Below are 163,666 nucleotides of genomic sequence, written 5' to 3'. Positions count from 1 at the left end.
TACGAGTAAAACTGCCAATAGCAATACGGACTTAGCGCACACAATAAATTTCATTTAGTTTTATATTTAAGGGTTCAAGGGTGAAAAATAGGTTTCAGAACCCTAAATTTATGGTAAAATTACCTATATACACACTGCTCATCAGCATTTATATATATACCTAATTTATAGGATATACAAATATTAAATAAAACACTACTAAATATTGTGTTAAATTAACACCTCACTTGCTGTACTTAAATACAGTAGTTAACAAAACCTCCGCGTATAATTCTAACGAACCTGGCATTTGCTTCATAGTAAACAGCTTTCTAAAAAGAATTATTCTACAAAGAATATATCCCACAATAAGAATTTCTAGGTGCCGATCATAATCAAGACACCTATTACAAGTCAATTTATCGTTATTGCAGGTGAAAGTTAGAGCACTCTTGACACTCAAGTAAAAGAGTTGCTATACATATACCAGTCGCGAAAATCGATACGGCATATGCATTATTTGTTCCGTCAGTAAGATTTACTCATTTAAAGTGTACCATGTGCTCATCAAAATGGGTCACTCAATTTGCTATTTTGTTTAAACAAAAACAGTTCCTCCAAAGACGAATTATCCATCTATAATGTATACCTCGTTTAAACAAAGGATATGCAATAGACGACTATACATATATAGCGTAATGATGTTGCCTGTGAGATATATTCTTAGGACACAATAACATTTTTCTACTCCGAATACTTTTTTGCAAGGTAAATATTCGCCCTGCGCTATACTCGAATCGATTTATAGTCATAACGGATTGAGAGGTTCGAACACGCTTGATTAGTCAAATTGAGAAACCTTGAAATTATGAGAATTTTGAGGTCGTAATGAACCGAACAGGATCACTTCGAACCAAAAAAAGCCTGAAATCTTTAAGATTTCAGGCTTTTTGATGTTGTGTAGCGCGGGGGGGAGTTGAACCCCCGACCTTTGGGTTATGAATCCAACGCTCTAACCACCTGAGCTACCGCGCCATTTCTATTATCGCACCACTTAGAAACCATGCCATTCCTGGCAACGCTTTGTAAATGGGAGCGCAAACTTACAACGTTGTATTAAATTTTCAAGAACTCTCGAAAATAATAATTACAGCTTCCGGTTTTCATATTCAGAAAAATCCGGTTTCAAGCGCTCATAATCTCTTAAAAGAACGGGCGTGGAAAATAAAAGATCTGCGGTAGACCGGTTACAGGCAATGGGTATATTCCACACGGTCGCAATTCGAAGTAACGCTTTTATATCCTGATCGTGCGGCAGTGGCTCCATCGGATCCCAGAAAAAAACAAGAGCATCAATCTTTCCTTCCGAGATCAGCGAGCCAATCTGCTGGTCGCCTCCAAGCGGTCCGCTGTGCAACATTCTGATGGGCAACTTCAATTCCTGTTCGAGCAATCTGCCGGTTGTTCCTGTAGCATAGATATCAAAGTTCTCCATACTGTCACGATGTTGCTTCGACCATTCAATTAACTCTTTCTTCTTATTGTCGTGAGCCACAAGGGCTATGTTCTTCCGTATCATATTCAAACTAAATACAGATAAAAATACGTATTGCAGGTTACATTCCTTCTTCTATTTTTGCCGACCTGTTTAAAATTTATGGAACAAGAGAATCTCGTACGGTGGGTTGAACAGATAGCAAAAGAGTTCTCGCAACCCCTTAAGAATGTCAAAGCTGTTGGTGACCTTTTGGCTGAAGGTGCCACCATTCCTTTTATATCGCGCTACCGGAAGGAAATGACCGGCAGCATGGATGAGGTAATGATTGCCAATATCCGTGACCGCATTGAACAACTACGCGAACTGGATAAACGCAGGGAGGCCGTTATCAGCTCCATTGAAAAACAAGGCAAGCTTACTCCGGACCTGATGTCTTCGATCGTGACAGCAGAAACGCTGGCCGAACTGGAAGATATTTACCTTCCGTATAAACCGAAGCGTAAAACGAGAGCCAGTGCTGCTAAAGAGAAAGGACTTGAGCCACTCGCACAGCGATTGTTCGATCAGGAGAAATTTGATCTCGAAGAGTTCTCGAAATCATTTATCGATACAGAGAAAGGTGTCGCTACGTTGGAGGAAGCTTTGGATGGCGCACGCGATATCATTGCTGAATGGGTAAGTGAAAATCCGGACACTCGTAAAAATGTCCGTGAAATTTTCTGGACTGAAGGTCTCGTGGAATCGCGCGTACTAAAAGGTAAAGAAACAGAAGGACAAAAGTTCAAAGATTACTTTGAGTGGAGTGAGCCTATATCCAAGACTCCTTCACACCGCTTGCTTGCCATGCGCAGAGGCGAGAAAGAAGGTATACTTGCGCTGGATATATATCCTCCGGAAGAACTGGCTATCAGTTCAATGGAGCGTCAATATGTGAAGAGTGAAAATGCAGCGACTGAACAAGTGAAGCTCGCTATAAAAGATAGTTATAAACGCCTGCTTCGTCCTTCACTGGAAACGGAGGTACGTATGGAGTCGAAGATGAAGGCTGATGAAGAAGCCATCAAAGTATTCGCTTCCAATCTGAAAGAGCTGTTGCTGGCTGCACCCCTCGGACAAAAAAATGTACTTGCTTTGGATCCCGGATTCAGAACAGGATGTAAAGTAGTATGCCTCGATCGTCAGGGTAAATTATTACATCACGATGTTATATACCCACACGAACCTCAACGTGAAACTGCAAAGTCTGCGGCGCTCATTAAAATGCTTTGTGAGAAGTATGATATAGAGGCCATTGCTATCGGAAACGGAACAGCTGGTCGTGAGACCGAAGCTTTCGCCAAAGCTATAGGCCTCAACAATAAGATCATCATTGTCATGGTGAATGAAAGTGGTGCTTCGGTATATTCTGCTTCTGAAGTTGCCCGCGATGAATTCCCGGATAAAGATGTTACTGTACGTGGCGCTGTTTCTATTGGAAGACGACTCACTGATCCATTGGCCGAACTGGTAAAGATCGATCCTAAATCAATTGGTGTAGGTCAGTATCAACACGATGTTGAGCAGACAAAACTAAAGCAAGGTTTGGATGATGTAGTGATGAGTTGCGTGAACTCTGTAGGTGTTGAAGTAAACACCGCGAGTAAAGAACTCCTCTCCTATGTTTCCGGATTAAGTTCATCATTAGCCAAGAACATCGTTGAGTATAGAAATCAAAACGGACCATTCAAGAGCCGCGAATCATTGATGAAAGTATCACGTCTTGGTGAAAAAGTTTTTGAACAAGCGGCTGGTTTCTTACGCATCCGCGAAGCAGAGAATCCCCTTGACGCCAGTGCTGTTCACCCAGAGAGTTATCCTATCGTTCAGCAAATGGCCAGTGACCTGGGCTGCTCCGTAAAAGATCTGATGAGCAGTGGGGAGCTGCGCAAGCAACTTGATCTTAAAAAATATGTAACAGAAAAAGTTGGTCTGCCTACGTTGACAGATATACTTACCGAACTTGAAAAACCCGGACGTGACCCACGACAAGTATTCGAGATCTTCAGTTTCACGGATGGTGTAAATTCAATAGCAGATCTGAAAATCGGAATGTCACTTCCAGGTATTGTTACGAACGTAACCAACTTTGGTGCGTTTGTCGATATCGGTGTTCACCAGGATGGACTGGTACACATCAGTCACTTGTCTGATAAATTTATTAAAGACCCCAAGGAGGTTGTTACAGTTCAACAGAAAGTAAAAGTTACTGTTGTTGAGGTCGATGTACCTCGCAAGCGTATCGGACTTTCCATGAAGAGTAATCCATTTGCTGATCAACCTCAACCTTCGGCCGGAACGTCTCCATCACGAGGCAAAAAAGATAAGCCGAAAGAAAAGGAAAAAGAGAAAGAGGTAAGCATGGAAGAGAAGCTCGCCATGCTGGTGAGTAAGTTTAAGAAATAAAAGCTTAATGCTTCAAATCAGAAGTATAAAGTAAGCGTAAAAGCCTGAAGCAAAAGTTACTATGACTTTATGCTTCGGGCTTTTACGCTTTAGCCCTTTCGTTTTTTGATTTTAACTTCTATTGAAAGCGTTGATCGTTGCGCTATTTTTCGCTTTCTGACGATAAACTCTATCTTCGCACATCCTTAATTTTTTACTTATGTTACCAAACCAGAATCCAACAGAAACCGCAGCCTGGCAAAGACTTGAAATGCTTTTTCTAACGATGCAGGCAACCCCCATGCGCGAAATGTTTGACGAAGATCCCAGTCGCTTTGAAAAGTTTCACACACAGTTCAATGATATACTGGTCGATTATTCCAAGAACATAATCAACGAAGAAGTCATTAAGGAATTGATTTCATTAGCACGCGAAGTAGAATTGAAAGATGCTATCGATGCCTTGTTTCGTGGTGAGGCTATAAACCAAACGGAAGGCCGTTCGGTGCTACATATAGCCTTGCGTAATCGCGCCAACACTCCTATCCTGGTTGATGATGCTGATATCATGCAGGATGTTAACAAGGTGTTGGATCAGATGAAAAACTTTTCCACTAATCTTCACAATGGGACATGGAAAGGATTTTCTGGCAAGACGATCACGGATGTTGTCAACATCGGCATAGGAGGATCTGACCTCGGTCCCTATATGGTAACAGAAGCGCTTCGCCCCTATTGGAAAAACATCACACCTCATTTTGTATCCAACGTAGATGGAACACATATAGCAGAGACGCTAAAGCGTGTTAATCCTGAAACGACTTTGTTTATTATAGCATCCAAAACTTTCACCACACAAGAGACGATGACGAATGCTGAATCAGCACGCACATGGTTCCTTGAAAAAACCGGAGGTAAAGGTGAAGTTGCAAAACACTTTGTTGCTGTATCTACCAATCAAAAAGAAGTAACCAAGTTTGGTATAGCACCTGAGAATATGTTTGTATTCTGGGATTGGGTAGGTGGTCGTTATTCATTGTGGTCATCTATAGGGCTATCCATTGTTTGTACCATTGGCTTTGAAAATTTTGAAAAGCTATTGAGTGGCGCACACGCTGTCGATAATCATTTCAAGAATGAACCGTTCGAAACAAATATACCGGTCATACTTGCCCTCATCGGCATCTGGTATAATAACTTCTTCGGTGCTGCATCTGAAGCAATTTTACCGTACGATCAATACCTGCATCGCTTCGCTGCCTATTTTCAGCAAGGCAATATGGAGAGTAATGGTAAGTCTGTTGATCGCAATGGTGAGCCTGTAACGTATCAGACGGGCCCTGTTATCTGGGGTGAGCCGGGTACAAATGGTCAACATGCTTTTTATCAACTCATACATCAAGGCACTAAACTTATACCTTGCGATTTTATAGCTCCGGCTATCAGTCAGAATCCGATCAGCGATCATCACGATAAATTACTTTCCAATTACTTCGCACAAACCGAAGCACTGATGCGCGGCAGGACGCGTGAAGAAGTTGAACAAGAACTTGCTAAAGCAGGACTCGATAAAGATTCTATTGCATTTCATGCTCCTTTCCGTGTGTTCGAAGGGAACAGACCCAGCAACAGTATACTCTTCAAAAAACTGACTCCTGAAACGTTGGGAAGTTTGATCGCTTTATACGAGCATAAGATTTTTGCCCAGGGGATCATTTGGAACATCTTCAGCTTTGATCAGTGGGGTGTTGAACTCGGAAAAGTTTTGGCTAAGAAAATACTTCCGGAACTCACGACAACCGAAGAAATCACTTCTCACGATTCTTCTACAAACGGGTTAATCAATTATTTCAAACGATTGAAATCGGAATGATAAACTAATTGATTGTAAAATATTAACAGTACATTATTTTTGATGGATTTTTCAACCAGATGAGCAATAAAATTTCGAAGATTGGGGTGTTCACGTCGGGTGGCGATGCTCCGGGAATGAACGCAGCCATCCGTGCAGTAGTACGTGCGTGTACGTATTACAAGACAGAATGCGTAGGTATAATGCGTGGTTATGAAGGGATGATTGAAGGTGACTTCGAACAACTGGACGCACGGTGGGTAGGTAACATCCTGCAGCGTGGCGGAACAGTATTAAAGTCAGCACGCAGCAAAGAGTTTCGTACACCGGAAGGTAGATTGAAAGCATTGGGTAAACTTAGAAGTGAAGGTATAGATTCACTCATTGCTATCGGTGGTGATGGTACGTTTACAGGACTTCACAAATTCCACCAGGAATTCGGTATACCTTCTATATGTATACCTGGAACGATTGACAACGATTTGTCAGGTACAGATTATACCATCGGCTATGATACAGCTACCAACACCGCTGTTGAAGCTATAGATAAAATCCGCGATACGGCCCTTTCCCACAACCGCCTTTTCTTTATTGAAGTAATGGGCAGACACTCCGGATATATCGCTATCAACAGTGGTATAGCAGGAGGCGCAGCTGCAATCGTTATACCTGAAGAGACTATGTCCTTCGAGGAACTATATAAAATTTTAGGTGAAGGAGAAGAAACCAGCAAGAAGTCAAATCTTGTTGTAGTAGCCGAGGGATCGAAGATCGGTGATGCGCATACGCTGGCCAAGAAAGTAGCGGAGCGCTCTTCATATTTCGACATTAAAGTTACAGTTCTCGGACACCTTCAGCGTGGGGGTGCTCCTACATACTTCGATCGTGTATTGGCGAGTCGTATGGGTATAGCAGCTGTAGAAGGTTTATTGAATGGAAAAAGTGATGTGATGGTCGGTATAAAGGACAATAAGATTGTTTATAATAATTTCGATATCATCATGCAGAATCACCATGAAATTGACGAAGAATCAATGCGTATAGCAAAGATCTTGTCGATCTGATAGAGTCCAACCAAACCAATCAATAATTCAAATTTTACCATGAAAGAACTAACCATTGGAATCGACATCGGAGGAACGAATACCAAATATGGTATCGTTGATCGCGATGGCAATGTTGTTTTCCAGGGCAGCATTTCAACTACCGAGTACGAAGAGTTCAAAGATTACTTTGGCGGCCTGGCAGCAGCGCTTCGTAAGGCTACAGCAACAATTTCGTTTGCTCATAAACTTATCGGCGTAGGTGTAGGCGCAGCAAACGGAAACTATTACAAAGGAACGATTGAACGTGCTACCAATTTACCGTGGAAAGGCATCATTCCCCTGGCAGATATGTTCAGGGAAGAGTTTGATATTCCTGCCATTGTAACAAACGATGCGAATGCTGCAGCGGTTGGCGAAATGGTATATGGTTCTGCCAAAGGAATGAAAGACTTTGTTGTTATTACACTGGGCACCGGCTTAGGCAGCGGCTTTGTATGCAACGGACATCTTCTCAATGGTAAACATGGTATAGCAGGTGAAGTAGGACATACTTCCGTAAACCCTGCCGGACGTTTCTGTAACTGCGGTAAACGTGGATGCCTCGAAACCTATGTATCGGCAACGGGTATAAAACGTACGGTATATAAATTACTGGCAGATCACCTTGAACCAAGTGAACTTCGTGGTATAAGTTTCGATAATCTTACTACCAAGATGATAACAGAAGCCGCTGTGCGTGGTGATGTTGTTGCTTTGGCAGCCTTTGAATATACCGGAAGGATATTGGGAATGAAACTCGCTGAAACGGTTGTTCACACTGATCCGGAAGCAATCTTCTTATTCGGTGGACTTTCACTAGCGGGAGATCTTATCTTCAAGCCAACGATCAAACACATGGAGGCGAACCTGATGCCTCTGTTCCGTGGCAAAGTAAAAGTTCTGCCTTCAGGTTTACAGAATCAGGCAGCTCCTATATTAGGCGCCAGCAGCCTGGTATGGAACTATCTCGACAATAAACAACTAAAAGAAGAAGTATATTAATCGAAGTAAAAACTTTACAAATAAAAAAAGTCGGATGTGAGTCCGACTTTTTTATTTGCTGGCGATCTATATACTTCGTTTATACTTTTAACATCAACCCTGCATGAATATTAAACCCTGCCCTTCCCTGGTATGTGTTAATATTTCTTCGTGAAAACTCCGGATAATATACTTTCTGATTCAGCAGGTTTACACCATAACAAAATACAGTTACATTCGGAACGTCCGGGTTCTGCCAAAACTCACGCAGTTCCAGCTTCACATTTGCTGTCAGGTAACAGACCGGTTTCATTACAGGATTTGCATTGGTTGGTGTACCGGCAAAATTCGCGGGTATATTTTCAGACGAGAACTTTGCATGTATATTCCCACCTGTACTATAGAAGGTATTAAATACCGCTACGTCTAAACCACGGGCATTCTCATAGTTTACACCGAGCTTTGCCATATATAGTGGCGTGCCTCCGTAGTTCTTATACCCGGCATCATTTTTACTACGCTGAAATGCAAATGAAGCAATGCTGTTCCAATGTGAAGAGAAATAAAATTTACCCTCGGCTTCAATACCGTAGGATGTCTTGCTGCCTCTGTTAGTATACTGTGGTGTATTGGCAATTTCGTTGGCAGGGTCATTGGCTGCAGTTCGTACAATCTCGTTTGACTGTTCACTTCTAAAATAATTTATTGATGTCTCAAACTTGTGCTTAGCCATAAAGACCTGAACCTCGGATGTACTAACCTCTTCTGGTAAAAGATCCGGATTACCGCGAAGAACACCCGGTATATCGATTGCCTTTTCTCCACCGGGTGTTGCTGAGCGGAATGCACTTCCATATAACAGTTTACCACCAAATCCGGAATTATTTTTCAGAATCAAAGCTATCCGCGGACTGTAGTGCATATCAAGTGCCGTAACTTTATTGGCTTGTACTCCCCCTACTACTCTCAGATAATCAAAAGGAGTATAACTTAACTGTGCATAGCCACTATACCAGGTTTCATTCCAGTGCGGCACATAGTAAAACGGATCTTCATTATGCTGCTCTTTGTTCTGTGTAAATGCAGTACCATTAGCATTTTTCGTTTCATCATTGGCAGAGCCCTGCTGGTTATTAAGCATAAAACCAATCACTCCATTCAGATCACTCCTTATCGCTATCGTATTAGACCACTCGGCCAGCAGGTCATTGGCAAGTGTTACTACCGGCCTGTTTTTAAAATCGGCCTGGCTTAAATCAAACCTTGTTCTGTTCCAGGTAAGGTTAAGCGAGCTCGTCCAAAACGAAGTAATATCTTTTTTATAACCTATATCTCCCAACACTTTGTCGGAGTATACTTCGAAGCGGGTTGGTGTTTGATTCGGCCCTGCATTGGCAGGCACCACCCACTGCGATGCATTATTCATGGCTTGCCAGCTTGAACGTCCAAAAAATGTATTAACAGTAAGGCCTTTGTAATCTGCCCGCAACGAAGCTCCTACATCATTTCTATCCATATTGATTGTTCGGGCAGGGTTTACAATCGAATCAAATACCGGTACTGTTTTACTCCGAATAATCGCACGTTCATCGCGCGCTGTAAATTGCCACCCATTCGTAGTATATAAATTTACACTTGCGTCTAACGTCAGATCTTTATACTTGATGCCGGAATATACTTGTGCCTGCCTTGTATTGAAACTTCCATACCGCGTACTCATACGAAACTCGTTTTTACCGGCATGCTTCAAAATAATATTAATAACACCTGTAAAAGCGTTAGTACCATACAATACAGATCCGGGACCACGAATTATCTCCAGTCTTTCAATAGCCTCTAATGGGTAGGCATTCATAACCGCCATGAGTGTGCCGCCAAGATAACTATCTCTATACGGTCGTCCATCAATCAATATCAACACCTTGGTTGCCCAGTGTGCTGATGATTCACCGCGCATTACCGGAAGGTTGTTGGTTAATGTATAGGATCCGGTCATATATATACCTGCCACCCGATCAAGCACCTCTGCCAGATTGGTTGCTCCGTAAGATTCAATTTCCTTTGCGGTTACAATGGAAACAATACCAGGAGCATCGCGCACTGTTTCTTCCTGCTTGGATGCGGTCGTAATTTTCAAATTCAACAGATCTTCAAGAGACATGTCGTACAATTGTGTATCGGTATAGGTGGAATCCATTGAACTATCCTGTGCCATCAAAGAAAAGCTGAATAGTAAAAAGAAGATAACACATGATACCTGGATAAACATTCTGTGACTCAAATAGTAGAATAGCCTCATATTTATATATAGTGTTAATAAAACAGTGCGATTACGGTTCAGTTCACAGAGATATCAATTACTCACCCCTAGACATGTTGCCTGATACAAAAGCAATCCGCCAATTGATTTGACCATTACTTATCAAATCGCCCTCCCTGAGTATATATTATCCAAACATTATACCGGCAAAGGTAACGAAGCACATCTCAGAATCCGGCACCAGCTCAGTCTACCGCATAAATGCACTGTTTCATCACGACATATCCTATATCATTTGGTATAAAAAAATCGATCATTAAAAGAATTCGCTAAAAAATTACAGATACCAATCCATGGCAACCGAAATAATAACCCACCCTTAATTGGTTATCTCAGTATACGCCATATACATAACAAAAGATTAGTCAGCAGTCGGCAATGAAAACAAGACCGCATTTATATACCTCTAAAAATGACAGATGCGTTATTAACTAACATGTGTAGAACGGGCATGCAACTACATCATAACGGAATACATCCTGATAAAGAATTACAATGAACCCGACTTCGTTCAGAGTCAAAAATATGACAAGATATACATCAATCGATTTGATAATTACATTACAGGTAACTGCAAACACAGCTATCCTGCTCCCTGTATCGGGGCAGTGTCCTTTGCAACTTGATGTCTATTGATTTATGCGGGATACCCGCTTCGTGTACCAGACACCTTACTTATGCCAGCCAGTCTGATTAACTAAAAAAAATGTATACTTAAATATAGTATATTTACCGGGTGACTTCTAAAAACTCTTTCAACGAAGAGTCTTCCGGAACACCTATTCTTTTCTTGAGGCGATAACGCGATTGTTTTACACTTTCCGCCGAGATACCGAGCATAGAGGCAGCCTCTTTAATTGACAAATTCAGCTTCGTTATGGCAGCAAGCCTGAGTTCAGCTGCCGTGATACCGGGATACTTGTAGCGGAGGTTATTAAAAAAACTGGGATACACTTCGTCAAATGCTTTTTTAAAATTCTCCCACTCATCTTCAGTATGAATTTTCAGATGAAGTATTTTTCCGAACTTTTCCATGTTCTCATCAACGGCTGTCGCGTTACTTTTCAATGCTTCCAGTTCCTCCGTAATGCTGGATATAATTTTTGATTTCTCAAGCAGTCTTTGTGTGTAGTGTTTTAGCTGGTGTTGTCTGGAAGACAATATTAATTTTGTTCTATTATACAGTAAAAACGCCAACAGCAACAAACAGATCAGTAATCCTATAAATGCATTTCTCCGAAATATACCCGACTCATATTGCTGCACTTGTGCTGCGAGCTCTATATCCTTCTTTTCCAATTCGTAGCTATGCACCATCTTATCCATGGCAGCTTGATTGGATTCACTCTTAACACTATCGTTCAATGCAGCATACGATGACAAAAAATCATACGCCTTTTCAGAATTACCAAGGGAATGATGTATATCGGCAAGACGTTTATAGTTTTGTGAGATATATAGCTTTATATTGTATTGTTTCGCCAGAGTCAATCCTTTCTCGGCCATTTCCTTTGCCTTTTCCAGCCGGCCTTCCGCTGCATATATTTCACTATAAACACCATATATCTCAGAAAGTACATTTGTATTTTCTTTATTGGCCGCAAACTGTAAAGCTTTCTCTATATATTCATGAGCCTTCCCGTAGTCTTTTTGCTTCAAATAAAGACCACTCATATTGATCATGGACAACAGTACAGGATAGTGATTATTTATCTTACTGCCTTGCTTTACAGTTTCATGATAGTACGACAATGCAAGGGAATCTTTGCCTTGTTGCTGGTAGACATACCCTGTGTTGTACATGACTGTAACCGGTCCTCTCTTATTCCCGGTTTGCTTCCAAATGGCTATTGCTTTTTGATAGTATTGAATAGCTGCGTCATATTTACCTTCGGTTTGGTATGAAGAGCCTAGGTCATGATAATTAATGGCCATCAACTTTAAATCATTTCGCTTTTCTGCGATGCGTAGCGACTCCAAATAGAATTCAACGGCTTTACGTTCGTTTCCTGCGTCTGCATAAGCTGAACCCAGTAACCCGTAGGCATCCGACATACCTTTCTCGAAATTATTCCGTTTCGCGCATGCCAATGCCTCATGCGCTGTTTCAAGCATCTTGTTTATATCTGTCTCACCGTAGGCATAGCATAAATCAATAAGACAATTCACCCTATTAGTGTCATCGGGAACAGTTTGAAGAACTGCTGTAAGACTATCGATCGTCCTGTTCTGAGCCTGCACAACAAAGAATGAAGCATACAGCGACAACGTTAATAGGATATATATTCTACCGAGGGTCATAAATTGATATCAAAGGTATGCCTTACCATAGGTGCTATTTTTTTGTATTTATTAAGAAACAGTACAAGTGTATAGAGATACGGCATGTATACCTTCTTAATTCAATTGCGAATGTCTGTTACCATGTTGTCACTCCTCCAACTGCGGTATAAAAAACTCTCTCTCTCTTATGCCTTTTTATAGTAACCATTTTGTAGCGCTCATTCTATAAAAGACCAGCTACAAACTCTATTTCTTTGAACATAGTTGCGAGAGCATCACTTCACTTAGTTTATGCAGTATCGCTGTGTGATCATTGTGCTAAATCCGGTATTTGCTGCTCAGCATCCATTAATTGGTAGTAACAAAAAATTAATCAATGAACGTGTTCGTAAAAAAAACAACAGTCCTTTTCTTTCTGCTCTTACTTTTTATACCGAAAATATCGGAGGCACAGGACGAAAAGTTTCAGGCGATCTTTCTCTATAAGTTCATAGAGAACATAAACTGGCCTGACGTGAGGAAAAATTTAGTGGTAGGCATCGTGGGAAAATCCCCTGTGCAAGATGAGTTTGAGAAAATACTGCAAAGCCGTAACAACAGTACAATCTCGGTAAAGAAAATTACATCGGCAGAAGCGGCTACCTGCGACATCGTGTTCCTGCCCGAGAAGCAAAATTCAATGTTCAATACCATCATGGAGAACACCAGCAGGAAAAGTATACTGATTGTTACCGAGGCTCCTGGTCTTACCAAGAAAGGTGCCTGTATCAGTTTTCAAAGAGAGAAGAACAAGCTCGGATTTGCAGTAAATAAATCAACGCTTGATCTGCGTAGCCTCCGGGTGTCAAGCACGTTGCTCAATCTGAGCCAACAGATATAATATACACCTATGCCGTTCGACAGTACAAAAAAAGAAACAGTGCCGGCCATTTAACCAACCGACACTGTCTAGTGATACTACATCTTTACTGTAATTCCTGTGTGAATATTAAATCCAGCTCTTCCCGGATATGTATTTATATTTCTACGCGAAAACTCAGGATAGTAAACTTGTTGATCCAAGAGGTTAACACCATAGCAGAATAAAGTTATATCCGGCATGTCTGGTTTCTCCAGAAACTCGGGAAGAGACAACCTCACATTTGCTGTCAGGAAGTTTATTGTTTTCATTTTGGGGTTCGCATCCGTTGGAATACCTGCAAAATTGCTCGGCACATTTTCCGAAGAAAACTTAGCCCGTATATTTCCTCCTTTACTATAAAATGAATTAAAAACACCAACCTGCAAACCACGACTATTTTTATAATCTATACCGAGCTTCGCCATATATAAAGGCGTGCCGGAATAATCTTTATACCCTAAATCATTTTTACTTGTCTGGGATGCAAAAGATGCCAGGGTACTCCATCGTGAAGAAATGTAAAATTTAGTTTCCGCCTCTATACCGCGAGAAGTCTGGCTGCCTCTGTTTACAAACTGTGGTGTATTTGGAATTTCATTTACCGGATCGGCAGTGGACGTCCGTACAATCTTATTCGATTGATCGCTATAGAAATAATTGATAGATGCCTCAAATTTCTTCTTCACTAAAAAAAATTGAATCTCAGAAGTGTTCACTACTTCCGGCAACAGATTGGGATTACCACGAATCACCCCTGTTACGTCAATGGCTTTTTCGCCACCCGGAGTTGCCGAACGGAAAGCACTACCATACAGTAATTTACCACCAAAGCCCGATTTAGTTTGTAAAACAGCAGCCAGTCGCGGACTATATTTCATATCAACGCCAGTAACTTTGTTGGCCTGCCCACCAGCTACAATTTTCAGAAGTTTAAATGGAGAATAAGCAAGTTGCGCATATCCACTATACCAGGTTTCATTCCAATCCGGCACGAAGTAATATCCATCGGAATTCACAAATTCTCTGTTGTTTGAAAATGCTGTGCCATCCGCGTTTTTTGTTTTATCCGATGCATTCCCTCGTTGATTATTCATCACCAACCCAACGATAGCTTTTAAGTTTTTACGGAATTTCAAAATATTTGACCATTCTGTTAAAACATCATTACTCAATGTAATGACTGGCTTATTTTTAAAATCAGCACGTGAGATATCAAATGCCGTTCGGTTAAAAGTTACGTTAATGGCTGTAGAGTAATATGGCGTGATATCTTTGCTATACCCCAAGTCAGCAAACAGTTTGCTGGTATATACTTCAAATGCAATTGGTGTTGCATTAGGACCACCATTTACTGGAATAAGCCACTGCGCTGCATTAGACATAGGCTGAGCGCGGGTATAGCCGTAAAAGGTATTCAGCGTAAATCCTTTATACGAGCTGCTTATAACTGCACCCAGACCGGTACGGTCTAAATAAATTGTACGGGCAGGATTGATAATAGAATCATAAACCGGCTTGGTCTTGCTTCTGATGATTGCGTTCTCATCTCTGGCTGTAAATTTCCATCCATCGGTATTGTAAAAATTTATACTCGCATCTACTACAAGATCATTGTGCTTTACACCAGCAGAAATTTCGGTTTGCCTGGTATTGAAGCTTCCGTAACACGTAGTAGTTCGAAAATTATTTTTGGTTGATTTCTTAAGAATCACATTGATTACACCTGTAAAAGCATTCGTTCCGTATAGTACAGACCCGGGGCCACGTATCACTTCAACTCGCTCAACAGCATCGGGCGGGTAAGCATTAAAAACCTCAACCTGATTTCCTCCCAGGTAACTATCTCTATAAGGACGACCATTGATCAACACCAATACTTTGGTAGACCAAACTGCATTGGTCTCTCCTCGTATGGTAGGCATATTGTTTGTCAGCAAAAACGAACCAGTCATATATAGTCCTGCTACGCGATCAAGCACTTCGGCAAGGCTAGCAGCTCCATACGATTCAATTTCCTTGGCTGTTACGATAGAGACTACGGCAGGTGCATCGCGCACGGTCTCTTCTGACTTGGAGGCCGTCACTATTTTTACATGCAGAAGATCTTCCAGAGACATGTCATATAACTCCTGATCAAAAGCGTCTTCTTTCTCAACATTCTCTTGTGCTACTAAAGCCGGCCCGCTTAAAACAAAAAGGCATAGTATAGGAAGAATAAATACTTTTCGACAGAAAACAATGTAGAGTTGTTTCATAGACAATATATAAATGGAAATTCTATAATGGATAATGATGCAATCAGATTTCTTTGCCCAGGGTCAGCAGTAAAGTCGACACCTTTAAACCCTTCGCATCCAACGCATGTTTATTGACAATGAACCCCAGCTTATCTTCTTCTTGCAAGAAGCTAATGCCAGCACCCTTCTTCACAAAATCGGTTTCTTCGGTTACGATCAGTATACTTTTGGACTTAGTATACTCCATAACTTTGTTAAAAATAGAGCTGTGTGATTGCGGTATATAAATCACATCACAGGTCGCCACTTCTGATACTGAGATTTTTTGAGCGGTGAGATTCGCGGTGGACCGTACCTTCAGAATTTTTTGAAATTCCTCTAATACTTCTGTGTTTCCAATGATACCTATACGGAGATTTCTTTTTGAATCCGGCCAATTAACGTTGTCAATAAATTTGTAAAGGAAAATTGCCTGGAATTTCTCATTCTGAGCAGACGCGGCTAACGGCATGAGTAATAAAAGTGTGAGCATCACTCTGCATACTTTTTCTGTTTGTGACTTCATACGTATTTACTATTGATGATATAATCTCAAAAACAAACAATACACCTGACATGATGATTGGATATGTATAAAATATACAGATACCAATCATTCACATTTAGTAACGCAAATGAAGTTATTGTTAACCAATAAATTATTCAGGTTAATTCCACAGAGGAGCATCCGTATTTATACTTAGCAGAAATACGTAAAGGATGCTCGATATATACCTTAAGAGCACTGCGTATGGAAACAACTATATATTAAAGCATCACACTATTTTTGAGATGCCCCAAGACACTGCTCCTTGAAGGAAAAATAAAACTATCGATTAACGCGGTATTTTTACGCTGGCAAGACTCGGATGACATAAATATTGATTCTGCCTTTAAACATTACAGGAGAACCATCCTACATTACTTGTTATATTAAGAATAAAGCATTCTACATTCATTCCCACATTAAATGCCTATTCAAACTTTTCAACGCAGGATTTTGTACATGACGAACACACAACGATTATGGTGTTTCACAAAACAATCGCCGCGCCCACTTCTCTATCAATTAAGATTCTACCTGTTTTCCTATAAATACATTCTCTAAAAATATATAGGCTGAGTCTTTCAAAAACACCAGGTATGATACGCTCATCATGAGCGCGAACTCGGGAAGGTTCAGTACGATAGCGATCGTGAAATGAAAAAGTATACCTGCTATAAGCGTAAACATTCGCGTACTTCTGAACCATACGAATACAACGAAAGTAAGCTCAAACAATATCGTAATCCACGCAAGTACTATATTTAAAATAGGGTTAGTAAGAAGGTCTTTAAAAAATGGGTTGATGAGATGCTGCAGGTTGGAGATCATTAAAAACGCATCGCCCGTACGCCATGAATCCGTCATAAGTTTATCCCATCCCGAAATAAAATAAACAAAGACTATAATAAGCTGCGTTGCCAAAACAGATGCATTGAAAACAACGGTTTGCCATGCCATCATTTTGGCAGTTTTAAAATACGGAGTCGAAACCATGAAAATCATACAACCTGCAAGCGCAATCTGAACCTGGTCGGCACCATTCGTCAAGGGCATGGTAATACGGTATAGGTTGAGCGTGATCCAGAAAAAAATCGCCCCTGATAAATAATTCCAGGGTATAAAGATTCCGATGATGATCAGTGTAATGAAGAATATATATACCAGCGAAAGATGATCACCTGCCAGCACCGAAGGAGCAAACACAATCTTACCGGGCCACGAACGTGGCGTGGAAAGATAATGATACTTCACCATGACAAGCGAAGCATTCCACAAAAATAATATTCGGAGCAAGGTTAATATGAGCACTGCTTTACAAAAAACAGTGACTGCTCTCGGATTCTGAAAGCCGGACGACAACCATGCGATGAGCCTATCGTATGTCACAGATCTGCTTTGGATTAAATGTTATATTCCAAACCGTATCTACTTTGAAAGCAGATTGCTCTGATGAAAATGCAGAGAAGCTATAGATGAGATGTATCGAATCAACATTCTCCTTACCAATTAACCCATCAGTAACAAATGCACTTAGCGTACAGAACTGTTTAGTATTGCTTACTTCAGCAGGATCATGCGAATGCTTCCACTTCGTATTAAAAGCTTCACGCATAAAGTGACGCATTAAATCATCCTGCTTGAGCTTGTCGTATTGCCAGGGAGCGTTATAATATTGGCGATGCAAATCGGCTCCGTAGTCTACAAATGGGGACCACTCCCCTACGCTCTCTTTGTAACGTATATATAGGCTTGGAGAAATACTGATCCGATGTTCGGTATAAAAGGGACCAATCAAAAAAACACGCTTGTACAGTAGAGCTATAGCGGTGCGATGAAGCGGATAGTATTTAGGCGTTATCGTAAAGTAGATACATGCCAGAACATGGATCACGATTATCCATGCAAAGCATGCTGCTACTTTCCGAATGTATACGTCATGAGAGCCCGATGAATTCACGGTAAAAATTAGCGATACCTTTTCAGGAAAGCAACTACTCCACTTTCACGCCCAGGTTGTCGCCAAGCAAGCTGAATTGTTTAATCCACTCTGCGGAGTGACCGTTGTGTTCTCTATTTTGAACCGACATCTCGAAATATAGATTCTGTGTTTTATAAAGATTGGGATTGATCTTAAAATCGCGCAGCAATGGGAACAACCTGTTGAGTCGTTCGATGCGTCTGATCGTCTGACCTTCACCGTGAATCCGCTTGAGTTCTTTAAATATACTCTCCCCTCCGAGCCGCTCAACTTTACCGGCATCTTCGATGCTTAATTTCCATTTAGAAAGCTCATTCATGATGCGCTCTACCTGGCGAATGTTAATCTTCTCCGTTTGAAAACAACGAACCAGATCAGCATTCAAAATATACTCAAACGTAGTACGGTAAGCATTGGGAATAGGCGTATCGTTGTTTGCCAGTGCATTGACCAACGGATAATCTCGATTATAAATTCTGCGCAGCGATTCCTCCAGGTCGTTCATGCTTTGCTGTGTGATCAGGTTGAACACCTTTCGCTTCTCATCCTGAAACAACTGCCATATAGTATATTTCTCCGGCCCAAAATATGTTTGCATCAACCCGATGATATCGCCTAACCTTCCTTCCTCGAAAGCCTTTACGATCTGCGTTTGCATAACGGAAAATTTATCGGCCTCCATATCCAGCGATATATTACCGATAATGTTATGCTGCCCCATATATATAACAGCAAAGGCAAACTTCTTCTCGGAACGCGTAACATTCGAGCGAACTTTTGTAACGCCCAGAACAAGTCTCTGTTCCCCTGCTTCCTTGCGGATAAAGATCTCGTTCTGCGTGGTATAGTTAAATACCGGGAACGACTCAGGATCCTCTTCAAAGATAGACGCTACTGCATAGTGCATACCTACACGTTGCAGGTTGGTCTTGGAAGGCAATACATATTTACGATAAATCTGTGCGCCATTCTCCAGTGAAGGAACATTGCTCGGTGCTGTTTCCAGTCTATGCAAAAACTCTTCTTCGAGGTTTGTTTCGCTAATCTGACTTACCAGCTGAATAGCGCGACATGCGTATTGCATGATCTGTGTTGTCTCTATACCGGAGATCTCATCGAAGAACCAGCCGCAGCTGGTATACATCAGCATGGCATTGCGTTGTACTTCCATGAGCCGCAGTACGTGATTCTGCTCCACATCTTTGAGACAATGCTCCTTGAGGAATTTACGAATCGTATCATCATTGCGTTCAAGGATTATATTGATATAGTCTTCACGAGCCTTCCACGGATCTTTTAATACTTTGGAAGCTTCACGTTCGAAGATGGTTGCCAATTCATCGCGCAGCCAATCCAGTGATTCCCGTAAGGGCTTTCTCCATTTCTGATGCCAGGTTGGTTTGCCTCCGGAGTTACAGCCACAGTCATTGCGCCAGCGTTCTACACCATGCACACAACTCCACGAACTGTTCTCGTGAATTTCAGCTTCATATACCGGAGGTTCCTTGGCCAGAAACTCCGCATAGTTTGTCAGGGAGAATCGCGTATTACGTTCTATATAGTCGAGGCAAAATGCCAGCGCCATATCACCATGCTTATGATGGTGACCGTACGTTTCACCATCGGTAGCGATGTGTACCAATTGGGGGCCATCACTTTTTTCATTAAAGGAATTTACCAGGCGATCGGCAAACTTCATCCCGTCATATAGTAGACCATCGAAGGCAACACCTTGTGCGATTTGTCCATCATAAAAGAACAATGCTATACTTTTCCCGGAAGGTAACTTGCAAGTATAGGGTCTTCGTGTGTCTATACTTTCGGTAGTGACCCCTGTCCACATAAGCTCGCCAATCTTGCGAATTGATTTTGCCTGACGCGGAGCGAGAATCGTAAACTTGATACCATGCTTTGCCAGCAGTTCAAGTGACTCTATATCTACTGCTGTTTCAGCCAGCCACATTCCTTCCGGTAAACGTCCAAAACGATGAATGAAGTCACGAATCCCCCAGGTGATTTGAGTCTCCTTATCGCGCTTGTTCGCTAATGGCAGAATGATATGATTATATACCTGTGCTATAGCGGAGCCGTGCCCGCCGAAGTTCTTTATACTTTCACGATCGGCTTCAATGATCGCATCGTATGTTTCGCGATCATTTTCCTGCATCCACGAAAGCAACGTTGCTCCGTAGTTAAAACTAATCTTCGAATAGTTGTTGATTATATTCTTGATGACACCGTCCTCGTTGAGAATACGTGAGGCTCCATTCGGGCCGTAGCATTCTGCGGAGATACGCTCATTCCAGTCGTGGTAAGGATGCGCTGAATCCTGAACTTCAATTACTTCGAGCCAGGCATTTTCACGGGGAGGCTGATAGAAATGTCCGTGAATGCAAATGTACTTTTCCAAATCCGTAAATCGTTATCCGTTAGTTGTTATCGTGAGTGTGATGTGTGTGCGTAATACACTGTATAAGAAGATTACGCTTTCTCCTGCTCACGATAACAATTTACTGACAACGGAAGACAGCTATGTCCCAATATCCCTCAACTCGAATTCATTCAATTCTTTATCAAGCTTCAGGATAGAAATCGCGAGCGGTGGTAAAGTTAATGAAATGGAATAATCCTGACTATGATATTTAACCGGGGAAGTCGTTAATAAACCTGAATTTATTACATCACTTCCGTGATATTGTTTGGCATCGGAGTTGAATATTTCCTTCCACTGACCGCGGTAGGGTACACCGATTCTATAATGATAACGAACCTCGGGAGTAAAGTTGCAAACGATGACAAGTACATCTTCCTTATGATCTGACAATCGTTGATAGGCTATTACGCTGTTGTCTCGATCACCATAATCGATCCAGCGGAATCCTTTATTATCAAAAGCATGCTGATATAAAGCCGGTTCGCGTTTATAAAGCATGTTCAGATCACGTAATATATTTTGTGCGCCTTTATGAACATCGTATTCCAGTAAATGCCAATCAAGACTTTTTTCATGATTCCATTCTGAAGATTGTCCAAATTCTCCCCCCATAAACAAGAGCTTTGTTCCCGGGTGAGTATACATATAGCTGTATAGCAATCGCAGATTGGCAAATTTTTTCCACTCATCACCAGGCATCTTCCCAAGCAGTGATCCTTTACCATGCACGACTTCATCATGTGAAAGCGGCAGCATAAAGTTTTCAGTGAAAGCATAAATAATGCTGAATGTAATTTCGTTGTGATGATATTTTCGGTGGATGGGATCTGTTTGAAAATAATGCAGTGTATCATGCATCCATCCCATCATCCATTTTTGTCCAAAGCCAAGCCCGCCAACATATGTAGGTCTCGACACGCCTGTCCATGACGTTGACTCTTCCGCGATGGTGATCGCATCGGGGAAATTTTTATACACCACTTCGTTCATTTCCTTGAGGAATGAAATGGCTTCGAGGTTCTCGTTTCCTCCGTATTGATTCGGAATCCATTCACCATCTTTGCGCGAGTAATCGAGATATAGCATGGAGGCCACAGCGTCTACGCGAATACCATCAATGTGATAACGCTCCAGCCAGAATAAAGCATTGCTGATGAGAAATGACCTTACCTCATTTCGTCCATAGTTAAATATATAGCTCTTCCAATCCGGGTGAAATCCCTTGCGGGGATCTTCATGCTCGAACAAAAACGTTCCATCAAATTTATATAGTCCGTGGGCATCGCCAGGAAAATGCGAAGGAACCCAATCGAGAATAACACCAATGCCCGCGCGATGGAAGCAATCTACCATATACATAAAATCCTCCGGGCTACCGTATCGGCTTGTAGGTGCAAAATATCCGGTGAGCTGATATCCCCATGAACCATAGAATGGATGCTCCATGATCGGCAGGAATTCAACGTGCGTGAAGCCCATATCTTTTACATAGGCCACAAGTTCTTCTGCCATTTCCGGATAGGTCAATGAACGATCATTCTCTTCTGCTTTTCTGCGCCACGAGCCATAGTGTACTTCATACACAGAGTATGGTTTGGGCTTGCCCGCAAGCTGTTTGCGTTCTTCCAGCCACGCGCTATCCTGCCACTCATACTTTGGTTCCCATACTATAGATGCAGTACGCGGTGGTGTTTCTGCATAGGCAGCAAAGGGATCTGCCTTCTCAAGATAATCTCCTGTGATGGAAAGTATAGCATACTTATAGGCTTCACCATGTTTAACATCGGGGAAGAAACACTCCCATATACCCGACTGATCCCAACGTGGATTAAGTTTATGAACACCATCTTTCCAGTTATTAAAATATCCGATAACTGAAACTGCGCGCGCATTAGGAGCCCATACCGCAAAGTATGTACCTTCTGTGTCACCATTGCTTACGACATGTGCGCCAAGCTTTTCATACAACTTATAATGCTTGCCGGATTTAAAAAGATATATATCAAAGTCCGTTAATAAACTGAAAGCATTATCTTCAACCTGTTTCGTTTTCTTTGCCATGGTGTCTTCGTGGATTACTTGCTTTAAAAAAATCAAAACCAGTTTCACAATACGGTTAAACGCTCATCCCCCTATATCCTGCTACACATTGTTAAACCACACTATACTTCTACTTTTTATTCTTTATATACTTCTACCCTTTACTCTTAATTTACTTTACTTCTTACTCTTCGTTTCCTTCCGCTCTTCTTTCTCTTCCTGGTAGCGCTTCATGTGATAATAAATTCCGCGCAGCGGTATCACAGTCCAGTCAGGGCGGCCATTGAGTTCGTAACCGAGTTCATAAATCGCTTTCTCCAGCAAGAACGTCCTCAACAACACATCATGTTCCGGTGATAATACCGTGCCCATGCCCATTCGTTCCATATATGCCCCTAAATAATAGCGCCCGATATAATGTTGCCACTGTTCTGCCCACGATTCGAGGAATTCTAAATCGCGGTCGCGGTAATTCTCATTCAGCAGAATTTTGCCGAACGCTGCATAATGAATCGAACGCATCATACCGGCCACGTCTTTGAGTGGGCTACGCTTCAATCGTCTTTCGCTAAAGGCAAGTCCGGGCTCTCCTTCAAAATCAATGATCACAAAATCTTTGCCGGTGAACAGCACTTGTCCCAAATGAAAGTCTCCGTGAATCCGGGTCTTGAATGTATTTATCTTTACCTGATATACTTCACTGAAGCATTCGAGGATGTTGTCTTCCAATGCTAATATTTTCTTCGCGAGTTCTTGTACCTGAGGATCCAGCTTGGGCAATGTTGCCTCCAATAAACTAAAGCGATCACGCACCATTTTACGAAGTGATGAATACATAGACCGCTGATAATTCGCGTTGAATTTCTCCACCGTGAATGCAGGGTTAGATGCGTCCGATGCTAAGGCAAGGTGCATCTCTGCGGTGCGTTGCCCTAATCGTACGATGCGCTCATAAAAGCCACGTCCTATATATTCCTGTATGATCTCCGGTGAGTCTTCAAATTTTATAGCCGACTTGTTTATTAACTTGGGAGGCTTCACGGCTTTACCTTTCACCATGACGCGTTCATAGAAACGTCCAACAGAATCAACGGACATTGCCCATGCTTCGCCCTGGTTCTCTACTTTCTCCTGTAGTAATCCGAAAACTATAGTCTTGCCTTCGTGATCATGGTACTCTATACTTCCAGCATACTTGGGACAATTCTGAAATGTAGTATGCTCGGATAAGAAGCGAATGATTTCAAGGTCAGGATTGATTTCCTTCTCTAGCTTACGATAGAATTTAAAGAAGTACTCATCATTGTAAATGATGGCCGTATTACTTTGATCGGTCTTGAGAATTTTGGAATCAACTTTTTTGTTTTTACCGAGTCGCGCAAATACACTGGAATTAAATTCGAGCTCTCCTCCACTATCGTCTTTCAGGCGAATCTCCTTCTCCATTCCCATGAACAGAAAATCGCGGAACACCTTATCATAGCTGCTGTCCATGATGAAACCGGAGCGGCCCTGAATTTCAGCGCGGCACACTACACTTTGCGTGGTATACTCTACGCGTTCAAGAATGCTATCAGAAGGTACGAACGTAAGCGGGAGAAAATATAGCTCCGGCAAACGCTGCACATAATGTACTTCAATGATGGTGAGATAATGTGTATCGCCTTCTACTTTTACCGGTATGGTTTTGTGAATCGCAATCTTGTTGATCACTTTTGCTTTACCACCAAACCAACGGCACTTCCGCATAAACGGTGGAAGTATTTTGCGTTCGAGGTTTCGTACTTCGTTATAGTTATCGAGTAAACGCTCCCATGATAAATCAGTACGTATCAACGGAAGTTCTCCACTTGCATCAGCCTTTTCTTTCTTCTCCGGAGTATCCGCCTGGAACCAGAAATATCCATATGGTCCGATCGTTATCGGGTAATCATTTTCTTCTACATTCATGAACCGATTCTGACTGAACGCTTCGGTCATCTCACAATCCCTATATTCGGAAAGATTGAGTGTCGCTGCCTGTGAAAATTGCGAGAGGTTGGCCACAACAATCACGCGTTGCTTTTCATCGGTACGTGCAAAGGCCAGCACTTTAGCATTACTACTCTCGATGAATTTCATCGTTCCTCTTCCAAAAATGTTAAGCCTCTTGCGCATGGCTATAACATGTTTGAGCCACCATAACAATGATGAAGGATTTTCTTCCTGTGTGGCTACGTTCACCGATTCAAATCTATATACCGGGTCGGTAATAATAGGAAGAAACAAGCGCTGTGGGTTTGCCGTAGAGAAGCCCGCATTCAGGTTCATGTTCCATTGCATCGGAGTACGCACACCAAAACGATCGCCCAGGTATACATTGTCTCCCATACCAATCTCATCGCCATAGTATATAACTGGCGTGCCCGGCAGCGAAAGCAGAATGGTATATAGCAATTCTACTTTTCTCCGATCGTTATTTAACATGGGAGCCAATCGCCTGCGTATACCGGTATTTACTTTCGAATTGGCATCACTTGCGTAAGCTTTCAGTAAGTAATCTTTTTCTTCTTCGGTAACCATCTCCAGACCGAGCTCATCGTGGTTACGCAAGAATACAACCCATTGGCAATTGGGTGGTGTGACCGGTGTTTGCTCGATGATATCTACGATAGGATAACTATCTTCCGTACGCAACGCCAGAAACATACGCGGCATCAACGGGAAGTTGAAGTTCATGTGACACTCTTCACCTCCTCCGAAATACGTCGCTGCGTCTTCGGGCCAGAGGTTCGCTTCCGCGATCAATACTTTATCTTTATAGTTCTTATCAATGTGCGAACGAAGCTTCTTTAAAAAGACGTGTGTCTGCGGAAGATTTTCGCAACTGGTTCCCTCCTCTTCAAAAAGAAATGCTGCAGAGCCCAATCGAAATCCATCGACACCCATCTTCATCCAGAAGTCAACGACTTTGATCATCTCCATCTGGACTTCAGCATTCTCAAAATTCAATTCGGGTTGATGCCTGTAAAAGCGGTGCCAATAGTATGCGCGCGCTTCCGTATCCCATGTCCAATTAGAAGCTTCAGCATCTGAAAACATGACGCGTGCTTCTTTATACTTATCCGTTGTATCACTCCACACATATAGGTCGCGATAGCGTGAACCTGATTTGGCCTTGCGTGAACGCTTGAACCACGGATGCTGATCGGAAGTATGATTCAGGATCAGTTCTATAATAACACGAATTCCTCTGCGGTGTGCTTCCTTCAGGAAAAATTTGAAATCAGTAAGTGTACCATAATCCGGATGTATATCTGTATGGTCGGTTACATCAAAGCCATCGTCCTTTAATGGTGACGGATAAAAAGGCAGCAACCAAAGTGTATTGATACCGAGGTCTTCGAGGTAATCCAGCTTTTGGATCAATCCAGGAAAATCGCCAATACCATCGCCGTTGCTGTCAAAAAAAGCCCTGACTGATACTTCGTAAAAAACAGCATCTTTAAACCAAAGCGGATCTCCGGATTTAATCGGTATACTCATGCGTTACATATAAGATTCGTGTACTTCCAGTTTAAACAAGTGGAACGGCATTTTATAAGGATCGATTTCCACATAGTTCCATTCTTGTGTCCAGGTATAATGATCGTCTGTCATTGCATCATATAGCTTTACATTGATATGATCGCCAATCTTTAGCAATGATTTGGGTAACTGGACATACCCGTTTTGCTTGTTATGTTGATCGAGATTTACCACTACCAATACAATACTGGAAAGATCATCGGTAGCTTTTACAAATGCCAGCAGGTTTGGATTCTCGATGAAACAGAAATGTATATTCCAGGTAGACTGAAGTGCTGCATGATTTTTACGTGCTTTGTTGATAATCGTAATGATGTCCGTCATACGATTTGTGCGCTTCCAGTCATATTGTTTTACCTCGTATTTTTCAGAGTTATAGTACTCCTCTTTACCTTCCATCGGTATATTATCGTAGAACTCATAGGCCGGCCCATATATACCATAGTTGGAGGATAGTGTTGCTGCCAGCGCCAGGCGGATTATAAATATATTCTCACCCTGGTGTTGTAAATGCCATGGTAAAATATCCGGTGTGTTGGGCCAGAAGTTAGGACGAAAATAATTGCGCGATGGTCCGTTTACCAGTTCATTCATATACTCGATGATTTCCGCTTTGCTTGTGCGCCACGTGAAGTAAGTATAGGATTGTGTGAAGCCGATCTTTCCCAATGAGGCCATGACCCTGGGGCGTGTAAACGCTTCGGATAAAAAGATTATATCGGGATATAGTTTGTTTACCTCCGCGATTGCCCATTGCCAGAATGGTATAGGCTTGGTATGTGGATTATCTACTCGAAAGATCTGAACGCCGTTATCAACCCAGAAGGTAATCACCGATTTAAGCTCCTGCCACAAGGCCATCCAGTCGTCTGTCTCGAAGTTAAACGGGTATATATCCTGGTATTTTTTCGGAGGATTCTCAGCATACTGAATGGAGCCATCCGGGCGTTGCTTGAACCACTGCGGATTTTCTTTTACATACGGATGATCAGGCGCACACTGAAAGGCCAGATCAAGCGCTATATCTATATGATAATGTTTTGCTTCGCGTATTAAACGCTTGTAATCTTCCAGTGTCCCTAGTTCCTGGTGTATAGATTTATGTCCGCCTTCATCACTGCCGATAGCCCATGGCGAACCAGGCTCACCGGGCTCTGAGTGTACATTGTTATTTTTACCTTTGCGATTAACTTTTCCAATGGGATGTATGGGTGGAAGATATAGTATATCAAATCCCATGGCTGCCACTCTGGGCAGAAGTTTTATCACGTCCTGAAAAGTTCCATGCTTTCCTTCGAGTGAGGCCGAACGGGGAAACAGTTCATACCAGGAAGAAAAGTTTGCCTTCTTATGCTCAACGGTAATGGGAAGAACTTTATCATAGAGCGTCTCGAACTCCACAAGTGGATAGTGATGAACGATCTCTTTAAATTCCTCACTTAATACATACTCGATCGCAGTGTTATAGGGGGCTTCGAGTTTGGTTGCTGCGTTCAGTAGCTCGTTGTTTTTATCTTTGGCAAGTTTCTTTAAAATGATCGCTCCCTCCTGAAGCTCCACTTTCACATCTACATGTGCTGCAGCTTTCTTTTTGAAACCATCATACCAGGTTTCGAAGTGGTCGATCCAGGCGACTACGGTATATAAATATGAACACTTCTGCTGAACATGAAATGTACCTTTCCACGAGTCGTTCATCACGTGCAGCATTTCTACGGTTGTCCACTCTGCATCACCGTCCTTTTTATACCATACCTGTGCGCGGATATGATCGTGGCCATCACCAAATATATCTGCGGTTACATCTACCCGTTCACCAACGGTTCGTTTTGCCGGATACAGCCCGCCATCTACCTGTGGCTGTACATTTTCAATCATTACTCGCGATTGTCCTTTGCGTTCTTGCATCTGCCTGCTAATTTTTTATGCGCTATACATGCTATACGTTGCTGTTGTATTACGATGTTCCAATTATATTCATCAGACATATCTGATCGAATGGAACTCTATATTTCAACATTTTCATTTCTACACCACACTTCACGATCTATAAGTTGCTTTGCAGCATGCTATTTGATCTTGAAAATAAACGAGCTATACGGTTTCAATTTCAATTCAAAGGTCAGGTTCTGATCAAACCCTACTTCAGCTTCACGCCACAGCAGGTCACGGGCTATATAGCTGCCTGCCGGATCAAGGCCTGCCTGCTGAAATGCTTCACGTGGTATCTGTACTTTCACCACCTGCTCGGCTGCATTATAGCTTGTGAGGATCAATAACCGTTCCTCGCCAGAGAACCGCAGAAAGGCATGCACCTTATCTGTGAAATTCCCGGCTGCTATATTCGAAGCTGTCAGGTCAATATACTCTCCTGCCACTAGTGCCGGATTTTTAGAGGCCAGATTCAACAAGTCGCTATAAAACAAACGCAATTGCTTTTGTTCGAGTGATAATGAATCGCCATCGAACTTGCCTCCATTCATCCACTTTTGATGTTCAGGAACTCCCCAATAATCAAAGATGGTAGTGCGTCCATCATCACCTTGAAAACCTTTTGTACCGGCACCAGGCTCGCCCACCTCTTGTCCAAAGTATATCATGACGGGACCATTATCCAAGGTAGCACTGACAACCATGGCAGGAACAGCTTTCCACGGATCACCGGCAAAGTACGGAGAGGCAATGCGTTGTTCATCATGATTCTCCAGGAAATGCAGCATGTTCTGATGTATACCTTCCTGCGTCTGGCGGATCGAATGAATGTCGTGGGTATTTGCCTTACCCTGTACCAGCAATCGAAGCGTATCGTATAGTTGAACTTTATCATACAGAAAATCAAACTTCCCGGTATGTATATAATTATTATACTGTGCCGGGTTATAAATCTCTGCTATAAATATTATCCCCGGATGTTGTGCTTTTACGATTGGTATAGCCCAGCTCCAGAATTCTACCGGAACCATTTCGGCCATATCACACCGGAAGCCATCTACTTTCTTACTAGCCCAGAACAAGAGTATATCTTTCATCTTTACCCATGTATCAGGTATAGGATCCAAAAATGTTCTGCGTCCATTCTGGATATCAACACCATAATTCAGTTTCACGGTTTCAAACCATTCGTTTACTCCGGGGCTTGCTGTGAACTGATCGTTGCCGGTAACTTTTGCCGGTGTTTCTTCAAACTTGCCATCGAGCGTTGGAAACGTTCCGCCTCCCAATGGTTTATACCCTGCCGGCACCTGGAACGATTGTCCCGGCAGATAATAAAAATTATTGGATGCACTGAAGGCAACATTCTTATCATCAGTTTCACCCAGGTCTTTTACACCGGCAGGTTTTTTATCTGACTTATAGGAACGTGCTACATGGTTGGGAACAAAATCGACAATCACTTTCAAACCTTCTGCATGTGTACGTTCGATCAAATGTTCAAACTCCGTCATACGACTATTAACATCCGAAGCAAGGTCGGGGTTAACATCATAGTAATCTTTTATAGCATAGGGAGAACCCGCGCGCCCCTTTACGACATCGGCATCGTCCAGGGGAATTCCATACTTGGTATAATCCGTCAATACTGCATGCTCGAGTACACCGGTGTACCATACATGTGTGATACCGAGCGCATGCAAAGACTTGAGTGCCGCGGGGTTGATATCATTAAACTTCCCTACTCCATTTTCTTCAATAGTGCCATACGGTGTATTGGTCGTCTTCTTATTGCCAAAGAGGCGTGTCATCAACTGATAGATCACAATTTTCCCCGAGGATTTTTCCATAGGTATAACAGGTGGAATTTTTTCTTTTGATCTCGAACAACTCACCAACAGGCAAGCTGCAAAAAGGAACACAAAAACTCTTCTCATAAAGACATGAAGATAATAAATTACACAGGATTAGATAGAGTTTTGAGTATTGAGGGTAAAGAGTTTATTGTGTATAGACAGCTTCTCAAAACGTAGCCATAAAGAATCCGCATCACGTCTATACTATTTCAGCGTGACGCTACACGTGTCTTTCGCGCACGATACAGATAACCTGCAAGTACGGCAATGCAGATGAGCAACCCCAAAAATTCGCGAGACTCTTCAATATAGAGGTGCTCCATTTTTGCTACATCATCAAACAAAGCAGAACGATTATCATGCTGAAGCCATTCTATAACACCCGGTATATAAAAAAAACTATAGGCGGTATAGATCAGGAGGACTGCTATAAGAGCCTTACGGGAATAGAAATCAAACATGGCCATCACACAAAAAACAGCCATCACACCATAGATCAAAATCCAGATTACAGGATCAGGGTCGTTGAGCTGAAGAAAGGCAAAGCCCATAAACATAATGGCCAGAATGAAGTTGACAACACGCATAGTGAACCGTTAAAATGAAAATGGTGTCAATGTAAAATAGCGAGCGGTATAAAACAAAAAATGTCGGGCAATAACGCCCGACATCTTCCCAGTAAACAAAAAACAAAAAAACTATAATATCGTCTTCAGATATTTGGCACTCGCGCCAACGCTATCAATCGGAGCACCTGGATATGTTTCCTGCTCTACATAGTAATGCTTCATTCCAGAAACTTTGGCTTTCGCGAAAATCGCTTTCCAGTCAATCGTTCCTGTTCCAACATCAGCATTCCTGCCACGATCTTCCTTGCTCATATCCTTTACATGCCACTGCTCGAAACGTCCTGGATATTTCTCGAAGTATTTAATCGGATCATAGCCTGCGTTTACCACCCAGAAAATATCCATCTCCATACCTACTTTCTTCGGATCGAGTGTTGCCAGCATCACATCATATGGAATCTGATCATCTGTTTTTTCAAATTCAAATGCGTGATTGTGATAGCCTAAACGAATGCCATGCTTGTTGCAGATCTCACCGGCCTTGTTGAGTTCGCCGCAGAGTTTCTTAAAGGTTTCAATGGAGCCACGTTCTTCAGCAGCAATCCAAGGCACTACCATATTGGATTGTCCTATAGCTTTCGCATCGGTAACAGCTTTCTCCCAATCACCGCGGACAATGTCCCAACCATAGTGACCGCTTGTTACTTTCATTCCGAGGCTCTTCACATATTTACCGAACTCCAGAAAATCCATTCCGAATATTTTGCCATTGCTATAGCCATAGGTTTCAAGCTCTTTGTAACCGAAGCTTGCTACCTTTTGCAATACACCTTTCGGATCGGCAGGTATGGTATCGCGTAAAGTATAAAGTTGAAGCCCGAGCGTGGATGCTTTTACTTTACCTGCTGCCAGAAAGGTTGGCAGTGAAAGCAAACCCGCTGCCGCGAACGATGCTGTTTGTACAAATTCTCTTCTTTTCATGGTTGTAGGTTATTAATGGGCTCTATTTATTCAATAATTCTATACCACCAAAGTAAAACAAAGTTTTGTTTCCTGCACCTTCATTTTTAAAGACAATATATAAATCGTGATATCCGGTTGAAGGTTCCAGATTAGTGGTGATGGCTTGTAATCCTTTACCCGATGCGCGGCCTTTGCCTAGCAATTTTCCATCGGGTTTATCAAGGTGTATTTCAATTTCACCACCGGGCTGATCGTCTCCGAGGAACGGAAGCAGTTTGGCTTTCTTCACACCTGAGAGATCAATGTTTTTAAAGCTTGCGTGTGCTGTGTGCCTTACATTTTCAAGGGCAATATTTCCACCCCAGTTCAACACGCGAACTAAATGAAGATCGGTAGCCTGGTCTGCTTTGAGCATCGGACTGCGAAGTACCAAGGTAGCCGTTGATCCGATCGAAGGAACCGGAGCAGCACCCTTGTCGTAATACGAAACGGTAAGCAAGTAAGCACCCTCCGTTTCTTTTCCGGTAGTGACGCTGCCGCTCAATGGAAGTTTCTTCGCTGCTTTCTCATCGGCTAATGAAAGTATATAGTTTACCATCTCCTTGGCATCTTCAACACTTATTTGAGGATGCGCGGCCATCTCTGTATTACCCCATACACCTGAACCTCCTTTGATGATCTTCGCTGCGAGGTAATCAATAGCTCCGGTTTGTGATTTATACTTTGCTGCTACTTCTTTATAGCTTGGACCTGCAGAACGCTGATCAATGACGTGACATGATTTACAATCACTTTTAGCAATCAATGCTTTACCAGGCAACTCGGCTGTCGGCACCTGGTGTCCTTGTGCTACTTTGGTGATATCAAAACCTTTGAGGTAATCGAATGATATAGTAACAGCATCGGCTTTGATGGTGCCATCCGTTGTAGAACCGTCTTCTTTATCAGATACTTTTACTGCATAACTGATTTTTGTATTCGGGAAGAAGAACGTTTTATTTCCTTGTGTCACGGAAGCTTCAATTACCGAAGGCTCGTTACCGGCCGTTACCTGTGTCGCTGCGTTGCTGCTATTGCCTTTGTCATCGGTAACTTTCAGTTTGGCAGTATATACTCCCGGCTTATCAAACGTGACGGCAAAATTGCCATCGTTCGTAGTATAGGTCTTGCCTTCTGCTTCGAGTACATATACCAGTGAATCTTCAGTATCATAATCCATACTTCCCTTCGAAGAAAATGTAACGGTGAGCGGAACAGAGCCCGATGCTTTATCTACAGAAAGCTTTGCTACCGGTGTACGATTGCCTCCGTTATAGTCGATGCGTACCAGGCGAGCATCCAGATTTTGTGCAAACCACTTGGTACCATATTCAATCATATATAGTTTACCATCGGGACCGAACGACATATCGATGACGTTATTGAAAGTAGTATTCGCCATGAAAGGCTCCATGTCTGCAATCTTACCGGAAGCATCAAAGCTTACCAGGAAGATCCAGTTTCTCATCCAGTCGTATGCAATCAGTTTACCATCGAAGTAATCGGGGAAGGCCGTGTCTTTACCTGTATACTGATCGCTATAGTATATAGGTCCGGCCATAGCGTTGCGTCCGCCTTCTTTCACCATCGGAAACTCTTCTGACTTGGCGTATGGATAATAGATCAATGCGGGTTGTGCCGGAGGTAATTCTTTCTTACCTGTATTGTTTGCTGATTCATTGAGGGGCTTTGCTGGATCCCACGAGCCATTGCTTTTCTGTGTTGCAAAGTCGTGCTTCATATAGGCAAAGTTCTTCCCTACAAAGTATGGCCAGCCATAGTTACCCGGCTTCGTGGCCATATTGATTTCATCATGACCGCGCGGACCACGAAGAGAATCTGATTCCCCTGCATCAGGACCAACCTCACCCCAAAATAATATACCTGTCTTTTGATCTACTGAAATACGATATGGATTGCGGCAACCCATCACATATATTTCCGGACGTGTACCAGCTTCTCCTTTTGCAAACAGGTTTCCTTCCGGTATAGTATAGGTACCATCGGCTTCAGGATGAATGCGTAAGATCTTACCGCGAAGGTCATTGGTATTGGCCGATGACTTCTGTGCATCAAACGGGCTGCGTCCTACACGTTCATCGGAGGGACTAAATCCATCTGATTCGAAGGGAGAAGAGTTATCACCGGTGGATAAGAAAAGATTTCCATTGGCATCAAAGGTCAATGATCCTCCTGTGTGGCAGCAGGTCTCGCGTTGTGTGGGCACTTCCAATATCACTTTCTCCGAAGCCATGTCCACTTTATCTGTAAAGATAAAACGCGACAAAACGTTCGCAGACTTTTCAGGGTGGGAATAGTATACATATAGCCACTGATTCTGATCGAAGGCCGGATCGGCTGCTATACCCAGTACACCGTCTTCAAACTTGGTGCCTACATTCATGGTGTTGACAACCTTTACTTTTCCGTCTTTCGGATCATATAGTTTGACATCGCCTTTGCGTTCAACAAAAATAATCCGGCTATCTTTCAGCACGACCATTTCTGTTGGTTCATTGAGATTAAAGTCAAGAACAGTTTTTGTAAAGCGATTATCTTCAGGCGCTACTTTGGCTGTTACTTTAGAGTAATCCAGCGTTGCATTTTCTCCTATAGCATATTGAATGCCTTGCAATACATGCTGCATGTATAGTGAGTCGGAATAACTTTCATGCGTGTGGCCCATGCCGGTATAGAACGACCGGCCTCCGTCAAACTCGTGATACCAGGCAATCGGATGACTCGTTCCATTTTGTCCGCCTTCATAAGAAGACTCATCGAGGTTGTAGATCACATTGATCTCCTCGGATATATTCTTGTAATTATACCATTCGTCTTTACGTGTCCAGCTATCGGGCAAAGTATTGGGACCGAAAGGTTTTACTTTCTTCAGTGTTGCGTCCTGTATATGCGGATGGCTCTTGAAGTAAGCGCCTACCAATCGACCGTACCATGGCCATTCGTATTCCGTATCTGCGGCTGCGTGAATACCAACAAATCCTCCTCCGGCTTGTATATAGCGCTTGAAGTGACTTTGCTGCTGAAGGTCCAGAACATTATTGGTGGTGTTCAGAAAAATTACCGCGCTATATTTCTTCAGATTCTCTTCGTTAAATACACTGGCATCTTCTGTAGTATCTACATCGAAATTGTTCTTCGCGCCAAGCTCGATCAGCTTTACTTTACCAGTGCTGATGGACTCATGGCGGAAACCGTTGGTTTTTGAAAAAACCAGTACGCGTCCACGTGATCTATCCTGCTTGCATGAAAGCAAAAGGCAGAACAATACAATTATTGCTAAATAGGAATGCTTCATAATGAGTAGAAATTAAAATGCCTGAGAAGTATATATCTCAGGCATTCATGTGTTATTTCAATTCGCGGATCTTAATGTTTCTGAAGGAAACTTTGTCACCGTGATCCTGAAGTGCTATATGTCCTTTTTTCGCTTTACCAAAATCAGGCATGGACTTGAACTTGCTATTCTTCACCATTTCGTCCCAGGCAGCATCATGCATGGCAAAGGTCACCACTTTTGTTCCGTTGAGCCAGAATTCATATTTGCTGTTCTTGGCTATAATTTTTGCAACGTTCCACTCTCCTGCCGGCTTCACGGTTTCTTTGGAGCAAGGTATAAGATCATACAGATCGCCTGCGCGATGCTTGTGAATTTTCGCATCGGGGTGACATGAATTGTCAAGCACCTGCATCTCTGGTCCCGTAAGGTATACATGATCATACTTTGCATCCTCCACTACATTGAAAAGAACGCCACTGTTTGCACAGGCGCTTACTTTCCACTCCAGTGTTAATTCATAATTTTCATACTCACTGTCGGTAACAATATCACCTCTTCCTTCTTTCGAAGAACTGTCGAGGTATAATTCACCATCAGCGATTTTCCAGGCAGCACCATCTGACTTGTTGTTGAAAACATGCCAGCCTTTTGTGCTGCTTCCATCGAACAAAAGTTTCCATCCTGCTTTTTCTTCAGCGGGTGTTAATTTGTTCTGTGAAAAACTATCCAGAGAAGATAGAATCATAAGCGTAATTACGAGCGTCCGGAAACATTTCATCTGCATTTGGGTTTAGGTGGATGAAAAAGAAATGCCCACACAACGTTAAGATGATGGACATTTCTGGTTTGGGTTAATTGATTGGTTGTTGTTATCTAAAAAACAAAGGTGCCTGATATATATACCGAGGCACCTGTTGCTATATTAGTCCTTTGGTTTTTCGCCATCAAGCGAAAGCACGTACATCGCCATTTTTTCTGCATCAGCCTGAGAAACATCAGCGTGTGGAGACATCGGGATTTCACCCCAGTTACCACTTCCTCCGTTGATGATCTTACCTGCTAACATAGTTACATTTGCCTTTGTAAATTCATACTTTTTAGCAACTTCCATATGTGCAGGACCAACAATCTTGTTGGTTGGATGATGACATGTTTTGCAATCACTGCCATCTACCAATGCCTGACCTTGTGCGATCTGATCTTCGGCAGAAGCTGCTTTAGGTTCTGCTGTTTCATAATCGTTGTATGCATCTGCCTCTTCTTTCTTTTCTTCTTTTTTCGAACCGCATGATGTCAAAGACATGCCCGCCACTCCGACCAAGGCAATGAGTACAAATAGTTTTTTCATGTTCTGTTTTTGTTTGTATAGTATTTATATTCCTAAAATTCTCTTGTTGAGTTTTTGATCTTTACCCACCGATGCAAAATCATCAAAGGTCTTATCCGTTGCACGGATGATATGACTCTTGATAAACGGTGCACCTTCTGCGGCACCTTGTTCAGGATGCTTCATACAGCATTCCCATTCAAGCACTGCCCAGCCTTCGTAACCATACTGTGTAAGTTTACTGAAGATGGATTTAAAATCAACCTGACCATCGCCCAATGAACGGAATCTTCCGGGACGATCGATCCAATCCTGGTACCCTCCATATACTCCACTCTTCCCGGTAGGATTAAACTCTGCATCCTTTACATGGAACATCTTAATGAAGTCATGATAGAAGTCTATATATTGAAGATAATCAAGTTGCTGCAATACAAAGTGACTTGGATCATACAGGAGATTACAACGCTCATGTTTACCGGTAGCTTCCCAGAAGCGTTCAAAAGTTATACCATCATGAAGATCTTCTCCCGGGTGAATCTCATAACAAAGATCAACCCCAGCCTTGTCAAAGGCATTGAGGATCGGAAGCCAGCGTTTTGCCAATGCCGCGAAGCCATCTTCTACTAATCCGGCAGGACGTTGTGGCCACGGATATACAGTATGCCACATCAATGCACCGGAGAATGTAGCATGTGCATTCAATCCTAGATTACGACTTGCTTTTGCTGCATACTTCAATTGTTCTACAGCCCATGCCGTTCTTTCCTTTGGATTTCCACGCAGCGCTTTGGGTGCAAAGCCATCGAATAATTCATCATAGGCATTGTGTACGGCTACCAATTGACCTTGAAGATGTGTAGATAATTCTGTTACCTGTAATCCACATGATTCGATGATACCTTTCCACTCATCACAGTAATCTTTACTCTCGGCCGCTTGTTTCAGATCAATGCAGCGTGCATCCCATGTAGGAATCTGCACCCCGACATAACCCAGTGAAGCAACCCATTTACATATAGTCTTCAGATTATCAAAGGGCGGCTGATCGCCCATGAACTGCGCCAAAAATATCGCAGGTCCTTTTATAGTTTTCATTTCCTTTTGATGCTTGTTTGTTTTATATACACTCCGCTTTAAACGGCCTGCTGCCAGCTATGCGCTGCTAAATATCTTTTCAATTAGCAACGTTATACTAACACTTATACTATAGTTATCAGCTACTAACGTTAAGCAGCTGATAACTGAAAGCTGTTACTTAAGCGGTGTCCACTTCTTACTTGAGTTTGCAGACTTCACTACGGTTTGTACAAAGTTCATTCCGCGTACGCCATCTTCAACATCGGGGAAATCATATTTCGTATAGTTGATTTTTTTACCGGGTTTGTAATCGCGTACTGCCTTTGTAAAGGCGCGGTATATATTTGCAAAGGCTTCGAGGTATCCTTCCGGGTGACCAGCAGGTGTACGGGTGAAAGCTTTTGCATCATCAGACAAATAGGATTGTCCTGCACGAATAATTTCCATCGGTCTACCAAGCCATTTTACGACCAGTGTATTCGGCTCCATCTGTCTCCATTCCAAACCACCTTTCTCTCCGTAGATACGAATGTTCAGGTTGTTCTCTTCACCGGCAGCAACCTGCGTTGCCATCAAAATTCCGGAAGCACCATTTTCAAAACGGATCAACATAGAAGTATCATCATCGAGGTGACGACCTTTCACTACCGTATTCAACATAGCGCACACTTCTGTGATCTTCAAGCCAGTTATATACTCTGCCAGATTCGCAGCATGTGTACCTATATCTCCAATAGCACCACCCATACCGGATTGTTTTGGATCAGTTCTCCAGGAAGCTTGTGCATTACCAGACTTCTCTAACAAAGTTGATAACCATCCTTGTGGATACTCTACATATATCTTTCTGATCGCGCCAAGTTTACCGGCCGCTACCATGTTACGCGCTTCTTTCACCAGCGGATAGCCGGTATAAGTATGCGTAAGTCCTAATATTAATCCAGTCTTATCAACTACTTTTTTCAATGTCTTTGCTTCTTGCAGAGAGAAAGCGATTGGTTTTTCAACAAGCACATGAAATCCACTTTCCAATGCCATCTTCGATGGACCAAAGTGCACGTGATTCGGTGTAACTACCGACACGAAATCAATGCGTTCGCTGGCAGGAAGTTTAGCTTCCTTCTCAAACATCTCCTGATAAGTTTCATACACGCGATTGGGATTCAGATACAAAGCTTCACCAGTTGCTTTCGATTCACCCGGTACTACGCTGAAGGCACCAGATACTAATTCAATTTCTCCGTCAATGCCGGCAGCTTTACGGTGAACTGGTCCAATAAAAGAGGTGAGGCCACCTCCTACCATTCCCATGCGCAATTTTCTTTTCATCTGTATTATAATTGGTTAAAAGTTAAGATTTATGGAGAATCCATCATTGCTGCCAGTAAGAAGCATAAGATAAACCGATGGACATTTCATTCGTTTGAGATTTGCTGCAATAAAATATTATCGGGGCGAAAAGTAAACAAATAAAATTACCGGAATCGATTGCACTATAAGCTGACGGTTACAATTTTTTAATTTTTTGAGCATTTGGTATTTCCGTAAGCTTACGATTGAAATCGTTACTTTTGCTATTTAGCCAACTTCCGAAAATGACTGAATCGCTCTTCCTCAGAAACCTCTGGTACTTCGCCATGCATGGCTCCTTTCTGAAGCCTGGAAAACTTGTGTCGAAGGAAATACTGGGAGAGAGAATCGTGTTTGGTGTAGACGAAAATGATAAGCCTTTCGCACTGCGTGACAACTGTCCACACCGGGGTGTGCCGCTCTCTGAAGGATGGTATGATGGCAAAGAAATACAGTGTGCTTATCACGGTTGGAAGTTTAACCAGACCGGTACCTGTACAAGTATACCAGCCTTAGCTGATGATAAATTCGATTGCTCGAAAATCAAGGTGTTCAGGTATCCTTGCAAGAATATAAATGGAACGATCTGGATTTATATACCTGCCAACAAAACACAACTGCAGGGTGCTGAAGAACGTGTGCCTGATTTACTGATTCCTTCATCTGAAAAATTCAGATTTGTGGAAAAGGTAACGATGCCCGCAGATATAGATCAATCTGTGATCGGCCTTATAGACCCGGCTCACGTTACGTTCGTGCATCAATCCTGGTATTGGCGTTCTGCTAAAAAACTGAAACTAAAGGAAAAACATTTCGCGCCGGTAGATCTTGGTTTCAAGATGGTGCGTCATAAACCTTCTTCCAATTCGAAAGGATATTCAATATTGAAAGGAGAAACTTCAACAGAGATTAACTTCCAGCTTCCGGGGAATCGCTTTGAACATATACGGGTTGGCAAGCACGAGATTGTTTCCATTACATGCCTCACTCCTATCAACGAAAATGAAACCGAACTCAATCATATCTTCTATGCATCGTTTGGTTTTATAAAATACTTCTGGTGGCCGCTGCGCTATTTAGGAAAACAATTTATACACCAGGACTTGGGTATATTTCAAAAACTCAAGAAGGGTCTTGAGTCAAAACCAACGCTCATGCTATTGGGCGAACCCGATGCACAAGCCCGTTGGTACCATGAGCTAAAACGTCAATGGGATCTATCGCAACAGAACAATACACCGTTTGAAAATCCTGTGAAGGAGAAGACACTGCATTGGATAACGTAAGATAGCGGCAAGCTTGAGTTTTGAGTTAAGAGTTAAGAGGTGAATGATCCGGCTAAGATAACTGGCTAATATATACTTAATGTGATTTAGTTTTTTTCAGTTCCAGAATCAGGATGCTGACTGGTGTGGATGATATCGAGTATTAAGACATCCTTATCTAGAATTTTGTATACTATCTTATAGTGCCACTTTGTTACGGAGCGATAGTTATCACCTTTACCAAAAAGAAAGCTTTCCCTCGAAAACCCTTCCGGAAATGCATCTAAACTCTTGATCAGCTTTAGCAATTCTTTACGAACTCTGGCCGCAGCACTTGGTGAGTCTTTTTTAATAAAAAGTACGATTTCATGCAACGATTTTTCGGCAGTTTCAGAGACTACTACCCGGTATAACACCTTCATTACCAAGTCTCCGATTGCTTATCCAATTCGTCAATAGTCTTATAATTTCCTGCTTGATATTGTGTTTCGGCCTCTTCAACTTTATTAATAAAATCCTGATGCGTTATCGCGTTACCTTGCACATCGTAGCCAACAACAGGATTCTTACTCTGCTCCAATAATTTCCGCACTTGCTCCAAAATCTTCGCATCACCGATGCGAAGAAGTTTTTCTATTAACAAAAGTTTTTCAGCTTGAATATCCATTGTGCTTGCGGATAGCTCTTATACAAATATACCAACTTTTCAATTTGATTTTCCAATAGCCAGTAGCCCCCTCCTAATTCAAACTGGTTTACTCGAAGCTAATTTTCACCAGTCATCTTTTGCAATCTTTTTCTCTTGTGGTATATATTGAAGCTTATCGGTAAAGGCTTTGTCGAGGAGTCCTAGCGTGTTGGGTTTGCACCATTCAGGATTGAGAATTGTTCCATTATTCTTGGCTGCATAACTGGTAAGTTTATCTTTTTCAGTGATATTTTTATAACCAATGTTACCCGTTAGCTGAATCGCGTGAACCGTAATACGATATTTGCCATCCTTCACTCCGATCACAACTTTGCCGCTATATTTTCCGGTTTGAATAATGGGAGGCGTAGCAACTTGTGTGAACTGAAATTTCTTATAGTCGACAATCAAATCGTTCAGATCAAAAGTCACTTCATCGCCAGTGGATTGAAGATTAGACAAGTACGGTAACGTCTTGTAGTATTCAGCAACTTTGGTAGCAGTAACAGAATCCTGAACAAAGATCTTTTGATAAATGATTTCCTGGTCAACCAATTTAAAATTGCCGTATGCTGTATTGCCTTGTGCCTGGATAAAGAATGGAACAAGGATAAGAAGAAAAGTAAATAGATTTTTCATGCGATGACTTTGATCAAAGGTACAGAACATAGTGAAACGAAAAATACGATTCACAGGAAAGGCGGACTATTTAACTAACAAAACCCAATTACCAGGAACGCCCGAGAAGCATAAAGTGAATAGAGAAGAAATTAGTGAATCGTATAGGTAAATAATGTCGGCTGCCGCTGGAACGAAAACTGGACGCGCAGGTATGAAAGAGCGCCAGATTTTTTGAGACTCACGGAAGGCCGTGATTCACGAAGTTGTCCGTTTACATCAAATATATGTGTGGTGCGTATTCTGCCATTCTCTGAATACGTAGTATAGCTGGATGTTTGCCAGTATTGCCCTGGGGCGTACGAATCTGCAGAACTTAAAACAGGGGCATGCTTTATAGCGCGGAAGCTAAAAGTATCAGAAGTTTTCTTTGTTCTGAAGAAACTGAGAAGTGAGTTGCTGCTTTCCGAAGATTTTATTTGGGCTGAAGCGTGAAGCGAGCTGATGACAAGCAGTGACATTATAAATGTTCTCATAGAATACTTGTTATGTAAACAAGATACTAAAATCTTTTCGATGAGCAATCCAAAAAGATTTCGCAGTTTGACAGATCCATACAGTTTAAAGGATCTGCGAGTGCTGAGTACACAAAAAAATCTCCCGCAGATTTTAATAGACGATTGCCGATACAGGCCATCCATCTATAGTCTGCGGGAGGAAAATGTTAAATAAATTTATTCAACAGGTTCTCATAGTATTCTTGTTTACCGCTGATTTGTGCAGGCTCACCATTTTTGTGAGCAAGTGTAACCAGTTCTTCCAATCCTACTTTACCTTGATTAAATAATTTTCCTTTACCTGAATCAAATGATGCATAGCGTTCTTTACGAAGTTTGCTATAGGTGCCATCATCCAATATAGCTTGTGCTGCTAACAACCCACGCGCAAATGAATCCATACCACCGATGTGTGCATGGAATATATCCACCAGGTCCGTTGAGTTTCTTCTGGTCTTCGCATCGAAGTTTACACCACCGTTTTTAAAACCACCGGCTTGTAAAATAACCAGCATCGCTTCTGTTAACTCATATAGGTTGTTCGGAAACTGATCTGTATCCCAACCGTTTTGATTATCACCGCGGTTAGCATCTATACTTCCAAGTACACCTGAGTTTGCAGCAACCTGAAGCTCATGATCGAATGTATGTTGTGCTAGTGTAGCATGGTTTACTTCGATGTTCAATTTGAAATCGTCCATCAAATCAAATTCACGAAGGAAAGCTATACATGTAGCAGAGTCAAAATCATATTGATGCTTAGAAGGCTCCATCGGCTTAGGCTCGATCAGGAATGTACCTTTAAAACCTTGTGCACGCGCGTAGTCTTTAGAAGCGTGCAGGAAGCGCGCGAGATTTTCAATCTCACGTTTCATGTCCGTGTTCAGCAAAGACATATATCCTTCACGTCCACCCCAGAACACATAATTAGAACCACCCAATTCGATGGTAGCATCCAACGCATTTTTCACTTGTGTAGCAGCATAACATACTACATTGAAATCAGGATTAGTAGCAGCACCATTCATATAGCGAGGATTCGAAAACAGGTTCGCTGTTCCCCACAGTAATTTTACACCTGACGCTTTTTGTTTCTTCTTGGCATATTCAGTGATCTTCTCGATACGCTCAGACGACTCTTTCAACGTAGCACCTTCTTCTACCAGGTCGAAATCGTGAAAGCAATAAAAAGGAGCACCAATCTTCGTGATGAATTCGAAGGCTGCATCCATTTTATTATAGGCGCGTTGCATAGCATCGTCACCTTCATTCCATGCGAAATTTTTTGTTCCAGGTCCGAATGGATCTCCACCTGTTCCGCAGAATGTATGCCAGTACGCTATAGCAAAACGGAAGTGTTCCTCCATTGTCTTTTTGCCTACTTTTTGTTTAGCATCATAAAATTTGAATGCCAGAGGGTTGTCTGATTCTTTACCTTCATACTTCACCTGGCCAATGCCTTTGAAGTATTCCTTGTCTCCGAGTGTAAGTTTCATTTGTTTAATTTATTAAGATCCTACTTATTGAAATATATCCGTTATTGTCTCAATCTGTTCAATATATAGTCATGGATTTTATCCAGTCTTTCATGAAAAGATTCATCTTGAAAGCTACGTATTTTTCAAAGCTGCCCTTCCAATAATTTTAACCAGCCGCTATAGGCTTCCTTATAGGCAGAGGATTTTGCTGCATCAGGTTCTTCTGATTTAATAATCTTCAATCCTTTAAAAGCTTCTTCGAACGAACCATATATACCGGCACCAACACCGGCCCCCAGTGCCGCACCTTTCGAACCATCGGTATCATACAACTCTAATCGGGCACCGATCGTATTCACAAAAGCTTCACGGAACAGCGGACTCAGAAACATATTCGCGTTTCCTGCACGAATCACATTGGTCTTTAATCCCATCCCTTGTAAAACATCGAAACCATATTTCAGCGCAAATACAATTCCTTCCTGTGCAGCTCTGAACATATGAGCCTGTGAGTGACGATTAAAATTCAAGCCATAAACCGAGCTGTTGATATTCTTATCTTCCAACACACGTTCTGCACCATTACCAAAAGGAAGCACCGTTAATCCCTCTGATCCTATAGGAGCTTCTGAGGCTATTGTATTGATAGCATCATATCCATAAGGCTCACCGGTGCTTTTTAAATTCTTGCGCAGCCAGCTGTTGAGAATACCCGTACCGTTAATACACAATAATACTCCATTGCTTTTCGAAGGACGCTTGTCATTGACGTGAATAAATGTATTCACACGTGACTTTTGATCAAATGCGTTCTTATCGGTTACACTATATATAACGCCAGAAGTACCTGCTGTTGCAGCAGTCTCGCCTGGGTTCAACACATTTAAAGAGAATGCATTGTTAGGTTGATCGCCCGCGCGATAACTCACCGGTGTACCTTCTTTCAATCCCAACAGCGATGCTATATCTTTTTTCACTTTACCCTGCACAGAAAATGTAGGGGCTTGTGTTGCCAGTAAATCCGGAGATATACCATAAAGCTCTAACAATTTCTTCGAAGGCGACTCCGCTTCATAATCCCAAAACATACCTTCCGATAAACCGGAAGCAGTCGTAACAATATCTCCGGTCAAACGCATTGCCAGGTAATCTCCGGGGAGCATTACTTTATGAATACGTTCAAACACTTTTGGTTCATTGTCTTTTACCCACTTAAGCTTGGAGGCTGTAAAGTTGCCAGGTGAATTCAATAAATGTCGTAGTGAATAATCAGCACCCAGTTGTTGAAAAGCTTGCTTACCAATTTCAACGGCACGGCTATCGCACCAAATGATCGAAGGACGCAATGCTTTCTGATCTTTATCAACGCATACAAGACCGTGCATCTGGTACGAAATACCAATAGCGGCAATATCAGCACCATTGATACTTGATTTCTTTAAACAGCTCTGTAACGCTTTGACGGCATGCTCCCACCACATCTCAGGGTCTTGCTCTGCCCAGCCAGCCTGCACCGCCAGCATCGGCATTTCCTCTGACGGAGATTGAGCAGATGCAGCCGTTTGCCCGGTACTCACATCGATCAACGAGGCTTTTACTGAAGAACTTCCGAGGTCATATCCCAACAGGTATTTCATATTTCTTATATAGATAAATAGGTCAAAAAAGGAGTACAAGCACGTGCAGCCAGGCACTTTTAAAGAAAAAGAAAATCGGCCAATACTCCATGAAGTGAATGTTCAATCGGTTGAAAGTCGGGTAAAGATATAACTTATAGTACATTTGACTACAAGTGTGCTGAAATTATTTTCTATCTTCCCGGCTGATACGACTTATGGCAAAAGATTTTCCGGATGCAGTGATTGATGCGCTTTCGATTGACTGTCTGATCTTCGGTTTTAAAAAAAGCGAACTCGATGTTCTGCTCGTACAACACGGTGAAGGGATCAGCAAAGGCAAGTGGGCGTTACCGGGGGGATGGATTAAATATAATGAGAGTTCGGATGATGCTGCCGCGCGCATTCTCCACGACCTCACAGGGGTATCTAAAATTTACCTGGAGCAACTTCGTGCCTTCGGTAATGTAAATCGTTACCCTTCCAAACGTGTAATCACCATCGCTTACTACGCATTAGTGAAACCGGAAAACTATACCCTTGATCCCGGCTTCACAGCTTCTGATGTAAAGTGGTTTAAGATTGGTGACATTCCAGAATTACCATACGATCACAAGGATATACTTGAAGCAGGCTTATCCCACCTAAAACATAAAGTACGGCATGAGCCCATCGGGTTTAATCTGCTGCCAAAGAAATTTACGCTGCTACAATTACAAGAACTATACGAAGCTATACTGAACAAGAAACTCGACAAGCCTAACTTCAGGCGCAAGCTGATGAAAATGAATTTACTAGTACCCTGCGAAGAAAAACAAAAAGACGTATCGCACCGCGCCGCAAGTTTATATAGGTTTGATAAAAAGATCTATGATAAGCTTACGGAGAAAGGGTTTACGTTTGAGCTTTAATTATGAAATATCCAACGGATGTTAGCCATAGCACGTCAAAAAATTAACCGCTTTAAAAGGCCGAGCACTAATATAGCATCACTTATACTGTGGTATTATAATTAACATTCAGGCTGTGCCTATTGTTAGGTAAAGCATCTTATAGTTAACACGGTCTATAGCTCATTCTAAAATTATCATTCGATTATACCACTATTTTAAAAGTCACGAAGTAAAACTGGGGTATTTCACAACAGGTCACTTTAGGTTATCATTGAGATGAATTATTTAAATAGATGTTACCTAAAATGGTTTTCAGGTGTATACTAGTAGTCTCACTTGTACTATTCACACAACTCACTGCATCTTCGCAGATCACCATTCATCGGTCGTATGCGTTGTTTGTGCAGAGTTTTGCCAAGTATAGTTCGTGGCCAAATTTTACCGGTGATTTCAAAGTGATGGTACTCGGTGAAACACCTGCCTTCGATGAATTACAAAAAAGCATGGAAGGCAAATCTTTCGGAGGCGTTGTAGCACGCATTATCAAAGTAAGTGATGTGTCTAACGTGGCTGATGCTTGTATCATATACCTTGCCGATGAAAAAAGTGATCTGTTACCAGAGCTGGTAAAAGCAACCGATGGCAAACCAATATTAATCATTACCGAACGTCAGCTGCTTCACCAGGGAGGTGCGGGCATCAGCTTTACTATGGTCGATAACAGGCTCCGATACGACATGAATGGCAAAGATCTACAGAAGAGAAACCTGAAGACCGCGATGCAGATTGTTACGCTCGCACACGAGGTTTTGTAAAATTCTGGTTAACATACTTACCGGCTACTGCACCAATCTATACCTCATCCTGTTCGTAGCCGGCATACCCCTATACTGTATCAAAATGTAAACCGAACATACGGAACCGGAAAGAATGATTGCTGGTATTGCGTTACCACCGAGTTCGTACGTGCATTATACGATTGCATAAAAATGTTTTCGTTGTTGGTCAGGTTTTGCAAGTCGAGGGCAACTTCAAGTGTACTGCGTTTATATTCTTTGCGATATGAAAAACGAAGGTCAGCCCGGAAGTACGGATCTTGCCTTTCACTGAATGCTTCGCTTTCTTTATATATAGTCCTTCCATATAGCTGAGAATTCGCGATATCAATCGGTGTGAGCCGCTTCCCTCCTATGGTGGTAAGTTTCAGGTTAACAGAAAAGAAATTTCGGGCCTTACCAATACGCCACTCCTTGCCTGCCAGCGCATTCAATACATACTGTGTGTTGAATGCAGTATTTCTGCTGATACCATCACTGCCTTTATACTTTGAATCAAACAAAGATGTCGTGATTAAAAAATAATATCCTTTGCTGAAGAAGCGTTCAAGCGTCAACTCTATACCATAGTTACGGCCCGAGCCTTTGTTTACAAGACTATCTTCATCTTCTATAGCAAAACTTACACCAGTGTTAAGCGCAGAAAAAGATGAGCGCTCTCTTTCAACGGGTACATTCGATAATGTCTGGTAATATCCCTCTGCCTTCAATCGTAGATTCTCAGATATATTCCAATCATATGTGAGTACATAATGCTGACTGGTGGTGAAGTCGAGGTTTTTATTTGTCAGCAAAAGTTCGCCGGTTGATGTCTTCGTCTGTATAAAACTTGTTGTGATATTCTGGGCCTGGTTATGAATTCCATATCCTACACTTAGGGATTGATTCGTGTTGATTATATACTGGAGACTAACCCGCGGCTCCAGCGCCCATTGCTCATTCAAGCTATAATATTGTACATGTGCACCAGCATTCAGAACAAGCTGTTGGCTGAACCGGTGTTTCCAACTACTAAAAAATTGATATCGTGTAGCCTCATCCTTCACATCTAACCGAACGGTGTCACTGTTTAGGTTGGCATATACATCCCGATTGAAAAGGTCGAATTGTGTAGCATCAATATAAAAGCCGGAGGTAACACTATTGCGCGCGTTGAATTTAGTGCGCGTATAAAAATTAAAAGAATACTTCTGTGTATTCATATCGCCTTCTGCACGAAGGTGTCGGGCGATCACTTCGCTTTCATTGTTGCGCACGAGTGAATCTGAATCAAAGCTTTCACTGGTAGCACTTGCCCCTGCCGTAAAACGTAGATACGTATTGGCTATACTCTTTTCATAACTCACGCCCGCCACACCAGTTCTGTATTGCGTATAGGAATCACGATTTTCAGTACCATACAGATTGTCATTTTTATCAAGATCAGCTTCACTTCCAAGAAGATCAACCGAGCTCATCCCGCCAATACCAAATATAGTCCACTTCCCTCCGTTGGAAGTTGGCAAGCTTACTTTGAAATTCAAGTCCTGGTAGGAAGGTGTGTTGGACCCGGTTCCGAATTCTATACCGAGTGTCTGAAATAATCCCAGGGTAGAGTATCTATAGTTTGCTATATATGAAGCTCCCGATTTTTTTGAGAATGGACCTTCCGCACCGAATTCAAATCCATTGAACCCTACTTGTCCTAAGAGTTCCCGTTTTTCATTATTGCCATCGCGCAGCCGAAGGTCGAATACCCCGGCTGTTGCATTTCCATACTGTGACGGAAAGGCACTGGTCATGAAATCTGATTTATCGAGGTTGTTATTATTTAATATACTTACGGGACCTCCTGTGCTCACAAGGGCACCGAAGTGATTTGGATTCGGAATATTCAATCCTTCAAGCTGCCACAACATCCCGGTAGGTGAATTCCCCCGCACAACGATGTCATTACGTGAATCATTTCCTCCCACAACGCCTGCAAAATTAGCGGCCATCCGCGAAGGATCTCCTATAGCCCCCGCATATCGCTTCGTGTCGTCTACATTAAACGAACGAGCGCTTACAACTGCTATATCATTGTTGGTAGCGGTTTTATCATTCTTGACATTGTCCATGATAACGACCTCATTCAATTGATTTACACTTTCCGTAAGGCTAAAGGTCAGTACAACTTCCTTTCCTGCGGTAACGATAACATTTGCAATGGTCTGCTCTTCGTATCCTATATAGGTAACTCTGATCGTATGCCTGCCTACGGGAACGTTGTCAATACGAAATCTTCCTTCTGAATCGGTTGTACTTCCATATACTTTATCATCGGAGCTTACAATGAGAAGGCTTACGCCGATAAGCGCGGTGTTACTCACACCATCAACAACTTTCCCGCGTATAGTTTGTGTGGACTGCGCAGCGAGCTCGGACAGTGCGCATGTAAGAAGCATAACCATGCTTGTCAACAATCGAAGGGATGCGTGTATTCTCATAAGTACTATAAGGATATCGTGAACATGATGATGAAAAAATTCTCACTGCGCAAAGAAGTTTTTGGCAGGATTATACCTGCCAGGTGGATGAGCATTGCATTCATAAGTGTTTAGTTTGTTTGCTTCCCTAACGGGAATGAAGCTTGCACAGAGGTATAGATATACCGGAATGTAGTGAGTGGAATATGCTAAGGTACGAGAAACAAGCCCGTGTTATCAATAACTATAATTTGAGGTGAATGACTAGTTCAATTCAAATACATTTCGGAGCTGGCCAATTTTTTCAATGACTTCTTTTCCTTTTGCGCGCGATACCGGTACCGAGAAATTGGTATCCTTGATTCCCAGCTTATAGCCGTTGGCATTACCCGTAACGTGATCTATAGCATTGATGTTAACAATAAAAGACCGGTGACAACGAATGGCAAAATAATTATCGAGCTGACTTTCCATGTTTTTAAGGTTGATCCGTAGCATCTTTTTTTCTACACCCTCACCATTCTTCCAATATATTGTAGAGTAATTATCACTTGCTTCCACATACAAAAGTTCGGAGAGCGGCAGACTGAGGGTTTCCCGCGTATCGGAATAAATGGTGACTATATTTGATTTCGTATGTGTTGGATCTTCCTTTAACAACCGGATTCTTTCAAGTTCACGATTGGCCATGACAGCACTGCGAAGGTTTTCCTGCAGCATTTGATTCCGCAAAACCAGTGTTGCAAGGGCAATGGGAATAATTCCATTGGTGAAAACACCCGAATAAACCTTATACATCTTTTCTATTAGCGTGACCTCGGGATGAAAATTAAAGACGTGCAAGGCAATAGCTGTGGCTATACCATCAACGAAAAGTTGCCAAAGCGTAAACAGAATATATTTACCCACCGTCCAGTTGGATACCTCAAAGAGTGCCGGAAATAATCGAGGCAAAAGAACAATGTTTGCAAACAGGACAATGAAGGTAACGCTGCCTATCAGAATAACTTTCTGCGGGTTATACGGCTGAAACACCAACATAAAGACCACCAGGAAAATACTCATGCCTGCGGGGATTAGAGTATTCTTACGATCATCGTTGAGGTAATAAGGGAATGGTGATTTTAATGTTTCAACAAAGTGTGCCCAGACACGAAAAGTAAAACCTGGTGTGGTTTGTGAAATAAATGCTTTCATAGCGGATTGGGGTAAATCGTTGCCTTCACGTGGTAAAAGTAAAAAAGGTTTCGCAAGGGGTAAACTGAAAGGTCACTATAGCTATAGGGCTGGGGCAAATAACTGGTAAATGGGACGAATATCTGTGTATTAAATGCTGTCGCGGCATCTTGCATGTCACCACACTTGCTAGTACTTTCGCCCAACGCCATGGGCAGGAATACATTTATAGAGATCATTTGATAAACCGAGTATGCCAGAATTACCAGACCTCCAAGCATTCAGTATAAATCTTCAGAAGAAGCTGCACAATAAAAAAGTGAAGGATGTAAATCTTTTGTTTGCCAAAAAATCAAACGCTCCCGAGGCGAAACTCAAAAAAGCACTGGACAAGCAGGCACTGGCGGAAGTATACCGTGACGGTAAAGAGCTTTATTTCAAATTCAAGAATGATGATATTCTCCGGTTGCACCTGATGCTGCGAGGCAAGCTATATTTGGTTGAACATGAAGAAGAACCCAAACATAGCATCCTCGAAATTCTGTTCGATGAAGATATTAAGCTGGTATTAACTGACTTTCAGAAAGCAGCAACCATCACGCTTAATCCTGAACCGAGCGATGTCCCGGATGCCATGTCACCTGAAGTTGACGCTGATTTTTTAAAAGGAATTCTGAGTAAGAAAAAAGCGATCATTAAAAATGTATTGCTCGATCAGCACAATATAAAAGGTATAGGAAATGCATACGCTGACGAAATTTTGTGGGACGCAAAAATATCTCCCATGTCTGTCAGCAACAAAATTCCGGACAACGCGATCAAGCGATTAGCAAAGTCTATTAAGTCTGTTTTGAAAAATGCGGAGAAACAGATTCTCAAAAAAGATCCCGACATCATCAGTGGTGAAATCAGAGATTTCCTGGACATCCACAATTCAAAGAAAACGCATAGCCCTACCGGTGGAAAAATTATTTCACAAACGGTGAATTCCCGGATAACGTACTATACAGAGGAACAGGAATTATTTGAATAGCATCTTTTAATTATCGCCCGCATCCGGACATCTGCGTTCACTAATGATCTGGCCTTTGATAACCAAATCTTTCTAATTGTGCTTTAAAGCCATAATTGCTATATGGCATTGATATTGAAATCGTGGTTGCCGTTGCACAATGTGTAACGAACAAACGCATTTCAAATCAGATCACATCAACGCCTTATATGCTGAAGAATTATTTCAAAATCGCTTTACGAAACTTACTTCGAAATTCTGTTTACTCCGTCATCAATATCTCTGGTCTTTCCATTGGCATTGCATGTACCATTCTGATTTTACTATGGGTATACGATGAAGTAACCTACGATCGCTTTCAGCCGAAGTATGACAATCTATACCAGGCGTGGATTAAATCGCACTTCGATGGTACAATCAGTTCCTGGACATCTGGTCCGCAGCCGTTGGCAGAAGGAATCAAAAATGCAGATACGCACGTCAGGAATACTGTGCTTGTAGACTGGGGTGGAGAACATTTACTGCGCGTAGGTGATAACCGTATCGTGAAGCAAGGACACTTCGTTGGTAAGGCATTCCTGGAAATGTTTCAGTTTGAATTGATAAAAGGCGATGCCGCTACTGTACTCGATGACCCTACCTCTATAGTATTAACCGAATCTGCAGCCAAGGCGTTGTTTGGCGATCAGGATCCGATCAATCAACTCGTGAATGTTAGCAACTTTGCTGATCTCAAGGTTACTGGTATATTAAAAGATATACCCCGCAATTCGAGTTTCGAATTTGAATGTCTTATTCCATGGGATCACAATAAGAAATATGCAGAATGGATAAAAGAGACTGAGAACACCTGGGGTGAATATTCATTCCAGACATTTGTTGAGCTTGCGCCGGGTACACCTTCCGAAAATGTTGATAAAAGTATCAGCGATATACTTACCAAGAATGGTGAAGATGAAATGAAGCGCGAAGTGTTTCTATACCCGATGAGTCGCTGGCGACTTCACAGTAGTTTTAAGAATGGTATTGAGGAAGGTGGTTTGATTGATTATGTAACCGGCTTCACTGCAATTGCTGCGTTCATTATGATCATTGCTTGTATCAACTTCATGAATCTCTCTACGGCACGTTCGGAGCGCAGAGCACGCGAAGTAGGCATACGTAAAAGTGTTGGTTCAAGGAGAAAAGAAATTGTCGCGCAGTTTTTAGGTGAGTCTGTCCTGTTGTCTATGTTCGCGTTACTACTGGCAATTGTTTTGGTAGAGATAGCTTTACCATTCTATAATACATTGGTGCAGAAAAAGCTTACACTCGACTTTACTTCTCCCCTGTTCTGGATTTTATCTGTATCACTTGTATTATTTACCGGCTTGCTGTCGGGAAGTTATCCTGCTTTCTATCTTTCATCGTTTCAACCTGCAGCAGTATTAAAAGGAAAAATCACGGTTGGAAAAACGGGCGTTACCCCCAGAAAGATTTTAGTGACATTACAGTTTGGCTTCTCTATAATATTGATCTCTTCAACACTCATTATACAACAACAGATAAGCCATATCAAAGATCGTGAGCTTGGCTACCAGCAGAACAAATTAATGATGGTAGACTGCACGGCTGATCTTGAGAAAAATTATAAGGCAGTTAAGAATGAATTGCTGAACGGAAATATCGCTACATCTGTAACCAAATCACAAAGTCCGGTCACCGCTATATTTTCCAACAACTTTGTAGGCTGGCCCGGGAAACCTGAAGACTTAAAAGTACTGTTCACAACGCTACGGGTAGACTACGACTATAATAAAACGATGGGAACAAAAATTACAGAAGGACGTGATTTTTCAGAAGAGCATAAAAGTGATACCGCTGCTGTGATTTTAAACCAGGCTGCCATTGAAGTCATGGGATTAAAAGATCCAATTGGAACACAACTCGATATATGGGGTGACAAATTTGAAGTTATCGGTATAACTGAAAACGTATTGATGGGAAGTCTTTTTCAGGAAGTAAAACCATCGTTCACTGTACTCCGTACTGAATCAGCAAACTTTATTACGATTCGCTTACCGGATAGCAAAACTATACCGGAATCTGTAAAGGAAGTCGAGAAGGTTACTACTAAGTATAATCCTGCCTATCCATTCGACTATACATTTGCCGATACTGAATTTGCCAAAAAATTTACAGAGATCAATTTGATCAGTGACCTGTCCAATATATTTGCTTTCCTCGCAATCTTCATCACAGGTCTTGGTTTGTTTGGGTTAGCTGCCTTTACAGCAGAGCAACGTACCAAGGAGATTGGGATTCGTAAAGTACTCGGCGCAACGCTGAGTGGAATTGTTGTACTCATCTCGAAAGATTTTTCGCGCATGGTGATCATTGCCTTTTTGATTGCGGCTCCTCTTGCATGGTGGATGATGAACGAATTCCTGGAACGCTATAGCTATAGGATCGAAGTTCCGCTGTGGGTATTACTTGCTTCGGGAGCAATAGCGTTGCTATTCGCCCTGGTCATTGTGAGCACACAAGCGCTTCGTGCAGGAAGAAGAAACCCTGCACAGTCCCTGCGAAATGAATAGTTCAGAACTCATCTACGATTGCCATTCAAAGATGTGCTCGTGATTGATGATCATGAACTTCGACTACGGGCTCAATACTATACTATATAATCGCTTCTATCAGCAGCAACCCAACGTGTTGCTGCCGATATACTCTGCTATTCCTGAAACAGAGTAGCGGTATACAAACAATCGCTGTTGCTATATAAATGTTTCAACGGCTTAAATACCTTCTACTATTTTACAGACGGATATAGTAATCTGAAATAAAATTCGTTCATTAATAGTGACGTTGAACTACAGTCAACAGCACATCGATTAACGGACGCTGCATGCAACCCGATAATTGTCGCAACCAGCCCTATTGATTGTCGCATTTCGCGCAACGTTGTTTTCGTTATTGACTATATGTTTGTACTTTAAATCTTATTCCATGGCAACCAAGATCTTCGTAAACCTCCCGGTGAAAGACCTCGATAAAACCATTGAGTTCTTTTCTAAAATTGGCTTCACCTTCGATCCTCAATTCACAGATCAGAATGCAACGTGCATGGTGGTTGGCGAAGATATATTCATCATGTTGCTGGTGAGGGAATTCTTCAAAACATTTACCAGGAAAGATGTAGTCGATGCCACACGCAGTACCGAAACGATCTTAACCCTTTCAGCAGACACGCGTGAAAAAGTAGATGACCTCGTAAACAAAGCACTCCAGGCTGGCGCTACATCTCCCAATGATCCTCAAGACCAGGGATGGATGTACGGACGCAGCTTTTATGATCTGGATGGCCACCATTGGGAAATCATGTACATGGATCCAAATAGTCTTGCACAAAACTAGGTATATACGATAATCGATAACAGATATATCTTTATTCTCCAATGGGTAAAGATATATTATACACAAGCTTCTCTATCAAACCACATGGCAAAAAAAGCAGCAAGTAAAGCAGCAAAAACAGTCAAAAAATCAATACAGAAACCTGCGAAGAAAACAGCAAAAAAAGTAGCTGCAAAGACTACCAAAGTATCGAACAAAGACATCAATGATACTCCGAAAGTAAATGTCTTTCTGAAAGACCTCAAGCATCCGTTGAAACCGGAATTGGAAGCGTTGAGAAGTATCATCATGAATGCGAACAGTAAGCTTTCTGAACGGATAAAATGGAATGCACCGAGTTTCTTCTATAAGGAAGACATGGCCGCTTTTAATATGCGATCACAAACTTATATCCTGATCGTATTTATATTCTACAACGGTGCCATGATTGATGACAACACCGGTTTACTGGAAGGTGACTACAAAGACAGGCGCCTTGCTAAGTTCTTTAGCATGGAAGATGTACTGGCTAAAAAAGCTACATTGGAAAAAGTAGTCAATCAATGGGTAAGGTTGATCGAGCAATAGCGTAACCGCTGTGCAAAAAAACTGAAGTGCTCACCTTTTTTACGGAAGCCTTCACCAGAGTTTACCATCAGCGTTAAAGCAATTTTGTGTCATTGAAAACGAAAAATACAATGACAACAAACAAAAAAATTGCTCTCATCACGGGTGGTAACAAAGGCCTGGGATTTGAAATCGCCCGTCAGCTCGGTCAACAAAATATTACGGTCCTGATTACTTCACGGGATAGGAAGAAAGGTGAAGAAGCTATCAACGAATTGGAAAAAGAAAGTATAGATGCTCACCTGGTGACTATGGATGTAACCGATGAAACCTCTATTCACCAGGCAAGACTCAGCGTTGAAAAAGAATTTGGCGTCCTGGATATACTCATTAACAATGCCGGTATAGGGATTGATGTCGGTATACCGGCCAGTGAAGTTCCGCTGGAAATTATTAAGCAAACATATAATACAAATGTATTTGGTGCGATTGCTACCATTCAGCAATTTTTACCACTCCTCAAAAAATCAACAGCAGGAAGAATCGTGAATGTATCCAGTGGCCTGGGCTCTATCACGCAAAATACCGATCCGCACTATATATACTATGTGCATAAACCACTCGGGTATAATACCTCGAAGGCAGCGTTGAATGCCGTGACCGTTATGTTTGCTCATGAACTTCGCCTCACTCCGATCAAAATAAATTCTGCCGATCCGGGTTTCTGTGCAACAGACCTCAATGATAACACCGGACCAAGAACCAGAAGTCAAGGTGCATCTATTTCGGTAAAACTCGCTACGCTTCCTGATGATGGCCCAACGGGAGGATTTTTCGATGACAATGGCAGAGTAAACTGGTAATTGGTGATGGGTAATGGTCAGGTATATTTCATAGATATATACCTGATCATTCTATAAATATATCTTTAATCCCGAAAGACTACAGCATTCACACGTTAACATGCTATCGGTTAACCGTTAACAATACGTGCTTCAAATCCTGGTCGCGTGATGAATTCCCCACCATAATATCAAACTCACCGGGTTCGGTTGTCCACGCCATGTTTATATCATAGAAGGAAAATTTCTCAGGAGCAATGGTAAACTTCACTGTTTTTTGCTGACCTGGCAAAAGCATAATGCGTTTAAAATCCTTTAGTTCTTTTACCGGGCGTGTTACAGAGCTTACTTTATCGCGGATATAAAGTTGTACAACTTCATCGCCCGCTATAGTACCTGTATTTTGTACAGCAACAGATACCTGAACACTATCACCGATTTTTATAGCAGCATTCGATAAAACCGGTGCACTTACTTCAAATGTAGTATAGCTCAATCCATAGCCAAACGCATAGAGCGGACTCACATCATCAAACAAATATCCTCTGCGTGCCGCAGGTTTATAATTATAGTATGCGGGTACATGCCCTACCGAACGCGGGAATGTAATCGGGAGTTTGCCTCCTGGGTTGTAGTCTCCGAAAAGGACATCGGCTACCGCATTACCGGTTTCTTGTCCAATATACCAGCACTCAAATATAGCAGGCACCTTCTTCACGAGATTGTTAAACGACAACGGACTTCCGTTGAAAACAAATGCAATCACAGGTTTACCGGTTGCCACCATGGCGTCAATCAATTCATCCTGACGGCCAACCAGATCAAGCGTTGTGCGATCACCCATGTGCTCCTTGCTCCAGGCCTCCCGTGATACCTGCTCATTTTGTCCTATTGCTAAAACAATCACATCTGCGGTGCGTGCCAACGCTACAGCTTCTTTGATTTGCCTGCGGTCTTCTTCTACAGTAGGCACTGCTACTTTATCCTGACTCCAGCCACTGGTAGTGGTGATCTTGCAACCTTCACTATAGGATACTTTAATTTTATCTCCTGCCTTTTGTTTAATACCATCAAACACTGTTGTATAGAAAGTCGGCTCACCGCTATATCCTCCGAGCAAGATCCGGTTTGCATTCGGACCGATCACCGCTATATGTTTTACTTTATCCCGCGCCAGCGGAGCAACCTTATTGTCATTCTTTAATAAAGTGATCGTCTGCAGAGCAGCTTCATGTGCCAGCTTGCGATTCTCTTCGCTTCCTATAAATGCTTTTGCTTTATCCGGATCAACATACGGATTCTCAAATAATCCCATACGGAATTTATACTCCAGCATCTTTACCACCAGCTCATCGATCAATGACTCTGCTATAATTTTATGTTGTACCAATGAATCGAGGTTTCGGAAACAATCGATCTCCGGTAACTCTATATTTACTCCTGCCTCGATGGTAAGCTTTGCAGCTTCATCACCATTTGCAGCAACGGAATTTCCAAACAAGCCTTCACGATCTGCAAGCTCACGCACGGCATAGTAATCAGATACTACATATCCGTTAAAACCCATTTCACCACGCAGTATATCACGAAGCATCCATTTATTAGCATGCGATGGAACACCGTCCACTTCATTATAGGAGGCCATCAGACTTCCCGGCTGAGCACGCTGAACAACTTGCTTGAAAGGATAAAAGAAAACTTCACGCAGTACACGTTCTGAAATATTTGCCGGTGCTATATTATTACCCGCCTCAGGCCAGCCATGACCAGCCATGTGTTTCAACGTAGCCACTACACGCTCACCACTTTTAAAAGAGCCATCACCCTGAAAACCCTTTACGGCAGCAACTCCCATCTCGCCTGCCAGATAAGGATCTTCTCCATACGTTTCTTCTACCCGCCCCCAACGCGGATCACGCGCTACATCTACCACCGGAGACAGTGCCTGGTGTGTACCGCGAAGTCGCGCCTCTTTGGCCACTAACGTAAATATATTCTCGACCAACGCAGGATTAAATGTAGCCGCGAGTCCTATAGGTTGAGGAAAACTCGTAGCACCTTTTGCCGCATGGCCGTGTAAACATTCCTCATGATAAAAAACCGGAATTCCGAGGCGTGTTTCCTCGACAAAATATTTCTGAATAGCGTTTGTTAATACGGCCGTCTGGTATGCATCAAGTCCACCTTTTGTATCACTGGGGCGACCCACCTGACCGAGACCATTCTTAAAATTCTTCCGCGCCTTTTCAACATCGAAATGACCGGCTGTATCGAGCAGGAATTTTGCTTTATCGTTCCATACACAATGCATCTGCGCCACTTTTTCCTGTAGCGTCATGCGGCTCAAAAGATCTTTAGCGCGCTCTTCAGCAGAGAGTTCGGGGTTCTTGTAAGCAGGTTCTCCGGATTGCTCTTTGGAACAGGCAATGATTCCAATCACTAAAAAGACGAAGAGGGTCAGGCGCATATTATAGTCATTAAGACCATAAGTTTACAAGTTTTATCGTACATTGCAATCGATGTAAAATAATTATTACCAAACAAATAGTGTTGCAGGATAAAAATTTTCCATTCATATTCATGCCTTCGAACTTAAACCTATCTACATGGAACAAACTATAGATCGCTCTCGGCTCTTTTGGGCAAGCTGTCTCGCTCTTCTGGTAACATCCCTATCTTTCGGTATCCGCGCGGGTATCCTGTCAGAGCTTGGCACTACATTTCAATTGAATGGCGCCGAGTTAGGAATTATTACCGCTACAGCATTCTGGGGATTTCCACTCGCTGTAATCATTGGTGGTATGGTGGTGGATATCATCGGCATGAAACGATTGCTTCTCATTGCCTTTGTATTTCACTTGCTCGGTATAGTACTTACTGTTTTTGCTACCGGATACTGGTCATTATTTATTTCAACGTTATTGATTGGTATAGCCAACGGTACGGTAGAAGCTGCGTGTAACCCACTGGTTGCAACCATCTATTCAGAAAATAAAACAACCAAACTCAATCACTTCCATCTCTGGTTCCCGGGAGGTATCGTGATCGGTACATTGATAGCATTCTTCTTCACCAAGATAGGATGGGGATGGCAGATCCAGGTTGCTACCATGATCATCCCCACACTTCTTTACGGATACTTCTTCTCTAAACTGAAGTTCCCGGTAACAGAACGTGTGGCCTCTGGGGTTTCAACCGGTGAGATGTATAAATCTTTATTTAGTCCGCTGTTCATCTTTATGATCATCTGTATGTTTGGAACAGCCATCACAGAATTGTTTACAGGTCAGTGGATCGATGTTCTTCTGAAAAGTGTAACGGATAACGCGATTCTGATCTTGACGCTTACAACGGGCGTAATGGTGGTAGGCCGTGGATTGGCTGAACCGGTGGTACATCGCTTTTCTCCACAAGGTGTATTGCTGATCTCTTCCGTTCTGTCGGTACTGGGACTATATCTATTAGGCCATACATCGGGCAACATGATCTTCGTAGGTGCTCTGATATTCGGGATGGGTGTTTGCTACTTCTGGCCAACCATGATCGGCTTTGTTGCAGAGAACCTTCCAAAGACTGGTGCAGTAGGATTAAACTTAATGGGCGGTGCCGGTATGTTTGCCGTATCCCTATACCTCATCTTTATGGGCGGATACTATAACAATCTTGTAGAAAGCAAATTGCCTGCTGGCGTTTCTGAAGCTGAAAAAGCCACGCTGTTAATTGAAGCCAAAAAAGCTGCGGGTCCGGAGATTATTAATATCACATTAGTGATTCCAATCATCCTCGTAGTAGCTTTCACCGGACTGGTGATCTATATGAAAAACAGAAAGAAGGCCTAACATATATACTGATATGTACAAGAAGAGGATGGACTAAAACCATCCTCTTTCTTTTTTACGTATATCTCTCCAATAACAGTTTTCTTGAGTATGAAGAAGTTAATGTTGATATTCATGCTGATATCAATACACGGTATGGCACAGCAACCTGACCTCACAACGAAAGTAAAATTCCTGGCGCTTGGCGATTCCTATACCATTGGCGAAAGTGTATCTGTCCAGGAACGATGGCCCGTACAATTGACAGAAGCACTTCGAAAGAAAGGTATAGATTGCTCTGATCCAACCATCATTGCCACCACGGGCTGGCGTACCGATGACCTGAAGCATGCTATCACGAATGCAAATCTCAAACCGGAATATACCCTGGTGTCGCTGTTGATCGGTGTAAATAATTACTACCAGGGCAAATCCGCTGAGAGCTATGCCCCGGAGTTTGAAGAACTTCTTCGCACCGCGATTGCTTTAGCCGGTGGCAACAAAGCAAATGTATTGGTAGTGTCTATTCCGGATTATGGATATACACCTTTCGGTAAAGACAAGCAACCTGCTATCAGCAAAGGTATAGATGCATTTAATGCCATAAATAAATCCATCACCGAAAAATTGGGTATAAAGTATATATACATCACGGATATATCCAGAAGAGGACTGGCAGATCCCGGCCTCGTTGCTGGCGATGGATTGCATCCCTCGGGGAAAATGTATACCGAATGGGTAACACGCATCCTGCAAGATTAAATATTCATACACAGAGAGCACGAATATGAAGTTCACAAAGTATACTTTGAATAACGCTGTACCTCCTTTGTACTCTCTGTGAAATTCGGCAACTACTCAATTACTTCCTAGTCACCTTCAAATTTGTAAAATGCGCTTCTGTTCCAGGACCAATCCATAGCGCTATACCTCCCTCCTGCTCTGCCCCAAGCTTCAGATCATTTACAATTAATGTTGGCTGGGTTGCACCATGAACATATAGACGAGCTTTATCGCCCTCTACTTCAATCTTCATCTTCGTCCACTCACCAGGAACGAGATCGACATACGTTTCATACTTCTCGGGAGTTTCTGATCGCAACCTGTCCCATGGATAATCGGGAAATGACGAGTATTGCACCGAGTGATTTCTTCTCATCTGGTCGTCAGCCCTCCCGTTGGTTGGACGCAGGTATATCAATTCAAATTTTGAATCATCGTTTTGAACACGAAACGCAATGCCTACAAAGCCGCGCGACCCCTCCGGGGCATTGGGTGCAACTTTTCCGGATACTTCAAGTTCGATTACACCATTCTTGAACGTAACATCTTTTACCTTGGCATACACCGACTCTGCTTTGAAGCTTGCTCGCTCAGATTCCTTTATATTTTCAACCACTTTCACTGATGGCTTCCCGAGATAAGTCTCCGTTGACAACGATACATTTACCGGGAGCAACTGCGTTACATTTTTCAGAGGTATCTCAATTTTGTTTTGAGCCTGGCTGTAGCTAAAGCTTATCAATACTACGAGGAATGTGAATAGATTACGTTTCATATAAAAGGGGGTTGGTGTATATACTTTCCATACGCAACATCCGGCAAAATGGTTTACCTGAATTTACCAGCGGGCATTATCCCTTTTGAATGCGCAAAAGGAAATCGCTCTTATAGGTTTGTCCGATGGGAATTGACTTCGCGGCCACCACAACGGTGTTGCCATCTATATATTGAAAATGGTCAAGCGAGATCAAAAAGGATTTATGAACCCTCACAAACATGCTCTCGGGCAACTGCTTTTGTATACTTTGCATAGTCTCATGCACAACAATTGTCTTATCATCCAGCTGTACTTTTATATAGTCTCCCAGTGCCTCAACAAACAAGATATCCTCATGCTTCACTTTGTATAATTTTTTATCTGCTGTCAGCAGTATATAATTTCCGGAAGGCAGCGCGGGCAATGATTTTAGTTTCTCTTTCAGCTTATTGACGGCCTTTAAAAAGCGTTCAAAGGGAAATGGCTTTACAAGGTAGTCGATCGCGTTTACTTCAAAACCTTCAATAGCATATTCCGGATATGCCGTTGTAAAGATTACGTGTGGCGGATGCTGAAGACTCTTGTAAAAATTTATACCGGAAAGTCTCGGCATATTTATATCGAGGAACATTACTTGCACCGGCTGCGCAGCAATCAGCTCGTTTGCTTCGAGTGCATGATTGCATACCTTGATCAACTCCAGATCCGGCACATCTGCTATATAGTGCTTCAAAATCTCTTGCGAAGCAGGTTCGTCTTCTACAATGATACAGGTAATCTTCATCTTGAACTGACTGGCTTTAGGTTTGCAGCTTTTAACTGAATGGTTAACGTTACCCGAAAGATATGCTCTTCTTCCTCAACACGAAAGACTCCACGATCGCTATACATCAACCGCACACGCTCCCGTATATTATTTAGTCCAATGCCTTTTACAGGATTCTTTTCGATCTCCTCTCCCTGCCCTCTGTTATTCTCAATGAGAAAATTGATTTCATTTTCATTTGCATATAGCTTCATCCGGATAAACGTATTTTCAATATCACCTTTTATACCATGTTTGAAACTGTTTTCAACCAGTTGAAGTAATAACATCGGGGCAATCGGAACGTTATCGGTTATTGAGGTTTCAAGATCGATAGCTGCATGCTCGCCAACACGATACCGCTGCAGATGTATATAGTCTTCTATAATTTTTACTTCAGAACGAACCGGAACAAATTCTGCGTTCGATTCATATATCACGTAGCGTAATATATCCGAAAGTTTAATAATCGCTTCGGGTGTCTCCGCGGCTTTACGCAATGCAAGGGAATATAGCACCGTAAGACTGTTAAAAAGAAAATGTGGATTTACCTGGTTCATCAAGGCGCGCAACTCGGCTTGTAACTTCTCCTTCTCCAATGCAATAACACGCTCTTTAGTCTCGTTCAACGTAATCCATTCCTTTGACAATTTAAGCAGCGATGTTACGATGATGAACGCTACAAAGAACTTCAGCAAATCCCTGAATTCATAGTAGGAAATAAAATAATATCCAGGCAGAACAAAGTCGATCAGCTTATCGAATAACAACTGGTTAAACGCTGTTCCGGCTATACCTGTAATGGCTACCAGTATAGTATACATCCAGTATTTCCTTTTCTCGAGGAAATGCGGTATCAGTACCAACAAATTGAAATATACCGGCAGCATGATGGTGACCATAAAGATTGCCGTATACAAGTAATCAATCGGGAGTGTTTGACTTGTACTGGTAAAGACGTTCAACAGAATATAATAGGAGATTGTCCAAAACACGATTTGCTGTGCAAAGCTATTCCGAACAATCTTCCCGAGGTGCTGGCCTTTCATTACTGAACTCTTTTTAAATCCATCACCACTTCCGACTTCCCTGTAAATGCTTCCGGGTCATTTCCATATTTAAGGATAAATTTTTGCAGTTCTTCCGTGGAAGCTGTCAAGATATACATTTTATCATCTTCCTTCTGTTCGTTTTCATGTACAACTTCATGAGCAATCCTAATTTTGTTCTCTGCAAATAATTCAGATAACCACTCTTCATTAAGCCATTCGATCCGAACACGATCACCAGCGATATTTTTTACCCTGGCCAGCGAATGGGAAGGGATCAGATGAAGTGCAAACAGATCAACCTGCTTGCCATCCTGTTCCTCGGGGAGGAAATCCAGGTATACTATACTATTCAATTCAAAAAGATGTGCTATAAATGTAGCCGAGATTCCTTCGTTAGAAGTCACCTTCATCCGGTACGCATTTTTCTTTTCTTCAACCGGACTGATCCTCCAGGTACCCGTTTGCTGGTCTCTCCAGGTTCCCATTAGTTCCTGCTTGAATACAACGTTCTGTTCGGTATAAAAGGGATGAAGCGATTTCACAATGCATCCTTCCATAACAACGGCCAGCAGCAGCACAACCAAAATCCATTTTGCTCTCATAGTTTATAAATTTAATGTGCCGGCAATTTGGTTTGCCGAAAAGGCGTTCTAAAATTTTTTCGATGAACAAGGTTGACCTGTCGTTGAACACTTTTAAAGAGCACCAAGTGATAAAAAAAGTTACTGCTAAATATAGAAACCTATGCCCGAAAAATCCGTTTCTTAGAGTGTGAAACAACTAATTATCTGACACCTATCATTACATCATTCAGACATCCTCTGACGTTCCACAAGATCCCTCATTATTTAATTCTCAATCATTTCATTCTACAATATTGATAGCCAGGCAATCAAATCATTTTGCCCGCCATACAACTATACTATCGCGAAAATAACCACGAACTATGAAGGAAGAACATACCGTTCTCTGGAAAGAGATCAAAGCGTTTGAACTGGACGACCCCGATTCATCACTTTCTTTTAGCGGCAGACTTGCCCGTGAAAACGGATGGACCCTGGAATTTTCACTGCGTGCTATTGAAGAGTATAAAAAATTTATATTCCTGATCTGCATCGCTGATCATCCGCTTACACCTTCCGACCAGGTAGACCAGGTATGGCACCTGCATCTGCTCTATACACACTCCTACTGGGAAGAACTGTGTCACACTATACTAAAGCGTGAAATTCACCACGGCCCCACAAAAGGAGGTAAACAAGAAGGGTCGAAGTTTGACGACTGGTATTCAAAAACGAAAGATATATACAAGGTTGTCTTTCACCAGCGTCCGCCAAAAGACTTATGGCCTGATAATGACAAAAGATTTAGTGACATAAATTTCCAACGCATCAACCTCGCTACACATTGGATTATTAAAAAACCATTTATAATATGAATCAATTATCAAAACTCACACCCGCTGAAACGTTACTGGCAGTACACGGATCGGCAACACACCTGAATGACCTGTTAAAATATACCCTGATGGATTTAATTTTCCGGCAGGTATTGGAATTGGAAACAACAACCCGACAGTATAACAAGAATGATCCACCAAAGATATATCAATATGTTGTACCGGGACGAAACTTTGATACCTGGACGGATAAACTCCATGAGACTGTCTTTCTTTCAACGTTCAGAAGAAACAGCGACCAGAAGATATTATTCAAGAACATGGTGAGTATAGGGTATCAAAATGCAAAATCGAAAAGAACGTATCACAGCTACGTGCTAAGAAGTAATGGACTTCACAGTGCATTTGAGACAACCTTCCTTCAGAAAATTTTTGGTGGATTCGATTATACAAGATCTGGAATACAATTAAAGAAGACCATCGCCGATGAATTTATAGCGCTCGAAGAAGTAGTTGCATCGTATCGCAAGACAAAAGATAAAAATGTACTGGAATCGTTGCGCGCCATAGGCGGAAATATATTCCTGATAAGTGGCCTTGACATCGGGTTAGCACAAGAGATCGATAAGGAACTATCTGAAGAAATGAAGAGAACCTCAACAGATACGAGTGGATGTGGTGGTACCGGCTGCTGGACTACATTCGATACCAGTGGTAGTTCTTCCAGTGGCGGGCACAGTGGCTGCAGTTCGCATGGAGACAGCGGATGCTCCTCATCCGGATGTAGTGGTTGTGGCGGATGTGGTGGTGATTGATCTAAATTCTTCAAAACAAGAATTATTGAATAGCTATATCTTACAGGATAAAACTATTCAACAATCCAGAGAAAGATTATACAATATTTATACTACATCATTTATACGACACCTGTATACTATATCAAGGCTTCAATACTACCTTCACACAGTTGTCTTCCTTTTTATTAAAGATGTCATACATCCGTGATGCCTCTGAAAGCGGAACCCGGTGAGAGATCACATCATCGAGCTTTACTTTTCCACTCTCTACAATGGACAGCAACTCATCGATATAGCGCTGCACCCAGGCTTGTCCTCCCATCAATTTAATTCCTTTATCAAACCATTTATACAATGGAAAATTATCATACGGTGATCCGTATACTCCTACAACGGTAACGGCCCCGCCTCTGCGTACAGCGTCGAGACAAGCTTCCAACACTTTCATCGATCCCTTCTCGGCTTGCAATACATTTACTATTTTTTCCATCGTAGAACGATCGGCTTCCATGCCCACAGCATCCACGCACACATCTGCTCCATAGCCACGTGTCATATCACGGATTACCTGAACGGCATCGCATTCTGCGGCATTGATTGTCTCTACATTGGCGGTTAACCGTGCACGCTCCAAACGATAGGGATATATATCTACACCGATCACACGTCCTGCACCTTTAAGCCAGGCAGCCTTTTGCGCCATGATCCCCACCGGGCCACAACCAAATACAACAACGGTCTCCCCTCCTTTCAGTCCTGCCCAATCGATCGCTGACCAACCGGTTGGAAATATATCGGTAAGAAAAAGTACTTGTTCGTCGGTCAGATTGTCGGGCACTTTGCGGGGACTATAATCCGCATACATGATGCGTGCATACTCAGCTTGTCCTCCGTTATAGCCACCGTATAGATCGGTATACCCATACAGTGCACCACCAGCACCTTTCGCTATTATGATCTCACCTTCGGGACCGTACGTATTATGATTTGAGCTTTCACAATGTGTGGGCAAATCCATCGCGCAAAAATGACAATGACCACATGCTATAGGAAACGGCACTACTACCCGATCACCTTTTTTCAGATTGGATATTCCACTTCCCACTTCTTCTACAACTCCCATGAATTCATGCCCCAATACCATCGATCGTGGCTGAGGAACCATACCATTATAAATATGTAAGTCCGATCCACAGATCGCGGTGGACGTTACCCGGATTATTGCATCACGCGGATCTTCTATCCGGGGATCCTCTACTGTCTCAACCCGAACATCTTTTGGCTTGTGAAAAACAAGAGCTTTCATCTATTGATTATTTATGTGACCTATATTTTGACAGGGTCGAGCGTTAATTTTCAAACCACTTTCAAATAAGTATGCCAATAAAAGGGTTTAACTTTATGCAGATGGAAGCAAACACCTATGAAAAAAAATTACAGATAAACGGTGATACTTCCATACTTTGCTGCACATACTATTAAATACACACCATCATGGAATGTATACAACTAAAAGAAGGTATATCTGTGCAGCCTGAAGCAGCACGCGAAAAAGTGTTTGAAGCACTATATAAAAAGGCATTTCCTGGTGTTGCACGGTTTGTCAGTAAGATGAATGGAACTCTTGAGGATTCTTCGGATATCTTTCAGGATGCGCTGGTGATTTACTATGAGAAGAGTCAGGACGAAAGCTTTGTCCTTCAAACTTCCACGGAAGCCTATATATTGGGAATCGCCAAGCACTTGTGGATCCGGAAATTCACGCGCGACCGTATGAGGATTTCATTGGATAGTACGGAAATCAACATTACACTTCCCAATGATTATGTTCCAACCATCAACACGAATCAGTTGCTAAAATTTATCGAACAGTCGGGACGAAAGTGTATGGAGTTGCTGCATACATTTTACTATGAGAAAGTATCGATGAAAGAGATTGCCGGGAGATTCGGATTTATTACTGAACGCTCCGCCACGGTTCAGAAATTCAAATGCCTAGAAAAAGTCAGAGACAAGATCAAAGAAAAATCCATTGCATATGAGGACTTCATTGAATGATATAGCCCTGGCTGAAAAATACCTTTTGGGAAAACTTGAACCGGAAGAGACATTAGTTTTCGAAGCAAGGTTACTGACGAATCCCGTATTGCGATGGAATGTAGCTGCGCAGAAGAAAGTATATAGCGTATTGAAACTCTATCATCGCAAGAAATTAAAGAAAGAAGTACAGGTTGTGCATCAAACCATTTTCAACGATGCCAAACACCAGGACTTCAAACAAGAGATCCTTCAACTTTTTAAATAATATACATGATACAGGCGAATATGGTACCGATGGTAATCGACAATAGTTCCCGGGGTGAACGTGCTTATGACATTTATAGTCTGCTGCTGAAGGAACGAATAGTGTTTTTAGGCACGGGCATCAACGATGCCGTGGCCAATGTAATTGTAGCGCAGTTATTATACCTCAACAGTATAGATCAGAAAAGGCAGATCAGCCTATATATAAATAGTCCGGGAGGAAGTGTATATGCAGGACTCGCCATTTATGACGCCATGCAAATGATCCAAGCTCCCGTTTCCACTGTAGCCGTAGGTGTTTCTGCGAGCATGGGTACAGCCTTGCTGACGTCCGGTGCTAAAGGAAAACGATATGCGTTGCCACATGCCACTATACATATGCACCCCACGGGTGGCGGAGCGCAGGGTTATACAGAAGATGTGCGCATTGCCACACGTGAGCAGGAGCGCATTCAAGCACAGTTGTTTCATTTAATGGGTAAACATTCCGGCCATACCTGGAAGGAGATCGAAGAGTACTTCCTGCGTGATAAATTTATGAGTGCGCCCGAAGCAAAAGACTTTGGTTTGATAGATGAAGTACTTGGTGACACCAGTGATGTTATCGTATTGAATAATCCCGAGATTGATGTAAGGCTGTTTCAAAAAGCAGAGTAAGTGTTTAAACGTTAGCTCCATTAATGTCTTCCAGCCACACCTTCGTGGCGCTTAACTGGTGATAGTCGATACACAGTTTGTTTATTTTTCTCCACCTCTATATTTACCCTGGCGTTCTAATTATAGCAGAACCCAACCTGCTTCAATGGCATTATTATTTAGACTATTGGCTGCCGGCAATCGAACCGGCAGTTGGGCAATGCATTACAAATACTCTTAAAAGTGGTGGTGATTGTGAGTGAATTCAACGGTATCAGGTGCATTGTTTCGAACGTGTTATCAGAAGCAGCAACGTATTAAGTATATATAATAATAATTTCACACAGACCCGATCTATACGTCATGTATACTTCGGGTCTGCCACTATTTTACATCTGCGTATGATAACACTTTTAACCAATCACTTTCATGCAACACGTAAACTCTCCTTTCTCTTTAAAAGGAAGACTTAGTCTTTTCCTGATCGTAGCCACAATTTTAAGTGGACCTTTGTTTGCCCAAACCTTTCCGACAGGTTTTAGCCGTGTGCAAGTTGCTAGCGGCATCAGCAATCCAACCGTAATGGCCTTTGCCCCTGACGGAAGAATTTTTGTAGCGCAGCAAAATGGTGCGCTGCGCATTATCAAGAACGGAACACTGCTGGCAACTCCTTTTCTGCAACTGAGTGTAAACTCCAGTGGCGAGCGGGGTCTCATCGGCATCGCGCTCGACCCTAACTTTTCAACCAATCAATATGTATATCTATACTATACATTGCCGGATGGATCGCGAAACCGTATTAGTCGTTTTACAGGCAATGGTGATGTAGTTACACCTGGAAGCGAAGTTGTCATATTAAATCTTGATCCACTCAGCAGTGCCACCAATCACAACGGCGGGGCTATGCATTTCAAAAACGGGTTGCTATATGTCGCTATTGGCGAGAATGCAAATTCCGCGAATGCACAAAACCTTGATACCTATCATGGTAAAGTATTGCGTATTAATCCAGACGGTTCTGTCCCTGCGGGTAATCCCTTTACAACAGGCTCCGAACAACGCAGAAGAGTTTGGGCCTATGGTCTGAGGAATCCCTATACATTCGATGTTCAGCCGGGTACAGGAAGAATTTTCGTAAATGATGTCGGGCAGAATACCTGGGAAGAAATCAACGATGCTACTACCGGAGGGCTAAACTTTGGCTGGCCGAGTGTTGAAGGCAATGGCTCCAACCCTGCCTTTACAAACCCGGTATATGCATACCCGCATGGCTCTGGCGATGGAAATGGCTGTGCAATTACTGGTGGTGTATTCTTTAATCCTTCTTCAACAAACTATCCGGCAGAATATATAGGCCGCTATTTCTTTCAGGATCTTTGCAATCGCTGGATCAACATGCTGAATCTATCGGGATCTACTGCAACACGCTTGCCATTTGCCACAGGCCTTGGTGGTGATGCGCTGAGTATAGATGTAGGCAATGATGGAAATCTATACTATCTCGAACGAAGCACGGGGGCGCTGTTCAGAATTATATATACTGTCAATACCGCGCCAGCCATTGTAACACAACCCACTAGCGTTACCGTATCCGCAGGACAGTCTGCTTCTTTTTCTGTTACCGCCACCGGCACAGCACCGCTAAGCTATCAGTGGCAAAGAAATAATGTAAATATAGCAGGTGCTACTTCGTCCACCTACACGATTGCCAATACACAGGCCGCGAATGCCGGTGCATATCGTGTTATTGTATCGAACTCCGCTGGCAGTGTTACCAGTAATGCCGCACAGCTTACGGTGACAACATTCAACGCGGCTCCGGTGGCAACTATAAGTACTCCGGCTACCGGTACACTATACCGCGGGGGAGATGTGATCAGCTTCTCCGGAGACGCTACCGATGCAGAAGATGGTACGCTGCCTGCCAGTGCCTTTACCTGGCTGGTAGATTTTCACCATGGAACTCACCATCATGACGGACCACCGGTAGCCTCGGGCGTCAAGAGCGGATCATTCACGATTCCCACCAGTGGTGAAGTTGCCGATGATGTCTGGTATAGACTATATCTCATCGTGACCGATTCCCAAGGATTAAGAGATACGGTGCAACGCGATATACTCCCCCGCAAGTCAACCATCAACCTGGCAACTCAGCCTGCAGGATTGCAGGTTACGTTAGATGGACAACCGGTGACTACACCAACCTCTGACCTGAGCGTTGAAGGTATACAACGCACCATTGGTGTTGTGTCACCACAAACATCCGGAGGCGTTACCTATACATTTGATCGGTGGCTTCATGGTGGCAGCGCTACACAAACAATCTCCACTCCCATCGATGATATTACCTATACTGCCGTTTATACGGTGAGCACATTGCGCGAACCTGAAAATCCAGCAAATACAGTAGCAGGTATAGCCTATAATTACTATGAAGGCGCGTGGAGCGCGTTACCAAATTTTGCAACCCTTACCCCCATAGAAACCGGTAATATTGCCACCATCAACCTGACTCCACGCAATCGTGAAGATGACTATGCATTCCGGTATACCGGGTTCATTGATGTACCCACCGATGGAACGTATACATTTTACACCAGCTCGGATGATGGCAGCCAGCTATATATAGGTTCGACACTGGTTGTGAACAATGATGGTTTGCATGCCGCTCAGGAAGCATCCGGAAGTATAGGCTTGAAAAGAGGAAAGCATAGCCTTACCGTTACGTTCTTTGAGCGTCAGGGTTCTGCCGTGCTCACGGCGAGTTACGCAGGTCCGGGCATTACTAAGCAGGCCATTCCGGGTACTATATTATACCGGCCGGGTTCGTTTGGTCCGGTTACATTGGAAGCAGAGAATGCGACTTTGTCGGGTGCCATCGTCCTTAGCAACCAGGCAGGTTATACCGGAACAGGATTCGCAGATTATATCAATGCTTCGAACGACTATGTTCAGTGGTCAGCGGCAAATATACCTTCTGCCGGTACGTATACACTTACTTTCCGGTACTCCATGGGCAACACACCTCGCTCGCTGGCGATCAGCGTGAATGGGACCACGATCAATCCGTCATTGACATTTCCGCGAACTACCACGTGGACGACCTGGACAACGGTATCCCTAACAGCTTCGTTGAATGCAGGTACAAACCTGATCCGCGCCACGGCCATCGGCAGCAGCGGACCGAACCTGGATCACCTCGTGATCAGCAGTGGTGCTGCTTCCAGTACTATGAATATAGCATCGGATGAAACTGCAGAGAGAGGTAATCGCGGATTCTCGGTATATCCCAATCCTGCAGGACGTGAAGTCTATATTAACACCAACGCTGACCAGGGTGATGCATTGGAGATCAGTCTTATCGATATCAACGGACGCGTGCTGAAGGCTGTTCACTACGAAGCCAAAACCAGTGGAGAAAATGACGTCACAATCTCTGCTGAGAATATACCGGATGGTGTATACCAGGTGCGTGTAGCCAGAGGAAACCGATCGACTTCACGAACGGTCATTATTAAGAAAAACTAACTATATATTTACGTTGTGCCAGTTTATGCTGGCACAACGTTTATAAAATTGTTTTACAGAATCGTTGAGAATAGGTCTTTTTTGAAGAAAAGCGTATCTACTGGCATGCGCGGAAAACTGGCAGGAAGATCTGCAGCATCCACTACTACAAATCCTTCACGGTTATAGAATCGCTGGGCTGCTTTTAATACATCCACAGTGCCCAGGTAAAGTGTTTTTATACCATAGTTCAATGCCCAGGTTTCCAGGGTATATAATAATGATGAAGCAACGTTTTTGTCTTTTCCACGCCAATCCTCGCGCACAAACATCTTTCGTATAGCGCCCATGCCGTCCCCCATATCGATGAGTGCAATCGTCCCGATAACTTCTCCTTCCGTGGATATAGCGCACCAGAAATTACCGTTTCCCCTCCTGTAAAAATTACGAATGTCCAGCAGATCCGGTTGATCATTCAATGATATAGCAATGTGAAATTCCCTTTGTTGAATATCCAGAATGAGATTGGCAATTTCATCTTTATGATCTTCCTGGTAAGGCTGGATTTTGACGTGCATGTACGTTCTGTATTAAACATCTAGTATACATATTTTTCCGGTGTTCATTCAACTTATTTATACAACCTGTATATTTTGTTTATACGTCCAGAAAAATGGGGTTAAAATATGAAGCATTAATATACGTATTTGGTGTATAGAGTAATGCCGATTGAAAAAACGGGACATATCACTTTTATTGAAGTACAACTGGTGACGCTAGCAAATTTTCAAATGATCTTTTTAAACTTAATTGGCCGGATCTGTTTGTAAATCACAAAACAGGGTTGTTCCTTGTAGGTTATAAATGTCCTTATGAATAGTGATTCAATCCACATTACTTCTGAAATCGGAACGTTACGCAGGCTCCTGGTCCATAGCCCGGATAGCAGCCTTGGAAAAGTAGTCCCCTCCAAAGCACAAGACTGGCTATTTGAAGATATAGTGCATTTGGACACAATCCGTAAAAAGGAGTACGATTATTATACCCGGATCTTACTTTACTTTCTTGACCCTGATAAGATAGCCGGCAAATTAACAGAGATTGATTCTGAAACCAGTAACCGGAATTTCTATAAACCAGATAATGCAGGCTTTCACGCATCCGACAAGGTAATTGAATTGCAATGGTTACTGGCGGATATTCTGCGGGATGATACAATCAAGATCAAACTGGTGGCATCGGTATGTGCCGTTGAATTTTGCTCGTATGATACACAGAAATGCTTGTTTGATCTGGAGCCTATAGCATTATCAAAAGTATTGATCAGCGGGACATTGAAAGATGGCCGCATGCTCTTTGCTCCTATACCTAACTTTATCTTTACGCGTGATATTGGTGTAGTGATCAATGATCATATTTTATTGAATCGCCCTGCCAAGAAAGCAAGAACACGCGAGGCATTACTGACCAAATATATATTCTTCAATCACACTTTATTCGAAGCCTTTCGTAATACTATACTCGAGATTGAAGATACATCGCATCACTTCCTGATGCCGAAGGAAAGTGATGACAAAAAGGTTACCCTTGAAGGCGGTGATCTGATGATGATAAGCGCCAGGCATTTGCTGATAGGCGTAAGCGAGCGTACTACCGTTGAAGCCGCACATCAGGTCATTAACCTTCTCTTCGAAAAGAAAATCGTTGATAAGATAACGGTGATCCGCATTCCCAAGAAGCGAGACTATATGCATATTGATACAGTCTTCACGCAAGTGAAACGCAACGTATGGGTTATGCTCGGTAACTTTTCCAGGAAGAGTATACGGAAAGAAGATGCTGATCCGGTTGAGCGTATACTGGAAAGTAAAAAGAAAGATGACCCGATCAAAATCACTCAGTTCCTGAGAAATGATTTGGAACATCCGCTTCATTTTGATGGACTGGAAGAATTGCTCATAAACATCAGTGAAACAGATTTGAAATGCAAAGAGAAGGTAACGTTCATCTATTCGGGCAACAATGAATTTCCATATGATGTACGCGAGCAGTGGACCGACTCTTGTAATGTACTTGCTTTGCGCGAAGGCGTTGTGCTGGGCTACGACCGAAACGATAAAACCACGGACGCGTTCCGGGCGCAGGGCTTTCATGTAATTCACGTGCATTCCTTATTGGAAGATCTCGAAGCAAAAAGAGTTCGCACCGAGGATCTCAAGGACACATTAATTCTGATGCCTTCAGCCGAACTCTCCAGAGCCCGTGGCGGTTTTCATTGTATGAGTATGCCTTTGCTTCGAGACAACCTTGAATGAATGCTACGAGACTTTTAAACAGTCTTGCGTTATATGCTTCGAAATTAAATATAGCCAACAAGCTATAAACGTAATATAGCTGCGAGCGAAGAGTTTACCGGAAGTAAAACAGATATACATCTCTTCACTTTGTAGTAATCGAGTGAAAGCTCAAAACTTTAATGGACTAAAACAAAAAAAAATGTCACAAACCACATCGCATTTGCTGATGATCCGGCCGGTGCAATTTGAATACAACGCACAGACTGCTGTCAATAATGCTTTTCAATCTACGCAGGATATACATGCGCAGGATCTGGCATTAAAAGAGTTTGATGATTTTGTGACGCGACTACGCGAACACGGTATAGATGTTACCGTTGTGAACGATACTGCAGAGCCGCATACTCCCGACTCGATATTTCCCAACAACTGGGTTTCTTTTCATGATGATGGAAGTATAGTCCTTTATCCCATGTATGCAGTAAACCGGAGACAAGAACGGAAAGCCCATGTTATAGAAACGATTCGGAAACAGTTTACGATAGCCAAACAGATTGACCTTTCTACCTTTGAGAACCGAGATCTCTTCCTAGAGGGAACGGGAAGTATGGTACTGGATCGCGAGTATAAAATTGCCTATGCATGCCTCTCACAACGAACAGATGCAACGGTACTCCATGAGTTCTGCAAACAACTCGGATATACCCCTCAGACGTTTGTTGCAACCGATGCGAATGGATTTCCTATATATCACACCAATGTAATGATGTGTGTGGGCGATGAGTATGTGGTCATTTGCCTGGAGTCTATACCCTCGATAGCGGAACGCAACGAGACGATGAGTGTGATCGGAAAAACCAACAAGAAGATTATTGACATTACCCTCGATCAGATGAATCACTTTGCAGGTAACATGTTGCAAGTGAGAAACCGGGAAGGTAAAAAATTTCTGATCATGTCATCCCAGGCTTATTCATCTCTTACAGCTGAACAGGTTTCTGAAATTGAGCGGTATAATCCGATTATCCATTCGAGCCTCGATACCATTGAACGCAACGGCGGGGGTAGTGCACGGTGCATGATGGCTGAAGTATTTCTTCCGGCAACGGCCTGATCTTACCACTTCATGAGAGACTTCAGGTACGTTGTCACTTCGTTTGCCATTAACTGATGGTCTTTTAAGTCAGGATGACCGCCACAGCCGCTTTCATAGGTTCGCGAATATAGAAACTTACTCACTTTCCGATCGCCCTGTTTAACTGCATGGTTTACGATTCCCGTCAGGTAATTCTTCATTTGCTTTGTTAACGCAGCATTTGCCATCGGACTGCTCATACAAACAATCTGCGCTTTTGGATAATGGCTCCGCAGCGTATGAATGAAATCTATATAGGCGCTGCAGAATTTTACGGAGTCTTGTATACCATCATTTTCTCCCAGGCAAACAGCCACCACATCCGGAATATAGTTTTTGAAATTCCACGGAACGACATTCGAACCAACGTTGACTTTATCAAATACCTGCGGCATCAAGAAAGGCTTATCACAGCAATTATGAATAAGGCCGATTCCCGATTCCGATGTTAAATGATACTGCGCTTGTAAGGTTCTCGCCACGATAGCCCCATAGCTATAGTATGCATTGTGCTGATCATACCATTCGGCTTTGTTACAGGGTATCGCAGCAACATCACTGCCCATTCCACAGGTGATCGAATTGCCTATGAATTCAATTTTACGTTTTGGTTTTGGCGGCATCGGCAATAATTTCTCACACTGAATACCGACAAACTCCAGGTAACCGATCAGTGCTTCCGTGTTCTTGCAGATGGTAACGGTATGTATACCCGATTTTACATTGTCAAGCTTGATGGTATCGGTCTTGCCTGTCATCTGAACCCTGAAAGGTTTCTGGTCATCGAGAGCTATCTCAAGGTAGTTATGGTATTTGCCGTAGAGTACTTCGTCATTCAGAATTATAGCGCAGGACGAACCCTGGAACTTCATCTGTAGATATACTCCCGCAGCCCAAAATCTGGGCAACTTCGGATTTGAAAAATCAATGCGGCCCGTATACTGTATATCGGGATGATTGGCTGGTATAAATGTAACCGGGTTGGCCCACGTTAACGAGGTATAAAATAAAATCAGTACTCCAATAAAAATTCGCATATCAAGTCCTTTAACAGTTATCCGTTGATTAATGGTTATCTATTAGCAAATAACAGATAAGACATCGCGAAGATATAGGCTAAGGTGTATAAATCCCAAAAACGCCACAATAAAAACCGGATAACAGCGTACGAACTTAGATTCGCACTATGCTTTAATTGTTGCTACAAAGAATTACTGTACAATTGTCAAACAAAATGTAAATGTACTTCCAACTCCTTGCTGGCTTTCGATACTGAACTTGCCGCCATTTTTTTCAATAAACTCGCAACAGAGCATAAGCCCTAGTCCAGACCCCTTCTCTCCTGACGTTCCATATTTAGTAAAATATTCTTTTCCCAGGATTTTGTTAATATCTTCCTCAGAAAGACCGGTTCCATTGTCATGCACCGATATAAATATATAGCCAGGTTCTGGTTTCGCGATGACCGAAACAATTCCCCTTTCAGGAGTAAATTTAATAGCATTGCTAACAAGGTTGCGAACAATGAGACTTACCATATCTTTATCTGCATACACTTTCGGGAGCCCTTCTGTTATTTCCGTTTTAACAGTGATTGATTTTTTAATAGCTTGAGGATTGAGCAGGCTAATATTCTCATGAATGACATCTGTCAGATTAAATTCAGACTTGTTCACCAGAATACCTCCCATTTGTCCTTTTGCCCATTGCAACAAATTATCGGTTAGTGTAGCTACATAATTGGCGCTTTCCTTCAAGTTGGGCATAAGCTTGTGTTGAAATTCTTCAACTGATATATACCCCTGTTCAAGCAAATTAAATACTTCACCGAACTGACGTATTGGTCCGCGCAGGTCATGAGATATGATAGAAAATAATTTATCCTTTGTATTATTCGATGCCTTCAATATTTCGGCTTGCTGCTCAAGGGCTTCACTTTGCATCAGAATTTCCTTAGTCTTTTCATGTACTTCGTGCTCCAAAATTCGCTTTTGAATGTTTACTCTTTTTGTCCGCAGGACAGTAAGCCAATATACTAAAGCGATAAACAATAGTACATATACTATGTAGGCCCAAACAGTTCTATATATAGGGGGATCAACATGAAATGTATAGCTGGCTACGTTACTTTCATTGTTGTAAACATTTCTGGCACGCACTTCGAAAGTGTAATCGCCTTCCGGCAAATTTGTAAAGTGTGCTTCTCTTGCGTTGGTCCACGCTGACCACTCTTTATCAAGACCCGTAAGCTTATATTGAAATTCATTCTTTTCAACATCTTCATAGTACATCACATTGAAACTAAACAACATACTGTTCTTTGAATAGGGAATATTCATGGTCCGATGTATGAGACGATCTACATAAATTACAGAATCGGCAGCCGTCACCATTTTTATAATGGGCTCAAGCGATTCCTCAAAGAATGTCTGCTGGTTCGGATTATAGGCAATCACTTTATTATTATTACCGAACCATGCTCCGCTTTGTGTGGCAATTAAAGGCGCGTCCGAATCAACCCAGGTAATTTTATCAAAAGGAGTGCGTAGCACATTGTAAGTATTATCAGCCTGTTTCAGTAATACTCCTGAAACTTGTTTCATTTTTTCCCGCGACTCTCTCCCACGGAAATATATTTGCCCTTCTGGCGATTCTGCAAGTGAGTAGACAATACTTCCTTGTAAGGCTTTGACAAATCGATTGTCAGGCTCAAAAATATCGCTGGTTTCATTATAAGTATATATACCATTCGCAGTTCCAACAACAATCTCCTCATTACTTAATTTAAAAACCCGGTTGTTAAGATTGGAAGGAAGTCCGGATGATGTGGTGTAAATTGTTTTTTCAATGATAGAGTCCATCTCTTCATTCAACCGCAATTTCCAGATACCCTTTCCATCATGCGAAATCCATAAGTCACCTAAAGTATCTTGCTGTATAAATCGCGCTTCTTCATCAAAGCCTTTTATCTTACGCTTACTCCAGGAGCCTTTACTTTTTGTCAGCAGCCATATACCCGTATCAAAAGTTCCCATCACTATACATTCCGGATTATGCCTGAGAACACATATGGATAGGACACTCTCATGTGCGATCAATTTTGTCACTTGCTGCTGCACGACTTCAAAAACACCATCTGAATGTGCCAGGTAATTCCGATTTTTGTAATTATAAATATTCCAAATGATACCATCTGTACCCTGAATAAATTCAAACTGGTGGTTGCGTTGCTGATGATATAGTCCTACATCGGTACCAACATATCGTTCTTCACCTTGTGCTCCCAACGAAAATACAACGCCTTTAAAACCGTTGGTCTTATCATAATATGCTATAGGAGAGCTCGTAATAACCAACCCCAGAAATTCATCGGTTACAAACCATACATTATGTTGAGCATCTTCATAAAATATAGAAGACCATAAATTACTTTCGCTCAGCATTCCGCTCGTGACCTTGCTAAGAATTTTTCCATTCAAGTCAATAATGATTATCTCTTGATCCGTAAGAATTGCAAATCTTCCATCCGTCAATGGGCAAATTCGTCTTACAAAAAGATTTCTTATCGTTGCATTAATTTCTTCGGAAAGAATCTGTGTTTTCTTCGATTTGGGATCGACCACTAACACTCGATTCTGCCGGTCTACTATCAGGAGGTATTTCTCTTTGTAACCAACAACCAGCCGGGTACTGCGGATTTCAAGTTTCAAATATGTGTTTCGAAAAGCACCGTCCTGATAATGATATAGTATACTCGCATTCTCATCTATGCCATACAAAGAATCACCTAAAGGGACAAACCATATATTGGGCATATCCAAAACATCGACCTTTTCATTACGGTATATATAGCAATGCATCTCATCACTAAAAAAAACCGATCCATCGTATACCGCTACATTATCCGTTGACTGGACGGCAGCGCGAGTCTTTTCGTCCAACAACCCCATGAGTGAAACGTATTCAAATTTACCATCCAACTTTTTTTGGAGGTATCCAAATCCATTCTCTGCGCCTACATATACCTTTCCATTTTCATCTATAGCAAGCCCACGGCAATACGCATTGCCCGGTAGCGGTAATAGGTCCCAGTGAATACCATCAAATATTAATACGCCATCTGTGTTCGCGAAGAAGAAAGTACCTTGTTGATCCTGTGCAATATTCCAATTTTGAACAGATGCCTGGTGTGTCTCGGTCGGATAGCGCTGTACAAAAAGCTGTTGCCCGAAGCCAGATTTACAGCTGCCGATAAATATCAAAATAAATATTAAATAAAGGCGCATTTTGTATGTCAACGCTTGACAAGATTTAACGTACTCTATAGCTGATCAAACATAAATCGCTAAAACCCCGTGAATAAATTGATGTCTTTAATCACTAAATAAGATTTAAGAAAGCTATTGGAAGATCATTCAACGAGTTAAATATACCCATTACCATCGATATAATTGTATAATGTTTGTCATCACGCATATCGAGTATAAAATCGAATAAATATCTTATGCTTCCTTTAGTGAATATATAACCAAGTTACTTGCATCTGTATATCTTCAAAATATATTAACTACTAGTTCACTTGTTCACGTACTCTAATAGCTATCGATAAATCATTCTCTATGGTTGACATTTCGTATGTAGCATGAAGCGTGGTTTGTGGTATAGATCATCGTTCAGATCCCAACAAAAAAATCAAAGAAGCGAGATAATTCTTGTCTGTAACATATCCAGGCATAATCAAATGAACAGCGAAAATCGAATTAACACTGTTAGTAAAAAGAAATTAAAACGTGTACTAACCATCATGATTACCATACCTCTTGATAACCAAAAGAAGTCGTTGCCCTATCATATTACGATTTATGATTACGTATGTAGCGCTCACCCCAGTATATACCACATAGCATTTATATATAAAGTATAATAAAAGTATATAAAAACTACTCGAACAAAAAAAGCCCGAAATCTACGACTTCAGGCTTTCTAATATTTATATATACAAACTTACTTCAATTCAACGCTTTCGCCTTTCACATCGATGGTTAAAGGAGCGCCTGACTCGAGCTTCGTCTCCACTCCATCTTTGCTTACTTTTATTTTGAGTACACGCCCACGGAATTCAATCCGGAACGAATAGGATTTCCATTGATCCGGAATGAAGGGATTAAAATATAGTTTGCCTTCGCGGATACGCATGCCACCAAATCCTTTTACCACGCTCATCCATGTACCTGCCATGGAGGTAATGTGGCAACCTTCTTCCGTATCGTTGTTATAGTCGTCAAGGTCAAGGCGTGCTGTGCGCAGGTATAGATCATACGCACTTGATTTATACCCTAACTTCGATGCGAGTATAACGTGTACACAAGGTGAAAGTGATGATTCATGAACGGTAAGGGGCTCGTAGAAATCATAATTCTTACGAATAGTCTCTATATCAAAATCGTCTTCAAAGAGAAATATACCTTGCAGTACATCCGCTTGCTTGATAAAGCATGAGCGAAGAATTCTATCCCACGACCATTTCTGATTAATGGGGCGATCTTCCTTCTTCAATTCACTTACGCGCAGAATTTCTTTGTCCATGAAACCATCCTGTTGAAGAATGATACCGCGTTTCTCATCCAGCGGATAGTACATCTTCTCAACAATCTCCTTCCACTTGCTGGTCTCCTCTTGTTCTTTGAAATTCGTTTTTGAAACAATCTCACCAAATCGTTTCGAGTCCGCGCTCTTTACATAGTCGATTGCCTGCTGCGCGAATCGTAACGTCCATGCCCCCAGGTAATTTGTATACCAGTTGTTGTTTACGTTGTTCTCGTATTCATTTGGACCGGTAACGCCCAGGATTACATACTTATTTTTCTCTGCCGAGAAATTCACACGTTGTGCCCAGAAGCGTGCTATACCAATCAAGACTTCAAGACCGAATTCGGTAAAGTAATTTTTATCACCGGTATATTCCACATAATCACGCATCGCGTACGCCATAGCGCTGGTGCGATGAATTTCCTCGAATGTAATCTCCCACTCATTATGACACTCTTCACCATTCATCGTAACGAATGGATAAAAGGCTGCGCCATCTTTAAAACCTAACTTCTTGGCATTCTCTATTGCCTTCTCCAAATGTTTATAGCGGTATATAAGCAGGTTGCGCGCTACTTTTGGTTCGGATGTACTGAGGTAGAACGGCAGGCAGTATGCCTCTGTATCCCAATATGTACTTCCACCATATTTCTCGCCTGTAAAACCTTTCGGGCCGATGTTCAATCTTTCATCCTCACCGGTATAAGTTTGGGTCAGCTGAAATATATTAAAGCGAATACCCTGTTGCGCTGCTATATCTCCTTCAATGGTAATATCGCATTCTTCCCATTTGTGTTCCCACACTTTGGCGTGCTCCTCGAAGAGCTTATCGAATTTCTTAGTAAAGGCTTCATCCAGTACTTTGTTACAAGCTGCTACCAGTTGATCTTTCGGATGATTCTCAGAAGAAAGTATAGCAGCGTATTTATATACCACAAGCTCTTTCCCTTCTACCAAATCGACCTGAATTATATTGCCCGCAAACTTTTCGCGCTGCTCGATATTGATACGCCCGTAGTTTACTTTCTTGCCTTCCGACTCCACAACGTACCGCATACCGGTCGTCACATGAAAGAATGTTTTCTTCGTTTGTGCCGTTACAATCGCTTTACCTTCGGAAGCTGCTTTATATACTTCCTCCCAGAATTTTTCATCGTAATTGGAATCTTTATTCACAACATCCGCATCGACATAGATCGAGAGAAACGCTTTACCTGAAAAATTGAGTGGTGTGATGGCATACCGTATCGCACCGATTTCACCATGAGCCATGCTGCAGAATCGTTTCGATTCCACCCGAACTTTCTTTCCATCTGCGAACGTGGCTACAAAACTGCGTGACAGCAGTCCGGTTTTCATGTCCAGTATACGTGTAAAGTCTTCAACTTTACACTTAGCAAGATCCAGCTTCTGGTTTTCAATGCTGATATGAATACCGATCCAGTTGGGAGCATTCAGTACTTTCGCAAAATACTCCGGGTAACCGTTCTTCCACCATCCCACCCGCGTCTTATCGGGATAATATACTCCGGCCACATAACTTCCGCGAAGCGTTTCTCCGGAATACTCTTCCTCGAAATTCGCACGTTGTCCCATGCGCCCATTCCCGATGCTGAATACACTTTCAGAAATCTTATTATAGTGAGGATCCAATCCTTCTTCAATGATCTGCCACTCGTGGTGCTTTAAATACTCTTTCATTACACGTATTTATTAAACGTTTATTTTTAAGACATCAGCTACTGCTATAGCTCTTGTTATTTATACTTCAGGTATATATTAACGTTCTGTATTAAGCTTTAATGCAACAGCATTAAATTCATCCAGCATTTCCATCGTAAAATCCCCGGTATGACGGATCACCTTGTGAGCTTTAAATAATTGTTCCTGTGAGCCAATGCCAACACACAACATACCGGCTGCAAGTGCTCCCTCTATACCCGCCTCTGCATCTTCAAATACGAGGCAGTCTTTCGGATCTATACCAAGCTTTTCTGCTGCAAGCAGAAAAATTTCCGGGTCAGGTTTCGAGTGCGTGATCATAGTACCATCCGTTACCACTTCAAAAAGATTTTGAATGTGCAAGAGATGAAGAACAGTTCGCGCATTTTTACTGCTGGAAGCAAGTGCTATATGTATACCGCGCTCCTTCAGTTTTTCGATCAACACGCGTACACCGCTGTATATCTCTTCGGGTATCATGCGTTCCACGTAATCAACGAACCATGTATTTTTTTTATTCGCCAGTTTTTCTTTTTCGTACTGACTGAGTGTAATGCCACCCAGCTCCATGAGAATTTCCATCGAGCGAATGCGGCTTACTCCTTTCAGTCGCTCATTGTCCTCTTCGGTAAATTTAATACCAAGTTCATCCGCCAATCGCTTCCAGGCCAGGAAGTGATAACGGGCTGTATCTACAATTACTCCATCAAGATCGAATATTACGGCTTTAATCAAAGGTTAGGGTTTATGGGTTACGATTGGGGCTCAGGTATATACTATTCTAATTTTTTCATGTCCACTAAATTCCATCTATACTTTACAAGATCCATATATAGGCTTATTTACCGTTATAGGTATCCTTGATGATCTTATTGGTTTCTTCCAGTGTTTTAAAGACTGCAAATGTTTTTCCTTGCGTGCGCAGGGCGCCCAGTGTATTTCCATAGCGCGCAGCCTGTATATAGTCATTCGGTTTTTGCAGCAGTCCAAATCCAACACCTCCGGCAAATGAATCGCCACAGCCCGTAGTATCAATTACATTTTCTACTTTCACCGCCGGCACCATTTCTTCTTTCAGCTTTCCACGTTCTTTATAGTATACCAATGAACCACGTGAATCAACCGTGATGTATAGGCACTTCACGCCTTTACTCAGGCAATGTATAGCAAACCCGCGCAATACATCTCTGTCCACATCGGGAGCTTCCGAAAAATCCTGACTTTCATATTCCTTCTTGAACCACGAAGCATGTGCTTCTTCCAGGTTCATTTTCAATACATCGATATAGGGAAGCCACTGATCGCGATCAATCCAGAATTTACGCATACGCTCTCCGTTGATCAGACATGCCGTGGTCGGCCCGTGCGCATCGAAGATGATCGTGCCCTTGCTCTTCTTCTTCAAAAACTTCAACGTTTCAAGGGAGATCTCGTAATCGCTGATGGGTATAAAGACGAAGACTTCACAGTCAATCAACTTCTTCACATCATCGGGCATGATCGGATCCATAAACCCGGTTTGCCGCTCGAGACGATTGTTCATATCGATGAACCGGAGGCTGATGATGTCGCCCTGATCATTTTTGGTGGTCAGGTGGTCGAGGTTGATGCCGCTATATCCGTTGAACACTTCCACTACGTTATCAAGGTCAACCTGTCGCAAATGGCTTACGGGAACAATCTCGATCTGATCGCCTGCCATGATCGATAGCGCAATAACCGGGTGTGTAACACATCCCCATTTCTGTATCAGGTCACCCTGATGTGTAACAATGTGATCGCGGGGGATGGGACCAAGTATTGCTATTCGTTTCATAAACCTTATTCGTTAAAGATGTTAAACGTTGATACCTTAAAACATATACCGTATGCTGAGGCTAGCGATTTTCACTATAAGATTGTACCATAGTATCACATAGGGTCTGCTAACAGAAAGGCAGCACCAAATACACCGGCACTATCGCCCAGCGATGGACGTACAATGCGTGTATCCAGGCGGTTGTTAAATACATATTTCTTTACGGAGTCAACACCCCGGTCGTATAGCAGGTCTATATTTCCCACACCACCGCCAATCACAATCACATCCGGATCAAGTATATTGATGAGTACACTCACCGCTTTACCAAAGAATTCAATGAGGCGCAGCATGGTCTTTTGTGCCGTTGGGTCTACTTTGGATTCCGCGAGTGCCACTATATCTTTCAGTGGTTTGTTGTTGCCGGTTTCCTTGAAATAATATCGCTGCAATGCCGGACCGGAGATCACCATCTCTACACATCCCGATTTTCCGCAATAGCAAGGACCTCCCGATTCATCGAGAAAATTATGGCCCCACTCTCCTGCTATACCTTGTAAGCCAACTATAGCTTTTCCATCAATCACAATTCCGCCACCAACACCGGTGCCCATGATCACACCGAATACAACGCGTGCATCTGGAAAGCGATCTTTCACAACGCCATAGCGTGTCTCTGCCAAAGCAAAACAATCCGCATCATTGGCCATCTCTACTTTTACACCGAGTATCCTTTCAAGATCAGCCTTCATCGGTTTACCGTTCATGGCTACGGTATTACAATTTTTCATGACACCTAACTTCGGATCCAGTGTACCGGGCGTTGCAAACCCTATACCGGGAGCTTTCGCGCCCGCCACTTTTTCCATCATACCCACCAGCAATTTTACCTGCGATAAAATATGGTCATATCCTTTGTCGGCTTCCGTTGGAACACGGTCGCGAAATAATACTTCGGGATTTTTAGTCGATCTTAAAATAACACCTTCAATTTTTGTCCCACCCAGGTCAATTCCCCACAGGCTGTCTTTACCAATGTCACTGTTCTGTTTGTCCATAAAATCTATACTTCAATTTACTCGTATTTATTGTTCCTGTCAAAGTTTAGTGTCGCTCTTATAGGTGGTGGTCTGTGGTCTGAATGTTCGCCACGAATGCCAGAATTCCTGGTAAGATTGCACCACCGGCAATTGCTTTCCGGCTAATGTTCCTTCGATGCATTGCCCCTTTAGATTCCAGGTCGATCGTGTTTGAATATCCTGTAGTGTTGATGATGACGAATTGAATTCAAAAGCAAGTGTATCGCGTTTGAAGACATGGAAGGAAGCGCTATCATTTTCCATGGTGATGAGCAAAGGTATACCTGATACTTTATCTTGTAGTACTTTCTTTGCGAGCAATTCATTCCAGTCGTAAGCCTGCGCATCCATACCCAACTGTATACCTACGATCCACGATTTATCTTTCCACGAAAGTGAATCGGCACGCGTCAGGTCTCCTTTGCTTTTTCCCTCATCATAATTTTTTAACCCTGCATACGCTTCGTTGAAAGTAGTATCAGGTTGCATGATCTCTGTTTCAGGATGTTGACTGATCCAGGCATCGAGACGCATTTGTTCGGCAGGAATTTCTGTGAGTACTTTTCCTTTTAGCGGACCCGCGATTGCTTCTCCGCTAACTTGTCTCCACCAGCTTCGTGTAGTAGCGTCTTCGAACATGGCGTTGAAGTGATCCATCCCTACAAGCCTGAAGTGCTCATCTTTACCGGCTATCAATGGACTGAACACCCTTCCGGTGCGACACACGGTACAGTACGTTATCATCACGGGCGTATTGCCCACGGTGTCGCGCACCTGGTGATGATAGCCTATAATTTCAATCGGATATGCTTTTGATACTCCGTCAATCGAGACACCAAGCACCAGATCTTTACCTTGTATTTTGTTAGCCGGTCCCTTTGCAAAAAGTGTAAGGGTGGGTTGGTAAAACATTTTATCTGCCAGAAAACGAAAGTTAAAAAAGTAGAATACAACCAGATAGAGTACAAGTAAAAATGATACTATAATTTTCGCTTTCGCGGAATCAGATTGAAAGAATGCAATGAATGGATAGGCAATCAGCAGAAAGCCAAGGATCCTGAAATAGTTAATGTTGTTATGAAGGAAGTAGGCAAGGTCGATGGTTTCTTTTTGCTGACTTCCCGGAAACGGCATGATGAAGTATACGCGCAAAATTTCCGCACCAATCAACGTAATAATACCTATGGAAAAAAGAAAAGTACGCATCTTCCGGCTCTGGTTATTAGCACAGTGTGTCTGTGCACATAGCCGGGTGAAGATAGGATAACAACCGAAAGAAAGACAACGGAAACGCTAAAAAACTTTCTTTACATGAACGTTCCGAACATGAACATTTTGAGACACAAGCTGTTCCCTAAATCTGATACCAAAGACATGTGAATGATATACCTGAGAGATCGTGAATTTCAAAACTTATTCATATTTTGATGCGTGCCATCAATGTCCGAACAGCGCTTTAAACAACCACGCTCCCATCACGCCTCCAATGATCGGGCCGACCACGGGAATCCAACTGTAGCCCCAGTCGGAAGGACCTTTACCGGGGATTGGTAGCAATGCATGTACTAAACGCGGGGCAAGATCGCGGGCAGGGTTAATCGCAAAACCTGTTGTTCCTCCCAGACTTAAACCAATCGAGATGATGAGGCCACCAACAATCAAGGGATTTAATCCCGCAGCAAATTCGTTAGCACCTATAAATAAAATTGCAAGCACCAACACCAGTGTAGCGATCACTTCGCTGAGCAGGTTTGCCGGTGTGGAGCGAATAGCAGGCGCGGTACAAAACACCGCCAGTTTTTTTGCAGCACTATCGGTCTTATTCCAGTGTGGAAGATAATGTAACCATACCAGTATAGCACCGGTAAATGCACCTGCAAGTTGCGCGATAATGTACCCTGCAACCTGGTCAACAGGGAAGTCACCTGAAATGCAGAGTGCTAATGTTATAGCCGGATTAAGATGTGCTCCACTGATACTCCCTACAGCATATATAGCAATGGTAACGGCAAGTCCCCACGCCACAACAATTGTAAGCCAACCATCATTCTCAGACTTCGAATTTTTCAATAACGCACCGGCAACAGAACCTTCGCCTAGTAAAATAAGCAACATCGTCCCAAAAAACTCGGCAAGGTATGGAGTCATAAACAATCTGGTTAGTTGAAAAATATAGCGAATAAGTTAAAGTATACTCTCGGAATTATAGCATTCACGAATCGTCTGCGAACGATCGCTATATATAAAGCACTATGTATGTATTTACTTACCTTTCGCCAGGGTTTTATCTTCCTTTCGGGTCTTTACTTTCTCGTTAATGAAATTACCAACAGCCCGTCCTTCGATCATGCCATTATCGATGGCAGGTCTGTAATGAATTCCTCCATACAAGCGACTGATCGCGGCTTCTTCTGAAGCATGCATAAATGATTTAAATGTTCTGGCTGTAAGTCCGAATTCAATTTCAGTAGAATCGGTAAAAGAGAAATTATCGCCAAACAGTTTTGTAAGGGTAACTGCCGATGCTCCTGATACTACACTGTGCCCGCTGGTATATTCAGGGAACGGAGGCGTCTGCAACAGCGGAGTCCAATTCTCATCTATAAATTGATTTATATACGTCTCCGGACGAATCAGTCTGCTGCGGTATTTTTCGTCCCAGCAGGAAATAAATCCATCTACCAGGCCCAAAGCAACACGCGCATATGCTTCTGCACTTTTTACTATATCTGCATTTGTTTTTTTACAGGCTACATTGGTGATGTTCATCCAGTGACCACCGGGAGAAATCTTTTTAGTAGCAAACATAACGTGTCCTTTTACATTCATCACAAATGGATTACAATCCCAAAACGAAGCGATCTGCCGGTTGACTTCCGTCATCTTTACACCTGCTTCATATACTTCCATTGCCTCCTTGTAAAATGCACTCTCTTTATCGGTTGAGAATTTTGTGGGTGGAGCAGGTTTGAATTGTCCTGCGGAATCCAATACAAAAGTTCTGATCTTATTCCAGTGTGGCTCCACGGCATCCATATACGCGGGTGGTGTAGGCTTCCATGTAGCAGGATCATCGAGTATAGAATATTTTGGAAAGGACCGTGATTGCTTATAGTTGTCTTTTTGTGACCAGGCCAGTATATGATCCGCCACTTGTGTTCCATAGGCAATGGATCGTTCATATACATCGTCCGGTATACCTGCGTCCCGGAACTCCTGCATGATACCATTGTAAAACACATCCATTTTATCTTCGGAAAATACCAAGGTGCGTCCTACTTTCAACGCAGCCTGAACAGAGGCCAACGGAAAACAATATTCTTTGCCTGCTTCAGGTTTCGGCACCGGTGTAAGCCCGTGAAGCTGTCCTGCAAAACTCACGTATGATGAGTCCTGGTGCAAGGCTGCTTCATACGCAGCTACGCTCACGTACGTATAGATACGACTGGCAACCGGCGGTGAAAATATATCATGAACGATAACGTCCGTTACTTGCTTTACCGAGCGGTGAAGATATTCTGAACTTTGAACTTTCGTACGCCACGCATCCGAAGAACACGACACCAGCAACGTGCACAGGATCGCCATCTTCACATAAGAAAACTTCATATCAAATAGAGTAATAGTAGTTCTCAAATTTAAAAGGAAATCAATAATAACAAACGTTTTAGTTTCCTTGCTTTATTGTATAATCCTTCTTTTCTACGCCTATACCTTTAAGCTGGATAGATTTCCATTTTTTAGGAAGGGGCTTGCTGTTTTGCACAATGCCTGCATCAGTAATGGAAAGGCCTCCGAAACCAAAAATGACAGACTGCAACATACCGCCAGCACCTGTAGCGAAGTATGGATTGGTGCCTCCAGCTGTTTCCGCCAGTACACCGAAGGGAGGCACTTCGTTCGGTTTATAGGTCTTGATAAAAAGCTCATACGCTTTCTCTGCATTACCCAACCGCGAGTAAAGCGTAGCCAATACGGAGTTCCCCATAGCAGGCCCTTCCGGGGACATGCGTGCTTCATAGTACTTCAAGTCTTTTTCAAGCTGCGTTTGTTCTGAGACAATTTGCAACGGATAGGCTAACAGATTTACATCTGCCTGCTTGATGTCTACACCGTTGTAGGTTGCATTCTCCTTCGTGGTGCCATCCGGAAACTTGAGGATGGGAATGTTCTGCGCTACATGTTCCCAATCTGCATCCGGCTCCAGGCCTAGTTCTTTGGCGGCCTGCGTTGCATAGCGCAATACAGTAATAGCCATACCGTTGGTGAACGCATTGTTATCTATATTCTCCTGCCACTCGTTGGCACCAATTACATTATTGATTTCATACTGGCCGGGGCCCTTACGTTCTACGCGGCTTGCCCAGAAGTCCGCTACTTCTTTCAATACCGGGTACCCCCGGTCACGCAACCAGAGTTTATCTTTCGTTACCTGGTAATATTTCCAGAAGGCCCATCCTATACACCCGGTGATGTGATGTTGGAAAGGACCGGTAAGCGCCCACACCGGTGTATCTTCAGTTCCTTCATCCGATGACTCCCATGGAAACATTGCTCCTTTATACCCATGCGAAAATGCATTCTGCTTTGCTGCCTCCAATCGCTGATAGCGATACTCCAATAATGACTTTGCTATAGCAGGCTGAAGCGCCAGCAACGGTGGATACATCCATAGTTCGGTGTCCCAGAATACGTGGCCGTTATACCCAAGTCCTGACAAACCCATCGGCGATAAACTATAGGCTGTGCCGGCCCTTGCGAAAGAGTATAAATGATATAGGGCAAAGCGTACATCTTTCTGCGCCTGCAAATCGCCTTCAATGACGATATCGCTTTTCCAGAGTTGCTCCCATGCCGCTATATGATGTTGCCATAAACGTTGTGTACCTTCTAATTTGGCAAATATAGTGAGCCGCTCGGCTTCATTGAGAGGATCTTTATAGTGCTCGGTAGAAGTAGCTGAAGCCACAACACTAAAGCTATAGGTCTCTCCTGCTTTCAGCGCTTTATTGAATTTCAACAGGTGCATGGTATAGTCCCAATCCTCATGAATCAGATCAGGCTCTTGTCCGTGAGGCTCGTTAAAAATGAAGCTATTGCTGACGGCAACGGTATGTTTACCGGAAGGGCTTTTCCCTACCGATGTGAGTAATGGAATCACTACATGGGGGCGATCAATTTCACTGTATAGATTGCGTACGTCTGTTAAATGATTGGGCGCTTCTATAACACTCATCGGTGTAACGCGAACAGCACGTTTTGCTTTGATCTCCACCATGCCCATGGCCGTATACGGTAAATGTTGCAATGCCATGATGGTGTGCTTGACGCTTATCTTTTCACCGACATCGAATGTAGTTTTCAGGGTTGCCTTCTTCATATCCAGCACCTGCTTATAGTTACGGATGTCTTTTAAACCTATGCGCTGCCCATCCACTTCGAGGTTCATGTTCAGGTGATTGAATGTCTTGAGTATATTTGACACGCGGCCGCGCTGGTAGTAATCATATACTCCGTTCAATACAACATCTTTTACTTTCATCGGCTCAGCGGAAGAAACAATCCCTACCATTCCATTGGCTACAGTAACACCAAAGTAATTATTGGGATCAATCGCTTTGGCTTCAATGGTCCACGCGGCATCCTGCCCAAACACAATAGCCGGAAATAGAATAAGAGAAAGATATAGTACTGCTTTCATACATTCTTTTTTAGGTACTTCAAAAGAAACAACTATAGATATACTCTTTACGCTTCAGTCCGTCTGGACGTTATTTCATGTTGCGTTTTTTCGGTTTCAAGCTTTCTGATGTTGGCGCTACACGTTCAGCTTTTGTGGTTTCAGATTCATTCAACCCAAACGATACCACAGTATCATTATTCCGAATAGCCAGGTAGAACTCCTTGCCATTTACGGTGATCGTTCGAAGTGCGCGCGTTTCGCCTTTCACAGAGAAACCGGATTGCATCGTTGGTACTGCATGGAAATTCCCTTTACCATCGCCTGCCAATAAAAGACCGCAGCTCGCATCGTTACGTCCCATCTGGATATTGATGGGATAGAAATTTCCGGCTATGACTATATCCAGGTTCTTATCGTTATTAAAGTCGTTGATCAGTATAGCATTTACCGTGGAGAACTGTGCAGCTTTCGGTAATGGCCTTATTTTAAATTTACCTTGCCCCAGGTTTTCAATGTAGGACGACTCAAATGTATACGTGGTATATTTCTGCGAGGCGTTCAACACTTCATCGCTGAACATGTCGTGTACCGTAGCTTCTGCAAATTTGTGATAGGATAAATATCGCTTCTTCAGGAAGGGCATCTGCTTGGTCATCTCATCGCGCGTGTGAAACGGGTATTCCTTGCCATGAATAAAATGCGTCAGCACTTGATCTGTGCTATCATTCTTATCAAAGTCGGCAACAAACATTTTTACCGGCTCTTGCTCGGATGCATGCAGCCGTGAGTTCAATCCCAGGTTACCAGCGATCAAATCGATATCTCCATCATTATCAAAATCAGCAGCCTGCACTATATTCCACCAGCCATTCGATTTCTCCAGCCCTGAGCCTTCCAAAGGCAGCGCTGCAAGCTTGCCATGTTTATTAAGAAGAATGGTAATGGGCGACCATTCTGCTGCTATAATCAGATCAGAGACTTTGTCGCCATCTATATCTGCCCACGTTGCTTGTTTTACAAATCCAAACTTACGAAGTACAGGAGCCACCTGGTCTGTAGCGTCTGTAAAGTTACCATTGCCATCGTTGATCAATATATAGCTATCGGGCTTTATACCATAACGCCAGGGTTGTGCACGCGCACCAAGGAACAGATCCTGGTCGCCATCGTTATCTATATCCTGTATACTGACGCATGATCCGGTAACAAAAATATCAGTTAATGCAGACGAACGCGAGAATATACCTTTACCATTATTGAGGTATATCCGTGGTTGGCGGTATATGGATTTACCCGTAAATTCATTGCCACCACTGGTAACGAGTAAATCGAGGTCTCCATCTTTTTCGACATCGAACAATGCTGCATCAACATCTTCGTAGGTACTGTCCACCACCAGAGCAGGCTCTTGAAGTTCTTTAAATATACCACCGGGAGTCTGGAGGTATACGTGTCCTCTTCCCCACTTGGCACCGCCCACATATATATCTTCCAATCCATCGCCATTCAGGTCACCTGTAGCCGAAGCAGGGCCTTCCGCAGAGAGCATGTGTGGAAGTAGTGCTTCGCGATTGAATTCAACAAACTGATTTTCTTTATGCTTATAGGGAAGACTCACTTCGGAAGACGCATTTGAAAACAATGGCGCTACGTGATGAAAAACTGAATAATCAAAAATACCTTTTGCTTGTTGTTGGGTCAACACCAGGCTTTGATTTGTTTTTACAGAACTAATTTTTTCGAATGTACCATCATTCCAAACCACCAGTAATGAATCTATACTGTTCACATCGCCTGTTCCAAATGTGAGCCTGCTATCAACTGAACTTTCAAAGCCGCGTGTAGGCATACATTCCTGTACCTGCACACTTCCTTGCTGGTATAAAAATACTTTCGCACCAATACCATTGCTGTTTCCAGGATCTCCTTTTAACACTACCTGGAGGTAATGAGGCTGCGCTATATTTTCTTTCGGTGTTTTACGGATCGTGTTGTTTTCATAAAGAAAGGCTTCATCCTCTACGTTATTGATCACCAGATCAAGATCACCATCGTTATCAAAATCTGCATAGGCAGTCCCATTTGAGTATGAAGGCGTTTCAAGTCCCCACGAGGTTGCCTGGTTGGTGAATGTAGAATCACCGTTATTCTGATAAAGGCAATTGGGTATTTTAATCTTCGGGAGTTTATCGATATACATCAATTCCCTTTCCGACATATCATACTTCATTCGCATCTGCACGGAGTCGGCAGAGATGAAGTTTATATAGTCCAGATCATTGGAACGTCTTAATATACCATTGGAGACAAAAATGTCTTTCTTTCCATCAAGGTCGAAATCTGCAAACAGTGAAGACCAACTCCAATCGGTAGCCGCTACACCAGCCAATAACGCAATTTCGCTAAACGAACCATCCTGGTTATTCAATTGCAATGTATTACGGGCAAACTGGTGGCTATATCCATAGTTGATCTTAAAATTATATACATCATAGGCATCCTCGGCAGCTGATGCCTTCAGTACCAATGGATCGTCCGGAAGCATGTCCATGGCAATCAAATCCGGAAATGCATCGTTGTTAAAATCGGCAAAGTCAACGCCCATGGTATACCGGCTGGTATGCATCATCGATTTCTCGAGCGTTTCCACAAATGTGCCATCCCCTTGATTTATATACAGGTAATCATTTTCATGGAAATCGTTGCCAACATATATATCCGGCCAGCCATCGAGGTTCACGTCACTCACCACAACACCAAGACCGTATCCCAACACGCTGCTATATATACCTGATCCTTGTGTTACATCCACGAAACGTCCGTTGTCATTACGCATGAGTTTGTCCCCGGCAAGCGGATGACTTTGCGTGCGCAACGAAGATTTACCGAACGTTCCATTCTCATGTAATGAGTGATTCAGCATAAACATATCCAGGTCGCCATCACGATCATAGTCGAAGAAAGACGCCTGTGTTGAGAATCCCATCAGGTCAAGACCATATTCCATGGCACGATCACTGAACTTGGGAACACCGTTGGTGTCATTACCTTCGTTGATGAATAGTTGATTCTTGCCTTTGTAAATCAGGTAGTCTCCCAGGTTGCTTACATATATATCCAGTTTACCATCGCTGTTTATATCCACCATGGTAACACCGGTAGTCCATCCTTTAAAGCCTTCCACTCCGGCCGCTTCGGTTACGTCCTTGAATTTAAATTCGCCTTCGTTGAGGTAAAGCTTATTATCTTCCTGATTGGAGGTGAAGTATATATCCACCAGGCTATCTCCATTAACATCGCCAACGGCAACCCCTGCGCCGTTGTAAAAATACATATAGTTAAAGATGTTGAACTCAACGGTCTCCTTTAATGTATTTCGAAATGTTATACCCGATTCACTGGAAGGAATTAACCTGAACTTCTTATCCTCTTTGGAAGAACATCCCGCGAGTAAGGCAATGCAAAAAACTATGACTCCTATATTTCGTAAAAATCGATTCATTGTTAAAACTTATCGTACGTTGAAAAATTTGATAGTGTCGTTGTTCCTGATAAAGGCCACGACCTTTTTCCCTTTACTGTTCAGGGCGTGAATGTGTCGAACTTCTCCCTCAATCTTTACTCCTGATTGCAATGAATTCAACGGAGTAAAATTTGCTTTACCATCATTGGTCAATACAAGTCCATGCAATGCATCATACCTACCGAGCTCAGGTTTGATAGCAAAGAAATTTCCGCCAAGTATAATATCCAGCTTCTGATCATTGTTTACGTCCATGGTTTCTATACTGTATACGGGCGACACTTGTGCCTGCACGGGCAATGGTTTAAACTGAAAACCATTGGAGCCGTTGTTTAGTATCACAGCCGTTTGAGCCTGATAGAACTTCAACATGGTGGCACGTTCCAGCAATTTAGGCTCGAACAGATCGTTGACTGTTTTATCTGCGTAGTCTTTATAGTATACGAATTTCTTTTTCAGGGAGCTCATCTGCTTGATGATATCCTGGCGCAATGCCACAGGATACTCCTTACCATTTTTTATTATCACAAACACCGGTTCAACTGAACCATTCTGGTCAAAATCATTTACATATAGCGTTACCGGTTTTTCAGCAGACGGTTTGAACTTCGAGTTGAGGCCCTGGTTTCCAATGATAAAATCTTCGTCACCATCCTGATCCAGGTCAGCGGCATGGATACGATTCCACCATCCTTCTGATTGCTCAAGTCCTTTTACAACGGTCAGTTTCTTTAACTGCTTTCCATCATTCTGAAATATAGTTACCGGCATCCACTCGCCTACCACCAGCAAATCAGGGAACGTGTCATTGTTATAGTTGAACCAATATGCATCTGTTACCATGCCCAGTCTTTTAAACTCCGGAGCGAGTGTGGCAGGTGCTTCTGTAAAATTGCCTTTGCCATCATTTACAAGCAGGAACTGATCGCAAGGCAACCCATAGTATGAAGACATCACACGCGTGCCTACAAACAAATCAAGATCACCATCATTGTCGATATCGGCAGGGCGAACACAACTTCCGCTCTGATATAATGTCGGTATACGATTCACTGTTTTCTCAAATACAGGTATACCATTTTTCAGACCTTTGTTTTCATAGAGTCTGTCGATGTTAGGCTGAGACTGTGTTGAATATTCAGATCCCCCGGTAACGATGTATAGATCGAGATCTTTGTCATTATCTGCATCAAAGAAAACGGCATCAACATCTTCACTCAGTGAATCGGCATCAAACAATTCATTGGCGAAGGAACTAAATTTATTTCCCTGCTTTTGAATATATAGTCTGCCAGGATTTCCAACCGAGCCGCCCATATAAAAATCATCCAGTCCGTCATTATTAAGATCTGCCTTTGCAAAGGCAGGTCCTTGTGTGGAGAGCATGCTATATTGAAGACGATTGTGATCAAATTCATTGTAGTCATTCTCCTCATGCCTGATTTCATTATAGGCTACTTCCTTCAAAAGAGGTGTGCTTGTCTTTTTACGATAATCAATGGTTACGGCCTGCGCATAGTCTATAGCTATAGATTGATCTGCCTTTACTGCTTTTCTGATCTCCACTTTCGCATCCGGCCATGTAATTACCAGGCTATCAACCTGCGTATGATCGCCCAATCCTAAAATCATTTTATAATCCATACTGGATTGAAAACCGCGGATGGGCATGTTATCACTCATCACGATCTGGTCCTTAACGTATACCTTTACATTTGCACCCAGTCCAAAAACATTTCCACCGGTGCCTTTAAAAGTAAAGGCGATGAAATGCGTTTTGTTCTGTTCGCGTGATTGATTACGGTATATAAATGCTTCTTGATTAACATTATTAACAACAAGATCAAGGTCGCCATCATTATCAAGATCACCATAGGCTGCACCATTGGAAAAACTTGGTTCATCAAGCCCCCAGTCACTCGCCACGTTTTTATATTGCAGGTCGGAAGACCGCGTAAACATATAGTTACTCAGTTTTACCGAAGGCATTTTCTCTACAAAATCTTTAAAGTCAATTTTCTTACCTTCCATAGCAGCACGCATCTGTTCACTGCTTCCCAGGAACTCTACAAAATCCTGGTTGGTAACATCTTTATATATACCATTGCAGACATAGATCTCTTTATACAGATCGTTATTAAAATCAGCAATTAACGCTCCCCAGCTCCAGTCGGTAGCCGCTACACCGGCCATTTCGCTGATCTCGCTGAACGTTCCGTCCTGGTTATTCAACTGCAACATGTTGCGCATAAACTGATGGTAGTATCCATTCTTCAGTCGAAGCTGGTATACATCATAGGTTTCGAATGCAGATATAGTCTTTAGGCGATAGTCGTCTTCCGGGTACATATCGGTTGAGAAGATCTCCGGATAGCCATCGTTATTCAGATCAGCCAAATCTGCCCCCATGGAAAACATACTGATATGCCCCATGTAGCTTTCCAGTGATTCCCTAAAGGTGCCGTCATGGTTATTTATATACAGGTAATCACGTTCATAAAAGTCATTTGATATATATAAGTCGGGCCAGTTATCCTGATTTACATCTCCTACGGTTACTCCCAGTCCAAAACCAATGACACTTCCGTAGATACCCGCGAACTCACTTACATCTGTAAAATGTCCATTGTCGTTTCGATATAGCCTGTGACCGCCCAACGGATCGCGCTCGTGACGAAGATTGCGATATCCCAAAGTTGATACAGGTCTATAGGAGTTATTCAGTACATAGCAGTCGAGGTCGCCATCTTTATCATAATCAAAAAAAGCTGCGTGCGTAGAAAATCCCTTATCCGCCAAACCATACTCTTCTGCTTTGTCGGTAAAGGTTAAGTTACCGTTATTGATATATAGCTCGTTCTCACGTTTACCTCCACTTACATCACCGGCATTACACACATATATATCGAGCAGTCCATCCGCATTTACATCGGTAATGCTCACTCCGGTAGACCACACCTTGACTCCTTTAACGCCAGCCTTGGCAGTAATGTCTTCAAACTTCCAATTACCTTTGTTGAGAAACAGTTTATTGTCGCCCATGTTGGAAGTCATATATACATCTGCAAGCCCGTCATTGTTGAAATCTCCAATGCCGACACCGCCTCCATTGTAATAATTACGATAGCGGAATACATCGAAATCTTCTTTTAGTACAAGTGTATTCTCAAAAGCAATTCCGGTTTCCGCGGATGTAAGTCGTTTGAAGAGAGTAGGCTTTGTAGCCGTAGGTCTATCGTCCGGTTTGCTGCATGCCAGTACGGTCAGCACAAGGATCAGCCAAAAAAATCGATGCATGCTTAGATTATATATCACGACTGAAAAATAAAAAAAGAAGGCAAGTAAAACTCCTTGCCTTCTTCAAAATTAGAAATACATCTATTGATCGATGCTAATTGACTGTAAAATTATCTGTTGATGTCCCAGTTTTTTCATCTACCGTCACCGATACTTTTCCCGTTGTCGCTCCTGCAGGAACGATAACTGTTAAGGAAGTGGCAGTAGCTTGTGAAACCGTGGCATTAACACCATTGAACTTCACTACATTGTTCGCTGCTGTAGGGCTGAAGTTTGTACCGGTGATAACAACCGTAGACCCCACGATGCTCGACTTGGGAGTAAAGCTCGCAACTGTTGGGCTAACCGCTGTGAAGTCAGCAGGTGATGTTGCTATGCTTGGAGCACCTTGTACTTCTACAGTGATCTTTCCTGTCGTTACACCTGCAGGCACCTTCACGGTTAATGATCTGGCAGATGCACTTGTTGGCGCTGCTGCCAATACACCATTAAACTTCACGATGTTTTGTGCTGCTGTTGTACTGAAGTTTACACCTTTGATTGTCACCGATACATCATCCACTCCATTTCCAGTTGTTGGGCTAAAGCTCAAAATTACTGGAGCCGGAGTACCGGATGTAACTGCAAAAGCAGATGTTGATGTACCTGTATAGCCCTCCACTTCTACAGAAATTTGTCCGCTCGTTGCACCTGCTGGTACAATTGCCTGGATTGATGTTGGAGAAACTTCCAGCGTCTCTGCTTCAACACCGTTGAATTTCACCGTTGTAGGTTTGGTTGTACTGAAGTATTTACCCGAGACGGTAACAAATGTTCCGACAGGACCGCCAGCTGTTGGTGTAAATGAAGTGACCATCGGACTACCGATAGTAGCATCTTCTTCTTCACAAGCCTGCAGCAGCGACACGCCTACAATGGCAATAAGTGCTAATGAATATTTAATATTTATTTTTTCTATAAGTCTTCTCATAAAGTAGATTGTTAAATGAAAATTATTCGCCTACATATCCAGGGTATCCCTTGTTCTGCTTCAGGTTTGGATTGGAATCCAGCGCTTGTTGTGGAATAGGATACAGTACACGAAAAGATTCAGTATTGTTTTTATCCTGCCAGGTGGTATTGAATGTGCCGAAACGAATTTGATCAGCTCTCCTTAATCCTTCCCAATAGAGCTCTCTTCCTCTTTCAGCGAGTAAATCTGATTCTGTCAGTGAGCCCAGTGCAGAAGCTCCGCGAAGTGTTCTCAAATCGTTCATCAATTCCAGCGCCGTTGCTGTTTCTCCCTTTCTGAAAAGAGCTTCAACTTTCATTAAGTATACATCTGCATAGCGCAGAAATATATACTTGCCTTTATCCTTCGGATGGTATTTGATTACGCGGATACCTGCTTCTGTTGAAGCACCCGACAGCGGAACTTCTGGTGTAAAGGCAAGCGGCTGGCTATTTCTTGCGTTTATGATGATCGAACCATCATCTTTATACTGCTGTCCTACCAGGAATCCTCTTCCTAAACCTGAGTATTGAGTTCCGTTAGGCGCTGCAGGTATACCTCTTCTAATATCATCCTCTTCAAAGGTTGCATAGAAGTCGGCTAATGTTGCAAAACCATTCCATCCATCCGGATTGTTGTTATAGTGCAACGTCATTCTATATCTGTTTTCAGGTGTACCGGTTGGGCTGGTAAAAATGATTTCCTTTTGAGCTGCAGTACTGAAGTTCACAAAGTATTGATCTTCCAATCCATATCCCAACGCTGCTACTTGATCAGCATACTCGATAACCTTATCCATATCAGCGTTATCAAATGTATACGGTCCTTCAGGATTCGCTGCCATATATACTGCTTTATTCAAATATAGTCTCGCCAGCATGGTGTAGGCTGCTGCCTTCGATGCTTTTGAGTTCTCCGATGATGGTGCAGGGCTTGGCAAGTTTGGAAGAGCTTCTTCAAGGTCCTTAATGACAAACGCAAATGCTTCTGCACGCTTCAAAACTTTCGGATTCACATCTACACCTTCTCCTACTTCTCTGAAGGGAACTTTACCATAAAGGTCCATTACATGCCATGTAAAAAATGCCCTCAAAAACTTGGCTTCAGCAGCTTCCTGTGCTGAAGGATTTGAAGCGAGTACCTGATTACATTTATAGGCACGCTGGTTCAACTGGTTCCATGCATTTACAACATAGGTATGCGTTGGATCCCAGGTATGTTGATATAGCTGTCTCCATACACCATTGTCTCCCCAATCGGTTCCACGGGTTGGTGGTATCATTTCATCTGTAGTGTGCTCGTAGAGGGCATATACACCGGCCTGATCGGTAAATGCGCTCAAATCGCTATAGGTACCTGCGAGAATCTCTGTAGGATTTCCTGCTGTTGTTCCTCCGGAACCATCTATCACTATAGAATCAACTTCGTCTGTTTCAAGATTCGTACACGCCGAAAAAGTAAGCAGCACACTGAGGCTACCTAATAAAAAGTGTTTTGAAAATTTATCGTAAGTCATAAATTTTTATTTAAAAGAAACATTTACACCAAATGTAAATACCCTTGCCCGTGGATAAGATGTATAGTCTATACCCGCAGAAGGGACACCATCAATAGATTTGTTTGTGTTCACTTCAGGATCCTGACCGGAGTAATCGGTTATAACAAAAAGGTTCTGTCCAGTAACAAAGAGTCGAAGTGATGATATAAATGTATTATCTGTTTTTACATTATATCCCAGGGTTACATTTTGCAATCTTACAAACGATCCATTTTCCAGGAAGCGCGTAGAAACGTCTGGAGAACTTACGCGCGTCTCGCCACTATTCACTACATCTGTTGTAGTATTTCTACCGCTGGCCAATGCACCTGCGGTAAAGAATGCGTTCGCCGTATTATTATATATTTTGTGTCCGAACTGACCAGAGAAGAAGAAACTCAGATCTACTGATTTAAACTTCAAATTGTTTGTCAAACCAGCAATTGTCTTAGGAAGCGGGCTGTCACCTGTAAACTCCTGAACATCTGAATCGTTTCTATACTCCTGCAGACCGTTTTCATCAAATCCTATAAAAGGACGGAGATAGAAAGCGTATAAAGGTTGTCCTCCGGCTATACGTTGTGCATAGGCTTCTGACAATCCCTGACCATTAATTCTACCGGTGTTAATAAGACCATTAAAATTTCGCACTTCGTTCTTGTTGAACGCTACGTTACCATTGACAGTCCAGCTGAAATTTGTTTGAGACACCGCATCGAATTCCAATGAAAGTTCAAGCCCTTTATTGATAACTTCTGCATCGAGATTTTTCCAAACAAATGGCTGCACGGCAGGTTGTGCGCTGGTTACCTGAATCAACAGATCCTTGGTAGTCTTATAGTAGTAATCGATAGATCCACGGATCCGGTTTTCTAAAAATCCATAGTCAATACCGGCATTGATCTGTGAAGTAGATTCCCATTTCAATTCAGGATTCTGAAAGGCAACACCACTTATCGCACCACCATCCATGTTCCCTTCGTTGGTAATATTCCAATCATTATAGCGCTGGCGCTCCTGGTATAGATTGTGTGGAATTTCCTGATTACCGGTGATACCATAACCAACACGCAGATTCAAATCAGAGAATAACTCAGGAACAAATCCTTCGTCAACAATTCTCCATTTAACAGCTGCAGATGGGAAGTATCCATATTTGTTATCACCACCGAACTTTGTTGAACCATCAGCACGTAACGTTGCTGTAATTATATACTTCTCACTAAAGGTCAGGTTAGCACGGCCGAAGAATGACTGAAGCTCATCCGTTACATTAGAGGAGTTTCCGCCTGCCGCTGAAACTTTGCCTGCAGTTTGATCAGCAGATGCAAGGTTGTTGATCATTTGATCCAGGTTGTTTGTTCTGAAGTTTGTATACTGTGCAGACCGTGTAGATTTCTGGAAACTCTGATATGAATACCCTACGATCGCATTCAGTTTTGCTTTACCAAACTCGTTGTCGTACGTAAAATAGTTTTCCCAAAGTGTATTATCGGTTTCGATATCGTTCAGATATAGTCTTCCTTTATCTTTGATACCTGTTACTGCCAGATCTTTTGAGAATGCAGTTTTTCTGGATGATATAGATTTATCAAACCCAATTACGGTCTTAAACGATAAACCCTTTACAATCTGAAGTTCGGCAGAAATATTACCAAGACCTCTTATTGTATTCGTATAGTCTTTCGAGTATGCCAAGATAGCGGCCGGGTTAGGCTCGTTGTTACTGATCTGGTAGAAACTACCATCCGGATTCTTCACTGGGAAAGTTGGATTTGCCTTTAGTGCAGAGCCAATCAAATCTCCTTCGAAACCAGAGTTATCTGTAACCGGTGCACCGTTATCAAGTGTCTTCGCTAATGTCAACTGGGAGGCTACTTTCAGACGATCGTTAATAAAGCTTTTTGATCCGTTGAATCGGGCAGTATATCTTTTCAAACCTGATATACGCACGATACCTTCCTGATCCATATATCCAAGGGATAGTCTGTAATTACTGGTTTTATCGCCAGCACCAAAAGAAAGGTTATGATTATGTGTAACTGCTGTTCTCAAAATCTGATCTTGCCAATCTGTTTCAGTACCACCATCAACTGTAGGCACTGCAGCTGCTCCATTAAATTTTTCATATGCTGACAAGAATCCTTCACGATCCAGCAAGTCATACTTCTTGGTAATTTTACCGAAGCTTAAATTGTATGAATAATCAAGTGCAGATGAAGCTCCTTTGCCCGTCTTCGTTGTGATGATCACAACACCGTTGGCACCCCTTGAACCATATATAGCAGTAGCAGATGCATCTTTCAATATATCTATACTTGCTATATCATTCGGGTTAAGAAAGTTTAGCGGGTTACGTGCTGAACTACTTCCCAGACCTGCGCCTGAACCACCAGCCGTTACATCGTCACCACTAAGCGGTACTCCATCAACAACAAACAATGGGTTGTTACCTCCTCGCACTGAAGATGTACCGCGAATACGAATATTGATACCAGCACCCGGCTCACCACTTGCAGAAGTGATTTGTACACCGGCTGCTCTACCTTGAATCAATTGCTCGGGTGAGTTAATAACACCAGCATTGAAATCACCAGGCTTCAAGGAGACAAGGGCTCCTGTTGCATCTTTCTTTTCTATTTGACCATAACCAATTACAACCACTTCAGAGAGTGCTGTCACATCAGATCCGAGTGACACATTAAAACTTGATCGTCCATTCACAGCTACTTCCTGTGACACATACCCTACAAATGAAAATACAAGTGTAGCTGTCCCTGGGACTGTAATACTAAAATTACCATCCACATCTGTAACGGTTCCGTTACTCGTTCCCTTCTCAATAATGTTAACTCCCGGAAGTCCTGATCCATCATCAGCGGAAGTTACTTTGCCTGTTACGGTACTCTGTGACCATGCCACTGTGGTGATCAGAAAAAGTAGAACCGTAAGATACCTGCTTACATACAGATAAAATTTTGTCATACGTTTTTGGTTTGGGTTAAAAAACTGATTGATTCCTCACGTCATTCATTCGCTCTAATGCACACGATTGAAATCAATTATCAAGATAGCAAGATATTTCTCATTTAACTCGCAAAAAGACAACAAAAATTAATCGGAATCGGTTTCGCAATCGTTTCCAAAAATTAAATCTTCAATAAATCTAGGGCTGAAACATCGGTTTTTGAATTTTTGTAAATCGACTTTTATCGCCTCAATCAGATTAAAAGACCCGCTTTTTAATGAAATCCATACACCTTTTATTCCTGGTATTGCTCTGCATTTACCCCCCCATACTTCGTGCACAGTCTATTGAAGTATACCCACCTCATTGGTGGACAGGCATGAAGAACAATACACTACAACTGCTTATTAAAGCAACGGATCCTCAGTTAGGCAAGAGCGATGTTTCGATTCAACATCAGGGCATTTCAATTTCCAACGTACACAGACTTGAAAATGGAAAGTACCTGGCGATCGACATTGCGATCAGTTCCGATGCTGTTCCGGGAAATGCGATCATTACTTTCAAATCCGGCAAGAAAACTCAAAAGGTAAACTGGCCACTGAAGTCACGAGATAAAGACAAGGTATTCGCGCAAGGTGTTACTTCTTCTGACTTTATATACCTGGCCATGCCCGATCGTTTTAGTAATGGCAATCCGTTAAACGATAAAGTAAAAGGTATGCGCGATCAATCCTTAAACCGTGATTCAATATTTCATCGTCATGGTGGCGACTTACAAGGTTTGATTAATCATCTTGATTACCTGCAAGACCTCGGTGTTACTACCCTGTGGCTTACACCGGTACTAGAGAATGATATGCCGGATCGTACAGAACATGGTTATGCTATAACCAATCACTATAAGGTTGATCCTCGTCACGGTGGAGCTGAACTATATAAAAAATTAAGTGATGAACTCCACAAACGAAATATGAAGCTGATACAAGACGCGGTATATAATCATGTAGGGCTATATCATTTTTTTGCACAGGACAAACCAACAAGCGATTGGCTTCATGAGTGGCCGAGCTATACCAACACCACCTATAAAGATCAGCCTCTGATGGATATTCATGCATCCAAAGATGATCAGAGGCGAATGAGTGACGGATGGTTCACGCGGTTCATGCCTGACCTGAATCAGCATAACCCATACGTTGCAAACTTCCTGATCCAGCACGCGCTCTGGAGTGTAGAAGAATTCTCTATAGATGGCTGGCGCATTGATACCTACATATATAATGATCTCGATTTTATGAATCATTGTAACCAGGCGTTACTGGATGAGTATCCAAACATCTCTTTATTCGGTGAAACGTGGGTGCATGGTGTTGCTGCACAAGCATACTTTGCCCGTAATACATTTAGTACTCCGTTCAAAAGTAATCTTCCGGGTGTAACGGACTTCCAGACGAATCTATATGGCATTATGAATGCTGTGAATGAGCCCTTTGGATGGACGAATGGCGTAAACAAATTATACCAGACGCTGGCAAGCGATTTTGTATACGAAGATGCCATGAGAAATGTAAACTTCCTCGACAATCATGATATGAGTAGATTTTACTCTGTAGTGAATGAAGATCTCAGCAAATATAAAATGGGATTGGCCTGGCTCCTCACCTGCCGTGGAATTCCGCAGATGTATTATGGGACGGAGGTGTTGATGAAAGGTATATCAAATCCGGATGGATGGGTACGACTTGACTTCCCGGGAGGATGGCCAGGTGATAAAGTGAACAAGTTTACCAAGGAAGGACGGACTGAAAAAGAAAACGAAGCGTTCGAGTGGACGAAGAAGCTTGCAAACTTCCGGAAGAACTCATCAGCTATCAAGACGGGTAAGATGATGCAATATGTTCCTGAAGATGGTGTATATGTATACTTCCGGTATGACGACAATCAAACGGTTATGTGTGTGATGAATACCCAGGAGAAACCCATGACCATCGATACCAAACGATTCGCAGAACGCATCAAAGATTTTAAGCAGGGACGAGAAGTAGCTACAGACATAATACACAACGTACAGGCTACACTCAGTATACCACAAAAATATATGCTGGTATTAGAATTAAAATAATCATCACCCTTGCCTAAAAAGTCCCTCTCCAAAGGAGAGGGACTTAGGGTGAGGCCAATAAAAAAGCTGTCTCATAGTTGAGACAGCCTTTCACTTCTAAATATAAACCCCTTAAAAACAATTACTTATTCATAGTATAATTTCTTGAAGCCTCCATTTCCGGGCGTGATATGATGATATACATCATTCCACCAACTCCGGTAACAACTATACTCATCAATCCAACAGCAAAGATTGCAGGATTGGCTTCCACAATGTCTTTCCAGTAATTATAGACAACAACAAAAGCCGAAGATGAAAGAACTACCAGCAAAAAGAAAATTACAAAAATAGGTTTCATGGGAATGAGTTTTAAATATATCATGGTATATGCAAACTTGTTGCCACTTTTAATTTTCCATGATTTCAAACGCTGGAGCGGGATTTAGTATATCCGAAGTCCCGAAGAAGGAAGGACTTTAAGGATGTAAATCCGATAGTGGAACTCGTAAATTTGCCGGTAACCCAGGATGTGTTCCTTCTAACCCAGGCATAGGGTGCGACAGTCATTAATCTTGCAAGACCTCACAATGGTACCCTACAGTTGTTACCAGGTAATGCACTGCATCACGTTCTACCGGTCCATATATATTTTCAACCCGTAGCACTCTATCGCAGTCTTGTAAGTCAAACGTTACTTTATAGGACGGATAAGCTTCCACGATTAACCTGGTGATCCGATCTGCTTCTGAAACTATATCTACACTGGTTTTAAATACTTCAATATCCGGAATCATGTCTTTTTATTATTCGTTTGAGATGCTAAATACTTCGCGATTTCAACTTTTGCTTCAACCGCTTCTTTGAAAGAAGGTGAAAGGCCGCTAAGCGCCCATACTATATCAGTCTTCTTTGACACAGACAACGTAATTATTGCTGGCCTTCTGGGTATACGAAAGGCTGTATGATCGTGAAATACTTTAACAACCACAGTCCCAATATCAATGCCCATGAAAGATCGTACCGTGCTCCACATCCACCGTTGCTGATCATTTTCTTCCTTGTCACTCCACTCTCGTGAAATCGAAAAATTACCGGGTAACTTGGGATGAACACGAAAGTCGCAGGCAGCGAATTGCTCATGGATTGCTTTGAATAACAGATCGAGGTATATACCATAAGCTTCATCACCAATGGTCTGAAACTTTTGCTCCAGCATTGCACGATGATCTTCCAGCAATGGCAACCATGAGTTTGCTATATATTCCTCTATATATGCACCCAGCGATTCAATGTTGCTTTCTTTTGATATTGTTGTCATGCGCTATGAATTGTTATTCATGCAAAGGTTGGACAAAACCATTTTTTCCGATCCATGCAAAACGGATTTTACTCCCTGCAAAACGGATAAATTACTTTTATGAGAGACCTTGCTGTAACTTGAAAATATTCGATAGTTTTAAGGAGCTTCTTCAGGCTTCCCTGTTATTTTTAAACATCAATCGAACTGCCATGGATGAAACAACGCCTGTTATAGATCAGTACATAAGTTTGTGTGGAAACAATGCCAGTAGCTCGGAGATTTTGATGAGCACATTCGATGGGATTAATGTTTTTTGGGGAACGTCTTATCAGGAGCGCGAAGCTATATATCGCGAGTCGAAACAAGTCCCCTATCTGCATATGTACTTTTCTCTGGAAGGCGCGAGCAGCAGTCATGAAGAGAATACCGGCAAGCAATATTTTTTAACTGACAACCAGCACACCATTTCATATGAACCATCTTTTGATGGATATTATGCGGTTAGTGGTCCGAAAGTAAGAAGCTTTGGAATTAATATACCGTCCTCTTTTTTTCAAAAACTTATACTCACCGACAGTGAAAGTTTAAAGCGTTTTTGGGATAAAGCCCTGGCCGGAAATTCTGTTGACCTGACAGCACATCCAATGCCCATTACTGCGCGCCAGAAAATGGTGATCCTTGATATGCAGCATTGCGCTTTTACGGGTGACATGAAAAAGCTTTTTTATGAATCCAAGATTCTCGAATTGTTTTTACTGCAGGCAGAGCAAGCGGAAAAATTAAATGGCAAAAGAGCATCGCCGCTTAAACCACAGGATATTGAAAAACTTCAGGCTGCCCGGCATTTTGTATACCAGCATATGCTCGAACCTATTTCACTATCGCAGATCTCGAAGGCAACCGGCCTGAATGAATTTAAATTGAAGCGAGGGTTTAAATCACTTTTCGGAACGACTGTGTTTGAATACCTGATCGATCTTAAAATGAACTACGCCCGGCAAATGCTCCTCAACACCTCGTGTACAATATTCGAAGTAGCCTATACGCTCGGCTACAGTGAACCCTATAATTTTTCGAAAGCGTTCAAAAAACATTTCGGCTATGTACCGAGCCAGTTAAAGGAATCATTTAACGTGATGCATTAATTCTTTTTAGTTACACCTTCTTACAGGCTATACGAATATTTGATTGAAAAAATGCAGTTTGCTATTAGCGAATAACGTGTACTTTCGCACACTATGTCTTTGTTCATCGCCTCATTAAACTCAGGAAGTAACGGTAATTGCTATTACATCGGCAATCACGATGAGGCTGTGTTGGTAGATGCCGGCATTTCCTGCCGTGAGACAGAGAAGCGCATGGATCGGCTTGGACTCAATATGCGAAAGGTAAAAGCGATCTTTGTATCGCATGAACATACTGATCACATTTCGGGAATAAACACGCTCTCTAAGAAACATCAGCTCCCGGTATATATAACCAGTGCCACGCTGCAAAACGGTGGTTTGAAAATTAACGAACAGCTGGTAAATTCATTCACTGCCTATGAGCCGATAAAAATTGGCAACCTCACCATAACCGCATTCCCGAAGTTTCATGATGCCTGCGATCCGCATAGCTTTATCGTTGCGGGCAACTCGGTTAAGATTGGTGTGTTTACAGATATAGGTATAGCCTGTGAACATGTAACGAGCCACTTCAACCAATGCAACGCTGCATTCCTGGAAGCTAACTATGATGAAGAGTTACTAAACACCGGGAGGTATCCATACCATTTGAAGAATCGCATCCGCGGAGGCAGAGGACATTTATCAAATAAACAGGCGCTGCAGATTTTTCTCAAACATAAACCGGCCTTCATGAGCCACTTGCTGTTGTCTCATCTCTCGCACGATAACAATCGCCCTGAGCTAGTTCAGGATTTATTCTCAAAGAAAGCAGGCAAAACGGAAATCATCATCGCTTCACGTTACGAAGAGACAAGAGTATATCACGTTCGGAATCTTAGCAGACTTGGGTATTCCATAAAATCATCAGCGAGGACAAGTTCGCAGTTTCAGCTGTCTCTGTTCTAAAGCATATATACTTTAGAATTTACGGTGCTAGATTCGGCAATATAATTTTTACAAGCAGCCTCGAGGTAAAATAGGTTTACGTGAAGGATGGCAGTGGAAAGCCCGGAGCTGCGGTGGATTGTGGCAAGGCGAGGACTTGTAGCGGACAGCCTGACCCTGCGGGTTGGCCCTTGTGCGGGTGAAGAAGGGACACGCTCATTGCTATATTTGCATGTTACCTTACATGTGTCTGTGAGACTCCTATAGCCAGCAAATGATAATCTTTAAGCAGTAGTTTATTTTCATTCGGAAATAAAAGCTATTGGCGTAGTGTTTGATTTATAATTTTCTCTGCCTTTTAACTGAAAAATTTACGCATTCAATGGTACCAAAAGAATGGAAGTATCTTCTGTGCTACAGGGTATAAAAGACTGTATTTCATTCAAGTATAGCGCATGAAAAGCGTCTGAGAAGTATCGATGTTGCCTATATGATGAGAGCGCAATACCGGAGATATAGCGAGCTTGATTCAATTTCTGTTTTGCAGTAACGCCTCTTTTGTATTTTGCGCCATACTTAACTGCTGGCGGCCTTCTGGCTGCTATGAAAATTGGCATGAACAGGCTAAAACATTACACTCTCGTAACCATTGCTCTGGTAGTCGTTTCTGTGTTTACAACTTCGTTGACTTTTGCACAACGTAGCAAATGGCGGAAAGACCGGAACCAATCGCTCACTTTATTTTCAGACTCCGCTACAGCAACGGCTGCCGAGTATATGCTGCATCTGGAGATGGCGTATCAGAAAATTGATTCGGTACAAAATGTAAGCAAGCTTAGTCCGGAAATTATGCTGATTGGACTGCGACTAACAGAGAGTGATTCAATCATTCATTTTGTAGATCAAAGTTTGATCAAATATGAACAGACCTTGAACCTTCGAAACCTGGAGATCTTAAAAATTCTATTGGAGAACGCACAACAGGACTTGCATAAGTATAATGAAAGCTTCAAGGCTTCGGATGCACGCTTGAGTAAGTTACGCTTGGAGATTACAGGACTGCGCAAAGATTCTGTACTGCGAAAACTTTTCAGAGATAGTGTATCGCGGAAGAAATTTATACCTCAACTAAAAGGTCTTCGTAGCCGGAGAAGATATACCGATAGTCTTTTGACAAACAGCCTTACCACCCTTCATAAATTTAAAACGCAAGCGTCAGCGGGTTCAATCTTGTCGGCTCAGCTGATGAATCAATTGAATACGCGGTTGAGCATGGCAGGCAAAAAAGTTTTTGAGAAGGAATTGAATTACCTGTGGGAAAAACCAGTGCCTTCAACTTCACGTGAAAGTCTCGCGGCTGTATTTAAAGAAGAACAGAAGGCCTTAACGTTTTACTATAGCAACTCTTCCGAAAATCGTTTTGTCCGTTGGCTTGTAGGCATAGCTTTTCTGTGGTGGGTAATGCGAAACCTGCGCATATTAAAACGAAAAGATAAATTAGATTCCGTGAAACCCTATGGTATAACATACCTGGTAGAGCACCCTATACTTTCGGCATTGGCGGTTGTATTCAGCATGGCACCTTTATTTGACTTACATGCTCCGGCTGCCTATACACAATTTGTACAATTCCTGCTGATCATTACGTTAACATCTTTATACCGTAAGCAGTGGTCGCGCAGACTGTTTTATTACTGGCTTGGTATAGCAGCGCTGTTTATAGTCTTTAGCTTTACCAACCATATATTAATTCCCTCGCTGCTTCAACGTCTCTTCATTATTATACTGAATGTAGTAGCAGTAGCCCTGGCGTTGCTTTTCAGGAAAGCGCTTCCTCGCGATCATCAGCTAGCACGTTTTATTCGGGTGGTATTGATCTTGCTGATCGTAATGAATGTGCTCGCAATCTTCGCCAACATCAGTGGCCGGTTGACGCTTGCCAATATGCTGAGCATGACTTCTGTATTTGGACTTACGCAGGTTATAGGACTATCAGCGATGGTTAAAATTCTGGTGGAAGCAGTATTGTTGCAGATCCACACAAGTCGCTTGCAGCAATCGCTTGTCAATGTGTTTGACCCCGCTCCTATTGTGCAGAATTTCCGCAGACCATTGCTGGGGATTGTATTACTGATCTGGATCGTTGTGTTTTCAGCGAACCTGAATATATATGATACCTTATTCAAAGGCGTGAGTGATATCCTTAACGCGCAACAACATATAGGCAATACTTCGTTTACGGTGGGCAGCATTTTACTCTTCTTCCTAATTATATGGGTAGCACATTTCCTGCAACGATATATAGGATACTTTCTGGGAGATATAGGTGACGATGAAGGTGAAGGGCTTGCACATCGCTCGCGATTACTGATGACCAAACTGGTATTGCTTGGCGCAGGATACTTGCTAGCCGTGTCTGCATCCGGACTACCTGTTGATAAAATTACAATTGTACTTGGAGCGCTTGGTGTTGGTATAGGTTTAGGATTGCAGAACATTGTTAACAATTTCGTGTCAGGTATAATTCTGATTTTCGACCGTCCTTTAAAAGTTGGTGACTCGGTTGAAGTTGGCAGCCATGCAGGACGTGTAAAAGAAATCGGACTCCGTTCGAGTACATTGGTGACTACGGATGGTGCCGATGTAATCATTCCCAATGGTGATGTTCTTTCGCAGCACATCGTCAACTGGACACTGGGCAATACCTATAAACGTCTGGATTTTAACATTACGATTACACTTCCGGAAAAGAATGAGGATGATGTCATCCAGCAGATTAAGGAAGTGATCAAGAACACAGATTGTGTTTTGAAAAAACGCGAACCTGCTGTGTTAGTTGAAAGTGTTAAAGACAATGATTTTCTCTTAAAGGTATTCTTCTGGTGCGAGGATGTATATAAAGAAGAGCAAACTAAAAGTGAGGTACGTTACCAGATCTACAGATCGCTTAAAGACCAGGGAATTAACAGCAAGTAAACTCATTTAACAGTGTATACCACAGAAAGTATATCCTTCGCAGATAAAACCTGCGGGGGAATTCTATTTCTATATATTTTTCCGACTCGTTGCTTGCCTGGTATTCGTTGTCACTCTTAAAATATAAGCCTGTTGGCAAAAGTTTATTAATTTCATCTTTTGATATACCGAATGCCTATTTGATTCCACTGTGGATACCACAAAAAGGGTTCGAAAATTCAAAATGTTAGGCAAAAACACCTGAAATCGGATTCGTAATCGTGGTCGCACTCGTTTGCGAAGTTGCGAAAAAAGTTGTGCAAACGTTGCGAAGATTAAACCGATAGTTTGTAAACTTGCATTATGAAGTATAATCAGGTCACCATTAAGGATATTGCCCGCGAGCTGGGCATCTCCCCCTCTACCGTTTCCCGGGCATTGAAAGATCACCCAGATATCAGTCCCGAAACGAAGAAAGCTGTTAACGAACTGGCTGAAAAACTAAACTACACTCCGAACATTGTGGCACTTAGTTTACGGCAGAGTAAAACAAACACACTTGGTGTCATCATCCCTGAAATTGTACACTTCTTCTTCTCTACTGTTATCAGCGGTATAGAAGATGTAGCGTATAGTGCAGGGTACAACGTAATCATTACACAATCAAACGAGTCTTTGCTACGCGAGAAGACTGACATCAAAGCACTGTTTAATAGCCGTGTGGATGGTATGCTTATATCGCTGTCACGTGAGACAAGTACATTTGAGCACATCGATGCTACATTAGCCAAAGGTGTACCAATGGTATTTTTCGATCGCGTTTATGACACGCCTACTTCCAGCAAAGTAGTGGTGGATGACCTGAGTGGCGCGAAAGAAGCTACACTTCATTTGATAGAGCAAGGATGTACCCGAATAGCTCATTTGGAAGGGCCTCCTAATCTGGGTATCACCAAGCAACGTCTTGAAGGATATATAGAAGCTTTGAACGAAAGTAATATACCTGTTAATAAAGATATCATTATGTCTTGCCCGCTGGGTACGATCGAAGAAGGTAAGTCTGCAACGGAGGCCCTACTGAAAATGGACAATCGTCCCGATGCGATCTTCGCTACGAATGACCCTGCCGCGATGGGTGCTATGCAAGCGATCAAAGAAGCTGGCTTAAAAATTCCTCAAGATATAGCTGTGGTCGGTTTCAGTAACTGGTTTTTCGGTGCACTGTTAGAGCCACCGTTGACTTCTGTTGATCAACCTGGATTTGAAATGGGACAAGAAGCCGCTAAACTTCTTATCCGTCAGATTGAAGTAAAATCAAAAGACAATTCTGAACCTGTTCCTGAAACGAAGTTGTTGAAGACACGCCTTATTATCCGTGACTCATCGTTGAAAAAAGGTAAGAAGTAATCTTTCCATTTCATAAGAAAGTCTTGAGTGAAGGGTCGTCCTTTGCTCAAGACTTTTCTATTTCAATCCGTTGTTTAAATTCTAACCAGTTGCCGCAATCGATTTCTGTTTTTAGTATCCTGATTTCTTAGGTTAAGTGTTCTTAATTAATTTTAATTGAAGTGATTATTAAGGTTTATACAACATGCCACGAAAAATTAACACACCTCTCAGTAAAAGTTTAGGAACACTCATCCGTTGGGAAAAAGATAACAACGCAATTTTGGGACAAACCACCTATGGGAAGTTTCGCGTTGAGTTTTATACCGAAGGAATCGTACGCATCAGTACAACGCAAGCTGAGGCGTTCGAAGATTTTTCATACGCAGTAATAGCAACTCCCGCTTTTCAGCCTACCATCGATGAATTGGAAGATGTACTTGAAATCAAAACGAGTAAAGTATTACTTCGTATCACCAAGAAGGCGGTGCGCTTTGGTTTTTATACCTTGGACAATCAACCTATCAATGAAGATGACTCTGCATTTGGTACAAGCTGGAATGGCGAGCAGGTAACAACCTATAAGAAATTACAAACAGGCGAGCGCTTTATAGGTCTTGGAGAAAAAACAGGACCGCTCGACCGCAAGGGAAATGGTTATCAGAACTGGAACACCGATAGCTTTGCCTATAGCCCGGGCTCCGATCCACTATATTGTTCTATACCATTCTATATAGGGGTACACAACGGACTGGCTTACGGTATTTTTTTCGACAACTCGCATAAGTCATTCTTTAACTTCGGAGCTTCCAACAATCGCTTTGCAAGCTTCTCTGCAGATGCCGGTGAAATGAACTATTACTTCATGCATGGAAGCACTGTGGGCGAAATTATTCAGCAGTATACGCACCTTACGGGAAGAATGGAGATGCCTCCGCTGTGGAGTATAGGGTATCAGCAATGCCGCTATAGTTATTATCCGGATAAAGAAGTCTTAAACCTCGCGCGTACCTTCCGTGAAAAAGATATACCTGCAGATACCATTGTGTTTGATATACACTATATGGATCAGTATAAAATATTCACCTGGAGCAAACGCGATTTCTCTGATCCAAAAGAATTACTGGCGCAACTTCAGCAAATGGGATTTCATGTTGTAGTAATGTGCGACCCGGGAATTAAGGTTGAAGAAGGATATGATACCTATGAAAAAGGTATGCGCGAAGATGTATTCATCAAATACCAGGATGGTACTAACTATACCGGACAAGTGTGGCCAGGCTGGTGTCACTTCCCTGACTTCACAAATCCTAAAACGAGGCTCTGGTGGCAGAAGCAGTTCAATGACTATGTAAGTATTGGCGTTGAGGGTTTTTGGAATGACATGAATGAGATTGCTACCTGGGGACAAATGATTCCGGAAAATATAGAGCTCGACTTCGAAGGTAATAAAGCATCGATGCGTACAGGCCGGAATATATATGGAATGCAAATGGCGCGCAGCACGTATGAAGCTGCGAAAGCTTTGTTAAAAGGTAAACGTCCTTTCAACTTAACACGCTCAGGCTATGCTGGCGTTCAACGATATTCTGCTGTCTGGACAGGTGATAACGTTGCCTATGATGAACACATGCTGCTGGGAGTTCGCCTTGTGAACAGCATGGGACTAAGTGGTATAGCGTTCGCAGGCTATGATGTTGGCGGATTTGTTGGCGATGCGAATTCAAAACTTTTTGCCCGCTGGATTTCTATAGGAGCCCTGTCTCCTTTCTTCCGCGGACACTCGATGATCAACAGTCGCGATTCTGAACCGTGGGCCTATGGAGAAGAAGTGGAGCAGATCTCGCGCAACTATATAAAATTCCGCTATCAGCTCTTGCCCTATCTATACTCGTTATTTTATGATGCAAGTGTTACAGGTATGCCGGTGCAACGTTCACTGGCCATTGACTATACACATGACTGGAAAATCTATGATGGACAATTCCATAATCAATATCTGTTAGGGCCCTCCATTTTAGTAGCACCGGCAGAAAGCACCAAAGATTTTGTAAAGGTATATTTACCTGAAGGTGAATGGTATTCACTTTATAACGGACAAAAATATAGCGGGCATACTGAAAATGTTGTTGAGTGCCCGGTACAGCGCCTTCCCGTGTTTGTTAAAAGCGGTGCGCTCATTCCGATGAAGCCTGTTCTGGCCAGTACCAAAGAAGGCAACGATCAACTCATCCTCCATATATATACTGGCAAGCAGAGTTCATCATTCCTGTTTTATGAAGATGATGGCGGTACGTTCCGCTATCAACAGGGTGAATATGCAAAACGTCAACTGGAGTATATCGCCCACGAGCGAATGCTCATCCTGGGTGCCACCGAAGGAAGCTATATATCTCCGCTTCGTAAATTAAAAGTTGTTCTGCACGGACTTGAAGGAAGTCCTGCACAGGTTGATGTCAACGGAAGTCCACTTGCGCTCATCAACGATATCAATCAGTTTTTTATGGGATTGGAGAAGTTTGATCCATTCTTCGATCCGGAACCGGCTCCCCAGGAAAACGTGCACAGCTTCGAAACAGAATATCTTCCGGGCCAAATCACGATCCGTTGGTAATCCTGGAATGATCCCTCCTGCTAAGGTTAATAAAATTGGCAAATGCGTCAGATTTTATTGACTTTAGCAGACCAACAATCGATTGAATCTAATCTACTTCCATGAGTACTCCTGCTTCTCTGCACAGACCACGTTTGTCGTTTTGGCAAATCTGGAATATGAGTTTTGGCTTTTTCGGAATACAATTCGGCTTTGCACTTCAAAATGGTAATGCCTCCCGTATCCTTGGAATTTTCGGAGCTGATGTTGAACATCTTTCCTGGTTCTGGTTAGCCGCACCGTTAACCGGAATGATCATACAGCCTATCATCGGTTATTATAGTGATCGCACCTGGACTTCACTCGGCCGCAGAAGGCCTTACTTTCTGGCAGGCGCTATATTTGCATCTATAGCATTGATGTTCATGCCGAACGCAGATATACTCGTGCACCTGTTGTCTCCGCTATATGTGGGTGCCGGTATTCTCATGATCATGGATGCTTCATTCAATGTAGCAATGGAACCGTTCCGTGCGCTGGTTGCTGATCTGCTTCCTTCGGATCAACGGACACTCGGTTTTTCTATACAGACTTTTTTGATCGGGCTCGGTGCTGTGCTCGGCTCATGGCTTCCCTATATTTTTGCTGAGTTTTTTGGTGTTGAGAAAATGGCGGCATCCGGTGAAGTTCCATACAACGTTACGCTCTCATTTTATATTGGAGCGGTAACCTTTCTCATCGCTATACTATGGACCGTGATTACGACAAAAGAGTTTCCTCCCGATGAATATCTAAAAGAAGAACACCTCAAAGGATCTTCTAAAAAAGGATTGAGTCAAATTATATCCGATTTTGCAGGCATGCCCAAGACCATGAAGCAACTCGGGCTCGTTCAATTCTTCTCCTGGTTTGCTTTGTTCTCCATGTGGGTCTTTAGTACGTCCGCTATCGCAACACATGTATATGGATTACCCTTGCAAGATAATTCCTCCGAAACGTATCAGGATGCAGGCAACTGGGTTAGTGGGTTATTCGGGATATATAACGGTGTATCGGCTATATATGCGCTGTTCCTTCCGGCTATAGCTTACAAATTTGGAAGGAAACTAACGCACGCATTCTCGCTCACTGCCGGAGGGCTGGGACTGATCTCCATTTACTTTATTCACGATCCGGATCTGCTTATCTTTTCTATGATTGGTGTAGGCTTTGCCTGGGCAAGTATACTCGCCATGCCATATGCAATTCTGGCGGGATCTATCCCACCCTATAAAATGGGTATATATATGGGTGTATTCAATTTCTTTATTACGCTTCCCCAGATTGTGAACGGTATCATTGGCGGTCCGATTGTTAAATATATTTATGGATCTCATGCCATCTATAGTATCGTTATGGCGGGTATATTTCTCTTGATCGCTGCATTCTGCGTACGGTTTGTTGAAGATAAAGATGACCTGGTACGCGCATGACCAGGTATATTCTTTCCGGATTCCTGATCTTCCTGTCGGGCTATTGCCTGGGGCAGGACTATACGCTTTTCACAAAAACCATTCTTTCATTTTATACTTCTCCCGCGGAAGCGGAAAAACAATGGACTGCGCTGGCAGAAGCTCAGCAGATTCCTTTTACTACAGGAGACTCGGTGGCATTTCTCTATCGAGGAGAAGCCAACACCGTGGCGTGGATGGGCGACTTCAATGGCTGGGGATATGATAAGAAATTTAAAAATAAAGGATCGCGAATACCGGGTACAACGCTGTGGCTACTGAAAACATCTTTCCCTGCAGATGCAAGGCTTGATTATAAAATTGTGGTGAACGAAACAAACTGGCTGCTCGATCCTGTCAATCCGCATCAACAATGGTCGGGCGTGGGAGGCGGAAGCCCTAACTCCGAACTTCGCATGCCTCAGTGGAAGCCCGAGACTATTACGCAATTCTCCGAGGGAATACCACATGGAAAGCTCACCAAAGATATACTCATCAACAGCGAGCAACTTGGCTATCAGGCAACCTATAGCATTTATACTCCTCCCGGATATACTGCAGCGAACATGGTGTATCCGGTACTCTATGTTACCGATGGATACGAGTATATACATGAACAGATGGGCAACATGCCGGCTATACTGGATAACCTGATTCATGCCCGGAAAATAAAACCGGTCATTGTAGTATTCATCGATCATCGTGAACCCGTTAATCGTTCGAACAACCGGAGAATGCAGGAGCTTGCCATGAATGAACGTTATCGTTCTTTTGTCACAACTGAGTTGATTCCGAAAGTCGAGAAGCTATATCCTATCTCGAAAGACCCCAAGGAGCGCGCGATCATGGGCACTTCTATGGGAGGATTAACTGCCGCATACTTTGCCTTTTCCAAGCCGGAGCTATTCGGGATGGCAGGAATTCAATCTCCGGCATTTTGGTTTAAACCCGAGATCTATACATTGTGCGATAATCCTGCGAGCCCTCTTGTAAAGATCTTCCTTACAACCGGCACCATTAATGATACGCAGGAAGGTGCTGAGAAAATGAAAACCATCCTCAACAGAAACACGTGTCAATACCAGTTTAAAGAAGTTCACCAGGGTCACTCCTGGGGAAACTGGCGCGATCTGACAGATGATATTCTCATTTATTTTTTCCCTGCTAACTGATTAAATTTACAGGCAACATTACTCTACCGGTTAACATATGAAATCAGGACGTCTACTCATCTCTCTTTCACTCATCATCGCTGCCATTCTTCATCTTACCGGCTGTAGCTCCGGTAAAAAAGCATATGAACGTGGTGATTATTATGAAGCGGTTATGCGCTCTGTCAGCAGGCTGCGTCAGAATCCGGATCACTCCAAATCGCTGGAGACGCTTAAGAATGCCTATCCGCTGGCCGTAGAGTTCTTTGAGACGCAAGCGAAGAATGATATAGCATCCAACACGAATTTCAAATGGAAGAATGCAATTCAATCATACAACTCAATCAACCAAATGTATGAGGCAATCCGCCAGTGCCCGGGATGTATGAAGGTTGTTAAAAGTCCGGTTAACTATTATACCGAGATCGGTCCGCTGAAAGAGAAGGCTGCTGATGAAAGTTATAATGCTGGTATAGAAGCGTTGATGAAAGGTAATCGCAACGATGCCAAGCGCGCTTACTTTAATTTCGCGGATGCGCAGAACTACGTTCCCGGATTTAAAGATGTGATTGAATATCTTGACAAAGCAAAAGATGAAGCAACGCTAAAAGTTGTCGTAGAACAAATACCTGTACCCGCCCGGTATAATTTGAGTGGTGGATTCTTCCAGGATAAAATCGAAGAGTTTCTGCACAACAACTATACCGAGCAGACCTTCATAAAATTCTATACACCGGAGGAAGCCAAGTCGGTAAGCCTTCCGTATGCCGATCACATTATGCGCATTCAGTTTGATGACTTCACAGTGGGTAATTCTGTATTGAAAGAAAAGGAAGAAGTTGTTACCAGAGATAGTGTTAAAGTAGGTGAAGCAAAAGTTAACGGAAAGAATATACCGGTTTATAATACTGTGAAAGCAAAGTTTACAACCTATAGGAAAGAAGTTATGTCTGCGGGTCTGCTCAGCATGGTGATCGTTGATGGCAAAACAAATGGTGTATTAACACATCGTAAATTCAATGGTGAGTATGTATGGGTAAGTCAGTGGGCACGCTTTAATGGTGATGATCGCGCATTAAGCGATCAGCAACTATCGCTGTGTAAGCTTCGTGAGCAGCAGCCACCAGTCCCGCAGGATCTGTTCCTGGAATTTACAAAGCCAATCTATAATCAACTGATACCATCGATCCGTTCGTTTTATCAGAATTACTAGTGCTATTTGTATAGCTTTAATTACTATCAAGTATAACTGTTCGCTGGCTGACAAATGGTAACATCTGTTTAAACCATTTTGCACGTAAATAGGTTAAGTACATATATAAACCCATTACGCAAATGAAGTTTAGTATCAGTATGCTGGCATTCGTTCTTTTGATTGCCGGCAGTTCATGCGGACAAAAAAGTAAACAAGCAACAACAACTATGGCAAATGAACCAGTGAGAGAAGGTCTTGCAACGGCAACCTTTGGCTCCGGATGCTTTTGGTGCACCGAAGCTGTTTTTCAAAATGTAGAAGGAGTAGAAAAAGTTGAATCCGGGTATTCGGGAGGGGCGGTAAAAAACCCTACCTATAAAGAAGTATGCAGTGGCCTTACGGGACATGCTGAGGTTATCCAGGTACATTATGACTCTACAAAAGTTTCGTATGATGAATTGCTGGAGATATTCTGGAAAACACACGACCCCACAACACTGAATCGCCAAGGTGCAGATGAAGGTACCCAATACCGATCAGTGGTTTTTTATCACAATGAAGAGCAGAAAAAACTGGCCGAAAAGTATAAACAAGAACTGGATAAATCAGGTGCTTACAGTAATCCGATTGTTACCGAGATAAGTCCGTATACTGTATTCTACAAAGCGGAAGATTATCATCAGAACTACTATAGCTTAAATGGTAATGCACCATACTGTTCTTTCGTGATTCAACCGAAGCTTGAGAAGTTCCGGAAAGTGTTTAAACACAAGCTGAAAAAATCTTAAGAAAATATTTCATCTCCTGAAACCTCACCGCGGATGCTACGTTAGATTACAGTGAGTAGAGTAATTCTTCTCATAGGTTTAGGTTTAGGTAAAACAAAAAAGCCCAGAGACGCTGGGCTTTTTTGCTTTTGTATACTATACATACTTCTTTAGTATATCTATACTTTATTTCATCAAACACCTACTTCTCCAAATACTATTTCAACTCATCGAACGTTTTATAGTACTATATTTTATGGCAGTGCAACAACACACATGTTACTGCAATAAAAAAGGGAGCTACTTGCTCCCTTTTTTATTATCTATAGTATACCAGCTTACTTTAGTTCGTAAGCAATCTCCATAATCTTCACTACTTCACCTGAACGACTCTTGATTGGTGAAAAGCTTGAGCGAATGGTGATAATCTCTCCTTTTCTATTGATACGCTTGTGCGTTCCTTTTTTAGGATACCCCGCGCTTAAGTCTCTCCAGAACTGGCGATATTCATCACTGTTCTTCTCTTCTTTTGTCGTAAGGATTCTGTGGTGTTCACCCAGGATTTCATCCTGAGTATACCCGAAGATCTCCAGGAAGTTGCTGTTTATCTTCATGATAGAACCATCCGTGTTATACTCGGCCACAGCGAGAGAGCCGTGAATCGCATTCAGGGTACTTTCGGTTTCCGCCTGACTACGCTGCATTTCTTCCTGTGTAGCCTGGAGCTCTTCCATATTCTGACGCATCTCCTCTTCCTGTGCTCGCATCTGTTCGGTCATCTCCTGAGATTCTTCGAGCAGGCGTTGCGTACGTGCGTTGACCTTTACAGAAGATATAGTAGATGCTATACTCTCTGCTATCTTTTGTACAAACTCAATTTCAAAGTCCTGGAATTCAATGAAGGATGCAATTTCTACCACACCAAAAATCTGATCGTTCACCTTCAACGGCACAATCAATACACTGGTGGGGTTTGCATCTCCTAATCCGGATACTATACGAACATAGTTCTGAGGAACTTCCGTCAGGTAAACTGTATCGCCTTCCTGCCAGGCTTGACCTGCAAGGCCTTCACCTTTATAGATCTTATGATTCAAGAATTTCTTTTTATCCCAGGCATAACACGCCTTCATAGACATGGTCTGTTCTTCATCAGCACTCGCATCGTCCACGATATATAGAGCGCCCTGGTTTGCTTTTAAATATTTTACCAGGCTTCCTATAATTTCATCTGAAAGCTTTGCAAGGTCATTGTTATTGGTACGAAGAAGTTCACCAAATCTGGCAAGACCTTCCGTAGCCCAGTTACGTTTCTTGTCATCTTCCGAAACTTTGGAAAGGTTGTTACGCATGTTGATCAACGAGTTGCCCAACACATCGTGTTCACTCAGAGGTTTAAACTCCATTTGGTAATTTCCGCCTCCGATATTTTCAGCAAACAAACTGGTAGACTTCAAGCCCGTTACAAGATTGTCCATGGCGGTTGCCATCTCTCCAATCTCATCGTTGCTAAATTGAGTTCCCTTCTCTTCTATCAACTCACCTTTACCAAGTTTTATAACGACATTCTTGAGGAAGTTAACAGGACGTGTAATGCTTCTCCGCAAGAACAACGCACTGAGTAATCCGATAAGAATAATACTTGAGCCCAGTACCAATGTATAGGTCTGAAGACTTTTGATGGAGTCCTTAATCTCAACATCTGATCGCTCCGTTACATCATCCTGCTTTCTGGCAATACGATTCAGGCGGTTGATCAGATCTGTAGTACGCGGTATAACCTGGCTCTCTACAGCATCTTCCGCCAGCAACTTGGTGAGTGGATCTTCATAGTTTTCGAATGACTGAAGGTTTGCCATTACTGACTTCTTCTGTACTTCGTTGATCAGGGTATCAAACTTCAGGAATACAGTATCCATCCAGGCGCGTTGACTGTCACTCTCCCAAGTGGGCATGAGCTTGGTAATCCGATCGCGCAAAGCAGGATAATCATAATCCTGAAGCTGACGCAATGCATTCTTGTCTTCCTGGTTGGTTTGGAGATATACCCAGTTTGTAACCAGCATTTTGGAGCGGGTTACAAGCAACACAAACTCTTTAATAGCATCTTGTGAAGGACGATAAATCAAGCTTGAGCTGTTAACGACATTGTTAATCTCGTTTCCTTTCCAAAAAATTATAGCACCGTTCACAACAAACAGAACTATCAGAATGAGAAAACCACCGAGTATTTTATTCCCGATGGTTAGTCGAAAGCGAAATTTACTTTTTTCTTTTTCTTCCATAGGTAGGTATTAGATCATGATTGCCAGACGCGACAATTCATTGCTTATTCTTAGATTTTTCTTGGCAATAGCGGCCTGATTTAATTCGAAGGCTAATTTACCATCTTTCACGATAAAATTGATATTACTTCCCTTAAGCCCAAGTCCAGGTTCTTCTGTAACGACCAATATAGATTGAGCACTAACTTTGGTGAGGACGTTGTCGATTTGAGAAGACTTATTCGAGGGAACGTATAAAATATTACATTTTCGAATTTCATTAAGGCCATTGATCTTTGTGACCTTGATGGTACGATCACCATTTACTTTTTTGGACAGCGCCATGTTCTTTAGTTCATCAACGATTGGCGAATCACCCAGTACAAGGATTTCAAAGTCTCCTTGATTATAAGCATCTGGCCATTGTATATAGCGCGTAAAGCTATAAATAAAGACTGATTGAAATTTATGGGTCTGGGAATATCCAGTTATCTGAATCAGTAGGAAAAGCAAAATGACTAAAGATCTCTTCATGCTTCGGTAATTATACTGCTTCTTTGATAAGCATGCAAAAATATGCCCGTCCATAGTATAAAATGTTTAAATTTTAGCGTTTTCTAGTACATCAGGCAGTTCTGCAAGAAGTCAGCCAGTTTTGTAAACACTCAAAATCTAACAATACCTTACTCCACGCATTGAAGTGATCCGAACATTGTCCAATCGTTGTCTTCTAAATCAAAAAGTCAATGGCATTCCGTTTGTCACCGTGATTAGAAACGGTCTTGCGAAATATCAAAAAGTGCTTCTTTGGATCGTTTGCTTGGTGATCTATCAAAAAATTCTGCTGGTCAGATGCTGAATCGCATTGCCCAAAAAGAGACGGAATTGTTTTAAAAAGTTGCATTTTGGGAACAGCAACAGAGCAATAATCACTTCGCGCTGAAGCGACTCATCACTCAAATGGATAAGAATTCTTAAATGAAATTAACAAGAGAGATGCCGATCATACATCTTCACCTCTCACACGAAGACTGGCAGGATTGCGATCTATACCTTCGCCTCCGACTTTGCTCTTGCCGGAGTAATGACCGGGCGCGCAAATGACTGAACTGTTTTTGCTGTGTTGACTGTCGTAGCCTCTTCTTCCTCCAGTTCATTTGCTTTTTTCTTTCTCCTTCCCCACCATATATAGCAGCCCGTTATGGGCAGACTAGCGCAGATCAGACTTGCAAAGAACATGAGGGTCTTTCCCGATAAACCGATAATGGCCCCCACGTGAATGTCATAATTCATCCGCGTAAGTTTATCCGCTGCAGTCGCTTCTGCCAATCTTCCGTAAACATGATCTACAGAAAGCTCTTTCAATGAATACTGATCGAAGTATCTGTAGTCTGTTTTCCAATACGTAGTCTCATCTGTATTGATGGTAATTACCAGGGACGATGCTTTGGTCTCCGGAACGTGTACTTCCATAACCTCTGCGTTTGGATGCTCTGCCCTCATTCTGATCCAGATCTGATCTATAACCGGCATGCCGGCCTGTACCCTATGCGTTGTATCGGAAGCAGGTTCCACATACACCAGCGACTTCTCTCCTCCCGTCAAAGTATATACTCCTTTGGCGAACCACTGGAACCCCCACACTAAACCGGTTACGGCAAGAATTATGGCAATCCAGCTTGCATAAAAACCTAATACATTGTGCAGGTCGTAATTCTTCCTTCTCCAACGAGCACTCCACTTGATACTAAAGCGTTGCTTTGCTGCGGCCTTGTTGCGTGGCCACCAGAGTATAATTCCGGAGATGAGCATGACAACAAAGATAAGTGTAGCAGAAGCTACAACGGGCTGACCAATATTCTCTGGCAGCCAGAGATAAAAATGCCCCATGAGCACGAAGCGGAAGAAGCCTGCATTTTCATCACTTACTTTTAACACTTCGCCTGTATAAGGATTCAGGTATACAAAGTAATAGTACTGAGGGTCTATGTTAAAAAAGATAACTTGTGCTGCTCTACCCGGTTTGGCATAGAGCACTGCATGGATCTTCTTTCCTGGTAATTCTTTTTCGGCAATGGCCTTCAATGTTGAAGGTGGCAACGATGGTTTATCCTGAACTTCAACATAACGATACGGCTGTGTAGCATCCTGGATTTCAGCCTGGAAAGCATATATACACCCGGTGATCGCTATTATAAAAACCACTAGCCCGGACGTTAGTCCGAGCCAGAGGTGAAGTTTGCCAAAAACTTTCTTAAAAGTCATACTTAAAATCTATAGGTTATACTTCCGGTAACACTTCTTAATTTTTGCGGGTTTACAGTCGAATAACCGATCCAGTAGTGCTCGTCTGTCAGGTTATCTACTTTCAATCCAACTCTGTATTTACTATGATCGTAATATAGAGAAGCGTTCAATACAGTATAGGCAGGCAAAGTAAACACTCCTATACTCTTACTGTTAATGACTTTGTTATCGCTGGCATAATTTCCGCCAAAGCCAAAGCCAAGTCCTTTAATGGCTCCGGTTTGAAAGCTATAGCTCGCCCAGAAATTAGCAGCGTAAGGAGAGCTCGCGGTGCTTGGTCTGAGACCGGCAACATCTTCTTCAGATTTTTTCATTTCTGAATCATTATAAGCGAAACCTGCTATAATATTCAACCCTTGAATGGGGCTGGCAACAACTTCCGCTTCTATACCTTTACTTACCTGCGTTCCATCCTGAATTGAAAAACCAGGGTTTTGAGCATCCGACCGTATAAGATCTTGCACCTGGATGTCATAATAACTGATTGTACCGCTTAGCTTTCCTCCCATGGCATCCAACTTAATACCACCTTCCAACTGGTTTGCCTGCTCAGGCTTAAATGATTTACCACCAACCGATGTTCCGCTCTTATTCGTAAATCCATTCTGATAATTAGCGAACAAAGATACTCTATCTTTTACAGGTTGGAATACAACACCTAATTTAGGTGCCAATGCAGTTTGGCTATATGCCGTTCCTTCAAATATACTTCCGGTAGTTTCATCGAAGGTTCCTTTATTATCGAAATGATCGATGCGCAACGCTGCCAACACGATGAGGTTATCGGTAATGTTCAACACATCGGAAACATACGCGCTATAGGTATAGGTTTTGAAAATTGAAGGGTATACAAAGCTCGCACCGCCATTTATATAGATGGCATCCATATTGGTGCGGTTAAAATTCCGGTAGTTAGGAATCGGCTCCGTTACGTTTACAGTATCCAGTGTACCACCGGAGAAGAATTGATCTGAGTTTTTATAGAAGAAATCAAGCCCCCCCACAAAACGGTTCCTCATATTACCGATGGAAAACTCACCGATGAAATTCTGTTGGAATTCGAAGACGCGATCGGTGCTGTTGTCTGTAAATTGATCATTGCGCGATATATAGTCAGCGCCTATATCATTTGGATTGCCCGTAACAGAAGCGTTCGAGAGCAGATAGAAATAAGGCGAAGGACCATCGGAGTAGCTGCTTGTTGAAGTAAAGTTTGTTTGTGATTGCCAGGTATCCGAGATCTTATAGTTCATTTGTCCGAAGAAGTTAATGTTCCTGGAAGTCTGGTATAGATCTTCATTTGCATACGAGCGTTTATAGTCGACACTGAGTTCATCAGCACGGTCTACACCCATGGATGCGATGGTCTGTCCCCATGGAAAAAAGTATACAGACAATCCTGTATTCTGACCCGTAAAAAATTCAGCATCAAAGTTGAAGGACAACTTTTCGTCTACTCTATAGGACAAACTTGGAGCAAAAGCAAAAGTCTTCGCGAATCCATTGTCCTGGAAACTTCCATTATAATTATAGGCAGTGTTTATCCGGAGAAGTACATTCTTCTCTTCATCCAATGGCGTATTGAAATCTGCGCTTACGCGATTGAATCCAAAGCTGCCGGTAGCATACGTTACCTCTCCACCCATTCCTAAGTAAGGCTTCTTCGTAACACGGTTAATCAACCCACCATAGGAAGTCAACGCATTTCCAAACAGCGTAGCGGAAGGTCCTTTTATTACTTCAATTTTCTCCAGGTTAACAGCATCTATTTTGCTGGATACATTTCCTGCTATACCATTTCGCAACTGACTTTGTACAATAAAGCCACGCAAGTTATAGTAACTTCCTCCATCACCACTTCTTCCTGTAGCATCCCACATCTTTGTTAATCCGGGAGCATTCTTCATGGCATCATCAACAGAGAAAGCCAACTGATCGGCTAATAGTTCTTTTGAGATCGTAGTATATACCTGTGGATTTTCCAGGTTCTTCAATGGCATTTTAGAAACGTAATCACTTTCATTACGGGTAAATTTATTAATACGTTCGCCATGCACTTCAACCGCGTCAAGTTCCTGTGAGGTTTCGTTCAGCACAAATTGAGCAGTTGTATTCTGTCCTGCAGTAACTTCAACACTTTGCTCCTTGGGATCAAAACCGATGAAGCTTACTTGTAATATATAGGAGCCTGGAGTAACTCTTTTTATTTCAAATTTTCCGTTGGTATCGGTGTTGGTAGCTTTATTTGTTCCTACGATTATGACGTTTACAAATTCAGCAGGCTTACCATCTGCCGTAGTAATTGTTCCGCTGATTGATCCGTGCTGCTGCGCCTGAGCCAACAGCGATATACCGATCAACAGCATCGATAAGGTTGCTTTAAAATTTAAGTACTGAGCGTTCATTGATTATTTAGAATCATTTTAAATGGACTCAAAAGTAAAACCAGTGTCTGTCCGGTCGCAATCGCTTTGACCGGTGAATTATCACTACCCTATACAGGGTATATAGCATCACTTATAAAGGGCAGTTATCGATTGAAATAATCTCAAAATGTATTTTTACAATACCTAAAAACCAGGCATTAAAATATCCGACAGAGAAGAGCGAAAACTAATTCATGCTGTTACCATTCATATCACAGGAAGAATCCGATGCATCTTTATTACAATTCACCAGCCTTCTGGCTTCCAGCACGATTTGGATCTCAGCAAAAAGATCAGCCAGTTCATCAATCTCTTCATCACTATACACCAGAAAAAGGTTGCTGTGTGGACTAGAGAATATCCGGTTGCGACCATGTGGCAGCGGCTGATAATTTTCAAGGGACTGCCGGTTAGAGATTACCCAATCGAAAAAACGGAGCATAGCTTCTTCATCGAAAACAAGCAACACGTTTTTATAGCCTATATTATATTCGTGGCAACACAGGCAACGGCTCACATAACCGTTTAATGATTCTGTGATTATTTCAAGGTTTGATCTTTGGTGCATATGTATAGTCGTTGAGAGGATCTTGTTAACAAATTCTTCTGTATATATACCTGTTCGTAACCTGGCCGTTGCCCGATATACTGCTTACTTCGTTGTCTCGAAGTTGGTGGTGCCGTCAGGCTGATAAATAAAATTAAACGTATAGTAACGTGATGCCGGACGTGTGTTCAGGTCCGCAAAAGTAGAGGTTGTCGTATCCGGATTACCTTTATAGTAACTGATGATCTCCATCTTCACATACTTTCCGTCAGCTGTTTTCAATACCAGAACTTTGCCGGCTATAGGAAGTATAGCATGGTTGGGAACAGCCGTTGTACCGGTATAGGTATACCAGCCGCCACTACCTGTAATAGCTTTGCTTTCAGAGTCAGAAGCATATCCTGTTGCAGGGGCTTCCAGCAGCTCATCAAAAATTCCAGAAACAATTTGTCCCGATGCAAGGCCTGGACCACTGGTTCCACCGTTGAGTATAATCGTTGTACCCCGGAACCCAATGTCCCATTTGGTAGATATACTGTCTGTGTTGGCTACCACAGCATTGTCTTCAAAACTGAACAACGTAAATTTACTTGAGCTCACAGCATCCAGGTCAACGGTCGCAGTAGCCTCAAGCTTCGTTACTTCATTTTCATCATCATCGTCACAGCTTGTTATCAACACAAAAGCAAAAAAAAGTAATGCTACATTCAGATTAAATACGTACTTCATTTTTATTTATAGTTTATAGTTTAAGATAGTTCTGATTATTTTTTGGAGTCTCCTTTTCCCGACAACGTGACTGCAATGCTTGCCCAGAGGAGACGCCCGGGAAGCGATGGTATATATTGACGATCGGTATAATTGAACAGGTTATCACAGCCTGCCTGTGCCTTGAAGACCTTGAGAAATGTTTTACCTACGGATACGTTGTAAACAACATAGCCTTCTACATATTCACTGTCATCATCGAGTATTACGTTGTTGTTTGTATCGGCAAACCCATACCGGCCGCGATACATAGCACGGACACTCGCAGTCCAGCCGGTTTCCACATCTTCATAAAATATTTTTGCATTGAGCATGTGCCGCGACCGGTTGAACAATCCGCCATAGTCACTTTCCCGCACGCGCCTGGTTACATTTGTTTGAGGATCACGGGCATAAACCTCTCCTGCTTTCAACTGATCAATAACTTGTTTGTCTTTTGCAATCAGGAGTTGATAGCCCAGTGAAAAATTTATCTTGTTAGAAAGATTATAGGTGGCTTCGGCTTCTATACCTTGCGTATAGACCTTAGCGACATTATAGTAACTATATACATATTGCTGATTTACCTTTCGTGCTACAGGCTTTGTATCGATCAGATCCTTTACATCATTCCGGAATACATTTACAGTGAGGAAAGATCGCTTGAAAGGCTGCAGCTTTATACCTGCATTATAGGCGCGCGATGTTTCTGCTTTAATTTCTCCAAACGTTGATGGATCAACCAAAACCTCTTCGATCTGTCCCTCGGCTTGTAACCGGGTTATACCGGCTGCCAATTCGCGGGAACCCAACACCGTATAGCCCACCGTTGCATTCGTAAAGTTGAGGTATAGCTGTCGGAAATCCGGTGCTTTGAAACCTACACCAAACGATCCGCGTATAGCAAGCCAGGAATTCACATCGTACTGCGCAGAAAGCTTGGGGCTGAACTGAGAACCATACGCACTGTGGTCATCATACCTGCCACCCAATAACAGATTAAGCTTAGACATGGGCTGCCACTCATATTGAGCGTAGACATAATTTGTCTGATACTTCATCTTATCATCGTACCGCGTTGCTTCAACACTCTCCCATATTCTTCCGAAGCCCAGCGTGAGTATATTTTTCGCATTCAGAAAATACTCGGTCTGGATTTCAGGACGGGTAAATGTTTGATCAAAATAGGTTTCATCATATATAGCGCCATCGCCCTGGTATTTCTGGATTGAGGTGGTGCTATATTTTGATCCATACAACCGGAATGTTGTCTTTAACTTTTCGGAGAAAGTATAGGAGACCACCGGATTAACATTCCAGTCATCAACATTACCGCTGCCATTTAATAGCACCGGTTCCGTTGTACCAATGTCGGTGATGCTCTTTTGCTCTTCTGTAAAATACCTTCCCGACAAGGAAAACTTTAATCGATTCGTAAAATCGTAGGTGACCTTGGACTGAAATGTATAGTTTGTAAACGGGCTCACCGTGCTGCCTTCTGTATCCGGTGAGAGATCGTATCCCTTCGTGCTATACCGGTCGGCAAAAGCATATGCTCCCAATTTATTCTTCTGGTAATTCAGCGTTGCTGAAAAGTCAGATGTCTCATTCGTACCATAGCGTGAGGTGATCGTTCCATTCACACCATTTGGTCTTTCGGTAATGATATTGATCACTCCTGCCAAGGCTTCCGATCCGTATAGGCTTGAACTTGGCCCCTTCATAATTTCAACCTGCTTGATGTTAGCAACTGCAATTCGATTCAGTTCAAGCGTACCAGCGGTGCGCCCGATGAGCGGTTCGCCATCCACAAGAATAAGCGTATACTCAGGCGAAAAGCCTTGCATTTGTATACCGCTTCCATGATCCGATACAATCGACAATCCGGTTTGCTCGCCCAGTACCTCATTGAGACGCAACGCCCCCATGCTGGCAATTTGTTTTTGCTGGATGATTGTAACCGGTACGGGCAGTTCTGCTAAAGCACGTTCACTGCGCGTAGCCGTTACTACAATTTCAGCAAGCTCTTTGATGGTGAGCGAATCCTGTGCATGAGCCCGAGTGCTCATGCATACCAGGATGCCCGCTGCTATGGCCATCGCTTTCATGCCCGACAGGAATGGCCTATAGCAGCGTACCAGTATATACCAAACTATATTCGTGGTTTTCATTTTAAAGTGCCCGCAGATTCTTCACTACTTCTCTCCACTCCTCTCTTTCAGGAATGCCGGGCTTGCGCAAGCCAAAGAATTGCGCGATCATATTTTTCTCCCGATCAAAAAGCTCTACAGAAGTCACCAGCCCTTCCGTTGTAGGCTTCTGCACGACCCACGCGCTATACACGAAGTCCATGCGCATGTGCATGTTGAAATCAGGGTCGAGTATATTTAGCCAATGTTCAGGGCCGGCATGACCGCGTTCCAATACACGAATGGTTCTTACTTTACCTTGATGGATTTGAAGATTGCCACGATTTCCGGCAAAGATCATGATCGGCAATTTTGTAGACGAAGCACTGTCCAGAATTTGCTTAGGTGTGATTTGCGCATCTACCTGGTATGTAAATTTTCCGCTGCCTAATTCCAGTGCATGATAGCGGTGTACTTTGTGCCTGCGCAACATGCCAAAGAAATCATGCGTGTCCTTCAGTTCACTCCACTCTTTAAGAAAGGCTTCACGATCTTGTGGACCGTTCAGTGGGTCTATCGTATAGGGCTCAACTTCGAGTTCAGCACTTTGATCCGGTGAACGGAATTCTTCAATGATGCTTCTATACGCTTCTTCGTCACTCTTCTCTTGTAAATATATCTTTGTTACAGCCTCACCGGATTTATCAAATACTTGTATACTTTTCAATATGCGGTCTGACTTCTCTTCCGTAACAGCAAAGGCAACGTGCCATGCATGAAAGAATACCCGTGTTTCAACCGGCCCTATAACAGTGGCCATGGCACGAGGTCCATCGCCAGTAACATTGACATCCTGGAAAGGTCCTTTATGTTCAAGTATACAGGCATCATTGCGTGTAAGCGACATCACTTTACCCAGTGTCTTAAAGCTCTTGAGTAATTCAGGCCATGGGCCTTGCAGTCGCACAACACCTTCGCCAGCCTTTGTCGCCAGAAGCTCTGCTTCACTTGCACCCAGGTCTTTCGCCGCTTCGCGAATTCGGATACCCGGCTTTGCCTGCTGAATGCCTCTCCAGGCTTCGCGTAAGGATGATGATTTACTTTCAGCTATAGTATTCATTTGTATGTGTATGTTTAGATGTATATATCAGGTAGATTTTAATAGCACTTGCTTTACTTGTTTATAGCCAGATGACTGGCCGTTCGTTCCGGGATTATATAGGGACAGTTGTTACACGGATCGAGGTATACATTGACCCGACAACAAAATGTTTCCTCAATGTTGGATTTGGTAAATACCTGCTGTGCATCTCCGGATGCTACTATATTTCCATTGCGCAAAAAGTATAGGTGATCCGCAAATTGAACGGCCTGATTCAAATCATGAATGATCGCCATCACACCAATGTTGCGTTCGCAGACTTTCTTCGCGAGACTAAAAATGAGTTGTTGCTGTGCGATGTCCAGACTGCTGGTTGGTTCATCGAGCAATATATAGCGGGGGTATACGGTTTCTTCCCATACCTGTGCCAGTACTCTCGCAAGCTGAACACGTTGCTGCTCACCTCCAGATAATGTAAGAAAGTTTCGTCCACGGAACGCACCGATGCCGGTGAGCTCCATTACTTCTTCGAGTATATCTGCATTTTCTTTTTTGGTGGAATGATGTCCGTGCCTTCCGAGCATAACAATCTGCTCAACCGAAAAAGTAAACTGTACCGTTGTGATTTGTGGCAATACTGCGCGAACCCATGAAAGTTCCCGGGGAGTAAAGGAACGTGCAGCCTTACCGTTGATGGTTACGTCACCCAGATAATGCGTGTGCTCCTGCGTCATCACTTTTAGTAATGTACTTTTACCTGCACCATTGGGTCCGACAATGGCGGTAAATGTACCAGGCTCTATATTCAGGTGTATATTCTGTAGAATGACTTTGTCACGAACACGAAAAGATATATTGCTGGCAGAGTACATCACAATTCGTTTTTACGTTTGGCATTCAACAATAAACCGATAAAGAAAGGCGCGCCAATGAGTGCCGTTACAACGCCTATAGGGAGTTCTGACGGTGTTACAATTGTGCGCGCGATAACATCTGCAAGCACCAACAGCAATGCACCACCGAGTATAGATGCCGGTAACACCAATTTATTGTCGGCATAAAATGAGACCCGAATGACGTGCGGCACAATCAATCCTATAAATCCGATCATGCCGGCAAGTGAAACGCTTACCCCTACCGATAGTGCAGCGAGAAATATCACGATCCGCTTGGTATGCTCTACATTTACACCTACGTGATAGGCTTCGGCCTCGCCCAACGCAAGGGCGTTGAGTGAGGATGAGAAGAACATCAATCCAAGAGAAGAAGAGATTAATAAAGGTGACGCAATCATAAGCTTGCTCCATGATGCGCCACCCAAATCACCCAAAGTCCAGAAAGTGAAAGTTCTTAATTGATTTTCATCTGCATAAAAAATCGAGAGCCCTATAATTGCTCCAGCCAGTGCGTTGATGGCAACGCCCGTCAGCACCAGCACCGCTATATTTGTACGACCTGACTGACTGCTTAATCGTAATACTATAAATGTTGCCAACAACCCTCCTGCAAAAGCAAGCATAGGCAGCATAGCATTATATATCCATCCTGTAATATCCATTACTGCCGGTCCGCCAAATACGATGAACAGCACGACAGCAGAAGCTGAACCTCCGGATACACCGATCAAACTCGGTTCGACTAATGGATTTCTGAATAATCCCTGAAGTGCAGCGCCACTGATCCCTAGCGATGCGCCAATCAGAATCGTCATGATAATACGCGGTATACGAATGGTCGACAACACAATTTCATACATGCCATCGACTTCTATACTTTTAAACAAACCGATCTTCTGCAGTATAATAACAGCAACATCTTTTACCGGTATAGAAACTGCACCGATGGTTAGCGAAAACAAAACCACAGCAAAGAGACTTAGCCCAAGTCCGGTCAAAATGAAAGTAGTCCGATAGTCGCGTATAGTCAAAGCGAGATTCATGACGAACTATTTTGCGCGAAGTTCAGGGTGAAGAAGCACAACCAATTCTTTCACAGCTTCGCCGAAACGAGGACCAAAGTTGGTAAGCTTGAGACTTTCAATGGCAATGATCTGTTTTTTCTTACCGGCAGTAGTCTGTGCTATACCGGGAACTTTCAGAGCACCGTCTATACCACCAATGCTTTCCAAACCTGTCGATAACATGAGCAGGTAATCTGGATTTGCCGTGATCAATGCTTCGGTATTCAAAGGCTTGTATCCTTCTATATCATTCACAGCAGAGGTCGCTCCCACATAGGCCAGTATATCTCCGAAGGTATTCTTGCCAGCCACACTTACCGTTGCTGTGCCACGATTATATATACTGATAACTTTCGGTGAAGAGGTTGTCTTCTTCAGCATGGCGTTTGCCTCTGCCAGTTCACTCTCGATCTTGGCGATCAGTTTTTTTCCTTCTGCTTCACGATTTAATGCTATAGCAATTTGTAGTATGAATTTTTTCGTCTCATTAACATTGAGCTTACGATCCACGATCACCAACTTAATGCCGCTGGCAGCCAGTTGTTGAAGCACAGCATCGTCTACATAATCCTTCTCTGCTATAATTAATGTAGGCTTCAGACTAATAATACCTTCTGCATTGATGCCGGTGCGATAGCCTATAGAAGGCAGTTGTTGAATACTGGCCGGGTAAAGACTGGTGCGATCCGATGCTATAATTTTGTCGCAATCTCCCAGGGCACATACAGTTTCAGTGAGAGCACTTCCTGCTGTGATGATCCGTTGTTGTGCATGCGCAGTACTATAGAAGAGTGTGATCGAAAATAGGATATACTTGGTGAATCGTTTCATCTGTTGTTTAGATTAATTCTAAACAAAAGTATACTGATCATGTACCTGACGTCAATCGCCTGCAATGGGCATTTTTTACATACCCGCATGAGACTATGCTGCAGTATAGTATAGATCGATAAGTGATACCTGATGGAGGGTATATAACTTGTGAGCTTCTAACTACTGACTGCTAGCTGTTTCGCGGGAGGTTGAGACGCTATATTTTGAATGAACCGGAGTTATCAACGCTGAGCTACTGGAAATTTGTGGTAGGTTGAAGGTATATGCTCCATGAATTTCTTACTCCAAAGAATGGTTGCAGAACTGTGAGTAGGTATATATATAGCTCTTACACCTATAGATTTGGCGATAAACTACTGATGAAAGACTACGCGTCTCAGGCTTGTTCTGCCCATTACTTTGGCTTTATCAAACCAAAGTCTATCGCGTAGATCACGAATTCCGTTGGGGATTTGATGTTGAGTTTTCGAATTATACTCTTGCGATGGGTTTGTACTGTGTGGGGGCTGAGATGGAGGTCGTCAGCTATAGTTTGTGTTGATTTGCCTTGCGCGATCAGGGTCAGTATTTCTGTCTCGCGGGTAGTGAGTATAGTTGCATCTGAGTTCTCCTGCTCGGGACTGAAATGCTTCTCCATAATTATATCGAGAATCTTATGGCAATAAAATTTTTCACCGCGTGATGTCGAGTGAATAGCCATGGCAATCTCTTCGAGGCTACATTCTTTTGTCAGGTACCCTTTTATACCGAGTTGCAACACATCGAGTATACTTCCCTTATTATTATCACCCGAGATAACCAGTATATGGGTAGAAGGCGATATATCTTTTACAACCCGAAGATCATCTTTACTAACATAGCCCATGAGGTTATAGTCTGCTATCAGAAGATCGGGCTGATGTTTTAAAAGTAAAGGGGCAAGCTGCTCACGTTCAGAAACTTCGCCAAGAATGTTTGTGTCCTCACGCGAAGATAAAAAGTGAGTGAGTCCTGCCAAGGTCAGGGGCTGGTTATCCGCTACTAAAATTCTAATCGGTGAGGTCATCATTCATCGTGTCCATCTCAATAAATAGCGGGGAAACGCATTTAATTATTTAGACTAATTCCAAACAAAAGTAAGCAGGAATGTTATAAGAGTCAAGGATGATTAAAAGTTACCCCCATTTAAAGGTATTTTTCTTCCCGCCAACCTGGCTACCTGACCAGTTTTAGATTAACCGGCTCAGGGGATAATAATGCCCTTTGAAGGGTATAATGACTCTACTATTCAAAGCATTCAACTTACTTTGCTAAGTTGCTTGCATTATAAAAGCACAACTATGAATATGAAAAAACAGTCGTATACTCCTGCCCGCTCTATAACAACAGAGATTGAGGCATTGTTGAACAAACAGATCGTGATGGAAGGAAAATCTTCTGCTGCTTATCTTTCCATGGCTTCATGGTGTGATACACAGGGATTTGAAATCTCAGCTGAATTTCTCTACAAGCATTCGGAAGAAGAACGCACCCATATGTTGAAGCTGTTCCGTTATGTTAATGCTGCCGGTGGACATGCTCTTCAACCTGAGATCTCCGGTATCAAACATTCTTTCAACAGCTTGCGCGAAGTTTTTGAATCAGTATTGCATCATGAAATTGAGGTGACTAAATCTATTAATGATATCGTTGATCAGTGTTTGCAGATCAAGGATTTTGCAACGTTCAACTTCTTACAGTGGTATGTGAATGAACAACGTGAAGAAGAAACGCTCGCCCGCAGAGCCGTTGAAATCTTTGACATCATTGGTGAAGAAGGCGTTGGTTTGTGGATGATCGACCAGGAAGTTGGTAAACTTGAGTCGTATGCTGCCCGTGTATCTGGCAAAATAGGCAGCTGAGTAAATCAGTAATCGTATCGGTTATCTATGATTGGACTCACCCTAAATCCCTCTCCAAAGGAGAGGGATTTTTACTATACCAGCACTTACTTATTTATCCGTTAAGGGTATAGATCGAAACCGATAACGGTTTACAATCTCATTGCTTTTCAGCGATAACAATCATATTCGTTACCGGGTACGGAAGTCTTTTCAACGCACCACTCTCCTCTTCAAACAATTCTGCTTTACCAACCAGCCTGTTGTCTACAATCCATGCATTGGTATAGGCTTGTGATTCGGGGCGTACTATAAATCCTGCTTTTTCAAGTTCACCTTTCCATTCTTCAATGCTCCAGAATGTGAAGGTTTCATGCATTTCACTTTCCCAGTTGTCGGTATAGTCTTTACGACTCATAAACTCGCAGGCATCGCTTAATGAAAGCTCAACGAGTTCTTTGCCTTCAAGTTCACGCATCCTATATTCCAGTGTATATCCTTCGTGCTTTCGAAAATCTTTTGCAAAGCGGAGAAATCGTCCATAGGTAGAAAGTCCGTTTAGATGATGTGCAAGTTCTTCGCGGGTAGAAAACGTTTTGTCAACATCCGAATGTATACCATCGTTTTTAGCAAGGTGCATCAGCACACGGGTATATTTGTTTTCCGGACCAACGACATCACGGTTTATCCAGACGCCTCCATGCGTTAGTTCCTCGAAACGGTTTTTAATAAACGCCAACAGGTCCTGACGACTCCCGTATGATTCAATCTCATGTGTGAGCGATGAGGTATGAATGGTGTTCATTGATTCTTTATCGAAGACCAGGCCCGTAACAGCATTGCGTTGTGAAAAGAACACGAATGGGTTTTTAAATTCTCCATTGTGTTTACGCTGCTGACAGATATCAAAAAGATGACGCGCTACTTCTATACCATAGAAATCGGATTCTCGAAGACGCTCATCCCGGCAGGCAAGTTTTATCCATGAACCCACGGCACAGCCTATATCTCCTATCCTTCCGGGACGAATATAGGACGCGGTCTCAGTATATTTCAGTTCGGCAATGGTATCCATCTGTCGTACGTACGTGTTGTAATCGCGCGTGCCTGTAATGTCGCCATCTTCGCTGATCATTCTATCTTTGAAAAGAAGCTGCACTTTGGAAGCGAGCTTGTATTTTTTCCAGACATCAAAAGAAGATGAATGCATATACTGATGAACTTCCAGGTTCGTCTCCCAACGATCATCGCCTGCTATAGTTTCGACTATATCCCACGGCAAACGCGTGCTATGTTTCCAGGTAGTACGATCCGTTAACTCAGCCGGAAGAATTGTGAAGCCAAGGGTTTTATACATCTCCAGTACGGGCGTAGAGCAAAGTACCAACGTATTGGCAGGTGTCAGGTCAAACATCCCTTCGCTTTCATGACGAATTCGTTTAATGGTATAGCTTGCAAAACTTCCCAGGTTGCCAACGTCATCAATTCCATATATATAGGCAGGTATATGGAACCGGTCTGCAAATTCCTGAATGGCCAGCGCCCGCAAGTAAAATGGCAAAGGGTTTCTCCGGGTATTGCTATGATTGGCTGATGTCACCGCAAAAACCAAGGCATCGATGACACCAGACGTTTGCACGATGTTACCATCAATGTCTTTTGTTGGTTCGCCTTTACTCAGGAGATCCGCTATATACTGAAATTGAAAATTTGTCAGGAGCTGATGCCGGCCGGGAAATAAAAGGATCATTCGCGAATAGTTTGTGCGAATATCTTCTTCTTGAGGCAATCTTGAAAAGAGTTTGAAAGATTAATAATATCGTGCTTGCGCGCGAGCAATTCGAACCAATGCATTGGAATGTTGCTCTTGCCATAATAAAGTCCTGCCAGTGCTCCGGTTACACACGCAGTGGTGTCCGTATCTTCGCCCAGGTTAACGGCTTTTAATACGGCATCTTTATAATTATCCGTATTCAACAAGCACCAGATGCTGGCCTCCAGTGTATGAATTATATACCCGCCAGAATATATAGCGTGTTCCGGCAATGCTTGTAGCGAACCATCCAGTATCCTGCTAAAAAGTCCTACTTCATGTATGTTGAAATCTCGTTTTCTGGCAAACTCACTAACGCGCATACGTGTCGATTCCAATGCTGCTTCTTTCTCTTGCCCTTTGAAGAGTTCCGCTATATATATTGAGAAAATAAAGCATCCGAAAACGGAACGGAAATGTGCGTGCGTGATGGAAGAAATCTCCTTTATATACTTGAATATATCTTCATCACTTCTGTCAAAGAAAAACAACGCTGCCGGGGCGATTTTCATTAAAGAGCCGTTGCCATTACTCCGCTCATCATTCTCTCCTGAATATAGGGGATCCTCTCCATCAAGAATTCTTCTTAAAGCACTTCGGGTTGCGTTGCCTACATCAAACACTTCACCATGTGCACTCCAATAACCTTGTTGTAACCACTGTGCTGATTTACGCGCTATATCTTTCAGGTCGTATCCGTCCAATAATGATTGCGCCAGACAAAATGCAAGCGCGCTATCGTCAGACCATGTGCCTGCGGGTTGCTCCCATACACCATACCCGATCATGTCGTTTACCGGACGAAGTCGCAACGATTCGCGACTCTTGAATTCAACAGGAACTCCCAACGCATCCCCTATCGCCAGTCCGGTGAAGCATCCCTGAATATTATCAATCTTAAACTTCATGTACAGCTTCATTTTTATGAAGGAGATTTTTTATAGCCGTCCAGTCGGTCTCCCCATCAAATCCTGCTTTGTCGTCCAGAAGCACATTGAAGTAAAACTTATCTTCGTAATATCCATAAGCACCACACGCTACTTCGGGGTTTTTATTGATATGATCGAAATGTATACCATGCTTGGCAAAGTATTCAATATACTGTTCAATCTCATGGGGATAAGAGCAGGTATATAGTATCCTGACGATGTCGGTACGTTTGCTCAGCATTTGCATTACCTCTTTGGCCAACGGATAAAATTCAGTAGATATAGCATTGGCCTGGTAATTTGGTTTCAGGATGGTTCCGTGAATATCAAAAGCCCAATAGGTTTTATCCCAATTCTTCTCCCGCACATTGCGAAAGCAATTCTCTATAGCGCGCGTTATCATATCTGACTCAAGCTCTTGTTATTAATTAAATTCTCCATCGCCTTGCCTAACAACTCTGCACAGCTAACGATCTCTATTTTCGGATGACTCAACTCTTCCACTACAGTATCGGATATATATAGCTTGTCGATTTTAGATTGCTCCAGGTTTGCAAGCGCAGAACCACTTAATATACCATGTGTACAGTATGCACAAACGGACTCTGCACCGTGCTCCATCAAAAGGTCTGCAGCTTTGCAAAGTGTTCCGGCCGTATCAACAAGATCATCAATGATAATTACGTTGCGTCCTTTCACATCACCGATAATCTCCATGTGTGCAACCTGGTTTGCTTTCAATCTCTCCTTGTTGATCACCACCATTTCACAATCAAGATGTTTCTTATATTGTTTGATGCGCTTGATGCCTCCAAAATCAGGACTGCATAAACACAGATGCTCGCGCTTGCAATCCCGGATATGATCGACAAACAATCTGAGCGAGGACATCGGATCGAGCGGCACTTTATAAAAACCTTCTATAGCATTCGTATGAAGATCCAGGGTTATGATCCTGTCAGCACCCATGAGCTGAATAATATCGGCTACCATGCGAGATGAGATCGACGTACGCTGACCATCCCTTCGCTCCTGCCGGCTATGCGGCAGGTATGGAATCACAAGCACCACCTCTTTAGCTGAAGAACGTCTGGCCGCATCTACTGTCATGAGCATCTCAAAAAAATTCTCATACGGCATATTTACTTTGCTGATCAGGAAAACAGTTTGTCCACGTACACTTTCGTTAAACCTGACAAACAATTCACCATCTGAAAATTTCTCGGTATGCACTGAATGTAACGGCAGCTGCAAGTACTTCGCTATTTTGGTTCCCAGCGTTACAGCCGTTGATGTTGCGTAAATTTTTATTGCGTTTTCCATACTCGGCAATGATAATCAATTTATTGTCAAGGGTTGTTCCTTTTACTTCCGCTTTCGCGGGATTGTTTTGCGCGTTCACGAATTTCTTCAAATGTATAATCTTTGGTTACGTTTCCGTTTTCAAAAACCGTTTGCAGTAAATCAGGAGCCGAAGATTCTTCCTGCCGAATCGTTTTATAGATGCCGCCTTCCTGCACAAGTTTGAGTTTACCGGCTTTCGATGTTTTGAAAGATTTCACCATCTCACCTGCTTCGTTCATCTCCACCGGGGCCTTGCGTACCTGCACTTGCTCGCCATTCAGTTCTGCGTATGAACACTTCAATGCAAACTTCTGCGTGTCGCGATTTACTTTTTGGAGTAGTGCACCGCCCATACCCAGCACGAGGTTTTCGGCAGATATACCTTTCCCCTTCAGACTTTCGTAGATGGCAGGTATAGATTCATGATCTATACCATCGCCTTGTATAACACGTACCTGTGGTGGCAATACGCGATACCCTTTGGAGTTTACGGTGAATCCGAATTTATCAAAGAGAATATCATATACCTTGAGCAATGTTCTCACCGGGTCTCCGGAGTCGGGCCGAATTACCAACGTACCCTTGCGCTTAAGAATTTCTTCCCGGAATTCACCTCCCCACAACGTTCCTACCGCGTCAAATATATTGTAGGAATCAGACACACATGAAAGTATACCTTCAGGATATGCTTTCAGGACATGATCGAAAATCTTTCGCTCTCCGGCTTGTCCCAACAGCGTCATGATCGAGTGCTCGGTTGCCGGCACCGACATGCCATATACCTTTTGTGCGCGGTAGTATTTTTTCAGGAACCTGGATGCTTCTACGGTATCACTTCCCATAAAATTCAGAAGGTGTGCCGATCCGCCCAGGGCTGCGCTTTCTACGGAGCTCACGCCTCTGAATCCAAAGTCGTTCAAGACAAAATCTATTCCACCTGCATTGTCGGATGTCATTTCGAAATACCGCTCTACGGTTTTCCTGATTTCGTGTGACAATGTTGCCACCGTACTGGGATACCAAACCTGCATTAGCAATGTTTCAAGAAAGTTGGTAAGCCAAAAACAATTGGGGTCTGTGTTCTCGATTGTCATCAACGCGTTGTGTACCGGTACCTCCGTGCCTTCGGCAACCGCTTTGATCTTTACCGGAAGTCTGCCATCGTACTTCTTGAGTATATATTCGAAGTTTGCGCGATTAAAAACTTCACTCCTTCCAAATACACCCTGCATCAATTCTTCCGCTTCATCAATATCTTCTTTCGTAAAGGCCTGCCCTTGCAGATATTCCTTCAGATAATATTGCAAGCCATAAAACACCGTGCTATCAAACAAGCCTCCACGACTTTCCAGGTAAGAATATATCTTCGTTGTTCCTGGATAGTACAACTTATAGTGGGAGTATTTATAGGCATCGGCGAGTAAGAGTAAGTTCGTTTTCATAATACTATTGTTAAAATTATATGTTCAATTAAGATGTTAAGCTTGCCTTTTGCTTTAGGCTTAACCCTTATACTTTTTCAAAAGAACGCTCAGGTGGCGAATATGTTCGGGAGCAATAGTTTGGGCATCTATCATGCCTAGCACCGTGTCCAAGGTAAACCATTTTACTTCCGCTATATCATCGCTACCTTGAGGGAAACCTGAAATATAGTCTGTGGAGAAAAGCGTGGTAATGATCTTATCCGTTTCATTTTTATACCGCCAGTCGGCTACCCGAAAAGATCCCTCGTATTCCATGGGTGTCGTTACAATGTCCCCACATTCCTCGCGTAGCTCGCGTGCAGCAGCAGCTTCAAAGCTGTCATCTGTAGGATCTGAAAATCCTCCGAGCAATCTCCATTTGTTATCGATGTCTTTTCTGCCGAGGAGTATTTCTGTTCTTTCATTCTGAAATACCGCGATATCAACGGTGGGATATACCTTCGGGTACGTGTTGGCGTAGGCGTAAATTATACCGGTTCGGAATTCTTCAGAGTCCATGACTCTGTCGCTGATCTGTTCACGTATAGTAGTGGCGCTATGACTTCCGTTTTCAGGAAGCTCAAACGTTTCATTGCTTCCTGAGTAATAGCTTTTAAAACTATCACGGCTTCCATAGAGTACGAAGCGTGATCCCGGGAATGTATCTGCTAAGAGTATATCCAGGTTTTGTGACCATTTTTTATCCAACGGATGGTCTGATAACGGAAGCACTACTATATCTGTATATTCTTTCTTGATCATCCGTTCACGGGTGTGAAAATTCAATGGGTTCCTTTTACTTCCCCGCACGGGCGACACTCCCAAAACGACTACTACTGTATTGTGTTTTTGCTTCACCGATTCAATAATACTTTTGTGTCCTTCATGTAAGTAAGGGGATTGAAATCGGGCAATGATGACTCCTATTTTGTTCATACTATATATTGTTATGATAATTCTGCTCTATTGAAAGCTTGGTTGATTCAGGCTACATGAATTCGGTAACTATTCTATACCCTGATTGTGTTCTGTTTTTTTATTTTTTAATTCTGCATTTGTGTATTATATACGCAAATATAAATCCGAGGGTTTCAAGTCACACAGTTAATTTGCGTATTTTTTACAATAAACAAGTAATCACTTGATTATCAGAAGAAAATATCGAAGTTATACCCCTTCTCTTTCAGTTCGAAATACTTCTTCTTATTGAATTGAAATAAGCGCGCTGGTCTGCCGGATTTCTTTTGTATAACCTCATCCAGCTCTTCCAGGAAACCATAGCTTATGATTTTCTTCTTGAAATTTCTACGATCAATCTCCTGGTCGAGCAGGATCTGGTATAATTTTTCGAGGTCGGAGAACGGGAATTTTTTATCGAGCAGTTCAAAGCCTATAGGTTCATAGGCTATTTTTCCGCGAAGCCTTTTTATCGCGGTGTCGAGAATGACTTTATGATCGAATGCAAGCCGGGGAAGTTTCTTGATGCTGAACCACGCTACATCTTCAGCATCGGTCTGCGCTGACAATTGATAATCTGCAGGACGAACCAAACCGAAATAAGCTATTGAGATAACACGATTACGCGGATCACGTTCAGGCTTGCCAAAAGAGTATAGTTGTTCGAGGTAATTCACATCGATACCTGCCTCCTCTTGCAACTCCCTCCTGACAGCCTCTTCCAAAGACTCGTCATCTTTTACCAAGCCACCCGGTAGTGCCCAAAATTTTTGAAAGGGTTCAAACTTTCGTTTGATCAGCAGGATAGATATACCTTCATCAGGATCGTATCCAAAAACGACAGCATCAACAGATACTTTGATGGATTGCTTCATGTAGCCTAAAGTGAAGCAATTTTATGAATTCAAACAAGACTTATAATTATATCGGGTATAACTACTCGGATGACCAATCTGCGAGCAGCTTTTGTTGCTGCAATTGCTTTTGCCCCTGACGGGTTAGCTTTAGCAAAAAGAGTCGCTTCTTATAGGCCGGTGTAATGGTGCGGATATAGCCACGCGCTTCAAGGTCCAGTTTCACCTGGAGCACATACCAACTCAGATCGCTATCGATGGAGTCTGTAAAATCCTCAAGAACTTTCTCCAGCAACCGGTTCAATGTAAAGGGCTCCTCGGTATCTAGAGCCGACAGTACATATGTCGATAACATTTTATAATGTGCCTCCGTCATTGCCACGCCCTTTTTGCCATCGGGGCGAAGGGTCTCTATCATCTCACTTCTCATACTTTTCTGACAGGTAGTAAAGTTATGACGTTACAACGTACGTTTTAACCTTCTTGTCTGCGTTTCAGTCAAAAAAACGATACCGGTGGTTATCTTTTCGACTAAAAAGGAAAAATAATCGATAAAACCTGCTAACTCCGATACGCAGCCAACGGTTGCGGTATACTACGAAAGCATTTACTAATATTGTCGTGTATGAATTATTACAAGCTTGAGAACCGAACGATGGACCTTGAGTTTCTCAATAACGTTTCCGTGTCATGCCGTGTGGTTATGCGTGAAAAAGAAAATATTGAGGCTGGCCAGGAATTGATCGTGATGCTCTCTACCGGGGCAAAGTATAAAGGAAAGATTATACAAGTTGATCTTATACCGATGGGTAACTATACGATTGGAGAAATTGCACATTGTGCGGCAGGCGCGATGATGCTATACTATATATACAGATAGATTTTTATCGAAGCTGTTAAAGCCCAAGCTCTTCGCGATCTAACCCGGCATCATCAGCGCTCGAACGAAGGATAGAAAGCATTTCAGTATAGGCCAGTAATTTTGCTTCGATGTGTGTGAGTTCTTCAGGGTCAGCAAAGCTTCTCCGTTCTTTCAACTCGCGTATGTTTGCATGGATTGTAATGAGTACATCCTGTATGAATGTAACATACTGGTTCATAGTGATTATTTGGAGCGCACCATAAAGGTAATTTTACCTTTGGAGAGTGTTGGTACGTTTGAACCTGTTCGGGTGAACGTTAATTTCTCAACGGTACGCCTGCACGCCTGTGCCGCTTCCGCGCTGAGGGTGTTTTCTACAACTGTAATCTTTTCAAGTTCACCATCGGAGTTCACAACGATCTCGAATACAATTTTTCCGGATTCATTATTTGGAACTTGTGGGCGAGGTACTTCATCCCACTCCCATCCTGCCAATGCAAGACTGGAACCGGTACCATTGCCTCCGCCACCACCTTGTTTACCGTACAAAGCTTTTGCATCGAGGGAGCCTTCAGGACTTCCCTTATCTCCTACCTTACCTTTATCATCTCCGTGATTGCCTGCTTCTCCGGCTTTGCCCTCAGAGGTTTTGTTCGAGGACTCGCCCTTTTGTGCATTCGGATTATATACTGCTTTCGGGTCTTCTTTTTTAGGTTGAACTTCCTTGGGAACCTCTTTCGGTTTCTCAACTACTTTCGGAGTTGTCTCCACCGGCTTTGTTTCAACAGGCTTTACTTCTTCCTTTTTTTCTTTAATCTCAACCTTCTTGTCTTCTTTCTTTTTTTCGATTACGGGAGCATCTTCCTCATCTGTGGTGAGCATCTTCTCCTCTACCGGAGGTGTTGTTTCCTGTGGCGGTGGTGGAGATGTCTCTTGGGGCTCACTCTTCTCAGGTTCTTCCTCTTGTGTACCACCGGAGCCAACAGGTTTATCAGGCTGTACGTCACCGCTTCCTTCATCATCCATTCCAAAATTCAGTTCAACACCAAATTCTCCGGGTGGTGGATTCATCGGGCGCCAGGCCACAATAAAAAACATAAGCAGGAAAGCAGCAGCGTATATCCCTACGGTTGTAGCGAAGGCTATTTGCTTGTTCTTACTTTCCTGCTTCTCTGTCATATACTATACCTTTTGGAATTAGTATTTCACTACCCAAATATCGTTCCCATAATCTCCGCCCTTCAAGCCATCAGCAGTAGTTTGTGCTTCTGCGTAGTTCTCCTTATAATCAATCGCCAGACGGCTGAATTTAGTTTTACCGAATGGTGGTATAATCCATGCTGTTACTCCGGCTTTGCTAAGTTTGTTGGCGTGATCCTTAATCAAATCATCATCTATAGCACTGGCTATTACAACGTAATAACGTCCCGTGCGTTCACTTAGTGTTTCAATTGTTCCTGCGGCAGGCTTCAGAGTCGCCAATGAATCAGCGCGTCTCTTTTCATCTTCCTCACGTTTCAAGGCCGCGAGACGATCAGCTTCTTTACGAGCTTCGAGTGCTTCGCGTTCTTCAAGTTCTTTCTTGGCAAGTTCTGCTTTTTGCTCCTGCTTCGGACGGTAAACGAAGTAATACCATGCTCCTCCACCTACTAACGCCAGAAGTATAATTGCAAGCAAAACCTTCGGCCACACCGATGGCTCATCATCCTCTTCGGTATAGGAAGGCGCGATCGGAGTATACTCTGGTTCGGGTTCTTCAGGTATCTCTTCCTCGCGGATATACTCTTCTTTTATCGGCTCGGGTTCAGGTTCCGGTTGAGTATAGATTGTCTCACGCTCAACAACAACCTCAGGCTCTTCACGATTCAAAGGTTCGTATTCAACTTCGGGAAGACCAAAGCTATCATCCGATTCATTATTGATATTTTCCTGTGCTTCTTCGTCTTGCTTTTTTCTTCTGGCCATGGAGCTCTGGTTAATAGGGTTTTAAGAAAAAGGTCATTATACAAAAATAAGCTAAAATTTGACCTATACAAAAAGAGGGAGATTAACCGCTGTTCAGAATCGGTTATCTCCCTCCGGGATGATCATGTTTTGGACAGTAACCCCACTCCGTTTTGGTCACTGCTATACCTTGTCTTCTCTACCGATGGAGTATAGCTTACGTCAGTGATCGCTCACCACTAAAAGCTCCACGTGATACCCGCTAATCCCTGGAAGCCACGCACCGGGTAGTTGAGGTAAAGCGGATATTTATTCGAGGTAATGTTGTTAAGCTGTACAAAGAAAGAGAAGCTTGGTGAGAACAAGTACTCTGCTTTGAAGTTCAGATCAAATGCTCCGTCAAGTTTAACGACATTGTCAGTCTCGGGATCTAAAGCTTTCATTCCTCCCTGCGCTACTATATCTGCAGAGAAGATCAGCTTCTGATACACGTTGATCGATGCATTCGCTGTAAGCTTTGTAGTAGGGCGATGCCATACCTCCGAGAGATCACCGGCATTGTAGCCATAAAAATCTCCGCGAAGCATAAACTTCGCCATCTCGGATTGCACATAGCTCAAGGCTACATATAGGTTGGTTCTCTTGGTCGTTCCGCGATCGTATACTGTATTGAATTTGGAAGGATCGTTTTCCTTATTCACAAACGAGTACCAGTTCTTTAACAACGATGTACCCAGGCCTGCATGTGCTGCTACTTTATTACCGAGGCGTGCATTCAAGCCTACACCAAAGTCCAATACTTTATTGGTATGGAAAATAGCAACATTGGGTGCAAGCCAGAGGTTTTCATTGGAGAGTGTTTGCAGCGATACCTTCTCCATACCACCGGTCATATACCCGACCGCATCAACGGAGGGGCTAAGCGGATATGTAGCTTTGAAATTAGGGTATACATGTACACTCTTGGAATCGATCGTGTCATTTTCAAAAGCCGCGATCAAGCCTATACTTAGTTTTAAATCATCGATAGGCAAAAATTCATAGGAAGGAGCTACCGTAAAAAGACTGCGTGGCTTCGCATCGATCTTATTATCTTTGCGGCTGATGACGGTATAGTCTGCTTTCAGATCGATCTTGGAATCATCATCCACTTCGTATGATGATTTGAATGCAAGGTTTATTTCCGATTCGCGTGCGTCATACTTATCGGCCAGGTAACTGAAGTTAGCACCCAGTTTATAGGACAGGTCTGAGTTTTTAGCATTGGACAATTCACCTCCAAGTTTAATCAGGTTGAAAGATTGTTTCAATGAATCTTTACCGATCGGCTCACCTTTGGGATAGCCATAAAAATGTGTCGTGCGATTTTCTATTCCAAAGTTACCCGACAACGCTATAGCATCGCTGAGTGATCGTCCGTATAGCGAGAGACTGGTTGTACCGCTACCTGAATTCTTGCCATCCACGGGACCTTTGCCAGAGCTGTGGTGATAGATGCGTGCACCGATCAGTTTATTTTTATCCTTCTTATTATTGATATACCCTTCTATTAAAGGAGATGCATAGTTACCATATCCGAGACGAAGAAATCCGCCATATATATCAGGTGAGCTTTCAGGTTTTAATTTGAGAGGACGAACCTGCGGATTGATCTGCGGTGCCTGAAAACTAAACGACTGGAAGTCGTATGTTACCGGGGCTTTGATCGATGCCTCCGATGGTTTGGGAGGAACCTTATCGAAGTTACGATTTGCTTTTGGCAAAGTAATCTGTCTTTCTTTTACGATCTCGATTTCCATCGCTTCGATCTCTCCATCACCTTCCCAATCGTCCGGCTTTTGTGCGTACGTTGTCAGAGAAAAAGAAGTCAACAAAATCAATAAACCTGAGAAGCGAATAATCACGGGTATATTTTTAGGGGTTGTAATTTTTTTCATCGCAAAAAATGTCATACGAATCAGTTGTCTAAAGTGTCAGCCTCTATTTTCTTTTGCTTTTCTAACTCAGATTGCTCGAGTTGTTTGAGCTTGGCTTTCGCCTGATCCTTGATTGACTGCAGCGGAAACTTATCCAGTGACTGCAATGTGGCGCGTGCCTGGAACACATCGTTCTGTGCTGCAAAATTATCTGCCAGCAAGAGGAACGCTTTTCCTACCCATACTTCATAGGTGGAGAAGTCGTTGATCAATCCCATTAACGTTTCATAACATTGTTTGTGTTCTTTCTGATTATAGAGTATCTCGGCGAGTAAATATTTAGCCTCAGCTCCAAATTCATCGCGGGCAGCGTTCAATGTATTCAGGAATTCATCTTTCGCGCCTTCGAAATCTCCACGCGCCAAGGCTGTCTTACCAAGATATAGGGACGCCTTATTCTGAGCCCCGGCATTTATATTGCCACGCTCGATAATGGTACGCGCGTATACATCTACTGAATCATATTGAGCCTGCAGGTAGAACGACTCCATCAATCCAGCCCACGCGTTGTATTGTTCTTTCTTGTTGGTGGCCAGCTTTTCTAGACGATGGTAATTTACAACGGCTTTGTCGTAGCTGCCTTGTTTGAAATGTATCTCTGCAAGACGCGCTACTACCCTGCTGCCCATACTGAATGTCATATCGTTATTCAGCTCTGTATAAAACGGAAGGGCTTTGTTATAGTCTTGTAATTTATAGTGTGCCTCTGCTATATAGAATTTAGCTTCCTGTGCAGCCGCTGATCTTGGATACGAAGCGAGATAGCTTGTAAAACTTGTAATGGATTTTTGATATTGCTGATCGAAGTATAGATTCTTTGCTGTTTCAAATTCGAGTTTTTCAACACTCTCATCATCCGGGTTGGCATTTTTATACTGCGACAGGTTTGTTTCAAACTCACCAGAACGTCCGGCAACATTCAATGCCTCCTGTAATGGAATCAATACAGTCTTGGATATAGGATGAGTCGGGAACAATTTGATTACCGTCTGGTAATCATTGATTGTTCTGTCGTAGTGTTTCAGGTTGTAATTGGCTGCACCTCTGCGCTCGTATGCCAATGGAAGGAACCGTGAGTTAGGGCTTTCGCGGATCAGCTGAGACAACGCATCTACCGCTGCCTGATAATTACTTTGCTCGATTTCAAATTGAGCACGTTGAAACATCGCCTCATCGCGATATTGTGACTTCGGATAATTCCGGATCAACTCGGTGAGCTGCGTACGCGACTCAGCGTACTTGCGTTGTACACCACTCATGATACCAGCCTGTAACAAAACATAGTCTGCATCTGCCGTACCGGCTGCCTTCGCTTTATTATAGGTAGCCAAGGCATCGTCATATTGTTTGCTTACATAGTAACAGTCCGCAAGGCGAACAAGGCCATCGGCATAGTTCGGTGTATTCTTGTTGGCTTTGTTTACAAACTCTTTAAAATTATAGAGTGCTTTATCATAAGCCAGTAAATTATAATGCGCGTATCCCAAACCATAGCGGGTCTTCAACAAGATCTCCGGATCAATGGATGATCCTAAACTTACAACACGCTGGTAATCGCCAATTGCCTCATTAAATTTTCTGCCTATAGAATACGCCTCTCCTCTCCAGAAACTGGCAAGGGCAACGTAATTCTTATCAACGGGCTGGTCGAGTGATTTAGAGAAATACTCTACTGCTTCCGCGTACTCTTCTTTATTAAAGAGCTCGGCACCTTTCAGATATGCAGCTTTTTGGTATGCCTGATTTATATACTGATTGCGTGATGGCAACGCTTCGATATACTCTATAGCCTTGTTAAAGTTGTTTCCGTTTACATATACCTGCACCAACAACTCTTTTATTTCATTGGCATGCTTGCTGGATGGATATGCCTTGAGGAATCTTTCAAACTCATTGATCGCCTGATCGGCTTTGCCTACATCATAGGATACTTTTGCAAATTGGAATGAACTCTCCTCCACAAGGCTCTCATCCTTGGGATTCTTGCGCGCATAATCAAATGCATTTAAGGCAAGAGGCTTATTGCCTTTTTTCAGATGAAGTATACCCAAATAGTAAGAAGCATAGTAGCTCACGGTATCTTTCGATGCTGCCGCTTTGTCGAGGTATTCAATTCCGCGTTCTGTATTTCCGGTTACATAGTTCGCGTACCCTGCGCGAAAGAAAAGACCACTCTCGGCCTTGGCATTTGAATCAAAATATTTCTGGTAAGAATCAACCGCCTTTTTAAAATCTCCTTTATAGTAATTGGCTTCCGCTACCAGCATGGCGATGTCGCCGGCATTCGTTATGTCGGTGCGTCCTTTCAGACTGTTGGCATACTCGATCAGCAAGTCATACTTCTTTTGCTTATAGTATATATTGGCGATGAGGTTCGGTACAATGGTAGCATACGATGGATTGAGCTCAGCCTTTTTCAAATCAATGATGGCTTCATCATATAGCCCCTTGGAGTACTCAATAAAGCCTGCATAATAATTCGCAGCGGGCGTATAGGCTGTACTTTGCTTTTTAACAAAGTTGAATTGCTCCAACGCTTCATCGAGTTTCTTTTGATTGAAATAGCTATAGCCCCACTTGAAATGTCCCTGGCTTTGTTGCTCGGATGTAAGAGATGGAAAATTTACTTTCTTGTAATAGTTCGATGCCTTGATATAGTTACCTTCTGCATAGAAGAAAGTAGCAAGATCATAATAGGCAGTGGAAGCTTTCGGGCTCGATGGATTGTTATCGATAAAATCATCGATAAGTTTCTCGCCATCTTTATGGCCGAGGTTCAAAGCACTGAAGGCCACATAGTATTCGGCTTCACCTCTTCGTGCATCCGTGGGTGAGGCTTGCGCCAGAAAATCTGAGAAGACTTCGCGGGCGGCACCGTAGTTAGCATGCTGAACAAGTTCTGTTCCGCGGTGATAAAGCTTTTCAACTTTATTCTGCGACAGTTGATCCTGTGCATACACACATTGAACGGTGAAAACCAAAAGTAAAAGAGCTATAAATCTGTACATTACTATAAATACGATTTGTGTTTAAAACAGCGCACCTTAAAAATTATTGCAAATAAAGAACCAAAAAAGTGAGTTAAAAAAAATCCGCGCTGATGAATTTGCATGGACTTCAAGCTAAAAGTAGAAAGCTTACAGCATAAAGCCAAAGATGTAAAGTCTCAAACCACTTTCGGTTTGCAACTCTAAACCTTCACTTCCTGCTCTAAGCTTTGTGCTTACGCTTTCAGCTAATATAGTATAATTAGTTCATGAGGCGCCAAACGAGTTCGCGGAAGATCTGTCCTTCATCTGCCGAACCGTTGTTAACACCTTTCAATTTTAGATCAGCATCTTTGATAGACGCTATATTATCGATGATCTTCGAAAGCGGAAACTGGCGTAAAGCCAAGCTATAATCACGCACGGCATACGGGCTCACTTTCAATTCACTAGCTAATCCCTTATCACTTTTATCTGTGGCCTGTGTAGCGGCCAATACCTTACTGAAAAATGAAAACAGATAGGCCACCACCGGTATCATCGGGTTCTTCTTGGTATTGCGTTCGAAGTAGTTTACAATCTTGTTGGCAAGCAATGTATCACGCTGGAGTATGGCTTTTTGTAATTCAAAAATGTTATACTCTTTGCTCACTCCTACCTGGCTCATGATGCGCTCGGCAGTAATACTCTCTCCCGGTGCCAATGATATAACCATCTTATCCACTTCATTGGCAAGACGATGCAAGTCGTTACCAACAAATTCGCATAGTGCTTGTATAGCACGGTCGTCAATACTTACTTTCTTATCCTTACAATACTCCCCTACAAATTCGGGAAGCTGGTTGTCGTAAAGTTTTTTGGTGTTGATGGTAACAGCGTATTGATCGATCTTCTTACCAAGCTCTTTTCTTTTATCAAGGCTTTTATGTTTATGACAAAATACAAGCACGGTACTGGGCACCGCCTTGGTGAGATAGTCGAGTAAAAGCTTGCCACCAATTTCTTTACCGAAATCCTGAATATCCTGTGCTTCCTTTACGATTACTACTTGCCGTTCGGCCATCATCGGAAATCTGCGGGCATGCGTAAGAATGGTTGCCATCGTGGCATCTTTACCATATACTATCACCTGGTTAAATCCTTTCTCGGCATCCGACAAAACATTCGCTTCAACATAATCAGCGATCACATCAATGTAGAATGTCTCCTCTCCTTGCAAAAAATAAACGGGAGCATATTTTTTGCTTTTCAGATCGGCCAATATCTTTTTCACATTTGCATCCATAGTGCGCAGTAAAGTCCAAAATACAAGGCGCAAATATCAAACAAAAATCAAGATGCAAAACTGAATCTTTATGATTTCGCAGGGGAAAAGGATGAAGGTGTTTTAAAGACGTTATGAACTCTGGCTCAGTGGACTCTGCTTTTAGTTAACGCTCTTCTGCTTGCTGAATGTTACCGCTGTTGTAATACCAACCAACGCTCCGGCAAAGTGAGATTCCCAGGAGATCTGTGGATCGGTTGGAAGAACACCATAGAATACTCCACCGTATAAAAGAAGTACAATGGTTGATATAAAGATGGACAGGAAATCGCGTCTGAAGAAACCGAACGAGATCAGAAAAAATGCGAGTCCATATACTACACCACTGGCTCCGATGTGATTCGCCGGACGAGCGAACAACCACACCAGTATATTTGTCCAGAAGTACGATCGAAAGAAAACATGCCCTCCTATCTTTCCATAAAAGAAAAAAAGTACAGAGCCCAGAAAGAGCATTGGAATAGTATTGGAGATGAGGTGAAGCAGGCTTCCATGAATTAGTGGTGCTGTGAAAATTCCAATCAACCCATGAAATGTACGAGGTTCTATACCATACCAGCTAACGGGTAAACCAAAAACGAACTCCAGGTAAAACGAAGCCCACATCAGAAACACAAGTCTAAACGGTACAACCGAGCTTCCGAACAGAGAAGATTGTGATGAAGACATACTTGATTACAAAAACAAATCCGATGCAAAGATGAAAATTGTCAGCTAACGATCAGCAATGAAAAATCAAAAGCTGATTTATTTTTTAGCAGGATCAGTGATCATCGGAAGGCTGAGATACTTGGCTTCTTCTGTAGCCACCGTTTTAATTCCCCATAGTCCTCCGGAAGAAGAAGCAATTCTTTCCGATATACTTTTCAACATTTCATAATAAGCTATAGAAAATTCCTGATCAATTTTCTTCCACAAGGGATTCAGGTTCGTGAGTTCATTCACAATCATAGCTGCTCTTTTTGATGACTCGAATGGATAACTCTGAATAAGGATCTTGATCTTATCCTCAAAGTCTTCCGCCATCTCTAAAAAAAATCCAGAGAGCAATGTTCCGTTACGTTTTTGTTTTTGTACAATGGAGATCGCTTCTTTAATTTCCTTCCGATCTATGTCACCATCAGCACCAGCGATAAGAATACAGACCAGGATTGGAGCCTTCAGCATTAATTCAGTTTCGCTATCGGTTAAAGTTTGAAATTCTGGAATCATGTATGTGGTGCTTGGCTATTTAAAGTTGTGGAAATATTTCAATAAGATAACTTTTTCAAGGAATAAATTCAGTACTAAAATACGGTAATCACTTAAACTTTTTTTATCATTACTTAATACTGTACGATAAACGAGTATGGATACATTAAAGTATGTTAATTTGTTTATGATGACCGGGTTATCGACTACCGTTAACTACTTGGCTAATGTGCAGCTGACCTGTATATTTACCTTACAAACCCCTACGCATGTACGAAAAAGATCCCGTTAAAATTTTTGTTGTCGAAGATGATCCGGCCTATACAAAGTTTTTAAAGTACGTCCTCGAACTTAATCCGGACTATGAGGTTCAGTTCTATACTTCCGGAAAAGAATGCCTGGCCAATTTGTATAAGAATCCCGCTGTTGTTACGCTTGATTACTCGTTGCCTGACATGCCTGGAGAAAAGGTGTTGAGCCAGATACGCAGTCATGACCCTAACATTAACGTGATCATTGTATCGGCACAGGAGAAAATTCATACGGCTGTTGAACTTCTGAAACTTGGCGCATACGACTATATCGCCAAAGATCATGAGACCAAGGACAGACTTCTGAACTCCATTCACAACGCCAGAAATAGAACGTCATTGATCAAAGAGATTGATCACCTGAAGAAGGAGATCTCTGAGAAATATACCTTCGAGAAAAGTATCATCGGTACAAGCCCGGCAATCAAGCGTGTATTTTCATTGCTTGAAAAAGCTGTGCAGACAAATATATCGGTGAGCATCACCGGAGAAACGGGAACGGGTAAAGAACTTGTTGCCAAAGCACTTCACTATAATTCAAAGCGAAAGAATAAACCATTTGTCGCGGTGAACATTGCCGCTATACCGCGTGACTTGATCGAGAGTGAATTGTTCGGTCATGAGAAAGGTGCTTTCACGGGCGCTATAACCAGACGCATCGGGAAGTTTGAAGAAGCTGAAGGCGGCTCTATTTTTCTGGATGAGATCGGAGAAATGGACATGAATCTCCAGGCAAAATTACTTCGAGTTTTACAAGAACGTGAAATAACTAGAATAGGTGGTAATCAGGTGATTAAGCTCGATGTGAGAATCATTGCTGCAACTCATAAAGACCTGTCTGAGGAAGTAAAGGGTGGTCGCTTCCGTGAAGATTTATACTATCGCTTGCTGGGCTTGCCGATCATGCTTCCTCCTCTTCGCGAGCGCGGACAGGATGCTATCATTATAGCGAAACATTTTCTGGATCAGTTCGCGCATGACAACGGAATGCAAAAGTTCAAGATCAGTCCTGAAGCACAAGAGAAGTTGTTACAATATCCTTTCCCCGGAAACATTCGTGAGTTAAAGTCAGTGATTGAACTGGCCGCGGTGATGGCCGAGGAGCAAGAACTTCGTCCACAAGATATAAGCTTCAATAGCACTACGCGGATGGAATCATTTCTATACCAGGAAATGAGTATGCAGGAGTTCATGTATCGCATTATCCGTCACTACCTGAATAAGTATGATAACAATGTGCTCGAAGTCGCGAGAAGACTCGACATTGGCAAATCATCTTTATACCGGTATCTGAAGGAGATGGAGACGATAGGCATCTGACATGAACTTACAGCAGTACATTAAGAAAGGTTCTTTTTATGAGTCCGTAGTGGAAGACGGCTCGGACATTATTTTTATTGTAGACTATGTAGGCAACATTCACTATCACAACGCTTCGGCTAGTGCAACGCTTGGGTACCGATCGAAGAGTCTCTTCGGAAAAAATTTCTTCGACTATATTCTCCTGGAGACCCGGGATGAATTTCAAAAGAAGCTTAAGGAAAGTCAAAAGCGCGCCTATACCGAAAAAGTAGAATTTCAATTTCTCTGTAAAGATGGCACGTATCGCTTCCTCGAATTCAACGCTATCAATCTAAAATACAAGCAAGGCATTCCTGGTTTTATACTCGACTGCAGAGATGTAACACAACGAAAGGAAAATGAATCGGAACTGGTGCGTTTACAAAAAGCGAAGGAACAATTCCTGGCAAACATCAGTCATGAAATCCGAACGCCGATCAATGGTATAGCCGGCATGGCAAACTTACTCGGGCAAAGTCCGAGTCCGGAAGAGCGCGAAACCTATTTAAGTGCGATAAAACATTCGGCTGAGAACCTGAAAGTTATCATCAATGACATTCTGGATCTGGCAGCCATTGAATCCGGTAAACTCCGATTTGAAAAGATAGCGTTCAACTTGAAAGATCTTCTCCCCTCGCTCATCAGTACATTCATGTACCAGGCAAAGGAAAAGAAAATTGCACTCGACTATCGCATCGATGAGAAGCTAAACAAGATCTTGCTCGGTGACCCCGTGCGTTTAAATCAGATACTCATTAACCTGATCAGTAACGCGGTCAAGTTCACACATAAAGGATCGATCCAGATCAAATGCACCGCAGAACGTGAGCAACGTGGTGTGTGCTGGGTGCGCATAGAAGTAACGGACACCGGTGTCGGGATCCAGGAAGAAAAGCTTACTACTATATTTGAAAGTTTCAGTCAGGCCGATGCAAGTGTAACCAGGCGATACGGTGGCACCGGTCTTGGTCTTACCATTGTTAAGCAAATGGTAGAACTTCAAAATGGAAAAATCCATGTCGTCAGCAAGGAGCATGTGGGCTCAACGTTCATGGTAACTATACCTTATGCGATCGGTAAGGTAAATGCTATAACACAATCGACACCTCGAAGAGATAAAGCTTTAAAAGATACCAATACTTCACAGCTTCGTGTATTGCTTGTTGAAGACAACGATATCAACCGACTATATGCCAAGAGCATTTTAAAAAACTGGCAGTGCTTTATTGATGAAGCTGAAAACGGGTTGGTGGCCATCGAGAAGATCAAGAATAATTACTTCGATGTTATTCTGATGGATGTACAGATGCCGGTGATGGATGGATACGAAGCTACGAAAGCAATCCGCATGATGGAGCAATCAGCCAATCTTCCTATCATTGCGCTTACGGCAAACGCTACGCCAAATGATGTTGAGAAATGTCTTGCTGCTGGTATGAATGATTACCTGCCGAAACCTTTTACTCCGGAAGATCTATATCAAAAGTTATTTGATGAGCTGAAGATAAAACCGCTTTCAACCGAACAGCGACCTGTTACCGTGAAAGTGGTTCCCTCCTATAATCTTAATTATCTGCGTTCAGTATCCGGAAATAATGAAGAGTTCATCCGGGAAATGGTATCAACTTTCATACAAACTGTTCCTCAGATTCTGGAAGACATGAAGCAAAGTATGGGGAACCATGACTGGATAAAACTATCCAGACTTGCCCACCAGATTAAACCTTCGTTCATTCTGATGGGGCTGGATTCACTTCGCAGTGACATAGTTTTTATTGAAGAAAACAGTAAACTGGAAACAAACCTGACCGAAGTAGAGCGCCTCGCTTTCGACTTTATTGAGCGTTGCTATAGTATGTTGCCCGAGCTTTCCAAAGAAGGAATGCCGGCTGCTTAACGCTTGCCTCTAGTTCGAATTCATTACCGCTATTTTCTTATAGAGTATAGATCGATCTCCGGTCTGAATCGCCATGATATAAATTCCATTGGCAACGCGTGTCACATCAATTTGCTGAGGAGTAGTAAGGTCGCGGTTCACATCTCCCTGCAACACGGCAATGCCGCGCTGATCGATCAGCTTCCAGGTATAGTCGCGGGTCAGCTTATCACCCAGGTATAGCTTGATGTTTTGAGAAGCCGGGTTTGGATAGATCTGCAGATCCTTCAAGGCAGCAATCGCTGGATCATCTGGTATACCTACCGGAGTCTGAGATACTTTGGTCTGCTCGACTTTCTTAATAACGGTCTGGAGAATTCTCCGCGTTTCCTTGTCCTGTGCAAAAGCTATGATATAGAGGCTGTCGCCATTCGAGATTGGCGTCTCCAGTTCATGCGTCTCGTCTTCATCTGACTTACTGAATGAAACAATATTGCCTGCCGTTAGAGGCTCGGTAATTATAAAACCTTCAGGTCCGTATAACAGCTTACGCAAAGAGAACTTGTTATTATTAACACCATTCTCCACCAATGCAGCCTGCAAGATGACGGGAGGATTGAACGAATTCAATTTATCAATAAATGTATAGTTGATATCTGCTTTCAATATATCCGGAGCCGTTGTTGGGTCAATGTTTATATTGATTTCAAAAGATGGATCTTCCAGCGATCTACGATCAAGATCTTCAATTGTTATATTACCTGTAAAGCCATCAAACTCCTTACCGTAGTACTCATTCAAGATACCATCCATGATAGTTGCCGGTGGTTGCCGTATACCATAGATCTGTGCCCGTGCACTGTTGTCAATCGGATTTGCCTTGTTGATAGCATCTTCAAGACCTGGTGAAGCAATATGATATTGCAGTTTTATAAAGTCTTTTGACGGTAACTGGTCTATATAGTTCTCGGATGAAGCAAGGCCCGGGTTACCATCATTGGTATAATGTTCAACCAAAACATTGCGTGTCTTCTCTCCTATATATATATCATCGAAAGCAAAACCGTTGGACACCGTCCCCGGGTTGTTATCGCTGTTGCTACCAAATGCAATTCTAAAAACAACGGTATCTTTCGGAAGCTCGTTCAAATTGAAACGCGCATCTCTCCAGCCATCTGTTATACCGGTCCATGCGAAGTTGTCCTGTCCGCCTGGCTCACCACTGAGATCAGATCCGTTATACCATTCAATACCATCTCCATTGTCAGTACCCACCGTTTCCCATGAGCGTCCGCCATCGGAAGAATACTGTAACACCGCACCATCAAAATTTGTATCGGAGTCAGACCAGAATTTCAATGCAACCATCGGGCGCTTTAATCCTTCCAGGTTAACACACGGACCGATTACATAGGACTGTTCATCCGGATAATATGTACTTATATAGTTGTTGGCAGCAACGGTGTTACCACCCGTCCACCAGGCGTTGACACCTGAATATGCACCCACAATATTTTCACCGTTCACAGCACCGAACGTCCAGCTGGATTGCTTGTTGGCTTCTTCAACTTTGATCCATGTACCCTGACCACTTTCGAAATCAGTCTGATAACCATTTGTGGATACCGGCTGGTTATAGTCTACTATATAGATCTGGCGCGTAGTATCTTTCAAGCACCCTACATCTGTTTTTACTTTTAGAGTAACATTGTATGCCTTGAACAAATCATACTTATGGCGTGGGTTGTTATAGGTACCGGATGTTTTTGGATCAACCGGAACCGTTACATCTTTGTCACCATACGGCAATACTTCCCCATCATCAAAAACCCAGCTATACTCCTTAATTGTTCCAAGTGTTATCGTTGATTTGTCTTCAAACTGAGTGGTCTGGCCACTGCATATTTTAGTCCAGTCAAAATCTACACGTGGCTCAGGACCGACCTGTATAGGCTCAGTCACATCATCTGAACAGCCATCGTCTGTGGTTACTGTGAGCTTCACATCATATATACCTGCAGCATTATAGGTCAATGACGTTGCCGAATCCTGACTCGTCAAACCTCCAAAATCAAAATCCCATAGATATTCTGTGATCTTACTGTTAAAGGTATTGTTCGGTATATCGGATACACTGGCGAACTTGGCAGCATCTGTAACACAGGCATTGTTTGTTAAAATAATGGCGCGAGGAGCTGCATTCACAATTATTTTCCGGATATACTCCGTAGTAGCGTTAGATCCGTTAGTATAGGTATACTTCACAAAGTAAGAACCTGAAATTACGTTGTCAGTATTAACATACCACTTCGTGTCTACGAAATTTACGGTTAAGCCTGAAGTGAGGCTTGTAAATTCGGTTACATTAAACCCGGTGGTGTGTGAGGGAATTCCGATAAGTTCTCTCAAGCCATCTTCAGCACAAATCAGTAAAGCACCTGTACCATCCTCTACTGCTCCATCAATTGTAAAGTCAATACTCGTGATCGGGTTTACTACAGTCACGGCACTGACTGTTCCAACGCAACCTGTAATCGTATTAGTAACAGTATAGAATATAGTATTGAATCCGATGTTGGCGATTGAAGGATCGAAGATATTCGTACCGGATTGAATTCCGGAACCTGTAAAGACGCCAGTAAAGTTTCCTCCAGAAGGAACCCCTGACAATGGATCGGGTGGATTATTCTCAGCGTATGCACTCTCCAGTCCAAAGATCAGAGGCTGAGGCAATGGATTGATCTTGATATATATATCATCCGAAACAGCTCCGCAAGGTCCGGCACCATCCGGATCATTTGTAGTCAGCGTCAATAAAATCGACCCGCTCGCTCGATCGGCAGATGTTAATGTATATACAGTTGATGCGTTGTTTACATTGGCAAATTGTGCATCGCCTGAACCACCGCTCCAGGTAACCGATGATGTCGTTCCTGAAAAGGTTCCGTTCAAATTAACCGGTTTATCTTCGCATATTTCAAAATCATTCCCCGCAAAAACTTTTGCTGATTGATTGATGTGTACGTCCATATCATCTGTGACTATCGTACAAGGGCCTGCTCCATCCGGATCGTTCGTTGACAACCGGAATGTCAATGTATTTCCTATATCACCGGCAAGCACACCGTAGTTGGCCGTTATCGTGTTTCCTGTTATACTGCTAATGGATAATGTACCACCCGCTGTAGTTACTGCGCTCCATGAACCTGCTGTAGCGTTACCGCTGATATCACCAGACAAATTGATCAAGCTTGGCTCGCATACGATCTGGTCCGTCAATGGAAGAATCTTCGCGCGTTTATTCAGATATATCTTCAATGTATCAGACATGGACGAGCAAGGACCAGATACTCCGTCCGGATCGTCAGTCACCAGGTATAGTTCAACATAACCATTGACAACATCAGAAGCCACTGCGGTGTATACTGCCGTAACATTGCCACTCGTAGTTGAACTAACTGATACAGAGCCATCACCCGTTTTTATAAACCAGTTCGCTGCGCTAGCACTTCCTCCAATCGTACCACTCAATGGAACCGCCATCGGCATGACGGCTTCCTCACATACTGAAAAATCAGCACCCGCATTTATAGTAACTTTAGGATTAACCGTTACGGTGACTGTTGAGACAGGACCAGCACATCCATTCGCAGAAGGCGTCAAGGTATAGGTAACCGTTCCAACAGAAGCATTTGACGTGCTCAAGGTTTGACTGATTACTGAACCATTTCCGCTGGCAGCACCAATTAAATTTGTACTTGGAGCAGCGATCCACTCAAAGGTTGTACCGGAGACATTTTGTGGAGATGGGAATATATTTACTACTGCTGTTTCGCCACTGCAGATTGTAATGTCTGATGCCGATGCGGAAGGAAGTGGTTTAACCAGAACCACCAGGTTTACAGGCTGTCCATCGCATCCGTTGTAATTCGGAATTATAGTATAGGTTACAGAACCTGATACGTTGCCCGTGTTTACAGGTATATCTGTAATGCTACCAGTGCCGGATGCTGTAACACCGGAAGTAACAGGTCCACTAACTGAACTTGTCCAGGTAAATATAGTCCCGGATATAGTAGATGTCGGAACAAAATTAAGGGCCTCTCCGCTGCATATCTGTTGGGCGAGGCTAACCGGGTTGTTGTTAACGACAGGAATAGGTTTTACCGTCACGTCTACATCATACGGTGCACCCGGACATCCGTTGGACGATGCTGTGATTCTATACGTAACAGAGCCGCTATTCACACCATCTATAGAAGTGAGCGATTGACTTATTGTTGAACCACTGCCTGCCGAAGCACCGGTAACATTCGATGATCCCTGAACGATCCAGGTATAGGTGGTTCCAGTGATTGAATTGGGATTTGTTATAGCAACGGATGTAGTTTGTCCTGAACAAATCGTTTGCGTGTTCGCAAAAGCGGTTGGCCGCGGCCTTACAGTGACAACTAAATTTGCAGGCGTTCCTGAGCAACCTCCTATAACCGGTGTGATGGTATATATGATCACTGCATTACTGCTGGTCGCATTCACTGGAGTATCGGTGATAGCACCGGTACCGGAAGCGCTGACTCCCGTGAGTGTACCGATAACATTTGAAGTCCAGTTAAATGTCGTCCCTGTGATAGAAGACGTTGGTAAAAAATTGAGTGATGCACCACTGCATATCTCCTGGATCAGAGAAGTCGGCGAATTCGTAATAACAGGTTTAGGATTGACCGTTACTGTCGCATCAATATAACTACCTGAACATCCATTGGCTGTTGGAACAATACGATAGGTGATCGTACCTGTATTGATATCATCCGTTGATGTTAACGGTTGACTAATCGTTGAACCGCTTCCTGCAGATCCTCCGGATACATTGGAGCTACTTAGGATTGTCCAGTTGAAAGACGTTCCGGCAACACCATTTGGATTTGAAATAGAAACGCTGGAGCTTGTTCCCGAGCATATACTTTGACTCGATGCGGCTACCGTTGGTATCGGCTTTACTGTTACATTGACGGCATACGCTATACCACTACATCCTGTAGCTGAAGGTTGAATAAGATAGGTTACACTTCCAGTTGAAACACCATCCGTAGCAGTTAGAGCTTGAGCGATAAGATTACCCGAGCCTGCAGAAGCACCTGATACATTGGATGCATTTTGGACAGTCCATGTAAATGTAGTACCCGATACTCCATTGGGATTTGTGATGACAATGTTGGTAGTTTCACCACTGCAGATGGAAGCATCAGCGGCAAACGCATTCGGATTAGGATTTACAGTCAATATAGCTATAGCACTAGTAACCGGTGGCGTACAAGTGCCTGATATTATTACATCATAGTTACCAGCATCCGTTGATGTTGTCGTTGCTATAGTATAGCTACCGCCTGTAGCGCCAACTATATTCGTTCCGTCTTTTCTCCACTGGTATGATACACCGGTAGTAACGCCAACATTAACATTAAACGTTACACTCTGTCCAGCACAAACTGTTTGTGTGGCGGGACCAGTAATGATCTCAGGTTGCTCTTGAATGGTCAGGGCAGATGCTGTACTTGTAACCGAAGGTGAACATGAACCACTTACAACAACTGTATAGGTGCCTGCATCAGCAGTAGCCGTTGTTGCAATGGTATATGTGTTTGAGGTCGCCCCTACTATATCTACTCCATTCTTCTTCCATTGATAAGTCAGTCCTGTACCCGAAGCCGTAACACTAAAGGAAGCTGCACTGCCTTCGCAGATTGCCTGACTCGCTACAGGTTGAACAGTGATCGCTGGTAAAGCATTAATCGTTAAGGTTGCTGCTGTACTGGTGACAGGTGGTGTACATGTGCCAGATACAATAACATCATAACTACCGGCATCCGTTGATGCGGTTGTAGCTATAGTATAACTGCT

The 163,666-nt window shown here is 42.7% G+C and carries 119 protein-coding genes and 1 tRNA gene; 38 read left to right on the top strand and 82 right to left on the bottom strand.

What is annotated here, in order from left to right:
- Nucleotides 1-940: 940 nt before the first annotated feature.
- Both B5Y40_RS10310 and B5Y40_RS10305 read right to left on the bottom strand, forming a co-directional pair.
- Nucleotides 941-1,014, bottom strand: a tRNA-Met gene (locus tag B5Y40_RS10310).
- A gap of 112 nt (nt 1,015-1,126) precedes the next feature.
- Nucleotides 1,127-1,558, bottom strand: coding sequence for a methylglyoxal synthase (locus tag B5Y40_RS10305; protein ID WP_079686586.1), 432 nt, complete (start codon nt 1,556-1,558; stop codon nt 1,127-1,129).
- A gap of 78 nt (nt 1,559-1,636) precedes the next feature.
- Between B5Y40_RS10305 and B5Y40_RS10300 the strand changes: the two genes are divergently transcribed.
- The 4 genes from B5Y40_RS10300 to B5Y40_RS10285 all read left to right on the top strand — a co-directional run bounded on the left by B5Y40_RS10300 (nt 1,637) and on the right by B5Y40_RS10285 (nt 7,837).
- Nucleotides 1,637-3,919, top strand: a complete 2,283-nt coding sequence (locus B5Y40_RS10300) for a Tex family protein (RefSeq protein ID WP_079686585.1) — start codon at nt 1,637-1,639, stop codon at nt 3,917-3,919.
- A gap of 199 nt (nt 3,920-4,118) precedes the next feature.
- Entirely contained in the window at nt 4,119-5,771 is a 1,653-nt protein-coding gene (pgi, locus tag B5Y40_RS10295) for a glucose-6-phosphate isomerase (RefSeq protein ID WP_079686584.1), read from the top strand.
- 59 nt (nt 5,772-5,830) lie between these two features.
- Nucleotides 5,831-6,814 (top strand): 6-phosphofructokinase, encoded by a 984-nt coding sequence (gene pfkA / locus B5Y40_RS10290; RefSeq protein ID WP_079686583.1) that lies wholly within the window; start codon nt 5,831-5,833, stop codon nt 6,812-6,814.
- A 39-nt stretch (nt 6,815-6,853) separates the two neighbouring features.
- The gene (locus tag B5Y40_RS10285) at nt 6,854-7,837 is read left to right on the top strand and encodes an ROK family protein (protein ID WP_079686582.1); all 984 of its coding nucleotides are present in this window, start codon (nt 6,854-6,856) and stop codon (nt 7,835-7,837) included.
- 79 nt (nt 7,838-7,916) lie between these two features.
- On the opposite strand, the gene B5Y40_RS10280 is transcribed toward B5Y40_RS10285, so the two are convergent.
- Together B5Y40_RS10280 and B5Y40_RS10275 are read right to left on the bottom strand one after the other, a co-directional pair.
- The gene (locus B5Y40_RS10280) at nt 7,917-10,031 is read right to left on the bottom strand and encodes a TonB-dependent receptor plug domain-containing protein (RefSeq protein ID WP_159453650.1); all 2,115 of its coding nucleotides are present in this window, start codon (nt 10,029-10,031) and stop codon (nt 7,917-7,919) included.
- 834 nt (nt 10,032-10,865) lie between these two features.
- A complete protein-coding gene (locus B5Y40_RS10275; RefSeq protein WP_079686580.1) occupies nt 10,866-12,437 on the bottom strand; it encodes a tetratricopeptide repeat protein in 1,572 nt (523 codons plus the stop codon).
- Nucleotides 12,438-12,710: 273 nt separating this feature from the next.
- On the opposite strand from B5Y40_RS10275, the gene B5Y40_RS29915 reads away from it, so the two are divergent.
- Together B5Y40_RS29915 and B5Y40_RS10270 are read left to right on the top strand one after the other, a co-directional pair.
- A complete protein-coding gene (locus tag B5Y40_RS29915; protein WP_245840512.1) occupies nt 12,711-12,905 on the top strand; it encodes a hypothetical protein in 195 nt (64 codons plus the stop codon).
- 28 nt (nt 12,906-12,933) lie between these two features.
- Entirely contained in the window at nt 12,934-13,299 is a 366-nt protein-coding gene (locus B5Y40_RS10270) for a YfiR family protein (RefSeq protein ID WP_245840511.1), read from the top strand.
- Between the two features lie 77 nt (nt 13,300-13,376).
- On the opposite strand, the gene B5Y40_RS10265 is transcribed toward B5Y40_RS10270, so the two are convergent.
- From B5Y40_RS10265 to B5Y40_RS10190, 16 genes are all read right to left on the bottom strand, one after another.
- Nucleotides 13,377-15,575, bottom strand: coding sequence for a TonB-dependent receptor plug domain-containing protein (locus B5Y40_RS10265; protein ID WP_079686578.1), 2,199 nt, complete (start codon nt 15,573-15,575; stop codon nt 13,377-13,379).
- Nucleotides 15,576-15,618: 43 nt separating this feature from the next.
- Nucleotides 15,619-16,122, bottom strand: a complete 504-nt coding sequence (locus tag B5Y40_RS10260) for a YfiR family protein (protein ID WP_079686577.1) — start codon at nt 16,120-16,122, stop codon at nt 15,619-15,621.
- A 543-nt stretch (nt 16,123-16,665) separates the two neighbouring features.
- The gene (locus B5Y40_RS10255) at nt 16,666-17,436 is read right to left on the bottom strand and encodes an HTTM domain-containing protein (protein ID WP_143785687.1); all 771 of its coding nucleotides are present in this window, start codon (nt 17,434-17,436) and stop codon (nt 16,666-16,668) included.
- A gap of 79 nt (nt 17,437-17,515) precedes the next feature.
- On the bottom strand, nt 17,516-18,100 hold the full coding sequence (locus tag B5Y40_RS10250; protein WP_079686575.1) for a hypothetical protein: 585 nt from the start codon (nt 18,098-18,100) through the stop codon (nt 17,516-17,518).
- A gap of 34 nt (nt 18,101-18,134) precedes the next feature.
- A complete protein-coding gene (locus B5Y40_RS10245) occupies nt 18,135-20,531 on the bottom strand; it encodes a DUF3536 domain-containing protein (RefSeq protein ID WP_079686574.1) in 2,397 nt (798 codons plus the stop codon).
- A 120-nt stretch (nt 20,532-20,651) separates the two neighbouring features.
- Complete coding sequence (gene glgB, locus B5Y40_RS10240) at nt 20,652-22,616, bottom strand: 1,4-alpha-glucan branching protein GlgB (RefSeq protein ID WP_079686573.1); 1,965 nt, start codon at nt 22,614-22,616, stop codon at nt 20,652-20,654.
- Nucleotides 22,617-22,772: 156 nt separating this feature from the next.
- Nucleotides 22,773-26,120, bottom strand: a complete 3,348-nt coding sequence (treS, locus tag B5Y40_RS10235; protein ID WP_079686572.1) for a maltose alpha-D-glucosyltransferase — start codon at nt 26,118-26,120, stop codon at nt 22,773-22,775.
- Between the two features lie 3 nt (nt 26,121-26,123).
- Entirely contained in the window at nt 26,124-28,070 is a 1,947-nt protein-coding gene (locus tag B5Y40_RS10230; protein WP_079686571.1) for an alpha-1,4-glucan--maltose-1-phosphate maltosyltransferase, read from the bottom strand.
- 161 nt (nt 28,071-28,231) lie between these two features.
- Nucleotides 28,232-29,944 carry an alpha-amylase family protein gene (locus tag B5Y40_RS10225; RefSeq protein ID WP_143785685.1) on the bottom strand — a complete coding sequence of 571 codons (1,713 nt, stop codon included), beginning with the start codon at nt 29,942-29,944 and terminating at the stop codon, nt 28,232-28,234.
- Between the two features lie 215 nt (nt 29,945-30,159).
- Nucleotides 30,160-30,537 (bottom strand): transmembrane 220 family protein, encoded by a 378-nt coding sequence (locus B5Y40_RS10220; RefSeq protein WP_079686569.1) that lies wholly within the window; start codon nt 30,535-30,537, stop codon nt 30,160-30,162.
- A 111-nt stretch (nt 30,538-30,648) separates the two neighbouring features.
- Nucleotides 30,649-31,500, bottom strand: coding sequence for a sugar phosphate isomerase/epimerase family protein (locus B5Y40_RS10215; protein ID WP_079686568.1), 852 nt, complete (start codon nt 31,498-31,500; stop codon nt 30,649-30,651).
- A gap of 22 nt (nt 31,501-31,522) precedes the next feature.
- Nucleotides 31,523-34,837, bottom strand: coding sequence for a ThuA domain-containing protein (locus B5Y40_RS10210; protein ID WP_079686567.1), 3,315 nt, complete (start codon nt 34,835-34,837; stop codon nt 31,523-31,525).
- A gap of 52 nt (nt 34,838-34,889) precedes the next feature.
- Complete coding sequence (locus B5Y40_RS10205) at nt 34,890-35,597, bottom strand: 3-keto-disaccharide hydrolase (protein WP_079687152.1); 708 nt, start codon at nt 35,595-35,597, stop codon at nt 34,890-34,892.
- 144 nt (nt 35,598-35,741) lie between these two features.
- Nucleotides 35,742-36,167 carry a c-type cytochrome gene (locus B5Y40_RS10200; protein WP_245840510.1) on the bottom strand — a complete coding sequence of 142 codons (426 nt, stop codon included), beginning with the start codon at nt 36,165-36,167 and terminating at the stop codon, nt 35,742-35,744.
- A gap of 24 nt (nt 36,168-36,191) precedes the next feature.
- Entirely contained in the window at nt 36,192-37,244 is a 1,053-nt protein-coding gene (locus B5Y40_RS10195) for a sugar phosphate isomerase/epimerase family protein (RefSeq protein ID WP_079686566.1), read from the bottom strand.
- 156 nt (nt 37,245-37,400) lie between these two features.
- Nucleotides 37,401-38,555 (bottom strand): Gfo/Idh/MocA family protein, encoded by a 1,155-nt coding sequence (locus B5Y40_RS10190; protein WP_079686565.1) that lies wholly within the window; start codon nt 38,553-38,555, stop codon nt 37,401-37,403.
- A gap of 266 nt (nt 38,556-38,821) precedes the next feature.
- On the opposite strand from B5Y40_RS10190, the gene B5Y40_RS10185 reads away from it, so the two are divergent.
- Nucleotides 38,822-39,862 carry an aromatic ring-hydroxylating oxygenase subunit alpha gene (locus tag B5Y40_RS10185; RefSeq protein ID WP_079686564.1) on the top strand — a complete coding sequence of 347 codons (1,041 nt, stop codon included), beginning with the start codon at nt 38,822-38,824 and terminating at the stop codon, nt 39,860-39,862.
- Between the two features lie 86 nt (nt 39,863-39,948).
- Here B5Y40_RS10185 and B5Y40_RS10180 read toward each other — a convergent pair whose 3' ends face one another.
- The 6 genes from B5Y40_RS10180 to B5Y40_RS10155 form a co-directional block, all read right to left on the bottom strand.
- Nucleotides 39,949-40,263: a type II toxin-antitoxin system RelE/ParE family toxin gene (locus tag B5Y40_RS10180; protein ID WP_079686563.1), complete on the bottom strand. Its 315-nt coding sequence runs from the start codon at nt 40,261-40,263 to the stop codon at nt 39,949-39,951.
- The gene (locus B5Y40_RS10175; RefSeq protein ID WP_079686562.1) at nt 40,263-40,508 is read right to left on the bottom strand and encodes a hypothetical protein; all 246 of its coding nucleotides are present in this window, start codon (nt 40,506-40,508) and stop codon (nt 40,263-40,265) included. Before B5Y40_RS10175 ends, B5Y40_RS10180 begins: the two co-directional genes overlap by 1 nt.
- A gap of 105 nt (nt 40,509-40,613) precedes the next feature.
- Nucleotides 40,614-41,168: a hypothetical protein gene (locus B5Y40_RS10170; protein WP_079686561.1), complete on the bottom strand. Its 555-nt coding sequence runs from the start codon at nt 41,166-41,168 to the stop codon at nt 40,614-40,616.
- A gap of 131 nt (nt 41,169-41,299) precedes the next feature.
- Nucleotides 41,300-41,683: a hypothetical protein gene (locus tag B5Y40_RS10165; protein WP_143785684.1), complete on the bottom strand. Its 384-nt coding sequence runs from the start codon at nt 41,681-41,683 to the stop codon at nt 41,300-41,302.
- Nucleotides 41,684-41,871: 188 nt separating this feature from the next.
- Nucleotides 41,872-43,200 carry a xylose isomerase gene (xylA, locus tag B5Y40_RS10160; protein WP_079686559.1) on the bottom strand — a complete coding sequence of 443 codons (1,329 nt, stop codon included), beginning with the start codon at nt 43,198-43,200 and terminating at the stop codon, nt 41,872-41,874.
- 125 nt (nt 43,201-43,325) lie between these two features.
- A complete protein-coding gene (locus tag B5Y40_RS10155) occupies nt 43,326-44,819 on the bottom strand; it encodes a xylulokinase (RefSeq protein WP_079686558.1) in 1,494 nt (497 codons plus the stop codon).
- A 197-nt stretch (nt 44,820-45,016) separates the two neighbouring features.
- On the opposite strand from B5Y40_RS10155, the gene B5Y40_RS10150 reads away from it, so the two are divergent.
- Complete coding sequence (locus tag B5Y40_RS10150; RefSeq protein ID WP_079686557.1) at nt 45,017-45,709, top strand: NUDIX hydrolase; 693 nt, start codon at nt 45,017-45,019, stop codon at nt 45,707-45,709.
- Nucleotides 45,710-45,984: 275 nt separating this feature from the next.
- Nucleotides 45,985-46,506 carry a YfiR family protein gene (locus tag B5Y40_RS10145; protein WP_079686556.1) on the top strand — a complete coding sequence of 174 codons (522 nt, stop codon included), beginning with the start codon at nt 45,985-45,987 and terminating at the stop codon, nt 46,504-46,506.
- 80 nt (nt 46,507-46,586) lie between these two features.
- Here B5Y40_RS10145 and B5Y40_RS10140 read toward each other — a convergent pair whose 3' ends face one another.
- Both B5Y40_RS10140 and B5Y40_RS10135 read right to left on the bottom strand, forming a co-directional pair.
- A complete protein-coding gene (locus B5Y40_RS10140) occupies nt 46,587-48,953 on the bottom strand; it encodes a TonB-dependent receptor (protein WP_079687150.1) in 2,367 nt (788 codons plus the stop codon).
- A 285-nt stretch (nt 48,954-49,238) separates the two neighbouring features.
- Nucleotides 49,239-50,171 (bottom strand): LytR/AlgR family response regulator transcription factor, encoded by a 933-nt coding sequence (locus B5Y40_RS10135; RefSeq protein WP_079686555.1) that lies wholly within the window; start codon nt 50,169-50,171, stop codon nt 49,239-49,241.
- Between the two features lie 232 nt (nt 50,172-50,403).
- On the opposite strand from B5Y40_RS10135, the gene B5Y40_RS10125 reads away from it, so the two are divergent.
- The 5 genes from B5Y40_RS10125 (at nt 50,404) to B5Y40_RS10105 (ending at nt 55,967) form a co-directional block, all read left to right on the top strand.
- Entirely contained in the window at nt 50,404-51,183 is a 780-nt protein-coding gene (locus B5Y40_RS10125) for a DNA-formamidopyrimidine glycosylase family protein (RefSeq protein WP_079686553.1), read from the top strand.
- A gap of 188 nt (nt 51,184-51,371) precedes the next feature.
- On the top strand, nt 51,372-53,738 hold the full coding sequence (locus tag B5Y40_RS10120; RefSeq protein WP_143785683.1) for an ABC transporter permease: 2,367 nt from the start codon (nt 51,372-51,374) through the stop codon (nt 53,736-53,738).
- 412 nt (nt 53,739-54,150) lie between these two features.
- The gene (locus tag B5Y40_RS10115; RefSeq protein ID WP_079686551.1) at nt 54,151-54,558 is read left to right on the top strand and encodes a VOC family protein; all 408 of its coding nucleotides are present in this window, start codon (nt 54,151-54,153) and stop codon (nt 54,556-54,558) included.
- Nucleotides 54,559-54,642: 84 nt separating this feature from the next.
- Complete coding sequence (locus tag B5Y40_RS10110; protein WP_079686550.1) at nt 54,643-55,125, top strand: DUF1801 domain-containing protein; 483 nt, start codon at nt 54,643-54,645, stop codon at nt 55,123-55,125.
- A 110-nt stretch (nt 55,126-55,235) separates the two neighbouring features.
- Nucleotides 55,236-55,967 carry an SDR family oxidoreductase gene (locus B5Y40_RS10105; protein ID WP_079686549.1) on the top strand — a complete coding sequence of 244 codons (732 nt, stop codon included), beginning with the start codon at nt 55,236-55,238 and terminating at the stop codon, nt 55,965-55,967.
- 103 nt (nt 55,968-56,070) lie between these two features.
- Here B5Y40_RS10105 and B5Y40_RS10100 read toward each other — a convergent pair whose 3' ends face one another.
- Nucleotides 56,071-58,413, bottom strand: coding sequence for a glycoside hydrolase family 3 N-terminal domain-containing protein (locus B5Y40_RS10100; RefSeq protein WP_079686548.1), 2,343 nt, complete (start codon nt 58,411-58,413; stop codon nt 56,071-56,073).
- A 139-nt stretch (nt 58,414-58,552) separates the two neighbouring features.
- Here B5Y40_RS10100 and B5Y40_RS10095 point away from each other — a divergent pair, with 139 nt between their 5' ends.
- A complete protein-coding gene (locus tag B5Y40_RS10095) occupies nt 58,553-59,785 on the top strand; it encodes an MFS transporter (RefSeq protein WP_079686547.1) in 1,233 nt (410 codons plus the stop codon).
- Nucleotides 59,786-59,899: 114 nt separating this feature from the next.
- Nucleotides 59,900-60,526 (top strand): SGNH/GDSL hydrolase family protein, encoded by a 627-nt coding sequence (locus B5Y40_RS10090; protein ID WP_245840509.1) that lies wholly within the window; start codon nt 59,900-59,902, stop codon nt 60,524-60,526.
- A gap of 100 nt (nt 60,527-60,626) precedes the next feature.
- Here B5Y40_RS10090 and B5Y40_RS10085 read toward each other — a convergent pair whose 3' ends face one another.
- From B5Y40_RS10085 to B5Y40_RS10070, 4 genes are all read right to left on the bottom strand, one after another.
- On the bottom strand, nt 60,627-61,322 hold the full coding sequence (locus tag B5Y40_RS10085) for a 3-keto-alpha-glucoside-1,2-lyase-like domain-containing protein (RefSeq protein ID WP_079686546.1): 696 nt from the start codon (nt 61,320-61,322) through the stop codon (nt 60,627-60,629).
- 76 nt (nt 61,323-61,398) lie between these two features.
- Nucleotides 61,399-62,088, bottom strand: a complete 690-nt coding sequence (locus B5Y40_RS10080; protein ID WP_079686545.1) for a LytR/AlgR family response regulator transcription factor — start codon at nt 62,086-62,088, stop codon at nt 61,399-61,401.
- Nucleotides 62,085-63,158 (bottom strand): sensor histidine kinase, encoded by a 1,074-nt coding sequence (locus tag B5Y40_RS10075; RefSeq protein WP_079686544.1) that lies wholly within the window; start codon nt 63,156-63,158, stop codon nt 62,085-62,087. Before B5Y40_RS10075 ends, B5Y40_RS10080 begins: the two co-directional genes overlap by 4 nt.
- The gene (locus B5Y40_RS10070) at nt 63,158-63,763 is read right to left on the bottom strand and encodes a hypothetical protein (RefSeq protein WP_079686543.1); all 606 of its coding nucleotides are present in this window, start codon (nt 63,761-63,763) and stop codon (nt 63,158-63,160) included. Before B5Y40_RS10070 ends, B5Y40_RS10075 begins: the two co-directional genes overlap by 1 nt.
- Nucleotides 63,764-64,107: 344 nt before the next feature.
- On the opposite strand from B5Y40_RS10070, the gene B5Y40_RS10065 reads away from it, so the two are divergent.
- On the top strand, nt 64,108-64,599 hold the full coding sequence (locus B5Y40_RS10065) for a glycine-rich domain-containing protein (RefSeq protein WP_079686542.1): 492 nt from the start codon (nt 64,108-64,110) through the stop codon (nt 64,597-64,599).
- Nucleotides 64,596-65,375, top strand: a complete 780-nt coding sequence (locus B5Y40_RS10060; RefSeq protein ID WP_079686541.1) for a hypothetical protein — start codon at nt 64,596-64,598, stop codon at nt 65,373-65,375. Before B5Y40_RS10065 ends, B5Y40_RS10060 begins: the two co-directional genes overlap by 4 nt.
- Nucleotides 65,376-65,499: 124 nt before the next feature.
- Here the strand turns inward: B5Y40_RS10060 and B5Y40_RS10055 are convergent, their stop codons facing one another.
- Entirely contained in the window at nt 65,500-66,663 is a 1,164-nt protein-coding gene (locus B5Y40_RS10055; protein ID WP_079686540.1) for a zinc-dependent alcohol dehydrogenase, read from the bottom strand.
- A 188-nt stretch (nt 66,664-66,851) separates the two neighbouring features.
- On the opposite strand from B5Y40_RS10055, the gene B5Y40_RS10050 reads away from it, so the two are divergent.
- The 4 genes from B5Y40_RS10050 (at nt 66,852) to B5Y40_RS10035 (ending at nt 71,825) form a co-directional block, all read left to right on the top strand.
- Nucleotides 66,852-67,415, top strand: coding sequence for an RNA polymerase sigma factor (locus tag B5Y40_RS10050; protein ID WP_221408886.1), 564 nt, complete (start codon nt 66,852-66,854; stop codon nt 67,413-67,415).
- The gene (locus B5Y40_RS10045; RefSeq protein WP_079686539.1) at nt 67,396-67,662 is read left to right on the top strand and encodes a hypothetical protein; all 267 of its coding nucleotides are present in this window, start codon (nt 67,396-67,398) and stop codon (nt 67,660-67,662) included. The genes B5Y40_RS10050 and B5Y40_RS10045 overlap by 20 nt, the downstream gene beginning before the upstream one ends.
- 5 nt (nt 67,663-67,667) lie before the next feature.
- Entirely contained in the window at nt 67,668-68,318 is a 651-nt protein-coding gene (locus tag B5Y40_RS10040; protein ID WP_079686538.1) for a ClpP family protease, read from the top strand.
- Nucleotides 68,319-68,726: 408 nt separating this feature from the next.
- Nucleotides 68,727-71,825: a PQQ-dependent sugar dehydrogenase gene (locus B5Y40_RS10035; RefSeq protein ID WP_079686537.1), complete on the top strand. Its 3,099-nt coding sequence runs from the start codon at nt 68,727-68,729 to the stop codon at nt 71,823-71,825.
- Between the two features lie 53 nt (nt 71,826-71,878).
- Here the strand turns inward: B5Y40_RS10035 and B5Y40_RS10030 are convergent, their stop codons facing one another.
- Nucleotides 71,879-72,382 carry a GNAT family N-acetyltransferase gene (locus tag B5Y40_RS10030; RefSeq protein WP_079686536.1) on the bottom strand — a complete coding sequence of 168 codons (504 nt, stop codon included), beginning with the start codon at nt 72,380-72,382 and terminating at the stop codon, nt 71,879-71,881.
- A 294-nt stretch (nt 72,383-72,676) separates the two neighbouring features.
- Here B5Y40_RS10030 and B5Y40_RS10025 point away from each other — a divergent pair, with 294 nt between their 5' ends.
- A complete protein-coding gene (locus B5Y40_RS10025) occupies nt 72,677-74,119 on the top strand; it encodes an arginine deiminase family protein (protein ID WP_079686535.1) in 1,443 nt (480 codons plus the stop codon).
- Between the two features lie 181 nt (nt 74,120-74,300).
- On the top strand, nt 74,301-75,215 hold the full coding sequence (ctlX, locus tag B5Y40_RS10020; RefSeq protein WP_245840508.1) for a citrulline utilization hydrolase CtlX: 915 nt from the start codon (nt 74,301-74,303) through the stop codon (nt 75,213-75,215).
- A 2-nt stretch (nt 75,216-75,217) separates the two neighbouring features.
- Here the strand turns inward: ctlX and B5Y40_RS10015 are convergent, their stop codons facing one another.
- The 15 genes from B5Y40_RS10015 to B5Y40_RS09945 form a co-directional block, all read right to left on the bottom strand.
- Nucleotides 75,218-76,273, bottom strand: a complete 1,056-nt coding sequence (locus B5Y40_RS10015) for an SGNH/GDSL hydrolase family protein (RefSeq protein WP_079686534.1) — start codon at nt 76,271-76,273, stop codon at nt 75,218-75,220.
- A 174-nt stretch (nt 76,274-76,447) separates the two neighbouring features.
- Entirely contained in the window at nt 76,448-79,522 is a 3,075-nt protein-coding gene (locus B5Y40_RS10010; RefSeq protein WP_079686533.1) for a sensor histidine kinase, read from the bottom strand.
- Nucleotides 79,523-80,240: 718 nt separating this feature from the next.
- Nucleotides 80,241-82,526, bottom strand: a complete 2,286-nt coding sequence (locus B5Y40_RS10005) for a glycoside hydrolase family 65 protein (RefSeq protein WP_079686532.1) — start codon at nt 82,524-82,526, stop codon at nt 80,241-80,243.
- A 78-nt stretch (nt 82,527-82,604) separates the two neighbouring features.
- Nucleotides 82,605-83,282 (bottom strand): beta-phosphoglucomutase, encoded by a 678-nt coding sequence (gene pgmB, locus B5Y40_RS10000; protein ID WP_079686531.1) that lies wholly within the window; start codon nt 83,280-83,282, stop codon nt 82,605-82,607.
- Between the two features lie 103 nt (nt 83,283-83,385).
- The gene (locus B5Y40_RS09995) at nt 83,386-84,363 is read right to left on the bottom strand and encodes a carbohydrate kinase family protein (protein ID WP_079686530.1); all 978 of its coding nucleotides are present in this window, start codon (nt 84,361-84,363) and stop codon (nt 83,386-83,388) included.
- 95 nt (nt 84,364-84,458) lie between these two features.
- Nucleotides 84,459-85,403, bottom strand: coding sequence for an ROK family protein (locus tag B5Y40_RS09990; RefSeq protein ID WP_079686529.1), 945 nt, complete (start codon nt 85,401-85,403; stop codon nt 84,459-84,461).
- A gap of 39 nt (nt 85,404-85,442) precedes the next feature.
- Nucleotides 85,443-86,630 (bottom strand): DUF3179 domain-containing (seleno)protein, encoded by a 1,188-nt coding sequence (locus B5Y40_RS09985; RefSeq protein ID WP_079686528.1) that lies wholly within the window; start codon nt 86,628-86,630, stop codon nt 85,443-85,445.
- 231 nt (nt 86,631-86,861) lie between these two features.
- A complete protein-coding gene (locus B5Y40_RS09980) occupies nt 86,862-87,572 on the bottom strand; it encodes an MIP/aquaporin family protein (protein WP_079686527.1) in 711 nt (236 codons plus the stop codon).
- Nucleotides 87,573-87,686: 114 nt separating this feature from the next.
- Entirely contained in the window at nt 87,687-89,033 is a 1,347-nt protein-coding gene (locus B5Y40_RS09975) for a vanadium-dependent haloperoxidase (protein ID WP_079686526.1), read from the bottom strand.
- A gap of 58 nt (nt 89,034-89,091) precedes the next feature.
- Nucleotides 89,092-91,125, bottom strand: coding sequence for a kojibiose hydrolase (locus B5Y40_RS09970; RefSeq protein WP_079686525.1), 2,034 nt, complete (start codon nt 91,123-91,125; stop codon nt 89,092-89,094).
- Nucleotides 91,126-91,195: 70 nt separating this feature from the next.
- The gene (locus B5Y40_RS09965) at nt 91,196-94,609 is read right to left on the bottom strand and encodes a VCBS repeat-containing protein (protein ID WP_079686524.1); all 3,414 of its coding nucleotides are present in this window, start codon (nt 94,607-94,609) and stop codon (nt 91,196-91,198) included.
- Between the two features lie 9 nt (nt 94,610-94,618).
- Nucleotides 94,619-97,927 carry a VCBS repeat-containing protein gene (locus tag B5Y40_RS09960; RefSeq protein ID WP_079686523.1) on the bottom strand — a complete coding sequence of 1,103 codons (3,309 nt, stop codon included), beginning with the start codon at nt 97,925-97,927 and terminating at the stop codon, nt 94,619-94,621.
- A gap of 94 nt (nt 97,928-98,021) precedes the next feature.
- Nucleotides 98,022-98,897 (bottom strand): IPT/TIG domain-containing protein, encoded by an 876-nt coding sequence (locus tag B5Y40_RS09955; protein ID WP_079686522.1) that lies wholly within the window; start codon nt 98,895-98,897, stop codon nt 98,022-98,024.
- A 22-nt stretch (nt 98,898-98,919) separates the two neighbouring features.
- Complete coding sequence (locus tag B5Y40_RS09950) at nt 98,920-100,434, bottom strand: RagB/SusD family nutrient uptake outer membrane protein (RefSeq protein ID WP_079686521.1); 1,515 nt, start codon at nt 100,432-100,434, stop codon at nt 98,920-98,922.
- Nucleotides 100,435-100,440: 6 nt separating this feature from the next.
- Complete coding sequence (locus tag B5Y40_RS09945; protein ID WP_079686520.1) at nt 100,441-103,440, bottom strand: SusC/RagA family TonB-linked outer membrane protein; 3,000 nt, start codon at nt 103,438-103,440, stop codon at nt 100,441-100,443.
- Between the two features lie 260 nt (nt 103,441-103,700).
- On the opposite strand from B5Y40_RS09945, the gene B5Y40_RS09940 reads away from it, so the two are divergent.
- A complete protein-coding gene (locus tag B5Y40_RS09940) occupies nt 103,701-105,548 on the top strand; it encodes a glycoside hydrolase family 13 protein (protein ID WP_079686519.1) in 1,848 nt (615 codons plus the stop codon).
- 121 nt (nt 105,549-105,669) lie between these two features.
- On the opposite strand, the gene B5Y40_RS09935 is transcribed toward B5Y40_RS09940, so the two are convergent.
- The 3 genes from B5Y40_RS09935 to B5Y40_RS09925 all read right to left on the bottom strand — a co-directional run bounded on the left by B5Y40_RS09935 (nt 105,670) and on the right by B5Y40_RS09925 (nt 106,848).
- Entirely contained in the window at nt 105,670-105,888 is a 219-nt protein-coding gene (locus B5Y40_RS09935; protein ID WP_143785681.1) for a hypothetical protein, read from the bottom strand.
- A gap of 208 nt (nt 105,889-106,096) precedes the next feature.
- Nucleotides 106,097-106,324, bottom strand: a complete 228-nt coding sequence (locus B5Y40_RS09930; RefSeq protein WP_079686517.1) for a hypothetical protein — start codon at nt 106,322-106,324, stop codon at nt 106,097-106,099.
- Nucleotides 106,321-106,848 (bottom strand): DUF6022 family protein, encoded by a 528-nt coding sequence (locus tag B5Y40_RS09925; protein WP_159453649.1) that lies wholly within the window; start codon nt 106,846-106,848, stop codon nt 106,321-106,323. The genes B5Y40_RS09930 and B5Y40_RS09925 overlap by 4 nt, the downstream gene beginning before the upstream one ends.
- Nucleotides 106,849-107,039: 191 nt before the next feature.
- On the opposite strand from B5Y40_RS09925, the gene B5Y40_RS09920 reads away from it, so the two are divergent.
- The 9 genes from B5Y40_RS09920 to msrA all read left to right on the top strand — a co-directional run bounded on the left by B5Y40_RS09920 (nt 107,040) and on the right by msrA (nt 120,442).
- Nucleotides 107,040-107,975 (top strand): helix-turn-helix transcriptional regulator, encoded by a 936-nt coding sequence (locus B5Y40_RS09920; protein WP_159453648.1) that lies wholly within the window; start codon nt 107,040-107,042, stop codon nt 107,973-107,975.
- A gap of 93 nt (nt 107,976-108,068) precedes the next feature.
- Nucleotides 108,069-108,905: an MBL fold metallo-hydrolase gene (locus B5Y40_RS09915; RefSeq protein ID WP_079686514.1), complete on the top strand. Its 837-nt coding sequence runs from the start codon at nt 108,069-108,071 to the stop codon at nt 108,903-108,905.
- Nucleotides 108,906-109,499: 594 nt separating this feature from the next.
- Nucleotides 109,500-111,860, top strand: coding sequence for a mechanosensitive ion channel domain-containing protein (locus B5Y40_RS09910; protein ID WP_159453647.1), 2,361 nt, complete (start codon nt 109,500-109,502; stop codon nt 111,858-111,860).
- A 342-nt stretch (nt 111,861-112,202) separates the two neighbouring features.
- A complete protein-coding gene (locus B5Y40_RS09905; RefSeq protein ID WP_079686512.1) occupies nt 112,203-113,246 on the top strand; it encodes a LacI family DNA-binding transcriptional regulator in 1,044 nt (347 codons plus the stop codon).
- Nucleotides 113,247-113,430: 184 nt separating this feature from the next.
- Complete coding sequence (locus B5Y40_RS09900) at nt 113,431-115,839, top strand: glycoside hydrolase family 31 protein (protein ID WP_079686511.1); 2,409 nt, start codon at nt 113,431-113,433, stop codon at nt 115,837-115,839.
- A 101-nt stretch (nt 115,840-115,940) separates the two neighbouring features.
- Complete coding sequence (locus B5Y40_RS09895; RefSeq protein WP_079686510.1) at nt 115,941-117,290, top strand: MFS transporter; 1,350 nt, start codon at nt 115,941-115,943, stop codon at nt 117,288-117,290.
- A complete protein-coding gene (locus B5Y40_RS09890; RefSeq protein WP_079686509.1) occupies nt 117,287-118,480 on the top strand; it encodes an alpha/beta hydrolase-fold protein in 1,194 nt (397 codons plus the stop codon). Before B5Y40_RS09895 ends, B5Y40_RS09890 begins: the two co-directional genes overlap by 4 nt.
- Before the next feature lie 37 nt (nt 118,481-118,517).
- On the top strand, nt 118,518-119,672 hold the full coding sequence (locus B5Y40_RS09885) for a hypothetical protein (RefSeq protein WP_185145721.1): 1,155 nt from the start codon (nt 118,518-118,520) through the stop codon (nt 119,670-119,672).
- A 122-nt stretch (nt 119,673-119,794) separates the two neighbouring features.
- Complete coding sequence (gene msrA / locus B5Y40_RS09880) at nt 119,795-120,442, top strand: peptide-methionine (S)-S-oxide reductase MsrA (protein WP_079686508.1); 648 nt, start codon at nt 119,795-119,797, stop codon at nt 120,440-120,442.
- A gap of 317 nt (nt 120,443-120,759) precedes the next feature.
- Here msrA and B5Y40_RS09875 read toward each other — a convergent pair whose 3' ends face one another.
- The 12 genes from B5Y40_RS09875 to B5Y40_RS09820 form a co-directional block, all read right to left on the bottom strand.
- Entirely contained in the window at nt 120,760-122,706 is a 1,947-nt protein-coding gene (locus B5Y40_RS09875) for a GAF domain-containing protein (protein WP_079686507.1), read from the bottom strand.
- A 9-nt stretch (nt 122,707-122,715) separates the two neighbouring features.
- Complete coding sequence (locus tag B5Y40_RS09870; protein WP_159453646.1) at nt 122,716-123,219, bottom strand: YfiR family protein; 504 nt, start codon at nt 123,217-123,219, stop codon at nt 122,716-122,718.
- A 513-nt stretch (nt 123,220-123,732) separates the two neighbouring features.
- The gene (locus B5Y40_RS09865) at nt 123,733-124,950 is read right to left on the bottom strand and encodes a PepSY-associated TM helix domain-containing protein (protein ID WP_079686505.1); all 1,218 of its coding nucleotides are present in this window, start codon (nt 124,948-124,950) and stop codon (nt 123,733-123,735) included.
- 2 nt (nt 124,951-124,952) lie between these two features.
- Nucleotides 124,953-127,397, bottom strand: coding sequence for a TonB-dependent receptor (locus B5Y40_RS09860; protein WP_079686504.1), 2,445 nt, complete (start codon nt 127,395-127,397; stop codon nt 124,953-124,955).
- Between the two features lie 208 nt (nt 127,398-127,605).
- Complete coding sequence (locus B5Y40_RS09855; protein ID WP_079686503.1) at nt 127,606-127,986, bottom strand: DUF6686 family protein; 381 nt, start codon at nt 127,984-127,986, stop codon at nt 127,606-127,608.
- An 84-nt stretch (nt 127,987-128,070) separates the two neighbouring features.
- On the bottom strand, nt 128,071-128,694 hold the full coding sequence (locus B5Y40_RS09850) for an HmuY family protein (RefSeq protein ID WP_079686502.1): 624 nt from the start codon (nt 128,692-128,694) through the stop codon (nt 128,071-128,073).
- Between the two features lie 35 nt (nt 128,695-128,729).
- Nucleotides 128,730-130,883: a TonB-dependent receptor plug domain-containing protein gene (locus B5Y40_RS09845; protein WP_245840507.1), complete on the bottom strand. Its 2,154-nt coding sequence runs from the start codon at nt 130,881-130,883 to the stop codon at nt 128,730-128,732.
- Between the two features lies 1 nt (nt 130,884).
- On the bottom strand, nt 130,885-131,961 hold the full coding sequence (locus tag B5Y40_RS09840; protein WP_079686501.1) for a hemin-degrading factor: 1,077 nt from the start codon (nt 131,959-131,961) through the stop codon (nt 130,885-130,887).
- Between the two features lie 53 nt (nt 131,962-132,014).
- Entirely contained in the window at nt 132,015-132,815 is an 801-nt protein-coding gene (locus B5Y40_RS09835) for a heme ABC transporter ATP-binding protein (RefSeq protein WP_079686500.1), read from the bottom strand.
- On the bottom strand, nt 132,815-133,882 hold the full coding sequence (locus tag B5Y40_RS09830; protein WP_079686499.1) for a FecCD family ABC transporter permease: 1,068 nt from the start codon (nt 133,880-133,882) through the stop codon (nt 132,815-132,817). The genes B5Y40_RS09835 and B5Y40_RS09830 overlap by 1 nt, the downstream gene beginning before the upstream one ends.
- Nucleotides 133,883-133,888: 6 nt before the next feature.
- On the bottom strand, nt 133,889-134,734 hold the full coding sequence (locus tag B5Y40_RS09825) for a heme/hemin ABC transporter substrate-binding protein (RefSeq protein ID WP_079686498.1): 846 nt from the start codon (nt 134,732-134,734) through the stop codon (nt 133,889-133,891).
- Nucleotides 134,735-135,131: 397 nt separating this feature from the next.
- A complete protein-coding gene (locus B5Y40_RS09820) occupies nt 135,132-135,785 on the bottom strand; it encodes a LuxR C-terminal-related transcriptional regulator (RefSeq protein WP_079686497.1) in 654 nt (217 codons plus the stop codon).
- A gap of 277 nt (nt 135,786-136,062) precedes the next feature.
- Between B5Y40_RS09820 and B5Y40_RS09815 the strand changes: the two genes are divergently transcribed.
- A complete protein-coding gene (locus B5Y40_RS09815) occupies nt 136,063-136,617 on the top strand; it encodes a ferritin (RefSeq protein ID WP_079687144.1) in 555 nt (184 codons plus the stop codon).
- A gap of 139 nt (nt 136,618-136,756) precedes the next feature.
- Here the strand turns inward: B5Y40_RS09815 and B5Y40_RS09810 are convergent, their stop codons facing one another.
- From B5Y40_RS09810 to B5Y40_RS09775, 8 genes are all read right to left on the bottom strand, one after another.
- Nucleotides 136,757-138,346 carry a class I SAM-dependent methyltransferase gene (locus tag B5Y40_RS09810; protein ID WP_079686496.1) on the bottom strand — a complete coding sequence of 530 codons (1,590 nt, stop codon included), beginning with the start codon at nt 138,344-138,346 and terminating at the stop codon, nt 136,757-136,759.
- Nucleotides 138,343-139,317 carry an ADP-ribosylglycohydrolase family protein gene (locus tag B5Y40_RS09805; protein ID WP_079686495.1) on the bottom strand — a complete coding sequence of 325 codons (975 nt, stop codon included), beginning with the start codon at nt 139,315-139,317 and terminating at the stop codon, nt 138,343-138,345. The genes B5Y40_RS09810 and B5Y40_RS09805 overlap by 4 nt, the downstream gene beginning before the upstream one ends.
- On the bottom strand, nt 139,307-139,741 hold the full coding sequence (locus B5Y40_RS09800) for a hypothetical protein (RefSeq protein ID WP_079686494.1): 435 nt from the start codon (nt 139,739-139,741) through the stop codon (nt 139,307-139,309). The genes B5Y40_RS09805 and B5Y40_RS09800 overlap by 11 nt, the downstream gene beginning before the upstream one ends.
- Nucleotides 139,738-140,661 (bottom strand): ribose-phosphate diphosphokinase, encoded by a 924-nt coding sequence (locus tag B5Y40_RS09795; RefSeq protein WP_079686493.1) that lies wholly within the window; start codon nt 140,659-140,661, stop codon nt 139,738-139,740. Before B5Y40_RS09795 ends, B5Y40_RS09800 begins: the two co-directional genes overlap by 4 nt.
- A 26-nt stretch (nt 140,662-140,687) precedes the next feature.
- Nucleotides 140,688-142,124 (bottom strand): nicotinate phosphoribosyltransferase, encoded by a 1,437-nt coding sequence (locus B5Y40_RS09790; protein ID WP_079686492.1) that lies wholly within the window; start codon nt 142,122-142,124, stop codon nt 140,688-140,690.
- 60 nt (nt 142,125-142,184) lie between these two features.
- Nucleotides 142,185-143,081, bottom strand: a complete 897-nt coding sequence (locus B5Y40_RS09785; protein WP_079686491.1) for an NUDIX domain-containing protein — start codon at nt 143,079-143,081, stop codon at nt 142,185-142,187.
- Nucleotides 143,082-143,293: 212 nt separating this feature from the next.
- Complete coding sequence (locus B5Y40_RS09780) at nt 143,294-143,977, bottom strand: NUDIX domain-containing protein (protein ID WP_079686490.1); 684 nt, start codon at nt 143,975-143,977, stop codon at nt 143,294-143,296.
- A 61-nt stretch (nt 143,978-144,038) separates the two neighbouring features.
- Nucleotides 144,039-144,386, bottom strand: coding sequence for a DUF6958 family protein (locus B5Y40_RS09775; RefSeq protein WP_079686489.1), 348 nt, complete (start codon nt 144,384-144,386; stop codon nt 144,039-144,041).
- Between the two features lie 195 nt (nt 144,387-144,581).
- Here B5Y40_RS09775 and B5Y40_RS09770 point away from each other — a divergent pair, with 195 nt between their 5' ends.
- The gene (locus tag B5Y40_RS09770; protein ID WP_079686488.1) at nt 144,582-144,836 is read left to right on the top strand and encodes a hypothetical protein; all 255 of its coding nucleotides are present in this window, start codon (nt 144,582-144,584) and stop codon (nt 144,834-144,836) included.
- Between the two features lie 16 nt (nt 144,837-144,852).
- On the opposite strand, the gene B5Y40_RS09765 is transcribed toward B5Y40_RS09770, so the two are convergent.
- The 8 genes from B5Y40_RS09765 to B5Y40_RS09730 all read right to left on the bottom strand — a co-directional run bounded on the left by B5Y40_RS09765 (nt 144,853) and on the right by B5Y40_RS09730 (nt 154,261).
- The gene (locus tag B5Y40_RS09765) at nt 144,853-145,056 is read right to left on the bottom strand and encodes a hypothetical protein (RefSeq protein ID WP_079686487.1); all 204 of its coding nucleotides are present in this window, start codon (nt 145,054-145,056) and stop codon (nt 144,853-144,855) included.
- 5 nt (nt 145,057-145,061) lie between these two features.
- The gene (locus tag B5Y40_RS09760) at nt 145,062-145,997 is read right to left on the bottom strand and encodes an energy transducer TonB (RefSeq protein ID WP_079686486.1); all 936 of its coding nucleotides are present in this window, start codon (nt 145,995-145,997) and stop codon (nt 145,062-145,064) included.
- Between the two features lie 18 nt (nt 145,998-146,015).
- Entirely contained in the window at nt 146,016-146,783 is a 768-nt protein-coding gene (locus B5Y40_RS09755; protein ID WP_079686485.1) for a DUF4366 domain-containing protein, read from the bottom strand.
- Between the two features lie 218 nt (nt 146,784-147,001).
- A complete protein-coding gene (locus B5Y40_RS09750) occupies nt 147,002-148,699 on the bottom strand; it encodes a hypothetical protein (RefSeq protein ID WP_143785679.1) in 1,698 nt (565 codons plus the stop codon).
- A 20-nt stretch (nt 148,700-148,719) separates the two neighbouring features.
- Complete coding sequence (locus B5Y40_RS09745) at nt 148,720-151,746, bottom strand: tetratricopeptide repeat protein (RefSeq protein ID WP_079686483.1); 3,027 nt, start codon at nt 151,744-151,746, stop codon at nt 148,720-148,722.
- A 241-nt stretch (nt 151,747-151,987) separates the two neighbouring features.
- Nucleotides 151,988-152,998: a DNA polymerase III subunit delta gene (holA, locus tag B5Y40_RS09740; protein ID WP_245840506.1), complete on the bottom strand. Its 1,011-nt coding sequence runs from the start codon at nt 152,996-152,998 to the stop codon at nt 151,988-151,990.
- 153 nt (nt 152,999-153,151) lie between these two features.
- Nucleotides 153,152-153,718 (bottom strand): rhomboid family intramembrane serine protease, encoded by a 567-nt coding sequence (locus tag B5Y40_RS09735; protein WP_245840505.1) that lies wholly within the window; start codon nt 153,716-153,718, stop codon nt 153,152-153,154.
- A gap of 78 nt (nt 153,719-153,796) precedes the next feature.
- A complete protein-coding gene (locus B5Y40_RS09730) occupies nt 153,797-154,261 on the bottom strand; it encodes a hypothetical protein (protein ID WP_079686481.1) in 465 nt (154 codons plus the stop codon).
- Between the two features lie 248 nt (nt 154,262-154,509).
- On the opposite strand from B5Y40_RS09730, the gene B5Y40_RS09725 reads away from it, so the two are divergent.
- Nucleotides 154,510-155,871, top strand: coding sequence for a sigma-54-dependent transcriptional regulator (locus tag B5Y40_RS09725; RefSeq protein WP_079686480.1), 1,362 nt, complete (start codon nt 154,510-154,512; stop codon nt 155,869-155,871).
- A 1-nt stretch (nt 155,872) separates the two neighbouring features.
- Entirely contained in the window at nt 155,873-157,789 is a 1,917-nt protein-coding gene (locus B5Y40_RS09720; protein WP_079686479.1) for a PAS domain-containing hybrid sensor histidine kinase/response regulator, read from the top strand.
- Nucleotides 157,790-157,798: 9 nt separating this feature from the next.
- On the opposite strand, the gene B5Y40_RS09715 is transcribed toward B5Y40_RS09720, so the two are convergent.
- The coding region (locus B5Y40_RS09715; RefSeq protein ID WP_159453645.1) for a PKD-like domain-containing protein at nt 157,799-163,666 on the bottom strand (5,868 nt) is incomplete at its 5' end.

Origin of the sequence: Ohtaekwangia koreensis (assembly GCF_900167975.1) — a bacterium.
Taxonomy (GTDB): Bacteria; Bacteroidota; Bacteroidia; order Cytophagales; family Cyclobacteriaceae; genus Ohtaekwangia; species Ohtaekwangia koreensis.
The sequence above is the reverse complement of the archived record's forward strand: the minus strand, read 5'-3'. Positions and strand labels throughout refer to the sequence as shown.

Excerpts from the sequence above, each read along its gene's own strand:
- B5Y40_RS09780 (WP_079686490.1), bottom strand. The coding sequence starts at position 143,977 with ATGAAGCAATCCATCAAAGTATCTGTTGATGCTGTCGTTTTTGGATAC.
- B5Y40_RS09845 (WP_245840507.1), bottom strand. The coding sequence starts at position 130,883 with ATGAAAACCACGAATATAGTTTGGTATATACTGGTACGCTGCTATAGG.
- B5Y40_RS10230 (WP_079686571.1), bottom strand. The coding sequence starts at position 28,070 with ATGCAAGAACGCAAAGGACAATCGCGAGTAATGATTGAAAATGTACAG.
- B5Y40_RS09735 (WP_245840505.1), bottom strand. The coding sequence starts at position 153,718 with ATGTCTTCATCACAATCTTCTCTGTTCGGAAGCTCGGTTGTACCGTTT.
- B5Y40_RS09990 (WP_079686529.1), bottom strand. The coding sequence starts at position 85,403 with ATGGACAAACAGAACAGTGACATTGGTAAAGACAGCCTGTGGGGAATT.
- B5Y40_RS09805 (WP_079686495.1), bottom strand. The coding sequence starts at position 139,317 with ATGAAGTTTAAGATTGATAATATTCAGGGATGCTTCACCGGACTGGCG.
- ctlX (WP_245840508.1), top strand. The coding sequence starts at position 74,301 with ATGTCACAAACCACATCGCATTTGCTGATGATCCGGCCGGTGCAATTT.
- B5Y40_RS09945 (WP_079686520.1), bottom strand. The coding sequence starts at position 103,440 with ATGACAAAATTTTATCTGTATGTAAGCAGGTATCTTACGGTTCTACTT.
- B5Y40_RS09835 (WP_079686500.1), bottom strand. The coding sequence starts at position 132,815 with ATGTACTCTGCCAGCAATATATCTTTTCGTGTTCGTGACAAAGTCATT.
- B5Y40_RS09785 (WP_079686491.1), bottom strand. The coding sequence starts at position 143,081 with ATGAACAAAATAGGAGTCATCATTGCCCGATTTCAATCCCCTTACTTA.
- B5Y40_RS10085 (WP_079686546.1), bottom strand. The coding sequence starts at position 61,322 with ATGAAACGTAATCTATTCACATTCCTCGTAGTATTGATAAGCTTTAGC.
- B5Y40_RS09795 (WP_079686493.1), bottom strand. The coding sequence starts at position 140,661 with ATGGAAAACGCAATAAAAATTTACGCAACATCAACGGCTGTAACGCTG.
- B5Y40_RS10195 (WP_079686566.1), bottom strand. The coding sequence starts at position 37,244 with ATGAAAACTATAAAAGGACCTGCGATATTTTTGGCGCAGTTCATGGGC.
- B5Y40_RS10115 (WP_079686551.1), top strand. The coding sequence starts at position 54,151 with ATGGCAACCAAGATCTTCGTAAACCTCCCGGTGAAAGACCTCGATAAA.
- B5Y40_RS09965 (WP_079686524.1), bottom strand. The coding sequence starts at position 94,609 with ATGAATCGATTTTTACGAAATATAGGAGTCATAGTTTTTTGCATTGCC.
- B5Y40_RS10045 (WP_079686539.1), top strand. The coding sequence starts at position 67,396 with ATGAGGACTTCATTGAATGATATAGCCCTGGCTGAAAAATACCTTTTG.
- B5Y40_RS10140 (WP_079687150.1), bottom strand. The coding sequence starts at position 48,953 with ATGCTTCTTACATGCGCACTGTCCGAGCTCGCTGCGCAGTCCACACAA.
- glgB (WP_079686573.1), bottom strand. The coding sequence starts at position 22,616 with ATGGCAAAGAAAACGAAACAGGTTGAAGATAATGCTTTCAGTTTATTA.
- B5Y40_RS09725 (WP_079686480.1), top strand. The coding sequence starts at position 154,510 with ATGTACGAAAAAGATCCCGTTAAAATTTTTGTTGTCGAAGATGATCCG.
- B5Y40_RS09850 (WP_079686502.1), bottom strand. The coding sequence starts at position 128,694 with ATGAAGTACGTATTTAATCTGAATGTAGCATTACTTTTTTTTGCTTTT.
- B5Y40_RS10275 (WP_079686580.1), bottom strand. The coding sequence starts at position 12,437 with ATGACCCTCGGTAGAATATATATCCTATTAACGTTGTCGCTGTATGCT.
- B5Y40_RS10055 (WP_079686540.1), bottom strand. The coding sequence starts at position 66,663 with ATGAAAGCTCTTGTTTTTCACAAGCCAAAAGATGTTCGGGTTGAGACA.
- B5Y40_RS09905 (WP_079686512.1), top strand. The coding sequence starts at position 112,203 with ATGAAGTATAATCAGGTCACCATTAAGGATATTGCCCGCGAGCTGGGC.
- msrA (WP_079686508.1), top strand. The coding sequence starts at position 119,795 with ATGAAGTTTAGTATCAGTATGCTGGCATTCGTTCTTTTGATTGCCGGC.
- B5Y40_RS10215 (WP_079686568.1), bottom strand. The coding sequence starts at position 31,500 with ATGAAAAGAAGAGAATTTGTACAAACAGCATCGTTCGCGGCAGCGGGT.
- B5Y40_RS09750 (WP_143785679.1), bottom strand. The coding sequence starts at position 148,699 with ATGAAAAAAATTACAACCCCTAAAAATATACCCGTGATTATTCGCTTC.
- B5Y40_RS10170 (WP_079686561.1), bottom strand. The coding sequence starts at position 41,168 with ATGAAAAATCTATTTACTTTTCTTCTTATCCTTGTTCCATTCTTTATC.
- B5Y40_RS09825 (WP_079686498.1), bottom strand. The coding sequence starts at position 134,734 with ATGAAACGATTCACCAAGTATATCCTATTTTCGATCACACTCTTCTAT.
- B5Y40_RS09830 (WP_079686499.1), bottom strand. The coding sequence starts at position 133,882 with ATGAATCTCGCTTTGACTATACGCGACTATCGGACTACTTTCATTTTG.
- B5Y40_RS09815 (WP_079687144.1), top strand. The coding sequence starts at position 136,063 with ATGAAAAAACAGTCGTATACTCCTGCCCGCTCTATAACAACAGAGATT.
- B5Y40_RS10150 (WP_079686557.1), top strand. The coding sequence starts at position 45,017 with ATGGCAAAAGATTTTCCGGATGCAGTGATTGATGCGCTTTCGATTGAC.
- B5Y40_RS10155 (WP_079686558.1), bottom strand. The coding sequence starts at position 44,819 with ATGAAATACCTGTTGGGATATGACCTCGGAAGTTCTTCAGTAAAAGCC.
- B5Y40_RS29915 (WP_245840512.1), top strand. The coding sequence starts at position 12,711 with ATGCAGTATCGCTGTGTGATCATTGTGCTAAATCCGGTATTTGCTGCT.
- B5Y40_RS09920 (WP_159453648.1), top strand. The coding sequence starts at position 107,040 with ATGGATGAAACAACGCCTGTTATAGATCAGTACATAAGTTTGTGTGGA.
- B5Y40_RS10010 (WP_079686533.1), bottom strand. The coding sequence starts at position 79,522 with ATGCGCCTTTATTTAATATTTATTTTGATATTTATCGGCAGCTGTAAA.
- B5Y40_RS10200 (WP_245840510.1), bottom strand. The coding sequence starts at position 36,167 with ATGAAAAAACTATTTGTACTCATTGCCTTGGTCGGAGTGGCGGGCATG.
- B5Y40_RS10265 (WP_079686578.1), bottom strand. The coding sequence starts at position 15,575 with ATGAAACAACTCTACATTGTTTTCTGTCGAAAAGTATTTATTCTTCCT.
- B5Y40_RS10065 (WP_079686542.1), top strand. The coding sequence starts at position 64,108 with ATGAAGGAAGAACATACCGTTCTCTGGAAAGAGATCAAAGCGTTTGAA.
- B5Y40_RS10080 (WP_079686545.1), bottom strand. The coding sequence starts at position 62,088 with ATGAAGATTACCTGTATCATTGTAGAAGACGAACCTGCTTCGCAAGAG.
- B5Y40_RS10050 (WP_221408886.1), top strand. The coding sequence starts at position 66,852 with ATGGAATGTATACAACTAAAAGAAGGTATATCTGTGCAGCCTGAAGCA.
- B5Y40_RS09865 (WP_079686505.1), bottom strand. The coding sequence starts at position 124,950 with ATGACTTTTAAGAAAGTTTTTGGCAAACTTCACCTCTGGCTCGGACTA.
- B5Y40_RS09730 (WP_079686481.1), bottom strand. The coding sequence starts at position 154,261 with ATGATTCCAGAATTTCAAACTTTAACCGATAGCGAAACTGAATTAATG.
- B5Y40_RS09870 (WP_159453646.1), bottom strand. The coding sequence starts at position 123,219 with ATGAAGAGATCTTTAGTCATTTTGCTTTTCCTACTGATTCAGATAACT.
- B5Y40_RS09995 (WP_079686530.1), bottom strand. The coding sequence starts at position 84,363 with ATGAAACGAATAGCAATACTTGGTCCCATCCCCCGCGATCACATTGTT.
- B5Y40_RS10090 (WP_245840509.1), top strand. The coding sequence starts at position 59,900 with ATGCTGATATCAATACACGGTATGGCACAGCAACCTGACCTCACAACG.
- B5Y40_RS09885 (WP_185145721.1), top strand. The coding sequence starts at position 118,518 with ATGAAATCAGGACGTCTACTCATCTCTCTTTCACTCATCATCGCTGCC.
- B5Y40_RS09915 (WP_079686514.1), top strand. The coding sequence starts at position 108,069 with ATGTCTTTGTTCATCGCCTCATTAAACTCAGGAAGTAACGGTAATTGC.
- B5Y40_RS09950 (WP_079686521.1), bottom strand. The coding sequence starts at position 100,434 with ATGACTTACGATAAATTTTCAAAACACTTTTTATTAGGTAGCCTCAGT.
- B5Y40_RS10165 (WP_143785684.1), bottom strand. The coding sequence starts at position 41,683 with ATGAGAACATTTATAATGTCACTGCTTGTCATCAGCTCGCTTCACGCT.
- B5Y40_RS09970 (WP_079686525.1), bottom strand. The coding sequence starts at position 91,125 with ATGAAAGCAGTACTATATCTTTCTCTTATTCTATTTCCGGCTATTGTG.
- B5Y40_RS09765 (WP_079686487.1), bottom strand. The coding sequence starts at position 145,056 with ATGAACCAGTATGTTACATTCATACAGGATGTACTCATTACAATCCAT.
- B5Y40_RS09760 (WP_079686486.1), bottom strand. The coding sequence starts at position 145,997 with ATGACAGAGAAGCAGGAAAGTAAGAACAAGCAAATAGCCTTCGCTACA.
- B5Y40_RS09810 (WP_079686496.1), bottom strand. The coding sequence starts at position 138,346 with ATGATCCTTTTATTTCCCGGCCGGCATCAGCTCCTGACAAATTTTCAA.
- B5Y40_RS09985 (WP_079686528.1), bottom strand. The coding sequence starts at position 86,630 with ATGCGTACTTTTCTTTTTTCCATAGGTATTATTACGTTGATTGGTGCG.
- B5Y40_RS10305 (WP_079686586.1), bottom strand. The coding sequence starts at position 1,558 with ATGATACGGAAGAACATAGCCCTTGTGGCTCACGACAATAAGAAGAAA.
- B5Y40_RS10120 (WP_143785683.1), top strand. The coding sequence starts at position 51,372 with ATGCTGAAGAATTATTTCAAAATCGCTTTACGAAACTTACTTCGAAAT.
- B5Y40_RS09900 (WP_079686511.1), top strand. The coding sequence starts at position 113,431 with ATGCCACGAAAAATTAACACACCTCTCAGTAAAAGTTTAGGAACACTC.
- B5Y40_RS10190 (WP_079686565.1), bottom strand. The coding sequence starts at position 38,555 with ATGAAAAGAAAATTGCGCATGGGAATGGTAGGAGGTGGCCTCACCTCT.
- B5Y40_RS09775 (WP_079686489.1), bottom strand. The coding sequence starts at position 144,386 with ATGAGAAGTGAGATGATAGAGACCCTTCGCCCCGATGGCAAAAAGGGC.
- B5Y40_RS10205 (WP_079687152.1), bottom strand. The coding sequence starts at position 35,597 with ATGAAATGTTTCCGGACGCTCGTAATTACGCTTATGATTCTATCTTCT.
- B5Y40_RS10070 (WP_079686543.1), bottom strand. The coding sequence starts at position 63,763 with ATGAGAGCAAAATGGATTTTGGTTGTGCTGCTGCTGGCCGTTGTTATG.
- xylA (WP_079686559.1), bottom strand. The coding sequence starts at position 43,200 with ATGAAACTTACACTCGGAGACAAGGAATACTTCAAAGGCATTGGCCAG.
- pgi (WP_079686584.1), top strand. The coding sequence starts at position 4,119 with ATGTTACCAAACCAGAATCCAACAGAAACCGCAGCCTGGCAAAGACTT.
- B5Y40_RS10025 (WP_079686535.1), top strand. The coding sequence starts at position 72,677 with ATGAATAGTGATTCAATCCACATTACTTCTGAAATCGGAACGTTACGC.
- B5Y40_RS10285 (WP_079686582.1), top strand. The coding sequence starts at position 6,854 with ATGAAAGAACTAACCATTGGAATCGACATCGGAGGAACGAATACCAAA.
- B5Y40_RS10005 (WP_079686532.1), bottom strand. The coding sequence starts at position 82,526 with ATGAAAGAGTATTTAAAGCACCACGAGTGGCAGATCATTGAAGAAGGA.
- B5Y40_RS10260 (WP_079686577.1), bottom strand. The coding sequence starts at position 16,122 with ATGAAGTCACAAACAGAAAAAGTATGCAGAGTGATGCTCACACTTTTA.
- B5Y40_RS10180 (WP_079686563.1), bottom strand. The coding sequence starts at position 40,263 with ATGAAGGTGTTATACCGGGTAGTAGTCTCTGAAACTGCCGAAAAATCG.
- B5Y40_RS10060 (WP_079686541.1), top strand. The coding sequence starts at position 64,596 with ATGAATCAATTATCAAAACTCACACCCGCTGAAACGTTACTGGCAGTA.
- B5Y40_RS10035 (WP_079686537.1), top strand. The coding sequence starts at position 68,727 with ATGCAACACGTAAACTCTCCTTTCTCTTTAAAAGGAAGACTTAGTCTT.
- B5Y40_RS09960 (WP_079686523.1), bottom strand. The coding sequence starts at position 97,927 with ATGCATCGATTTTTTTGGCTGATCCTTGTGCTGACCGTACTGGCATGC.
- B5Y40_RS09840 (WP_079686501.1), bottom strand. The coding sequence starts at position 131,961 with ATGAATACTATAGCTGAAAGTAAATCATCATCCTTACGCGAAGCCTGG.
- B5Y40_RS09980 (WP_079686527.1), bottom strand. The coding sequence starts at position 87,572 with ATGACTCCATACCTTGCCGAGTTTTTTGGGACGATGTTGCTTATTTTA.
- B5Y40_RS09890 (WP_079686509.1), top strand. The coding sequence starts at position 117,287 with ATGACCAGGTATATTCTTTCCGGATTCCTGATCTTCCTGTCGGGCTAT.
- B5Y40_RS10075 (WP_079686544.1), bottom strand. The coding sequence starts at position 63,158 with ATGAAAGGCCAGCACCTCGGGAAGATTGTTCGGAATAGCTTTGCACAG.
- B5Y40_RS09975 (WP_079686526.1), bottom strand. The coding sequence starts at position 89,033 with ATGAAGTTTTCTTATGTGAAGATGGCGATCCTGTGCACGTTGCTGGTG.
- B5Y40_RS09790 (WP_079686492.1), bottom strand. The coding sequence starts at position 142,124 with ATGAAAACGAACTTACTCTTACTCGCCGATGCCTATAAATACTCCCAC.
- treS (WP_079686572.1), bottom strand. The coding sequence starts at position 26,120 with ATGAGTATACCGATTAAATCCGGAGATCCGCTTTGGTTTAAAGATGCT.
- B5Y40_RS09875 (WP_079686507.1), bottom strand. The coding sequence starts at position 122,706 with ATGGAAGAAAAAGAAAAAAGTAAATTTCGCTTTCGACTAACCATCGGG.
- B5Y40_RS10095 (WP_079686547.1), top strand. The coding sequence starts at position 58,553 with ATGGAACAAACTATAGATCGCTCTCGGCTCTTTTGGGCAAGCTGTCTC.
- B5Y40_RS10110 (WP_079686550.1), top strand. The coding sequence starts at position 54,643 with ATGGCAAAAAAAGCAGCAAGTAAAGCAGCAAAAACAGTCAAAAAATCA.
- B5Y40_RS10145 (WP_079686556.1), top strand. The coding sequence starts at position 45,985 with ATGTTACCTAAAATGGTTTTCAGGTGTATACTAGTAGTCTCACTTGTA.
- B5Y40_RS10125 (WP_079686553.1), top strand. The coding sequence starts at position 50,404 with ATGCCAGAATTACCAGACCTCCAAGCATTCAGTATAAATCTTCAGAAG.
- B5Y40_RS09855 (WP_079686503.1), bottom strand. The coding sequence starts at position 127,986 with ATGCACCAAAGATCAAACCTTGAAATAATCACAGAATCATTAAACGGT.
- B5Y40_RS10100 (WP_079686548.1), bottom strand. The coding sequence starts at position 58,413 with ATGCGCCTGACCCTCTTCGTCTTTTTAGTGATTGGAATCATTGCCTGT.
- B5Y40_RS10185 (WP_079686564.1), top strand. The coding sequence starts at position 38,822 with ATGACTGAATCGCTCTTCCTCAGAAACCTCTGGTACTTCGCCATGCAT.
- B5Y40_RS10015 (WP_079686534.1), bottom strand. The coding sequence starts at position 76,273 with ATGCGAATTTTTATTGGAGTACTGATTTTATTTTATACCTCGTTAACG.
- B5Y40_RS10175 (WP_079686562.1), bottom strand. The coding sequence starts at position 40,508 with ATGGATATTCAAGCTGAAAAACTTTTGTTAATAGAAAAACTTCTTCGC.
- B5Y40_RS09940 (WP_079686519.1), top strand. The coding sequence starts at position 103,701 with ATGAAATCCATACACCTTTTATTCCTGGTATTGCTCTGCATTTACCCC.
- B5Y40_RS09955 (WP_079686522.1), bottom strand. The coding sequence starts at position 98,897 with ATGAGAAGACTTATAGAAAAAATAAATATTAAATATTCATTAGCACTT.
- B5Y40_RS09820 (WP_079686497.1), bottom strand. The coding sequence starts at position 135,785 with ATGATGACCTCACCGATTAGAATTTTAGTAGCGGATAACCAGCCCCTG.
- B5Y40_RS09800 (WP_079686494.1), bottom strand. The coding sequence starts at position 139,741 with ATGATAACGCGCGCTATAGAGAATTGCTTTCGCAATGTGCGGGAGAAG.
- B5Y40_RS10135 (WP_079686555.1), bottom strand. The coding sequence starts at position 50,171 with ATGAAAGCATTTATTTCACAAACCACACCAGGTTTTACTTTTCGTGTC.
- B5Y40_RS09720 (WP_079686479.1), top strand. The coding sequence starts at position 155,873 with ATGAACTTACAGCAGTACATTAAGAAAGGTTCTTTTTATGAGTCCGTA.
- B5Y40_RS09770 (WP_079686488.1), top strand. The coding sequence starts at position 144,582 with ATGAATTATTACAAGCTTGAGAACCGAACGATGGACCTTGAGTTTCTC.
- B5Y40_RS09755 (WP_079686485.1), bottom strand. The coding sequence starts at position 146,783 with ATGGCCAGAAGAAAAAAGCAAGACGAAGAAGCACAGGAAAATATCAAT.
- B5Y40_RS10210 (WP_079686567.1), bottom strand. The coding sequence starts at position 34,837 with ATGAAGCATTCCTATTTAGCAATAATTGTATTGTTCTGCCTTTTGCTT.
- B5Y40_RS10030 (WP_079686536.1), bottom strand. The coding sequence starts at position 72,382 with ATGCACGTCAAAATCCAGCCTTACCAGGAAGATCATAAAGATGAAATT.
- B5Y40_RS10300 (WP_079686585.1), top strand. The coding sequence starts at position 1,637 with ATGGAACAAGAGAATCTCGTACGGTGGGTTGAACAGATAGCAAAAGAG.
- pfkA (WP_079686583.1), top strand. The coding sequence starts at position 5,831 with ATGAGCAATAAAATTTCGAAGATTGGGGTGTTCACGTCGGGTGGCGAT.
- B5Y40_RS10225 (WP_143785685.1), bottom strand. The coding sequence starts at position 29,944 with ATGGAAAAATCCTCGGGGAAAATTGTGATCTATCAGTTGATGACACGC.
- B5Y40_RS09930 (WP_079686517.1), bottom strand. The coding sequence starts at position 106,324 with ATGATTCCGGATATTGAAGTATTTAAAACCAGTGTAGATATAGTTTCA.
- B5Y40_RS10280 (WP_159453650.1), bottom strand. The coding sequence starts at position 10,031 with ATGGCACAGGATAGTTCAATGGATTCCACCTATACCGATACACAATTG.
- B5Y40_RS10040 (WP_079686538.1), top strand. The coding sequence starts at position 67,668 with ATGATACAGGCGAATATGGTACCGATGGTAATCGACAATAGTTCCCGG.
- B5Y40_RS10105 (WP_079686549.1), top strand. The coding sequence starts at position 55,236 with ATGACAACAAACAAAAAAATTGCTCTCATCACGGGTGGTAACAAAGGC.
- B5Y40_RS09745 (WP_079686483.1), bottom strand. The coding sequence starts at position 151,746 with ATGTACAGATTTATAGCTCTTTTACTTTTGGTTTTCACCGTTCAATGT.
- B5Y40_RS09895 (WP_079686510.1), top strand. The coding sequence starts at position 115,941 with ATGAGTACTCCTGCTTCTCTGCACAGACCACGTTTGTCGTTTTGGCAA.
- B5Y40_RS10220 (WP_079686569.1), bottom strand. The coding sequence starts at position 30,537 with ATGCGTGTTGTCAACTTCATTCTGGCCATTATGTTTATGGGCTTTGCC.
- B5Y40_RS09935 (WP_143785681.1), bottom strand. The coding sequence starts at position 105,888 with ATGAAACCTATTTTTGTAATTTTCTTTTTGCTGGTAGTTCTTTCATCT.
- B5Y40_RS09925 (WP_159453649.1), bottom strand. The coding sequence starts at position 106,848 with ATGACAACAATATCAAAAGAAAGCAACATTGAATCGCTGGGTGCATAT.
- B5Y40_RS09910 (WP_159453647.1), top strand. The coding sequence starts at position 109,500 with ATGAACAGGCTAAAACATTACACTCTCGTAACCATTGCTCTGGTAGTC.
- B5Y40_RS09860 (WP_079686504.1), bottom strand. The coding sequence starts at position 127,397 with ATGAACGCTCAGTACTTAAATTTTAAAGCAACCTTATCGATGCTGTTG.